The 225,133-nt window shown below is 72.3% G+C and carries 217 protein-coding genes and 1 pseudogene (2 of these 218 running past the window's edge); 115 read left to right on the forward strand and 103 right to left on the reverse strand.

Annotated elements, in window-relative coordinates; translation table 11 throughout:
* The 4 genes from EV187_RS14565 to EV187_RS14580 all read left to right on the forward strand — a co-directional run.
* Positions 1–419 carry the 3' portion of a hypothetical protein gene (locus EV187_RS14565; protein WP_165391213.1) on the forward strand. Its footprint begins 1 nt before the window's first position, so 419 of the gene's 420 nt are visible here — the last part of the coding sequence; its start codon straddles the left edge of the window (only 2 of its three bases are visible, at positions 1–2); it ends in the stop codon at positions 417–419.
* 377 nt (positions 420–796) lie between these two features.
* Positions 797–2,593, forward strand: a complete 1,797-nt coding sequence (locus tag EV187_RS14570) for an acyl-CoA dehydrogenase (protein WP_130353765.1) — start codon at positions 797–799, stop codon at positions 2,591–2,593.
* Positions 2,594–2,688: 95 nt separating this feature from the next.
* Entirely contained in the window at positions 2,689–5,571 is a 2,883-nt protein-coding gene (locus tag EV187_RS14575; RefSeq protein WP_130353766.1) for an ATP-binding protein, read from the forward strand.
* Positions 5,572–5,725: 154 nt separating this feature from the next.
* Positions 5,726–7,129: an FAD-binding oxidoreductase gene (locus tag EV187_RS14580; protein ID WP_130353767.1), complete on the forward strand. Its 1,404-nt coding sequence runs from the start codon at positions 5,726–5,728 to the stop codon at positions 7,127–7,129.
* Between the two features lie 29 nt (positions 7,130–7,158).
* Here EV187_RS14580 and EV187_RS14585 read toward each other — a convergent pair whose 3' ends face one another.
* The gene (locus tag EV187_RS14585; RefSeq protein ID WP_130353768.1) at positions 7,159–8,505 is read right to left on the reverse strand and encodes a coiled-coil domain-containing protein; all 1,347 of its coding nucleotides are present in this window, start codon (positions 8,503–8,505) and stop codon (positions 7,159–7,161) included.
* Between the two features lie 104 nt (positions 8,506–8,609).
* Here EV187_RS14585 and EV187_RS14590 point away from each other — a divergent pair, with 104 nt between their 5' ends.
* The gene (locus EV187_RS14590) at positions 8,610–9,800 is read left to right on the forward strand and encodes a DUF2510 domain-containing protein (protein WP_130353769.1); all 1,191 of its coding nucleotides are present in this window, start codon (positions 8,610–8,612) and stop codon (positions 9,798–9,800) included.
* Here the strand turns inward: EV187_RS14590 and EV187_RS14595 are convergent.
* The 3 genes from EV187_RS14595 to EV187_RS14605 form a co-directional block, all read right to left on the reverse strand.
* Positions 9,784–10,950 carry a hypothetical protein gene (locus EV187_RS14595; protein ID WP_130353770.1) on the reverse strand — a complete coding sequence of 389 codons (1,167 nt, stop codon included), beginning with the start codon at positions 10,948–10,950 and terminating at the stop codon, positions 9,784–9,786. The two genes, EV187_RS14590 and EV187_RS14595, sit on opposite strands and share 17 nt — an antisense overlap.
* A 124-nt stretch (positions 10,951–11,074) precedes the next feature.
* On the reverse strand, positions 11,075–11,752 hold the full coding sequence (locus EV187_RS14600; protein ID WP_242609616.1) for a response regulator transcription factor: 678 nt from the start codon (positions 11,750–11,752) through the stop codon (positions 11,075–11,077).
* On the reverse strand, positions 11,749–12,858 hold the full coding sequence (locus EV187_RS14605) for a sensor histidine kinase (RefSeq protein ID WP_130353772.1): 1,110 nt from the start codon (positions 12,856–12,858) through the stop codon (positions 11,749–11,751). Before EV187_RS14605 ends, EV187_RS14600 begins: the two co-directional genes overlap by 4 nt.
* 141 nt (positions 12,859–12,999) lie before the next feature.
* On the opposite strand from EV187_RS14605, the gene EV187_RS14610 reads away from it, so the two are divergent.
* Together EV187_RS14610 and EV187_RS14615 are read left to right on the forward strand one after the other, a co-directional pair.
* Positions 13,000–13,932 carry a hypothetical protein gene (locus EV187_RS14610; protein WP_130353773.1) on the forward strand — a complete coding sequence of 311 codons (933 nt, stop codon included), beginning with the start codon at positions 13,000–13,002 and terminating at the stop codon, positions 13,930–13,932.
* Positions 13,933–14,001: 69 nt separating this feature from the next.
* Positions 14,002–14,814 (forward strand): NAD-dependent epimerase/dehydratase family protein, encoded by an 813-nt coding sequence (locus EV187_RS14615; protein ID WP_130353774.1) that lies wholly within the window; start codon positions 14,002–14,004, stop codon positions 14,812–14,814.
* Between the two features lie 16 nt (positions 14,815–14,830).
* On the opposite strand, the gene EV187_RS14620 is transcribed toward EV187_RS14615, so the two are convergent.
* A complete protein-coding gene (locus EV187_RS14620) occupies positions 14,831–16,228 on the reverse strand; it encodes an MFS transporter (RefSeq protein WP_130353775.1) in 1,398 nt (465 codons plus the stop codon).
* Between the two features lie 258 nt (positions 16,229–16,486).
* Positions 16,487–16,918: a DUF1761 domain-containing protein gene (locus EV187_RS14625; protein WP_130353776.1), complete on the reverse strand. Its 432-nt coding sequence runs from the start codon at positions 16,916–16,918 to the stop codon at positions 16,487–16,489.
* Positions 16,919–17,489: 571 nt separating this feature from the next.
* On the opposite strand from EV187_RS14625, the gene EV187_RS14630 reads away from it, so the two are divergent.
* Complete coding sequence (locus tag EV187_RS14630; RefSeq protein WP_242609617.1) at positions 17,490–18,881, forward strand: HNH endonuclease signature motif containing protein; 1,392 nt, start codon at positions 17,490–17,492, stop codon at positions 18,879–18,881.
* 119 nt (positions 18,882–19,000) lie between these two features.
* Here EV187_RS14630 and EV187_RS14635 read toward each other — a convergent pair whose 3' ends face one another.
* A complete protein-coding gene (locus EV187_RS14635; RefSeq protein ID WP_130353777.1) occupies positions 19,001–19,603 on the reverse strand; it encodes a DUF1697 domain-containing protein in 603 nt (200 codons plus the stop codon).
* Between the two features lie 477 nt (positions 19,604–20,080).
* Between EV187_RS14635 and ppk2 the strand changes: the two genes are divergently transcribed.
* A complete protein-coding gene (gene ppk2, locus EV187_RS14640; protein WP_242609618.1) occupies positions 20,081–20,896 on the forward strand; it encodes a polyphosphate kinase 2 in 816 nt (271 codons plus the stop codon).
* A 75-nt stretch (positions 20,897–20,971) separates the two neighbouring features.
* On the opposite strand, the gene EV187_RS14645 is transcribed toward ppk2, so the two are convergent.
* From EV187_RS14645 to EV187_RS14660, 3 genes are all read right to left on the reverse strand, one after another.
* On the reverse strand, positions 20,972–21,400 hold the full coding sequence (locus EV187_RS14645; RefSeq protein ID WP_130353778.1) for a hypothetical protein: 429 nt from the start codon (positions 21,398–21,400) through the stop codon (positions 20,972–20,974).
* An 11-nt stretch (positions 21,401–21,411) separates the two neighbouring features.
* Entirely contained in the window at positions 21,412–22,854 is a 1,443-nt protein-coding gene (locus EV187_RS18595; protein WP_207221852.1) for a hypothetical protein, read from the reverse strand.
* Between the two features lie 256 nt (positions 22,855–23,110).
* Complete coding sequence (locus tag EV187_RS14660; RefSeq protein ID WP_165391214.1) at positions 23,111–23,572, reverse strand: pyridoxamine 5'-phosphate oxidase family protein; 462 nt, start codon at positions 23,570–23,572, stop codon at positions 23,111–23,113.
* Between the two features lie 151 nt (positions 23,573–23,723).
* On the opposite strand from EV187_RS14660, the gene EV187_RS14665 reads away from it, so the two are divergent.
* Complete coding sequence (locus EV187_RS14665) at positions 23,724–24,185, forward strand: hypothetical protein (RefSeq protein WP_130353781.1); 462 nt, start codon at positions 23,724–23,726, stop codon at positions 24,183–24,185.
* A 385-nt stretch (positions 24,186–24,570) separates the two neighbouring features.
* Here EV187_RS14665 and EV187_RS14670 read toward each other — a convergent pair whose 3' ends face one another.
* A complete protein-coding gene (locus tag EV187_RS14670; RefSeq protein ID WP_130353782.1) occupies positions 24,571–24,936 on the reverse strand; it encodes a winged helix-turn-helix transcriptional regulator in 366 nt (121 codons plus the stop codon).
* 133 nt (positions 24,937–25,069) lie between these two features.
* On the opposite strand from EV187_RS14670, the gene EV187_RS14675 reads away from it, so the two are divergent.
* The gene (locus EV187_RS14675; RefSeq protein ID WP_130353783.1) at positions 25,070–25,948 is read left to right on the forward strand and encodes an SDR family oxidoreductase; all 879 of its coding nucleotides are present in this window, start codon (positions 25,070–25,072) and stop codon (positions 25,946–25,948) included.
* Positions 25,949–26,043: 95 nt separating this feature from the next.
* On the opposite strand, the gene EV187_RS14680 is transcribed toward EV187_RS14675, so the two are convergent.
* Positions 26,044–26,820 (reverse strand): hypothetical protein, encoded by a 777-nt coding sequence (locus EV187_RS14680; RefSeq protein WP_130353784.1) that lies wholly within the window; start codon positions 26,818–26,820, stop codon positions 26,044–26,046.
* A 176-nt stretch (positions 26,821–26,996) separates the two neighbouring features.
* Positions 26,997–27,680, reverse strand: coding sequence for a M23 family metallopeptidase (locus EV187_RS14685; RefSeq protein WP_130353785.1), 684 nt, complete (start codon positions 27,678–27,680; stop codon positions 26,997–26,999).
* A 102-nt stretch (positions 27,681–27,782) separates the two neighbouring features.
* On the opposite strand from EV187_RS14685, the gene EV187_RS14690 reads away from it, so the two are divergent.
* On the forward strand, positions 27,783–28,895 hold the full coding sequence (locus EV187_RS14690) for an epoxide hydrolase family protein (RefSeq protein ID WP_130353786.1): 1,113 nt from the start codon (positions 27,783–27,785) through the stop codon (positions 28,893–28,895).
* A 277-nt stretch (positions 28,896–29,172) separates the two neighbouring features.
* Here the strand turns inward: EV187_RS14690 and EV187_RS14700 are convergent, their stop codons facing one another.
* On the reverse strand, positions 29,173–29,820 hold the full coding sequence (locus tag EV187_RS14700; RefSeq protein WP_130353788.1) for an NADPH-dependent F420 reductase: 648 nt from the start codon (positions 29,818–29,820) through the stop codon (positions 29,173–29,175).
* Between the two features lie 190 nt (positions 29,821–30,010).
* On the opposite strand from EV187_RS14700, the gene EV187_RS14705 reads away from it, so the two are divergent.
* Complete coding sequence (locus EV187_RS14705; protein WP_130353789.1) at positions 30,011–30,709, forward strand: hypothetical protein; 699 nt, start codon at positions 30,011–30,013, stop codon at positions 30,707–30,709.
* A 95-nt stretch (positions 30,710–30,804) separates the two neighbouring features.
* Entirely contained in the window at positions 30,805–31,263 is a 459-nt protein-coding gene (locus EV187_RS14710; protein WP_130353790.1) for a DUF4442 domain-containing protein, read from the forward strand.
* Positions 31,264–31,272: 9 nt separating this feature from the next.
* On the opposite strand, the gene EV187_RS14715 is transcribed toward EV187_RS14710, so the two are convergent.
* Complete coding sequence (locus EV187_RS14715; protein WP_130353791.1) at positions 31,273–31,824, reverse strand: TetR/AcrR family transcriptional regulator; 552 nt, start codon at positions 31,822–31,824, stop codon at positions 31,273–31,275.
* A 105-nt stretch (positions 31,825–31,929) separates the two neighbouring features.
* Here EV187_RS14715 and EV187_RS14720 point away from each other — a divergent pair, with 105 nt between their 5' ends.
* Positions 31,930–33,129 carry an FAD-dependent monooxygenase gene (locus EV187_RS14720; RefSeq protein WP_130353792.1) on the forward strand — a complete coding sequence of 400 codons (1,200 nt, stop codon included), beginning with the start codon at positions 31,930–31,932 and terminating at the stop codon, positions 33,127–33,129.
* Positions 33,130–33,193: 64 nt separating this feature from the next.
* Here EV187_RS14720 and EV187_RS14725 read toward each other — a convergent pair whose 3' ends face one another.
* Positions 33,194–33,745 (reverse strand): dihydrofolate reductase family protein, encoded by a 552-nt coding sequence (locus tag EV187_RS14725; protein ID WP_130353793.1) that lies wholly within the window; start codon positions 33,743–33,745, stop codon positions 33,194–33,196.
* A gap of 129 nt (positions 33,746–33,874) precedes the next feature.
* Here EV187_RS14725 and EV187_RS14730 point away from each other — a divergent pair, with 129 nt between their 5' ends.
* Positions 33,875–34,942, forward strand: a complete 1,068-nt coding sequence (locus EV187_RS14730) for an NAD(P)H-dependent flavin oxidoreductase (RefSeq protein ID WP_130353794.1) — start codon at positions 33,875–33,877, stop codon at positions 34,940–34,942.
* 536 nt (positions 34,943–35,478) lie between these two features.
* Here the strand turns inward: EV187_RS14730 and EV187_RS14735 are convergent.
* From EV187_RS14735 to EV187_RS14755, 5 genes are all read right to left on the reverse strand, one after another.
* Positions 35,479–36,447, reverse strand: coding sequence for a DMT family transporter (locus EV187_RS14735; RefSeq protein ID WP_165391215.1), 969 nt, complete (start codon positions 36,445–36,447; stop codon positions 35,479–35,481).
* A 141-nt stretch (positions 36,448–36,588) separates the two neighbouring features.
* Positions 36,589–37,587 (reverse strand): type I glyceraldehyde-3-phosphate dehydrogenase, encoded by a 999-nt coding sequence (gap, locus tag EV187_RS14740; RefSeq protein ID WP_130353796.1) that lies wholly within the window; start codon positions 37,585–37,587, stop codon positions 36,589–36,591.
* Positions 37,588–37,729: 142 nt separating this feature from the next.
* A complete protein-coding gene (locus EV187_RS14745; protein WP_130353797.1) occupies positions 37,730–38,257 on the reverse strand; it encodes a metallophosphoesterase family protein in 528 nt (175 codons plus the stop codon).
* A gap of 58 nt (positions 38,258–38,315) precedes the next feature.
* A complete protein-coding gene (locus EV187_RS14750; RefSeq protein WP_130353798.1) occupies positions 38,316–39,191 on the reverse strand; it encodes an ion transporter in 876 nt (291 codons plus the stop codon).
* A gap of 77 nt (positions 39,192–39,268) precedes the next feature.
* A complete protein-coding gene (locus tag EV187_RS14755; protein WP_130353799.1) occupies positions 39,269–40,558 on the reverse strand; it encodes an MFS transporter in 1,290 nt (429 codons plus the stop codon).
* Positions 40,559–40,636: 78 nt separating this feature from the next.
* Between EV187_RS14755 and EV187_RS14760 the strand changes: the two genes are divergently transcribed.
* Entirely contained in the window at positions 40,637–41,026 is a 390-nt protein-coding gene (locus EV187_RS14760; protein ID WP_130353800.1) for a MerR family transcriptional regulator, read from the forward strand.
* A gap of 85 nt (positions 41,027–41,111) precedes the next feature.
* On the opposite strand, the gene EV187_RS14765 is transcribed toward EV187_RS14760, so the two are convergent.
* On the reverse strand, positions 41,112–42,068 hold the full coding sequence (locus tag EV187_RS14765) for a GlxA family transcriptional regulator (RefSeq protein WP_130353801.1): 957 nt from the start codon (positions 42,066–42,068) through the stop codon (positions 41,112–41,114).
* Between the two features lie 72 nt (positions 42,069–42,140).
* Between EV187_RS14765 and EV187_RS14770 the strand changes: the two genes are divergently transcribed.
* From EV187_RS14770 to EV187_RS14790, 5 genes are all read left to right on the forward strand, one after another.
* Positions 42,141–43,754 (forward strand): helix-turn-helix transcriptional regulator, encoded by a 1,614-nt coding sequence (locus EV187_RS14770; RefSeq protein ID WP_130353802.1) that lies wholly within the window; start codon positions 42,141–42,143, stop codon positions 43,752–43,754.
* 113 nt (positions 43,755–43,867) lie between these two features.
* Positions 43,868–44,980: a flavin-containing monooxygenase gene (locus EV187_RS14775; RefSeq protein WP_165391216.1), complete on the forward strand. Its 1,113-nt coding sequence runs from the start codon at positions 43,868–43,870 to the stop codon at positions 44,978–44,980.
* Between the two features lie 222 nt (positions 44,981–45,202).
* Positions 45,203–47,500 (forward strand): immune inhibitor A domain-containing protein, encoded by a 2,298-nt coding sequence (locus EV187_RS14780; RefSeq protein ID WP_242609619.1) that lies wholly within the window; start codon positions 45,203–45,205, stop codon positions 47,498–47,500.
* A 172-nt stretch (positions 47,501–47,672) separates the two neighbouring features.
* Positions 47,673–48,077, forward strand: coding sequence for a hypothetical protein (locus EV187_RS14785; RefSeq protein ID WP_130353805.1), 405 nt, complete (start codon positions 47,673–47,675; stop codon positions 48,075–48,077).
* An 82-nt stretch (positions 48,078–48,159) separates the two neighbouring features.
* Complete coding sequence (locus EV187_RS14790) at positions 48,160–49,188, forward strand: SDR family oxidoreductase (protein ID WP_130353806.1); 1,029 nt, start codon at positions 48,160–48,162, stop codon at positions 49,186–49,188.
* Positions 49,189–49,230: 42 nt separating this feature from the next.
* On the opposite strand, the gene EV187_RS14795 is transcribed toward EV187_RS14790, so the two are convergent.
* From EV187_RS14795 to EV187_RS14805, 3 genes are all read right to left on the reverse strand, one after another.
* Positions 49,231–49,725 (reverse strand): VOC family protein, encoded by a 495-nt coding sequence (locus EV187_RS14795; protein ID WP_130353807.1) that lies wholly within the window; start codon positions 49,723–49,725, stop codon positions 49,231–49,233.
* A 401-nt stretch (positions 49,726–50,126) separates the two neighbouring features.
* Positions 50,127–50,615 (reverse strand): nucleoside deaminase, encoded by a 489-nt coding sequence (locus EV187_RS14800; RefSeq protein ID WP_130353808.1) that lies wholly within the window; start codon positions 50,613–50,615, stop codon positions 50,127–50,129.
* 37 nt (positions 50,616–50,652) lie between these two features.
* Positions 50,653–51,495, reverse strand: coding sequence for an SDR family oxidoreductase (locus EV187_RS14805; protein ID WP_242609620.1), 843 nt, complete (start codon positions 51,493–51,495; stop codon positions 50,653–50,655).
* Between the two features lie 117 nt (positions 51,496–51,612).
* Between EV187_RS14805 and EV187_RS14810 the strand changes: the two genes are divergently transcribed.
* The gene (locus EV187_RS14810; RefSeq protein WP_130353809.1) at positions 51,613–51,825 is read left to right on the forward strand and encodes a hypothetical protein; all 213 of its coding nucleotides are present in this window, start codon (positions 51,613–51,615) and stop codon (positions 51,823–51,825) included.
* Positions 51,826–51,846: 21 nt separating this feature from the next.
* On the opposite strand, the gene EV187_RS14815 is transcribed toward EV187_RS14810, so the two are convergent.
* Complete coding sequence (locus tag EV187_RS14815) at positions 51,847–53,544, reverse strand: DUF885 family protein (protein ID WP_130353810.1); 1,698 nt, start codon at positions 53,542–53,544, stop codon at positions 51,847–51,849.
* Positions 53,545–53,658: 114 nt separating this feature from the next.
* The gene (locus EV187_RS14820; protein WP_130353811.1) at positions 53,659–54,096 is read right to left on the reverse strand and encodes an Hsp20/alpha crystallin family protein; all 438 of its coding nucleotides are present in this window, start codon (positions 54,094–54,096) and stop codon (positions 53,659–53,661) included.
* Positions 54,097–54,314: 218 nt separating this feature from the next.
* On the opposite strand from EV187_RS14820, the gene EV187_RS14825 reads away from it, so the two are divergent.
* On the forward strand, positions 54,315–54,965 hold the full coding sequence (locus EV187_RS14825; protein WP_130353812.1) for an SDR family oxidoreductase: 651 nt from the start codon (positions 54,315–54,317) through the stop codon (positions 54,963–54,965).
* 6 nt (positions 54,966–54,971) lie between these two features.
* On the opposite strand, the gene EV187_RS14830 is transcribed toward EV187_RS14825, so the two are convergent.
* A complete protein-coding gene (locus EV187_RS14830; RefSeq protein ID WP_130353813.1) occupies positions 54,972–55,760 on the reverse strand; it encodes a transglutaminase-like domain-containing protein in 789 nt (262 codons plus the stop codon).
* A gap of 128 nt (positions 55,761–55,888) precedes the next feature.
* On the opposite strand from EV187_RS14830, the gene EV187_RS14835 reads away from it, so the two are divergent.
* The 6 genes from EV187_RS14835 (at position 55,889) to EV187_RS14860 (ending at position 64,228) form a co-directional block, all read left to right on the forward strand.
* On the forward strand, positions 55,889–56,923 hold the full coding sequence (locus EV187_RS14835) for an FUSC family protein (protein ID WP_130353814.1): 1,035 nt from the start codon (positions 55,889–55,891) through the stop codon (positions 56,921–56,923).
* Between the two features lie 110 nt (positions 56,924–57,033).
* Positions 57,034–57,876: a tryptophan-rich sensory protein gene (locus EV187_RS14840; protein ID WP_130353815.1), complete on the forward strand. Its 843-nt coding sequence runs from the start codon at positions 57,034–57,036 to the stop codon at positions 57,874–57,876.
* A 712-nt stretch (positions 57,877–58,588) separates the two neighbouring features.
* Positions 58,589–59,116 carry a hypothetical protein gene (locus EV187_RS14845; protein ID WP_130353816.1) on the forward strand — a complete coding sequence of 176 codons (528 nt, stop codon included), beginning with the start codon at positions 58,589–58,591 and terminating at the stop codon, positions 59,114–59,116.
* 279 nt (positions 59,117–59,395) lie between these two features.
* Positions 59,396–62,446 carry an aminotransferase gene (locus EV187_RS14850; RefSeq protein WP_130353817.1) on the forward strand — a complete coding sequence of 1,017 codons (3,051 nt, stop codon included), beginning with the start codon at positions 59,396–59,398 and terminating at the stop codon, positions 62,444–62,446.
* A 28-nt stretch (positions 62,447–62,474) separates the two neighbouring features.
* Positions 62,475–63,542, forward strand: a complete 1,068-nt coding sequence (locus EV187_RS14855; RefSeq protein ID WP_130353818.1) for a DUF2207 domain-containing protein — start codon at positions 62,475–62,477, stop codon at positions 63,540–63,542.
* Positions 63,539–64,228, forward strand: coding sequence for an alpha/beta hydrolase family protein (locus EV187_RS14860; protein ID WP_130353819.1), 690 nt, complete (start codon positions 63,539–63,541; stop codon positions 64,226–64,228). The genes EV187_RS14855 and EV187_RS14860 overlap by 4 nt, the downstream gene beginning before the upstream one ends.
* Here EV187_RS14860 and EV187_RS14865 read toward each other — a convergent pair.
* Positions 64,217–64,657, reverse strand: a complete 441-nt coding sequence (locus tag EV187_RS14865) for an HNH endonuclease (protein WP_130353820.1) — start codon at positions 64,655–64,657, stop codon at positions 64,217–64,219. The genes EV187_RS14860 and EV187_RS14865 overlap by 12 nt on opposite strands.
* 76 nt (positions 64,658–64,733) lie before the next feature.
* Positions 64,734–65,678 (reverse strand): NADP-dependent oxidoreductase, encoded by a 945-nt coding sequence (locus tag EV187_RS14870; protein WP_130353821.1) that lies wholly within the window; start codon positions 65,676–65,678, stop codon positions 64,734–64,736.
* 148 nt (positions 65,679–65,826) lie between these two features.
* Between EV187_RS14870 and EV187_RS14875 the strand changes: the two genes are divergently transcribed.
* Both EV187_RS14875 and EV187_RS14885 read left to right on the forward strand, forming a co-directional pair.
* Positions 65,827–67,425 carry a molybdopterin-dependent oxidoreductase gene (locus EV187_RS14875; protein WP_130353822.1) on the forward strand — a complete coding sequence of 533 codons (1,599 nt, stop codon included), beginning with the start codon at positions 65,827–65,829 and terminating at the stop codon, positions 67,423–67,425.
* 364 nt (positions 67,426–67,789) lie between these two features.
* Positions 67,790–68,509, forward strand: coding sequence for a hypothetical protein (locus EV187_RS14885; protein ID WP_130353824.1), 720 nt, complete (start codon positions 67,790–67,792; stop codon positions 68,507–68,509).
* Between the two features lie 48 nt (positions 68,510–68,557).
* Here the strand turns inward: EV187_RS14885 and EV187_RS14890 are convergent, their stop codons facing one another.
* On the reverse strand, positions 68,558–69,313 hold the full coding sequence (locus EV187_RS14890) for an SDR family NAD(P)-dependent oxidoreductase (protein WP_130353825.1): 756 nt from the start codon (positions 69,311–69,313) through the stop codon (positions 68,558–68,560).
* 98 nt (positions 69,314–69,411) lie between these two features.
* Entirely contained in the window at positions 69,412–70,170 is a 759-nt protein-coding gene (locus EV187_RS14895) for a YqjF family protein (RefSeq protein WP_242609621.1), read from the reverse strand.
* Between the two features lie 109 nt (positions 70,171–70,279).
* Here EV187_RS14895 and EV187_RS14900 point away from each other — a divergent pair, with 109 nt between their 5' ends.
* Positions 70,280–70,699 (forward strand): TM2 domain-containing protein, encoded by a 420-nt coding sequence (locus tag EV187_RS14900; RefSeq protein ID WP_130353826.1) that lies wholly within the window; start codon positions 70,280–70,282, stop codon positions 70,697–70,699.
* A gap of 6 nt (positions 70,700–70,705) precedes the next feature.
* Here the strand turns inward: EV187_RS14900 and EV187_RS14905 are convergent, their stop codons facing one another.
* Genes EV187_RS14905 through EV187_RS14915 form a run of 3 tightly spaced genes read right to left on the reverse strand, consistent with a single transcriptional unit; the run spans position 70,706 to position 75,092 of the window.
* Positions 70,706–72,502, reverse strand: a complete 1,797-nt coding sequence (locus EV187_RS14905; RefSeq protein WP_130353827.1) for an amidase — start codon at positions 72,500–72,502, stop codon at positions 70,706–70,708.
* Positions 72,499–73,533, reverse strand: a complete 1,035-nt coding sequence (locus EV187_RS14910; protein ID WP_130353828.1) for an agmatine deiminase family protein — start codon at positions 73,531–73,533, stop codon at positions 72,499–72,501. Before EV187_RS14910 ends, EV187_RS14905 begins: the two co-directional genes overlap by 4 nt.
* On the reverse strand, positions 73,530–75,092 hold the full coding sequence (locus EV187_RS14915; RefSeq protein WP_130353829.1) for a purine-cytosine permease family protein: 1,563 nt from the start codon (positions 75,090–75,092) through the stop codon (positions 73,530–73,532). Before EV187_RS14915 ends, EV187_RS14910 begins: the two co-directional genes overlap by 4 nt.
* Positions 75,093–75,199: 107 nt before the next feature.
* On the opposite strand from EV187_RS14915, the gene EV187_RS14920 reads away from it, so the two are divergent.
* Both EV187_RS14920 and EV187_RS14925 read left to right on the forward strand, forming a co-directional pair.
* Positions 75,200–75,826, forward strand: coding sequence for a TetR/AcrR family transcriptional regulator (locus EV187_RS14920; RefSeq protein WP_130353830.1), 627 nt, complete (start codon positions 75,200–75,202; stop codon positions 75,824–75,826).
* Between the two features lie 71 nt (positions 75,827–75,897).
* Positions 75,898–79,497: a TM0106 family RecB-like putative nuclease gene (locus EV187_RS14925; protein ID WP_130353831.1), complete on the forward strand. Its 3,600-nt coding sequence runs from the start codon at positions 75,898–75,900 to the stop codon at positions 79,495–79,497.
* 26 nt (positions 79,498–79,523) lie between these two features.
* On the opposite strand, the gene EV187_RS14930 is transcribed toward EV187_RS14925, so the two are convergent.
* Positions 79,524–79,961 (reverse strand): YdeI/OmpD-associated family protein, encoded by a 438-nt coding sequence (locus EV187_RS14930; protein WP_130353832.1) that lies wholly within the window; start codon positions 79,959–79,961, stop codon positions 79,524–79,526.
* A gap of 68 nt (positions 79,962–80,029) precedes the next feature.
* Between EV187_RS14930 and EV187_RS14935 the strand changes: the two genes are divergently transcribed.
* On the forward strand, positions 80,030–80,308 hold the full coding sequence (locus EV187_RS14935; RefSeq protein WP_423190893.1) for a glutaredoxin family protein: 279 nt from the start codon (positions 80,030–80,032) through the stop codon (positions 80,306–80,308).
* 48 nt (positions 80,309–80,356) lie between these two features.
* On the opposite strand, the gene EV187_RS14940 is transcribed toward EV187_RS14935, so the two are convergent.
* Positions 80,357–81,349, reverse strand: a complete 993-nt coding sequence (locus EV187_RS14940) for an LLM class F420-dependent oxidoreductase (protein ID WP_130353833.1) — start codon at positions 81,347–81,349, stop codon at positions 80,357–80,359.
* Between the two features lie 155 nt (positions 81,350–81,504).
* Between EV187_RS14940 and EV187_RS14945 the strand changes: the two genes are divergently transcribed.
* Positions 81,505–81,906: a hypothetical protein gene (locus EV187_RS14945; protein ID WP_130353834.1), complete on the forward strand. Its 402-nt coding sequence runs from the start codon at positions 81,505–81,507 to the stop codon at positions 81,904–81,906.
* Positions 81,907–81,909: 3 nt separating this feature from the next.
* Here the strand turns inward: EV187_RS14945 and EV187_RS14950 are convergent, their stop codons facing one another.
* Together EV187_RS14950 and EV187_RS14955 are read right to left on the reverse strand one after the other, a co-directional pair.
* A complete protein-coding gene (locus tag EV187_RS14950; protein WP_130353835.1) occupies positions 81,910–83,094 on the reverse strand; it encodes a hypothetical protein in 1,185 nt (394 codons plus the stop codon).
* 80 nt (positions 83,095–83,174) lie between these two features.
* Positions 83,175–84,719: an FAD-binding oxidoreductase gene (locus tag EV187_RS14955; RefSeq protein ID WP_242609622.1), complete on the reverse strand. Its 1,545-nt coding sequence runs from the start codon at positions 84,717–84,719 to the stop codon at positions 83,175–83,177.
* Between the two features lie 210 nt (positions 84,720–84,929).
* Between EV187_RS14955 and EV187_RS14960 the strand changes: the two genes are divergently transcribed.
* Positions 84,930–85,979, forward strand: coding sequence for an LLM class flavin-dependent oxidoreductase (locus tag EV187_RS14960; protein ID WP_130353836.1), 1,050 nt, complete (start codon positions 84,930–84,932; stop codon positions 85,977–85,979).
* A 70-nt stretch (positions 85,980–86,049) separates the two neighbouring features.
* On the opposite strand, the gene EV187_RS14965 is transcribed toward EV187_RS14960, so the two are convergent.
* On the reverse strand, positions 86,050–86,466 hold the full coding sequence (locus EV187_RS14965) for a transferase (protein WP_165391217.1): 417 nt from the start codon (positions 86,464–86,466) through the stop codon (positions 86,050–86,052).
* 278 nt (positions 86,467–86,744) lie between these two features.
* Here EV187_RS14965 and EV187_RS14970 point away from each other — a divergent pair, with 278 nt between their 5' ends.
* The 3 genes from EV187_RS14970 (at position 86,745) to EV187_RS14980 (ending at position 90,784) form a co-directional block, all read left to right on the forward strand.
* The gene (locus EV187_RS14970; RefSeq protein ID WP_165391218.1) at positions 86,745–88,058 is read left to right on the forward strand and encodes a glycosyltransferase; all 1,314 of its coding nucleotides are present in this window, start codon (positions 86,745–86,747) and stop codon (positions 88,056–88,058) included.
* Positions 88,059–88,184: 126 nt separating this feature from the next.
* A complete protein-coding gene (locus tag EV187_RS14975) occupies positions 88,185–89,939 on the forward strand; it encodes an ABC transporter ATP-binding protein (protein ID WP_130353839.1) in 1,755 nt (584 codons plus the stop codon).
* Entirely contained in the window at positions 89,936–90,784 is an 849-nt protein-coding gene (locus EV187_RS14980; RefSeq protein ID WP_130353840.1) for an energy-coupling factor transporter transmembrane component T family protein, read from the forward strand. The genes EV187_RS14975 and EV187_RS14980 overlap by 4 nt, the downstream gene beginning before the upstream one ends.
* Positions 90,785–90,857: 73 nt before the next feature.
* On the opposite strand, the gene EV187_RS14985 is transcribed toward EV187_RS14980, so the two are convergent.
* A complete protein-coding gene (locus EV187_RS14985; RefSeq protein WP_130353841.1) occupies positions 90,858–91,814 on the reverse strand; it encodes an FKBP-type peptidyl-prolyl cis-trans isomerase in 957 nt (318 codons plus the stop codon).
* 107 nt (positions 91,815–91,921) lie between these two features.
* Here EV187_RS14985 and EV187_RS14990 point away from each other — a divergent pair, with 107 nt between their 5' ends.
* Positions 91,922–92,734 (forward strand): class I SAM-dependent methyltransferase, encoded by an 813-nt coding sequence (locus tag EV187_RS14990; protein ID WP_130353842.1) that lies wholly within the window; start codon positions 91,922–91,924, stop codon positions 92,732–92,734.
* A gap of 212 nt (positions 92,735–92,946) precedes the next feature.
* On the opposite strand, the gene EV187_RS14995 is transcribed toward EV187_RS14990, so the two are convergent.
* Positions 92,947–93,804, reverse strand: a complete 858-nt coding sequence (locus tag EV187_RS14995; RefSeq protein ID WP_130353843.1) for a sulfurtransferase — start codon at positions 93,802–93,804, stop codon at positions 92,947–92,949.
* Between the two features lie 159 nt (positions 93,805–93,963).
* Between EV187_RS14995 and EV187_RS15000 the strand changes: the two genes are divergently transcribed.
* Genes EV187_RS15000 through mnhG form a run of 6 tightly spaced genes read left to right on the forward strand, consistent with a single transcriptional unit; the run spans position 93,964 to position 100,408 of the window.
* Entirely contained in the window at positions 93,964–97,050 is a 3,087-nt protein-coding gene (locus EV187_RS15000) for a Na+/H+ antiporter subunit A (RefSeq protein ID WP_130353844.1), read from the forward strand.
* Complete coding sequence (locus tag EV187_RS15005; protein ID WP_130353845.1) at positions 97,047–97,568, forward strand: sodium:proton antiporter; 522 nt, start codon at positions 97,047–97,049, stop codon at positions 97,566–97,568. The genes EV187_RS15000 and EV187_RS15005 overlap by 4 nt, the downstream gene beginning before the upstream one ends.
* Positions 97,565–99,151: a Na+/H+ antiporter subunit D gene (locus EV187_RS15010; protein ID WP_130353846.1), complete on the forward strand. Its 1,587-nt coding sequence runs from the start codon at positions 97,565–97,567 to the stop codon at positions 99,149–99,151. The genes EV187_RS15005 and EV187_RS15010 overlap by 4 nt, the downstream gene beginning before the upstream one ends.
* Positions 99,148–99,780, forward strand: coding sequence for a Na+/H+ antiporter subunit E (locus tag EV187_RS15015; protein WP_130353847.1), 633 nt, complete (start codon positions 99,148–99,150; stop codon positions 99,778–99,780). Before EV187_RS15010 ends, EV187_RS15015 begins: the two co-directional genes overlap by 4 nt.
* Positions 99,777–100,049, forward strand: a complete 273-nt coding sequence (locus EV187_RS15020) for an MrpF/PhaF family protein (protein ID WP_242609623.1) — start codon at positions 99,777–99,779, stop codon at positions 100,047–100,049. Before EV187_RS15015 ends, EV187_RS15020 begins: the two co-directional genes overlap by 4 nt.
* Positions 100,046–100,408, forward strand: coding sequence for a monovalent cation/H(+) antiporter subunit G (gene mnhG / locus EV187_RS15025; protein WP_130353848.1), 363 nt, complete (start codon positions 100,046–100,048; stop codon positions 100,406–100,408). The genes EV187_RS15020 and mnhG overlap by 4 nt, the downstream gene beginning before the upstream one ends.
* 149 nt (positions 100,409–100,557) lie before the next feature.
* Here mnhG and EV187_RS15030 read toward each other — a convergent pair whose 3' ends face one another.
* From EV187_RS15030 to paaA, 6 genes are all read right to left on the reverse strand, one after another.
* A complete protein-coding gene (locus tag EV187_RS15030) occupies positions 100,558–101,343 on the reverse strand; it encodes an enoyl-CoA hydratase/isomerase family protein (RefSeq protein WP_130353849.1) in 786 nt (261 codons plus the stop codon).
* A gap of 49 nt (positions 101,344–101,392) precedes the next feature.
* Positions 101,393–102,502 carry a 1,2-phenylacetyl-CoA epoxidase subunit PaaE gene (paaE, locus tag EV187_RS15035; protein WP_242609653.1) on the reverse strand — a complete coding sequence of 370 codons (1,110 nt, stop codon included), beginning with the start codon at positions 102,500–102,502 and terminating at the stop codon, positions 101,393–101,395.
* Positions 102,503–102,615: 113 nt separating this feature from the next.
* Positions 102,616–103,179, reverse strand: a complete 564-nt coding sequence (gene paaD, locus EV187_RS15040) for a 1,2-phenylacetyl-CoA epoxidase subunit PaaD (RefSeq protein ID WP_130353850.1) — start codon at positions 103,177–103,179, stop codon at positions 102,616–102,618.
* A complete protein-coding gene (gene paaC, locus EV187_RS15045; protein WP_130353851.1) occupies positions 103,173–104,054 on the reverse strand; it encodes a 1,2-phenylacetyl-CoA epoxidase subunit PaaC in 882 nt (293 codons plus the stop codon). The genes paaD and paaC overlap by 7 nt, the downstream gene beginning before the upstream one ends.
* Positions 104,051–104,356 carry a 1,2-phenylacetyl-CoA epoxidase subunit PaaB gene (paaB, locus tag EV187_RS15050; protein ID WP_130353852.1) on the reverse strand — a complete coding sequence of 102 codons (306 nt, stop codon included), beginning with the start codon at positions 104,354–104,356 and terminating at the stop codon, positions 104,051–104,053. Before paaB ends, paaC begins: the two co-directional genes overlap by 4 nt.
* Positions 104,356–105,351, reverse strand: a complete 996-nt coding sequence (gene paaA / locus EV187_RS15055; RefSeq protein ID WP_130353853.1) for a 1,2-phenylacetyl-CoA epoxidase subunit PaaA — start codon at positions 105,349–105,351, stop codon at positions 104,356–104,358. The genes paaB and paaA overlap by 1 nt, the downstream gene beginning before the upstream one ends.
* 127 nt (positions 105,352–105,478) lie before the next feature.
* On the opposite strand from paaA, the gene paaI reads away from it, so the two are divergent.
* The 4 genes from paaI (at position 105,479) to EV187_RS15075 (ending at position 108,418) form a co-directional block, all read left to right on the forward strand.
* On the forward strand, positions 105,479–105,913 hold the full coding sequence (gene paaI / locus EV187_RS15060) for a hydroxyphenylacetyl-CoA thioesterase PaaI (RefSeq protein ID WP_130353854.1): 435 nt from the start codon (positions 105,479–105,481) through the stop codon (positions 105,911–105,913).
* A gap of 34 nt (positions 105,914–105,947) precedes the next feature.
* Complete coding sequence (gene paaK / locus EV187_RS15065; protein WP_130353855.1) at positions 105,948–107,270, forward strand: phenylacetate--CoA ligase PaaK; 1,323 nt, start codon at positions 105,948–105,950, stop codon at positions 107,268–107,270.
* 126 nt (positions 107,271–107,396) lie between these two features.
* Positions 107,397–108,026, forward strand: a complete 630-nt coding sequence (locus EV187_RS15070; protein WP_130353856.1) for a TetR/AcrR family transcriptional regulator — start codon at positions 107,397–107,399, stop codon at positions 108,024–108,026.
* 14 nt (positions 108,027–108,040) lie between these two features.
* Entirely contained in the window at positions 108,041–108,418 is a 378-nt protein-coding gene (locus EV187_RS15075; protein WP_130353857.1) for a SpoIIAA family protein, read from the forward strand.
* Between the two features lie 19 nt (positions 108,419–108,437).
* Here the strand turns inward: EV187_RS15075 and EV187_RS15080 are convergent, their stop codons facing one another.
* Positions 108,438–108,692, reverse strand: a complete 255-nt coding sequence (locus EV187_RS15080; RefSeq protein ID WP_130353858.1) for a hypothetical protein — start codon at positions 108,690–108,692, stop codon at positions 108,438–108,440.
* A gap of 77 nt (positions 108,693–108,769) precedes the next feature.
* Between EV187_RS15080 and EV187_RS15085 the strand changes: the two genes are divergently transcribed.
* Positions 108,770–109,831, forward strand: coding sequence for an LLM class flavin-dependent oxidoreductase (locus EV187_RS15085; RefSeq protein ID WP_130353859.1), 1,062 nt, complete (start codon positions 108,770–108,772; stop codon positions 109,829–109,831).
* Positions 109,832–109,856: 25 nt separating this feature from the next.
* Here the strand turns inward: EV187_RS15085 and mftF are convergent, their stop codons facing one another.
* The 13 genes from mftF to mftA all read right to left on the reverse strand — a co-directional run bounded on the left by mftF (position 109,857) and on the right by mftA (position 121,462).
* Complete coding sequence (mftF, locus tag EV187_RS15090; protein ID WP_207221853.1) at positions 109,857–111,278, reverse strand: mycofactocin biosynthesis glycosyltransferase MftF; 1,422 nt, start codon at positions 111,276–111,278, stop codon at positions 109,857–109,859.
* Positions 111,275–112,057 (reverse strand): mycofactocin biosynthesis peptidyl-dipeptidase MftE, encoded by a 783-nt coding sequence (gene mftE, locus EV187_RS15095; protein WP_130353861.1) that lies wholly within the window; start codon positions 112,055–112,057, stop codon positions 111,275–111,277. The genes mftF and mftE overlap by 4 nt, the downstream gene beginning before the upstream one ends.
* Before the next feature lie 9 nt (positions 112,058–112,066).
* A complete protein-coding gene (mftD, locus tag EV187_RS15100) occupies positions 112,067–113,368 on the reverse strand; it encodes a pre-mycofactocin synthase MftD (RefSeq protein ID WP_130353862.1) in 1,302 nt (433 codons plus the stop codon).
* A 10-nt stretch (positions 113,369–113,378) separates the two neighbouring features.
* Positions 113,379–114,254: a vWA domain-containing protein gene (locus tag EV187_RS15105; RefSeq protein ID WP_207221854.1), complete on the reverse strand. Its 876-nt coding sequence runs from the start codon at positions 114,252–114,254 to the stop codon at positions 113,379–113,381.
* A 108-nt stretch (positions 114,255–114,362) separates the two neighbouring features.
* A complete protein-coding gene (locus tag EV187_RS15110) occupies positions 114,363–115,304 on the reverse strand; it encodes an AAA family ATPase (RefSeq protein WP_207221855.1) in 942 nt (313 codons plus the stop codon).
* A gap of 37 nt (positions 115,305–115,341) precedes the next feature.
* Positions 115,342–116,178 (reverse strand): mycofactocin-coupled SDR family oxidoreductase, encoded by an 837-nt coding sequence (locus tag EV187_RS15115; protein WP_130353864.1) that lies wholly within the window; start codon positions 116,176–116,178, stop codon positions 115,342–115,344.
* Between the two features lie 45 nt (positions 116,179–116,223).
* Positions 116,224–117,057 (reverse strand): mycofactocin-coupled SDR family oxidoreductase, encoded by an 834-nt coding sequence (locus EV187_RS15120; protein WP_130353865.1) that lies wholly within the window; start codon positions 117,055–117,057, stop codon positions 116,224–116,226.
* A 44-nt stretch (positions 117,058–117,101) separates the two neighbouring features.
* Positions 117,102–117,911, reverse strand: a complete 810-nt coding sequence (locus EV187_RS15125) for a mycofactocin-coupled SDR family oxidoreductase (RefSeq protein ID WP_130353866.1) — start codon at positions 117,909–117,911, stop codon at positions 117,102–117,104.
* Positions 117,912–117,930: 19 nt separating this feature from the next.
* Complete coding sequence (locus tag EV187_RS15130) at positions 117,931–118,749, reverse strand: mycofactocin-coupled SDR family oxidoreductase (protein WP_130353867.1); 819 nt, start codon at positions 118,747–118,749, stop codon at positions 117,931–117,933.
* 39 nt (positions 118,750–118,788) lie between these two features.
* Entirely contained in the window at positions 118,789–119,649 is an 861-nt protein-coding gene (locus tag EV187_RS15135; protein ID WP_130353868.1) for a mycofactocin-coupled SDR family oxidoreductase, read from the reverse strand.
* 97 nt (positions 119,650–119,746) lie between these two features.
* Entirely contained in the window at positions 119,747–121,072 is a 1,326-nt protein-coding gene (gene mftC / locus EV187_RS15140) for a mycofactocin radical SAM maturase (protein ID WP_242609624.1), read from the reverse strand.
* A complete protein-coding gene (gene mftB, locus EV187_RS15145) occupies positions 121,069–121,344 on the reverse strand; it encodes a mycofactocin biosynthesis chaperone MftB (RefSeq protein ID WP_130353869.1) in 276 nt (91 codons plus the stop codon). The genes mftC and mftB overlap by 4 nt, the downstream gene beginning before the upstream one ends.
* 7 nt (positions 121,345–121,351) lie before the next feature.
* Positions 121,352–121,462, reverse strand: coding sequence for a mycofactocin precursor MftA (gene mftA, locus EV187_RS15150; RefSeq protein ID WP_130353870.1), 111 nt, complete (start codon positions 121,460–121,462; stop codon positions 121,352–121,354).
* A gap of 95 nt (positions 121,463–121,557) precedes the next feature.
* Between mftA and mftR the strand changes: the two genes are divergently transcribed.
* Genes mftR through EV187_RS18600 form a run of 3 tightly spaced genes read left to right on the forward strand, consistent with a single transcriptional unit; the run spans position 121,558 to position 124,143 of the window.
* The gene (mftR, locus tag EV187_RS15155) at positions 121,558–122,217 is read left to right on the forward strand and encodes a mycofactocin system transcriptional regulator (protein WP_130353871.1); all 660 of its coding nucleotides are present in this window, start codon (positions 121,558–121,560) and stop codon (positions 122,215–122,217) included.
* Positions 122,214–123,884: a mycofactocin dehydrogenase MftG gene (gene mftG, locus EV187_RS15160; protein ID WP_130353872.1), complete on the forward strand. Its 1,671-nt coding sequence runs from the start codon at positions 122,214–122,216 to the stop codon at positions 123,882–123,884. Before mftR ends, mftG begins: the two co-directional genes overlap by 4 nt.
* The gene (locus tag EV187_RS18600) at positions 123,877–124,143 is read left to right on the forward strand and encodes a hypothetical protein (RefSeq protein ID WP_130353873.1); all 267 of its coding nucleotides are present in this window, start codon (positions 123,877–123,879) and stop codon (positions 124,141–124,143) included. Before mftG ends, EV187_RS18600 begins: the two co-directional genes overlap by 8 nt.
* 63 nt (positions 124,144–124,206) lie before the next feature.
* Here the strand turns inward: EV187_RS18600 and EV187_RS15170 are convergent, their stop codons facing one another.
* On the reverse strand, positions 124,207–125,310 hold the full coding sequence (locus EV187_RS15170) for an acyltransferase family protein (RefSeq protein WP_165391220.1): 1,104 nt from the start codon (positions 125,308–125,310) through the stop codon (positions 124,207–124,209).
* A 154-nt stretch (positions 125,311–125,464) separates the two neighbouring features.
* Here EV187_RS15170 and EV187_RS15175 point away from each other — a divergent pair, with 154 nt between their 5' ends.
* Together EV187_RS15175 and EV187_RS15180 are read left to right on the forward strand one after the other, a co-directional pair.
* A complete protein-coding gene (locus tag EV187_RS15175) occupies positions 125,465–126,247 on the forward strand; it encodes an SGNH/GDSL hydrolase family protein (protein WP_165391221.1) in 783 nt (260 codons plus the stop codon).
* 30 nt (positions 126,248–126,277) lie between these two features.
* Positions 126,278–128,380, forward strand: coding sequence for a RecQ family ATP-dependent DNA helicase (locus EV187_RS15180; protein ID WP_130353876.1), 2,103 nt, complete (start codon positions 126,278–126,280; stop codon positions 128,378–128,380).
* A 58-nt stretch (positions 128,381–128,438) separates the two neighbouring features.
* Here EV187_RS15180 and paaZ read toward each other — a convergent pair whose 3' ends face one another.
* From paaZ to EV187_RS15210, 6 genes are all read right to left on the reverse strand, one after another.
* Positions 128,439–130,523: a phenylacetic acid degradation bifunctional protein PaaZ gene (gene paaZ, locus EV187_RS15185; protein ID WP_130354105.1), complete on the reverse strand. Its 2,085-nt coding sequence runs from the start codon at positions 130,521–130,523 to the stop codon at positions 128,439–128,441.
* Between the two features lie 124 nt (positions 130,524–130,647).
* The gene (locus tag EV187_RS15190) at positions 130,648–131,517 is read right to left on the reverse strand and encodes a 3-hydroxyacyl-CoA dehydrogenase family protein (protein WP_130353877.1); all 870 of its coding nucleotides are present in this window, start codon (positions 131,515–131,517) and stop codon (positions 130,648–130,650) included.
* On the reverse strand, positions 131,514–132,278 hold the full coding sequence (locus tag EV187_RS15195; protein ID WP_130353878.1) for an enoyl-CoA hydratase/isomerase family protein: 765 nt from the start codon (positions 132,276–132,278) through the stop codon (positions 131,514–131,516). Before EV187_RS15195 ends, EV187_RS15190 begins: the two co-directional genes overlap by 4 nt.
* The gene (locus EV187_RS15200) at positions 132,278–133,474 is read right to left on the reverse strand and encodes an acetyl-CoA C-acyltransferase (protein WP_130353879.1); all 1,197 of its coding nucleotides are present in this window, start codon (positions 133,472–133,474) and stop codon (positions 132,278–132,280) included. The genes EV187_RS15195 and EV187_RS15200 overlap by 1 nt, the downstream gene beginning before the upstream one ends.
* Before the next feature lie 206 nt (positions 133,475–133,680).
* Entirely contained in the window at positions 133,681–134,406 is a 726-nt protein-coding gene (locus EV187_RS18425; RefSeq protein WP_165391222.1) for a collagen-like triple helix repeat-containing protein, read from the reverse strand.
* A gap of 146 nt (positions 134,407–134,552) precedes the next feature.
* Positions 134,553–136,829 (reverse strand): DEAD/DEAH box helicase, encoded by a 2,277-nt coding sequence (locus EV187_RS15210; RefSeq protein WP_130353881.1) that lies wholly within the window; start codon positions 136,827–136,829, stop codon positions 134,553–134,555.
* 391 nt (positions 136,830–137,220) lie between these two features.
* Here EV187_RS15210 and EV187_RS15215 point away from each other — a divergent pair, with 391 nt between their 5' ends.
* The 7 genes from EV187_RS15215 (at position 137,221) to EV187_RS15245 (ending at position 143,958) form a co-directional block, all read left to right on the forward strand.
* Positions 137,221–137,427, forward strand: a complete 207-nt coding sequence (locus EV187_RS15215) for a hypothetical protein (RefSeq protein ID WP_130353882.1) — start codon at positions 137,221–137,223, stop codon at positions 137,425–137,427.
* A 143-nt stretch (positions 137,428–137,570) separates the two neighbouring features.
* Entirely contained in the window at positions 137,571–138,584 is a 1,014-nt protein-coding gene (locus EV187_RS15220; protein ID WP_130353883.1) for an alpha/beta hydrolase, read from the forward strand.
* 75 nt (positions 138,585–138,659) lie between these two features.
* The gene (locus EV187_RS15225; protein WP_130353884.1) at positions 138,660–139,757 is read left to right on the forward strand and encodes a YihY/virulence factor BrkB family protein; all 1,098 of its coding nucleotides are present in this window, start codon (positions 138,660–138,662) and stop codon (positions 139,755–139,757) included.
* Positions 139,758–139,852: 95 nt separating this feature from the next.
* Complete coding sequence (locus tag EV187_RS15230) at positions 139,853–141,103, forward strand: sensor histidine kinase (protein ID WP_130353885.1); 1,251 nt, start codon at positions 139,853–139,855, stop codon at positions 141,101–141,103.
* Entirely contained in the window at positions 141,100–141,771 is a 672-nt protein-coding gene (locus tag EV187_RS15235) for a response regulator (RefSeq protein WP_130353886.1), read from the forward strand. The genes EV187_RS15230 and EV187_RS15235 overlap by 4 nt, the downstream gene beginning before the upstream one ends.
* Positions 141,772–141,911: 140 nt before the next feature.
* Entirely contained in the window at positions 141,912–143,336 is a 1,425-nt protein-coding gene (locus tag EV187_RS15240) for an acyltransferase family protein (RefSeq protein ID WP_130353887.1), read from the forward strand.
* Positions 143,337–143,361: 25 nt separating this feature from the next.
* Positions 143,362–143,958 carry an antibiotic biosynthesis monooxygenase gene (locus EV187_RS15245; RefSeq protein WP_130353888.1) on the forward strand — a complete coding sequence of 199 codons (597 nt, stop codon included), beginning with the start codon at positions 143,362–143,364 and terminating at the stop codon, positions 143,956–143,958.
* Positions 143,959–144,065: 107 nt separating this feature from the next.
* Here EV187_RS15245 and EV187_RS15250 read toward each other — a convergent pair whose 3' ends face one another.
* Entirely contained in the window at positions 144,066–144,899 is an 834-nt protein-coding gene (locus tag EV187_RS15250) for an IclR family transcriptional regulator (protein ID WP_242609655.1), read from the reverse strand.
* A 266-nt stretch (positions 144,900–145,165) separates the two neighbouring features.
* On the opposite strand from EV187_RS15250, the gene hutH reads away from it, so the two are divergent.
* From hutH to hutI, 4 genes are all read left to right on the forward strand, one after another.
* A complete protein-coding gene (gene hutH / locus EV187_RS15255; RefSeq protein WP_130353889.1) occupies positions 145,166–146,740 on the forward strand; it encodes a histidine ammonia-lyase in 1,575 nt (524 codons plus the stop codon).
* 183 nt (positions 146,741–146,923) lie between these two features.
* Positions 146,924–148,468, forward strand: a complete 1,545-nt coding sequence (locus EV187_RS15260) for a peptidoglycan DD-metalloendopeptidase family protein (RefSeq protein WP_130353890.1) — start codon at positions 146,924–146,926, stop codon at positions 148,466–148,468.
* 78 nt (positions 148,469–148,546) lie between these two features.
* Positions 148,547–150,217 carry a urocanate hydratase gene (gene hutU / locus EV187_RS15265; protein WP_130353891.1) on the forward strand — a complete coding sequence of 557 codons (1,671 nt, stop codon included), beginning with the start codon at positions 148,547–148,549 and terminating at the stop codon, positions 150,215–150,217.
* A complete protein-coding gene (gene hutI, locus EV187_RS15270; RefSeq protein WP_165391223.1) occupies positions 150,214–151,476 on the forward strand; it encodes an imidazolonepropionase in 1,263 nt (420 codons plus the stop codon). The genes hutU and hutI overlap by 4 nt, the downstream gene beginning before the upstream one ends.
* A gap of 28 nt (positions 151,477–151,504) precedes the next feature.
* Here hutI and EV187_RS15275 read toward each other — a convergent pair whose 3' ends face one another.
* From EV187_RS15275 to EV187_RS15290, 4 genes are read right to left on the reverse strand one after another with little or no spacing between them, the layout of a single operon-like run.
* Positions 151,505–151,801: a DUF503 domain-containing protein gene (locus tag EV187_RS15275; RefSeq protein ID WP_130353892.1), complete on the reverse strand. Its 297-nt coding sequence runs from the start codon at positions 151,799–151,801 to the stop codon at positions 151,505–151,507.
* Between the two features lie 24 nt (positions 151,802–151,825).
* Positions 151,826–152,095 (reverse strand): DUF6510 family protein, encoded by a 270-nt coding sequence (locus tag EV187_RS15280; RefSeq protein WP_242609625.1) that lies wholly within the window; start codon positions 152,093–152,095, stop codon positions 151,826–151,828.
* Entirely contained in the window at positions 152,095–152,889 is a 795-nt protein-coding gene (locus EV187_RS15285) for an FAD-binding oxidoreductase (RefSeq protein ID WP_341272761.1), read from the reverse strand. Before EV187_RS15285 ends, EV187_RS15280 begins: the two co-directional genes overlap by 1 nt.
* Positions 152,886–153,476, reverse strand: a complete 591-nt coding sequence (locus EV187_RS15290) for a sulfite oxidase-like oxidoreductase (RefSeq protein ID WP_130353894.1) — start codon at positions 153,474–153,476, stop codon at positions 152,886–152,888. Before EV187_RS15290 ends, EV187_RS15285 begins: the two co-directional genes overlap by 4 nt.
* Positions 153,477–153,588: 112 nt before the next feature.
* On the opposite strand from EV187_RS15290, the gene moaA reads away from it, so the two are divergent.
* Genes moaA through EV187_RS15305 form a run of 3 tightly spaced genes read left to right on the forward strand, consistent with a single transcriptional unit; the run spans position 153,589 to position 155,553 of the window.
* Complete coding sequence (gene moaA, locus EV187_RS15295) at positions 153,589–154,656, forward strand: GTP 3',8-cyclase MoaA (protein WP_130353895.1); 1,068 nt, start codon at positions 153,589–153,591, stop codon at positions 154,654–154,656.
* A 1-nt stretch (position 154,657) separates the two neighbouring features.
* A complete protein-coding gene (locus EV187_RS15300; RefSeq protein ID WP_130353896.1) occupies positions 154,658–154,909 on the forward strand; it encodes a MoaD/ThiS family protein in 252 nt (83 codons plus the stop codon).
* A gap of 50 nt (positions 154,910–154,959) precedes the next feature.
* Positions 154,960–155,553, forward strand: coding sequence for a dihydrofolate reductase family protein (locus tag EV187_RS15305; RefSeq protein ID WP_130353897.1), 594 nt, complete (start codon positions 154,960–154,962; stop codon positions 155,551–155,553).
* Positions 155,554–155,830: 277 nt separating this feature from the next.
* Here EV187_RS15305 and EV187_RS15310 read toward each other — a convergent pair whose 3' ends face one another.
* Genes EV187_RS15310 through EV187_RS15325 form a run of 4 tightly spaced genes read right to left on the reverse strand, consistent with a single transcriptional unit; the run spans position 155,831 to position 159,561 of the window.
* The gene (locus EV187_RS15310; protein WP_130353898.1) at positions 155,831–156,250 is read right to left on the reverse strand and encodes a molybdenum cofactor biosynthesis protein MoaE; all 420 of its coding nucleotides are present in this window, start codon (positions 156,248–156,250) and stop codon (positions 155,831–155,833) included.
* Positions 156,243–157,253 (reverse strand): bifunctional molybdenum cofactor biosynthesis protein MoaC/MoaB, encoded by a 1,011-nt coding sequence (gene moaCB, locus EV187_RS15315; protein WP_130353899.1) that lies wholly within the window; start codon positions 157,251–157,253, stop codon positions 156,243–156,245. The genes EV187_RS15310 and moaCB overlap by 8 nt, the downstream gene beginning before the upstream one ends.
* Complete coding sequence (locus EV187_RS15320) at positions 157,250–158,470, reverse strand: molybdopterin molybdotransferase MoeA (RefSeq protein ID WP_130353900.1); 1,221 nt, start codon at positions 158,468–158,470, stop codon at positions 157,250–157,252. Before EV187_RS15320 ends, moaCB begins: the two co-directional genes overlap by 4 nt.
* The gene (locus EV187_RS15325; RefSeq protein WP_165391224.1) at positions 158,470–159,561 is read right to left on the reverse strand and encodes a HesA/MoeB/ThiF family protein; all 1,092 of its coding nucleotides are present in this window, start codon (positions 159,559–159,561) and stop codon (positions 158,470–158,472) included. The genes EV187_RS15320 and EV187_RS15325 overlap by 1 nt, the downstream gene beginning before the upstream one ends.
* 161 nt (positions 159,562–159,722) lie before the next feature.
* Here EV187_RS15325 and EV187_RS15330 point away from each other — a divergent pair, with 161 nt between their 5' ends.
* The 5 genes from EV187_RS15330 (at position 159,723) to EV187_RS15350 (ending at position 164,214) form a co-directional block, all read left to right on the forward strand.
* Entirely contained in the window at positions 159,723–161,282 is a 1,560-nt protein-coding gene (locus EV187_RS15330; RefSeq protein WP_130353902.1) for a molybdopterin-dependent oxidoreductase, read from the forward strand.
* A gap of 81 nt (positions 161,283–161,363) precedes the next feature.
* The gene (locus tag EV187_RS15335; RefSeq protein WP_130353903.1) at positions 161,364–161,780 is read left to right on the forward strand and encodes a TOBE domain-containing protein; all 417 of its coding nucleotides are present in this window, start codon (positions 161,364–161,366) and stop codon (positions 161,778–161,780) included.
* A gap of 5 nt (positions 161,781–161,785) precedes the next feature.
* Complete coding sequence (gene modA / locus EV187_RS15340; RefSeq protein WP_130353904.1) at positions 161,786–162,616, forward strand: molybdate ABC transporter substrate-binding protein; 831 nt, start codon at positions 161,786–161,788, stop codon at positions 162,614–162,616.
* On the forward strand, positions 162,617–163,471 hold the full coding sequence (locus tag EV187_RS15345) for an ABC transporter permease (RefSeq protein ID WP_341272762.1): 855 nt from the start codon (positions 162,617–162,619) through the stop codon (positions 163,469–163,471).
* Entirely contained in the window at positions 163,468–164,214 is a 747-nt protein-coding gene (locus EV187_RS15350) for a sulfate/molybdate ABC transporter ATP-binding protein (RefSeq protein ID WP_165391225.1), read from the forward strand. Before EV187_RS15345 ends, EV187_RS15350 begins: the two co-directional genes overlap by 4 nt.
* 3 nt (positions 164,215–164,217) lie before the next feature.
* On the opposite strand, the gene EV187_RS15355 is transcribed toward EV187_RS15350, so the two are convergent.
* The 3 genes from EV187_RS15355 to EV187_RS15365 all read right to left on the reverse strand — a co-directional run bounded on the left by EV187_RS15355 (position 164,218) and on the right by EV187_RS15365 (position 166,799).
* A complete protein-coding gene (locus tag EV187_RS15355; RefSeq protein WP_130353906.1) occupies positions 164,218–164,700 on the reverse strand; it encodes a SixA phosphatase family protein in 483 nt (160 codons plus the stop codon).
* 42 nt (positions 164,701–164,742) lie between these two features.
* Positions 164,743–165,681 (reverse strand): arginase family protein, encoded by a 939-nt coding sequence (locus EV187_RS15360; protein WP_130353907.1) that lies wholly within the window; start codon positions 165,679–165,681, stop codon positions 164,743–164,745.
* 131 nt (positions 165,682–165,812) lie between these two features.
* Entirely contained in the window at positions 165,813–166,799 is a 987-nt protein-coding gene (locus EV187_RS15365; RefSeq protein WP_130353908.1) for an NAD-dependent epimerase/dehydratase family protein, read from the reverse strand.
* Between the two features lie 522 nt (positions 166,800–167,321).
* Here EV187_RS15365 and EV187_RS15370 point away from each other — a divergent pair.
* The gene (locus EV187_RS15370) at positions 167,322–169,583 is read left to right on the forward strand and encodes a copper-translocating P-type ATPase (RefSeq protein WP_130354109.1); all 2,262 of its coding nucleotides are present in this window, start codon (positions 167,322–167,324) and stop codon (positions 169,581–169,583) included.
* A 51-nt stretch (positions 169,584–169,634) separates the two neighbouring features.
* Here the strand turns inward: EV187_RS15370 and EV187_RS15375 are convergent, their stop codons facing one another.
* Genes EV187_RS15375 through mobA form a run of 3 tightly spaced genes read right to left on the reverse strand, consistent with a single transcriptional unit; the run spans position 169,635 to position 171,639 of the window.
* The gene (locus tag EV187_RS15375; protein ID WP_130353909.1) at positions 169,635–170,786 is read right to left on the reverse strand and encodes a molybdopterin molybdotransferase MoeA; all 1,152 of its coding nucleotides are present in this window, start codon (positions 170,784–170,786) and stop codon (positions 169,635–169,637) included.
* A complete protein-coding gene (locus tag EV187_RS15380) occupies positions 170,783–171,052 on the reverse strand; it encodes a DUF6457 domain-containing protein (protein WP_130353910.1) in 270 nt (89 codons plus the stop codon). Before EV187_RS15380 ends, EV187_RS15375 begins: the two co-directional genes overlap by 4 nt.
* Positions 171,049–171,639, reverse strand: coding sequence for a molybdenum cofactor guanylyltransferase (mobA, locus tag EV187_RS15385; protein ID WP_242609626.1), 591 nt, complete (start codon positions 171,637–171,639; stop codon positions 171,049–171,051). The genes EV187_RS15380 and mobA overlap by 4 nt, the downstream gene beginning before the upstream one ends.
* A gap of 97 nt (positions 171,640–171,736) precedes the next feature.
* Here mobA and fdhD point away from each other — a divergent pair, with 97 nt between their 5' ends.
* Positions 171,737–172,585, forward strand: a complete 849-nt coding sequence (gene fdhD / locus EV187_RS15390; RefSeq protein WP_130353911.1) for a formate dehydrogenase accessory sulfurtransferase FdhD — start codon at positions 171,737–171,739, stop codon at positions 172,583–172,585.
* Between the two features lies 1 nt (position 172,586).
* Entirely contained in the window at positions 172,587–174,875 is a 2,289-nt protein-coding gene (locus EV187_RS15395) for an FdhF/YdeP family oxidoreductase (protein WP_130353912.1), read from the forward strand.
* Positions 174,876–174,899: 24 nt separating this feature from the next.
* Here EV187_RS15395 and EV187_RS15400 read toward each other — a convergent pair whose 3' ends face one another.
* The 3 genes from EV187_RS15400 to EV187_RS15410 all read right to left on the reverse strand — a co-directional run bounded on the left by EV187_RS15400 (position 174,900) and on the right by EV187_RS15410 (position 176,506).
* Positions 174,900–175,331 carry a DUF1801 domain-containing protein gene (locus EV187_RS15400; RefSeq protein WP_130353913.1) on the reverse strand — a complete coding sequence of 144 codons (432 nt, stop codon included), beginning with the start codon at positions 175,329–175,331 and terminating at the stop codon, positions 174,900–174,902.
* Between the two features lie 219 nt (positions 175,332–175,550).
* Positions 175,551–176,165, reverse strand: a complete 615-nt coding sequence (locus EV187_RS15405; protein WP_130353914.1) for a DUF305 domain-containing protein — start codon at positions 176,163–176,165, stop codon at positions 175,551–175,553.
* Positions 176,162–176,506 carry a heavy-metal-associated domain-containing protein gene (locus EV187_RS15410; protein ID WP_130353915.1) on the reverse strand — a complete coding sequence of 115 codons (345 nt, stop codon included), beginning with the start codon at positions 176,504–176,506 and terminating at the stop codon, positions 176,162–176,164. Before EV187_RS15410 ends, EV187_RS15405 begins: the two co-directional genes overlap by 4 nt.
* A gap of 178 nt (positions 176,507–176,684) precedes the next feature.
* Between EV187_RS15410 and EV187_RS15415 the strand changes: the two genes are divergently transcribed.
* Positions 176,685–177,119 carry a YciI family protein gene (locus EV187_RS15415; protein ID WP_130353916.1) on the forward strand — a complete coding sequence of 145 codons (435 nt, stop codon included), beginning with the start codon at positions 176,685–176,687 and terminating at the stop codon, positions 177,117–177,119.
* Positions 177,116–178,423 (forward strand): RNA polymerase sigma factor, encoded by a 1,308-nt coding sequence (locus tag EV187_RS15420; protein WP_130353917.1) that lies wholly within the window; start codon positions 177,116–177,118, stop codon positions 178,421–178,423. Before EV187_RS15415 ends, EV187_RS15420 begins: the two co-directional genes overlap by 4 nt.
* A 9-nt stretch (positions 178,424–178,432) precedes the next feature.
* On the opposite strand, the gene EV187_RS15425 is transcribed toward EV187_RS15420, so the two are convergent.
* A complete protein-coding gene (locus tag EV187_RS15425) occupies positions 178,433–178,819 on the reverse strand; it encodes a hypothetical protein (RefSeq protein ID WP_130353918.1) in 387 nt (128 codons plus the stop codon).
* A 197-nt stretch (positions 178,820–179,016) separates the two neighbouring features.
* Here EV187_RS15425 and EV187_RS18900 point away from each other — a divergent pair, with 197 nt between their 5' ends.
* The gene (locus EV187_RS18900; protein ID WP_130353919.1) at positions 179,017–180,738 is read left to right on the forward strand and encodes a helix-turn-helix transcriptional regulator; all 1,722 of its coding nucleotides are present in this window, start codon (positions 179,017–179,019) and stop codon (positions 180,736–180,738) included.
* Positions 180,739–180,776: 38 nt separating this feature from the next.
* Here the strand turns inward: EV187_RS18900 and EV187_RS15435 are convergent, their stop codons facing one another.
* Positions 180,777–183,998: an efflux RND transporter permease subunit gene (locus EV187_RS15435; protein ID WP_130353920.1), complete on the reverse strand. Its 3,222-nt coding sequence runs from the start codon at positions 183,996–183,998 to the stop codon at positions 180,777–180,779.
* Positions 183,999–184,121: 123 nt separating this feature from the next.
* Between EV187_RS15435 and EV187_RS15440 the strand changes: the two genes are divergently transcribed.
* Entirely contained in the window at positions 184,122–185,594 is a 1,473-nt protein-coding gene (locus EV187_RS15440; protein ID WP_130353921.1) for a hypothetical protein, read from the forward strand.
* 441 nt (positions 185,595–186,035) lie between these two features.
* On the opposite strand, the gene yczR is transcribed toward EV187_RS15440, so the two are convergent.
* Complete coding sequence (yczR, locus tag EV187_RS15445) at positions 186,036–187,475, reverse strand: MocR-like transcription factor YczR (RefSeq protein ID WP_130353922.1); 1,440 nt, start codon at positions 187,473–187,475, stop codon at positions 186,036–186,038.
* A 61-nt stretch (positions 187,476–187,536) separates the two neighbouring features.
* Here yczR and yczE point away from each other — a divergent pair, with 61 nt between their 5' ends.
* The gene (yczE, locus tag EV187_RS15450; RefSeq protein WP_207221856.1) at positions 187,537–188,256 is read left to right on the forward strand and encodes a membrane protein YczE; all 720 of its coding nucleotides are present in this window, start codon (positions 187,537–187,539) and stop codon (positions 188,254–188,256) included.
* Positions 188,257–188,408: 152 nt separating this feature from the next.
* On the opposite strand, the gene EV187_RS15455 is transcribed toward yczE, so the two are convergent.
* On the reverse strand, positions 188,409–189,167 hold the full coding sequence (locus EV187_RS15455) for a MerR family transcriptional regulator (RefSeq protein WP_130353923.1): 759 nt from the start codon (positions 189,165–189,167) through the stop codon (positions 188,409–188,411).
* A gap of 211 nt (positions 189,168–189,378) precedes the next feature.
* Between EV187_RS15455 and EV187_RS15460 the strand changes: the two genes are divergently transcribed.
* The 9 genes from EV187_RS15460 (at position 189,379) to EV187_RS15500 (ending at position 195,663) form a co-directional block, all read left to right on the forward strand.
* Positions 189,379–190,251 carry a DUF4097 family beta strand repeat-containing protein gene (locus tag EV187_RS15460; protein WP_165391226.1) on the forward strand — a complete coding sequence of 291 codons (873 nt, stop codon included), beginning with the start codon at positions 189,379–189,381 and terminating at the stop codon, positions 190,249–190,251.
* Entirely contained in the window at positions 190,248–190,889 is a 642-nt protein-coding gene (locus EV187_RS15465) for a PadR family transcriptional regulator (RefSeq protein WP_130353924.1), read from the forward strand. The genes EV187_RS15460 and EV187_RS15465 overlap by 4 nt, the downstream gene beginning before the upstream one ends.
* Positions 190,890–190,956: 67 nt before the next feature.
* Complete coding sequence (locus tag EV187_RS15470; RefSeq protein ID WP_130353925.1) at positions 190,957–191,469, forward strand: GNAT family N-acetyltransferase; 513 nt, start codon at positions 190,957–190,959, stop codon at positions 191,467–191,469.
* A gap of 9 nt (positions 191,470–191,478) precedes the next feature.
* Complete coding sequence (locus EV187_RS15475) at positions 191,479–191,898, forward strand: fluoride efflux transporter FluC (protein WP_130353926.1); 420 nt, start codon at positions 191,479–191,481, stop codon at positions 191,896–191,898.
* Positions 191,895–192,275, forward strand: coding sequence for a fluoride efflux transporter CrcB (gene crcB, locus EV187_RS15480; RefSeq protein WP_130353927.1), 381 nt, complete (start codon positions 191,895–191,897; stop codon positions 192,273–192,275). Before EV187_RS15475 ends, crcB begins: the two co-directional genes overlap by 4 nt.
* Positions 192,276–192,368: 93 nt before the next feature.
* The gene (locus EV187_RS15485) at positions 192,369–192,668 is read left to right on the forward strand and encodes an ArsR/SmtB family transcription factor (RefSeq protein ID WP_130353928.1); all 300 of its coding nucleotides are present in this window, start codon (positions 192,369–192,371) and stop codon (positions 192,666–192,668) included.
* A 2-nt stretch (positions 192,669–192,670) separates the two neighbouring features.
* Positions 192,671–193,063: a VOC family protein gene (locus EV187_RS15490; RefSeq protein ID WP_130353929.1), complete on the forward strand. Its 393-nt coding sequence runs from the start codon at positions 192,671–192,673 to the stop codon at positions 193,061–193,063.
* A gap of 37 nt (positions 193,064–193,100) precedes the next feature.
* Positions 193,101–195,218, forward strand: a complete 2,118-nt coding sequence (locus tag EV187_RS15495) for an APC family permease (RefSeq protein ID WP_242609627.1) — start codon at positions 193,101–193,103, stop codon at positions 195,216–195,218.
* A 10-nt stretch (positions 195,219–195,228) separates the two neighbouring features.
* The gene (locus tag EV187_RS15500) at positions 195,229–195,663 is read left to right on the forward strand and encodes a DUF1801 domain-containing protein (protein WP_130353930.1); all 435 of its coding nucleotides are present in this window, start codon (positions 195,229–195,231) and stop codon (positions 195,661–195,663) included.
* 32 nt (positions 195,664–195,695) lie between these two features.
* Here the strand turns inward: EV187_RS15500 and EV187_RS15505 are convergent, their stop codons facing one another.
* Complete coding sequence (locus EV187_RS15505; protein WP_130353931.1) at positions 195,696–196,868, reverse strand: NAD(P)-binding domain-containing protein; 1,173 nt, start codon at positions 196,866–196,868, stop codon at positions 195,696–195,698.
* A 200-nt stretch (positions 196,869–197,068) separates the two neighbouring features.
* On the opposite strand from EV187_RS15505, the gene EV187_RS15510 reads away from it, so the two are divergent.
* Together EV187_RS15510 and EV187_RS15515 are read left to right on the forward strand one after the other, a co-directional pair.
* Entirely contained in the window at positions 197,069–197,269 is a 201-nt protein-coding gene (locus tag EV187_RS15510; RefSeq protein WP_056732630.1) for a DUF3073 domain-containing protein, read from the forward strand.
* 80 nt (positions 197,270–197,349) lie between these two features.
* Positions 197,350–197,889 (forward strand): NUDIX domain-containing protein, encoded by a 540-nt coding sequence (locus EV187_RS15515; RefSeq protein WP_130353932.1) that lies wholly within the window; start codon positions 197,350–197,352, stop codon positions 197,887–197,889.
* Positions 197,890–197,906: 17 nt separating this feature from the next.
* Here EV187_RS15515 and EV187_RS15520 read toward each other — a convergent pair whose 3' ends face one another.
* Genes EV187_RS15520 through purM form a run of 3 tightly spaced genes read right to left on the reverse strand, consistent with a single transcriptional unit; the run spans position 197,907 to position 200,287 of the window.
* Positions 197,907–198,329 carry a hypothetical protein gene (locus tag EV187_RS15520; RefSeq protein ID WP_130353933.1) on the reverse strand — a complete coding sequence of 141 codons (423 nt, stop codon included), beginning with the start codon at positions 198,327–198,329 and terminating at the stop codon, positions 197,907–197,909.
* Positions 198,330–198,384: 55 nt separating this feature from the next.
* Positions 198,385–199,173 (reverse strand): LLM class oxidoreductase, encoded by a 789-nt coding sequence (locus EV187_RS15525; RefSeq protein ID WP_130353934.1) that lies wholly within the window; start codon positions 199,171–199,173, stop codon positions 198,385–198,387.
* 4 nt (positions 199,174–199,177) lie between these two features.
* Entirely contained in the window at positions 199,178–200,287 is a 1,110-nt protein-coding gene (purM, locus tag EV187_RS15530) for a phosphoribosylformylglycinamidine cyclo-ligase (protein WP_130353935.1), read from the reverse strand.
* 70 nt (positions 200,288–200,357) lie between these two features.
* Between purM and EV187_RS15535 the strand changes: the two genes are divergently transcribed.
* The 3 genes from EV187_RS15535 to EV187_RS15545 are packed head-to-tail and all read left to right on the forward strand — an operon-like array spanning position 200,358 to position 202,228.
* Positions 200,358–200,969, forward strand: a complete 612-nt coding sequence (locus tag EV187_RS15535) for a zinc-binding alcohol dehydrogenase (RefSeq protein ID WP_130353936.1) — start codon at positions 200,358–200,360, stop codon at positions 200,967–200,969.
* A gap of 40 nt (positions 200,970–201,009) precedes the next feature.
* Positions 201,010–201,444, forward strand: a complete 435-nt coding sequence (locus EV187_RS15540) for a hotdog fold thioesterase (RefSeq protein ID WP_130353937.1) — start codon at positions 201,010–201,012, stop codon at positions 201,442–201,444.
* A gap of 52 nt (positions 201,445–201,496) precedes the next feature.
* A complete protein-coding gene (locus EV187_RS15545; RefSeq protein WP_130353938.1) occupies positions 201,497–202,228 on the forward strand; it encodes a glutamine amidotransferase in 732 nt (243 codons plus the stop codon).
* Between the two features lie 72 nt (positions 202,229–202,300).
* On the opposite strand, the gene EV187_RS15550 is transcribed toward EV187_RS15545, so the two are convergent.
* Positions 202,301–203,251: a trypsin-like serine peptidase gene (locus EV187_RS15550; protein ID WP_130353939.1), complete on the reverse strand. Its 951-nt coding sequence runs from the start codon at positions 203,249–203,251 to the stop codon at positions 202,301–202,303.
* A 376-nt stretch (positions 203,252–203,627) separates the two neighbouring features.
* Between EV187_RS15550 and purF the strand changes: the two genes are divergently transcribed.
* Positions 203,628–205,085 (forward strand): amidophosphoribosyltransferase, encoded by a 1,458-nt coding sequence (gene purF / locus EV187_RS15555; protein ID WP_130353940.1) that lies wholly within the window; start codon positions 203,628–203,630, stop codon positions 205,083–205,085.
* A gap of 35 nt (positions 205,086–205,120) precedes the next feature.
* Positions 205,121–205,474: pseudogene (locus tag EV187_RS18960) on the forward strand (alpha/beta fold hydrolase); the annotation flags it as partial.
* A gap of 554 nt (positions 205,475–206,028) precedes the next feature.
* On the opposite strand, the gene EV187_RS15565 reads toward EV187_RS18960, so the two are convergent.
* Both EV187_RS15565 and EV187_RS15570 read right to left on the reverse strand, forming a co-directional pair.
* Positions 206,029–206,517: a hypothetical protein gene (locus EV187_RS15565; protein WP_242609629.1), complete on the reverse strand. Its 489-nt coding sequence runs from the start codon at positions 206,515–206,517 to the stop codon at positions 206,029–206,031.
* A 41-nt stretch (positions 206,518–206,558) separates the two neighbouring features.
* Positions 206,559–206,966 carry a sterol carrier family protein gene (locus tag EV187_RS15570; protein ID WP_130353941.1) on the reverse strand — a complete coding sequence of 136 codons (408 nt, stop codon included), beginning with the start codon at positions 206,964–206,966 and terminating at the stop codon, positions 206,559–206,561.
* Between the two features lie 127 nt (positions 206,967–207,093).
* Here EV187_RS15570 and purD point away from each other — a divergent pair, with 127 nt between their 5' ends.
* The 4 genes from purD to EV187_RS15590 all read left to right on the forward strand — a co-directional run bounded on the left by purD (position 207,094) and on the right by EV187_RS15590 (position 210,881).
* Positions 207,094–208,404: a phosphoribosylamine--glycine ligase gene (gene purD, locus EV187_RS15575; RefSeq protein ID WP_130353942.1), complete on the forward strand. Its 1,311-nt coding sequence runs from the start codon at positions 207,094–207,096 to the stop codon at positions 208,402–208,404.
* Positions 208,405–208,418: 14 nt separating this feature from the next.
* The gene (locus EV187_RS15580; protein WP_130353943.1) at positions 208,419–209,360 is read left to right on the forward strand and encodes a phosphoribosylaminoimidazolesuccinocarboxamide synthase; all 942 of its coding nucleotides are present in this window, start codon (positions 208,419–208,421) and stop codon (positions 209,358–209,360) included.
* A gap of 163 nt (positions 209,361–209,523) precedes the next feature.
* Positions 209,524–209,943, forward strand: a complete 420-nt coding sequence (locus tag EV187_RS15585) for a YybH family protein (protein WP_165391227.1) — start codon at positions 209,524–209,526, stop codon at positions 209,941–209,943.
* 83 nt (positions 209,944–210,026) lie between these two features.
* Positions 210,027–210,881, forward strand: coding sequence for a VOC family protein (locus EV187_RS15590; RefSeq protein WP_130354113.1), 855 nt, complete (start codon positions 210,027–210,029; stop codon positions 210,879–210,881).
* A gap of 81 nt (positions 210,882–210,962) precedes the next feature.
* Here EV187_RS15590 and EV187_RS15595 read toward each other — a convergent pair whose 3' ends face one another.
* The gene (locus EV187_RS15595; RefSeq protein ID WP_165391228.1) at positions 210,963–211,613 is read right to left on the reverse strand and encodes a TetR/AcrR family transcriptional regulator; all 651 of its coding nucleotides are present in this window, start codon (positions 211,611–211,613) and stop codon (positions 210,963–210,965) included.
* A 180-nt stretch (positions 211,614–211,793) separates the two neighbouring features.
* Here EV187_RS15595 and kynA point away from each other — a divergent pair, with 180 nt between their 5' ends.
* Genes kynA through EV187_RS15610 form a run of 3 tightly spaced genes read left to right on the forward strand, consistent with a single transcriptional unit; the run spans position 211,794 to position 214,987 of the window.
* Positions 211,794–212,672 (forward strand): tryptophan 2,3-dioxygenase, encoded by an 879-nt coding sequence (gene kynA / locus EV187_RS15600; RefSeq protein WP_278039957.1) that lies wholly within the window; start codon positions 211,794–211,796, stop codon positions 212,670–212,672.
* 3 nt (positions 212,673–212,675) lie between these two features.
* Positions 212,676–213,731, forward strand: coding sequence for an amidohydrolase family protein (locus tag EV187_RS15605; RefSeq protein ID WP_242609630.1), 1,056 nt, complete (start codon positions 212,676–212,678; stop codon positions 213,729–213,731).
* Between the two features lie 32 nt (positions 213,732–213,763).
* Positions 213,764–214,987 (forward strand): kynureninase, encoded by a 1,224-nt coding sequence (locus EV187_RS15610; protein WP_242609657.1) that lies wholly within the window; start codon positions 213,764–213,766, stop codon positions 214,985–214,987.
* On the opposite strand, the gene EV187_RS15615 is transcribed toward EV187_RS15610, so the two are convergent.
* The 3 genes from EV187_RS15615 to EV187_RS15625 form a co-directional block, all read right to left on the reverse strand.
* On the reverse strand, positions 214,984–215,418 hold the full coding sequence (locus tag EV187_RS15615) for a DUF1304 family protein (protein WP_165391229.1): 435 nt from the start codon (positions 215,416–215,418) through the stop codon (positions 214,984–214,986). The two genes, EV187_RS15610 and EV187_RS15615, sit on opposite strands and share 4 nt — an antisense overlap.
* 100 nt (positions 215,419–215,518) lie before the next feature.
* A complete protein-coding gene (locus EV187_RS15620; RefSeq protein WP_130353949.1) occupies positions 215,519–217,123 on the reverse strand; it encodes a DHA2 family efflux MFS transporter permease subunit in 1,605 nt (534 codons plus the stop codon).
* 69 nt (positions 217,124–217,192) lie between these two features.
* Positions 217,193–217,795 carry a PadR family transcriptional regulator gene (locus EV187_RS15625; RefSeq protein ID WP_130353950.1) on the reverse strand — a complete coding sequence of 201 codons (603 nt, stop codon included), beginning with the start codon at positions 217,793–217,795 and terminating at the stop codon, positions 217,193–217,195.
* 229 nt (positions 217,796–218,024) lie between these two features.
* Between EV187_RS15625 and EV187_RS15630 the strand changes: the two genes are divergently transcribed.
* The 6 genes from EV187_RS15630 (at position 218,025) to EV187_RS15655 (ending at position 222,206) form a co-directional block, all read left to right on the forward strand.
* Positions 218,025–218,486 (forward strand): hypothetical protein, encoded by a 462-nt coding sequence (locus tag EV187_RS15630; protein WP_130353951.1) that lies wholly within the window; start codon positions 218,025–218,027, stop codon positions 218,484–218,486.
* Between the two features lie 180 nt (positions 218,487–218,666).
* Positions 218,667–219,002 carry a phosphoribosylformylglycinamidine synthase subunit PurS gene (purS, locus tag EV187_RS15635; protein ID WP_165391230.1) on the forward strand — a complete coding sequence of 112 codons (336 nt, stop codon included), beginning with the start codon at positions 218,667–218,669 and terminating at the stop codon, positions 219,000–219,002.
* Between the two features lie 11 nt (positions 219,003–219,013).
* Positions 219,014–219,712, forward strand: coding sequence for a phosphoribosylformylglycinamidine synthase subunit PurQ (gene purQ, locus EV187_RS15640; protein ID WP_130353952.1), 699 nt, complete (start codon positions 219,014–219,016; stop codon positions 219,710–219,712).
* Between the two features lie 487 nt (positions 219,713–220,199).
* A complete protein-coding gene (locus EV187_RS15645) occupies positions 220,200–220,766 on the forward strand; it encodes a tetratricopeptide repeat protein (RefSeq protein ID WP_130353953.1) in 567 nt (188 codons plus the stop codon).
* 110 nt (positions 220,767–220,876) lie between these two features.
* A complete protein-coding gene (locus EV187_RS15650; RefSeq protein ID WP_242609631.1) occupies positions 220,877–221,338 on the forward strand; it encodes a DUF3817 domain-containing protein in 462 nt (153 codons plus the stop codon).
* Between the two features lie 52 nt (positions 221,339–221,390).
* On the forward strand, positions 221,391–222,206 hold the full coding sequence (locus tag EV187_RS15655) for a shikimate 5-dehydrogenase (protein WP_130353955.1): 816 nt from the start codon (positions 221,391–221,393) through the stop codon (positions 222,204–222,206).
* 12 nt (positions 222,207–222,218) lie between these two features.
* Here the strand turns inward: EV187_RS15655 and EV187_RS15660 are convergent, their stop codons facing one another.
* Positions 222,219–222,719: a hypothetical protein gene (locus tag EV187_RS15660; protein WP_130353956.1), complete on the reverse strand. Its 501-nt coding sequence runs from the start codon at positions 222,717–222,719 to the stop codon at positions 222,219–222,221.
* A 227-nt stretch (positions 222,720–222,946) separates the two neighbouring features.
* Here EV187_RS15660 and purL point away from each other — a divergent pair, with 227 nt between their 5' ends.
* Positions 222,947–225,133: the 5' portion of a phosphoribosylformylglycinamidine synthase subunit PurL gene (gene purL / locus EV187_RS15665; protein ID WP_130353957.1), read on the forward strand. Its footprint extends 153 nt past the window's final position; the window shows 2,187 of its 2,340 coding nt (coding positions 1–2,187); the start codon lies at positions 222,947–222,949; its stop codon lies beyond the right edge, outside the window.

Genomic DNA, 225,133 nt, shown 5'->3' on the forward strand with positions numbered 1-225,133 from the left:
TGCTCGCGGTGTCCAGCCATACGGCGGCGCTCGGCCACGCCGGCGCTGTGCTCGGCGAATCCGAGCAGCTGATCGGCCTCGGCGACGTTGCCGTCCACGTCGGCGAGCGCCGCTCGTGCATAGCGGGCGGCGAGGTGGTCGATGGTCGCGCGGGCGTGCGGGATACGGCAGCGAAGCGCCGCGGCATCCGCTCGCACAGCAGCGATGGCCTCGGGCGCACGCCGCGCCCGCCGCATGCGCTCGGCGAGCTCCGAGGTCTGCTCATCGAGCTCGTCCTCAATCAGCTCGCACAGCTCCGCGACGCGCAGGTAGCGGGCCCGCACCTCGTCGGCACTGCCGGGGATCGCATCGTGATTGAGCCGGTTCATGCGAAACGCGTCACTCAGATGTCTGCGGGCGGCGGCGAGCGCCTCGCTTAGTTACCCGGTCGCGGCATCCCCGCAACTCCGCCTCGGCGAAGCCGAGCTCGTCGGTGGCGGCGCGGATACGCTCGTCGGCGGGCGACCAACACCCGTCCAGCCCGCTTCGCCAGTTCGGCGTCGTGGACTTCGAGCTGCTGCGCAGGGCGACTGCGCCCGACGCGGAACGCGACCATGGTCCATCCAGATAGCTCCGACGGCCATGCTCGACGCCGCCGCCAACAGGGCGCCCCAGTTGTTGATCTCGGGGACCATCTCCGCCGGTACAAGACGCCGCGTTGTGGGATGCCGCCAAACTCGCCAGCGGCCTGATGACGCGCATCGTGGAACCCGCAGAGATCACGGCCCGCCGGCGAAACCGGAGTTACGCTGCGGGCATGAGCGCATTCCGACTCCCGACAGCCGATATCGCCTTCATCCTCGAGCACGTCCTGGACTACGACGCGGTCGCGCAGCTCCCCGGGTACGAGCACGCTGACCTGGAGACGGTCTCCGAGATCCTCGACGAGGCCGGCAACTTCATGGCCGAGGTGGTGGCACCCACCAACCGTGCCGGCGACCTCGAGGGAGCGCGACTGAACCCCGACGGCACCGTCAGCACGGCGACCGGATTCAAGGAGGCGTACGCCGCCTATGTCGACGCCGGCTGGGGCTCGGTTCCGTTGCCCGAGAAGTTCGGCGGCGGCGGATTCCCGCGCACGGTGGGCCTCGTCATCCAGGAGCTCATGACGACCGCGAACATGGCGTTCGCGCTTGCGCCGCTGCTCACGCAGGGCGCGATCGAGGCGCTCCTCCACTACGGCAGCGACGAGCAGAAGCAGCAGTGGCTGCCGAAGATGGTCAGCGGCGAGTGGGCCGGCACCATGAACCTCACCGAGCCGCACGCCGGCTCCGACGTCGGCGCCCTCACCACGAAGGCGGTGAAGCGCGCCGACGGCAGCTACGGCATCACCGGCCAGAAGATCTTCATCACCTTCGGCGACCACGACCTCAGCGAGCAGATCGTGCACCTCGTGCTCGCCCGCACCCCCGACGCGCCCGCCGGCACGAAGGGCATCTCGATCTTCATCGTGCCGAAGTTCCTCATGAACGACGACGGCTCGCTCGGCGAGCGCAACGGGGTGCACACCGTCGGCGTCGAGCACAAGATGGGCATCCACGGTTCGCCCACCTGCGTGCTCTCGTACGAAGACGCGACCGGTTACCTCGTCGGTGAAGAGAACATCGGCATGCGCATCATGTTCGTCATGATGAACAGCGCCCGCCTCTCGGTCGGCATGCAGGGCCTCGCCGTGTCGGAGCTCGCCTACCAGCAGTCGCTTGACTACGCGCGGGAGCGCAGCCAGGGCCGCGCGATCGGCGCGACGCAAGACTCCCCCATCATCGACTTCCCCGACGTGCGCCGCATGCTCATGACGCAGAAGGCATACATCGCCGCGATGCGCCGCATGATGCTGCTGACCGCAACCTACACCGACGTGTCGACGCACCACCCCGACGCCGCCGTGCGCACCCGGGCGAACGAGATCGTGGGCCTGCTCACTCCGGTGTGCAAGTCGTTCGGCACCGACCTCGGCAACGAGCTCACCTCGCTCGCGCTGCAGATCCACGGGGGCATGGGGTTCATCGAGGAGACCGGCGCAGCACAGCACTACCGCGATGTGCGGATCGCGGCGATCTACGAGGGCACCAACGGCATCCAAGCCGCCGACCTCGTGGGCCGGAAGCTCCCGGTTCGCGACGGGGCATCCGCACTCGAGTTCATCGCCACCATGCGCGAGCTCGACAGCGAGCTCGCGGCGGCCGGAGACGAGTTCGCCTCGATCCGCACGCAGCTGAACGCGCAACTCGACACCCTCGAGCAGACAACGATGTGGATGCTGCGCACCGGCGCGACCGAGCCCAACGCCGTGTTGTCGGGGTCGACCCCGTACCAGCGCATCTGGGGCCTCGTGCTGGGTGGCTGGCTCATGGCGAAGTCGGCGCTCGCCGCCCGCGGACTCGACGACGACGGCATCGCGGAGTCGCAGCTGCCGCTGGCCCGGTTCTACGCCGAGCAGCTGCTGCCGCAGGCGGGCGGCCTCGCCGGCGCCGCCACGGCCGGCTCGCGCGACCTGTTCGCCCTGGACGCCGACGCGCTCGGCGACGTCGTGCGCCGTGGGGCGCGCGTCTGAGTTCGTACGGGACCTTCACGAACGTGCCGCGGGACTAATCGCAGTAGTCAATTCGCGTCATCGCCGCCGGAACCCGGGCGCACTATCGTGAGCACATGGGGGAATGGTCCGCCCCGGCGCTGCCGGCCGGCTGGACGACATCCGGACAGCCGCCGTTCGTCGCTCGACATGAGGAGGTCGCAGCGCTCGAGTCGGCGTGGGCCGACGCGGTCGGGGGTGCCGGACGCGCGCTCTTCGTGAGCGGCGAGCCCGGATCGGGCAAGTCGCGGCTGGTGAGCGAGGTCTGCAGCCGGCTCCGCGCGGACGGCGCAGCGGTGCTGGTCGGGTCGTGCATCCAGGAGCTCGGCGCACCGTTCGAGCCGTTCGACGAGCCGCTGCGCGCGCTCATGCCGGCGTTCGGGACGGCGGCGACCGACGGCTCCGACTCGGAGTCGGTCGAGCTCCTCGAGCGGGTGCTCGATCGATCGGTGCAGGATGCCGCGGACAAGTCGGTCGGGCAGGAGCGGGTGTTCTCCGCGGTGGTCGACGTGCTGCGCGCCGCGACCGCGGAGCGGCCCATGGTGCTCGTGCTCGACGACCTGCACTGGGCCGGCCCGGCGGCGATCCGGCTGCTCAGCAGGGTGGTCGAGGAGACGGTCGCGGATCGCCTGCTGCTCGTCGGAACGCTTCGGAACGCTCCGCCGGACCGGTCGGACGCGCTCGCGGACGCGCTCGCGTCGCTGTCGCGGCTCAGCGGGGTGCTGCGCATCGAGCTCGCCCCGTTCACCACCGACGAGATCACCGACTACGTCGCGATCTGCGCCGGCATCTCGCGCGACACTGCTCGCGAGTCGGCCGACGTGCTCGAGGAACTCACGAGCGGCAACCCGTTCCTCCTTCGCGCGATGTGGCGTCGGGTCGTCGAGGCCGAACGTCGGGGAGGTCGGCGCGTCATCGAGCTGCCCGACTCCGTGGGCGACCTGGTGCGATCCCGCATCGCGACGCTCGAACCGGCCCATCGCCCCGTGCTCGAGCTCGCCGCGGTGCTCGGCCAGGAGGTGGACCTGGTGGAGATGATCGGTGTCAGCGCGGCATCCGTCGACGTCACGCTCGCGGCGATGGATGCCGCAGTGCGCGCCCGCCTCATCGATCCGCCACGCCTGGCCGGTGATCACTACCGCTTCCCGCACGCCATCGCGCGTCAGGCCGTCATCGACACCATCCCGAGCACCGAGTTGCTGCGCACCCACGCGCGCATCGCGCAGGTGCTCGAATCGGACTTCCCGGCGGCGCCGCGGCGCATCCAGCGCCTCGCGTTCCACTACGCGGCCGCCCGCGCCCTCGGATTCGGCGATCGGGCGGTGACCTACCTGATCCGGGCGGCCGAGCTCGCGGAGGACCGGTACGCCTATGAAGACGCGGCCCGGCTCTTCGAGCAGGCCGCCGGGATCTCCCCCGACAGCGACGAGCAGGCGGAGCTGCTGCTTCGCGCGGCAGCCGCGTGGGACCTCGCGGCCGACACGGCGCGGGCGCGCGCCGTCTACGAGCGGGTGAGCGACACGAGCGACCCACGACTGCGCCTGCGCGCGGCGATGGGGTACGAGGATGCCTCGTGGCGGCCGGGACTGCTCGGGCATCGGGCACTCGAGCTGCTCTCGGCCGGACTCGCGTCGATCCCGCCGGACGAACACGACCCGTTGTACGTCCAAGCCCTCGGAGCACTCGCCCGCGCGACAGCATTCACCGGCGCCGTCGACGAGGCGGAGCGGATCGGGAACGAAGCGCTCGACCTCGCCCGCGCGACGGGTGACCCGCTGGTGCTGGCATCCGTGCTCCGTTCGACCGTCACCATGACGGTGCGACCCCGGGGGGTCATCGAGCGACAGGAACGCGCGACCGAGATGCTCGCCCTGACCCGACCGATGCACAGCGAGTGGATCGGCGCGGCGACGCTGAACGTGTTCGCCAACAGCTACCTCCTCGGCGACCGAGCCGGACTCGACCAGTCCGAGCGAGATCTCCAGGAGATGAGTCGGCAATGGGGCGGTCACTGGCCCTACTGGGTGGTGTGCATCCGCTTCGGTCGTGCCCTCATCGGCGGGCGCCTCGAGGAGGCGGCGATCGCGTGCCGACAGCTGCAGCAGGCCGAGAGCGTCTTCCGGGAGGACTCCAACTCGAGTGCGAACGCCCTGCAGACCTACATGCTGCGCCGCGAGTCGGGACGGATCGAGCCGGTTCGCCGACTCATCACCGGTGAGGAGTCGCCCACCGAGCTCTGGCCGCCCGGCCTGCTCGCCCTCTACACCGAGCTCGGACTCGAAGGGCCCACCCGGCGGATGCTCGACTGGCAGCTCGCGCACATCGCGCCGAACGCCAGCGATTCCGCCGAATGGGCGGCCCGCCTCGTGTTCATGACCGAGGCAGCCCTCTGGCTCGGCGATGCGGCTGCCGCCGAACGACTGCACCCGTTGCTGTCGGAGTACGCCGGCCTCAACCTCATGTCGGGCCTCTTCGTCGCGCCATTCGGTCCCGCTGACTGCTATCTCGGCGAGGTCGAGTCGTTGATCGGCACGGGAGCACCGCTCGAGCGCTTCGAACGGGCGCTCGACCTCGCCGAGCGCACGGATGCCCCACTCCACGTCGCTCGGACGCTCGCGGCGACGGCCGCGCACCTGGGCCGGGTCGATCCGGGCTCGCGTGAGGCAGCCGGCTACGCCGAGCGCGCGCGGGCGATCGCCGAGCCCGCCGGCATGGTGCGGGTGCTGCGGGCCCTCGAGGTCGGCTCCGAGGCATCCGCTCTCGACGGCGGCGGACTCACCGCGCGTGAATGCGAGGTCATCGCGCTCATCGCCGAGGGCCGGAGCAATCGCGACATTGCGACGCGACTGGTGATCAGCGAGCACACGGCAGCGAACCACGTTCGCAACATCCTGATGAAGATCGGCGCGGAGAACCGCACCCAGGCGGCGATGTACGCCCGGGAGCGAGGGCTGGCCTGATCAGCTCGCCCGGGGCGAGGATGCCGCTCGGCATCACACGGTCGTCGACCTCGGCCCCTCCCGGTCTTGACAGCGCAGATGGGCGGTGGAAACGTCACGCCTAGCAGCGCGCGCTCGACACGTTCCGCGGCGTCAGCGATCAGGAGGCATCCTCATGGAGAACTCAGCCCCGAACGCACCTGCAACGCTCGAGATCGCACCGGCCTTCCAGGGCCGGCAGTTCCGGCCGGGAGACGACGGCTACGACGCCGCTCGCGCCGTCTACAACGGCATGGTCGACAAGCGGCCCACGTTGATCGCGCGCTGCTCGGGAACCGCCGATGTCATCGACGCCGTCGCGCTCGCTCGCGAGGGCAAGCTGCCGTTGGCCGTGCGTTGCGGCGGTCACAGCGTGGCCGGCAACGGTGCCACGGAGGGCGGCGTGCTCATCGACCTCTCGGGCATGAAGGGCGTGCACGTGAATCCCGACGCACGCGTCGCGCATGCGAACGGCGGCGTGCTCTGGGGCGAGTTCGATCGCGAGACGCAGGTGTACGGCCTCGCGACGCCGGGCGGGCGAGTCACGACCACGGGCGTTGGCGGCTTCACGCTCGGCGGTGGCTACGGCTGGCTCTCCACGAAGTGGGGACTCGCGTGCGACAACCTTTTCTCGGCGCAGGTCGTGACGGCCGACGGCCGTGTGGTCACGGCGAGCGCCGACGAGAACGCCGACCTGCTGTGGGGCCTTCGCGGCGGAGGCGGCAACTTCGGCGTGGTGACGTCGTACGAGTTCCGGCTGCATGAACTCGACCCGATCGTCATGGCGGGGCTGGTGGTGCATCCGCTCGACGACGCCGTCGAGATCGGCCGCGCCTGGCGCGAGTGGATCGAGGCCGCGCCGCCTGAGGTGGGCAGCGCGTTCATCGTCTTCCGCGCGCCGCCCGAGCCCTTCATTCCCCCGGAGCTCCACGGAAAGCCGGCGGTCATGATCCTGGCCATGTTCGCCGGCGACGCCGACGAGGGCGAGGAGGTGCTGCGTCCCCTCTCGAAGCAGATCGGCGGCCCGCCGGCCGCCGACGGGATCGACCGCATGCCGTACACCGCGTTCCAGACGATCGTCGACCCGTTCTCCCCGAAGGGCTGGCTGAACTACCACCGCGGCGAGCACCTCGCAGGGCTGAGCGACGACGCCATCGCCGCCTTCGTCGAGCACGGCCGCCGGGCCACCAGCCCGATGAGCTACTCCATCCTGTTCCGCCATGGCGGCGCGATCAGCGCCGTCGACGAGGAGGCCACGGCCTTCGGCCATCGGGATGCGCCGTACATGTGGCATCCGATCGCCGCATGGACCGACCCGGCCGACACCGAGCGTGAGGTCGGCTGGGTCCGCGAAGCGTCGTCGGCGATGGCGCCGTTCACGACAGGCGGCGTCTACCTCAACTTCGAGGCGAGCATCGGCGATGCGCATGTGCGCGCCGGCTTCAGCCCGGAGTCGTACGCGCGGCTCGTGGGTCTCAAGGACCGCTGGGACCCCGACAACCTGTTCCACATCAACCCGAACATCCCGCCCTCGCATTGACTGCGACGGATGCCATGCGGCATCCGTGCTCAGTCGAAGATGCCGTCGAGCACGCTGCCGATGACCAGGCCGCCGAGGATGCCGCCCATCATGTCGCCTCCGCCGCCGCGTCGACCGCCGCCCCAGCCCTGGCCGCCCCACTGCCCGGGGTCCTGCGGGCGAGACGAGTCGATGTCGCGCCGCGCCAGCTGCAGGGCCTCGGCCGCGAGGTACGCGACCCGCCGGGACATCGCCATCGCCTGCTCGCGCTGGTCCTCGTCGATCACGGTGACCGTCGACGCCGATCGGCCGAGGAAGTGGTCGAGGTCGGCCCGGATGCGCTCGGACTCGGCCAGCCGGGTGCGCGCGTCGGCGCCGATCCAGCCGCGGTGGCCGGCGATGACGTCACGCGCGACGGCGAGCTGGCGGTCGGCATCGTCGATCGAATGGCGCACGTGCTCGAGCGGCGGGATCGGACGTGCCGCGCGCTCGCGGGCGGCGGCGATCGCGGCATCCAGCCCCGAGTTCGCCTCGCGCAACCGGTCCAATTGGGTGAACGGGTCGGTGTTGACGCCGACGGGCGGAAGCGACGCGAGGGCCGCCTGCAACTCGCCGATCGCCTTCTCGACTCCGGGCGAGTGGGGTTCCTTGAGGGCGACGGCGACGTCGCCGCGGGAGTCCTCGACGATCGCCGCCAACGTGGACTCGGCCCGCAGGGCCTCGATCTCGAAGGTCTCCACCGCATCGAGGAGGGCCGCCGCTCGGCGCACCGACTCCGTCGATGCCTCGAGCGCGAGGTTGGCCTGCTCGCGCTGCCCCGCCTCACGACGCCGCTCGGCCACGCCCGCGCTGTGCTCGGCGAACCCGAGCAACTGCTCGGCCTCCGCGGGGTTGGCCTCCACCTGGGCGAGCGCCTCTCGCGCGTAGCGGGCGTCGAGCCGTTCGATCGTCTCGCGGGCGTGGGGAATGCGGGCGCGCAGGAGCGCGGCATCCCCTCGCACGCCGGCGATGATCTCGGGTGCCCGCCGCGCCCGCGCGATCTTGTCGGCGAGTGCCGCGGTGCGCTCGTCGAGCAGGTCCTCGGCCCACTCGCACAGCTGCACGATGCGCGCGTTGCGGTTTCGCAGCTCTTCGGACGTGTCGGGAATCTCGTCGTGATTGAGCTGGTTCAACTGGAACGCCTCGCCGAGGTGCCGTCGCACCGCCGTGAGCGCGGTGCGCAGGTCGGCGGTGGCGTCGGGCCCGAGCTCGGCCTCGGCGAAGACGAGCTCGTCGGTGGTGACGCGGATGCGTTCGTCGGCGGCGACCAGGGCGGTACCCGCCCGCTTCGCCAAGTCGGCGTCCTGGGCTTGGAGCTCAGGATCCTCGCGCTTACGTTTGCCCCAGAATCCGGCCATGCCTCCGATCCTATTGGCGGCGCTGGGAGCCTGCTGTGGTCTGCGGGAGGCCGGATGCGCCCTTCACCGATGCGATGGCGCGCCCGCTCTGTCACCATCGAGATATGAGCGACCCGACGAGGGCGCCCGCCGGCTGGTACGAAGACGGGTCGGGTGGGCGGCGGTACTGGGACGGCGACGCCTGGACGCAGTACGTGGCGCCCGGGCCCGTGGCCGAGCCGCCATCGCAGGTCGGGCCCGATTCGGCGGCGACCGAAGTGCTCCCCGCCGGGAACGACGGCCCGACGATCCCCTTCGTCTGGGGGTCTGGTGGGTCGGATGCCGCCGGGTCGGGCTCTGGCGGCGCCGCGAGTACGCCAGGCTCATGGAGGGACCCGTCCAGCACGTATGGGCGCGACGCGTCCAACACGTATGCGGATGTCACGCCGACCGTGCCCTACGGGGCCGTCGGCGCCAACCCCGACGGGACGACGGAGAGCTACGGGGCGGGTTCCACGACGGTGCTCGCGGAGCATCCGTTCACCGAGCCGTCGAACCCGGGGCCGAACCTGGTGGGCATCATCGGACTCGTCGTCGCGATCGTGGGACTCGTGTTCACGCTCATCCCGCCGGTGAGTGGCGTGGCATGGATCCTGGTGCCCGTCGCGTTCGTGCTCTCGCTCATCGGCCTGTTCCTCCGTGGCGCGAAGTGGGCGGCGATCACGGGGCTCGTCGTGTCGATCATCGCCGCGATCGTCGGCATCGTCATGTTCGTCACCTTCGTCGTCGGGTCGATCGGCACCGTGTTCGACGAGATCGACGATTCGATCCCCGACGTGCCCGTGTTCCCGCTGCCGGGCGAGGATGGCCCGGGCGGGCAGCCCGACCTCGGGCAACCCGATGCGCCCGTGCCGGGCGACCTCGCGTTCGGCGAGACGATGACCTGGGACGACGGCGTTGCACTGACGGTCTCGGTGCCCGAGCCGTACACCCCGAGCGAGTTCGCGGTCGGCGCGACGCATGCGAACAACGTCGTGTTCACGCTGACGATCACCAACGACTCGACGGAGGACCTGCAGCCCCTGCCGCTCCCGACCCTCTTATCGGGGGATCAGGAGGTGAGCCAGATCTTCGACATCGGGAACGACGTCACCGGCCCGGGCGACGACGTCGGCATCCCGCCGACCGCCACGGTCGAGCCGGGCGGGTCGGTCAGCTGGAGGGCCGCCTGGTCGCTCGACGACCCGAGCTCCCTCACGCTCGAGGCTGCTCCGAGCTTCGTGTATCCGAGCGCGACCTTCACGAACGTGCCGTAGCGAGCCTGCCGGAGCGCCGTCGGGATGCGTCGATGTCGCGCCGTGCCAGGCGCAGGGCTTCGCTCGCGAGGCGCGCGACGTGGCCGGCCATCGCGATCGCCCGCGCTCGGTGGTGCTCGCCGATCACGGGGATCGCCGCCGCGGAGCTGCCGAGGACGTGACCGAGCTCGATCCGCATGCGCTCGGACTCGGCCAGCCGGGTCACGGCCTCGGCGCCGATCCAGCCCTGGTTGCCGGCGATGACATCACGTGCGACATCGAGCTGCCGGTCTGCGTCCTTGATCGCATGGTGCACGTGGTTCACCATCGGAATCAGGTCCGTCGCGTGCTCGCGGGCTGCGTTGACGGCGGCATGCAACACCGCCTGCGCCTCCCGCAGTCGGCTGAGGTGCGCGAACGGGTCGGTGTTGACGCCGGTCGGCGGGAGGGCGGCGAGGGCTGCCCGCAGCTCGCCGATCGTATCGGCGACGCGGCGGGAAGGGGGCTCCTCGAGCGCGGCCGCGAGGTCCCGACGGCACTCCTCCACGACCGCGGCGAGCGCGGACTCCGCTCGCAACGCCTCGACCTCGAAGGTCTCCACCGCATCGAGCAGGGTCGCTGCTCGGCGCACCGATTCGACGGATGCCTCGAGCGCGACGCTCGCCTGCTCGCGCCGGCCGGCATCGTGCCGCCGCTCGGCCACCGCGACGCTGTGCTCGGCGAACCCGAGCAGCTGCTCGGCCTCCGCCGGGTTGGCCTCGACTCGGGCGAGGGCCTCTCCCGAGTAGCGGGCGGCGAGGCGGTCGATGGTGTCGCGCGCGTGCGGGACGCGAGCACGCAGATGCTCGACGTCGGCTCGTACGCCGGCGATGATCTCGGGCGCACGGCGCGCCCGCCCGACCCGGTCGGCGAGTGCTGAGGTCTGCTCATCGAGCACGCCCTCCACCCATTCGCACATCTCGACGATGCGCAGGTAACGGGCCCGCACGTCGTCGGCGGTACCCGGGACGACATCGTGATTGAGCCGGTTCAACCGGAACGCCTCACTCAGTTGCCTGCGCACCGCGACGAGCGCCTCGCCCAGCTGCGTGGTGGCGTCGGCCCCCAGCAGGGCCTCGGCGAAGCCGAGCTCGTCGGTCGTGACACGGATGCGCTCGTCTGCGGCGACCAAGGCCCTTCCAGCCCGCTTCGCCACGTCGGCGTCGTGGACTCCGAGTTGTCGCGCGCTGCGTCTGCTCCTGACCCTGAAGCCGGCCATGCTCCATCATATGGTCGGGGCTGGGCGTCAGGGCAGTTCAGGGTCGATCGGACCGAGGCTGCATGCTCAGTCCCGCGTCGTAGGCGGCGATGATCGCCGCCGCCCGGTCGCGCGCGCCGAGCTTCAGGAAGATCGCCGACACGTGCGACTTCACCGTGCGCTCTCCGACGCGCAGCTGCGTCGCGATCTCGCGGTTGTTCGCCCCTCGGCAGATGCGGCGCAGCACCTCGAGCTCGCGTGGGGTCAGCTGCTCGAGGGCACGGCTCGCCGCCGGCGACGCCGGCGCACGATCCTTCGCCCGCGCCAGCACTCGGGGAAGCACCCGTGGGTCCAGCCAGGCTCCCCCGGCGGCGACGGCACGCACCGCCGCGATCAGGTCCTCGGCCGGGCTGTCCTTGAGCACGAAGCCCGCGGCGCCGGCGGTCAGCGCTCCCCAGAGCACCGCGTCGTCGTCGAACGTCGTCAGGGCGAGCACGGGAGGGGAATCCGGGACCGACCGGAGTTGCCGCGTCGCCTCGGGGCCGTCCATCCGCGGCATCCGTACGTCCATCAGCACGAGGTCGGGCCGGTGTGCGCGCACCGCAGGCAGCACGCCCGTGCCGTCGGCGCATTCGGCGACGACCGAGATGTCCGATTCGGCACCGAGGATGAGCGCGAGGCCGGCTCGCACCATGGCCTGGTCGTCGACGAGCAGGAGCCGGAGCGGCGCGGTCACGCGGCACCCCCGACGGGGAGCCGGCATTCGACGACCCACGAGTCGCCATCTGGCCCGCTGCTGAGCTCGCCGCCGAGCGAGGCGGCCTGCTCCCGCAGCCCGACGAGCCCGTAGCCTTCGGGACGGGGATCCGTCTCGCCGGTCGGCGTGAACGCGTTGGAGACCCGGGCGACCACGGCGTGATCGTCGATGCCGATCTCCACGCTGGCCGACGTGCCGGGAGCGCTGTGCCGGGCGGCATTGGCGAGCGCCTCCTGCACGACCCGGTAGAGCGTGAGCCGGAGCGGCAGCGACAACGGCTCGGCGGTGCCCCGGATGCTCAGCACCACCGGAAGCCCGGCCGAGCGATATGTCGTGACGAGTCGCTCGAGGTCCAAGGATCCCGCCTCGGACTCGTCGTCATCCCGGAGCATCCCGACGGCCCCGCGAATGGCGTCGAGGCTCTCGCGCGACACGCGTTCGGCCTCGATGAGGGCCGCCTCTGCCGCATCCGGATCCGTGCGCAGCAGACGACGTGCCCCGCCGACGTGCAGCACGACGACCGTCAGCGAATGCGCGACGAGGTCGTGCACGTCGCGGGCGAGCCGGTGCCGCTCGTCGCGGGCCGCGGCATCCGCCAGCTCGCCTTCGGCGGCGCGCAGTTCGTCGGCCAGCCGCGTGGCGCGCCGCAGGAGCACCCCCACGAGCACGCTGAACGCGCCGCCGAACGCGAAGTAGATCGCGCCCACATCCCACTCGACCCCGAACAGGAACGGCACGAACGGGAGCACCATGACGACGACGGTGACCGTGCCGACCAACCAGCGGTCGTCGGACCTGCTGGCGAGCCGGCTGGCGGCCGCGAAGCCGACGAAGAGCGCCGCGCCGATCTCGGAGAGCGCGATGACGGGGATCACGGGGATGATCGCGAGGGCCGCGAAGGCGAGCTGGGGGAGCTCGACGCCGACGACGAGCAGCCCCCACGGCACCAGGGCGATCAGCATGGCGACCACGACCGCGGGATGGAACTGCGCGCCGACCACGGCCAGCATCGCGGCGACAAGGGCGATGCCGGCGTAGACGAGGTCGGTGACCCGTGAACCCGCCGCGACGGAAGCTCGCATCATGCGTCGCTCCTCTCGGCCTTTCGCCTTGGGCCTGGCTTCAACGAAACCGTATCGGACGGGTTCTCGCCTCGTACCGTGGTACGAGAACGAGGCGTTCCCCGGTGCGATGACGGCGGCTCGACCGGCGCGGAGCATCGAGGCATGACCACCACGATCCCGACCACTCCTCGCCGCACCTCCCCCCGCCCGTCGGCGGCAGGCGCCGTGCTCGCGGTCGGCGCCGGCCTGAGCGCCGTCGCGTTCGCGATCGCCGTCGTCGGCCTGATCGTCGATCCGACCGTGCTCACGGGGGCGCCCGCCTGGATGAAGCCCGCCAAGTTCTCGTTCTCGATCGCGGTCTACCTGCTGACGCTGCGCTGGATCCTGTCGCACGTTCGGGGCCACGCCCGGCTGCTTGCGGCGCTCGGCACCGTCATCACGGTCGCCCTCGTCGCCGAGATCGTGCTCGTCGAGATGCAGGTCCTCCGCGGCACGACCAGCCACTACAACGAATCCAGCGACCTGGATGCCGCGGTGTGGTACGCGATGGGCGGCATCGTGTCGCTCGTGCTGATCGCGACCATCGCCGCCGGCGTGCTCGCCCTGAGGCAGCGCGGACTGGATCCCGGGCTGGCGGCGGGGCTTCGCTGGGGAATCGGCATCTGCGTGCTCGGCATGCTCGCGGCGGTCACGATGATCTTCAACAAGGCCTGGAACGACTCCGGCGGACACACCGTCGGCGCCGCGGATGGCGGCGCCGGAATGCCGATCACCGGCTGGAGCCTCGAGCACGGCGACCTTCGCGTGGGGCACTTCATCGGGCTGCACGCCCTGCAGGTGCTGCCGCTGCTCGCATGGGCGCTGCTGCGGTGGACGCGCCTGGATGCCACGACCCGTGCCCGCCTGCTCACCGTGTCTGGGATGAGCTACACGGCGGTCGTGCTGCTCGTCACCTGGCAGGCGATTCGCGGGCAGAGCGTCGTTCGCCCGGATGGCGAGACCCTGGCGGTCGCCGCCGCGCTCGCGGGACTCGCGGCGGTGGCCACGGTCATGGTGCTGCGACGAAACCGTCGCGGGATCACGTTGGTTGGGTAGCATCCGTCATCGAGGGGATGCTGTCGCAGACAGCCCCTGAACCGATCCAGACCACGAGGAAGAGGCCTGATGTCGTCACCCGAGCAGACCGTCGTCATCACCGGGGCCTCAGGGCGGATCGGACGCGCGGTCGTCCCGCTCCTCCGGCGCCCGGGCCGGATGCTGCGTCTCGTGGACACGAGTCCGGCCGAATTCGAGCCCGGCGACGACATCTCCTGGCACGACGTGTCGATCGAGGACGCCGAGGGGATAGAAGAGGTGCTCGACGGGGCATCCGGGCTGGTGCACCTCGCGGGCCTCGCGTCTGAACGGCCGTGGGCGGACCTGCTGCGGGTCAACATCGACGGCACGCACACCGTGCTCGAAGCAGCACGGCGCACCGGGGTCGATCGGGTGCTGCTCGCGAGCTCGATCCACGCCGTCGGATTCCAGCCGGTCGCCGCGGCCGGCGCGGCCGTGCCGCCGCTTCCGCGACCCGACACCTACTACGGCGTCAGCAAGGCCGCCATGGAGGCGCTCGGCAGCCTCTACGCCGACCGGTTCGGGATGTCGGTCGTCAGCGCGCGCATCTGCGCCTTCACGGCCAATGCCGGCGACGGTCGAGCGACAGCCCAATGGCTCTCGCCCGGCGACATGGCCCGGCTCATCGAGGCCGGTCTCGCGCTCGACGACGGTGCGCACCACATCGTGTGGGGCGTCTCCGCCAACGCACCCGGTTGGTTCTCGCTCGATGCCGGATTCGCGATCGGCTACCACCCGCAGGACGACGCTCGCGCGGTGGCGATCGAGCGCGACGGGGTTGAGCCGCCCGAGCCCGACGCCCGGGCGCCGCTCGGGGGCGTGTTCACGGATGAGCAGCACCCCGTCGGCGGCACCTGGTGAGCCTCGGCAGCTGAGCTCAGGCGGCGGTGGCCACGAGCTCGTCGACCGACGAGCGGGAGAGCTCCGCGGCATCCGTTGCGAAGGAAGGCGCCTCGGCGGCCTCTGCGGCACTGAGTTCGGCCTCGACTGCGTCGATCGGGTTGGCGATCTCATCGCGCCGCATCCGCGCGGCGATGATCGCGACCACGCCGATCACGAGCGGCGCGAGCCCCGCGATGAGGAACACGACCGGCAGCCCGAGCGACTCCCCGGCGGGCCCGGCGATGGCCATCGAGATCGGCATGAACGCGAGCGAGACGAAGAAGTCGAGGCTCGAGACGCGGCCGAGCATCTCGCCCGGGACGCGGCGCTGCAGCAGCGTTCCCCAGATCACCACGCCGCCGTTGAACGCCGCGCCGACCAGGAACGCCGCGATCGCCATCACCCAGATCTGGTCGGTCAGGCCGAACACCGCGAGGGGGAGGCATCCGAACGCCCAGAGCAGGTTCATCACGGTGAGGTAGCGCCGCGGCATCCGGAGCGATGCGATGATCGCGGAACCGACCGCGCCGCCGATGCCGAACGCGGCCAGGATCAGCGCGTGGTCCTCGGGGCCGCCGGCGGCGACGTCCTTGATCACGAACGGCACGAGCACCTCGAACGGGCCCACGATCAGGAAGATCAGCAGCGACGCGAACGTGAGCGTGCCGAGCAGCCACGGGGTGCGCACCATGTACACGAAGCCCTCGCGCACGTCGGTGAGCAGGGCGACGGCCGGATGCCGCGTGACGCCGTCTGCGGTCTCGGCGCCCCCGGGCTCGGGCTCGGGCCGCTCGCCGCGCAGCGGCACCTCGGGCACCTTCAGGATGCACACCGCCGCCACGACACCGGTCAGGGCGGTTACGGCGAGCGCGGCGCCGGGCGACGAGATCGCGATGAGTGCGCTCGCCAGCGCCGGACCGCCGGCCTGCATGAGGATGGGCCGCGCCATGCCCTCGAAGCCGTTCGCGGCCATGAGCTCGTCCTCGGGCAGCACGCTCGGCAGCAACGCCGAGTACGCCGGGTAGTACAGGCCGGCCATCACGCCGCCGATGAATGCGACGACCGCGAGCTGCCACACGGCGAGGCCGCCGGTGAGCGAGAGCAGCGCGACGATGCCGACCGTCGTGGCCCGCACGACCTCGACCACGAACAGGATGCGCCGCTGCGACATCCGATCGGCGAGCGCACCGCCCAGCAGCGTGGTCAGCAGCATGCCGACCGCCGTCGCGCCGGCGACGACGGAGAGCTCGGCCGCGCCGCCGCCGATGGCGACGATCTGCCAGACGAGCGCGACCATCCAGATGCCGGCGCCGACCATCGACGCCACGAGTGCCGCGGCCAGCCAGCGGTAGGCCGGGTTGCGCAGGGGCCGGAGTGCCCGAGGTGTTGACATGATCACTGTCCTTCACTGAGTGCGGATGGCTCGAGAACGGATGTCTCGAGGATGCTTCTACTCAGGCGTCGAACGGGGATCTGGGAGATCGACACGGCTCAACGAGATCGCGGTACCGAAGGACCGAAGTACCGAGGTACCGAAGTAGCGAGGTACCGAGGTACCGCGTCTGGAACGCACAACTCCGTCGTTCCATCCCGGTTGCGCGGCAACCCCGCGTTGGGGGACTCGCTCGGGCGGCCGGCCGCGAGAGCTCCCTCAGACGGTGCCGGCCGGGGGCCAGACGCCGATGATCACGGCCATGACGACGATCGTCACGAGCTCGTGCGCGATGTTCAGCACGGTGAGCGACGACGGGCGGCCCTCGAAGGCGTCGTGCGTGATGAACCGCGCGGCCGTGAAGCCCGCCCAGAGGATCACTCCCGTGAGGAGCGCCGCCACCAGGTAGCCGCCGCCGTAGAAGTGCCACGCGATCGTCGAGGCGCCCGCGAGCACCCAGGCCGTGACGAAGCTGACGAGCACCGTCAGGACCAGCGGCATCACCGCGCTCGCGCCCGGACGATCCATGTCGACGTTCGCGAGCTTCGCCCACCGGGTGCCGAACACGCCCCGCGCGTACCAGATCGCTCCCACGGCCATGCTCGACGCCGTCGCCAGCAGTACCGCCCAGTAGTTGATCTCGGGGACCATGTCTCCGCCTCCTCGTCGCGGCCGGGGCCGCGCATCGTCGCGCCGCGCTGCTGTCGCCGTGCTGCCGCTGCGCGAGAGCGTACTCCCGCGGCGGTTCCGGTGGGTCGCAGCGCGCCGAACGGATGCCGCGACGCTGCGCCCGCGGCATCCGCTCGGGGTCTTCGCTCAGCACCGGCCTCACGTGCGCCCTGCGACCAGGCGAAGCGGATGCCGCGACGCGCAGGCCGTACGTGTCAGACGCGATTCGCCCACGTGACGTCGATGAGGGCTTCCCCACGTAGGGTCGATGAAGGAGGTGCCCTTCACTTCTGGCCGTGCGTGCTGACGCCCCGCGATCTCGACGAGGGCGCTGACGCTCACCTGTTCTCCACAACGCTGACGCTCACCTGTCCTCCACAACGCTGACCCTCACCTGTCCTCCACAACGCTGACCCTCACCTGTCCTCCACAACAGCTGACCTCACCTGTCCTCCACAACGAGGATGCAAGTGCAGTTACTCACAGCCAATATCCCTGATCAGCCCATATTTCACCGCCGCGCAATGTCAGTGGGTCCCTGCAGGATGGAGACATGGAACAGCCCCTCCACCTCATCGAACGTGACATCGAGGAGTTGCGTGCGGCATGGGGCGGAGCGATGCCGGCATTCAGCGCGATCGTCGGAGCGACGCAAGCCGAGGTCGAGCAGATGAGCGACGCCGGGCTCGTACGCGTGACCGACGCACTCGCCCGGGTTCGACGCGACGCCGAGGCGCTGCTCGCGCGCGTCGCCGCCGAGGTGTCGAAGCGGTCGAGCTCGGAGCTGGGTTCGTCCAGCCTCGCCAGGGCGCAGGGGTTCCACAACCCGGTCCGGCTCATCGCCGCATCCACCGGAGCGTCCCGAAGCGACGCGGCGAAGCTCATCGCGGTCGGCACCGCCACCGCGGAGCGACACTCCTTCGTCGGTGAGCGGTTGCCTGCGCGGCATCCGCACGTCGCCGCCGCGCTCGACTCCGCCACGATCGGTGTCGACGCGGCTTCCGCGATCACGGCGATGCTCGAGCGCGTGCGGGTTCGAGCCGATCCCGCACTGGCCGACACGACCGAAGCGATACTGGTCGACCTCGCCGCTCGGGTGCCGCTCGAGCTCCTCATCCGCGGAGTCCGCGAGGCGGAGGCCCGACTCGACCGCGACGGCGTCGAACCGCGCGAGGAGGAGCTCCGCAGCGAACGCTCGCTCACGATGCGTGAAGACGGGGCGGGTGTGGTGCACCTGCACGCGCGCCTCGATCCCGAGACGGCGGCGCCAGTCAAGGCGGCGATCGAGGCGCTCGTGAGCGACGTCCTTCGCCGCCGCGAGCCGAGCGCCGGGGATTCTGGCCCGGTCATCGACGACCGCCGCTCGATTCCCCAGATCCAGGCCGACGCCCTCGCCGCGCTCGCTCGCCACGCCCTCGGCTGCGAACAGACGCTCGCCCCACTGGCGAAAGCCACGGTCGTGGTCCGCATCGACCTCGACTCGCTCGTCGACGGGCTCGGGCACGCACGTATCGACGGCATCGATCAACCCATCTCTGCATCCACGGCGCGGCGCATGTCGGCCGACGCCCAGCTCATTCCCGCCGTGCTCGGTGGCGAGAGGCTCCCGCTCGACCTCGGCCGCGCGGCCCGGTTGTTCAGCCGGGCGCAGCGGCTCGCATTGGCCGAGCGCGACGGCGGATGCGCCTCCTGCGGCCAGAACATCGCGTACGTCGACGCCCATCACATCAGATGGTGGGATCGTGACATCGGCCCGACCGACCTTGCCAACGGCGTCATGCTCTGCAGCTTCTGCCACCATAGAATTCACCGCGAAGGCTGGGACATCCGCGCAACTCGCAACGAGGTGTGGTTCATCCCGCCACCGCACGTCGATCCTGCGCAGACGCCTCGACTCGGCGGGCGCGCCCGATTCGACCTCCCCCGAACCGTGGTCGCAGCATGAGCGTGACGCCCGGGGTTCGCATGCTGCGGCATGAACTGACCCGCAGGATGGCCGGCTGCTGCCGACGCCTGATCGGCGCGCGCGGCCCGACCAGGGCGGCCGGTCGCGCAGCCGTACCTTCAGCGTCGGGCCGCGTCGGCCGCGTCGAGCTTCTCGAGCAACCGCACGGAGGTGCGCCACGTGCGCACGGTGATCTGCTGGAAGATCGGCATCGCCATGAACTTCTGAATGCGGGTCTTCGTCGCCTTGGCCGCCACCCGGGAGAAGTAGATCGCGCCCGGGCCCGGCGCCACGGAATCGACTCCCTCGCGCAGTTCGGGCATCGCGGCGAGCGCCTCCTTGGCCGTGAGCGGGTGCTTGAGGAAGTAGATGTCGCTGCGCAGCTTCGGCGATCCGTGATCCGCTGGCGCGGCATCGATCGTCTGGGCCAGCTCGTCGCGTGACCGGATCACGACGAGCAGCGGCGTCCCGAACCGCTCCTCGAGCATCGCCTCCACCGCCGCCTCGAGCTTCGGCCCCTTCTTGCCGTCGGCGCTGAACAGCACGTTGCCGCTCTGCAGGTACGTGCCGACATCGGCATATCCCGCCTCCTCGAAGCACGCGACGAGCTCGGGCATGCGAATCGGGTTCCGGCCTCCCACATTGATGCCCCGCAGCAGCGCGACGAACGAGGAGCCAGCGCGGGCGGCATCCGCTGACTTCTTCTGAGCGGCGGCGGTCATGTGAACATGGCTACCAGACCGAAGCGGATGCCGCGACCGGCGCTGCGTGCCACCCCTGTCTCGGGAATCCTCAGTCGTCATCGCGTCGATCTGGCCGCAGGCCCAGTGCAACCGGGACTTCGGCGTGCACCAGACGGCTCCATCCATCGTGTTGCGCTGTGGTTCGCGGTGGCGCGAGATCTTCGTGTGGTCGCCGACGCGTTGCCGAAGCGGGATGACCCGCCTGGTCCGGTGGGGAGGTGGCGAAATGGCGAAGTGGCAAAGTGGCAAAGTATCGAAGTAGCGAAGTGGCGAAGTGGCGAAGTGGCGAAGTGGCGAAGTGGACACGTACCGGCTTCGAGGGCGAGGCTCCGCACGCAGACGCGGTACCGAAGTACCGAAGTATTGAAGTACCGTGCAGCTCGACGAGGAACTATCCGGCGATCGCGGCGCGGCGCCGCGGCATCCGCCCTAGGCTTCGAACGCGGGAGGTGCCGAATGACCAAACGGATGCCGAAGGCGCTCTACGAGCGCGAGCTCGCGGCGCTGCAGGCCAAGCTCGTCGAGATGCAGGCGTGGGTGCAGCACTCGGGCGCGAGGGTCGTGGTGATCTTCGAGGGGCGGGATGCCGCGGGCAAGGGCTCGACAATCAAGCGGGTGTCCGAGTTCATGAACCCGCGCGTCACGCGCATCGTGGCGCTGCCGACGCCGAGCGCCCGCGACCGGACGCGCTGGTACTTCCAGCGGTACGTGTCGCACCTGCCGGCGGCGGGCGAGATCGTGCTCATGGACCGCTCCTGGTACAACCGCGCCGGCGTCGAGCGGGTGATGGGGTACTGCACGAACGAGGAGTACCACCGGTTCCTGCACCAGGCGCCGATCTTCGAGCGGATGCTCGTGGAGGACGGCATCATCCTCCTGAAGTACTGGTTCAGCGTGTCCGATATCGTGCAGGAGGAGCGGTTCCGGTCGCGCCTCGAAGATCCGATGCGGCGGTGGAAGCTCAGCCCCAACGACGTGCTCTCGATCACCAAGTGGGAGGACTACTCCCGCGCGAAGGACACGATGTTCGTGCACACCGACATCGCCGAAGCGCCCTGGTACGAGGTCGAGAGCGACGACAAGCGGCGCTCGCGCATCAACATGATCGCCCACCTGCTGTCGAAGGTGCCCTGGCACGCGGTCGAGCCCGAGGCGATCGTGATCCCGCCGCGTCCGGAGTCCACCGGGTACGAGCGACCGCCGCGCGGGTGGATGAACACGGTGCCGGATGTCGCGCAGAAGCTGATCGACGGCACGGCGTCGGTCGACTGACGCGGCCGAGCCTGCTCGACCGCGCCTGAGCAAGCGTCGGTACCTGAGCGACACGGTGGCGCTGGGCGCCCTCCCCTACATCGCCGGGTGCCTCTCGACGCCCGTCGTCGCAAGGCGACGCCATCGACGCCAGGCGATGACGAAGATCGCCGCCGCCGCCACGCGTACCGCGATGTTGGCGATCAGCACGCCGGTGACCGGGGCTGACGCCAGGTAGACCAGCTCGAGCACGGCGGTCGAGAGGTGGAACACCACGAAGACCGCGACGATGAGCCCGACGGCCGCCGGGTCGGTCATGCGGATCGCGCCGAGCGAGAGCATGGCGATCGCGAGCTCGGCGGCGGCGAGGAAGTACGAGAGCAGGTAGGCCTCGGGGTCCAGCTCGATGCCGACGGTGGCCGGGATCGCGGCCGGCAACACCGCGAGCATCACCGCCGCGGCGAGCGTGATGATGCCGTGCACGATCAGCACGATCCGGAGCAGGCCGCTCACGCGAGATGCCACGAGCCGCACGTTCAGTCGTTGCCGAGCGCCTGACGCGCGTAGCGGTACTTCTCCACGAGGCGCAACTGCGTGTCGTAGTCGAGGCGGCGCAGACGCCACCGCGCAGTGTTGTCGTCGATGTCGGCGAGCTTCACGCGGCGGGCGACCGGGCTGCGGCGGATGCGTGCGTAGTACTCGTCGGGCGTGATGTCGGGCGTGCGCGTGAGCAGCTGCACGACCTCGACGATCTGGGGCGTCACCCCGGCCTCGAACAGCTCCTGCGCCGTGATGGGGGTGTCCTCAAGCACGTCGTGCAGCCACGCGGCCGCAGCCTCGACGGTCTGGGTGATCGGGTCGAACCGCTCGGCGATGCGCCCCGGGTGGTCGATGAAGGGAGCACCGCTGCGGTCGTGCTTGCCGCGGTGCGCGATGAACGCGATGCCCTTCGCGAGCGACACCTGCGCGATCGCTTCGGTCGCCGACACCGATGCGGGCGATGGGGTCGGCGCGTCCTCCTCGGCCTCGTCGATGCCGGATGCCGCGTCGTCGACGGATGCCGCGTCGTCGACCCGCTCGAACGTCATCGTGGTCGACGCCATCACCATCTCCTCGAACTCCTCGGTCACCGGGTCGACTCCGTCCTCGTCCTCGTCGTCTTCTTCGTCCTCATCCGTGGCCCCCTCATCCGTGGACTCCTCAGTCGTGTCTTCGGGCGGCGTGAAGGTCGCCCGGTGCAGGATCGGCGGGTCCGGGTCCGCCTGGGGCTCCTCGGCCGGCTCTGCGTCGGTCGCAGTACCCGTCGGCACTGGCTCGGGTGGGCCATCCGCTGTCGCAGCGCTCGCATCATCGGCGACCATCGGGGCCTCGACCGCCGCGACCGGCTCGTCCTCGACGTCGACTGCCGCGTCGTACTCGGCGTTCGTGTCGTACTCGGCGTCCGCATCGGCCTCGTCGGCGGCCACCGTCTTCGGCTCGGCCTCGGCAGCGGCCACCGCATCGGGCTCGGCCTCGGGCTCCGCCTCCGCCTCCGCATCCGGCTCGGCCTCGGGCTCCGCCTCCGCATCCGGCTCGGCCTCGGGCTCCGCCTCGGCGATCGGATCCCGCCCACGCACGGGCCGCACGAACTGCAGCTCGACCTCCAGCTCACCCAGCTCGCGCTCATCGAGCTCGAGCATCGACCGCGTGCCGCTCTCGCGACGACGCTCGAACGAGACCTCGTCGACCTCGGTCAACCGCGCGCCGTCGCGCGTCGTGAAGTACCGCCTCCGTCCGTCGTGGGTGACGGCGACGATGACGGCGTCGTACTGGCCGCTCGGCTCGAAGCTGCTCAGGTAGTACCGGCGACGCTCGGGCAGCGGATGCCGCGGCGCTTCGATCGGCGGCACCTCCAGCCGCCGCGCGTGCGCGCCGCCATGGCTCGCGTCGTCGCGATCGGCACCCCGCTCGAGCTCCACCGGCGCGCCTGATCTCGACACGTGCTCATCGGGTGGGCTGGTCAACCGGGCTCCAAGGGGCGGTGGTGCCGGCAGGGCGGTCTGGCTCGGCGGGTCCGTCGTGCGAGCGGATCCGGCATCGGATGCAGCGGGGCTGCGTGGGGGACGCGATTCGATGGTAGGACGACTCGGGCGCGATCGCATCGTGCCACCCCGGTGGCGTCGAGCTCGCCGTCGCGCTCGCCGCCGAACTCGCTGCCGCGGCATCCGTTGACTGACGAGCCCGCGGATACCGTGGTCAGGCGACGAGCACCCGCCGCTCGTTCTCGTCGAGCACCCACACCTGCGACGCCACGGCCCGGAAGAGCCGGTGGGGCGCCGCGCCCGTGACATCCGATTCGCTCCAGGGGCGGAGCCCGCGGGCCACCGAACGGGCGTTGAACACGGCGAGCGCGTCGTCGAGCTCGGCGTCGGGCACCGGTCCTGCCGCGGCCTCGACGTAGACGGCGATCGCGCTGCCGACCGGGATCGTGGAGTCGAAGACGGCCAGGGCGACGTCGGCCCGTTGGGCGATGTTGCCGGAGTGCCTCGTCTCCATCCGCGACACCCAGACCCACTCGCGCAGGTCGCGCTCTGCGAACCAGACGGGCGTCGCCCACGGGCGGCCGTCGGCGTCGGCGGTGGCCAGGGTGAGGTAGGAGTTCGCGTCGATCACGCGGCGCGCGGCATCCGCCGGCGTTGCATCTGCGTTGGAAGCCATGCTCATGGCTACCAGACGTCGCAGGCGCGAGGAAGGCCGGCGCGTGCGGTGCGGTCGGGTCAGGCCCTTGGTCCATTGCCGCGACGAGGCGTGCGGAGTAGATTCCGCCCGACTGGGGTGCGGCGTTCCGCCGGCCGAGGAGGGGATCGACATGGCTGAAGGAGAGACCGGTCTCGAACCGACGATCGAGATCACTGAGGGCGACTACCCGGAGATCCTGCGGATCGTGGCATCCGACGGGGAGGTCGACTCGTACCTGGAGAGCGCCGGGATCGGGCCCGACGTATTCCGCGACGACACGGATGAGGGAGGGGGCCTCTGCGCGAACGAGCGGGCAGCGCTCGGCAGTTCGTTGCTCTACGTCGTCGAGGTCGGCGAGGTGACCGACGCGTCCGAGTCGGAGGGCCGGATCACCCTCGCAGCATCCGCCGCCGGCTCGCTGATGGCCGCCCTGACCGAGGTGAGCAACGAGGGCCTGCGGTTGGTCGAAGCCCTGGAGGGTGAGAAGCCGGATGCCGCGGCGCGACTCCGGGAGACGTTCGAGCTCCTCGGCCTCGACGGCGACCGGCTGCGGCGCGCGGTCGAGGAACGGTCGTCCGGCGCGGGCGCCTGACGAGCACAACGAACACACCGGGGCGGGCGGAGCTGCGCGCACGTGCACCCGCGTGGCGTACTCTCGGCGCGGGCGCCTGAACCCGAGATCGCGGACGCGACCGCATAACCGCACAACCGCACCACCGCACCACCGCACAACCGCACAACCGCACCACCGCACGACCGCACGACCGCACACCCGCACGACCGCACACCCGCACGACCGCACCACCGCACCACCGCACGACATCACGACCGCACGACCGCACGACCGCACGACCGCACGACCGAACAACCGCACAACCGCACGACCGCACCGCACCGCACCGCACCGCACGACCGCACAACCGCACAACCGCACAACCGCACAACCGCACAACCGCACGAGAAGCGTCAGCGAAACATCAACCCACTGGGATGACGCGCCCGGCGTTCGCCGCCACCCAATCGACCAGCGGCAGCATCCGCTCCATGAGGTCGCGCCCGAGGTCGGTGAGCGAGTACTCGACCCGCGGCGGCACCTCGGGAAACGACGTGCGCTCGACGAGCCCGTCGGCCTCGAGGGTGCGCAGCGTCGAGGCGAGCATCTTCTCGCTGATGCCCTCGACCTCGCGGCGCAGCTCGCCCCAGCGGTGCGTGCCGTCGGTCAGCGCCAACAGCACGAGCACGCCCCACTTGCTCATGATGTGATCGAGCACGACCCGTGTGGGGCATCCCTCGGTGAAGACTTCTCCGGACTTCTCCCGGATCTGCGCAAGACTTACTGCCATGTGGGTACCTTACTTCAAAGTGGGTACCGATTCGAGGGAAGGTAACCGCGGAGCATCCGGTTGGCCCTCGGTGACGCGCGAACGAACAGCGTGAAGCGCGCGAAGCGTGAAGCCACCACCGAAGGGAACCACCATGACCATCCTCGTCACCGCCGCCTCGGGTCAGCTCGGCCCGCTCGTCATCGACGCGCTGCTCGCGCGCGGCGCCCAGCCCGCCGACCTCGTCGCGAGCGCGCGCGACACGTCGAAACTCGCAGAGGTCGCGGCCCGCGGCATCCGCACCGTCGAGCTCGACTACGCCCGCCCCGACACGATCGCGTCCGCGCTCGAGGGCGTCGACACCGTGCTGCTCATCTCGGGATCGGAGCCCGGCTCGCGCCTCGCCGGCCATCGCAACGTGATCGACGCGGCCAAGGCCGCCGGCGTGACGAAGCTCGTCTACACGAGCGCGCCCAAGGCGACCACGGGCGACTACGCGCTCGCCGCCGATCACAAGGCCACCGAGGAGGCGATCGCCGCATCGGGCGTTCCCGCCGTGATCGTGCGCCACAACTGGTACACCGAGAACTACGCGGCGGATGTCGCGCGCGCCGCCTCGACCGGCACCATCGCGGCATCCGTGGCCGACGGCCGCGTGGCCAGCGCCTCCCGCGCCGACTACGCCGACGGCGACGCCGTCGTGCTGCTCGAAGACGGCCACCTCGGCCAGGTGTACGAGTTCGGCGGCGACGTCGCGTGGGACTACGCCGAGCTCGCGGCGGCGGCGTCGGACGTGGTCGGGCGCCAGGTGGAGTTCGTGTCGCTGACCACCGCGGAGCACGTGGCCGCGCTCGAGGCCGTCGGGCTCGATGCCGGGACGGCCGCGTTCGTCGCGGGCATCGACGAGGCGATCCGGCGCGGGGTGCTCGGGGACTCCGACGGGACGCTGTCGCGGCTCACCGGCCGGGCGACGACGCCGCTCGTGGAGGGGCTGCGGGCGGTGGTCCCGACCCAGGAGCAGTCGGCGGCCTGACGCTGTCGGACTACCGACCGAACCGGTACCGCTCCTGCGGGGCGAACGCGGAACGCCCCGGCCCGCCGAGGCGAGCCGGGGCGTTCCGACGCAGGTCAGGACTGCGCGCTGCGGCGACGCACGATCAGGACCGAAGCCAGGCCGGCGAGGAGCAGGGCCCCGCCGACGGTCCCGCCGAGCAGCGGGTCGACGCCGGTTGCGGCGAGCTCAGGGTCATCCGAGTCGCTCGTGGCCGACGTGGATGCCGCCGGGATCACCTCGACGGTGACCGAGGCGGTGACCCCGTCGAGCTCGGCGGTGATGGTGTGCGGGCTCGCGGTCGGGAACGTCACCGACAGGCCGTCGATCACGTCGGTGGCGACCGAGCTCGTGAGGGTGGCGGCCGAGCCGTCGACCGGCGTGCCCCACTCGTCGACGCCGGTGACCTCGAACGTGAGGGTGCCGCCCTGGTCGACGGAGGTGGCGCTCGGCGTGATCTCGAGGGCCACCGGCGCACCGGCGACGGTCAGCGAGGTGCTGCCGAAGTACTCCACTCCGTCGACGACGCTGACCGCCATGACGGCCCGCGGGCCGGGCGAGAAGGCGGTGATCGTGAGGCCGTTCGCGAGGTCGCCCGCGGCATCCGTGCCGATGTAGGGCGCCTTGGCGGGCTGCGGGTCGACCGGTTCGCCGGCCTCGTCGACGAGGGTGGCCGTGTAGGTGATCGACTCACCGGACTGGATGACCGCATCCTCGGGAGAGAGCACCCATCCGATCACCTCGGACTGCACGACCTCGTCGTCGGCGGTGGCCGGCAGCACGCCGGCCCCGATGGTCAGGACGGCACTGATGCCCAGCGTCAGAAGCGAGCCGGCGGCGCGACGATGATTCAATCCGGGTTCCTTTCGGGGTCAGGAGCGCCCTCGCACCGGCGGCGCGAGGGCATTGTCCTGAACCTATCCGTTTCCGACGATGCACGAGGTCGCGATTCGACCGTGCGACGTTGCGATTCGGTGACGATGAGGCCCGTCTCGACGTCGGCGCTCGGCAGCGCGCTCGAGCGGCGCGCTCAGACCGACCGGATCCGCTCGCGGCGGCCCGGGATCCCGTTCTCCACGCGCACCCACTCGCCGTCGCGCTCGACCTCGTAGGCCCGGAACGCGCACGCGATGCCCTGCGCCGTCATCGGGTCCGCCGAGTCCATCAGCTGGAAGTGCAAATGCGGCGATGTCGAATTGCCCGTGTGGCCGACGCGGCCGAGCACGTCGCCGACGCGCACCCGCTGCCCGTCGGCAACCGCGACCGTGCCCGGCGCCATGTGCACCAGCGCCGCGTACACGTCGCCCGCGCGGAGGATGACGTGGTTGCCCAGGATCGACGGCAGCTTCTCGGGCGAGAAGGTCACGGCGTTCTTGATCATGTTCGCCAGCTCTCGGGCCGGGTGGATCCACCCCCGCTCGGGCATGCCGTCGACGGCGCGCACGACCTCGGCGTCGAACGGCGCGTGGATGGTCGCGCCCCACGCGTACGACTCCCGCGTGCGGCCGCCGACGAGCTCGCCGCGCAGCGAGCTCGCCGGGTGGAAGTGCACGCCCTTGCGCCGGTCGACGATGAGGAAGTCGTAGGCGTACCGCTGCCCGAGCATGTCGGTGCCGTGGCTCGGCACGCGGTGGGCGGGCGTGGTGACCGCCATCCAGTTCTCACCGCGCAGCGGGAACTCGACGATGACCGGGGACTCGAGTGCGTGCTCCATCGAACGCGAGCGTATCGGAGCGCGATCGACCACGCTCGGGTCTCGGTCACGGGCGGCGGATGCCCCGTGCCGGGTGTCGGCGGCCCGGAGTAGCTTCGGCGCATGACCGCGCTTCAGCCGTTCGAGCTGCACGTGCCCGACGAGACCCTCGACGACCTGCGAGCACGTCTCGAGCGCACGAGGCTGCTCCCCGATTCTCCGCGCAAGCCTGCCTCTGGCCTCAGCGCCGCCTACCTCCGCGAGCTCGTCGACAGCTGGATCGACTGGGACTGGCGCGCCCGCGAGGCGTGGCTCAACCGGCATCCGCAGTTCATCGCCGGGATCGGCGACGCCGACGTGCACTTCGCGCACCTGCGATCGCAGCGAGCGGATGCCCCGGCGCTGCTCGTCATGCACGGCTGGCCCCACACCTTCGCCCTGCAACTCGACTTCGCCGACATGCTGCCCGACTTCCATGTCGTCGTCGCGAGCTTGCCGGGCTTCGCGTTCTCGACGCCGTACGCCGAGGGCCCGATGTCCGAGAAGCGCCTGGCGGCCACGATGCACGCGCTCATGACCGAGGTACTCGGCTACGAACGCTACGTCACCTACGGCGAGGACGTCACGGCCAACGTCAGCGACCTCATCGCGGCGCGATACCCCGATCACGTCGCCGGCATCGTCGCCACGCACGCGCACTTCCCCACCGGCGACGAGCGTGAGGCGCTCACGGATGCCGCGGAGCGCGCGTTCTTCGACGACCTCGCCGCCCGCCACAGCCCCGACGGCGCATACGGGCACGTGCAGGCGACCCGGCCCGACACGCTCGCCGTGGGGCTCAACGACTCGCCGGCCGGGCTGCTCGCCTGGCTGGCCGAGAAGCTCGTCGAGTGGAGCGACACCCCGCCCGGCGACCCGTCGGCGGTCGAGCGGCGCATCTCGCGCGACCGCATCCTCACCGAGGCGATGATCTACTGGGTCACGCAGTCGATCGGCTCGTCGTTCCGCCCGTACTACGAGGGTGCCGACCAGCCCGACCCGATCCCGCCTACGTCGGTGCCTGCGGCGGTCCTCATCCAGCGGCACGAGGCCGGCTACCCCGAATCGCTCGCTCGCGGGCATTACCTCGACCTGCGCGTGTTCGATCGCCTCGACGAGGGCGGGCACTTCACGGTCGCGGAGGTGCCCGAGGAGATGGCCGCCCGGGTGCGGGAGTTCGTGCGCTCGCTCGGTTGAGGGCACGGAGGTGTTCCGGACGTTCGCGGATCTGACCGCACAACCGCACAACCGCACAACCGGGCAACGGCACATCCGCCCGACGCACCCGCGCAAACCCGAACCGCACAACCGCACAACCGCACAACCGCACAACCGCGCAACCGCGCAACCGCGCAACCGCGCAACCGCACAACCGCACAACCGCCGCGACGATGACTCCCGAGGAGTCGCCACCACTTCGCCACTTCGCTACTTCGCCACCGGGATTTCCCGGGGATGAAGCACTCCCGACCGACTACGCCGCGACCTGGCGCACGGCCCTTGCGAGGTTCGTCACGAGCTCGTCGCGTGTCTGCGCCACCACGTAGGCGGGCTGGTCGCGCTCGACGCGCCAGCTCTCCGAGAGCGGGCCGATGTTGACCGTGTCGAATCCGAACTGGTCGTAGAGGTCAGTGACGAACTGCGCGGCATCCGCGAAGTCGCTCGCCGTCGCGAGCGCACGGCGACCGGCGCCGCCTGACGGCCGGCCGTCGGTCGTGATGTCCCTCGCGGTGATGTGGTTGAAGCCCTTGGCGACGCGGCTCTCGGGCAGGTGCGCCTGCAGCATGCCGGTGACGGTGGCGCGGCCCTCGTCGAGGGCGGGAACGTGGCCGTCGCGCTCCCAGTAGTAGTTGTTCGTATCGATGACGATCTTGCCGGCGAGCGGCTCGACCGGGATCGACGCGAACGCCTTGAACGGCACGGTCACGACCGCGACATCCGCCGCCGCGGCCGCCTCTGCCGCCGTCGCTGCACGAGCCCTCGGGCCGAGCTCGGCGACGAGGGCGGCGAGCGTCTCGGGCCCGCGCGAGTTGGCGATGACCACCTCGTATCCGTTCGCGATGGCCGCCCGTGCGACCTGGCTGCCGATGTGTCCTGCTCCGATGATTCCCAGTGTGGTCATGGTGGGGCCAACCGGATGGCGCGGCCGAATGTTCCCGGGCCCCTGCGACGCGCCGCCCGGTGCGACACGCCGATTGCAGCCGGCACCCCGCATACGGGGGCCTTTCGCGGCATCCGTCGCCGATGGGACGCTCGACCGACGCCAGCCACCCCGCCCCATCCTGCGCACTCTCGACGTGAAGGCCACACCGATGTCGGCACCGCAACCCGGAGCACCGAGCGATCCCGCGACGATGACGGGAGCGCCGGCGCCGCCCCGCTGGGTCGCCGCCCTCGCGTGGACCTCGCTCGTCCTCGGCATCGTCGCCCTGCTCGGCTCGCTCAACATGTTCCTGCCCGATCCGCGCGACATGCTGGTGCGTGCCGTGATCGGCGGAATCGGCCTCGCGGCGGCGATCGTCGCCATCGTGCGCTTCCGGCGCACCGGACGGCCGGCCCCTCCGATCGGCATCGCCGGGCTGGTGGTGTCGAGCCTCGCGCTCGTCGTCACGGTGCTCACGCTGCTGCAGTTCGCCTTCTTCTTCGTCTTCGCCGAACGACTCGAGCCGCCAGCGGAGCCCGTCTCGAGCTCCCAGGCGGCGGCCGAGCAGGCGGCCACGGAGCGGGAGTTCGCGGAGATCGCGCGCACCTCGGCCGCCATGCTCGAGGAGGTGCGCCTGCCCGACGGCAGCTACCCGACCCGGCTCGCGGTCACCACCGATGAGCGCCAGCTCATCTCGCCCGACGGCGTGGTGATCGCCGACCTCCCGTTCGGCACGTCCGTGAACTACGCGGTGTACGTCGATGCGACCCAGTACCAGCTGCTGCTGTTCGGTCCGAACGGCACGCGGGCGGAGGTCGACTCGGAGGACGGGATCACCGTCGAGCACGTCCCCTACGCGAGTTGGTGAGGGCCGGGCGTTCGTCGCCCTGACGGGTGCCCCATCGTTGTGCGCGATCGACAACAGGGTCGCCTCGTCCGCTCGGGCCGAGCAGGATCGACTTCATGCGCATGAGTCCCCGACGCCTCGCCACGGGCATGAGCCTGTGGGCCCCGAACCTGTTCAGCGGCATCCGCGTGAAGCGCTTCGCGCCAGACTGGACGAGCGCGACCGTCGAGCTGCACGTGAACGTCTTCACCCGCAACTACGTGAAGACCGCGTTCGGCGGGTCGATGTCGGCGATGACCGATCCGTACTACTTCATGCTGGTGAAGCACCAGCTGGGCCGCGACTACCTGGTGTGGGACACGCGGGGTGAGATCGAGTTCGTGAAGCCCGGCCGCGGCGTGCTGACCGCGCACTTCGAGGTGCCGGCCGCCAAGGCCGAGGAGCTGCGCGAGCGCGCCGAGGGCGGCGCGAAGGTGCTCGAGTGGTTCGAGACGTCGATCACCGACCGCGACGGCGACGTCGTCGCCCGCGTGCGCCGCGAGGTGTACGTGCGCGAGAAGCGCCGGGCTGCGTAATCCCTCGAGTCATCCGCCGGGCGGCGGAAGCAGCCGCCCCAGCTGGCCGCCCGATGGCACGATCGACGGGTCGACCAGCCAGATCACGGCGAGGCCGTTGACGAGCGCGAAGTAGTAGGCGGCGAGCGCCCGTCGCTCGCCGTCATCGAGCGACGGCAACGCGTCGGCGAGCAGGTCGGCGATGCCGCTGATCGCGGCGCCCTGGGCCATGCGAAGCCGCTCGGCGACCACCGGGATCCGGTCGATCTGGGCGAGGTTCTCCATGCTGGCCGCGAGCAGCTCCCGTTCGTCGCCGAAGGCCGCGAGCGACTCGTCCCAGATCCGCCCGAGCAGCTCGGCCCTCGGCGCCCCGCGCAGCGCGACGTCGAGCGCATCGCCGATCTGGATGCCGGTGCCGAGCAGCGCCTCGGCCATCAGCGCCTCCTTACTGCCGAAGTGGTAGCCGATCGCCGCGAGGCTCACGCCGGCGGCACCCGCGATGTCGCGCGCGGTCGTTCGCGCGTATCCCTTCTCGATGATGCAGCGCCGCGCGCCGTCCAGGAGGTCCTCGCGATTGCCCATGCACCGAGCCTAGTCCATGTTCACACATATGTATTAGACATTTGTCTCATACGCCCGTACCATCGATTTCGGCCGCAGACGCGGCGACCGGCTCGAGGAGGAATCATGAAGGTACTCATCACAGGTGGAGGCATCGCCGGCCTCGCCGCGGCCCATGCTCTCGCCGGCGGTGGCCACGACGTGACGATCGTCGAGCTCGCACCCGACCTGCGTCCGGGTGGGCAGTTGGTCGACCTGCGCGGCACCTCGCGCGAGGCCGCCGACCGGATGGGCCTGCTCGAGCCCATCCGGGCGGCGCAGCTCCCACAGCGGGGCATGCGCTACGTCGACGACCGCGGACGCACGCTCGCCGAGCTCGGCGTCGAGATGTTCGGCGGACAGGGCCCGGTGGCCGACCTCGAGATCCTGCGCGGCGACCTCACCCGTGTGCTCTTCGACCTCGTCGCCGGACGCGTCGAGGTGCGGTTCGGCAACTCGATCGCCGCGCTCGCTCCCGACGATCGCGGCGTCGATGTCACGTTCGAGCAGGGATCACCCGAGCGGTTCGACCTCGTCGTCGCCGCCGACGGACTGCACTCGCGGGTCCGGCGCCTCGTATGGGGCCCGGAGGCCGACTACGTGCGAGCGCTCGGCGGCATCACCTCGTTCTTCGACGTTCCGGAGCCCGAGCCGCTCGACGGCTGGTCGCTCATGGACATCCTGCCCGGTCGCCGCATGGTGCTGATCCGACCGGATGCCGCGCCCGGGCGCTCCAAGGCGATCCTGACGTGGTTCGGCGACCACCGCCTCCCCGATCGCCACGACGTCGAGGCTCAGCAGGACCTCGTGCGGTCGGGGCTCGCCGACGGCGTCTGGCACCTCCCGGCGCTCTCGGCTGCACTCGACACCACGAGCGAGTTCTACTTCGACGCACTCGTGCAGGTGCACATGCCCGAGCTCTCGCGCGGCCGGGTCGTGCTGCTCGGCGACGCCGGTTACTGCACCTCGCCGCTGAGCGGCCAGGGCACCGCGCTCGCGCTCATCGGCGCGTACGTGCTCGCGAACGAGCTGGGCCGCCGGCCCGAGGCCGACGTCGTCGACGCACTGCGTGCGTACGAGCGGAACCTCGCCCCGCACATCGAGGCGGGACGCGAGCTTCCGCCGGGGTCGGGGTCGTTCGCGACGCCGAAGTCCCGCCTGGGCATCCGCGTCCTGCACGCCTACATCCGGGCGTCAGCGCGCAAGCCGCTCCTCACGCTCGTCGAGAAGGCGATGAGCAGCCGCCACGACGTGCCGCTGCCCGCGTACGACACGGTGGCGGTGTGAGCGGATGCGGCGGCGAGACGGGTGGATGCCGCGGGCGACGACTCGCCCGCGGCATCCGCACCGCTCAGTGCTGCACGTCGTAGACGTACTTGACGACCCCGTTCGGGTACGCCTCGTGCTCGACGAGCTGGAGCTTGCCGTTCTCGCGTCCGTTGAAGAGGCGCTTGCCCTCGCCAAGGGTAACCGGGAAGACGAGGAGGTGGTAGCGGTCGACGAGCCCGGCCTCGGCCAGGCCCTGCGCGAGGGTCGGGCTGCCGTGCACGAGGATGTTGCCGCCGTCGCCCTGCTTGAGCTCGGCGACCTCGTCGATCGACCGCAGCACCGAGGTGTTGTTCCACTCGGGGTCGCTCAGCGTGGTGGACACGACGTACTTCGGCATCGCGTTGTACTCCGCGAACTCCTCCATGGTCGGCCACACGGGCGCGAACTCGTCGTAGCTCACGCGGCCGATGAGCATGGCGCCCGCCTCGACCTGCTCGCGGCCCTTGATCTCGTAGGCCTCCTCGACGAACGGGACCTCCTTGAACGTCCAGCCCGCCCGCGGGTGGTCGCCGCCGCCGGGCGAGTCGACGACGCCGTCGAGGCTGATGAATTCGGTGACGATGAGGGTGCGCATGACGATCTCCTGTGTTCTCCGAGCCGGTGTCTCCGTCTCATTCTGGACGTCGAACGGGGGCGACGCCCGATCGACATCGGCGCCCGGATTCGGGCGTAGCGTGGAACCCGTGATGCCCGGAGGACCGACATGACCGATCGCACGACCCAGCTCACCGCGATGCTCGGCATCGACCAGCCGATCGTGCTCGGGCCGTTCGGCGGGCTGTCGTCGGTCGAGCTCACGGCAGCGGTGAGCGAGCTCGGCGGGCTCGGGTCGTTCGGGTTGTACGGGTACGACGCCGACCGCATCGCCGAGGCGGTGGCGGCGATCCGCGCCGCGACGAGCCGTCCGTACAACCTCAACGTGTGGCTGCCGCTGACGGATGCCCCGACGGATGCCCCGCTCGCACCGAGCGCCTACGAGGCATCCGTCGACGCCCTCCGTCCGTACTTCGACGAGGTCGGACGGGCCGCGCCCGAGGAACCGCCCGCCGCCTACCTCCCATCGTTCGAGGAGCAGTGGGATGCCGTCCTCGCGGCGCGACCCGCCGTGGCGAGCTTCGTGTTCGGCGTGCCGCCCGCCGACGTCGTCGAGGGTGCGCGGGCCCGCGGCATCCGCCTCGTGGGCACGGCCACGTCGGTCGACGAGGCCGTCGCGCTCGAGCAGGGCGGGGTGGATGCGATCGTCGCCACCGGGCTCGAGGCCGGCGGGCATCGCGTGTCGTTCCTGCGGCAGCCCGAGCAGTCGCTCATCGGGTCGATCTCGCTGATTCCGCAGGTCGTCGACGCGGTGTCCGTGCCCGTGATCGCCGCCGGCGGGATCGCCGATCGGCGCGGGGTCGCGGCGGCGCTGGCCCTCGGCGCGGCCGGCGTACAGGTGGGCACGGCGTTTCTGCGCACCCGGCAGTCGGCCACCAACGAGGCGCACCGCGCGGCGATCGGGGCGACCGCGGCGCACGAGACCGTCCTCACGCGTGCGATGAGCGGGCGACTCGCACGAGGCGCGCGGAACCGCGTCGTACGGGAGATCGAGGACGGCGGCGTGATCGCGCCGTTCCCGGTGCAGAACTGGCTGACCGGCCGGTTCCGCGCGGAGGCCGTGCGCCAGGGCCGCGGCGAGCTGCAGTCGCTCTGGATGGGGCAGTCGGCGCCCCTGACGGTGCACGACGACGTGCGGGACGTGTACGCGGAGCTCGCGGCGGGCCTTCCGGGCTGAGCCCCGCGAGGCGCGCGAGCGAAGCGATGCGTCGCGGCGCGCCAAGTTCGTGGCGCCTGTCGGGCTGAACTCGGCGAGGCGGATCGACCGGAGGCGGTGCGTCGCAATGCTCGCGCGTGCGGGCGCGCCCCCACGACTCCCGGACACGTCGTCCCCGAGATATCCGGTACCGAAGTACCGAGGTACCGACGGTTTCGAAGAGAAGTAAAGAAGTCGACGAAGTGCCGAAGCAGGCGGAGTGGAGAGGTCGAAGAAGTGGAGAAGCGGAGAAGTGGAGAAGTGGAGAAGTGGAAAAGTAGAAAAGCAGAAAAGTAGAAAAGTAGAAGAGTTCTGCGGAGGGCAACTGCCGATGCCGACGTGCTTCCGCGTTCTGCGGTCGCGATGGTCCGCAGGCGCGCGCGATGCGAGCGGTCAGCGCAGTGCGCTCGGCGCGGGCGGTCGGGCGGCGCGCTCGGCGCGGGCGGTCCGGCGGACCGCGCGCGTGCAGTGCCGTCAGTGGCAGGGCGCCGGCGGTCAGGCGCGGGCGATCGGGCCGGTTACGGCGAGTCGGCAGCGGCCCGTCGAGCGCGCTCCTCTTCCGACGGTTCCGAGGGTGATTCGCACTGCTCGGCCGTCGCCTCTTCGGGGCCCTCCGCCGCGACCAGGTCTCGCCGCCTGCGGGTCACGAGGTAGGAGCCGGCGAGCACGAGCACGAAGCCGACGATCGTCCACACCGTGACCCGCTCGCCGAGCACGACGACACCCGCGATGATCGCGACCGCCGGGTTGACGTAGGTGATCGCGGTCGCCTTGACGGGGCCGATCTCGGCGACCAGGCCGACCATGAGCAGGAACGCGAGGGCGCTGCAGACCACGGCCAGCACGATGATCGAGACGATCACCGCAGTGGACGGCCACGCCGCCGGCCAGGCGTCGGTCAGCAGCACGAACGGCACGTAGACGACGGCGGTGGCGGCGAGCGACACGGCGACGACGCCGACGCCGGGAAGGTCGGACATCCACCGCGCGAGGATCGCCGGGCCCAGCGCGTAGCCGACGACGACGACCGCCATCTCGGCGACGGCGATCAGGTCGGACCCGGCGATGTCGAGGCCGACCAGCGCCGCGACGCCGAGCATTCCGAGTGTGATGCCGAGCCAGTTCAGGCGGGAGAGCCGCTCGGGCCGGCCCATCGCGAACGCGATGGCCACTCCCGCGAGCGGCACCGTGGCCAGCAGCAGCCCCGCGGTGGAGCTCGGCAGGCGCTGCTCGGCCGAGCTCAGGAAGTACCACGGCAGGATGATCTCGACGATCGTGTAGGCCAGCATCGGCTTCCACCGGCGCACCACCTGGACCACCTCGCGCCGGAAGAACGCCAGCGGCAGCAGCAGGATCGCCGCCAGGGCCGACCGGGACAGGACCACCATGGCGGGATCCAGCTCGCTCACCGCCACCTTGATGAACAGGTACGGGATGCCCCAGGCGATCCCGAGCGCGGCGAACAGGATCAGCCCACGACGAGTCACCCGTTCATTCTGGTTGCTGCCGCCGACACGGACCGCTGCGCGGCTGCCGAGCTCACGCGATATCCCGCCAACCACGGGGCACGGGAAGCGGATGCCGCGACGTGCCCGCCGCGGCATCCGCTCGCCCTGCGTCGACCGGGATCAGCCCTTCGCGAGCAGCTCCAGCGTGTCGATGACGCGGTTGGAGAAGCCCCATTCGTTGTCGTACCAGGCCACCACCTTGACGTGCGTGCCGTCGACGCGGGTGAGCGCGGCGTCGAAGATCGACGACGCGGGGTTGCCGGTGATGTCGGACGAGACCAGCGGGTCCTCCGAGTACTCGAGCACCCCGGCGAGCGGCCCCTCGGCCGCCGCGCGGTAGGCCTCGAGCACCTGCTCGACCGTCACCTCGCGCGAGACCGTCGTGTTGAGCTCGACGATCGAGCCGACCGGCACGGGCACGCGGATCGAGTCGCCCGAGAGCTTCCCGTCGAGGCCCGGCAGCACGAGGCCGATCGCCTTCGCGGCACCGGTGGTCGTCGGCACGATGTTCACACCGGCGGCGCGGGCGCGGCGCGGATCGCGGTGCGGACCGTCCTGCAGGTTCTGCTCCTGCGTGTACGCGTGCACCGTCGTCATGAAGCCGTGCTCGATGCCGGCGAGGTCGTCGAGCACCTTCGCCAGCGGCGCGAGCGCGTTCGTGGTGCACGAGGCGTTCGAGACGATCACGTGCGCGCCCGGGTCGTAGGCGTCGGTGTTCACGCCGTAGGCCAGGGTGACGTCGGCGCCGTCGGCCGGCGCGCTCACGAGCACCTTCCCGGCCCCGGCGTCGAGGTGGGCGCGGGCAGCGGATGCCGCGGCGAAGCGGCCGGTGGACTCCAGCACGATGTCGACCTCGAGCTCCGCCCACGGCAGGTTCGCCGGGTCGCGCTCGGCGAGCACCCGGATGCGGCGGCCGTCGACCACGAGCGTGTCCCCGTCGACCTCGACGGGCCGGCCGAGCCGACCGGCGGTGCTGTCGAAGCGGAGCAGCTGCGCGAGCGCGTTCGGGTCGGTGAGGTCGTTGACGGCGACGACCTCGAGGTCGGAGTCGCGCTCGAGCAGGGCGCGGAGCACGTTGCGGCCGATGCGTCCGAATCCGTTGACGGCGATGCGAGTCATGCGTGGGGTTCCTTTCGTTCCCAGTGGTACCCCACGAGGATCGTCGCTCCGGGCCCGGCGCGGGAGTGGCTGGAGCGACAGTGTGCGCAAGGATCACGCCACGCTACTTCGGAGAAGCTGCGAACCGTCGGGCGCCCCCGGCTCAGCGTTCGACGGGCACGAGCGAGACGTCGCGCAGCACGCCCGAATCCGCGATCGCGGTCATCATGGTGCACACCGGCTGCCGACGCCGATCGGTCGGCGATCCCGGGTTGAGCAGGCGGATGCCGCGGGGCGTCGTCGTGTCCCACGGGATGTGGCTGTGCCCGAACACGAGCAGGTCGATCGCCGGGCCCGCTCCCGCCTCGGCACCGGCGTAGGCGGCATCCGTGCGCAGCTCGCGGCCGCTCGCCGGCCCCGTCTCGTGCACGACCCCGACCCGCAGCCCCTCGACCTCGAACCGCGCGAACTCCGGCAGGCGACCGCGCAGTGCGGCACCGTCGTTGTTCCCGTGCACCCCGACGAGGAGCGCGGCCCGCGCCTCGAGCGCATCGAGCGTCGCGACGTCGACCCAGTCGCCCGCATGCACCACGACGTCGGCGACGTCGGCGGCGCGCCACACCCCGTCGGGCAGCCGCCGCGCCCGCGCGGGCACGTGCGTGTCGGAGATGAGCAGGAGCCGCGTCGCCATCGTCCCATCATCGCGCGCCCGCGGACGGAGGCGAGATCGCCTGATCGCGCTGCGTCGATCAGGGCGTCGGCCGCTCGGGCCCGCCGAGCAGGAGCCGGATCGAGTCGAGGTCCGCCTCGGATCTGGTGAGCAGCGAGCGGATCTCGTCGAGCGTCGCCTCGGTATCCACCGGTCGGCCCTCGGGCCTGCTGGGGTGGACTCCTGCATCCGCGGTCGGTGCGGGCTCCGTCGAGGCTGCGGCGGCGGACTCGCCGGGCGCGGCCGCTTCACCGCCGTCGTCCTTCCGCGGCCCCAGGAACAGGTTCGCGAGGTATCCGGTGAAGGTCCCGAAGATGCCGACGCCCACGACGATGATGACGACGCCGGCGAACCGACCCGGGTTGGTGACCGGGTAGTAGTCGCCATAGCCGACGGTCGAGATGGTGACGATCGTGTACCACAGGGCATCGGAGGCCGTGGTGATGTTCGCTCCCGGTGCGTCCTCCTCGAGGTAGAGCATCGTGAGGCTTCCGAACTGCAGCACCAGGACGCCCATGAGCAGCAACGCGTACAACGCGCTCCCGGCCCGGTCCTTGACGAGGGTGCGCCAGATGGTGCGCGGTCCGACCTCGCGCATGAGGCGGACGACCCGGACGACCCGGAAGAGCCGCAGGACCTTGAGCTCGGCGAACGGCAAGCTGGCCAGGAGGTCCGCCCACCCGTAATGCCGGAAGAAGTAGGCACCGCGCTTCGGCGCCGTCGTCAGCCGATACGCGAAGTCCGCGAGGAAGATCGCGCTGAAGAGGATGTTCATGACCCGGAGCACCGTGTTCAGCGCGGGGTCGTCGACCAGGGCGTACATGAGGACGAGGTTGAGGATCGACAGGATCGACAGCACGCCGATGAAGATCTCGTAGCCCGTGCTCTTCAGCTCGGTGCGCACCGACTTCGTCATGCGAGGAGTGTGGCACGTCCGACCCGTGCGATCCGGCAGCCACGGCGCACCGGTCGAATCGGCTCGAGCCCGGCGTCTCAGGCGTCCGGCACGACCGCCCGGCGGTTCCCTCGCACCACGACGACGAGTCCGAGCGCCGCCGAGGCGATCACGGTCGCGCCGAGGGCGGGCAGCGCTGCCAGCGCGCCACCGCCGACGACCACCGACGCGAGGGCCGCGCCGATCGCGATGCCGAGGTTGAACACGACCGGGATCAGCGCCCCCGCGAGCGCGCGGCGGCGCGGCCCGGCCAGCCGCAGGATCATCGTCTGCGCGAGCGGCGGGAGGGCGCCCGAGGCGACTCCCCAGAGCACGAGCACGCCGATGCCGACGAGCGGATGCACCGCCACCACGGCCAGCCCGGCGACCCCCAGTCCCGTGCCGACGGCGCTCACCACGAGGGCCCGATCGGTGCGCTCGCCGAAGCGGCCGGCGAGCGCCACGCCCGCCGCCGACGCGAGGCCGAACACCAGCAGCAGGCCGCCGATCCCGCCGGGCACGTGGCTCGCCGGAGCCTCGACCAGGCGGGTGATGTAGGTGTACGTGCCGTAGTGGCCGACGAGCAGCAGGGCGATCAGCGCCACGACGGCCAGCATCGGGCGGATGCCGCGTGGCACGCCGGCCCGCGCCCCGGGAGCGGCGCCCGCGGCATCCGTCGACGACTCGAACCGCGCCGCGGCATCCGGCGCCGTGTCGTTCGGCATCGCGACATCCGGATGCGGCGGACGGACGACGACCGCGCGCACGAGCACCGCGGCGACGAGGGCGGCGGCCGCCAGGCCCCAGAATGCGGCGCGCCACCCCGCGCCCTGCGCGACGAGGCTCGCAATGGGCGTGCCGATGACGGTGCCGAGCGTCGCGCCGCCGAGGACGACGGCGACTGCCCTGGCGAGATCGCGGTCGGCGACGAGGTCGGCGGAGTAGGCGTTGGTGGTCGCCCAGAGCAGTCCGACCGAGAGCGCCCCGACGAGCCGACCGGCCACCGCGACCGGGTAGGCGGGCGCCAGTGCCGTCACCGCCACCGACACCGCGAGCGCGACGAGGCCCCAGGCGATGACGGCGCGCCGGTCGAGGTGCTGCGTGAGGCGCACGAGCGGGAAGCTGCCGACGACCACGACGGCCGCCCAGACCGAGACGAGCAGGCCGGTCTGCGCCTCGCTCACCCCCAGTCCGGCGCTCATCTCGGGCAGCACCGCGGTGGGAACCATCTCGGCGGTGACCATGGTGAACGTGGCGCCGCCGAGCACGAGGAGCGACGGCCAGGGCAACCGCGATGTCGGCCCGGCGGCGGTGTCGACGATGGGATTCGAGGTGCTGGTGTCGTCCATGGTTCGACGCTAAACTCTGACATTGATGTCAATGTCAAGGTCTTGGTTCGAGACGATTCCCCGAAAGGCGGCGAGGCCATGAAGATCGGCGAGCTCGCGACGCGGGCGGGGGTGTCCCCGCGGCTGGTGCGCTACTACGAGCAGCAGGGGCTGCTGGCTCCGACGCGGCAGGCGAACGGCTACCGGGCGTACGACGAGCAGCACGTCGCCCGCGTCATCCGGATCGCGGGTCTCGTGCAGGCCGGCCTGCCGACGCGCCTGGTGAAGGAGGTGCTCGAGCTCGAGGACGCGGCCGCCGACGAGCGTCCGAGCTGCCCCCGCACCGTCGCCGACATGCTGGCCCACGAGCTCACCGGCATCGAGGAGCGCATCGCCTGCCTCAGCCGCAGCCGCGACACGATCCGCGACTACCTCGCGCGCACCGAGCATGCGGCGCTCCTCTCCGAGCGGGAGGCCGCGCCGGCCTGAGCAGTTCGGGTCCGGATACCGCTGCCTCGCGGCCCTACTCGACAACCGGGTGGGCCGCTGCGCTGCTCCTCGAGACGCGCCCGGCTCAGGCGGCCGGCTCCGCGAACGTGTGCCGGTACTCGGTCGGCGAGGTGCCGAGGATCCGATGGAAGTGCAGGCGCAGGTTCGCGCCCGTGCCGAGGCCGACGCGGTCGGCGACCTGCTCGACGCCGAGGTCGGTGCGCTCGAGCAGTTCGCGCGCCAGGTCGATGCGCGCGCGGAGGATCCACTGCATGGGCGTGTACCCGGTGTCCTCCACGAAACGGCGCGAGAAGGTACGCGGCGAGACGTTCGCGTTGCGCGCCAGGTCGGCGAGCGTGAGAGGCTCCCCGAGCCGCTCGATCGCCCACTGCCGCGTCGCCGCGAACAGCTCGCCGAGCGGATCGGGCAGCGCGCGCGGCACGTACTGCGCCTGCCCGCCGCTGCGGTACGGTGCCGCGACGAGCCGCCGGGCGACGTGGTTCGACAGCGCGACGCCGTGATCGCGTCGCACGAGGTGCAGGCACAGGTCGATGCCCGATGCGGCGCCCGCCGAGGTGAGCACGTTCCCCTCGTCGACGAACAGCACGTTCTCGTCGACGCGGATCGACGGATGCCGCGCCTGCAGTGCGTGGGAGTAGTGCCAGTGGGTCGTGGCGCGGCGCCCGTCGAGCAGCCCGGTGGCCGCGAGCGCGAAGGCGCCCGTCGAGATGGCGGCGAGGCGCGCCCCGCGCTCGTGCGCCGCCCGAAGCGCCTCGACCACCACGGCGGGCGGATCCTCGCGGTCGGGGTGCCGGTAGCCCGGGATGAAGATCGTCTCGGCCCATTCGAACGCCTCGAGCCCGTCGGCGACGTGGTACGAGAGGCCGTCGCCGCCCGTCACCGGCCCGGGATGCGCGCCGCAGACGCGCACCTCGTAGGGCATGCTCTGGCGGGTCGTGAAGATCTGCGCCGGGATGCCGACGTCGAGCGGCTTGGCGCCCTCGAGCACGAGCACGGCGACGCGGTGGTTCCGGCGGCTCATGCGGCCAGATTGCCATGCCTCGCAAGGAAGCCGCCACTTGTCCGGGTGGACGAGCGGGCGGATACTTGCCCCATGTCCGGGGCAGGCACGGTGAGCCTGGTCGACTGGGTCGCCCGATACGACGAGCTGACGGCTCGGCGGTCCGACCTCACGGCCTCGGAGCTCGACGACCTCGGACTGGCGGCCTGGTTCCTCGGCATCGATGCCGAGTGCGAGCGGGCCTGGGATGCCGCCCACCTCGCCTACCTCGACGACGGCGACACGGATGCCGCGATCCGCTGCGTGTTCTGGCTGGGCTTCACGCGCAGCGCCGAGCGCGACACCGTGCGGGCCGGTGCCTGGATGTCCCGCCTGTTCGAGCTGTGCGCGCTCGCCGGGCGGCCGCCGCAGGGCGAGGCGACGGCGGTCCTCGCCCGGGCCGCGGAGGCGTTCGGGGCGGGTCGCGTCGAGGAGTCGGTGGCGCTCGGCGAGCGCGCGGTCTCGCTGGCGCAGGCAGCGCGCGACCCCGACGTCGAGGTCCTCGCCACGATGAGCCTCGGACGTTCGCTCGTCATCAGCGGTCGCGTCATCGAGGGCTTCGGCTGCATGGACCGCGTCATGCTCGCCATCTCGTCCGGTCGGGTGGGCGTGCGGGCCGCCGGCCCGGCGTACTGCGCGGTGATCGCGAGCTGCCTCGAGCGGTGGGACGTCGAGCGCGCCCAGGCGTGGACCCGCGATCTCAGCGAGTGGTGCGACGCGCAGCGGGGGCTCGAGCCGTTCCGCGGCGAGTGCTCGGTGAACCGTGCGAGCGTGCTGCGGCTGCGGGGCGAATGGGGCGAGGCCACGACGACCCTCGCCGAGGTCTGCGACCGTGATCGCGACGTGCAGACCCTCGAGTACGCCTTCTACGGGCTCGGCGACCTCTGCCGTCTCGTCGGTCGCCGCGAGGAGGCCGAGGCGGCCTACCGGCGGGCGGCCGAGCTCGGGCACGAGGTCCAGCCCGGTCTCGGGCTGCTGCGACGGGATGCGGGCCGAGTCGCCGCGGCGCGCTCGGGCATCGCGCGCGCACTCGAGGCGTCGCCGGCGCCGGGCACCCGAGCCGAGCTGCTCGCCGCGCAGGTCGAGCTCGAGGTCGAGCACGGCGACTGGGACGTCGCCGCCCGCGCAGCGGCCGAACTGCGCACGATGGCCGACGAGCTCGGAACGATCTACCTGCAGGCGCAGGCCGACCGCGCCGAGGCCCGACTCCTGATCGGCACGGATGCCCCCGAGCAGGCGCTCCCGCTCCTGCGGCGCTCCTGGTCGGTCTGGCGACGGCTCGAGGCGCCGTACGAGGCCGCCGTGACACGGGTGCTCATCGGCCGGGCGAACCGGGCCTTCGGCGACGAGGAGGCCGCGCAGCTGGAGTTCGATGCGGCTCGCACCGCGCTGGGCGACCTCGGCGCGGTCGCCGATCTCGACCGCCTCGAGCGGATCGCGTCCGGGTCGGGCGCACCGGCGGCATCCGCCGGTCTCACGAGGCGCGAGCTGGAGGTGCTGCGCCTCATCGCCGGCGGCAGGTCGAATCGGCAGATCGCGACCGAGCTCTTCCTCAGCGAGCGCACCGTGGCGCGGCACGTCAGCAACATCCTCGGCAAGCTCGACCTCGCGAACCGGTCCGCCGCGACGGCGTTCGCCTTCGAGCACGGGCTGAACGCGACGGCCTGACGACCCGCGACGGCCGGCCTCGCTCCACCGCGGCGCGAATTGGTCATTTCTGCCGACGCGGCCCCGAGGCGGCATCCGTAGCGTCGCGGACATCAGCCGATCGGGAGGTCACCTTGTCCACCACCGTCCTCCGAACCGCCGTCGTCGGCGCCGGCGCAGCCGGGCTCATCGTCGGCAAGCGCCTCGCCGAGCAGGGGGTGCGGTTCGAACTGTTCGACGACCATGTGCGCGTCGGCGACTCGTGGCGGGACCGCTACCGTTCGCTCCGGCTCTTCACCCCCCGTTCCCTGCTCAGCCTTCCGGGCCTGCGCATCGACGTCGGCCGGTTCGCCTACCCCACCGGTGCCCAGATGGGCGACTACCTCGAGCGCTACGCGGAGCACTTCGGCCTGCCGGTGCGCACGTCGTCGAGGGTCGTCGAGCTGACGCGGCTCGCCGACGGCGGATTCCGCCTGCAGCTCGGCGACGGCGACGAGGTGCTCGCCGAGCACGTCATCGTCACCTCCGGCGCACATCGCGTCCCGATCGTGCCGGCGTTCGCGTCGGAGCTCGACCCGTCGATCCGCCAACTCCACTCCGTCGACTACCGCGGACCGGAGCAGCTCGCCGCCGGGCCCGTGCTGGTGGTGGGCGCCGCGAACTCGGGCACGGATGTCGCGCTCGACGCCGCGGGCGCCGGTCACGTCGTGACGCTCGCCGGGCGGCATCCTGGCCACGTGCCGTTCGACATCGACACGCCGATCAGCAACCTCGTCGGCGGGATCTTCGTCCGCTACATGCGCAGCATCACGATCGACTCCGCCAGGGGACGCGCGATGCGGGCGAAGGAACTGGCGCACGGCGTCATGCTCGTGCGCAACAAGCCCGCCGACCTCGCACGCGCCGGCGTCGTGCGCGTCGGTCGCATCGACCGGGTGGAGGCCGGGCGCCCGCTGGCGGCCGACGGCACGGCCGTCGACGCGGCCACCGTCGTCTGGTGCACGGGCTCGCGGCCCGACCTGGGCTGGATCGACATCGCGGGCGTGGTGGGCGACGACGGGCTCCCGACCGAGCACCGCGGCCTCGCGACCGGATGCCCCGGCCTCGCGTTCGTGGGCATGCCGTTCCAGTACTCTGTCGCGTCGTCGACGCTCGTGGGCATGGACCGGGATGCCGCCTACGTCCTCGAGTCGCTCGGCGCGGGACGGGATGAGCCGGTCGTCGATGCCCCGCGGGTCGCCGCCTGATCCGGAAGATCATCCGGCCGCAGCGGCCGTCGCGCAAGCTTTCGCGACGGCGCGATTCCACGACAGGAACCGCGTTCGGCCGACGGCATGGTCGCGCTCCCACCGCAGATGCTGCGAGCACGAAAGATGACCTCGGTCAACATCTTCCCTCCCTCGAACAGGGGTGTTAGGTTTTCCGCACTGTGCCCGGCGATCCCGGGCATCACTTTCGAAGGAGAACCCGTGAAACGACGCACGCGCGGCCTGCTCGCCGTGGCCGCAGCGAGCGTGACGGTGGTGTCCGGTGTGGCATTCGCACCGGCCGCGATCGCCACACCCGCCGACGACTCGAACCCGTCCGCTGCCCAGCGCCTCGACAACCGTCCCGGCCCGCTCACCGAGCGCCAGAACGAGCGACGCAAGGCCGCCCAGAAGCTGATCCTCTCCGGCCAGGCGTCGCCCGGCGAAGACGGGGTCGTGCAGCTCGGCGAGGACAAGTACTACGAGGCATCCGTCACCGGAACCGGCCGCCTCTTCACGATCCTGTCCGAGTTCGGCGACCAGGTGAGCGGCAGGCTCGGATCGACGCCCGGCCCGATGCACAACGAGATCCCGAAGCCCGACCGTGCCGTGAACAACAGCACGCACTGGATGGCGGACTTCAACCGCGAGTCGTACGAGGAGCTCTTCTTCGGAGCCGGCGAGTCGTTCGCGGACTTCTACACGAAGCAGTCGTCGGGCGCGTACACGGTCGCTGGCGAGGTGAGCGACTGGGTGCAGGTGCCCGGCAACGCGTCCTCCTACGGCGACAACGCGGTCGAGGACTTCGGCGGTGCGTGGCAGTTCATCGAGGACTCGGGCAACGCCTGGTACCAGTCCCGGCTCGACGAGGGCAAGACGGTCGACGAGATCAAGGCCGAGCTCGCGTCGTTCGACGTGTGGGACCGCTACGACGCCGACGGCGACGGGAACTTCGACGAGCCCGACGGCTACCTCGACCACTTCCAGGCCGTGCACGCCGGTGAGGGCGAGGACGCGGGCGGCGGCGCACAGGGCGAGGACGCCATCTGGTCGCACCGCTGGTACGTCAACTCCACCGACTACGGCCTCACCGGCCCGGCGGGTGCGAAGTTCGGCGGCGCGCAGATCGGCGACACCGGCATCTGGATCGGCGACTACACGGTGGAGGCGGAGAACGGCGGCCTCGGCGTGTTCGCGCACGAGTACGCGCACGACCTCGGCCTGCCCGACTTCTACGACACGGCCGGCGGCGAGAACAGCACCGGCTTCTGGACGCTCATGTCGAGCGGCTCGTGGCTCAACAAGGGCGCTGACGACATCGGCACGACCCCGAACTACATGGGTCCGTGGGAGAAGCTCCAGCTCGGCTGGCTCGACTACTCGGTCGTGAACCCCGGCACGACGGATGCCGCGTTCACGCTCAGCCCCGCGGCCCTGCAGGCCGACGGCCAGGATCAGGCGCTCGTCATCGACGTGCCCGACCAGTCGGTGGAGAACGCCTACACGACGCCCGCCTCGGGCTCGAAGGCCTGGTGGACCACCAGCGCCGACGACCTGAACACGACGCTGACCCGCGAGCTCGACCTCTCGGGCGTGCGTTCCGCGACGGTCACGGCGAAGGCCTGGTACGACATCGAGGCCGGGTACGACTACCTCTACGCCGAGTACTCGACCGACGGCGTGAACTGGACGACGGCGGGCACCCTGTCCGACACGTCGAACGGCAAGTGGACGACGTTGCGCTACTCGATCCCCGGCGGCAACGCGGCGACCCAGTTCCGCTTCCGCTACCAGAGCGACGGCGGCGTGCACCTCGCCGGCGCCTTCATCGACGACATCGTCGTGAAGAGCGGCGGCACCACGCTGCTCACCGACGACGTCGAGAACGACGGCACCGGCTGGGAGGCGGCCGGCGGCTTCCGGCAGAGCAGCGGCACCGAGGTGTCCTCGGGCGACCGCTACTACCTCGCCGAGAACCGCGCCTACGTGGGCTACGACGCCACGCTCGAGAAGGGCCCGTACCAGTTCAGCAACGCACTGACGAAGCCCGACTGGGTGGAGCACTTCGCCTACCAGGACGGCCTGCTCGTGTGGGCGATCGACGAGACCTACACCGACAACAACACCATCGAGCACCAGGGCCACGGCCTCGCGCTCCCGGTGGATGCGGGCGTCGCGCCGATGACCTACCCCGACGGCACCATGCCGAGCAACCGGCGCCAGCCGTTCGACGCCACCTTCGGCCTGCAGACGATGGACAAGGTCGTCCTGCACAAGGAGATCGTCGTGGGCAATGGCAAGAACCAGACCGTGCAGACGGTCGAGGCGGTCGGCTCCGACGGAACGAGGCAGCAGACCGCGACGTTCTCCGACGCCGACACGGACGCGTTCTTCAGCCCGCTCAACCCGCTCGCGGGCGTCTACGTCGCGGGCCACGGCGTGTCCGTGACCGTGACCGGGCAGAACCCCGGCGGCACCATGACGGTCGACGTCACCAACCCGGTCGCGAAGCAGCAGTGATCCGGTGCGCGCGTTCCTGATCCGCGAGTGATCCGATCCGCGCGCGATCGCACCGCGGTGGGCCCGTCTCCTCGGAGGCGGGCCCACTCGTGTCGCCCCGGCGTGCGCAGCTGCCGGCGGTTCGCGCCGCCGGGGATGTGCCGGGCGCTCCTCCCCTGCCATGATCGAGCGGATGGGACAGTGGACGGGATACGGCCAGGGCGCCGCCGAGGGCATCGGCTGGGCGCGCTTCTTCGGCTGGTCGTCCTTCGGGTTCGGGGTGACCACGGTGGTGCTCTGCTTCGTCATCCCGCTCGCCGGGCAGTACGGACGCACGGCGTGGCTGGTGCTGTTCGGTTCGGTCGCCGTCTGGCTCGGCGGCATGTCGGTGTCGCGCTACCGCTCGCTCGGACAGCGGTGGCCGGCCATCCCCGTGATCGGCATCGGCCTCGGATGCCTCACCATCGCGATCATGGTCTACGCGTTCACGGTGCTCGTGCTCGCGTCGTACGGCATCGAGTGGCCGGCGCCCGCGCACTGGCTCGGCCCGCCGGGCGCGCCGGATCCGCTGGCGCCGCTCGATCAGGTGGACGCCTGAACCGGTCGCCAGGCCGCCGCCGCAGGGTCAACCCCCTGACGCGGTCTCGTGCCGCGGGTAGAGTGCGCCGCGGAGGGGGCACATGAGCGGGGAGGGCGTACTGGTCACCGGCGGCACCGGATTCGTCGCCGCCCACTGCATCGTGCAGCTGCTCCACGCCGGGTACCGGGTGCGCACCACCATCCGCTCGCTCGATCGGGCCGATGCCGTGCGCGAGATGGTCCGTCGCGGTGAGGCCGACCCGCGAGGCATCGAGTTCGTCGCCGCCGACCTCATGCACGACGACGGATGGCCCGAGGCCGTCGCCGACGCGACCTACGTACTGCACGTCGCATCCCCGCTTCCGGTGCGTCAGCCGAAGGACGAGGACGAGCTGATCAGGCCCGCCAGGGACGGCGTGCTGCGGGTGCTGCACGCGGCGCGCGGAGCCGGCGTGAGGCGCGTGGTGCAGACCTCGTCGTTCGCGGCGATCGGATACCGCGCGGATCCGGGCCGGCCGTTCACCGAGCAGGACTGGACCGACCTGACGCGGCCTCACCTCACGCCCTACATCAAGTCGAAGACCATGGCCGAGCACGCCGCGTGGGACTTCGTCGACCTCGAGGGCGACGGCCTCGAACTCTCCGTCGTGAATCCGGTGCCGATCTTCGGGCCGGCACTCGGGCCGGACCTCTCGACGTCGCTCGCCGTCCTGCTCGGCATGCTCAACGGACGGGCGCCCGCGGTGCCGCCGGGCGCCACGACCGGGGTCGACGCGCGCGACGTCGCCGACCTGCACGTGCGGGCGATGACGCATCCCGACGCCGCGGGCGAGCGGTTCATCGCCGTGGCCGGCGACCCCATCTCGTACCACGACCTCGCGATGCTGCTGCGCGACCGACTCGGCGCCGATGCGAAGCGCGTGCCGACGCGCGTGATGCCGCGCTGGCTCGTGCGCGCGGGCGCGCTCGTCAGCACCGAGCTGCGCGCGATCGCGCCGCAGATGCGCCGTGCGCAGGGCGCCTCGCACGAGAAGGCCGAGCGGATGCTGGGGTGGGAGCCCCGCTCGACCGAGGACGCGATCGTCGCCTCGGCCCAGAGCCTCGTGCGGCTCGGGCTCGTCAAGGGTTGAGTCCGCCGTCGGCCCACCGCGACGGCGAGCCGAGCCGTGCCGTCACGCGCCTGCGCCGTGGCGTGCCGCGCCGCGTCGCGCCGTGCCATGGCGTGCCGCGCCGTGCCGCGCCGTGGCGTGCCGCGCCGCGCGGCGCCGCGGCGGCGCAGCCTCAGGCCTCGGCCCAGACGCCAGCTCGTTCCCGCTCGGGTCGACGAAGTGGAAGCGCCGCCCGCCCGGAAAGGCGTACGGCCCGTTCACGATCTCGCCGCCGGCCGCCGTGACCGCCGCCAGGGTGGCATCGAGGTCGTCGCTGAAGAGCAGCACGAACGGCCCGCCGCGCGTTCCGGCGCTCGCCCCGCCCTCGGCGAGCGCGAGGCCGCCCGCCTCATCGCCGCCGGACTCGGCCGACGTGCGGATGCCGGAGTAGCCGTCGCCGTACGACGTGAACGTCCACCCGAACGCGGCGCCGTAGAAGTCGCGGGCCGCCTGCATGTCGGTGACGGTGATCTCGACGTAGTCGATCGAGTGCGGGATGCGGTGCGTGTGACCAGCCATGCGCCCACCCTGCCATCGACGGCCGACACCGTCGGCCGGGGTAAGAGCCGGGGGCCCTGGAGGTGGGGTGGGGGTAAGGCCGGGGGCCGGGGCCCTCGGGCCGCGGGTTGGGAGACACTTTCCATCCGCTGCGGCGGTGCCCAAGTGGCGAAGTGCCCAAGTGCCCAAGTGCCCAAGTGCCCAAGTGGCGAAGGAGCAGCCAAGTGGCGAAGTGGCCAAGTGGCGAAGGAGTAGCCAAATGGCCAAGTGCCCAAGTGGCGAAGTGGCGAAGTGGCGAAGTGGCGAAGTGGCGAAGTGGCGAAGTGGCGAAGTGGCGAAGTGGCGAACGTTCCGTGCGTGAACCGCTCCCTGGGTGCCGGTCACGTCGACCGGATGCCTCACGACCGAAGCCGCAACCGAGATCAAACCCAGAAGCCCGCGTGCACCGTCGTCGCCTCCGGCAGGTCGGCCGGGCCCGCCACCGCCACCGGACGGCCGCCGCGCGCGAACACCTCGCGGCACGGCAGCTCCATGGTCGGCACGCCCTCCTGCGCGGCGACGAGCTGCCTGAGCCCCGCCTCCGAGAGCCCGTAGACTACGCGCGCGATGCCGCTCCAGTAGATCGCGCCCGCGCACATGGCGCAGGGCTCGGTACTCGTGTAGAGCGTGCTCGTGGCGAGCACCTGCGCGGACAGCGACGCCGCCGCTGCGCGCACCAGGTTCGTCTCGGCGTGGCCGGTGGGGTCGCCACGGGTCACGACCGAGTTCAGCGCCTCGACGGTTCGACCGTCGGCGGTCACGAGCAGCGATCCGAACGGGTGGTCGCCGCGTGCGCGGGCATCCGCGGCGAGTTCGACGCAGCGGCGCAGCCGGGCGAGATCGACGTCGGTCACCACGGTTGCATCGGTCATGCGGCCTCCTCGGTCGTCGACCCATTCTGCCCGCGACCTACCTCGTCGGCGCCGCGGCCTGTCGCGCCTGCCACTGCGAGAACGTGATCTCGCCGAGGCGAGCGGCGCCGACGTCCTCGGGCACGAGCGACCCATCGGCGAGCTCGGTGCCGAAGTACCTCGCGTGCGGGTCGGCGACGACCGTGCGGGAGTCGCCCCGAGCGGCGAGCGCCTGCGCGATGAACTCGTCGAAGCGGAACTCCTCGGGGCCGGCGATCTCGATGCCGCCGTCGACGGGCTCACTCGTGGCGACGGCCGCGACCGCGTCGGCCACGTCGTCGGCCGCGATCGGCCGGAACCGCACGGGCGCGATGCGCACCGTGTCCCCGTCGGTCGCGCCATCCGCGATGCTCTTGGCGAACTCGAAGAACTGCGTGGCGTGCACGATCGAGTACGGCACGCCGCCGTCCTCGATGAGCCGCTCCTGGGCGACCTTCGCGCGCATGTACCCGCTGCCCGGGTTGCGCGCCGACCCGACGATCGACACGGCGACGTGGTGCCCGACGCCCGCCGCGGCCTCGGCGGCGAGCAGGTTGCGGGTCGACGTCTCGAAGAACGCGAGCACGACGTCATCCGCGAACGACGGCGAGTTCGACACGTCGATCACGACGTCGGCGCCCGCGAGCACCTCGGCGACGCCCTCGCCCGTGATCGTGTTCACCCCCGTGTTCGGCGATGCGGCGACGGCCTCGTGCCCCTGGGCGGTGAGCCGCTCGATGAGCTTCGTCCCGATGAGCCCGGTTCCGCCGATGATGACGATCTTCACGATGATCCCTCCTGTCGGGGCATCCGAAGCCCCGTTCACGAAGCTCAGACCGGGCACCCCGGCGATCTGTGACACGGATGCCCCGCTCGACGCGCCCGGCCTCACGGCCGGCGTCGCACGACGGGGTGTCAACCCCGCGCCGGATCCACCCGGCGTGTGCGACCTTGGGGGCGACAGGCGGAGGAGGCGACGATGACGGATGCATCCGGCACGCGCGACGAGGGTACGGACGAGGGCGGCACGGCCAAGGAGGACGGACTCGGTCAGGAGCGGACGATCCCCAGCGAGCCCGGCAGCGTCGGCGTCGGGGCGGGGGAGCCCACGACGTTCGAGCCCGAGGAGGATCCGGACGCCGCAGCGCGGCGCGACCCCGACGCACCCGACGGCGGCGACTCCGAGCGCTGACGGCGCCGGGGATGACGGGGCTCATGGGGTCGCGAGCGGCGACCGCCCCGGCGGCGCCTCCCACCACGGGCCTGCGGCGTCGAGCACGTCGACGTCGCCGCGATCGCCGAGGAGCTCCCAGCGCAGCAGCGACATCGGCACGTTGCCGTTGCGCCACACGGCGTCGTGCACGTCGCGCAGCGAGAACTCGGCGCCGTCGAGCGCGGCCGCGACTGCGGCATCCGCCACCAGCCGCATCACCTCGTGCTTGCCGACGAGGTACGACATCGCCAGGCCGGGCGTCGCCACGTAGTACGAGGTCTCCTCCGTCGCCGTCCCGACGTCCATGGGCACCCTGCGCACGAAGAAGTCCACGGCCTCGGGCAGGCTGAATTCGCCCGTCGCGAGGTTCACATCGACGACGACGCGCAGGGCGCGCAGGCGCATGAAGTTGTGCACGATCGTCTGCGAGTGCGGGGCGTCGGCGAACAGCCCCGCGGTGAGCATGAGCTCCTCGTTGTAGTGCGCGATGCCCTCGTTGGCGACGGAGTCGATGAAGTGCCGGCGCAGCGGGTTCGGCTGCGCCCAGGACAGGGCGAGCTGCTGGCTGTGCGCGCCCTCGTGGATGATGCCGAGGCGCGGGTCGCGGGCGTTCGCGGCATCGAAGTAGGGCAGGTCGGCGGTCGGCTCGGGCACGTACGACGTGGCGTCCTCGCCGACGCGACGGATGCTCGTGAGGTCGTCGTTCACGCCGAGGAAGGCGAGGGGCTCGAGGTAGGCGGGCGTCGGCGCGAACCGGTAGTGACGCAGCGAGGACGGCTGGCTCAGCAGGCCGGATGCCTCGGAGAACGCCCGCACCTCCGCCTCGGCGGCGGCTTCGGCGGCCGACTCGGAATCGGCCGACGCCGCGAGCGGCGCCTCGGGGACCTCGCGGTAGCGGGTGCGGGTCGCCGCCTCGCCGACCACGCTGCGCCGGTAGTCCTGCATGGCGGCGCGCACGAGCTCCTCGGGGTCGTGGGTGACGAGCGCCACGTGGCGCAGGTACCACGTGAAGGCCGCTCGTCCGACGACCACGTCGGCCCCGAGCTGGTCGGCGGATGCCTCGAGCCACGCGCGATAGCGCTCGAGGGCGGCGCTCGCCCCGGGCTGCGCGGCGCGGAGCCCGGCCGCGGTGGTGGCATCCGTCAGCGGCGCCACCTCGGCGACCGAGCGCTCGAGCCGCACGCCGATGTCGCGGAGGTCGGCGGCGGCGACCCGGGCGAGCGTCGCGACCCCGGCCCGCCCGAGGTTCGCGAGGGCCTGCTCGACCCCCGCAGGGATCGCCCCGAGCACGCGCACCAGGTCGGCTTGCCGACGCGCGTCGAATGGCGGCGGCGGGAGCAGCAGGTCGAACCACGGGCCGAGCACCTGCGAGGTGAGGAACACGGCGTCGCGCTCCCAGTTGCGGAGCACCTCGAGCTCCCAGTGCACCCGCGCCAGGGCCGCGCCGATGAGCCGATGATCGACCTGCGTCGCGACCGGCAGGGCGCCGAGCCCGGCGGCCCCGATCGTGCGCCAGCGCTCGCCGAATCCGGCGAGCGCGAGCCGGAACTCCTCCACGGCGGCGTGGTCGAAACGCGGCAGCCAGCCCGCCGGCCGCTCCACGCGGGGGATGTCGTCGGAGGTGCGGAACGAGGTGGCGTCCCGCCACTCCCAGAACTCCGCGCCGAGGCGTTCGAGGTCGGTTGCGAGCGACGTCATGCCGCCCACGCTAGTCCCGTCGTCCGACGCGCCGGTCCCGCCCTCCGGCGCCGCAGACGGAGCCCCGCCCCGCCGGTCGGCGGAGCGGGGCTCGCGAACGCGTGACCTCGAGCGTCAGCTCGACGTCTTCGCGGTGACCTGTCGCTCGGTGTTCGGGGCGCTCTGCACCTCGACCTTGCGCGGCTTCGCCTGCTCGCTCACCGGGATGACGACGCTCAGCACCCCGTTGTCGTAGTGCGCGCTGATCGACGAGGTGTCGAGCCCGTCGCCGAGCGTGAGCTGGCGCAGGAACGACCCGCTCGGACGCTCGTGCGCGAGCCACTGCACGTCGCCGTCGGAGCGCAGGGTGCGCTCGGCGCGGATGGTGAGCAGCTGCCCGTCGACGTCGACGTCGATCGAGCCCGGGTCGACGCCTGGCAGGTCGGCCGAGAGCACGTAGTGGTCGCCGTCGCGCAGCAGGTCGATCGGCATCACCCGAGGCCCCTGCCGAGAGTCCATCATGCCCGCAGCGAGGCGGTCGAGCTCACGGAACGGATCCCAGTACATGGCCATGACTTCTCCTCCCTGTCGGCCGCATCGCGGCCTTCGTCCAAAGTTGAGCCTCTTTGACTCAAGTAGTTTCAGATTAGCACTCTCATATTGAGAGTGCCAAGTGCAATCCGTCCCTTTTCCGGCCCGATCGCGAGCCCGATGTCAGCCCCGCGACGTCGCACGCGACCCCTCGCACGCGACCCCTTGCCACCGGCACCGAACCCGCGTTGACTGGGGCGATGCGCGTCGTCATCGCCGGAGGTCACGGCAAGATCGCCCTCATCCTCGAACGACTCCTCGCGGAGGACGGGCACGAACCCGTCGCCATCATCCGCAACCCCGATCATCGCGCCGACGTCGACGCCACGGGCGCGGCCGCCGTCGTGCTGGACCTCGAGGACGCCACCGTCGACGAGGTCGGCCAGGTGCTGAAGAACACGGATGCCGCGGTGTTCGCCGCCGGAGCCGGTCCCGGCAGCTCCGCCGAGCGCAAGTTCACCGTCGACCGCGACGCCGCGATCCTGCTCGCCGACGCGGCCGAGGCCGCGGGCGTGCCCCGGCTCATCGTCATCTCGGCGATCGGCACCGACGACTACGATCCCGGGTCCGACGACATCTTCCAGCTCTACTCGCGGGCAAAGAGCGAAGCGGATGCCGCGGTGCGGTCGCGCGACCTCGACTGGACCATCGTGCGACCGGGCGGGCTCACGAACGACCCGGGAACCGGACGCGTGCTCGCCGGCCCCACGGTGCCGCGCGGACGGATCCCCCGGGCCGACGTCGCCGCGACCATCGCGGCGCTGCTCACGACGGGCCGGGCATCCCGCACCCAGTTCGAGCTCGTGTCGGGCGACGACCCCATCGAGGACGCCCTCGCGACGCTCGGCTGACTCCGGCTAGCCGAGCTCGACGAGTCGCGTCACGTCGTCGTCGGGCAGCGCGTCGGCGACCGCCATGACCGAGATCGCGTCGAGCGTCACGTTGCCGCCGTAGGAGCTGAGGAACGCGGTGTCCGCGGCGTCGCGTCCGGTCGCGATGCGCACGAGCGTCGAACGCGGTGCGAGGGTCGTAGCGTCGACGACATGCCAGGCGCCCTCGACGTACGCCTCCGCGACCGCGTGGAAGTCCATCGGGTCGAGCCCGGGCGCGTAGACCGCGGCCAGTCGGGCCGGCACGTCGAGCGCACGCAGCAGCCCGATCACGAGGTGCGCGTAGTCGCGGCACACGCCCCGTCCCGCGAGCAGGGTCTGCACCGCGCCGTCGGTCGGCAGGCTCGAACCGGGCACGTAGCTGAGTCGCGTGCCGACCCACGAGCTCACCGCGGCGAGCAGGTCGGCTCCGGCGAGCCCCGAGAACTCGGCGTACGCGGTCGGCGCGAGTCGGTCGGCCTCGCAGTAGCGGCTCGGGCGGAGGTACTCGAGCAGCTCCACGTCGGTGACGGATGCCGCGTCGACGCGCCCATCGACGGTCGCCGCGTACTCGAGGGTCACGTTCCCGCGGTCGACGTCGACGAGGTGGATGCGGGTGCCCGCGGCATCCGTCACCTCGCGCGGTTCGACCGGCGCACCGTCGAGCCGGAGCTCCAGGCGCTCCAGGGCGGGACGATCCGCGGCGGCGACGATGAACGCCAGCCGGGCCGGGTCGTCGATGCGGAGGGCGAGCTGGGCGGAGACGGATCGCTGCATGCGTGACACCTCGTTCGACCATGAAGGCGTGCCGGGTGGCACCGTCCCATTGTCGCCGACGCGTGGGCTCGCCATGACCGGGAGCGGATTCCGGGCGGGTGCGCCGGGCCGCCGCTAGCCTGAGGGGCATGGGCATCACGGCCACGTTCCGGGCCACGAAGCGCGTCCCGATCCTGCAGGTGGCGAAGTCGGCGGTCGCGACGATCGCCGCCTGGCTCGTCGCGGGGTGGCTGATCCCCGGACCGCTCCCCGTCTTCGCGGCGATCGCGGCGCTGCTCGTCGTGCAGCCGAGCGTCAACCAGTCCTTGGGCAAGGCGATCGAGCGCTCGATCGGGGTGATCCTCGGCGTGGTGATCGCGACGGGCATCTCCCTCGCGTTCGGGCAGAGCACGTGGATCATCCTCGTCGCGATCGTCGTCGCCATGCTCGTCGCGTGGGCGCTGAAGATGACGCCGGGCACGTCGAACCAGGTCGCGATCAGCGCCATGCTCGTGCTCGCGCTCGGCGCCTCCTCGCCCGAGTACGCCCTCGACCGGGTGCTCGAGACCCTGATCGGAGCGGCGATCGGCATCATCGTGAACGCGCTGATCGTGCCCCCCGTCGCGGTCGCGCCTGCTCGCAACGAGGTCGCCCTGCTCGGCGCCGAGCTCGCGGCATCCGCCGACCGGCTCGGCGCGGCGCTCGAAGGAACGCAGACGCGGCCGCAGCTCGAGGCGCTCATGATCGAGGCGCGGCTGCTGCGCCCGATGCGGGACGCCGCGGACGCCGCCATCGCCGCCGGCGAGGAGTCGCTGACGCTCAACCCCCGGCGTTCGGCGCATCGCGAGGAGCTCGCCGCGCTGCGCGACCTGCTCGACCAGCTCGGCCCGATCGTGACGCAGCTGATCGGGATGACGCGGGCGTTCGCCGACCACTACGACGAGGCGCTCCACGACGAGCCGACCGTGCGTGCGATCGCCGAACAGCTGCACCGGGTCGCGCACGACGTGCGCCTCGCCGTGCGGATCGCCGAGCCCGAGCCGGAGCCGATGACCTCGGAGACACCCGCGCTCACCTCGGCGCTGGTCATCGCGCCGCCGAAGTCGGGTCACTGGATCCTCGTCGGATCGCTGATGGAGGACCTCCGGCGCATCCGCGAGGAGCTCGTGGGGCAGCCCGAGTGAGTGGCAGGGCGTGGCACGGATCAACCGAAGGTTCGACGCGGCCGCGGCATCCGCTGCCTAGCGTGGAGCAGCAACCGACCGAGATCGACACGACGACGGCAGGAGCGACCGTGACCACGACCGCAGCGGCAACCGGGCCGACGACCCGCAACGACCTCGCCAGGCAGCTCACGGTGGCGGTGAGCGCCGTGCTGGCGGTGATCGGTTCGTTCATCGGGTCGGGCGCGGCGGGAGGCCAGCCGGTGCAGGATGCCGCGGGCGGCGCGCTCGCGGCCGACGCGACGCTCATCGCGCCCGGCTCCGGAGCCTTCGGCATCTGGTCGGTCATCTATTTCGGCCTGCTGGCGTACGCCGTGTGGCAGTTCCTCCCCGCGCAGCGTGCCGCGGCACGGCACCGCAGGCTCGGCTACCCGATCGCCGCCTCGCTGCTGCTCAACGCGGCGTGGATCCTGAGCGTCCAGTTCGACCTGCTGTGGCTGAGCGTGCCCGTCATCGTGGCGCTGCTGGTCGTGCTGGTGGTGGCGTTCCGCATCTGCCTGGCGATGCCGCCGAGGAACGTGCTCGACACGATCGTGACCGACGGTACCGTGGGCCTCTACCTCGGCTGGGTCGTCGTCGCCACCGCCGCGAACATCACCGCCGCCCTCGTCGCCGCGGGATGGGACGGCTGGGGCATCCCGCCCGAGACCTGGGCCGTCGTGGTGGTGGCACTCGCCGGGCTCGTCGGCATCGCGCTCGCGGTGTGGGACCGCGGCCGCATCGCGCCCACCCTGTCGCTCGCGTGGGGCCTCGCGTGGATCGCCGTCGCACGGCTCACGGATGCCCCCGAGTCGGCCGTCGTGGGCATCACCGCGATCGTCGCCGCGGTCGCGGTCGTGCTCGTCACGGTCGCCGTGCGCGTGGCGGTCGAGCTGCGCCGCCGCCGCCGCGCCATGGAGACCGCCTCCGCCTGAGGAGTGCCGCACGGTCCGCCGCCGGGCGAGGGGGTGCCGGCCGCCTGCCCAGGCCCGTGGACGGCCCAGTCCGCGGCGAACGCCCACCCACGCACGCCGGCACGCACACCACCCACGCACGCCTGCACGCACACCACCCACGCACGCCTGCACGCACACCACCCACGACGCCTGCACGCACGCCTTCTGACGGCAAGCGAGCATGGTTCTCTGACCGCGACCGAGCATGTTTCCGTCTTCGCGTGCCACCGCACAACCGCGCAACCGCACAACCGCACCACCGCACCACCGCACCACCGCGCAACCGCGCAACCGCGCAACCGCGTAACCGCGCAACCGCACAACCGCACTGCCGCGCAACCGCACAACCGCACAACCGCACAACCGCACTGCCGCGCAACCGCACAACCGCGTAACCGCGCAACCGCGCAACCGCACGACCGCGCCACCGCACCACCGCGCGACCGCACAACCGCACCACCGCACAACCGCACCACCGCACCACCGCACAACCGCACAACCGCACCGCCATCGTCGCACCTGGCAACTCTCCGAATCGGCCCCCACATGTCCTCCCCAGCCGTGCGGCGCCAGGCGATCACTCACCTCCGCGACGTCGTGAGCCTGCCTTCCGCTCATGTTCCTACCGTGGAGGCCGCACCACGCCGCTCGGGTCGTGGAGCGAGCGATCGTCGAAGAGCGAGGGGGCGGCATGTCTGAACTCACGGTCAGGGTCGACCCCGAGACCGGGCGACTGGTGGCCGACCTGTCGCACTTCCTCGGGCGGACGAAGAAGGGAGTCGTCCGCGATGCGGTCCGGGCATTCGCGGAACTGCACGAACGCACCGTCCGCGGTGGCATGGCGCAATCGACCGATCGCGTGACCGCCGCAACCGACGCTGTGGATCGAGAGCGCCTCCTCGCCGAGGCAGGCGGAAACCTGATGGCACTGACGCTCCCCCAGCGCGTGAAGGTCGTTCGAACGGATCTCATCCGAATACTCGACGGGCACGGGGCCCGCAACGTGCGGCTCGTCGGACGCCTGGCCAGAGGAGAGGCGGCCGAGGCCGCCGACCTGCTCGTCGAGAGCGACCTGATCGACGGCATGGACTACGCCTCCGCGACGCACGACACGCAGCGTCTCCTTCGCACGACGGTGAACCTGCACGACGCCACCCGTCTCCGGCTCTTCGCCCCAGCGCGTCTGGCGGAGTTCGAGCGAGAAGCGGTGCCCGTCTGAGAAGCGGTGCGGTACGAGGCGGCGACGACCGCGCCTGTCGAACCGGTGCGGTACGAGGCGGCGACGACCGCGCCTGTCGAACCGGTGCGGTACGAGGCGGCGACGACCGCGCCTGTCGAACCGGTGCGGTGCGAGGCGTCGACGACCGCGCCTGTCGACCGGGTGCGGTGCGAGGCGGCGACGACCGCGCCTGTCGAACCGGCTCGGCGACGTTCGACACGACGGCCATGCCGGCCGCGGGCAGCGACTGGCTATCGTCGAACCCGGAAAGGGGTGCGCATGCACGGCAGCAGCGGAGGGACCTCCGGCACGGCGGGGTTCGACTTCTTCGGCGCCGGCGAGCTGCCGGCGCCCCACCTGCCGGTCGCGGAGGTCGCGCAGATCGTCCGCGCGCAGTGGCGCCTGGAGGCCGACCTGACGCCACTCGGCAGCCAGCAGGATCAGAACTTCCTCGCCCGCGCGGGTGGGGAGCCCGTCGGTGTCGTGAAGATCACGAATCCCGCCTTCACGTCCGTCGAGCTCGAGGCGCAGGAGCTGGCCGCGGCGCGCATCGCGGCCGCCGCCCCCGAGCTGCGCATCGCCACCACGACCACGGGCGCCCACGGCGTGCCGCGGTCGGTCGTCGCCGCCACGAGCGAGGGCCCGCGCAGCATCCGCATCATCCAGTTCCTCGACGGCGGCACCCTCTCGGGCGATGGATACCTCTCGCCCGCGGTGGTGCGTCGGCTGGGCGAGCTGGCCGGGCACACGAGCCTCGCGCTGGCGGACTTCGACCATCCCGGTCTCGACCGCGTGCTGCAGTGGGATCCGCAGGTCGCCGATCGGGTGGTCGACTTCGTCGCGCGGCACCACCCCGACGCGAGCCGGCGCCGGCAGGTCACGGATGCCGCAGCGGCGGCGTGGGCGCGACTGGCGGCCGTGGCGTCCGAGCTCCCCCGGCAGGCCGTGCACCTCGACCTCACCGACGACAACGTCGTGTGCGCCCCCGATCGGGGCGTCCGCCTCCCCGACGGGCTCATCGACTTCGGCGACGTGACCCGCAGCTGGGCCGTGGCGGAGCTGGCCATCTCGATCTCGTCGGTGCTGCACCACGCGGGCGCCGAGCCGGCGTCGGTGCTCCCCGCGATCCGGGCGTTCCACGACCTGCGCCCGCTCTCGCCCGACGAGGTGGCCGCGATCTGGCCGCTCGTGGTGCTGCGCGGCGCGGTCCTGGTCGTCAGCGGCGAGCACCAGGTGCAGCTCGACGGCGGCGGGAACGCATATGCCGCGAGCGGCATCGAGCGCGAGTGGCGCATCTTCGAGCAGGCGACGTCGGTGCCGACCGAGGTCATGACGGGCGTGATCGCCGCGCAGCTCGGCGTCGAGCTCCATGCACGGCACGATACGCGCGGCGCCGACGAGGCGCGCGCGGTCGAGCTTGGCGACGGCCGGAGTCGACCGCCCCTCGGTCGGCTCGTCCCCGACCTCGACGCCGCGGCGATCGAGCGGCTCGACGTGTCGGTCACGGGCGACGCCGTCGACGCGGGCGCCTGGCTCGACCCCCGGCTCGACGAGGACCTCGCGCGCGCCGCCACCGACGGATGGGCCGACGCCGCGGTGCTCCCCTGGCGAACTCCGCGGCTCACCGCGAGCCGCATCCACGCCGCGGCATCCCCCGCCACCGTCCCGACCGGGATCGACGCGTGGTTCGCCGAACCGCAGCAGCTCGCGGCACCGGGTGACGGCGACGTGGTCGCCGGTGCCGACGGGCGTCTCGTGGTGGCGCTCGACGCCGGGCTGCGGCTCGAGTTCGACGGCGAGGTGCAGGACCCGCCGGCGCCGGGCACCCGCGTCGGCGCCGGCGACGGGCTCGGCATCGCGGCATCCGGCGCTCGCCTGAGGATCCGCCTGCTGCACGCCGGCGCCCCGCCGGTGCCGCACCTCGTGCGGCCCGAGTACGCGGACGGCTGGCTCGCCCTCACGGTCGACCCGGGGCCGCTGCTCGGACTCGGGTGGACCGAGCCCGCCGCGGCATCCGATGCTGCAGCCGCGACCTCGCCCGCCGCCGATGCCGCCGCGCTCGTCGCGCGCCGCGACCGCAGCCTCGCCGAGGTGCAGGAGCACTACTACGACGCCCCGCCCCGCATCGAGCGCGGCTGGCGCGAGCACCTGGTCGGCACCGACGGCCGTGTCTTCCTCGACATGGTGAACAACGTCACGCCGCTCGGACACGGGCATCCGAAGCTCGCCGACGCCGTCTCCCGTCAGCTCCGCCGGCTGAACACCAACTCGCGGTTCAACTACGGCGCCGTGGTGGAGTTCTCCGAGCGCCTCGCATCGCTCGCGCCCGACCCGCTCGACACCGTGTTCCTCGTGAACTCGGGCTCAGAGGCCGTCGACCTCGCCCTGCGCGTGGCACTCGCCGCCACCGGTCGGCGCGATGTCGTCGGCGTGCTCGAGGCCTATCACGGATGGACGTACGGCTCCGACGCGGTGAGCACCTCGATCGCCGACAACCCGAACGCCCTTGCGACCCGACCCGACTGGGTGCACGCCGTCGACGCGCCCAACCCGTTCCGCGGCGTGCATCGAGGGGCGGATGCCGCGCGCTACGCGCCCGAGGCCGCCGCCCGCATCCAAGGCCTTGCGGCATCGGGCCGCCCGCCCGCGGCGTTCATCGCCGAGACCTTCTTCGGCAACGCCGGCGGCATCCCGCTGCCCGACGGCTACCTCGCGGAGGTCTACGCGGCCGTGCGCGAGAGCGGCGGCCTCGCGATCGCCGACGAGGTGCAGGCCGGGTACGGACGCCTCGGACACTGGTTCTGGGGCTTCGAGCAGCAGGGCGTCGTGCCCGACGTCGTCGCCGTCGCCAAGGCGGCGGGCAACGGCTACCCGCTCGGAGCGGTCATCACCAGCCGGGAGATCGCGGCGCGGTTCCGCTCGCAGGGGTACTTCTTCTCGTCCACGGGCGGGAGCCCCGCGTCGAGCGTGGCCGGCCTCGCCGTGCTCGACGCGTTCCGCGACGAACGGCTCCAGGAGAACGCCGCCGAGGTGGGCGGGCACCTGAGGCGCCGGCTCGAGGAGCTCGCGACGCGGCATCCGCTCATCGGCGCCGTGCACGGCCTCGGCCTCTACCTGGGCGTCGAGTTCGTGCGCGACCATGCCACGCTCGAGCCGGCGACGGAGGAGACCGCGGCCGTCTGCGACCGGCTGCTCGAGCTCGGCATCGTGATGCAGCCGACCGGCGACCACCAGAACGTGCTGAAGACCAAGCCGCCGCTGTGCCTCGATCGCGCCTCGGCCGACTTCTTCGTCGACACGCTCGATCGCGTGCTCACCGAGGGGTGGTAGCGCTCGGGCGCATCCCTAGACTGGGCGCGTGCTCCCTGCCGTCATCGTGCTCGCGATCGCGCCCGCGTTCCTCATCCTCGTGCTGGGGATCGTCGCGCGTGCCCTCGCCGCGCAGCGCGTGACCGCCCGGATCGTGCAGTACGCGCCCGAGCGGGGCGCCACGGTGCTGCGCGACGCGCTGCTCGTGAACGCCGACCGGCGGGCGGCATCCGCTGCACTCGTCGACCTCGCCGTGAAGCGCAAGGTGCGGCTCCTCGCGGGCTCGAAGCGCGAGCCGATCGGCGTGGAGATGGCGCCGAACGTGGTGCTCACCGCCGAGGAGGTCTCGCTGCTCGAGGCGCTCTTCGGTCCCGAGCACACGCCCGGCCGCGTGCGCCGCTTCTCGGCCGACCGACGCGCGCTCGGCGGCCGGTTGCGCACGCTCGTGCAGCACGCCGAGCACGCGCTGGCGCGCGACGGGCTCGTGACGCCGCGCCGCATCACCTGGCCCGGCATGACGCTCACGATCCTCGCCTACCTCGGCATGCTCGTCGAGGCGCTGTTCCTCGTGTTCGCGCTGGTCGACGGCGACTGGCCGGCCCTCATCGCGACGCTCATCGCGCTCGCGGCCACCATCGCGACGATCCTCGTCACGCCGTCGTCGTGGCGGCGATTCCTGCCGCCCGCGCGTCCGAAGCGCGAGCACCTCGAGGGGCTGCGGCAGTACCTCGCCCTCGCCGAGGCCGACCGGCTGCGGATGCTGCAGTCGCCGAGCGGCGCCGACCTGCTCGCGACGGATGCCGCGACCGCCGCGGGCTCGCCCGAGGCCGATGCCCCACTCGCCCGGTTCCACCTGCACGAGCGGCTGCTCCCCTACGCCGTGGTCTTCGGGCTCGAGCGCGAGTGGATCGCGAAGCTGCGGCTCGAGCACGCCGCCCTCGACCGCGGCAACCTCGACGCGCTCGCCGACGCGGTCGACGTGACGGCCGAGGTCGCGAGCGCCATCGACGCCGCGGGAGGCGTGCTCCAGCTCACGGCCGCGGTCGGCGAACTCGTCGACGCGAGCGGGGTGGTGGTCGACGGCATCGGCGGCATCTTCGAGGTGTTCAGCTCGTGACCGAGGAGACGACCATCACGGTCGACGTCGACGGCACGCCGGTCTCGGCGGTGTACAGCAGGCCGGCGGATGCCGCGGGCACGATCGTCGTGGCGCACGGAGCCGGCGCCGGCATGGAGCACCCGTTCATGTCGGGGTTCACGCGGGCGATGCACGACGAGGGATTCGCGGCGCTGCGCTTCAACTTCCCCTACCGCGAGGCGAAGCGGCGGTTCCCCGACCGACCGCCCGTCGCGATCGCGACCTGGCGCGCGGCGATGGCGGTCGCGGTTGAGCGCGCCGCCGCGGCGGGCGCGGGTGGCGAGCCGATCTGGGCGTCGGGCAAGTCGTTCGGCGGACGCATGGCGTCGATGGCCGTGGCCGAGGGGATGACCGCGGCGGGGCTCGTGTACCTCGGCTATCCGCTGCATCCGCCCGGCCGGCCCGAGAAGGCCCGCGACGAGCACCTGCCGGGCGTGACCGTGCCGATGCTGTTCCTGCAGGGGCGCAACGACCCGTTCGCGACGCCGAACGAGCAGCTCGACGAGGTCGTCGCCCGCATCGGGCCGACCGCGACGCTCGACTGGATCGACGGCGCGAACCACTCGTTCGAGGTGAAGGGCGCGAAGCGTCCGGCCGCCGAGATCGGCGCCTCGCTCGCGCCGCGCGTGGCGGCGTTCCTGCGCGCGCACCCGTCAGCCGACTGAGGTCGCGTCATCGGGCGCGCCGTCGGTTGCGTCATCGGGCGCGTCGGACACGCCGTCGGGCGCGTCGCCCTGGGCCTCGTCGGCGAACCTCGCCGCAAGGGTGATCCCGATCTCGCGATGTCGCAACAGGAACGCGCGCTCGTCGAGTCGCTTGCGCCGGAGCCATCCCGTGACCTCGTCGTTGCACTTGCTCGCATTGCAGGATCCGCAGGCGGGAGCGACGTTGTCGAGCGTGTATCGCCCGCCTCGCGAGATCGGCAGCACGCAGTCGCGCTGCAGCGGCCGGTCCTTCGCGCCGCAATAGGCGCAACCCGTCCACTCCGCCTGGAGCGCGACCCACTGCGCGTCGGTGAGGTGGTGCGTGACGCGCGCCATCCGTCGCTTGCGCCGGCGAGCGTACGTCGCCGTGCGGGTTCGACTGACCGCCATGGCGGCAGCCTAGGACGCGCCCGGTGTCGCGGCGGTCGCACGCGCCGACCAGCGCGCGAGGCGCCCTGGCGGGGCGCTACGGGATGAGGATGATCTTGCCGCGCACGTGCCCGGTCTCGCTCTGCCGCTGCGCCTCCGCCGCCTCGGCGAGCGGGTAGCGCCGGGCGATCTCGAGCTGGAACTCGCCCCCCGCGGCGAGCGCGGCGGCGAACGGCACCGCGTCGGCGCGCAGCGCGGCCTCCTCCGGCGTGAGCGGCACGGGGTTCCCGCCGCCCCACGCGCGGACGCCGAGCTCGGCGGCGCGGGCGCCCTGCACGATCGTGGCCACGCGTCGGTGGTCGGACACGAGCTCCTTCGACACCGCGATCGCCTCGTCGGTGCCTGCGGCGTCGAGGGCCACGTCGATGCCCTCGGGTGCCACCGCACGCACCCGGTCGGCGAGTCCGGGTCCGTAGGCCACGGGGATGGCGCCGAGCTCGCGCAGTCGCTCGTGGTTCGCCTCGCTCGCGGTCGCCACGACCGTCGCGCCCAGCCGCCGAGCGAGCTGGATCGCCGACTGGCCGACGGCGCCCGAGCCGCCGTGCAGGAGGAACGTGTCGTCGGCGTCGACGCCCAGGGACATGACCGCCTGATGCGCCGTGCCGACCGGGATCGGGATCGCGGCGGCCTCCTCCCAGCCGAGCTCCGAGGGCTTGCGCGTGAGCTTCGACGCGGCGACCACGAGCTCCGTGGCGTACGCGCCCGAAGCGCCCGAGACGATGACCTCGTCGCCGATGGCCCAGCCGTCGAGACCCTCGCCGACCGCGACGATGATGCCCGCGGCATCCGTCCCGACTCGACGCGGACCGTTCAGCGGCGGCGACGCCCGCTTGCCCGAGCGGATCTTCCACTCGATCGGGTTCACGCCGACGGCGCGCACCTCGACGAGCACCTCACCGCGCCCGGGCAGGGCGTGGGCGATCTCGCGGTACTCGAGGACCTCGGGTCCGCCGATGCGGTCGTACTCGATGGCGTGGGGCATGCGGGACCTCTCGTGCGTGGGCCGGGGGGACGACTCGGCCACACTACCCCGGGTCGGATCGGCGTCCGATCGGCGGTGACCGATCACGTCACAGGACGCGCGGGCGCGCTCCGAGCGTCCACGCAGGCGCCGACCCTACGCTGTGCGCATGCCCGAGACGAGCGGCCGCGCGCGAGGGTGGGTGCTGCCCGCCGCGGCGGGCGTGGCATCCGTCGTGTTCGGCGTCGGCGTCGGGGAACTCGCCGCGGCGATCCTCGCTCCCGCGGCGAGTCCGTTCGTGGTCGTGGGATCCCTCCTGATCGACCTCGCGCCGCCCTGGGCGAAGGATGCCGCGATCGCGCTGTTCGGCACGGCCGACAAGGCGGCGCTGCTCGTGGGCATCGGGATCGTGCTCGTCGCCGTGGCCGGCGCGGCGGGGGTGCTGGAGGCCCGACGTCCGCCGTGGGGGCGCATCGTGGTGGCGCTCATCGGCGTGGTCGGCGTGGTCGCGGCCACCACGCGCGCGAATGCGCCGATGCTCGCGTTCGCGCCGTCGGCCGTCGCAGCCATCGCGTCGATCATCGCGCTACAGTTCCTCATCCGCCGGCTGCCGGTGGCGGATGCCGCGACGGATGCCGCGCCTGCGCCTGAGACGGATGCCGCGACCGTTCCACGAGCGCCGACGGGTCCCGCCGACCGCGGCCTCGACCGCCGACGCTTCCTCACGTGGGCGGGCGGTGCGGCCGTGCTCGGCGCACTCGCCGCGGCGGGCGGCTACGCGCTGCAGGCCGGTGCGCGCGCCGTCACCGCGATCCGGGACACCATCACGCTGCCCACGCCGACGGCGGCCGCGACCGTGCCATCGGCTGCGGAACTGGACATCGAGGGCCTCGCCCCGGTCGTCACGCCGAACGCGCAGTTCTATCGCATCGACACCGCACTCGCCGTGCCGGCGGTGGACCCGTCGGGGTGGCGCCTGCGCGTGCACGGCATGGTCGACCAGGAGGTGACCCTCACGTGGGACGAGCTGCTCGCCCTCCCCCTCGAGGAGAGCGTCACGACCCTCGCCTGCGTCTCGAACGAGGTCGGCGGGGGACTCATCGGCAACGCGGTGTGGCTCGGCTACCCGATCCGCGAGCTCCTCGCTCGCGCGGCGCCAACCGCGGACGCCGACATGGTGCTCTCGCGCAGCGTCGACGGCTTCACGGCGTCGACCCCGCTCGCCGTGCTCGAGGACGACCGCAACGCGATCCTCGCGATCGGCATGAACGGGGACCCGCTGCCGCCCGAGCACGGGTTCCCGGTGCGCATGGTGGTGCCCGGACTCTACGGGTACGTCTCGGCCACCAAGTGGGTGGTCGACCTCGAGGTGACCCGATTCGACGCGGCAACCGCATACTGGACGGATCGGGGCTGGAGCGAGCGCGGGCCGATCAAGATCTCGTCGCGCATCGACGTGCCCCGCTCGGGCCAGACCCTGTCGGCCGGACCGATCACCGTCGCCGGCGTCGCCTGGAACCAGCACGTCGGCATCGAGGCGGTCGACGTGCAGGTCGACGACGGCCCCTGGCGGCCTGCCACGCTCGCGACCGCGATCTCGATCGACACGTGGGTGCAGTGGCGGTACGACTGGGATGCCCCCTCGGGCACGCACACGCTGCGGGTCCGTGCGACCGGGGCCGACGGCGAGGTGCAGACCTCCGACGTGCGGGGCGTCGTCCCCGACGGCGCCACGGGCCTCGACGAGCGCACCGTCGACGTCACCTGACCGGATGCCGCCCCCAGCGCTCGTGCTGCCGCCATGCCCCCGGTTACTCAGTCCTGCGAGCTCCGACCCACGTTCCTCCGAGTCGTGACTCGCCCTCCACATTGCGCGATGACGCTCGTTCGGAAACAGGCCCGACCCCCGCAATCGAGTACCCGCCCTCGCCGATGTTGAATCCGAGGGAGGTTTCTCTCCGCAAGTCGGCACCACTTGGGCACTTGGGCACTTCGGCACTTCGGCACTTCGGCACTTCGGCACCGAGAGGCCGGGAGGAACATTGCGGCGGCGGAACGACATGACGGCAGCGGAGATCTGCCAGTGCCCGCGCGGTCAGTGCCGGTGCGCGGCATCGAGAGGAACATGACTGGTGAACAAGTCGATCAAGCTGGATGAGCGCACCGACCGGCTCGTCACGGACCTCGCGTACTTCCTGAGGTCTTCGAAGAAGTCGATTCTTCACGACGCCGTGGCCGAATTCGCGGAGACCCACCACCCAAGGCTTCTGGCGACGCTGAACGCGGCGGGTGGTGCCGGCGCTGTGGAGGCGGGGCCGGGGGCAGCCGGCGAGACCACCAAGGACGGTGTCACGTCGCGGGAGGGCACGGGCAGCGGCGACGGATTCGCGGGGGCAGGGTCAGGCGCGCTCGCGGGAGCAGGAGCAGGAGCAGGCGCGCTCGCGGGAGCAGGAGCAGGAGCAGGCGCGCTCGCGGGCGCAGGAGCAGGCGCGCTCGCGGGAGCAGGGGCGGGCGCGGGCGCGGGCGACGCGACGTTCGAGGTGCTCGACCCGTGGGATCGGCTGGCGCTGCGGCGGCGGGAGCTGCTGCGCCGGTTCGCCGAGCATGGCGGCACCGACGTGTGGGTGCTCGACCCCGTCAACGAGGACGCGGCCTCCGACGAGTCGGCCCCCACACGGATCGTGCTCCTCGCCGAGACGGATCCGGTCGATGGGAGCGGGGCCGTGCCGGCGCTCGAGGAGGTCGCGCGTCGTGTGCTGGGCGTGCACGTGACGGTCGTGTCCTTGACCGCGCTGCGGATGTTCGGGTCGGGGCGCGTCGATCGGGCGCTCGCGGAGTCGCGGCCGCTCTGAGCGATAAGCGGCCGCAGGCTGGCCCCGTCCGGTGCGGGGCGAGCCCGGTCAGCGAGCCGTGTAGCCGCCGTCGACCAGGTGGTAGCTGCCCGTGATGAAGCTCGCCCCGTCGCTCGCGAGGAACGCGACGAGGTGCGCGACCTCATCGGGCTCGCCCAGCCGGCCGAGCGGGTGCATCCCGGCGAGGAACTGCTGGGCGTCCTCGTCGAGGTTCGCGTCGACGAGCGGCGTCTTGATGAACCCCGGTCCGACCGAGTTCACCCGCACGCCCCGGTCGGCGTACTCGAGCGCGGCGTTCTTCGTGAGGCCGACGATGCCGTGCTTGGCCGTGACGTACGCCGACGAGTTCGCGAAGCCCACGCTGCCGAGGATCGAGGCGATGTTCACCACGGCACCACCGCCGTTGGCGGCGATCGCGGGCAACTGGCGCTTCATCCCGTGGAAGATCGAGTTGAGGTTGACGTCGATGACCTTCGCCCAGCCGTCGTCGGGGTACTCCCCGATCAGCACCGAGGGCCCGCCGATGCCGGCGTTGTTCACTGCGATCCGCAACGGCGCGAGCGCGTTCGCGGCGTCGATCGAATCGTCGATCCAGGCGGCGTCCGTCACGTCGCCCACGGAAGCCGCAGCGCGGCCCCCCGCGTCGTTGATCTCGGTGACGACGCTCGCCGCGTGGTCGCCGTCGAGGTCGTTGACCACCACCGCCGCGCCGCTGTCGGCGAGCCGCAGGGCGATCGCCCGCCCGATGCCGCTGCCGGCACCCGTCACGATCGCGGAACGTCCGGAAACGTCGTAGACAGCCATGTGGAGTCCTCCTCGGGTGGTCGGGGTCGGACCCGGTCGATCCGAGTCGACCCTCGGTCCACGCTACGGCGGATGCCCACAGGACCGAAGGCCGAACGTCACATCGGGAGGCGGCGTGGCCGGCGCACGATGATCGGCGACCCAGTCGCCACGAAGGCCGAGGTCGGCGGCGCCGAGAGCACCTCGCCGAACGCCGCACCGTAGAGCGCCGCGAGGTCGCCCTCGACGAGACGCTCCCCGACCGGATGCACGCGCCAGCGCGGATGCTCCACCCGGTACTCGACGGTGCCTCCGTCACGCTGGGCGGCGTAGCCCCAGTAGTGCTCGGTGATGAACTCCTCCTCCGAGCCCGCGGCGATCTCCGCCGCCGGCGCGCTCACCAGGCAGCGCATCCGGAACGCATCTCCCGAGGCGCGCCAGCGGTATTCGACGACGCCGCCGGTCGGAATCCGCCCATCGACGAGATCGACCTGATGCGACATCCGCACGGCCCGATACCGCTCTTGGTACAGCACTCGCGCCACGGTCGCGATCGCCCACCGCGGCACGAGCTCCTGCACGAAGACGACGCCGCGGCGCACCTCGCCGTCGAGGTCGCGACGCACGTAGAAGCGGAGGTTGACCTCCTCGAAGGTGCGGTGGAACGGCACCGGGACACCCAGCACCCGGGTGTCCCGGAACATGAACCCGACGAGGCTCACCTGCGGCGTTCCGGCGTGGGCGTCGAGTTCGGTGCCGCGCGGCACCAGCGGCTCCAGCAGCTCGGCGGGGCACGCGAAGTTCAGCATCGCCAGATCGGTCCACCGGCCGGTGAGGAACCGGCCGGGCGGCTTCGTCGCTCGGGGATCGGCGATCACGTGCTCACGCTAGCGCGCGGCACGGAAGCCGGGGCGTCCGCCCGGCGGGACCTTCGACCCCGCCGGCCGCCGGCGCCGCGGCCAGACTGACGGCGCAGGGAGGTGCATCATGACCGTCTACCCGCCCGCCGCACCGAGCGAGGGAGGCCCGCCGCCCGCCGGCCTGCCCGCGGCATCCACGGTGCCCGAACGCTCGTTCATCGCCACGTGGATGTTCGCCTGGCTGCTCGGCTTCCTCGGAGTCGACCGTTTCTACCTGGGCAAGGTCGGCACGGGCATCCTGAAGCTGCTCACCATCGGCGGCCTCGGCATCTGGTGGCTCATCGACCTCATCCTCACCCTCGCCGGAGTGCAGCGCGACAAGGAGGGGCGCCTGCTGCCGGACTTCCAGGAGCACAAGATGATCGCCTGGATCATCACCGCGGCGGGGTTCGGGCTGTGGCTCATCACGTCGACGATCTCGAGTGCGTTCAGCAGCTTCTGGGTGCAGATGGCGCCGATGATGGACTGGTGGCAGGACCGGTTCTGACCGGGCTCAGCGGGCCGTCGAGAGCGGCGGCGTGCGCGGGGGCGCGGTGCGGCGCGAGCCCGTCGCCTCGAAGGCGGCGGCGAGCGCGAGCAGGGCGGTGTCGTCGTAGGCGCGTCCGGCGAACGTGAGGCCCACCGGCATCCGGGTGTCGCGCATCGTGCCCATGGGCACGGTCACGGTCGGGATGCCGAGGTGCCGCGGAACGAGGTTGCCGTTCGCCACCCAGACGCCGTTGCGCCAGCCGAGGTCGGCGGATGCCTCGTTCACATCCATGTCCGCGGGACCGACATCGGCGACCGCCGGGAACACGACGGCGTCGAGCCCGAGGCCGTCCATCCACTCCTCGAGGTCGATGCGACGCGTCTCCTCGAGGCCGCGCAGCCCCGCCTCGAGCTCGGGCATGTCCTCGAACGTCGCGCCCGGATGCGCGCGCGCCCACTCGGGGTACTCGGCGATGTCGTCGTCGAAGCCGGTGTAGCGGTCGGGCAGCGCACCCTCGGGGTGGGGGAAGATGCGCGTGCCGTCGACGTCGGCGAGCGCGCACAGCGCGGGATCGCCGTTCGCGTCGAGGAAGTCGTTCCACGACCAGGCCGACAGGTCGACGATCTCGCGGCGCAGGTACTCGGGCGAGACGAGCCCGCGGGTCGCGATCGTCGGCGCTCCCGGCCGGTCGCCCTCGTAGTTCGACACGACCGGGAAGTCGACCTCGACGACCTCGGCGCCCGCGGCCTCGAGGTCGCGGCGAGCGGCCTCCCAGAGCTCGATGACGGATGCCCGGGTCTCGATGCGCTGCCCGGTGGCTCCCCCGATGCCGGGGCTGCGTCCGGGCTCGGCGGTGCCCGCGTCGGGGTCGGCGTTCACGTACATGCGCGGGATGCCGAACCGCTTGCCCGCGAGCGCGGCGCGGGCGACGGCGGCATCCGGTGACCCCGAGGCATCCGCGGGTCGCAGCGCGCCGTACGACGGCGGGCGCACGGCCGACGAGGCCGGGATCGAGATCCACGGCTGCACCCGCCAGAAGTCGCCGCGCGTCTCGACGTCGTCGTCCACGATCACGTCGAGCACCTCGAGCAGGTCGGCCATGGTGCGCGCGTGCGGCACGACCACGTCCATGGTGGGCACGAGCGGCCAGTTGCCGCGCACCGAGATGACACCCCTCGAGGGGGTGTACGCGCACAGGGCGTTGTTCGACGCGGGCGCCCGGCCGCTCGACCAGGTCTCCTCGCCGAGCCCGAAGGCCGCGAACGACGCCGCGGTCGCAGTTCCCGAGCCGTTCGACGAGCCCGAGCCGAACGCCGCGGTGAGGAAGTCCGCGTTGTACGGGCTCTCGGCGCGGCCGTAGACCCCGCGCTGCATGCCGCCGTTCGCCATCGGCGGCATGTTCGTGAGGCCGATCAACACCGCCCCGCCGGCGCGCAGCCGTTCGATCGTGAAGGCGTCCCGCTGGGCCACGAGGCGCTCGAACGCCGGGCTTCCCGCGGCCGCCGTGAGCCCTCGGGCGAGGTAACTGTCCTTGGCGGTGTACGGGATGCCGTCGAGCGGGCCGAGCGTCTCCCCCCGCGCACGACGCACGTCGGAGGCCCGGGCATCGGCGAGCGCCTCGGGGTTCATCACGACGAGTGCGTTGAGCGCGGTCGGCGTCCCCGGGCGGTCGTAGGCCTCGATGCGCGCGAGGTAGGCGCGCGTGAGCTCCTCGCTCGTGGTGCGCCCCGCGTCGAGGGCGGCGCGGAGGTCGGCGATCGACGCCTCGACGACGTCGAAGGCCGCGCGACCGGCGCTACCCTCGCCGCTCCCGCCGCTCATCGCCCGACCGCCGGCTGCTGCTGCGTGATGCAGTGGATGCCGCCGCCGCGGGCGAGGATCGGCCTCGCGTCGACCGTGACGACCCGGCGGCCGGGGTAGGCGGCGGCGAGCAGCTCGCGCGCCGCGGCATCCGCCCGCTCCTCGCCGTAGCCGCAGGCGATCACGCCGCCGTTGACGACGAGGTGGTTCACGTAGTTCCAGTCGACGAAGCCCTCGTCGTCGCGCAGCGCCTCGGGCGCGGGCAGGTCGATGATCTCGAAGCGGCGGCCCGCGGCATCCGTCTGCTCCGACAGGAACGCCCGCAGCCCGCGCATCACGACGTGGTCGGGATGCTCGGGGTTCGGCTGCTCGTGCAGCAGCAGCGTGCCCGGCGACGGGATCGTGGCGACCATGTCGACGTGGCCGCGCGTACCGAGGTCCTCGTAGTCGCGGGTGAGCCCGCGCGGCAGCCAGATCACCGTCTCGGCACCGATGGTGCGGGCGAGCTCGGCCTCGACGCGGGCCTTGTCGGCGTACGGGTTGCGGCCCGGGTCGAGCTGCACGGTCTCGGTGACGAGCACGGTGCCCTCGCCGTCGACGTGGATCGCGCCGCCCTCGTTCACGAGCATCGACGACACGAGCTCGGCGCCCGCGGCCTCCGTGACGAAGCGGCCGATCTCGCGGTCCTTCTCCCAGGTCGACCACTTCGGCGCGCCCCAGCCGTTGAAGATCCAGTCGACGCCGCCGAGCACGCCCGGCCGCTCGTCGTCGAGCACGAAGGTCGCGCCCATGTCGCGCATCCAGTAGTCGTCGAGCGGCGCCGCGAGCTGCTCGATGTCGGCCGAGAGCATGCGGCGGGCGCGGTCGTGCTCGACCGGGTCGACGACCATGGTCACCGGCTCGAACTCTGCCACGGCGTGCGCCACCGCGGTCCACGCCGCGTACGCCTCCTCGGCCGACGCGGGGTCGTCGCCGAGCGTCAGTCCGGGGCGTGGGAACGCCATCCAGGTGCGCTCGTGCGGGGCGGTCTCGGCGGGCATTCGCCAGGTCATGCGTGAACCTCCAGGTCGCGGGCGGCGGATGTCGCGGCATCCGTGATCCCATCATGGACGGCGGGGACGGCGGGGACATCGGTGCCCGCGGATGCCGCGGGGCGCCGCGCCGGGTGGCGATAGGGGTTCGTGGTGAGCCAGAGCGCCGCGTAGATCGCGCCGCCGAGGATCGGACCGGCGAACGCCGACAGGTCGGCGCCGCCGAGCGCCATCGCGATCGGGCCGACGTAGAGGGTGGTGTTCGCCATGAGCACGGCGACCGTGGTGGCCACCACCATCGCGATCGTGCCGGGCCAGAACCAGCCGCCCGAGTACCAGAACGGGCTCGTGCGTCGCTCGTCGCTGAGGGCCACGCCGTCGTAGCGGTTGCGGCGCAGCAGGATGTCGACGGCGTACACCGCGACCAGCGGGCCGAGCACCGTGACGCTGAGCTCGAGCGACGCGTTCAGCGTGTCGAGGAAGCTCGGCGCCAGGAACACGAACCAGCCGGCCAGCACCGTCGCGACGACGCCCGTGATGACGACCGTGGCGGCGCGGGACACGCGGATGCCGAGCCCCTGGGCGTAGAGACCGGTGGAGTAGGCCACGAGCACGTTGTTCGTGATGCTGCCGAGGGCGACGATCGCGAGGAAGATCGGCGTGAACCAGGCCGGCACGATCTCGCCGATGGTGTGCTGCGGGTCGGTCATGTCGATCGCCGTCGCCGCGATCACCCCGAGGCTGCCGATGAGCACGGCGGGGATGAAGCCGCCGAGGGCGGTCCACCAGGCGACCGCGCGCTTCGAGGTGTGCTGGGGCAGGTAGCGGGCGTAGTCGGCGCCGGTGCCCCACGAGAGCGGGCCCGAGGCGACGATCGCGTACCCGAGCAGCACCATCGCCCAGTGGTCGGCGACGGGCATGGGCGCCGGCGTGTACGAGAAGTCGGCTGCGCCGAGCACGAAGACCGCGAGCACCACGAAGGCCACGGCGAGCGCGGCGGAGAAGACCGGCGCGAGCTTCAGGATGGTGGCGTGTCCGTACACGCTGAGCATGAAGCTGAGCGCGGCGACGACGACGAGCACGATCCACTCGGTGCCCGCGGGCAGCGGCACGCCGAGGAGGCCGAGCAGCGCGTTCGCGGCGAGGGTGGCCACGGCGATGTTGATGATCTCGTAGAACAGGCCGATCGCGACGCCGAGTCCGCCGCCGAAGACGCGGTTGCCGCGCACGCCGAACATGGCCCGCATGATCGCCACGCTCGGCGTGCCCGACGCCGGGCCGCTCACCGCGAGCCAGCCCACGGCCGCCCACCAGAGGTTGCCGATCACGGTGATCGCGAGGGCCTCCCAGAGCGACAGGCCGAGCAGCACGAGCACGCCGCCGAGCACGAAGTAGAGGTAGACGACGTTCGCCGACATCCACACCCAGAAGAGCTCGCGCGGGCGGCCGTGGCGGTCGGATGCCGGGATGACGTCGATGCCGTGGCGCTCGACGTGGCCGGCCCGGTCGGCGGCAGGGGCGGCGGGGGCGGTGGGCGACGGCTGCGCTGCCGTCTCGGGGTCGGGTGTGCGGTGGCTCATCGTTGAGGACTCTCCGGGATTCGATCTCTCGACACGATCGGGGACTCGATCTATTATTGATCACACGATCAATAAGTTGCAGCGACGCTACCTACACTGAGGTCACGATGTCAAGACCCCCGCGCAAGAAGGCGGCCCGCAAGTCGCCGGCCGAACGCTCCGCCGAGATCGCGGATGCCGCACGCGACGTCGCCCTCGAGCACGGGCTGTACGGCGTCACGCTGCGCGCCGTGGCCGCTCGCATCGACGTCGCCCCCGCCCTCGTCGCCCACTACGAGCCCGACATGCACGCGCTGGTGGCGGCGACGTTCGGCACGATCGTCTCCGCCGAGCTCGACGAGGTCGACGACCTGGTCGCCGCGCTGCCGTCGCCGCGCGCGCGGCTCGCCGCCCTGCTCGACACGCTCCTCGACGGCAGCCGCGACGACGTCACCGTGGTGTGGGTCGAGGCGTGGGCGCTCGGCCGTCGCAACGAGGCCCTCGCCGCCCGGGTCCGCGAGGAGATGGACGCCTGGCGCACCTTCGTGCAGGGCATCGTCGAGGCGGGCATCGCGGCCGGCGAGTTCGAGGCGGATGACGCGGCATCCGTCGCCTGGCAGCTGCTCGGCATGATCGACGGCCTCAACGCGCACGCCCTCGTGCGCTGGGAGGACGCCGACGACCGCGGTTCCCGCATCGGCCACGCCGTCGAGGGCATGCTCGGGCTCGGCCGAGGCGCGCTCGCCGCACGGTAGCGAGCGCGCGACGGACCGCATGTCGGCGGCCGACGCTACGGTGAAGACCGAGACGACGGGAGGAGGCCGGCATGTACCTGGTCGACGGCACCGTCGTCACGAGCGCGAGCGACCTGAAGAAGGCGTCGGAGTGCGAGTTCGCCTTCCTGCGCGAGCTCGACGTCAAGCTCGGTCGCGACACGCTCTTCGAACCGGTCGCCGACGCGATGCTCGAGCGCTCCGGACGCATGGGCGACGAGCACGAGCATCGCGTGCTCGAGGCCTATCGCGCCGAGCTCGGGTCGGCCGTCGTCGAGATCGAGCGGCCCGACGTGCGCGACGCCGCCGCCGTCCAGGCCGCGGTCGAGGCCACGCTCGCGGCGTTCGCCGCGGGGGCACCCGTCGTGTTCCAGGCCACGTTCGCCGACGAGGGCTTCATCGGCTTCGCCGACTTCATCGTGCGGCAGCCCGACGGCCGCTACCTCGTGCAGGACTCGAAGCTCGCCCGGCGGGCGCGCGTCACGGCGCTCCTCCAGCTCGCGGCGTACGCCGAGCAGCTCCAGCGCGTCGGCGTGCCGTGCGCCGACACGGTCGAGCTGCTGCTCGGCGACGGGTCGACCAGCGTGCACCGCCTCGACGACATCGCTCCCGTCTACCGGCTGCGCCGGGCCCGGCTCGAGCAGCTCGTGGCCGAGCGCCTCGCCGACGACGGCCCGGTCGCCTGGGGCGACCCGCGATACGAGCTCGACGGGCGATGCCCCACGTGCGACCTCGAGGTGCAGGCGCACCGCGACGTGCTGCTGGTGGCCGGCCTGCGCACCACGCAGCGTGCGCTCCTCTTCGAGGCGGGCATCGACACCATCGACGCGCTCGCAGCCTCCGAGGGACCGGTGCCCGGGATCCTCGACGCCACGATCGAGAACCTCCGCATCCAGGCGCGGCTGCAGCTCCAGGCCGAGGCGGCCGAGGCCGCGGCGACCGCGCTGATCGAGTCCGGCTCCGGGCTCCGCTCGCCCGACGACCCGCCGCTTCCCCCGCCCGTGGTGGTGCGCGACGCGACGTCGCTGGCCGCGATCCCGGAGCCCGATGCCGGCGACCTGTTCTTCGACTTCGAGGGCGACCCGCTCTACACCGAGGGCGCCGCCACCGACTGGGGAATCGACTACCTGTTCGGCATGGTCGACACGGCCGAGCGGTTCACGCCGCTCTGGGCGCACAGCTTCGCCGAGGAGCGCGTCGCGCTCGAGCAGTTCCTCGCACTCGTGGCCGCACGTCGCGCGGCCCACCCGAACATGCACATCTACCACTACGCGAGCTACGAGCGCACGCACCTGCTCACGATCGCCTCGAGGCACGGCGTGGGCGAGGCAGCGGTCGACCAGCTGCTCGCCGACGGGGTGCTCGTCGACCTCTACCCGATCGTGAAGCGCGCGGTGCGGGTGGGCAGCCGGTCGTACTCGATCAAGAAGCTCGAGCCGCTCTACATGGGCACCGAGCTGCGCGAGGCCGAGGTGAAGTCGGGTGGCGACTCGATCCTCGAGTACGTGCGCGCCCGCGAGCTCCTCGCCACCGGAGGACTCGACCCGGCCACCGGGCTCGTCGGGGCCGCGGCGGCGCAGCACGTGCTCGACGACCTCGCCGACTACAACCGCTACGACTGCGTGTCGACGCTGCGCCTGCGCGACTGGCTGCTCGGGCTCGCTCGCGAGGCCGGCGTCGAGCCGGTGCCCGAGTCGCTGCTCGTCGAGGCCGCGAAGGCGGCCGGCAAGGTCTACGAGGCCTCTCCGCTCGCGGTCGAGCTGCAGCGGCTCGCCGGGCCGCCCGACGACCCCGAGCGCGACCCCGACCACACCGCGCTCGCGCTCGCGGCCGCCGCGATCGACTACCACGACCGCGAGGCGAAGAGCTTCTGGTGGGGGCACTTCTTCCGCGTCGAGCAGCCCCTCGAGGCGTGGGAGGACCACCGCGACGTGCTCGTGGTCGACCCCGCCCTCTCCACCGTTGCCCAGCGCTGGTACCGCGAAGACCAGCACCGCGTCGATCGGCGCGAGCTGCTGCTGCGCGGGCGGATCGCGCCCGGGTCGCGGTTCGGCGTCGGCGGCGAGCTGTTCGTGCTCTACGACTCCCCCGCACCGTTCCCACGGCAGGGGCTGCGGCCCGGTTCGCGCACCCAGAACTCGGTGCGCGTGCTCGAGGTGCTCGACGACGGCCTCATCGTCGAGGAGCGGTCGGTCGCCGGGTTCACCTGGTCCGAGCTGCCCATGGCCGTCGTGCCCGGCACGCCGCCGCCCGCGGGCCGCCAGCGCGAGGCGATCCTCGAGTGGGCGCAGGAGCTGTCGAGCCTCTACCCGTTCGCGTGGCCGAGGAATCCCTCGATCGACGTGCTGCGCCGCATCCCGCCGCGCACGCGCGACGGAGTCGGGGGGCTCGCGCCGCTCACCGACCACGACTACGTGCGGGGGGTCGTCGCCTCGCTGCGCGGGCTCGACGACTCCTACCTCGCCGTGCAGGGGCCTCCCGGCACGGGCAAGACCTACGTGGCGTCGCACGTGATCACCGAGCTCGTGTCGCACCACGGCTGGCGCATCGGCGTGGTCGCGCAGTCCCACGCCGTCGTCGAGAACGTGCTCGACGCCGTCGTGCGCGCCGGACTCGATCCCGATCTCGTCGCCAAGGCCCCGAAGGACGCCCGCGAGCCGGGCGACCACGGCTACACGATCATCACGAAGGACGGCGTCGCCGAGTACACCGCCGCGCACGCGGCATCCGGCTTCGTGGTCGGCGGCACGGCGTGGGACTTCGCCAACGCCGACCGACTGCCGCGCCGCTCGCTCGACCTGCTCGTGATCGACGAGGCCGGCCAGTTCTCGCTGGCCGCCACGATCGCCTCGAGCGTCGCCGCACGCAACCTCCTGCTCCTGGGCGATCCACAGCAGCTGCCGCAGGTGAGCCAGGGCAACCACCCCGAGCCGGTCGACGAGTCGGCGCTCGGGTGGGTCGCCGACGGGCACGACGTGCTGCCCGCCGAGTACGGCTACTTCCTCGCCGAGAGCCGGCGGATGCATCCGGCAGTGGCCGCGCCGGTGTCGCTCCTCTCCTACGACGGCGAGCTGCACTCGCACCCGATCGCCACGCGCCGATCCCTCGACGGGGTCGCGCCCGGCCTCACTCCCGTGCCGATCGAGCACGCGGGCAACACGACCTCCTCGCCCGAGGAGGCCGCAGCGGTCGTCGGCCTCGTCGGGGAGCTGCTCGGCCGTGCCTGGGTCGACGCGACGGATGCCGCGGCACCCGCACGCCCGCTGCAGCAGCGCGACCTCATCGTGGTCACGCCCTACAACGCGCAGCTGACGCAGGTGCGCGCTGCGCTCGACGCGGCCGGGTTCACCGGCGTGCCCGTCGGCACCGTCGACAAGTTCCAGGGCCAAGAGGCGGCCGTCGCGATCGTGTCGCTCGCGGCATCGTCAGCGGCCGCAGCCCCGCGGGGCGTCGAGTTCCTCCTGCTGAAGAACCGGCTGAACGTGGCGATCTCGCGGGCGAAGTGGGCGGCCTACCTGATCTACTCGCCCGGCCTGCTCGACACGCTGCCCCGCACGCCCGAGGGCGTCGCCCAGCTCAGCGCGTTCATCCGCCTCGTCGAGGCCAGCGTCGACTCCCGCCCCGAACCGGCGATGTCGATCGCGGCGACGTAGCCCCGGAGCATCCCGGCGCCCGCGACTCAGCCTGCGGTGAGCGCCTCGATCGCCTTCGCGATGCGCCGCTGCCGCGTCTCGGCGGCCTTCGCCCCCTCGATGGCGGTCACGTGCGCCTTCCTGTGGCTCGGCGCGAGTCGGTTCCAGGCCTCACGCGCGCCCGGGGCCGCATCGAGCGCCGCCGCGAGGTCGCCGGGCACGTCCACGGTGCGGGGCGCCGTGTCGAGCTCGAGGTCGACCACGATCGGGTCACCGCCCTGGATGCCGGTCGCAGCGCGCTTGTCGGAGCTGAACGGAATCAGGAACCTGCCGCCCATCGGTGCGATCGTGCTGCGGTACTCGAACCCGTTCACGGTCACGACCACGGGTGGACGCTTCCCGGCGTCGAACGACTCGACCACCTCCGGCGGCACCTCGATCCCCGTGTTGTTGCCCGACAGGAACATCGTCGTCTCGAACCGCATGGAGGCGAGTCTGCCATCGCCACCGGAAGCTGGGAATACCACCCAGCCTCGCTGCGTATGGTTCCAGCGTGACCTCCCCTGCGATCTCAGACCTGAACCCTGCCCGAATCACGATGTACGGCGCCGAGTGGTGCGGCGACTGCCGCCGCTCCAAGGCGCTCCTCGACCGCCGCGGCGTCGACTACGACTACGTCGACCTCGAGCTCGTCTTCGACGGCGCCGAGCGCGCCAAGGCGATCAGCGGCCGCACGCAGATCCCGGTCGTCGTCTTCCCCGACGGTACCCACTTCACCGAGCCGACCGATGCCGAGCTCGCCGGGAAGCTCGACGAGGCCATCGCGGCGTAGCCCCGGCACGTCGCGACCCGGCGGGGTCGCTCGGCGACGCGACGGGCGCTAACGCAGCGCGGGGATGACCTCCGAGGCCCACAGCTCGAGCCCCGATCGGTCGTACGCCGCCTCGGGGAAGTACGAGATGACGTAGTCCAGGCCGAGCTCCCGCCGTTCGGCGAGCTTCGCGACGACCTGCTCGGGCGTTCCCACCGCGGCGTTGGGGCTGTGGAAGTCGGCGATGTAGTGCGCGGTCTTCTCCGGACCGAGGTATGGCGCGACGCGCGCCTCGATCGCGTCGAGCCGGCGGGCGACGTCCGCGGCATCCGTGCCGATCACGGTGTTGAAGTTCGACGAGAGCGTGATCGCGTCGAAGTCAGTGCCGAGCGCCCGGCAGTGCCGTTCGAGCACGTCGCGCTTGTGCGCGAACTCCTCGAGGCTGCCCGTGAAGTTCGTGTACCGCGCGTACTTCGCGGCGATCCGCAGCGTCACCTTCTCGCCGCCGCCCGCGACCCACATCGGGATCCCGCCGTCCTGCAGCGGCAACGGCCGCACGATCGCGCCGTCGACGCGGTAGTGCTCTCCCTCGAGGGTCGCGGTGCCCGTCGTCCACGCCTGGTGCATGATCTCCACGCCCTCGCGGAGCCGCGCGAGCCGCTCGGCCACGGGCGGGAAACCGTACCCGTAGGCACGCCATTCCTGCTCGTACCAGCCGCCGCCGATGCCCATCTCGACGCGTCCGCCCGAGATCACGTCGACCGTCGCGGCGACCTTCGCGAGGTAGGCCGGGTTGCGGTAGCTCATGCACGTGCACATCTGGCCGAGGCGCACGCGCGAGGTGGTCGCCGCGTACGCCGACATCAGCGACCAGGCCTCGTGCGTCGCCTCGGTCGCACTCGCCACGGGCACGGTGTGGAAGTGGTCGTAGACCCAGATCGTGTCCCACGGGCCGGCGTCGGCCCACTGCGCGATGCCGCGCATCGTCTGCCAGTGCTCCGCCGGATCGATGCCGACGAGATCGTGACGCCAGCCTTGGGGGACGAACATTCCGAATCGCATGAGTGCCAGCCTAGGCCGCGGATCGACGGGCAGATTGCGCTTTCCGCGGGACCCTTGCGCTCAGCACCGACGGATGCCGCCTCCGCCCGTCGAGCGCGACGATCTCAGCGCTGGCACTGACGACGCACCGCGCCCGGCCGCCTAGCGTCTGACCCATGACTGTGCCGAACCACTGCGATTTCTCCGCGACCCAATTCCGGGCCATCGCCATCGAGACCTCCGGCGGCCGGCTCATCCGCGTGTCCGGCTCGGGCCTCTGCCCGACCAGCGGGTGGCAGCTCCGGCTCGTGGCCGCGAACCCCGGCGTCGTGGCGCACCCCGACAGCCTCTGGCTCGAACTCCGCGAGGACGCCCCGACGCGGGCGCCCCGCGTCGTCACCGAGACGGAGGTCGAGGTGCTGGTCGAGGACTCCCGCGCCCACGAGGTGCAGATCCGCTTCGGATGGCGCGAGGGATTCACGATCCCCGTCGTGCCGGCGGCGATGCGCCGAGCCGGCACGGGGGCGCGCCGGCCGTCGGATGCCGCACACGGCCGCCTCGCGGCATCCGCCGTCTGACCGTCAGGCCAGCGCGTACCTGAGTTCCGCCATGGCGGGTCCCGACCACACGGTCCCGTCGAGGTCGCCGCTGCGCACGGTGACGACCTTTCCGCCCTTCGCCATCACGAGCAGCGCGAGCTGCGGCAGCACGTCGCCGGCGAGCGTGCCGTCGTTGAGGGCCTCGCCCTCGCCGTTGCCGGTCGCGAACTCGATCGCGCCCGACTCGTGGTCGAGCGTGCCGTTGACCGACGTGGTGAAGTCGAACCACAGCGTCTCGACGGCGCCGTCGGCGGCGAGCCGCCCGATCGCCGCGAGGTCGCGTTCCACCCGGCCGGCGCTTCCCTCGGCGAGGCCGTGCAGCGCCGTCTCCGCCTCGTCGATGTTGAGCGAGGAGAGCTGGCCGCGCAGCACCTCGTCGATCTCGGACGGGCCGAGCCGATCCGGGGCGCCCTGCACCGCGACGATGCGCCGGTGGTCGTGGGCGCGCTCCATGAACTGGCTGAGCGTGGGCTCGGCCGCGAACACGAACAGCGGCACCCGCTCGTCGGGGTCGCGCACCTGCAGCTCCTGGCGCACGGCGTCGGCCACGCGCTTGGCGTAGATGTCGAGGGTCGCGGGGCGGCGATCCTCCTCGCTCGCGCCGCGGTCGCCGTGCCCGCCGACGCGACGCGTGCCGGCCTCGCCGGCCTCGCGGTTGGCCGCCTCGACCGCATTCTTCGGCAGGGTGGGATCGATCGGCAGCTGCGAGGCCCGGTCGGTCGGGGTGGCGTGCCAGAGGGTCCACTCGTTCGCCGAGATGGCGACGGCGTACGCCTCCTGGTCCTGGCTCGGTGCGCGCAGGAGCTGGCCGAGGGTGAAGTGGGATCCGACGTGCATGGCGTCGTCGAGCCGGTTCGGCAGCACGAACACCTCGCTGAAGCCCGGGGCGACGAAGATCGCGAGGGAGCGGGCGAGTCCCGCCCAGAGGGCCTGGTCGCCGATGATCGCGTCGCGCTCGATGCGCAGCTCCGTGAGTTCGCGGTTCGAGGCGCCGGATGCCTTGACCTGCTCGATCGCCTCGTCGAAGGCGCTCTTCACCGCGACCTCCGCGCGTTCGCGCTCGGTGACCACGGGCGACGTCGAGGCGTAGATGGTGATCGCGGGGTGGTGCGGACCTGCCAGTGCACTGAAATCGGCGCTGGTGGGCAGCTCGTAATGGACCGTCATTCGTTCCTCCCCGAGATCTCGCGACAGCGGTGTCGCTCGCTCCCAGCCTATGAAGGCCGGGGCGCGAGCGACACCCCCCGTCACCGACCCACGGGGTGATTGGAGCGGATGACTCCGGTGGGGTCGACCGCCTGCTTCACCGCGCGGAGGCGGTGCACGCGCTCGCCGAAGAGCCGCTCGGCGGGCCGCTCGTGCTCGGCGAAGTTGAGGTAGTCGACCGGCGCCCGCCACGGCTCGACCCGGGAGAGCAGCCGACCGAGCGACGCAGCGAGCGCCTCGCCGGCGCCGGGCACCGCGATGCCCACGCCGAACACGAGGTACTCCGCTTCGAGGCCCGCGACGGCACCCGGCGCCGGCGTGCCGCGCTCGGCGGCCGTCGCCAGCGCGACCTCGGGTGCGAGGCCGCCGCCCACGTGGCGGATCTCGGCCGAGAGCAGTGCGCTGCCGGACTCGGGGCCGACGGCCGCGATGAAGGCGCGCACCGCGGCGGGCGGCAGCTCGGCGAGCAGCATGCCGTCGCCGTACCCCGGCGTGGGTGCGGGCGGGTCCATGTGGAGCTGCAGCAGTTCGGCGACCGGCTGCGGGTGCACCGAGTCCATCGCGGGTGCGAGCGCGCGCAGCGGGGCGAGCAGCTCGTCGGCCCGCTCGGGCGACTCCTGGATCGCCGCCTCGACGACGACGAACGACTGGCCCGACAGGAAGGGCGGCAGCTCGGGCATCGGCGGGAGGCGGAGCACGCGACCGACGGAGGTGACGGTGTCGGGTACGCCGGCGGTCCACGCGGCCCACGCCTGCAGCACCTCCTCGGCGCGCTCGAGCGGGAAGAAGAGCGTGCCCCCCACGATCTCGGCGATCGCGTAGAGGCGGAACTCGAGTGCGGTCACGACGCCGAAGTCGCCGCCGCCGCCGCGCACGGCCCAGAACAGCTCGGGGTCGTGGTCGGCGTCGACGCGCCGGCGCACGCCGTCGGCCGTGACGAGCTCGACGGCGAGCACGGAGTTGGCGGCGAGGCCGTGCGTGCGTCCGAGCCAGCTGATGCCGCCGCCGAGCGTGTAGCCGACGACGCCGACGTCGTGCGACGATCCGGCGAGCGCGGCGAGGCCGTGCGGCGCCGCCGCGGCGACGACGTCACCCCAGAGGGCGCCGGCCTCGACGCGCGCGACCCGCAGGTCGGGGTCGACCTGCACGCCGCGGAGCTCGGACGTGCGCAGCAGCAGCGAGTCGGCGAGGCCGTTCGCCGCGGCGAGGGGTCCGGCGTTGTGGCCGGTGGCCTGCGGCGCCACCGACAGGCCGAGGCCCTTCGCGGTGCGCACCGCGTGCACGATGTCGTTCTCGCTGCCGGCGACGACGACCGCGACGGGGCGCTGGTCGACCGCGAGGTTCCACGCGGCACGCGCCTCGTCCCAACCGGGGTCGCCCGGGATGACCACGCGGCCGGCGAGCCGTTCATCGAGCAGGGCGAGGGCTTCGCGCAGCGAGAGGGTCACGACCTCGTCGTGCCCGGGGAGCGCCTCGGAGATGTCGGTGACGGGAGCGAGCGCTGAGCGGCCGGCGAGAAGGTCGGCGGGAAGGTCGGCGCGGGCGTCGTCATTCGCGGCGGCGCCGGCGGGCACAGGGGTGTTCACGGACGGTTCCTTTCGGGGTGTGTCGCGGTCGCGGGCCCGGGCCCTCGCTTCGGAGGCGGACGGCCGCGGGGGATCCCGGCGGCTCGCACGAACGCACGGTCCATCTCACGACGAACGGCGGCGCGCCGCGTCAGGGGGAGCCCTCCGCCTGCCTCAGGGTTATCCCGCCCCAGCGGAATAGCGCGGAGTCCCCGTCCGTTGCCCGAAGCGATGACTGACACGCTCCGCCTCTCCGTGCTCGACCTCGTTCCCGTGCGGAGCGGCCAGACCAGTGCCGGTGCCGTCGCGGCATCCGTGCGCCTGGCACAGCTCGCCGACCGGCTCGGCTTCACGCGGTACTGGTTCGCCGAGCACCACAACATGCCCGCGGTGGCGTCGACCACCCCGCCGGTGCTCATCGCGGCCACCGCGGCGCGCACCGAGCGCATCCGGGTCGGCTCCGGCGGCGTCATGCTCCCCAATCACGCGCCCCTCGTCGTCGCCGAGCAGTTCGCCGCGCTCGAGGCCCTCGCACCCGGTCGCATCGACCTCGGCATCGGCCGCGCGCCGGGCAGCGATCCGGTGATCACGCAGCTGCTGCGCATCTCGGGCCCCACCGCCGACGTCGACCGGTTCCCCGACCACGTCGCCGACATCCTCTCGCTGCTGTCGCCCGACGGCGCGTCGCTGCGCCTCACCAGCGGGCGCGAGTACGCGATCACCGCGACGCCCGCGGCGACCGAGGTGCCGACCATCTGGCTGCTCGGCTCGAGCGACTACTCGGCGAAGCTCGCCGCCGAGCTCGGCCTGCCGTACGTGTTCGCCAACCACTTCTCGGGCGAGGGCCTCGAGCGCGCGCTCGAGCTCTACCGCACCGAGTACCGCTCGAGCGAGGCGCACCCGACGCCCGAGACCTTCCTCACCGTGAACGCGTCGGTCGCCCCGACCCTCGAGGAGGCGCGGGCGCGGGCGCTGCCGCAGCTGCGGTCGATGGCGCGGCTCCGCACGAACCGGCCGATGCGGCCCCTCGAGACGGTGGAGGAGGCGTCGACCGCCCCCGCCGACTCGATCGGCGACGAGGTCATCGCCGCGATGGAACGGCGATGGATCATCGCGGATGCCGCGGGCGCGGCCGACCAGCTGCGCCGCCTGGCCGAGCGGCACGGGATCGACGAGGTGATGGTGGCGCCGATCGCGGGTTCCTCCGAGGCCGAGCCGACGGATGCCGCGCCGGGCCGTGAGCAGACCCTCGCGCTGCTGGCGGGCGAACTGCTCGGCTGAGGCGGCGGAGCATGGAAATGCCCCGGGCAGCTCGCCCGGGGCATCCGTCGCTGCGTGCCGCTCGCCGCGGTCAGGCGGCGAGGCCGAGCCGGCGCAGGTCGTCGCCCGACGCGCGGTACTCGTCGCCCTCGGCGACCGTCATCTCGCGCGGGACTCGGGCGCCGTTCTGGACGCGCGCGTCGTTCCCGACGGACGCGTACGGGCCGATGACGGCGTTGCGGCCGACCACCGCGCGGCGGCCGACGTGCACGTTCACGCCCACGACCGCCCGCTCGGCGACGATGGCGTCGCGGTCGATCCACGCGCCGTGGCTGATCTGGGCCCCGCGCTGCACCTCGGCACCGGGGTCGACGTAGGCGGTCGGGTCGACGAACGCGGTCGGGTCGACTTTCGCGGTCGTGGCCACCAGGCCTCGGCCGTTCACGTGCTTGCGGTAGCGACGCAGGACTCCGGCTTCGTCTTCGAACTCGACGTAACTGATGCCCACGTTCTCCTCCTTCCGACGTGGTGGCTCCACGTCCGGACATTGATACAACATCCACGCTGACCGGGGCATTCCCGCTCCCGAACGCGCGCTCAGGCAGCTCGCAGGCGCCGGTCTCGGTGCCAGCCCTGAAACCCGCCCGGGCCAGCCCCGAACGTGCCCGGAATCGCTTGTCGCGGCGTGCCGGCCCTCGCTAGCTTCGCCCTGCGTGCACGGCCTCGGCCGGCATGGCCGCGCGGCATCCCGCGCCGGCCGGAACCCACCCGGAAGACCTCGAACCCATGTCCACGTACCTCCTCTGCGCGAGCCCCATCCAGGGCCATGTCGCTCCGCTCATCGCCATCGCCCGCGACCTCGTCGCCCGTGGCCACCACGTCACCGTGCTCACCGGTTCGCGCTTCCGCGACGCCGTGGCGGCCGCCGGCGCCGACCACCGCGCGCTCGGCGGACTCGCCGACTTCGACGACCGTGACATCCAGGACCGCCTGCCCGACCGCGACCGACACCGCGGCATCGGCAAGCTGCAGTACGACATCCAGACGATCTTCATCCGTCCCATCCCCGACCAGCTCCGCGCCGTGGAGGCCGCCGTGGCGGACCTCGCGCCGGACGCCATCCTCGTCGACGCGGCGTTCGCGGGCGTCGTGCCCCTGCTGCTCGACGACCCGGCCTCCCGGCCTGCGGTGCTCGCCGCCGGCGTGGTCCCGCTCAGCCAGTCGAGCACGGATGTCGCGCCCTACGGGCTCGGCCTGGCCCCGAAGGGCGGCGCGATGGGGCGGCTCCGCAACCGGTTCCTCAACGCGCTCGTGCAGCGCGTGGTGTTCCGCGGGACCCAGCGGCTCGCGAACGAGACGATGCGCGCCCTCGGCCGCCCCGAGCTCGACGCGTTCGTGCTCGACTTCTCGCGCCGCTTCGACCGGTTCCTGCAGCTCTCGCCCGCCGAGTTCGAGTACCCGCGGAGCGACCTGTCGTCGAACGTCCGGTTCGTCGGCACGGTGCTCCCGCCCGCTCCGGTCGCGGGGGAGCTGCCCGAGTGGTGGTCCGAGCTCGACGGCGGACGTCCCGTCGTGCACGTGACCCAGGGCACGATCGACAACAAGGACTTCGACCGCCTCGTGCGCCCCACCCTCGACGCCCTGGCCGACCGCGACGTGCTCGTCGTGGTCGCGACCGGCGGCCGGCCGGTGGAGGAGCTCGGGGAGCTGCCCGCCAACGCGCGCGCGGCGGAGTTCCTCCCGTACGACCTGCTGTTGCCGAGGACCGACGTGTTCGTCACGAACGCGGGGTTCGGCGGGACCCAGTACGCCCTGAGCCACGGCGTGCCGCTCGTCGCGGCCGGCGACACCGAGGACAAGCCCGAGGTGTCGATGCGAGCGGAATGGGCGGGCGTCGGCGTCAACCTGCGCACCGGCACGCCGACGGCCGAGGCCGTGCGCACCGGCGTCGAGCGCGTGCTCGCCGACCGCGGCTACCGCGATCGCGCTCGCGCGCTCGCCGCCCGCATCCGGGAGTACGACACCTTCGGGGAGATCGAGGCGGAGCTGGAGGCGGCATCGCTCGCCGCGGCGCTGCGCCTGGAGTCGCCGGTCGGCTGACGCGCCGCGGAGTCCGTCCGCGGCGTTTCCCGCCGGTGGGCCAAAGGTTAGGCTGTCCTAAGCCGACGACGTCGGTGCACGCCTCCGCCCACCGGCGCCCCGCCGGCCACGATCGGGGATCCGCCCATGACCGCCGCTCCGCTGCTCGAGCTCGATGCCGTGCGCATCAGGTACGACGGATCGGCCCGGGCCACGCCCGACGGCGTCTCGCTCGACATCCGCGCCGGCGAGGTGGTGCTCGTGCTCGGCCCGTCGGGCTGCGGCAAGTCGACGCTCGCGCTCGCGCTCGACGGCCTCGTGCCGCACGCGGTCGCCGCGGCGCTCGAAGGCTCGGTGCGGGTCGCCGGCGCCGACACACGTGATCGCACGGTGGCCGAGCTCAGCGAGCACGTGGCGATGGTCTTCCAGGACCCCGACGCGCAGGTCGTCACCGGCACCCTGCTCGACGAGGTCGCGTTCGGGCCCGAGAACCGCCTGGTGGCGGCCGATGAGGTCCTCGAGCGCGCCGAGCGCGCCCTCAAGCTCGTCGGCCTCTGGGATCGCCGCGCCGACAACCCCGATGTGCTGTCCGGCGGCGGGCGCCAGCGGCTCGCGATCGCCTGCGCGCTCGCGCTCGCCTCCCCCGTGCTGGTGCTCGACGAGCCGACCGCCAACCTCGATCCCGCCGGCATCGACGAGGTGTACGCGGTGCTCCGTGAGCTCGCGAACGAGCGCGACCACGCGATCGTGCTCGTCGAGCACAACCTCGACGCCGCGGTCGACCTCGTCGATCGGGTGATCGTGCTCGACGCGGCCGGCCGACTCGTCATCGATGGGCCCGTGCGCGACGTGCTGCAGGGCCGTGCGGGCGAGCTCCTCGAGCTCGGCGTGTGGCTGCCCGTGTCGACCCTGGCGGCGATGCGACTGCGTTCGGCCGGCGTGATGCTCGACCCCCTGCCGCTCACGCCCGCCGAGCTCGCCGCGGCGCTCGAGGCCGTCGAGTCCCTCCCGTCGCCCGCCCCGGTCGCCGCACGCGCCGCCGCGACGACGCTGCGAGCCGCGGATCCCGCCGTGGCCGCCCCTGCGGCCGCGATCACCGTGCGCGACTGCTCGGTGCAGCGCGGCGGCCGCCGCGGTCCGATCGTCGTCGATGGGGTCGACCTCGACGTCGCATCCGGTGACTTCCTCGCGATCGTCGGCACGAACGGCGCCGGCAAGACGACGCTGCTGCAGGCGATCGCCGGCGTGATCCCACCGCCGCGCGGCTCGGTCGACGTGCTCGGCATGGATCCGGCGCGCGCGGACGCCCGCGACCGCGCCCGGCGCATCGGCTTCGTGTTCCAGAATCCCGAGCACCAGTTCGTGGCGCACACGGTCGCCGAGGAGCTCGAGGCGAGCCTGCGGCTGCAGGGCGTGCCCGAGCCCGAGCGCCGCGACGAGGTCGAGCGGATCCTGCGACGGTTCGACCTCGTCGAGCATCGCGACCGGCATCCGTTCCTGCTCTCGGGCGGGCAGAAGCGGCGTCTCTCGGTGGGCACGGCCCTGGTCGCCGGCGCCCCGGTGCTCGCCCTCGACGAGCCGACGTTCGGGCAGGACCGCGCCCGCGCCGCCGAGCTCCTCGACCTGCTCCGTGCGCTGAACGACGAGGGCACGACCGTGCTCGTCGTGACCCACGACCTCCAGCTGGTCGCCGATTACGCCGACCGGGTGGCCGTCATCCAGGGCGGCCGCGTCCTCGGCTCTGGTGCGACCGACGAGGTGCTCGCGGGACCCCTGATCGAGGCGGCGGGCCTGCGGCATCCGCCCCTCGCGCGCGCCACCCGCGGCCTCGTGCGCCACCCCGAGTGGCAGTCGGTCACCCGGATGTCGCAGCTGCCGACGGCCGGACGGGCGGCCGCATGACCGCCGTGACGGCCACGACCGACGTCGCCCGCAACCCGTACGCCGAGCCGGCCGCCGTGCATCCCGTGCGATTCCTGCACGCGCTGAACCCGATCGCGAAGCTGGCCGCGCCACTGCCGGTGATGGTCGCTCTCCTGTTCACCCGCGGGGTCGCGATTCCGCTGGCGTTCGTCGCCCTCACGCTCGTGCTGCTGCTGGTCGGCGCCCGCCTCTCCGGGCGCGTGCTGGCGATCCTGCTCGTGGGACTGCCCGTCGGCGTGCTCGTGCTCGGCGTCACCTTCGGCGTGTGGGTGGACCCGTCGCGCATCGACACCGCGAGTGCCGCGGCGTCCGTGGTGCTCGTCGAGGTCGGCGGCTGGCAGCTCACGCTCGCGGCGTACCTCGTGGGGCTCGCGACCGCGCTGCGCATCGCCGCCCTGCTCGTGCTCTCGCTCATCGCGGGGCTCACGACCACCGGGCCGGAGCTGGTGCGCGCGCTCGTGCAGAACCTCCGCGTCCCGTACCGCCTCGGCTACACGGCCCTGGCCGCGCTGCGGTTCGTGCCCCGGTTCGGACACGAGCTCGAGGTCATCCGGGCGGCCCACCGCGTGCGCGGCACCGACGGCGGACGCGGGCCCCTCGCCGCGGTGCGCCGCACGATCTCGTACGCGATCCCCCTGCTCGCGAGCGCGATCCGGCACGCGGAGCGCGTGGCGCTCGCCATGGACGCCCGGGCGTTCGGCGCCCACCCGACCCGCACCGAGCGCACGATCAGCCGCTGGCGCACGCGCGACACCCTCTTCGTGGCGGCGTTCTGGATCACGGCCGTCGCGATCTACGTCGCGGCCTTCGCGGCCGGGGCGTGACCGCCGGGGCATGACCGCGGCCTGAGCATGACGAGGGCCCGCGCGGCGTACGCGCGGGCCCTTCGCGATGCGACTACTGGGCGTCGGTGGCCGGCGCCGTGTCGATGATCTCGACGAGGAACACGAGCGTCTGGCCGGCGAGCTCGCCGCCGGCGGTGTCGGTGCCGTAGGCGTACTGCGGCGGGATGGTCACGATGAGCTTCGTGCCGACCTTCTGGCCGACGAGCGCCGCGCCGAAGCCCTGGATCACCGCGTCGGTCGTGAACTGGGCCGGGTCGCCGCCGTAGCTCTCGTCGAACACCTCGCGGGTGTCCCAGCTGGTGCCCTGGTAGTGCAGCGTGACGTTGTCGCCCGACTGCACCTCGTCGCCGTCGCCCTCCTCGAGCACCTTCAGCTGGTACTCCGCAGGCGGCGCGGTGTCGGGCAGGGTCACCGTGGGCGCCTCGCCCTCGGCACCGAACTGCACCTCGGGCACGTCCTCGGTCCACTCGGCGGGCGTCAGCGGTTCCTGCACGTCGACGACGATCACCATCGTCTCGCCGGGCGCGACGCCGATGGTCTCGTTCCCCTGGTCCCCGTAGAGCGTGGACGCGGGCGCGACCGTCACCGTGCGCGACCCGGTGGGCACGCAGTCGATGCCGGCGAGGAACGCCTCGAAGACGGTCTCGTCACCGGCGGTGATCGTGGCGGGCTGCGAGAAGACCTGCTCCCCCGTCGTGCCCGAGTAGGCGCTCACGATGGCGTTCACGTCGTCGCCGGACTCGGTGGTGTCGCCGTCCCCCTCGATCACGACGGTGCGCTCGAGCTCGGTCGCCTCGAGCGGGGTGGTGAACGTGACGGTCGGCGCCGAGGCGAAGTCGCCCTCGACCGTGACGCCGTCGCTCTGGGTTCCCGAGGGGACGTCCATGCAGTCGGCCGCGGAAGGCGTCTCGGAGGCCTCGGGGTCGGAGCTGCCCGCGCATCCGGCGAGGAGCAGGGCGGCGGCGGTGGCGAGTGCGACGGGCGCGGCGCGGCGCAGGGCACGGTTCATGAGGGGGTGTCTCGTTTCGATCGGGAACGCGAACCCCCAGTCTGCCCGGTTCGGCTCTCGATTGCCTGAGACTTCGGTTTCGGCCCGATCACGGCGACAATGGGCAGATGGGGGACACGACGACGGTACCCGATCTCCCGGGGGAGTTCGCCGACGCGGCGGACTCGTTCGCGGACCTCGATGACGCGCTCTGGAATCCGATCTCGACGGCGGCGGTGTCGCGGTCGCATCCGAGGTTCGACGAACGCGTGCTCGACGCGTGCTGCGGCGACGGCGCCTCCGCGCTGCCGACCGCCGAGCTGGTGGGGCCCGGCGGGCTCGTCGACGCGGTCGACCGTGCCGAGCCGATGATCGAGCTCGCACGCGAGCGAGCCGGTGAGCGGATGCCGCAACTCCACCTCCACGTCGCCGACGTCACCCGGTGGGAGCCCACCGGCTACGACCTCGTGCAGTGCGTGCTCGGCATCCAGTTCTTCCCCGACGTGGAGGCCGACACCCGCCGGCTGATCGAGCACGCCCGACCCGGGGGCCGGGTCGCGATCACGGTGTGGGCGCGCGGCGCCATCGATCCGCTGCCCGAACTCCTCTCCGGTGCGCTTCCCGACGACGCGGGCGTCGACGTCGAGCGACTCACGCGGCCGTCGATCGCGGTCGCCGACACCGCGGGCACGCTCGCGCACTGGCTCGCCGAGCTCGGCCTCGTCGACATGCGAGCCGAGGCGGTGCAGCGGCATCTGGACCTCGCACCCGAACTCGCCTGGCAGCTGGTGCTCGGCACCGGGCTCCGCGCAGCGGTCGACGGCCTCGGCGAATCGGAACTGGCCGGCGTGCGCGAGCGGTTCCTGGCGGCGATCCAGGACCGCGGCGTGGAGACGGTGGACGTCACCACGCTCATCGCGGTGGGCCGACGGCCCGAGTAGGCGCGAGCTCCGCACGCCGGGCTCGCGAGGCGGAGTCCGCGGATGCGGTGAAGGGCCTCCTCGCGGAGCATCCGCACCTGATGCTCGACGGCGCCTCGATCGACGTCTTCGAGTTCCTCGAACTGCCCGGCGGGCCCTGAGGCGAGGCACCGCCACATCGGATCCCGTCGACGTCATCATTCTGATGGCGGCGGGCCGACGGCGCGAGTGCGTCAGCCGGGTTCGGCGCCGGTGGCGACCGGTCGGTGCGGCTCGTTCGACCACTGGCTCCACGACCCCGGGAACAATGCGGCGTCGATGCCGGCGAGCGCGAGCGCCGCGATCTCGTGCGCGGCCGTGACGCCCGATCCGCAGTAGGCGGCGGCGCGCGTGCCGGGCTCGATGCCGACGGCGGCGAACCGCTCGCGCAGTTCCCCGGGCGAGCGGAACCGGCCGTCGTCGGTGAGGTTGCCGGAGGTCGGCACCGACCTGGCGCCGGGCACGTGCCCGGCCCGCGGGTCGATCGGCTCGACCTCGCCGCGGTAGCGCGCCTCGGCCCGGGCGTCGAGGAGCACGCCCTCCGCGGGGAACGCCGCCGCCTCGTCGGCATCGATCACCGGCATCGCCCCGAAGCGCGCCGTCGCGTCGCCGCGCGCCACCGGGGTCTCGCCTTCCTCGAGCGGATGCCCCGCCGCGACCCAGGCCGCGAGGGCGCCGTCGAGCATCCGCACGTCGGCGAACCCCGCATGCCGCAGCAGCCACCAGCCTCGTGCCGACGACTGGTTCCCGAGGTCGTCCATGACCACCACGGCGTCGTCGTCGTGCAGGCCCCACCGTCGCATCGCCTCGGTGAAGACCGCCTGCGACGGCAGCGGATGCCGCCCCCGCCCCGTCACGGCGTGATCGGCGAGGTCGCGATCGAGGTCGACGTAGACGGCGCCCGGGATGTGCCCGGCGCGGAACGCCGGCCGGCCGTCGGGCTCGGCGAGCGTCCAGCGCACGTCGAGGACCACGGTGCGAGCGTCGGCACGGCCCGCCCGCTGGTCGTCGATCCGGCGGGCGAGCTCGTCGGCGGTGATGAGGATCGGCATGCTCCAATCCTCCCCCGCCGTGGAGCCCCCGGATGAATGTCCCGCTCGCGGCATCCGTCGCACCCTTCGATTCCGCTGTCGGCATACGACTCGCCGGAGTGGCCTCCGACCCGGCCGGTAGACTGGCGAGACGGAACGGTGCGAGCGCGAGGAGGGTGGATGATCGCCAGCCTCGCTGCGTTCGCGGCCGTCGCGCTCCTGACCCCGCTCGCCACGAGGCTGCTCGGGCGCCGCGTCTTCGCGGTGATCGCCCTGGTGCCCGCCGCGGTGTTCGTGCTCCTGCTCACGTGGCTGCCGGGGGTGGTGGCGGGCGAGCCCGTGGTCGAATTCGTGCCCTGGATCCCGCAGCTCGGCATCGCGCTCTCGTTCCGGCTCGACGCGCTCGCGCTGCTGCTCGCCCTCATCGTCACGGGCGTCGGCGCCCTCGTGCTGCTCTACTGCGTGCACTACTTCGCCGACGACGAACCCGCGCTCGGCCGGTTCGCCGCGCTGCTGCTCGCGTTCGCGGGTGTGATGCTCGGCCTCGTCACCTCCGACGACGTGTTCCTGCTGTTCACGTTCTGGGAGGCCACGAGCGTGCTCTCGTACCTCCTCATCGGCCATTACACCGGCAGGAAGGAGAGCCGCGGTGCGGCCCTGCAGGCGCTGACCGTCACCACGTTCGGGGGCCTCGCGATGCTCGTCGGCCTCGTGGTGCTTGTCGTCGCGGGCGGCACGAGCTCGCTCGCCGAGCTCGTCGCCGAGCCGGTCACCGGCCCGGCGGCCGAGTGGGGCGTCGCGCTGGTGCTCGTCGGGGCGATCTCGAAGAGCGCGCTCGTGCCGTTCCACTTCTGGCTCCCGGCCGCGATGGCCGCACCGACCCCGGTCTCGGCGTACCTGCACGCCGCCGCCATGGTCAAGGCGGGCGTCTACCTCGTGGCCCGCCTCGCCCCCGGCTACGCCGACACCGCCGTCTGGCATCCGATCGTCATCGCCCTCGGCGTCCTCACGATGCTCGCGGGCGGCTGGCGTGCCCTGCGCCAGTACGACCTCAAGCTGCTCCTCGCCTACGGCACCGTGAGCCAGCTCGGCTTCCTCGTGCTCGTCACGGGATACGGCACGCGCGACGCCGCGCTCGCCGGCGTGGCCCTCCTGCTCGCGCATGCGCTCTTCAAGGCATCGCTGTTCCTCGTCGTCGGCATCGTCGACCACGCGGCGGGTACGCGCGACTGGCGCAAGCTCTCGGGGCTCGGCCGACGGATGCCCGTGATCGCGACGATCGCGATCGTGGCCGCCGCCTCGATGGCCGGCCTGCCCCCGCTGCTCGGCTTCGTCGCCAAGGAGGCCGTGTTCACCGCGTTCCTCGACGCCGCGGCTGCGGGCGAGCCGTGGGCGTGGGTGGCGCTGTCCGGCGCGTTCCTCGGCTCGGTGCTGACGGTCGCGTACACCGTTCGATTCGCGTGGGGCGCGTTCGCCGCGAAGGAGGGCGTCTCGCCCACGCCGCTGGAGGCCGGCAGCCGCGCTATCGGCGTCGCCCCCGGCGTCCTCTCCGCCGCGAGCCTCGTCTTCGCCGTCGCGATCGCGTCCATCGAACCGCTGCTCGCCGCCTACGCCGACGAGCTCCCCGGTCCCGAGGCGTACCACCTCGCGCTCTGGCACGGCCTCGAGCCGGCCCTCTGGATCTCGCTCGCCGTCTTCGCCCTCGGCGCGCTGCTCGTGTGGGGACGACAGCGAGTGGCCCGGTTGCAGGCGGCTGTGTCGCCGATGGTCGACTCCGCGCGCGGCTACCTCGGCATCGTCTCGGTCGTCGACCGGCTCGCGGCCGCCGTCACGACCGCGATCCAGCACCGCGGGCTGCCCGGCTACCTCGCGATCATCGTCACCGTGTTCGTCGGCGGCCTCGGTGCGGCATCCGTCATGAACACCACCTGGCCCGAGGGCATCCGGCTCTGGGACTACCCGTCGCAGCCGTTCCTCGCGTTCGTCATGGGTGTGGCCGCCGTCGCCGCGGCGACCGTGCGCCAGCGAATGACCGCGGTGCTGCTGGTCAGCGTCACCGGATACGGGCTCGTGCTGCTCTTCGGCATGTCGGGCGCACCCGACCTCGCCCTCACGCAGGCGCTCGTCGAGACCATCGTGCTCGTGGTGTTCGTGCTCGTGCTGCGCCGCCTCCCCAGGCAGATCGCCCAGCGCAACCCGCCCGTGCACAAGGTCGCGCGCGGCATCATCGGCGTGCTCGCCGGCACCGTGATGGGCGTGATCGGGCTCGTCGCGCTCGGCGCCCGCATCCGGCCGACGATCGCCGAGGGGCTTCCGGCGCTCGCCATCGAGGCGCACGGCAGGAACATCGTCAACGTGATGCTCGTCGACATCCGCGCCTGGGACACGCTCGGCGAGATCTCGGTGCTGGTGGCCGTGGCGACCGGCGTCGCGAGCCTCATCTTCGTGTCGGGCCGCACGGGCGGGGCACCCCGGCTCGACGACCTCGACGACGACGTGGTGCCGGTCGACCGTCGCGAGCGCCTCCGCCCGGTGCCCGAGCACGCGGCGAGCATCCGCGCGCCCCGCACGAGCCTCGCCGACACCGAGGGCGAATCGGATGCCGCGGCCGAGGCCGCCTCCACGCGGCAGACCTGGCTCCTCGCCGGGCGCACGATCTCGCCCCGCAACCGGTCGATCCTCATCGAGGTGCTGGTGCGCCTGCTCTTCCACCCCGCGATCATCGTGTCGGTGTTCCTGCTCTTCGTCGGGCACAACGCCCCCGGCGGCGGGTTCGCCGGCGGGCTCCTCGCCGGCCTCGCACTCGTGGCGCGCTACCTCGCCGGCGGCCGCTACGAGCTCGGCGAGGCCGCGCCCGTCGATGCCGGCCGCCTGCTCGGCACCGGCCTCCTGCTCGCCGCGGGCACGGCGACGGGCTCGCTCCTCTTCGGGGGCGCGCCGCTCGAGTCGGCGTGGTTCGAGGCCGAGGTCCCGGTGCTCGGCACCATCTCGATCGGCACCTCGACGCTCTTCGACATCGGCGTGTACCTCGTCGTGGTGGGCCTCGTGCTCGACATCCTGCGGTCGCTCGGCGGCGAGGTCGACCGGCAGGAGGAGAAGGCGGGCGACGAGGGCGAGGAGGGGGGCGACCTCGACGCGGGCGGCGCCGAGGCGATCGACCAGGGCGAGGGTCCCGAGATCGCCGAGCGGCCGGAGCACACCGACGCCGAGCTCGAGACGCCGCTCACGAGGCCGACGGCGCGAGCCGCCGAGGAGGCCCGCCCATGACCGCGTCGCTCACCCTCGTGGTGCTCATGGCCGTGCTGTTCGGCGCGGGCATCTCGATCATGCTCGAGCGCAGCCTCACCCGCGTGCTCATCGGCTTCCTGCTCGTCGGCAACGCGGTGAACATCCTCATCTACCTCATGAGCGGCACGCCGGGCCTCGCCCCGATCCTCAACGAGGGCGTCGACCCCGCCGAGATCTCCGACCCGCTCCCGCAGGCGTTCGTCCTCACCGCGATCGTGATCAACCTCGGCATCACCGCCTTCATGCTCGCCCTCATCTACCGCTCGTGGTGGCTCGCCCAGCTCGGCGCGAAGGGCGACCTCATCGACGACGAGGAGGAGGACGCGCAGGACGCCGAGGAGGCCGCCGTCCTCATCCGCAGCTCAGCCGATGACGACCGGGCCATCCAGGAGATCATCGACGCGAGCGACGAGGAGCCCGACGAGGACCTCGAGTCCGAGGCATCCGCCCGCGACGCCGGCGAGCGCGACCTCGACGACGAGGAGGTGCGCCGATGACCGCCGCGCTCGTGCCCCTCGTGGTGCTGCTGCCGCTGCTCGGCGCGGCGTCCGCGCTCATCCTCGGCCGCCACCGCCGGGCGCAGATGGTCGTGAGCACCACGGTGCTCGCGGGCGTCGTCGTGATCGCGGCGATGCTGCTCATCGCCGTCGACGCCGGGGCGCCGACCGTCGTGGCGGTCGGCGGGTGGGAGGCCCCGTTCGGCATCGTGCTCGTCGTCGACCGGCTGTCGGCGATGATGCTGCTGATCTCGGCGATCGTGTTGCTCGTGGTGCTCCTCTACGCCGTCAGGCAGGGCGTCGCCGACCGGCACCGCGAGACCCCGGTCTCGATCTTCCACCCGAGCTACCTGATCCTGTCGGCCGGCGTCTTCGACGCGTTCATCGCGGGCGACCTCTTCAACCTCTACGTCGGGTTCGAGATCCTGCTGTCGGCGAGCTACGTGCTGCTCACGCTCGGCGGCACCGGCGAGCGCATCCGGGCCGGCGTCACCTACATCATCGTGAGCCTCGTCTCGTCGCTGTTCTTCCTCAGCGCGATCGCCCTCGTCTACGGCGCCACCGGAACCGTGAACATGGCGCAGCTCTCGGTGCGCATCGCCGAGCTGCCCGCGAACGTGCAGCTCATCCTGCACCTGCTGCTGCTCATCGCGTTCGGCATCAAGGCGGCGATCTTCCCCCTGTCGTTCTGGCTGCCCGACTCGTATCCGACGGCACCGGCACCGGTCACCGCGGTGTTCGCCGGCCTGCTCACGAAGGTGGGCGTCTACGCCATCATCCGCACCGAGACGCTGATCTTCGCCGAGAACGACCTGACGGTGCTGCTCCTGGTGGTCGGCGGGCTCACGATGCTCATCGGCATCCTCGGCGCGCTCACGCAGGCCGACATCAAGCGACTGCTCTCGTTCACCCTCGTCAGCCACATCGGCTACATGATCTTCGGCATCGGGGTCGGCTCGCAGCTCGGCTACGCGGCCACCATCTACTACGTCGTGCACCACATCACGGTGCAGACGACCCTGTTCCTCACCACCGGCCTCATCGAGCGGTTCGGCGGCGCCACGTCGATCAACCGCCTCGCCGGGCTGCTCAAGGCGTCGCCCCTGCTCGCGATCCTCTTCTTCATCCCCGCCCTGAACCTGGGCGGCATCCCGCCGTTCTCGGGCTTCCTCGGCAAGGTCGGGCTCTTCCTCGCGGGCGCCGACGATGCCGACGCAGCGGATGCCGCGGGCATGGCTTGGCTCGTCTGGGCCGTGATCGCGGCGGGCGCGATCACCTCGCTCATCACGCTGTACGCGCTGACGCGCTTCTGGAACATGGCATTCTGGCGCGGACGCCGGGAGCTCGAGGGCTACGAGTCGGTGCTGCTCGGCTCGGTGCAGGAGGCACCCGAGGGGGCGACCGTCACGGCGACCCGGACGACTCCCGTCATGATGGTGGCCGCGACGACGGCGCTCGTGGTCGTGACCCTGCTGCTCACGGCCTTCGCCGGTCCCATCTTCGACTTCGCGGATCGTGCGGCCGCGGGCCTCATCGACCCCGCGACCTACGTCTCGCTCGTGTTCCCGGGGGGCATCCGATGACCCGGCCCGAGCTCGAGGTGTCGCGCTGGCGGTCGGTGTGGCGCCAGCTGCCGCTCCTCATCGCCCTCGTCGCGCTCTGGCTGTTCCTCTGGGACCACATCGACGCGCTCACCATCGTCACGGGCGTACTGCTCGCGGTCGCGGTGACGCGCGTGCTCTACCTGCCGCCCGTACTCCTCAGCGGGCGGTTCAACCCGTGGCGCGGGCTGCTGCTCGGCCTTCGCATGATGTTCGACGTGGTGGTCGCGTCGTTGCAGGTGGCGTTCTTCGCCGTGAACCCCCGCTGGCAGCCGATGAATGCGATCATCGCGGTGCAGCTGCTCACGCGCTCCGACCTCGTCACGACGCTCACGGCCGAGGCGATCTCGGTCGTGCCCGGCACCGTCGTCGTCGACATCGACCGCGAGCGCGGGCTGCTCTACCTGCACGCGCTCGGCACCCGCACCCCCGCCGACATCGATCGCGTGCGACACCACGTGCTCGGCACGGAGGAGCGCATCGTGCTCGCCATCGGCACCGGAGCCCAGGCCGCCTCCATTCGCGCGGCCCGCCGCGAACGCCGTGCGGGCATCACGCCCGCGCGCCGCGGCTCCACTCCAGACCGCTCCCAGGACGGAGGACCATCGTGACGTTCCTCAGCGTGGTGAGCGTCGTCGCCGGCATCATGTTCGGCATCGGCGCCATCGCCGCGGTCATCCGCATCATCCGCGGCCCCTCGATCCTCGATCGCGCGCTCGCGACCGACGTGCTGCTCGCCATCGCGATCTGCGCGCTCGGCGCGGAGATGGCGCTCAACCGGCACACCGACACCCTCGTCGTGATGCTCATCCTCGCGATGTTCGCGGTGGTCGGCTCGATCTCGATCGCACGGTTCATGGCGAAGCAGGACGCCTCATGAGCGCCGCCGAGATCGCCGTCGGGCTGCTCATCCTCGTCAGCGCCTTCCTCTCGATGGCCGCCGGCATCGGCATCGTGCGCTTCCCCGACGTGCTGACGCGGCTGCACGCCGCGACGAAGCCGCAGGTGCTCGGGCTCGCCGCCGTGCTGGTCGCGATCGTGCTGCAGGTGCCGACGTGGGGCGTGCTCACCACGGTGGTGCTCGTGATGACGTTCCAGCTGCTCACGCAGCCGATGACGGCGCACATGCTCGGGCGCTCGGCCTACCGCACCGACCACGTGCGGCGCGACCTGCTGATCGAGGACGACCTCGGCCACGACATCGAGGAGCACGACCAGGAGGAGGGCGCGGCGCGCTGACCCGCCGGCGATACGAATGACGCGATCGTCGTGATCGCCCGCCCCCGAGAGACGCGTCCCAATCAGGGGAAGCGGCACCGGAGTACCGAATTATCGAAGTACCGAGGTATCGAAGTACCGAAGCGGGGGCGCGCCGCCGGAGCCGGACCTCAGCCGCGGCCGGTGAACGCCGGCTTGCGCTTCTGCTGGAAGGCGGCGAAGCCCTCGCGGTAGTCCTCGGTGTCGCACAGCGCGGCCTGGGCGCGGTTCTCCTCATCCATCGACTGCCAGAGCCCCAGCCGCTGGTCGCGGAGCGAGGCGACGAGCGCCTTGGACGCGACGAACGCCTGGGTGGCCCCGGATGCCGCGACGCGGGCCGCGGCGCGGGCGGCATCCGTCACCTCGTCGGCGGGGAAGACCTGCGAGAACAGGCCGGAGGCCACCGCCTCGGTGCCCGACATGAGCCGGCCCGTGACGATGAGGTCCATGGTGCGGTGCGCGCCGAGCCGCTCGACGAAGAGCGCGTGGCCGCCGGAGTCGAGGGTCGCGCCGAGGTTCGCGAACGGCGAGCCGATCTTCGCGGTGTCGGCGACGTACACGATGTCGCTCGCGATGAGCAGGCCCAGCCCGACGCCGAGGCAGGCGCCGTGCGCGACCGCGAACGTCGGCACCGGCAGGGACGCCATGCGCTCGAGGAGCGGCTGCACGAGTCCGCCGAGGTACCCGAGCACGTCGTCGTCGCGCGGGTCGACACCGGAGATGTCGCGCCCCGCGCAGAACGCGCGGCCCTCGCCGCGCAGCACGAGGGCGCGCACCTCGCCCGTCCCCGCCAGGCGCTCGGCCTCCGCGTACGCGTCGGACAGCTCGGCGAGGCCGGCCGGGTCGAGCGCGTTGAGCTTCTCGGGTGCGTCCAGCACGACCTCGGCGACGCCGTCGGCCACGGTGAGTTCGATCATGATGCTCCGTTCGGCGGGTCCTCGTCGACCCGTTCGCAGGGTATCGGCGTCAGACGTCGTAGTCGACGACGACGCGGTCGGACTTGGGGTGCGACTGGCAGGTGAGCACGTACCCGCGCTCCAGCTCGTCGGGTTCGAGCGCGTAGTTCTCGGTCATCGCGACGCTGCCCTCGAGCACGCGTGCGCGGCAGGTGCCGCACACGCCGCCCGCGCAGGCGAACGGCACGTCGGGCCGCACGCGAAGGGCCGCGTTGAGGATCGACTCGTTCGCCGAGACCGGGCTGTCGACCGTCGACGACTGCCCGTCCAGCGTGAACTCGATCGCGACCGTCGGCTCGCCGCGCTCGACCACCACCGGGCGCCCGTGCCGCGGTTCGACGCGGTCGGCGTCGGTCGTGAACAGCTCGTAGCGCACGTGCGACGCGTCGACGCCCTTCGCCTCGAGGGTGTCGCGCGCGAGCTGCACGAGCTCGAACGGACCGCACAGGAACCACTCGTCGACGGTCTCGGGGCGGATCAGCACGTCGAGCATCTGCTCGAGCTTCGGCGCGTCGATGCGGCCGGAGAGAAGCGGCGCCGTGCGCTGCTCCCGCGAGAGCACGTGGTGCAGCGCGAGCCGCGACGGGTAGCGGTCCTTCAGCTCGGCCAGCTCCTCGAGGAACATCACGTCGAGAGTCGACCGGTTCGTGTAGACGAGCTCGAACTCCGAGGTCTCGCTGCGGGCGAGCACGGCGTGGGCGAGCGCCATGAGCGGCGTGATGCCCGATCCGGCGGCGATGCCCACGACGTGCTTGCCGTCGAGCGCGTCGAGCGCCGAGGTGAACGTGCCCTGCGGGCTCATCACGTCGAGCGCGTCGCCGGGCGCGAGCTCGCTCGTCGCCCACGTCGAGAAGCGCCCGCCGAGGTCGCGCTTGATGGCGACCGAGATGCTGCCCCGCACGGGCGGGCGGCAGATCGAGTAGCTTCGCCGCAGTTCGTGGCCGTCGAAGTCCCTGCGCAGGGCGACGTACTGGCCGGGCAGGTACGTGTAGTCGTCGGCGAGCTGCTCGGGCACCGCGAAGGTGACCTCGACCGCGTCGGCGGTGAGCTGGCGCACCTCGGCGACCTCCAGGGAGTGGAAGCGCGCCCGCCGGCGCTTGGCGGCGTCGTCCGTGGACAGGGACTCGCCGCCGACCGTCGAGGCGAGGAACGCCGACGCGACGGCGGCATCCGGGCGCCGGCCCATGCTCGCATCGGGGCGGGCCGTCGTGGACCCGAGGTTGCGGGCCGCCATCAGAGCACCTTGAAGTAGTCGAACGGCTCGAGGCAGTCGCGGCACTCGTAGAGCGCCTTGCACGACGTCGAACCGAAGCGGGCGAGCTCGCGGGTGTTGAGCGAGTCGCAGCGCGGGCACTTCACGGCGAGCTGCAGGCGCACCGGCCCGGAGCCGCGCACGGCGGCGCGACCCGTCGGCGCCTGGATGCCGTAGCGACGCAGCTTCTCCTTGCCGGCGTCGCTCATCCAGTCGGTGGTCCACGCGGGCGCGAGCACGAGGTCGACCCGCACGTCGGCGTAGCCGGCATGCGTGAGCGCGAGCACCACGTCGTCGCGCATCGCCTCGAGCGCGGGGCATCCGCTGTACGTGGGCGTCAGCTGCACGCGCACCGCGCCGTCGTCGTCGAGCTCCACGGAGCGCAGCACGCCCAGGTCCTCGATGGTGAGCACCGGGACCTCGGGGTCGGTCACGGTCGCGGCGACGTCCCACGCGCGGCGGGCCGCGGCGTCGGCGGGCACGGGCCGGGCGACGGATGCCTCGCGCACCGCGCCCTCGGCCTCGGCCACGGCCGGGGTCACCATGATGCCCCCGGGTGCGCGCGGGCGAGCACCTGCATCTCGGCGAGGAGCGGTCCGAGGTGCTCGGTGTGGCTGCCGCGGCGTCCTCCGCCCGACGCCGTGAACGCCGTGCGACCGGTCGGCAGCTCGAGCCGTGCCTCGGCGAGCACCTCGTCGATCACGGCGTCGAAGGCGGGCCGCAGCGACGACGGCAGCACGGCGACGCCCTCGTCGGCGAGCCGCTCGACGAGCTCGTCGTCGGCGAACAGCTCCTCGGCGTAGGGCCAGGTGTCGGCGAGCGCGACGATCATGCGTCGGCGGGACTCGTCGGTGCCGCCCGCGAGTCGGAGCACCCACTGGATGGCGTGGTCGCGGTGGTAGTCCACCTCCTTCACCGCCTTGGCGGCGATAGCCGCGAGCGTCGGATCGGTCGACTCCGTGAGGGCGGCATAGAGCTCGAGGAGATACGCGGAGGCCACGAGCTGCCGGGCGATCGTGTGGGCGAAGTCGCCGTTCGGCTGCTCGAAGAGCCAGGCGTTGCGCCACTCGGGTTCGTCGCGCCAGTAGGCGAGGTCGTCCTCGCTGCGACCCGTCGCGGTGCCCGCGTAGTGCAGCAGCGATCGCGCGTGGCCGATCAGGTCGAGGGCGATGTTCCCGAGGGCGACGTCCTCCTCGAGTTCGGGCGCGCGGGCGATCCACATTCCGAGCTGCTGGGCGAGCACGAGCGCGTCGTCGCCGAGGCGCATCGCGTACTCCGCGGCATCCGCCGACGCGACCCCGCCCGCGGCGGTGATGCCGGCGCCCGCGAGCTCCTCGGTGAGCGCGAGCTCGTCGACCGAGACGTCGCCGTGCGGGTCGAGCCCCGCGGCATCCGCAGCTGGGCCTTCGTGGGTGCTCACAGGTGCTTCACCCCCTCGCTCTTCGTGTAGTAGACCGCGTGGCGGTAGTTCTTGCCGGCCGGGCTCTCGAAGTAGGCGCCCTTCGCGTCGGGGTCGCTCGTGGTGATCGCGTCGGCGGGCACCACCCAGATCGACACGCCCTCGTTGCGACGCGTGTACACGTCGCGCGCGTTGCGCACGGCCATGTCGGGGTCGGGCGCGTGCAGCGAGCCCACGTGCACGTGGCTCAGGCCGCGGTTGGCGCGCACGAAGACCTCCCAGAGGGGCCAGGCCTCGGTTCCCGTCTCGCCCGGGGTCGACATCAGGCCACCGCCCCGGATGCCTCGAGCGCGCGTTCGGCCTGCTTGCGCGCGTACTCGTGCGCGGCCTCGCGCACCCAGGCGCCCTCCTCGTGCGCCTGGCGGCGACGGCGCAGGCGCTCCGCGTTCGCGGGTCCGCGTCCGGCGAGCACCTCGTCGAACTCGGTCCAGTCGATCTCGCTCATCTCGTACTGCCCCGTCTCCTCGTCGAACCGCAGGTTCGGGTCGGGAAGGGTCACGCCCAGCACCTCGGCCTGCGGGACGAGCATGCCGACGAAGCGCTGGCGCAGGTCGTCGTTCGAGAAGCGCTTGATGTTCCACGCCATCGACTGCGCGGAGTTCGGCGACTGGTCGTCGGGGGGACCGAACATCATGAGCGAGGGCCAGTACCAGCGGTTCACGGCGTCCTGCGCCATCTCGCGCTGCGCCTCGGTGCCCTGCATGAGCTCGAGCAGGATCTCGAAGCCCTGCCGCTGGTGGAACGACTCCTCCTTGCAGATGCGCACCATCGCGCGCCCGTACGGCCCGTACGACGCCCGGCAGAGCGGCACCTGGTTGCAGATCGCGGCGCCGTCGACGAGCCAGCCGATCGCGCCCATGTCGGCCCACGTCGGCGTCGTGTAGTTGAAGATCGACGAGTAGCGCGCCCGGCCCTCGATGAGCTGGTCCATCATCTCCTCGCGGGAGATGCCGAGGGTCTGCGCCGCCGAGTACAGGTAGAGCCCGTGGCCCGCCTCGTCCTGCACCTTCGCCATGAGGATGGCCTTGCGCTTCAGGCTCGGCGCGCGCGTGATCCAGTTGGACTCGGGCTGCATGCCGATGATCTCGGAATGCGCGTGCTGCGAGATCTGGCGGATGAGGGTCTTGCGATAGGCCTCGGGCATCCAGTCGCGCGGCTCGATGCGGGAGTCCTTCGCGATGAGGTCGTCGAAGAGCGCCTGGGCGGCCTCGTCGTGCGCTTCGCGACTGGCCACGCTGAGGTCTGCGGGAGAGGTCATCGTCGACTCCTGTGTTCTGGCGGCATCCGGAGGTGGTGGCATCCGTATTACTAACCGATCGTTCAGTTAGTATATAGTCATCTCGAGCGCCGCAGCAACGGCACGCGAACTCGACGAGGAGCCTCACATGACGGATGCCACGACCGACGCCGCGACGGATGCCCCGCGCCGAGCCGATCGCCCCATGATGGACCGCGACCTCGCCTCCGCCGCGCTCGGCATGGTCGTCGAGCGCGACGACCCGGGGCTCGCGGTGGTGTCGATGCGCGTGCGCGACGACATGACGAACGGCTTCCACATCACCCACGGCGGCCTCGTCTTCACCCTGGCCGACACCGCCTTCGCGATCGCGTGCAACGAGGACGACACCGTCACCGTCGCGGCGGGCGCCGACATCACCTTCCTGAAGTCCACCGTCGCGGGGCAGACCCTCACCGCGACCGCCGTCCGCCGCACCCGGAGCGGACGCACCGGACTCTACGACGTGTCGGTCGTCGACGAGCACGGCGACCCGGTCGCCGAGTTCCGCGGCCGATCCATCTCCACCAACCGCAGCATCTGACCCACCTCACCGTTCGGAGCCTCCCGTGTCGACGATGACCACCTCCCCCTCCATCTCCGGCCTCGCCCCCGTCTCGGCCGACGAGCTCGACCCCGAGGAGCGGCTGAGCCGCGCCGAGGTCGAGGCCATGCAGCTCGAGCGACTGCAACAGACGGTGCGGCACGCCTACGCCCACGTGCCGCTGTACACGCGCAAGTTCGACGAGGCGGGCGTGCACCCCGACGACATCCGTTCGCTGGCGGATGTCGCGCGGCTGCCGTTCACCACCAAGGCCGACCTGCGCGAGACCTACCCGTTCGGCATGTTCGCCGTGCCCATGGAGCAGGTCGCCCGCATCCACGCATCGAGCGGCACCACCGGCCGGCCCACCGTGGTGGGCTACACGAAGGGCGACCTCGAGCGCTGGGCGTCGCTCATCGCCCGATCGCTGCGCGCCAGCGGCATCCGCCCCGGCATGAAGGTGCACAACGCCTACGGCTACGGGCTGTTCACCGGCGGCCTCGGCGCGCACGCCGGCATCGAGGCGCTCGGCGCCACCGTCATCCCGATGTCGGGCGGCCAGACCGCTCGCCAGGTGCAGCTCATCCGCGACTTCGAGCCCGACGCGATCCTGTGCACGCCGAGCTACCTGCTCACGATCGCCGACGCGATGGTGAAGGAGGGCATCGACCCCCGCTCCACGTCGCTCAAGGTCGCCGTGCTCGGCGCCGAGCCGTGGACCAACGAGATGCGGCACGAGCTCGAGCAGCGCCTCGGGATCGACGCGCTCGACATCTACGGGCTCAGCGAGGTGATGGGGCCGGGCGTCGGCAACGAGTGCCTCGAGACGAAGGACGGCCCGCACATCTGGGAGGACCACTTCCTGCCCGAGGTCATCGACGGCGACACCGGCGAGCGGCTGCCCGACGGCGAGATGGGCGAACTCGTGTTCACGTCGCTCACGAAGGAGGCGTTCCCGGTCATCCGCTACCGCACCCGCGACCTCACCCGCCTGCTGCCCGGCACCGCGCGCCCGGGCATGCGCCGCATCGAGAAGATCACCGGGCGCAATGACGACATGATCATCCTGCGCGGCGTGAACCTCTTCCCCACGCAGATCGAGGAGCTCGTGCTCGGCATCGAGCAGCTCACACCGCACTTCATCCTGGAGCTCACGCGGAGCGGCACGATGGACGACCTGACCGTGCGCATCGAGCGCCACCCCGACCTCGACGTCGAGGTGTGCCAGGCCGCGACGGTGGTGCTCGCCGAGCGCATCAAGCAGTACGTCGGGTCGACCGTGACCGTGCGGCTCGAGGAGCCCGGGGGGCTCCCCCGCAGCGAGGGCAAGTACAAGCGGGTCTACGACCTTCGCTGACGGCGGGCGCCACGCGGCATCCGCTCCTGCGCCACTTCGGCGCCCGCCGCGCCACCTCGACCGGCGCGGACCGAACGCAAGTGGCGCAACGAGCAGCGGGACGACCGAGATGGGAGACTTGGGGCGATGTCTGAGAACGGAACGCTCCGACGGGGACGCCCCGGGTACGACCAGCAGGGGATCCTCGATGTCGCCGTGGCCGCGTTCATCCAGTACGGCTACGACGCCACGTCCATGGGCGTGCTCGCCGATCGCCTCGGACTCTCGAAGTCCGCGATCTACCACCACTTCGCGTCGAAGGACGAGATCCTCGACCGCGCGCTCGACACCGCCCTCGGGGCGCTCGAGGGGGTGCTCGAGCGGGCGGATGCCGCGCACGGACGTGCCGCCGACCGGCTCGACCAGGTGCTCCGGGGCGCCGTGCACGTGCTGGTCGACAAGCTTCCCTACGTGACCCTGCTGCTGCGGGTGCGCGGCAACACCGAGGTGGAGCGGCGAGCCCTCGCGCGGCGGCGGGCGTTCGACAAGCGGGTCACCACGCTCGTGTCCGAGGCGCAGGCCGAGGGGTCGCTGCGCAGCGACATCGACGTGCGGATCGTGGAGCGGCTGCTGTTCGGCATGATCAACTCGATCGTCGAGTGGTACCGGCCGGGCGGCGCGGAGGACGCCGACCGGCTCGCCGACGACGTCATCGCGATCGCGCTCGACGGGCTGCGCATGCCGACGTCGAACCGCGTCGACGAACTGCTCGGCTGACGAAGGGGACGCGCATGATCGAGCCGCTCGAGGACCTGCCCGCCGGCGTCGTCGGATTCCGCGCGATCGGCACGATCGAGGCATCCGACTACCGCGAGGTGCTCGAGCCGGCGTTCGAGGCCGTCCTCGCCGAGCACGAGAAGGTCAACCTCGTGGTCGTGATGGGCGAGCAGTTCGACCACTACTCGCTGGGCGCGATGCTGGAGGACGCGAGGCTCATCGCCTTCCCCCGCGAGGTGTGGGGTCGTGCGGCGTTCGTCACGAACCACGACGTGCTCGGCGGCATCGCGACGGCCTTGCGCGGCCTCGTGCCGGGCGAGTTCCGGGTGTTCCCGCTCGAGAAGCAGGACGAGGCGATCGCGTGGGTCGCCGAGGCCGTGCCCGCGCCATGAGCGGGAGCGGCGCGGCGCGTCAGGCCGGGCACGCGCCGGCGGTACGCGGGCCGGATGCCGCGGCGGCGGCGCGCGGCATCCGCTCGCTCGACCCCGCGCGGCCGAATCCGCCACGGCGGCGCGGCGCGGCGGGGGACTCGGCGAGCCGCTCCTGCACGACGCGGCGGCGCTCGAGCTCCTGCGCGAGGCGCTCGTCGTGCGCCGCCTGCAGGTGGGGGAAGGACAGTTCCGAGATCAGCATGATCCACTCCGGTTCGTCGTCGTCTGGCTCCAAGCTCCTCCCTAAGGCAGCCGCCCGGCATCCGTCGGATGCCGTATTCTCGCGGCGCCGCGAGGAATGGGAATGAGCGGATGCCGCAGGGCGCTGTACCGGGTGTGACGAAACGCATCGGGTTCCTCTCGTTCGGCCACTGGTCGGACGCTCCCGGGTCGAAGGCCCGCACCGCGTCCGACGTGCTGCTGCAGTCGATCGACCTGGCCGTGGCCGCGGAGGAGCTCGGCGCCGACGGCGCGTACTTCCGCGTGCACCACTACGCGAACCAGCTGGCGAGCCCGTTCCCGCTGCTCGCGGCCGCGGGCGCGAAGACGAGCCGCATCGAGCTCGGCACGGGCGTCATCGACATGCGCTACGAGAACCCGCTCTACATGGCCGAGGATGCCGGCGCCGCCGACCTGATCGCGGGCGGCCGCCTGCAGCTCGGCGTCAGCCGCGGCTCACCCGAGCAGGTCGTCGACGGCTACCGCTACTTCGGCTACGCCGCCCCCGAGGGGCAGACGATGGCCGACGTCGCCCGCAGCAACACCGAGGTGTTCCTCAAGGTCATCGACGGCGCGCGCTTCGCCGAGCCGAACCCGCGTCCCATGTTCCCGAACGCCCATCCGGGTCCGCTCGGCATCCAGCCGCAGTCGCCGGGTCTGCGCGACCGGATCTGGTGGGGCGCCGCGTCCGATGCGACCGCCGTGTGGGCGGCCGAGCAGGGCATGAACCTGATGAGTTCGACCCTCAAGACCGACGAGACCGGCGAGCCGTTCCACGTGCAGCAGCGAAAGCAGATCGAGGCGTTCCGCGAGGCCTGGACGAGGGCGGGGCACGACCGCGAGCCCCGCGTCTCGGTGAGCCGCTCGATCTTCGCGCTGGTGAACGACCACGACTTCGCCTACTTCGGCGGGGGCCGGCGCGAGGACTCCGACCAGTTCGGGGTGATCGACGACTACCGCGCCGTGTTCGGCCGCAGCTACGCCGCCGAACCCGACGAGCTGATCGACGAGTTGCGCGAGGACGAGGCCATCGCCGCCGCCGACACGCTGCTGCTGACGATCCCCAACCAGCTGGGCGTCGACTACAACGCGCACGTGCTCGAGGCGATCCTCACGCACGTGGCCCCCGAGCTCGGATGGCGCGCCTCGCGGTGAGGCCGGCCGACCGCGGCGCCGCGTCTCAGTGCCGGCGGCGCAGGTCGGGCAGCAGCGCCTTCGGCGAGCGCCCGCGGATCGCGCTCCACCACACGCCGGCACCGTAGGCGGCGTCGTCGAGCCGCCGCGCGATCCCGAACCGCACCGGGTCGAGCTGCGGGCGGGTGCGCGCGAACTCCCACGCCGTGTCGGCGAGCGAGGCCACGACGACGGCCCGCCGCACGCGGCGCGACCCGAGGCATCCGATCGCGGTCAGCGGCCACCAGTGCCGCAGCAGCAACGCGAACCCCTGCGCGATCGCGCCGATGAATCCGTAGCCGGCGAGTCGGGAGGCGAGCCGGTACGGATGCCGCACGGCGGTGGCCCTGCGGCCGATGCGCAGCACCGTGGCAACGAGCACGAGGGCGGCCACCGGGATCGACCAGCGCCGTTGGGCCGCGAGGGCGACGAGCACGGCGGCACCCCACGGCGGGAGCACGACGGGGGCGATGTCGTCGGGATGCCGCACGGCGAGGGGGTGCGCCCCGGTGCCGTAGAAGAACTTGCGGCCGAGCCAGGCACGCAGGGTGGATCGGTGCTCGTGCCGCACCGATGCCGCGGGCTCGAAGCGCACGCGCCGCCCCTCCTCGACGAGCCGCCACACCAGGTCGACGTCCTCGCCGACGCGCATCGACGCGTCGAATCCCGCGCCGAGCGCCTCGACCCTGGCGACGAGGCAGGTGCTCGACACCCAGGTCACCGGCGACCGCGGACGCACGGTCGACGAGTCGCTGCCGAGGTCGAGCGAGGACCGGGCATCCTCGTACCTCGTGATCCAGTTGGCAGCGGCTGCGGCGGTGCCGGTGTCCTCGCCCCCGGCCAGCCCGAGCACGCGAGGTGCGACCATCGCCAGCGCGGGGTCGGCGAAGTGGCGCAGCATCAGCTCGATCGCCGCCGGCTCGACGACGACGTCGGAGTCGACGAACACCACGAACGGCGTCGACACCTGTGCGAGCCCGGCGTTCCGCGCGCCCGCGGGCCCCAGGTTCCGTTCGAGCGCGACGAGCTGCGCGCCATGGCGCGTCACCACGGCCGCGACCGCGGCGGGATCCTCCGAGGCGTCGTCGACCACGATGACCGGCAGGGCGCCGCCGATGCCCGCGAGCAGACGGTCGAGCTGCCGCGGCCGATCGCGCACCGGCACCACAACCGTGGCGGTGGACAGGTCGACGGCGGGCAGCGCGTGCACGACCGGGTCCGCCATGCCGGTGGCCAGCAGGTGGTCCGCGAGCGCCCGCGTCGCGGCATCCGACACCGTCAGCTCGCCCGCGTGGATGCGGCCGCGCGCGAGCGGCTTCAACCGGGAGATGCGGGTCGGGGACCCGCCGACGAGCACCGCGCCGTGGTCGACGACCCGGGTGTGGCGGTTGAGGCGCACCGTGAAGCCGTCGGGGAGGCGAGCCGTCACGAGATGGCCCCGGTCGTCGGATCGGGTTCGCCGTCGCCGTGGGTGCCGCATCCCCGGGCGTCGACGCGCCCCGACCGCAACCGCAGCCACGCCTCCGCGATGATCGACTCGAGCAGGGCGGAGCCCTCGGCGGGTGAGGCCGCCCGAGGGTCACCGAGCACCCCGTTCGGGGCGACTCCGCCCACGCCCGCGTCTCGGAGGAGCGGCATGAGTTCGACGACGGGTCGGGGGTCCCCGGCCTCCAATCGATCGACCCGGACGCGGTCGGGCTCGAGCCGCTGCAGGATCGACGTCTCGGAGCGACCCGCGTGCGCGTCGACGGGCACGTCGTCGCCGAGCGCACGGGCGCCGGGCACGCATGGCAGCCACGACGCGGGCCGCTCCTCGTCGATGAGCACCGGGACCGCCGTCGCCAGCGCCTCGACGTTACCGCCGTGTCCGTTGACGAACACCACGCGGTCCGCCCACTCGCACGCCGACCGCCCGAACTCGAGCAGGAGGAACGTCAGCGCCTGCGTGCCGACGGAGATCGTGCCGGGGAACCCCTGGTGCTCGCCGCTGGCGCCGAACGCGATGGCGGGCGTCACGACGGCGTCGACGCCCTCCGCGCGGAGCCGCACGGCGAGCGCCTCGGCGACGGCCGACGCCACCACGGTGTCGGTGTCGAGCGGCAGGTGCGGCCCGTGCTGTTCGGTGGACCCGACCGGCACGAGCACCGTGGGGCGGCCCACGTCGGGCCACGGGCGGTCGACGAGGCGCGGCTCGCCCGGGCCGATCACGGGGCGGCCTCAGATGTTCCCGAGGGCGACGGAATCGTCGGGCCGCGGCTCGGCGGGTTCGGGCGTGGTCCTCGGCGTGGCCGGGCGCGCCTTGTCCGCGGCGGGGCGTGGCGCCGCGGCGGCGGCATCCGGCTCGTCGCCGAGGTCGCGACGGAACCCGGGCGGCGCGTAGAAGTCGGTGGGAGCCAGCTCGGCGATGGACGCGTGGCCGAGGCCGAGGACGGCGGAGTCCAGGCCGCCGCGCAGGATGTCGAGCACGTTCTCGACTCCCGCCTGTCCATTCGCCGCCAGCCCCCAGAGGTACGCCCGACCGATCATGACCGCGCGCGCGCCGAGCGCGAGCGCCTTCGCGACGTCCCCGCCGCGGCGGATGCCACCGTCGAGGAGGACCTCGACCTGGTCGCCGACCGCCTCCGCGATGCCCGGCAGCATCCGGATGGACGCGGGCGTCGAGTCAAGGTTATTCCCACCGTGGTTGGAGACCGAGATCGCCGTGACGCCGGCGTCGACGGCGCGCTTGGCGTCGTCGAGGCGGGAGACGCCCTTCAGCATGAACGGTCCGCCCCACTCCTCGCGGAGCCACGCGACGTCGTCCCAGGTGGGCGGCGGGGTCGACATCCATTCGCCGTACGCCCCGAAGAAGGTCGGCGGAGGCCCGCCGTCGGCCGGCGCGAGGTTGGGCGCCGTGAGGTCGGGCACACGACCCGTCCTCAGGTAGTCGATGAGCCAGGTCGGGCGGGTGACCGCCTGCGGCGCGAATCGCATCGCCGCCTTCAGCGTCAGCTTCTCGGGGATCCACGGACTCCCCCAGTCGCGCCCGTTGGAGAACGACCAGTCCAGCGTGGCGATGAGCCCCTTCGCGCCCGCGTTCCTGGCCCGGTCGAGCCGGTGCACCATCGCGTCACGACTGCCGCTCCAGTACACCTGGAAGAAGGTGTTGGGATTGGCCGCCGTCACCTCCTCGATCGGCTTGGACGCGAAGGAGCTGAGCCCCATGATCGTGCCGCGGTTGGCGGCGGCGCGCGCGACCGCCACCTCGCCGTCGGGGTGCACCGCCTGCACGCCGGTCGGCGAGATGAGGACCGGGATCGAGATGGGGATCCCCATCACCGTGGTCGTGAGATCGCGTGCCGGCTGGTGCCCTGCCACGTGCGGCGCGAACTGGAGTTCCCCGTACGCCCGCATGTTGTCCTCGGTGGTGAGTCCTCGTTCCGAGCCGGCGACGAGCGCCCCGTACACCGACTTCGGCAGCCTCCGCTTCGCTCGCCGCTGCGCCGCCGCCACCGTCTCGAACCAGTCGTTGCCCATCATCGATCTCCTTTCATGTGCCGAACATCCCGCTGATGGCGGGCGCGACCCCGCGATAGTCCTGCACGACATGCACGGTGCCCCGCCCGATCCTGGCCAGGTCGCGACCGAGGTCGAGGTCGCGCTCACCGCTCGCGTCGAGCAGCACGTCGAGCCTCGGGAGCCGTGGGGCCACCGTTCGCGGGTCGGGACCGGCGTTGTGCACGCAGTCCGACAGCAGCACCACGCGCGCGTCCCTGACCGGTGCCCGCGCCAGCTGCCTCGCGGCGAGCTCCAACGGGAACGCCACGTTCGTGAGCCCCTGCGCCGGCATCCGCATGATGGTGTCGAGCAGGTCCATGGGCTTCACGAGCTCGCCGAGGTTGAGCAGGATCGCGGCATCCGACCAGAACGCGATCACGGCGAGGTCGTCGTGCTCCAGCTCGCCGGCCAGGGCGCCCACCGTCGCCGCCGCCGTCGCCACCCGCTCGCCCTTCATCGACCCCGAGACGTCCACCGCGAGCACGACCGACCGCTTCGTGCGGATGCGGTCGCGCACGACGATGTCCTCGTCCTCGGGCACCGGTCGCTCGGCCAGGACCTCGATCGTCCGATCGAGGTCGATCTCGTCGGAGCCGCCACGGTACGGGAGGCTTCCGAGCTCGCCGATGCCGCGCCGACTGGTCGCATCACGCCTCGGCCGACGGATCGCCAGGCGTGCCGCGATCCGCCGTGCCCGCGCCCGGGCGCGGGGATCCACCGCGGCGGTCGCCTCCGCGACGACGAGCTGCGCCGCCTCGTCGGTGAAGCCGGTCGCGGTGCTGCCCGGCAGGGGCAGGGCCGGGCTCCGGCCGGCGCCGGCCGGGCGCAGCACCGACCCGCCTCCGGCACCTGCGGTCGCGTCGTACACGGTGGGTTCCTCCTCGAGCTGCTTCGGCCGCCGCCGGAGCGGGGTCCCGTTCACGCCGCGGCGGTCGGGCCGCTCACGCCGCAGGGGCGAATCGGCCGGGACGGCTCTTCATCCGGGCGCCGCCGTCGCCGGCTCCAGGATGAAGTGGTCCTCCCAGATCTCGCGCAGCACCCGCTCGGGCGTCGTCTCGATCGCCTCGTCGAGGTGGATGCGTCCCGAGAGCGACACGACCATGGCGTCGAGGACGAGCTGCGGATAGCCCTCCTGCTCGGGGGAGCGGAGGTCACGCAGCTCCGCGAGCTTCGACGCCACGAGCACGCAGTCGATCGCGCCGCGCACGCTGGATCCCTGCCGGACCTCGGGGTGCGACCTGGTGGCCCGCGTGACGGCGACGGCGTCGACGACGAGCCGCTCGCCGAGGGCGCCACGCGCGTGCCCACCGGCGCGGAGCCGCACGATGGCCTCCTCGCTCGGCGCATCCTGGTAGTCGATCGCGAGTCGGTTGAGCCGGTCGTGCACGCTCGTGGAGAGCCGGGTCGTGCCCACGTTGTCGTACGGGTTCATGGACGCGATGACCCGGAACGTCGGCTTCGCCGCGATCCTGCCCACACGCGGCACCGCGATGGAGCGGTCGGCCATCGCCGTGAGGAGCGTGTTGAGGGTGTCCTCCGGCGCCCGGTTGAACTCCTCGATGTAGAGGAATCCGCCCTCCCGCATCGCCTCGACGAGCGGGCCCGCCACGAAGTTGTCGGCGCTGTAGTCCTCCTTGAGCACGCGCGCCGGGTTGTGGTGGCCGACGAGCTTCGCCGGCGTCAGGTCGGCGTTGCCCTCGACGAACAGCAGCGGGATACCCCATTCCTCGGTGATGGCGGTGAGCATGGTCGTCTTGCTCGTGCCGGGCGGCCCCTCGAGGAGGATGTCCCGCCCGGCCGCGACCGCCGCGAGCGTGAGCTCGAGCTCCCGCTCGCGGCCGACGATGCGGGCGGCGATGCGTTCGCGGTTCGCCGCCAGCTCGCCCGGTGCGGCATCCGCTCGTGTGGTGTCGGTCACGCTGTTCCCCTCGTCTTCGAGCACGTCTGGTCGTCGATCACTTGGTGGTCGATCCGGCGTCGACGGGCAGCATCACCCCGGTCACGTAGCGCGACTCGTCCGACGCCAGCCACAGCACGGCGTTCGAGATGTCGACCGGCTCCACCCACGGGATGGGCAGGGCGTTCATCGTCTGGAACCGTTCACCGAGTGCCTCCCTCGTGCGCTGATCGGGCTCCAGATCGGGCGCGAACAGGGCGTAGAGCATGTCGTTCTGGATCATGTCCGTGTCCACGCTCGTCGGGTGGACGGTGTTGACGCGGATCATGTCGGGCGCCAGCTCGAGCGCGAGCGTGCGCATCAGGCCCACGACGCCGTGCTTGGCCGAGACGTAGTGCGCGAAGTTCTCGAAGCCCTTGATGCCGGCCGTCGAGCTCGTGAGGATGATGGAGCCGCCGTTGCCGCCCGCCTTGAGATGCGGGATCGCCGCCTTCGCCGTGTGCCACACGCCGGTCAGGTTGACGCCGATCATCTCCTCCCACGACTCGTCGCTCAGTTCCTCCGCCCGGCCCTGCGAGAAGATGCCGGCGTTCGCCGACACGATGTCGAGCCGTCCGAGCTCGGCGACGCCCTCGTCGAGCGCCGACTTCAGCGCACCGTAGTCGCGCACGTCCGCCTCGCGGGCCACGATCCGCCGGTCCAGTGCCTCCACCTGCCGCACCGTCTCCGCGAGGTCGTCGGGCGAGGACATCGTGTACTCCACGGTCGGCAACTGCCGCACCACGTCGACGGCCACGATGTCGGCGCCCTCCTGCGCCATCCGCAGCGCGTGGCTGCGCCCCTGCCCTCGTGCCGCGCCGGTGATGAACGCGACCTTGCCGTCCAGCCTTCCCATCATGTGCTCCTTCCGCGGATGCCGGGACGCGTCCCCCGCATCCCCCTACTTGACGTTGGCGCCCGCGTCAACGGGCAGGGCGACGCCGGTGACGTAGCGGGCCTCGTCGGAGGCGAGCCACAGCACCGCGTTCGAGATGTCCACGGCGTCCACCCACGGGATGGGCAGGGCGTTGATGCCCTGTGCCGCCTCCTTGAAGTCGTCGGCGGTGGGGTGCTCGATGTCGGGACGGAACAGCTTGAACGTGGCCTCGTTGTTCACCATCGGCGTGTCGACCACCGTCGGGTGCACGGAGTTCACGCGGATCATGTCGGGCGCGAGTTCGAGCGCGAGCGTGCGCATGAGGCCGACCACGCCGTGCTTCGCGGCGACGTAGTGCGCGATGTTCGGGAACGCGAACAGGCCGGCATCCGAGCTCGTGAGGATCATCGACCCGCCCCGGCCGCCGGCCCTGATGTGCGGGATGGCGGCCTTGCAGGTGCGCCACACGCCCGAGAGGTTGATCTCCTGCATGTTGACCCACTCGTCGTCGGGGATGTCCTCCGCACGGTTGAACGACCCGGCGATCCCGGCATTGGCCGAGACGATGTCGAGCCGCCCGAGCTCCGCGACGCCCGCGTCGACGGCGGACTTCACCTGGTCGAAGTCGCGCACGTCGGCCTTCCGGGCGACGATCCGCCGGTCGAGCGCCTCGACCTGCCGGACGGTCTCCGCGAGATCCTCCTCGGTGGCCGGCGGGTAGTTGTTCTCCGGCAGGCCCTCGCAGAGGTCGATGGCGATGATGTCGGCGCCCTCCTGTGCGAGCCGGATCGCATGACTGCGTCCCTGTCCACGAGCGGCGCCCGTGATGAACGCGACCTTCCCCTCGACACGTCCCATTGCCTTCTCCTTTCGTCGACGGATGCCGCTGCTGCGGCATCCGCTCAGTACTGGGTGTTGCCCGCGTCGACCGTCATGGCCATCGCGGTGACGTAGCGCGCCTCCTCGGATGCCAGGAACAGCACCGCGTTCGACTGGTCGCGCGGCTCGGTCACGTCGATCGGCAGCGAGTCGGTGAGCATCCCGGCGAGCCGCTCGTTGCCGGCGAGCAGTCGCGGGTACTCGCCGCCCATCTCGCCCATGGCGGTGTCGACGCCGGTCGGATGCAGCGAGTTGACCCGGATGCGGTGCTTCGCGAGCTCGTGCGCGAACGCCTTGGCGAGCCCGGTGACGCCGAACTTCGATGCGACGTACGGGGTGAGGAACGGCAGGCCCTTCAATCCGGCCGCCGAGCTCGTGAGGATGATCGAGCCGCCGCCCGCCGCGATGAGGTGCGGGGCGGTGAGCTGCACCGTGTTCCAGATGCCCGTGAGGTTGATCGAGATCGTCTCGTCCCAGACCTCGGGGGTCACCTCGTCCCATGGGGCGAGGATGCAGATGCCCGCGTTCCCGACGACGATGTCGAGGTGTCCGAGCTCGGCGACGCCCTCGTCGATCGCGGCCTTCATGGCGTCGCGGTCGCGCACGTCGGCCGTGCGGGCGACGATGCGCCGGTCGAGCGCCTCCACCTGCCGCACGGTCTCCTGGAGGTCGTCCTCCGTCGCGTGCGAGTACTGCAGTCCGGGCACCGGCCCGCACAGGTCGACCGCGATGATGTCGGCGCCCTCCTCCGCGAGCCGGAGCGCGTGGCTCCTGCCCTGGCCGCGCGCCGCTCCCGTGATGAAGGCGACCTTGCCTTCCACTCGTCCCGCCATGTTCGTTCTCCCCTTCGGTTCAGCGCTTGTTGAGGAAGCCCGCGTCCACGGGCAGGGTCACGCCGGTCACGTACCGCGCGGCATCCGACACGAGCCAGAGGATCGCGTTCGACAGGTCGACGGCCTCGATCATGTCGACGGGCAGCGCGTTCGCCATCGCCTGGCCGAGCTGCGGGTCGGACTGCAGGAACTCCTGCATCACGTCGTTGACGACCATCGGCGTGTTCACGCCCGTGGGGTGGATCGTGTTGACGCGGATGGAGTGCTCCGCCAGTTGATTCGCATAGCTGCGCATGAGGCCGACCACGCCGTGCTTGGCCGCGGTGTACCCGAGGCCGCCGGGCGTGCTCCCGCCGATGCCGGCGAGGCCCGCGGTCGAGCTCGTGAGCACGATCGCCCCTCCCCGGCCGCCCTCGATCATCGAGGGCTTCGCGACCTCGACGGTGTGGTAGACCCCGGTCAGGTTCACGTCGATGACGTCCTGCCACTCCTCGGGCACCGGGTTCATCGACAGCGGGGCGATGCCCGCGTTCGCCAGCACGATATCCACCCGGCCGAGCTCGGCCACGCCCGCGTCGAATGCGGCCTGCAGGGCATCGCGATCGCGCACGTCGGCTTCGACGGCGTGGATGCGGCGGTCCAGCTCCTCGACCGAGCGCACGGTCTCGGCGAGGTCGTCGGGGGTGGCCATCGGATACGCCACCGTGTCGATCTGCGCGCAGAGGTCGACGGCGATGATGTCGGCGCCCTCCTGGGCCAGGCGGATCGCATGGGACCTGCCCTGTCCGCGTGCGGCGCCCGTGATGAATGCGACCTTGCCTTCGAGTTGACCGGCCATGGGGACTCCTTCCTCGGTGTGCTGCGGGTGGCGGTCGGGCTACTTGACGGGGTTCTGGTTGACCCCGGGGATCAGCAGGTGTCCGGCGTCGACTGGCAGGGTGACCCCGGTGACGGCCGAGGCGAGTTCGGAATTGAGGTACAGCGCGGCGTCGGCGATCCGCTGCGGGTCCATGAACCCGACGCCCTTGAGCGCGTGGAAGTGGTAACCGGCCTCGAGCATGTCCTCCTCGGTGCCCTCGCCGGCCGGCTTGCCGCTCATCATGTCCCAGGCGCCCTGCCAGCTGGTCATGGGCGTGAGGATGGCGCCGGGATGCACGCTGTTGACCCGGATGCCGTGCGGCGCGTACTCCAGCGCGAGCGTCTTCATGATGCCCACCACGCCGAACTTCGCGGCGCAGTAGTGCACGTAGTTCGCACCGGGCTCGAGCCCGTTGATGGACGAGGTCATGACGATCGAGCCGCCACCCTGCTCCATCATGTGCGGGAGCACGGCCTTCGCCGACTTCCAGACGCCGGTGAGGTTGACCGCGATCATGTCGTCCCACTGCTCGTCGGTGAGCTCGTGGGCGGGCGCCAGCGAGAAGATGCCGGCGTTGGCGATGAGGATGTCGATCTTCCCGAGCTCCGCGATCCCCTTCGCGACGGCGGCGTCGAGGTCGGCCTGCGTGCGCACGTCGCCGACCGCCGCGACGATGCGACGGTCGAGGGCCTCGACCTGCCTGACGGTCTCGTCGATGTCGGACTGCTGGGCCATCGGGTACTGGACGGTCCCGATCTGGTCGAGCGTGTCCATGATGACCACGTCGGCTCCCTCTCGTGCGCAGGTCACGGCGTGCGCCCGACCCTGCCCGCGAGAACCGCCGGTGATGAAGGCGACCTTGCCATCGAGCATGCCCATGGGGCTCTCCTCTCGTTTCGGGCACGCCGCAGGAACCGCGCAGCGGCACGCGACGGCCGTCGGCCGCATCATCGCGGTCGCGTCGGCGAGTCGGGTCTCACGCGAGGTCGGAGCGGGTGCCTCCCTGGTGGCGCCGGTCGGCGCCGGGTTCGGATGATGCGAGGTCGGATGCCGCGGGCGCCGTGAAGCCCGCGAGCGGGTCCTCGGCGCAGGCGCTCACCGGCGGCGCGGCGAGATCCTCGCGCCGGGTGAGCGTCAACCGCACCGGGCCGATGCCGCTCCTCGGACGCGGTGGGGAGGTGCGGTGCGAGTGGTCGCCGGCGTGCTTCGGGATGCTCGTCGTCTCGGCGCGCTGGGCGAGCAGCTGCTCGCCGTAGCCCTGCACGCACTCGGGGTCGGGCCCGTCGAGCGGGAGCCCGGTGAAGAACTTCGCGGCCATGCATCCGCCCTTGCACGTGTCGAAGAACCGGCACGAGCTGCACGCCCCGCCCGACTGCGGCGAGCGCAGCTCGGCGAAGAGCGCCGAGTCGCGCCACACGGTGCGGAAGCCGCCCTCGCCGCGGACGTTGCCGGCGAGGAACTCGTCGTGGATGGCGAACGGGCAGGCGTACACGTCGCCGATCGGGTCGATGAGGCACACGACGCGTCCGGCGCCGCACAGGTTCAATCCGGGAAGCGCCTGGCCGTAGGCCGAGAGGTGGAAGAAGGAGTCCCCAGTGAGCACGTCGTCCCCGTGGGCGACGAGCCAGTCGTAGAGCTCGCGCTGCTGCTCGCGGGTGGGGTGGAGCTCGTCCCACACGTCGGCGCCTCGGCCCGAAGGGCGGAGCCGGGTGAGCCGCAGCTGGGCGCCGTACCGGTCGGCGATCTCCTTGAACTCCTCGAGCTGGGGGATGTTCTGCCGCGTGCAGACCACCGAGAGCTTGAAGTTGCGCATCCCGGCGTCGGAGAGGTTCCGCATCGCGCGGATCGCGGTGTCGTACGACCCGGGCCCGCGCACGTGGTCGTTCACCTCGGGCGTCGCGCCGTCGAGCGAGATCTGCACGTCGACGTAGTCGTTGGCCGCCAGCCGGGTCGCGACCTCCGGCGTGATCTTCACGCCGTTCGTCGAGAACTTCACGCCGACGTGGTGTGCCGTGGCGTACTCCACGAGTTCCCAGAAGTCACTGCGAACCGTGGGCTCACCGCCGCCGATGTTCACGTAGAACACCTGCATGCGCTCGAGTTCGTCGATGACGGCCTTGCACTCCTCGGTCGACAGCTCCCGGGGATCACGCCGCCCCGAGCTCGAGAGGCAGTGCACGCACGAGAGGTTGCAGGCGTACGTGAGCTCCCACGTCAGGCAGATGGGCGCGTCGAGCCCGAGCTCGAAGTGGTCGACCAGGCGCATGGCCTTCGGCGGGGGTGCGACGTCGACGAGGGTCATGCCGCACGCTCCTCGAGCATCTTCGACTCGGCGAGGGTGCCGAGCGCGCGCAGGTACGTGGGCAGGTGCTCGGCGGCGACGCCGGCGGCCTCGCACGCCTCACGTGCGGTCGCGGCATCCGCCAGCCCCTGCACCACCGTGAGCAGCGTGCGGTCCTTCAGGAAGGACAGCTTGCGCGTGCCGAAGTGGTAGAGCAGCGCGCCGAACGGCTCGGGGCGCACGGACACCTGCGGGTGGAGCCGCCAGGCGGTGTCGGGTTCGACGGCGGTCATGGCGGATTCAGTACACGCCGCACATGCCGTCGATGGAGACCTCCTCGACGAGCGAGTCCGTCTCGATCACGTCCTCGACCTCACCCTGCGGTGCGACGAGCTCTTCACTTCGACTCATGGGATGCTCCTCATGTGCGATCGCCGCCATTGGCGATTCCTCGTGATGAAGCGATACTAATGACACCCGGTGCCGTTAGGAAGGGGGTTGTCAGGATGGTCCTTCAGGGCGATGATGCAGCAGCCCGGCCGCGGCTCGGTCGCGCCCCCTCCACGACGCACGCCGACCTGAGCCACACCGCACTGCGACTGTTCATGGAGCGCGGCTTCGACGCGACGACGGTCGACGAGATCGCCCGAGAGGCCGGCATCGGTCGCCGGACGTTCTTCCGCTACTTCCCCTCGAAGAACGACGTGCCGTGGGGCGACTTCGACCGCCTGCTCGACGGGATGCGGGACCACCTCGCGTCGATGCCCGACGACCTGCCACTCATGGAGCAGCTGCGCCGGTCGATCCTCGAGTTCAACCGGGTGCCCGAATCCGAGGTGGAGTACCACCGCCGCCGCATGGAGCTGCTGCTGCACGTGCCGACACTGCTCGCGCACTCGACCCTCCGCTACGCCTCGTGGCGGCAGGTGGTCGCCGAGCACGTCGGCCGGCGCCTGGGCCTGCCCCACGGCGACCTCATCCCGCAGACGATGGCCTGGACCTGCCTCGGCGTGTGCCTCGCCGGCTACGAGCAGTGGCTCGGCGACGCCGACGCCGACCTGCTCGAGCTCCTCGACGAGGCGTTCCGCCTCATCGACGAGCGCATCGGCACCGAGGCGATCCAGGCCCATCGCGGTTCGCACGCCTCGCGGAGCGCTCGCGGGTGACCCGCACGACGGTGGTCGTCGGCGCCGGTGCGGCCGGTGCGGCGCTCGCCGCGCGACTGAGCGAGGATCCCCGCCGCACCGTGCGCCTGCTCGAGGCCGGACCGGTGCCGAGAACGCCCGCGGAGTTCCCGCCCGAGCTGCTCGACGGCTCCACCGTGCAGGGCGCGATGCCGGGGCATCCGGCGAACTGGTCGTACCTCGGGCATCTCACCCCCGACCTGCAGTACACGATCGCACGCGGCCGCATCGTCGGCGGGTCGTCGACCATCAACGGCGGCTACTTCGTGCGGGCGCGGCCCGAGGACTTCGCGCGGTGGGCGGATGCCGGTGGCGCCGACTGGGCGTACGAGCAGGTCCTTCCGACCATGCGCGACCTCGAGCACGACCTCGACCTGGGGGCCGGCGCCTTCCACGGGGCTGCGGGGCCGATGCCGGTGCGGCGCGCGGCGCAGCGCAACCCGATCGCACGGGCGTTCACGGCGGCGGCGCTCGAGCTCGGGTATCCCGCGGAGCCCGACAAGAACGCGCCGGGTCTGCCGGGTGTCGGGCCGGTGCCGCAGAACGTCGTCGACGGCGTGCGGGTGAACACGGGCCTCGCCTACCTCGAGCCCGTCCGGGATCGCCCGAATCTCGACGTCCGGGGCGGATGCCGCGTGCTGCGCGTCCTCTTCGACGGCACGCGCGCCGTCGGGGTCGAGGTCGCGGATGCCGCGGGCGGCGCGGCGTCCGCCGGCTCGGGCGCCCCGACGCGGAGCGTCGTCGAGGGGGACGAGGTCGTGCTCTGCGCGGGCGGCATCGGCACACCGCACCTGCTGCTCGTCTCGGGCGTCGGACCCCGCCGGCAACTGGACCGGCACGGGGTCGAGGTCGTGCTCGACGCCGAGGGGGTCGGCCGGTCGTTCAGCGACCATCCCGAGCTGTCCGTCGGCTGGCGGGCCCGCCGTGACGTCGTCGACCCCGGCTCGCCCGAGACCTTCACCACGGCCCTGAACTTCCGGTCGCCCGGCGGCGCTCCGGAGGGAGACCTCGAGATCATGGCGTGCGTCACGACCATGAGCCACCTGCTCACCGGATCCGCGAGCGCGGTGGCCGGTGGGGCGCGCTCGGCCCTCAGGCATCCGATCAGCACCGCCCGCGCCCTGCGCGGCGTCTCGGTGCGCCGGGTGCGCGACCAGGTGTCGCACGGCCGCGACCTCGTGCTGCTCGTGGGCCTGCAGGGCGAGGACGCGCGGGGTTCGATCACGCTCGAGTCGGTCGACCCGTTCGTGCAGCCGCGGATCGACTACCGGTACCTGTCCGACGCCCACGACCGGGAGCGCCTGCGGCTCGGCGTCCGCACGGCCGTCGCCCTGCTGCGTTCCCCGGCGTTCGCCGACCTGTTCGAGCGGCTGACCGAGCTCGACGACGCCACGCTCGACGACGACGACGCGCTCGACCGCTGGATGCTCGCGCACCTGGGCACCGCCATCCACCTGTGCGGGAGTGCGCCGATGGGCCGTGAGGACGACCCGCATGCGGTGGCGGACGGGCACGGGCGCGTCCGCGGCATCCGGGGGCTGCGCATCGCCGACACGTCGATCCTCCCCGACGCGCCCTCGCGCGGCCCGGCAGCGACCGCCGTGCTGATCGGCGAGCTCGTCGCGCGCTGGATGGCGCGGGGTGACTGACGCACTCGGGTGGTTGTCGGTCCTGCCGACGCGCCCGCCGGCGACCCCGACCGACACGCGCACCGCGGCCCTCGCCGCCCTCCGCGAGCTCGTCGGGCGCCCCGACGCCGCGTTCCACGACGGGCAGTTCGAGGCCATCGAGGCACTCGTCGACGGCCGACGCCGGGCGCTCGTCCTCGGCGTCGAGTACAACACGCGACTGCTCGCGGCGATCGCCGAGCACGTGGCGCCCGCCATCGGCTGGGAACCGGCGCGCTGAGACTGCGGCATCATCATGCCCCCGGGCCGGTCGCAGCCCGCGCGGGCACCCGTCGGGATGCCGTCAGGCGGCGAGGCGGTGCTCGTACTCGACGCCCCGCCTGATGCGCCGAGACAGGCGGTGCGACGGTCGCTCGATCGCCAGCCAGAACCCGACGGCGACGACGATGCTCAGGGGAAGGGCGACGAACACCACCATGGCTGGGCTCGGCACCACGGCCGCGACGGCCATGACGAGCGGCTCGTGCACGAGGTAGAGGCTGAACGAGATCAAGCCGAGGAAGCCGAACACGCGACCCGACAGCACATCGCTGAGGAGCGGGGCGTTGGCGGCGCCGATGATGAGCAGGCAGATGCCAACGAGGATCAGGGGGAGGGTCACCGCCGGGGCGAGATCGGCGGGCAGGACCTTCCGCAGGGTCCAGAACGAGGTGACCAACAGCACCGCGACGGCGAGCGCCGGCACCCAGGACACGGCGGCCCGCCGCCTGGGCATACTGGCGAGCCGGTCGGAGAGCGCGTCCCAGACCGAGGCCAGGGCGACGCCGATCCCGAACATCGGCAGGTACTTCAGCGATGCGACGTTCGCGTACGCCCCGAGGGTGGCGAGTGCGAAGAAGATCCCGAGCTGGAGCGCCACGTGGAGGCGTCTCGACGCGTAGATGTACAGGGGGAGCAGGGCTGAGAAGACGACCTCCCACTGCAACGACCACAGCGGCGTGATCCGGATCGACGTCCCGCCGACGAGCGTGAGGTCGGCGAGGATCGCCGGGAGGTCGTAATCGCCGGGCCGGTGCCGCGCCCACAGGCTGTCGTCCGGGCGGGCGTCGGGAGTGAGGGCCATCACCACTGCGCCGAGGGCCACCGCACCGAACACCGGGAGGTAGAGGCGGGCGAACCGGGACGGGAAGTACGAGGACCACTGGAAGGAGCCCGAGCGGAGGCTGAAGGCCAGCACGAGCCCCGAGAGGACGAAGAAGAGGTAGACGGCCTCGGTCCCCGCCCAGAGCAGGTGCAACGGGGTGTTCACGAGCAGGCCGGCCCTCCCGCCGCCCTCGGACCCTCCGAAGTACGGTGCGGCGAGCGACGGGACGACGAGCAGCGAGTGGTGCACGAGTACCACGAGCGCGGCGATGCCCCGCAATCCGTCGAGTGCCTTCAGGCGCAAAGCAGTGATCCGTCCCGGTCGTTGGAATGTCGAACCGAGCGTCGTCGAACATCGGCTGAGTGACGATATCAAACTCACCCGGGAGTCTCGCGATCTGCGCGAGACCCCCTGCCGACAGTCCGCCGGTCTCGCACGGGCAACTACCATCGTCATGATGAGTTCTCAGCAGCCCGGTCGCGCAGGATCATGGGCGACGGCCATCGCGTCGGTGCTCTCGGTCATCACCCTGACGGCCTGCGCCACCGACGCACCGGCGGCCCCGCCCGCACCGTCGACGGCCGCATCGACGCACGCGCCCGCCGCGAGACCGACGACGGAGCCCCCGACGGACGCGGAGCTCCTGGCGGGTCTCCCGCCCGAGCCGCGCGTGCTCATCGTCGGCGACTCGTTCACCGAGGGCTACGGTGCGAGCGGTCCGAGCGCGGCATGGGCCGCCGTCGCCGCGGAATCGCTCCAGTGGCGGGCGACGATCGACGGAGTCGGCGGAACCGGGTTCACGAAAGACGTCGCGACCGATGGGCGACAGGGCCTCGACTATCGCCGTCGCCTCGAGATGCACGCCGCCGCCGGCGAGCAGTACGACCTGGTCGTCCTGCAGGGCGGACTCAACGACTGGCAGGCGACCCGGGCGGCTGAGGTCGCGAACGTGCGAGCCTCCGTCGCAGCGTCCCGACGCGCCTGGCCCGACGCTCCGGTCATCGTCTTCGGCCCGTCGTCTCCGCCCGCGACCGTGGACGCGCAGCGGTACGCGAGCGCGATCGCATCGACGGGTCGGGCCGCGGGCGCGATCGTGGTCGACCCCGTCGGCACGCGCGCGTGGATCAACGAGGCGAACGCGGCACGCTTCGACGTCGGCGACGGGCTCCACCTGAACGACGCCGGGTACCTGTTCCTCGCCGCACGATTCGTGGCCGAGATCGACGCCCTGGAGGACTGAGATGTCGGCCGCATCGGCGAGAGTGGACCCATGACCCCTCCCGTCGTCGCGACCGATGCGACCCGCACGCAGGCCCTCGCCGCGCTCCGCGAACTCGTGGGCCGCTCCGACGCCGAGTTCCACGACGGGCAGTTCGAGGCCATCGAGGCGCTCGTCGACGGCCGACGCCGGGCGCTCGTCGTACAGCGCACCGGGTGGGGCAAGTCCGCGGTGTACTTCATCGCGACCCTGCTGCTCCGCCGCCGGGGAGCCGGCCCGACCGTGCTCGTGTCCCCGTTGCTCGCGCTCATGCGCGACCAGATCGCCGCCGCCGAGCGGGCGGGCGTGCGAGCCGTGGCGATCAACTCCACGAACCCGCACGAGTGGGGCGACGTGCTCGCGCGGCTCGACCGCGACGAGGTCGACGTGCTGCTCGTCTCACCCGAGCGGCTCAACAACCCGTCCTTCCGCGAGCAGCAGCTGCCGGCGCTCGTGCGCCGCATCGGCCTGCTCGTCGTCGACGAGGCGCACTGCATCAGCGACTGGGGCCACGACTTCCGTCCCGACTACCGCAGGCTCCGCGACCTCATCGCGCAGATCCCGGCCGACGTGCCGGTGCTGGCCACCACCGCCACGGCGAACAGCCGGGTGGTGGCGGATGTCGCGGAGCAGCTCGGCGGCACCGAGGTGCTCACGATCCGCGGACCGCTCGCCCGCGCGTCGCTGCGGCTCGGCGTGCTGCGCCTCCCCGACGCCATCACCCGTCTCGCCTGGCTGCTCAGCCACCTCGACGACCTGCCGGGTTCTGGCATCATCTACACGCTCACGGTCGCGGCAGCGGTCGACACCGCGCGACTGCTGCGGGAGCGCGGCCATGACGTCCGCGCCTACACCGGCCAGACCGACCCCGACGAGCGCGAGGAGTCCGAGGCGCTGCTGAAGCGCAACGGGGTGAAGGCGCTCGTGGCCACGAGCGCCCTCGGCATGGGGTTCGACAAGCCCGACCTCGGGTTCGTCGTGCACCTCGGTGCGCCGTCGTCGCCCGTCGCCTACTACCAGCAGGTCGGCCGCGCGGGCCGCGCGAGCGAGAGCGCCGACGTGCTCCTGCTCCCCGGCAACGAGGACCCGGCGATCTGGCACTACTTCGCCACCGCGTCGATGCCCGACGAGGAGCGCGCGCGGCGCGTGATCGAGGAGTTGTCGGATGCCCCGGTGTCGACGCCCGCGCTCGAGGCGCGCGTCGACATCCGCCGCACGCCGCTCGAGCTGCTGCTCAAGGTGCTCGACGTCGACGGTGCGGTGCGGCGCGTGCAGGGCGGCTGGGTCGCCACCGGGGCGCCGTGGGCGTACGACGCCGAGCGCTACGGACGCATCGCAGCCGAGCGCGAGGCCGAGCAGCGGCACATGGTCGACTACGAGCAGACCGACGGATGCCGCATGGAGTTCCTCCAGCGCTCGCTCGACGACGAGACGGCGACGCCGTGCGGTCGCTGCGACAACTGCGCCGGTGCCTGGTACCCGCGAGACCTCGCCGCGGGCGCGTCCGACTCGGCGGCAGGCGCCCTCGACCGCGTGGGCGTGCCGATCGAGCCCCGGCGCGCCTGGCCGACCGGGGCCGATCGGCTCGGCATTCCGGTGAAGGGCCGCATCGCACCCGGCGAGCAGGCCGACGAGGGACGCGCGCTCGCTCGGCTCACCGACCTCGGCTGGGGCACCACGTTGCGCGAGCTGTTCGCCGCCAGCGCGCCCGACGCACCGGTGACGCCGCAGGTGCTCGCGGCGTGCGTGCGCGTGCTCGCCGACTGGGGCTGGCGCGAGCGGCCGGTGGCGGTCGTCGCGATGCCGTCGCGCTCCCGCCCGCTGCTCGTCGACTCGCTCGCCCGCGGCATCGCGGAGGTCGGGCGGCTCCCCTACCTCGGCGCGCTCGCCCCGGCCGGCGGCGGCCCGAGCGGGCAGCCCGGCGGGAACAGCGCGTTCCGGCTCGCCGGCGTGTGGGAGCGATTCAGCGCCGACGGGCTCGACGTGCCGTCGGGCGGAGTGCTCCTCGTCGACGACCAGGCCGACAGCCGCTGGACCCTCACGGTCGCCGCCCGCACCCTCCGAGGCGCGGGCGCGACCGAGGTGCTGCCGTTCGTGCTCGCCCTTCGGGGCTGACGACGGTCACGACGGGCGTCGCGGGATCCGCCGGAGTGCTGCGCCGCGTCCCGCCGCCCTACGCCGCGGGCTCGGGCGTCAGCTCCTTCGCCACGAGCGTCAGCACGTCGTAGGTCGCCACGAGCTCGTCGTCCTGGTTCTTCAGCACGGCGTCCCAGCGCACCTCGCCGTATTCGTCGGTCTCGCGCGGCGAGATCTGCTTCGCGGTGAGCTCGACGCGGATCGAGTCCCCCGGCGACACCGGCGTGATGAACCGAAGGTTCTCGAGGCCGTAGTTCGCGAGCACCGGCCCCGGCGCGGCGTCGACGAAGAGGCCCGCCGCCCACGAGACGAGCAGGTAGCCGTGCGCGACGCGTCCCGGGAAGAACGGGTTCGCGGCCGCGGCCTCCTCGTCCATGTGCGCATAGAACGTGTCGCCGGTGAACTCGGCGAACGTCTCGATGTCCTCGAGCGTCACCGTGCGCGACTCGGACACGACCTGGTCGCCCAGGCGCAGCTCCGCCAGCGACTTGCGGAACGGGTGCACCCCGCCCGGCTGCGACGCGGCGCCCTGGTGCCAGACGCCGGTGAGGGCGGTGAGCATCTCGGGCGAGCCCTGCACGGCGGTGCGCTGCATATGGTGCAGCACGGCCCGGATGCCGCCGAGCTCCTCGCCGCCGCCGGCGCGCCCCGGTCCGCCGTGCACGAGGTTCGGCAGGGGCGAGCCGTGCCCGGTCGAGCTGCGGGCGTCGTCACGGTCGAGGAACAGGACGCGTCCGTTGTAGGCGGCGATACCCGACGCGAGCGCCACGGCGACCTCGGGATCGTGCGTCGCGACGCTCGTTACGAGCGAGCCGCCGCCACGCGCCACGAGCGCGGTCGCCTCGTCGAGCGTGCCGTAGCCGACGATCGACGCGACGGGCCCGAACGCCTCGACCTCGTGCAGCGCGGGGCTCGCGGCATCCGCGAATCGCAGCAGCATCGGCGCGACGAACGCACCGTCGAAGGTCGCGCCGGTGGCGCCGTCGGACTGCATGACGCTCGGGACATCCGTCGAGCCGATCACCAGCTCGCCGCCGGCCGCCTGGAGCTTCGCGACCTGGCGGAGCACCTCGTCGCGCTGCTCCGTGGACGCGAGCGGACCCATGGTGACGCCCTCGGCGCGGGGATCGCCGACCACGACGCGTTCGGCGATGCGCGTGCGCACCGCGTCGACCACGGCGTCGACGGATGCCGCGGGCACGATCGCCCGGCGGATGGCCGTGCACTTCTGGCCCGCCTTGGTGGTCATCTCCACGACGAGCTGCTTGACGTACGCGTCGAACTCGGGCGTGCCCTCGATGGCGTCGGTGCCGAGCACGCTCGCATTGATCGAGTCGGTCTCGCTGGTGAAGCGCACCCCGCCGGTCTGCACGGAGTCGTGCGAGCGCAGGCGTTCCGCGGTCGACGCCGATCCCGTGAACGCCACCAGGTCGCCGAGGCGGAGGTGGTCGAACAGGTCGGGGACGCTCCCCGACACGAGCTGCAGCGAGCCCTCTGGCAGCAGTCCCGACTCGACGAGCATGCGGACGAAGGCCTCGGCGAGGTACCCCGTGGGCGTCGCGGGCTTCACCAGCGTCGGCACGCCGGCGAGGAACGCGGGGGCGAACTTCTCGAGCGAACCCCACACCGGGAAGTTGAACGCGTTGATCTGCACGGCGACCCCGGGCAGCCGGGTGTAGATATGCCGTCCGAGGAATGAACCGTCCTTCGAGAGGCTCTCGACCGCACCGTCGACGTACACCTTCGAGTTCGGCATCTCGCGCCGCCCCTTGCCCGAGTACGTGAAGAGCACGCCGATGCCGCCGTCGATGTCGACCCACGAGTCCTGCTTCGTCGCGCCGGTGCGGCTCGACAGGGCGTACAGCTCCGCCTTGCGCTCGGTGAGCGCCAGCGCCATCTGCTTCAGCAGCACCGCGCGCTGGTGGAAGGTGAGGCGCCCGAGCGAGGCCTGGCCGACCGTGCGGGCGTGCTCGAGGGCCGCGCCGAGGTCGAGTCCGTCGGTGGAGACCCGGGCGACCACCTCGCCCGTCGAGGCGTCGCGCACCTCGGTCCCGGATGCGGCGGCCGCGGCATCCGGGGTCCACCACGCGCCGTTCACGTAGCTCGGCAGGATCTCGTTCATCGTCTCGGTCATTGCGTTCCTCCCGGCGCGTCGTGCGCCACTTCGGCGCAATGTGCGCCGATACGACTGGAGCAGAGCTGCACGAAGTGGCGCAGCGGTGGGGTGGGGATGGCGGCAGCATGCCTCATGGGGCATCCCACAGGTAGAAGCCCTCGCCGGTCTTGCGGCCGAGCTTGCCCTCGGCCACCATGCGGCGCAGCAGGGCCGGTGGCGCGAACCGCTCGCCGAGCGTGCTCGAGAGGTACTCGGCGATGCCGAGCCGCACGTCGAGCCCGACGATGTCGGTGAGTCGCAACGGCCCGACCGGATGCTTGTAGCCGAGCGTCATGGCCGCATCGATGTCCTCCGCCGATGCGACGCCGTCTTCGAGCATGCGGATCGCCTCGAGGCCGAGCGCGACGCCGAGCCGCGAGGACGCGAACCCCGGGGCATCCGCGACGACGATGGGGGTCTTGCCGATCGCGTGCACCCATTCGCGGGCCTCGGCGACGAGGGTGCCGTCCGACGCGTCGCCGTGCACGATCTCGACGAGCGCCGAGGCGGGCACCGGGTTGAAGAAGTGCATGCCGAGGAAGCGGTCGGGCCGGTCGAGCAGCGCCGCGAGCTGGTCGATCGAGATCGACGACGTGTTCGACGCGAGCGCGGCCGCCGGCGGCAGCACGGCCTCGACGCGGGTGAGGGCGTCGATCTTCAGCTCGAGGTCCTCGGGCACCGCCTCGACGACGAGCCCGCAGCCGGCGAAGTCGCCGACGTCGGTGCTGGTGGCGAAGCGTGCGGCGATGGCGGACTCGTCGTCGTCGGCGGTGCCGCGTGCGACGGATACCGCCACGGACTCGAGCACGCGCGCCGACGCCGCCGCGGCGGCATCCGCATCGCGCTCGACCACCGTCACGCGGGACCCGGCGAGCAGGAACGCGTGCGCGATGCCCGCGCCCATGCGTCCGCCGCCGAGGACGCCGACGTCGGAGGGGGCACCGGTCGAGGTCTCGCTCACGTGGTCTTCCTCTCGAGGAACTCGGTCATGCGTCGGAACTTCTCGGGGCTCTCGAAGAGCGCCGCCTGGGCCTCGAGGTCGACCGCGGGGTGCTCGTCGCGCGGCGCCCGGAATACGCGCTTGGTCGCGATGGTGGCGGCACGGTCGTTGCGGGCGATGCGATCGGCGATCGCGTGGGCGGCGGGCAGGAGTTCGTCGGCGGGGTGGAGCTCACTGACGAGGCCGATGGCGCGCGCCTCGTCGGCGCCGATCGCCCGTCCGGTGAGCAGCAGCTCGATCGCACGCGCCTCTCCCACGATCTCCCGTAGGCGCCAGCTCGCGCCGGCGGCGGCGATGATGCCGAGCCCGGTCTCGGGGTTGCCGATGCGCAGGCGCGGCGTCGCGATGCGGATGTCGGCGGCGTACGCGAGCTCCGCGCCACCGCCGAGCGCATACCCGTCGAGCGCGGCGATCACGGGCATCGGCAGGTCGGCCACGCGGATGAACGCGTTCGCGTTGATGCCCCGGCGCGCGTCATCCGCCCGCCGTTCGCGCAGCTCGGCGATGTCGGCGCCCGAGGCGAAGGCGCCGCCCGCGCCCGTGAGGATCAGGATGCGCGGGATGGCCTCGAGTTCCGCGCAGAGCACGTGCAGCGCGTCGATCGTGGCCTGGTCGATGGCGTTCTTCCGCTCGGGGCGGTTCAGCGTGGCGACCACGCGGTCGTCGAACCGCTCGATGCGCAGGGGGCCGTCAGCCCCCGGCTGCTCGGGTCCGCCCGCCATCAGGCGCGCTCCACGATGAGGGCGGTGCCCTGGCCGACGCCGACGCACATGGTGGCGAGGCCGTAACGGGAGCCCTCGCGCTCCATGCGGCCGAGCAAGGTCACGACGAGGCGAGAGCCGGATGAGCCGAGCGGATGCCCCAGGGCGATCGCCCCGCCATCGGCGTTGACCCGCGCGGGGTCGAGGCCGAGCCGGCGGATGCAGGCGAGCGACTGCGTGGCGAAGGCCTCGTTGAGCTCGACGGAGCCGATCTCGTCGAGGTCGAGTCCGGCTCGCTCGAGGGCCTTCTCGGTGGCCGGCACGGGGCCGAGGCCCATGATCTCGGGAGCGAGCCCGGCGCTCGTGCCGACGACGACCCGTGCGCGCGGCGTGAGTCCCAGTCGCTCGACGGCCGCGCCGCTCGCGACGAGGATCGCGGACGCGCCGTCGTTCAGCGCACTGGAGTTGCCCGCCGTCACGACCGAGCCGCCCGCGACGACGGGTCGGAGGCCGGCGAGCACCTCGAGGGTCGTCTCGGGGCGCGGCCCCTCGTCGACGAGCACCTCGCCGCGGTGCGTGGGCACGCCCACGATCTCGGCGTCGAATCGCCCGGCGGCGATCGCCGCGGCGGCGCGCTGCTGGCTTCGCAGCGCGAAGGCGTCGGCGTCCTCGCGGGTGATCCCGTCGACCCGGGCGACCTCCTCGGCCGTCTCGGGCATCGCAAACGTGGCCTTGTCGCGGGCCAGCAGCTCGGGGTTCGGGAACCGCCAGCCGATCGATGTGTCGTAGGCGGCGCCGGGACGCGCCCACGGCTTGTCGGGCTTCGCCTGCACCCACGGCGCGCGGGTCATCGACTCGACGCCGCCGGCGATGATCAGGTCGGCGTCGCCCGCCCGGATCGCCTGCGCGGCCATCGTGATGGCGGACATGCCCGAGGCGCAGAGCCGGTTCAGGGTGACGCCGGGCACCTCGTCGGGCAGCCCGGCGAGCAGCACCGACATGCGGGCGACGTTGCGGTTGTCCTCGCCGGCCTGGTTCGCGGCGCCGAGGATGACCTCGTCGATGGCGCCGAGCTCACCCGCGGTGTCGAGGCCGACGCGACGCACGAGCTCACCCACGACGAGGGCGGCGAGGTCGTCGGGTCGCACGCTCGCGAGGGCGCCGCCGTAGCGTCCGACCGGCGTGCGCACGCCGCCGACGAGGTAGGCCTCAGCCATGTTCTCTCCTGACCGCACTGTCTCGGATGGACGCCATCGGCCCCAGCGTAGACGCGAAGGGTGCCGGCCTCCCGGCCGGAATTCCCGACCGACCGTTCAGATGGTAATTATGGCAAACGGATGGCCCATGCCGCCACTCGGGCGCACGAAGACGTCGCGACCGGTATCACGAGCGATGGCGGTGCCGGTCGGGCCCGGTGGGCGGATCAGCCCTCGGCGGGGGCCTCAGTCGGGGCCTCTGTGGGGGCAGGAGCAGGAGTGCTCGGCGGCCCGAAGAGCGTCCACTCCCCCGCGATGCAGGAGTAGAACTCCACCGTCTCGGTGTCGATGTAGATGTCGCCGTCGGTCGTGCACGTCTCGGGATCGGGGACGCCGACGCCGAGGCTCACCTGCGTGCCCGGGGCCCCCGGCTCACCCTGCTCGCCCTGCTCGCCCTGATCGCCCTGGGCCCCCTGCTCGCCCTGCGCTCCGGCCGCGCCCTCGGGACCCGTCGCACCGGTGAGGTTCTCGGCCGCCGAGGTGCGGATGTTGCCGACGAGCGTCCACTCGCCGTCCTGGAACAGGTAGACGTCGGAGTTGGAGATGTCGATGTAGACATCGCCCTCGTAGCCCTTGCCGGCTTCCGGCACTCCGGTGCCGGCACGGACGGCCGACCCCGCTGGAAGGATCTCCGCGAGGGCCTCCTCGTAGGCCGCCTCGTCGATCTCCGCCGACGTGGGCGTCGGCGTCGCGACCGCTTCGGTGGTGTCGGCCGACCGTGCGAGCCATGAGCCGAGGAAGGCGGCGACGAATGACAGGACGACCACGCCGACGCCGACCCAGAGGAGCATGGCCCGGCTGACGGTCGCCGAGTCCTTCGCGGGCGGGGTCGCCGCGGGCGGCGAGGACGATGTCGCCGGGGGAGTGCCCTGCGGGTTGCCGTCGTCGGTCATGTCGTGCCCCTCCACGTCTCGCACTCGACCCGACCGTGCGCACGGAGGGACAGCGCGTCGCGCTCATGCTAGTGGTGCGGACCGGGCAGGGAACAGGCCCCCATCCGATCGGACGAGGGCCTGCTCCTGCGTATCGCCGAGCACGCCTAGGAGGCGCGCTCCTCGGACGGCGCGTCGAACTCGACCTCGACGACGTCGATCGTCTCCGCCTCCTCGATGATCGCGACGGCCTCGGCGACCACGATCTCGGAGGGCATGAGGTCGATCGGGCCGAGGTCGACGAGCATCTCGTCGCCGAGCTGCACGTCCTCGAAGTCCACGTCGATCTCCGCACGGCTGAGCAGGTCGGCGGTGCGGCGCTGGCGGTTGCGCGGGATGAGCGTGACGACGCGTCCGGCCTTGCCGGCGCGGCCCGTGCGGCCGGCGCGGTGCAGGTACGTCTTGTACTCGTCGGGCGCGTCGGCCTGGATCACGAGGTCGATGTCGTCGACGTGGATGCCGCGGGCCGCGACATCCGTGGCGACGAGCACGTTGACCCGACCGCTCGTGAGCTGCTGCAGGTTGCGCGTGCGGCGCGACTGGTTGAGGTCGCCGTGCAGGGAGACGGCACGGATGCCGTAGTCCTCGAGGTGCTCGGCGAGGTCCTCGGCGAAGGCGCGCGTGCGGGCGAAGACGAGGGTCTTGCCGTCGCGGTTCGCGAGCTGGGCGACGATGTCGCGCTTCTCGTGGTTGCCGATGACGAACACGCGGTGCTCGATGGTCGAGGAGGCCTGGTCCTCACCGGCGACCTCGTGCACCGCCGGGTCGTCGAGGAACTCCTCGACGAGCGTGGCGACGCCCTGGTCGAGGGTCGCCGAGAAGAGCAGCCGCTGGCCGCCCTCGGCGGTGTGGCGGATGATGCGCTGGACGGGCTCGAGGAACCCGAGGTCGCACATGTGGTCGGCCTCGTCGATCACGGTGACGACGACCTCCGAGAGGTCGAGGCGGCGCTGCTCGATGAGGTCCTCGATGCGGCCGGGCGTGCCGATCACGATGTCGACGCCGCGCTGGAGCGCGCCGACCTGGCGGTGCTGCGGGACGCCGCCGTAGATCTGCGTCGTGAAGAGCCCGACGCTCTGCGCGATGGGCTGCACCGTGCGGTCGATCTGCAGGGCGAGCTCGCGGGTGGGGGCGAGGATGAGCGCGCGGGGCTTGCGACCCATCTGGCGCTTCCCGCCGGCCTTGCCCGACTCGGCCCAGAGCGTCATCAGTCGCTCGACCGTGGGCGCGCCGAACGCGATGGTCTTGCCCGAACCGGTCTTGCCGCGGCCGAGGACGTCGCGGCCCTCGAGCACGACCGGGATCGTCGCCGCCTGGATCGGGAACGGCGACTCGGCGCCGAGCTCCTTGAGCGCGCGCACGACGTTGCCGCCGAGCCCGAGGTCGGCGAAGCTCACGCCGTCGACCGCGTCGGCCTGGATGGCCTCCGCCTCGAGGCGCTCGAGCACCACGTCGTCGGCCGGCGTGAAGCGCGAGCCGCTCTCCTTCGACGGGTAGAAGCTCGACGGACGGCGTCCCGACTCCTGGAAGCCGGGACGCTGGACGTCACGGCGGGGGGCGCGGTCGGAGCGGTCGAACGAACGCGCGGGGCGGTCGGAGCGGTCGAACGAACGCGCGGGGCGGTCGTCGCGATCGCGGCGGGGCGCACGGTCGTCGCGGTCGAACGAACGCGCCGGGCGGTCGGATCGATCCGAACGGTCGAACGAACGCGCGGGGCGGTCGTCGCGGTCACGCCGGGGCGCACGGTCGTCGCGGTCGTACGAACGCGCCGGACGGTCGGATCGATCCGAACGGTCGAACGAACGCGCGGGGCGCTCCGAACGGTCGAACGAACGCGCGGGGCGCTCGTCGCGGTCACGGCGGGGCGCACGGTCATCGCGGTCGTACGAACGAGCCGGACGGTCCTCGCGGTAGTGCGGGCGGGCCGGGCGCTCGTCGCGGTCGCGGCGGGGCGCACGGTCGTCGCGGTCGTACGAACGGGCGGGGCGGTCGTCGCGATCGCGGCGCGGCGCGCGGTCGTCACGGTCGAAGGTGCGGCCACCGCGGTCGCCACGGTCGTACGAGCGGGGCGCGCGGTCGTCGCGCTCGAAGCGGCGGGCGCCTCGCTCGCCGTCGTTGCGGGCCTCACGGGGCGCGCGGTCGTCGCGGCTCTCGCGGTCCGCGCGGTGCGGCGTGCGGCCGGATGCGACGCGCTCCTCGCTCGACCAGCGGGCCTTGCGCGGGGCATCCGCCTCTTCGGGGCGGTAGCCGCGGTGGCCGGCGCTGCGCGAGCCGGGCTTGGACGATCCGGCACGGGCCGGGCCGCCCTTCGAGCCGCCCCTCGCGTACGACGGATCGAAGTTCTTGGCCGGTCGTCCGCCGGCGGGCTTCTTGTTCTTGGGCATGGTGGTGACTTCCTGGGTTGTACTGCAGTACATGGCAGGCCCGCCGGGCGCGCGAGCGCACAGCAGGTCTGAGAACCCGGAACATCGTCGACCGGGGCCGTTCACATACGGTGACTATCCGGGGCCGAACGCCCCGGAACCGGCCCTTTGGACTCACAAACCCATCCGCGCACGGCGCGGTGTCCAGAACCGACTCGGCCACGATACCGGAAACCGGCTGGGAAAGTGCCGCGGAGTCGCCCCGACCGCGGCGCGGCGCGTCGGAGGGCGGTCGCCGGCCCGCACCTATCGGTTGGCCGCGCCGGATGCAACCGGCTGACGCCGGCCGGGCACGGGCGTAGCGTCGCAGAACTCGTGACGCAGTCCATGCGCCCGACCGAAGGAGGCGGCGATGACCGACCCGAACCTGCCCGACCCGAACGCGCCCGGTACTGATCCGGTGGTGCCCGAGCCCCGCGAGCCGGGTCCGGCCGGCCCCGACGAGCCGCTGGCGCCCTACCCGGTCGAGCCGGCCGCGCCGAATCCCGCCGAGCCGCTCGCGCCGAACCCGCCCGAGGCGCCGGAGCCGATGCTGCCCTCGTCGCCCGACCCGCTCTGACGCGCGGCGAGCACGGGCGTGGCGACCGCATCGACCGGGTGAGCCGGCCGCCGGGCGCGGGGGAATGAGTCGATTCCGCTTCCGACTTTGACGCGGGACTCCTTCGGGTTAGCATCGCTCCACCCCTGAACCCGGAGCCCGGTGTGACCTCGACCCGAATCGCAGGCGGCTCCGGCTTCCGCGCCAGGCGGATCGCCTTCGCCGCGCTGGCCGCCCTCGCGGCCGTCGTCGGCGTGGTCGCGCTCTCCGGCTTCCACACGCAGCTGCGCGAGATCGACCCATCGGGTCCGGATGCGGCGAGCGAGGTCGCGAGCACCGAGATGATCGGCATCCGCACGTTCGCCGCGCCGACCGGCCTCGACGTGGCGGAGGACCTCGAGTACGGCACCCGCGAGGACGGCACGCTGCTCACCCTCGACGTGTGCAGCCCGGCACCCGACGCGCTCGTCGCCGTGCGACCCGCCGTCGTGTCGATCCACGGCGGCAGCTGGTCTCGCGGCGACAAGGCGAACGCCGACTGGCGCAACGTGTGCCTGTGGCTCGCGAGCGAGGGCTTCGTCGCGGCATCCGTGAACTACCGGCTCGTGCCCGACGTGCGGTTCCCGGCGGCCATCGACGATGTCGCGCTCGCCGTGGAATGGCTGCGCGCGCCCGAGCAGGTCGAGCGCTTCGGCATCGATCCCACTCGGATCGGCGCGTTCGGCGGGTCGGCGGGTGGCAACCTCGCGTCGCTGCTCGGCACCTCGGGCGATGGTCCGCTCGACGAGGGCGTGCGCGTCGCGGCCGTCGCCGAGCTCTCCGGGCCGGTCGGGCTGGGCGCGGCCGAACTCGCGGCCGACGGCGCCTCGCCCTGGCTGCGCGGCATCATCGCCGAGTACCTCGGCTGCGAGCCCGGCGCCGGCATCGACGCGTGTCCGCAGCAGGCGGATGCGTCGCCGGCCACTCGGGTCGACCCGAGCGACCCGCCGTTCTTCATCGGCCACTCCGAGCAGGAGGTCGTGCCGGTCGGGCAGTCGCAGCGGTTCGCCGCGACCCTCGGCGCGGCCGGCGTGCCGGTCGAGGTGGCGATCGTGCCGGGCGCGGAGCACTCCATCGGCATCCTCGACGAACCGCTCCGGGCGCGCGTCGCCGCGTTCCTGCACGCGTATCTCGGCTGATCGGTCGCGGCAACCCCTGACGCGGCCGGGCGGGCCCCCGTAGGCTCGGCACACCCACCGATCCCCGGAGGCGCCATGTCACGCACCGACTCCCCCGCGACGCGGTCCGAGTCGCAGGGAGCCCGCACGGAACCGGCGGGCACCGGGACGGACAACCCCGCCAGGATGTCGCACGACGACTGGCGGGTCATCCTCACCCGCACGGTGCACGAGTGCCGCATCAACCAGGTGCAGGACATCGCCTCGGCGCTCACGTACTACGCCGTGCTCGCCACGTTCCCCGCCCTGCTCGCGATCCTCGCCGCCCTCGGCATCTTCGGCAGTGCGGAGGCGGTGACCGAGGACGTGCTGCGGGTGATCGAGGACCTCGGCGGCTCGACGGTCATCGACCCGCTGCGGGAGGCGATCGCGCAACTGCTCGACGCCTCGCAGGCCGCGACCGCGTTCATCGTCGGGCTCGTCGTCGCGCTCTGGGCCGCCTCCGGCTACGTCGGCGCCTTCGGTCGCGGCATGAACCGCATCTACGAGGTGGAGGAGGGGCGCCCGTTCTGGCGCATGCGGCCGGCGATGCTGGGCGTGTCGGCCGTGCTCCTCGTCATGGCGACGATCGCCGGGTTGACGATCGTCCTCACGGGCCCCGTCGCCGAGTCGGCCGCGAGGGTGCTCGGCCTCGACGAGGGCGTGGTGTTCTGGTGGGACCTCGCCAAGCTGCCCCTGCTCGCCGCCATCGCGATCTTCGTGATCGCCCTGCTCTACTGGGCGGCGCCCAACGTGAAGCGCCGCAACCTCCGGTGGTTCAGCGTGGGCGCGGTCGCCGCGCTGATGGCCTGGATGGTCGCGACCGCCCTGTTCGGCGGCTACGCCCTGGGTCTCGGCAGCTACGAGCGCACGTACGGCGTGCTCGGCGCGGCGGTCGCGTTCCTGCTCTGGATCTGGCTCTCGAACCTCGCCGTGCTGTTCGGGGCCGTGCTCGACACGGAGGTGGAGCGGGCGCGGCAGCTCCGCGCGGGGATCGCCGCCGAGGACCGGGTGCAGCTGCCCCTGCGCGACGACCGGCTCATCGACAAGAACCGCGAACAGCGGGCGCGCGACTTCCGCGCGTCGGCGGCGATGCGCCCGGATACGGCCGTCGACGGGCTGGTGTCGTCCGCCGACGTCCGCCCGCCGGACTGACCCTTCCTCCCCAACCGCCCCTACCGCGGTACGGTCGCCGAATCGCTCCGGGGAGGGATGCACGGACGGAGCACCCGTGTCAGGCTGCTGGCACCATGGACGACACCCGGCACACGACCGAACCCCCTCCCGCGCCCGCACCGCCGGCCGCCGCCGGGAGGGCGACGCTCGGAGGAGCGTTCGCCGACGATCGACGCCTGCGTGCCTGGATGTGGGTCGCCACGTCCTTCCTGGCCGTGCTGCTCTTCACCGTCTCGGTGCCGCTCGCGGCGACCCTCTACGGCGTGCACCTGCTCGCCGCGTTCGCCACGAGCCTGGCGATGGCCGGCGCCCTGCCGCTCGCGGTGCGGCTTCCCTGGGTCGCCGCCGCGCTCGCCACGGTCGGGGTGCTCGCGTTCGCCCTGCTCTCGGCGCCGTCCGAAGGCGCGCCCTGGCCGTGGCCGGTCACCACGATCATCGGGCAGGGCGCCCTGGTCATCGTGCTCGGCCTCACGCGCCCGTGGTGGGTGGGATTCGCCGCCTGGCTCGCCGCCGTCGTGGTCACGGCGCCATTCGCGTTCGTCGACGTGGGCGCCGCGGCGAACGTCGTGACCGCCACGGCGGTCACCGCGCTGGCCCTGACGGTGGCGATCCTCATGGCCCAGCGTCGGCTGATCGGCGCCGAGCTCTTCCGCGAGCGGGCGCACTCCGCCTCCGAGCAGCAGCGACGCGTGCTCGTCGAGGAACGCAATCGCATCGCCCGCGAGTTGCACGACGTCGTGGCGCACGGCCTGTCGATCATCCACGTGCAGGCGACGAGCGCACCGTACCGGATCGAGGGCCTGAACGACGGCGCGAAGGCGGAGTTCGCAGAGATCGCGGCATCCGCTCGCTCGGCGATGACCGAGATGCGCCAGCTCCTCGGGGTGCTCCGCAGCGCGGATGCCGCGGCCGAGACCGCCCCGCAGCCGGGCCTCCGCGACCTGCCGACCCTCGTGGCGGCCGTCGAGCGCGCCGGCGTGCCGCTGACCCTCGAGCTCGGCGAGCGACTTCCCGAGGGCGGCCTCGCCGCCACCTCCGCCTATCGCATCGTGCAGGAGGCGCTCAGCAACGTGGTGCGGCACGCGCCCGGCGCGACGACGCATGTCTCGATCGAGGTGCTCGGCGATGACCTGGTCGTCGCGGTGGAGAACGACCCGACGACGGATGCCCTGGGCCCCGACGCCGCGGCCGGCGGTCACGGCCTCGTCGGAATCGGCGAGCGCGCGACGCTCCTCGGCGGGCATGCCGAGTACGGCCCACGACCCGGCGGGGGGTACCGTGTCCTCGCGACCCTGCCGCTCGGGCCGGACGGAGGAACGGCGTGACCATCTCGGTGCTCGTGGCCGACGACCAGGCGATGGTGCGCGCCGGCTTCGCGGCCGTGCTCGCCGCGCAGCCGGGGATCGAGGTCGTCGGGCAGGCGGCCGACGGCGCCGAGGCGGTGGCGCTCGCACGCGACCTGCGACCCGACGTCGTCGTCATGGACGTGCGGATGCCCCGACTCAACGGCATCGAGGCCACCCGTGCCCTGCAGACCCCGCCACGGAGCTCGGACTACGTGCCTCGCGTGCTCATGCTGACGACCTTCGACATCGACGAGTACGTGTACGAGGCGCTGCGCGCGGGCGCCAGCGGCTTCCTGCTGAAGGACGCCACGCCCGAGGAGCTCGTGGCGGCGGTGCGCATCGTCGCGGGCGGCGACGCGCTGCTCGCGCCGAGCGTCACCCGCCGGCTCATCGAGGACTTCGCACGCTCGGGCCCGCCGCCGCGGACCGACAGCACCCGCCTCGCCGAGCTCACCGAACGCGAGCGGGAGGTGCTGACGCTCGTCGGACGGGGCATGTCGAACTCCGAGATCGCCGCCGCCCTGTTCATCGCCGAGCAGACCGTGAAGACGCATGTCAGCAAGGTCCTGCAGAAGCTCGGGCTCCGCGATCGGGTGCACGCGGTGGTGCTCGCCTACGACACGGGCCTCGTCCAGCCGGGCGCGTAGTACCGTCGGCCCGCCCTCCGCCGCCGCGAGCAGTACCGGGGTAGGGGGCGGAACGGCACCGCCGTCCGATGCGGGCGGGGGTGCCGCATCCATACCGTTCCTGATCGTGGGCGGATGGGCCGCCCGGATGGGCCAGGACCATGACCGACACGCTCGCAGGTTCCAGCACGGATGCCGCGGCATCCGCTCGAGGGCGCACGGGCGTCGTGCGCGATCCGAGCATCGATGCGATCCGCATCGTGCTGCTCGTCGCGGTGTTCGCGCTGCACGCGATGATGTGCGGCGTCAGCGTGGGCGCCGCGGGGCCGGTGCTCGAGAACGCGCTCGAGGAGCAGGCCTGGTTCGCGCCGGTCAGCTGGGTCGTGCAGATCATGCCGCTGTTCTTCATCGCCGGCGGCTTCTCGAGCTTCCACCACTGGCGATCGATGCGGGCGCGTGGGGCGACCGCCTCCGACTACGTCCGCGCCCGACTCGAGCGGCTCGTCCGTCCCGCGATCGCGCTCGTGGTGGTCGTCGCGGCAGGACTCGCCGCCCTCTCCCTCGCCGGCCTGCCCGCCGAGCTCGTCGCGACCGCGGGCTTCCGCATCGGCCAGCCGCTCTGGTTCCTCGGCGTGTACGTCGCGGTCTCGGCGCTGGTCCCGGTCATGCTGCGGGCGCACGAGCGCGCTCGGGCGCTGACGCCGCTCGTGCTCGTCGCCGCGGTCGTCGCCGCGGTCGTCGCGGTGGATGTCACGCGCTTCTCGATCGGTGTCGACGCGATCGGGTTCCTCAACCTCCTGCTCGTGTGGCTGCTCGTGCAGCAGCTGGGCTTCCACCTCGCCGACGGGGGCGTCGACGGCCTGGGGCGCGGCGCGCTCGTGGCCCTCGCCGCCGGGGCACTCGCCTTCCTGGCGGTCCTGACCGTCGTCGGGCCCTACCCCGTCGACATGCTCGTCAACCTGAACCCGCCGACGGTGTGCCTGGTCGTGCTCGGCGTCGCGCAGCTCGCCATGTTCCAGCTCGCACGCCCGCGCATCCGCGCCTGGGTCGAGCGAGCGGATGCCTCCCGGTGGATCTCCTCCGTCGGCGAGCGCGCGATGACCGTGTACCTCTGGCACATGCCCGTGCTCATCGTGCTCGCCGGCGTGAGCCTCGTCGCGAACTCGACCGTCGGCATGGCGCTGCCCGAGCCGCTGACGCCCGCCTGGTGGGCGACCCGTCCGATCTGGCTCGCCGTCGCGGCGGCGGCGGTCGTGCCCGTCGTGCTGGCGTTCGGGCGCTTCGAGCGGTCGCGTCGGGCCTCGACCGCGACGGGATCGGCGCGCCGCGGTTCGGTCGGCGCGACCGCGATCGACGCGGCCTGCGGCGTCGCCGGTGTCGCGGTGCTGCTGGTGTCCGGCTTCGGCCCGGTGGCGGCGGGCATCGCGCTCGCGCTGCTGCTGGTGGCGCTGGTCGGCAGCCTCGGGATGGCCCGGGCCGCACGGGCGACGGCGATCGTGGGCATCGTCGCGATCGCCCGGATCGCCGAGTACGCGCGGACCGCGCCGATCGCACCCGCGCGGCCGCGGCATCCGTTACCGCTCTGAAACCACGATGCGGTGGGATGGGGGCATGGCCACTGATCCGATCACCGTGTCGATCCGGCGCGAGGTCGACCCGGCGCACATCGCGGAGGCGACCGCGTGGGTGCAGACCGGCGTGAACCTGGCGAACAAGTACCCGGGCTTCCTCGGCTCGGGGTGGGTGCGCGCCGGGGAGCGTTCGCAGGTGTGGCACATGCTCTACCGCTTCGCGAGCGAGGAGACCCTCGATGCCTGGGAGCGTTCCGCCGAGCGCAGCTGGTGGCTGTCGATGGGCGAGGGGTTCGTGCGCTCCGAGCGCAGTCGGCGACGGACGGGCATCGAGGGCTGGTTCGACGAACCGGCGACCGGATCGGTGCCGGTGGCGGATGCCGCGGGCTCCGGCCCGGGCGACGTCGACCTGCCGCCCGCACCGCCGCGCTGGAAGCAGGCCGTGACGATCTGGCTCGGCTTCTTCCCCGTGAACCTGCTGTTCGCCTACCTCGTCGCGCCCGTGCCCGGCTGGGGCGACCTGCCGATCTGGCTGCGGGCGCTCGCGACCACCCTCGTGCTGACGCCGATCATGACCTACTGGGTGCTGCCGCTCGTCACCCGGACGCTGCGTCGCTGGCTCGCGCCAGCGCGCTGATCGCCGCGGGTCGGGGCGCGGCGCCGGGGCGCGGCGGGGCGCGGCGCCGGCGCGCCGGGGCGCGGCGCGCTCCCCGGTCCGAGCTGGGCGCGGGCCGAGCCCACGCGTCAGCGGATGCCGCCGCTGATGCGCCTCGAAAGCGTCGCCGCCGCCTCGCGCACGCCCTCGACCGCCCGCTGCTGGAGCTCCGGCGCCGCGTCGTCGGGGAACGTGACCGCGATCGCCGCGGCGGGCCAGCCGAGGTGGTCGACCACCGCGGCGCCCGCCGACGCGAGCCCGGTCGTGACCTCGCCGTCCTCGTCGGCCCAGCCCCGCGTGCGCACCTCGGCGAGCACGCGCTTCAATCGCCCGTAGGTCCAGTCGGCGGCATCCGTCGCGCCCGTCTCGCCCTGCGGATGACGCGACGCGAACGCGGCCCGATCGGGATACAGCGCACGGAGCTGCGGCGGCGGCAGCTCGGCGAGCATCGCGCGGCCCGTGGCGGTGAGGTGCGCCGGCAGGCGCACGCCGACGTCGGTCACGAGCGAGGGGCGGCGGGGCGCGCGCTCCTCGACGAGGTAGAGCACGTCGCGCCCGTGCAGCACGGCGAGGTGCCCCGATTCCCCCAGCCGGTCGACGAGCGCCGCCACGAGCGGGCGACCGAGCCGAGCGAGGGGCTGCTGCCGACTGAACCCGCTCGACAGCTCGAACGCGGCGATGCCGAGGCCGTAGCGGCGCTCCTCGGGCAGGTGCACGACGAAGCCGCGCTCCTGCATCACCGCGAGCAGGTGGTACACGGTCGAGCGGGGCAGGGCGAGCGCCTGCGCGATCGTCGCCGCCGGCATCGGTCCGCGCTGCGCCGCGAGATGCGCGAGGATCGCGAGCGCCTGGTCGGCTGCCGGCACCTTCGACCCGGTGTCCGCCCCCGCGCTCGCCCTGGATTCGCCGAGGTGACGCGTGATGCCGGTTCGCGGCGTGGATTCCGACAACTGGCGTCCTCTCGGGGTGGTGGGCGAGTGGGGTTGGTGGCGAGTGGGGTGGGGTGGGGGTGGGGTGGGGGTGGGGTGGGGTGGTGGCGAGTGCGTGGGGGCGGGGTGGGCGAGCAGGCGCGGTGGGCGAGTGCGCGGAGGGAAGTCCCGCCCAGCTTACGCCGCGGCGTCCGGGATCCCGGACGGATGCCGCGGCTGCGCCGTTCCCGCGCGCGCGGCCCCGGTGTGGAATCGGAGGCATGAGCACCATCGCGCCCACCCACCCCACGGCCGTCGCGGCATCCGTCACCGTCGGCATCGGACCGCTGTCGGTCGACGAGGTCGTCGCCGTGGCCCGGCACGGGGCCGCCGTCGAGCTCGACCCCGCAGCCCTCGACGAGGTCGCCGCGAGCCGCGCCATCATCGAGGGGCTCGCCGCCGACCCGGAGCCGCACTACGGCATCTCGACCGGCTTCGGCGCGCTCGCGACCACGTTCATCGCCGACGACCGCCGCGCGCAGCTGCAGGCGAGCCTCGTGCGCTCGCACGCCGCGGGATCGGGCGCCGAGGTCGAGCGGGAGGTGGTGCGCGCCCTCATGCTGCTGCGCCTCTCGACCCTCATGACCGGCCGCACCGGCGTGCGCCGCGAGACCGCCGAGACGTACGCCGCGATCCTGAACGCCGGCATCACGCCGGTCGTGCGCGAGTACGGCTCGCTCGGCTGCTCGGGCGACCTCGCACCGCTCGCCCACTGCGCCCTGGTGGCCATGGGCGAGGGCGAGGTGCGCGACGCCGACGGCGACCTGACGGATGCCGCGAGCGCCCTCGCGGCGGCCGGCATCACGCCCGTGCGCCTCGGCGAGAAGGAGGGCCTCGCCCTCATCAACGGCACCGACGGCATGCTCGGCATGCTCGCCCTCGCCATCGACGACCTCCGGATGCTCCTCACCACCGCCGACGTGGCCGCCGCGATGAGCGTCGAGGGGCTCATGGGCACCGACGCGGTGTTCGCCGCCGACCTGCACGCACTGCGCCCGCAGCGCGGCCAGGCCGTCTCCGCGTCGAACCTGCGCCGGCTGCTCGCCGACTCCCCCATCGTCGCGAGCCACAAGGGTCCCGAGTGCACCCGCGTGCAGGACGCGTACTCGCTGCGCTGCGCCCCGCAGGTGCACGGCGCCGCCCGGGACACGATCGCGCACGCGGCATCCGTCGCCGACGCCGAGCTCGCGAGCGCGGTCGACAACCCGGTGCTCACGCTCGACGGGCGCGTGGAGTCGAACGGCAACTTCCATGGCGCACCGGTCGCCTACGTGCTCGACTTCCTCGCGATCGCGGTGGCGGATGTCGCGTCGATGAGCGAGCGGCGCACCGATCGGTTCCTCGACCGCGCCCGCAACCAGGGCCTGCCGCCGTTCCTCGCGCATGAGGTCGGCGTGGACTCGGGCCTCATGATCGCGCAGTACACCGCGGCCGGCATCGTGTCGGAGCTGAAGCGCCTCGCGGTCCCGGCCTCCGTCGACTCGATCCCGTCGTCGGCCATGCAGGAGGACCACGTGTCGATGGGCTGGGCCGCGGCGCGGAAGCTGCGGCGTGCGATCGACGGCCTCACGCGCGTCCTCGCCATCGAGGTCATGACCGCCGCGCGCGGTCTCGCCCTGCGTGCACCGCTCGTGCCGGGGCCTGCGACCGACGCCGTCGTGGCACTCGCGGCGGGCGTCGGAGCCGTGCCCGGGCCCGACCGATTCCTCTCCCCGGAGATCGAGGCGATCACGGACCTCGTGGGGTCGGGCGCCGTCGCGGCGACCGCCTCGGAGGTTGCCGGCCGCCTCGACTGAGCGCGCGACCGTCGTCCGAGGCGGTCCGCCGAGGCCGACGCACGGCTGCGGCCGATGCGGACCGGGCGGGCCCTGTACCCCGAACGGGGCCGATTCGCAACCGGGGAGGGGTGTTGTCTCCCTTCCACGAGCCTGTCAGACTGGACGGGATCGGCTCGCCAGCCGGCACCCGAACGGAACCACATGAGCCCGACCTGCAACGACCTCGGCCAAGAACGCCCGTGGTACTCACGGAGCGCCCGGCGTAGTGGCGTCGTCCTCGCCACCGCGACGATCGCGGTCGTGTTCAGCATCGCCGGGGTGACCCCTGCGTACGCCGAGGAACCGGTTCCGCCCGAGACGACCGACTCGTCGACGACCGAGACCACGGAGCCCGCGCCGGCGCCCACCGAGGAGCCCGCCCCGGCGCCCACCGAGGAGCCAGCGCCGGCGCCCACGGAGGAGCCCGCGCCGAGCCCCGAGCCGACGCCGGAGCCCACCCCCGAGCCGACGCCGACGCCGACGCCGGAGCCCACCCCCACCCCGACGCCCGAGCCGACACCGACGCCCGAGCCGACACCGACGCCCTCGCCCGAGCCGACCCCCAGCCCCGAGCCGACGCCGTCACCCGACCCGACCGAGCCGCCGGCCACCGGCGCACCGACGTCGTCGCCGACGCAGTCTCCGACCTTCACCAGCACCACCCGGTCCACGCGCCTGGCCACGTCCACCTCGACCGGCGCCGGCACCACCGGCAGCACCGGTGTCCTGAGCGCCGCCGTCTCCGCGGCGCGCCTGAATGTCGAGCGCGCGACGACCGAGCTGCGCGAGGCGGAAGCCGCGCTCGCCGATGCCCGCTCCACGCGCGAGGTCGCGCGAACCGTCGCCGAGCGGATGCAGCGGCTCGCCGATGAGGCACTGGAGGACGCCGACGCGGCCGGCCGCGTGTACCTCGCGGCCGCGCACGGCGACGGAGCGACCATCTCCTCGATGCCCGCCGTCTTCGGTGCGGGCAGCGACCTGCTCGCCGGGCTCGGCGGAGTCGCCCGCGTCGCGCAGATCGCCGGCGACGCCGATGAGCTCCTCGCCATCGCCGAACAGCGCACCGAGGAGGCCGCAGCGGCCCAGGAGCGAGCGGATGCCGCATGGGCAGCCGTCGACGCGGTGCCGGTCGAAGCCCTCGAAGACGAGGTCGCGAACGCGGAGCAGGCCCTGGAGGACGCGCGACAGGAACTCGCCGACGCGCAGGCCGACGTGTCGGCGCAGAGCAGGCTCGCGTCGAGCAGCGTGTCGCTGATCGCGACGCTGCCGGCCGACGCCGGACAGCTGAGCGACCAGGGCTGGGCACTTCCGGTCGCCGGCCGGATCAGCGACGGGTTCGGACCGCGTCCCGTGAAGCCGCTCGCCGGGGTCAACGACTTCCACCGCGGCACCGACCTCGCGGCCGCCTGCGAGACGCCGGTGTACGCGGCGACCGACGGCGTCGTCGTCGAGGCCGCACCGAACGGGAGCCTCGGCAACTGGATCCTGATCGAGCACGGCTCGGGCGTGGAGACCGGCTACGCGCACCTCGCCGCGGGCGGCACGTTCGTCGCCGCGGGCGAGTCGGTCGCCGCCGGGCAGCTCATCGGCGCGGTGGGCAGCACCGGCGCCTCCACGGGTTGCCACCTCCACTTCGAGGTGCACCTCGATGGGGTCGCGGTGAACGCGGTGCCGTTCATGGCGGCGCGCGGCATCGGGCTCGGCTGAGCCCACCGGTCTGGGATCCCGGACGCCAGCGCCGCCGCATCCGTTGTCGCCGATTGCCGCGTGCGGTGTGATCGAGGCATGACCGACGCACCCACCGCTCCCGCGCGCACCGTCCGCGCCGCGCGCGGCACCGAGCTCACCGCGAAGAGCTGGCAGACCGAGGCGCCCCTGCGCATGCTCATGAACAACCTGGACCCCGAGGTCGCCGAACGCCCCGAGGACCTCATCGTCTACGGCGGCACGGGCAAGGCCGCCCGCAACTGGGAGGCGTTCGACGCGATCGTCCGCACGCTCGAGGACCTCGAGGCCGACGAGACGCTGCTCGTGCAGTCGGGCAAGCCGGTCGGCGTGTTCCGCACCCACGAGTGGGCGCCCCGCGTGCTCATCGCCAACTCGAACCTCGTGGGCGACTGGGCGACGTGGCCCGAGTTCCGCCGCCTCGAGCAGCTCGGCCTCACGATGTACGGCCAGATGACCGCGGGCTCGTGGATCTACATCGGCACGCAGGGCATCCTGCAGGGCACGTACGAGACCTTCGGCGCGATCGCCCGCGCCAGGTTCGGCGGCAGCCTGGCCGGCACGCTGACGCTGACGGGCGGCTGCGGCGGCATGGGCGGCGCCCAGCCGCTCGCGGTCACCATGAACGAGGGCGTGGTGCTCATCGTCGACGTGGATGCCACGCGCCTGCAGCGCCGCGTCGAGCACGGCTACCTCGACGAGATGACCGACGACCTCGACGACGCCGTCGCCCGCGTGCTCGCGGCCAAGGAGGCGCGTACCCCGCTCAGCGTCGGCCTCGTCGGCAACGCCGCGACCGTGTTCCCCGAGGTGCTCGGCCGGGGCGTCGCGATCGACATCGTCACCGACCAGACGAGCGCGCACGACCCGCTGAGCTACCTGCCCGAGGGCGTCGGCGTGGCCGAGTGGCACGAGCTCGCGGCATCCGACCCCGCGGCCTTCACCGAGCGCGCCCGCGCATCGATGGCCAAGCAGGTGCGGGCGATGGTCGAGTTCCAGGATGCCGGCGCCGAGGTGTTCGACTACGGCAACTCGATCCGCCGCGAGGCCGAGCTCGGCGGCTACGACCGCGCATTCGCGTTCCCCGGCTTCGTGCCGGCCTACATCCGCCCGCTCTTCGCCGAGGGCAAGGGGCCGTTCCGCTGGGCCGCGCTCTCGGGCGACCCGGCCGACATCGCCGCGACCGACCGGGCGATCCTCGAGCTGTTCCCCGACGACCAGCACCTGCGTCGCTGGATCACCCAGGCGGGCGAGAAGGTGCACTTCGAGGGCCTGCCGGCCCGCATCTGCTGGCTCGGCTACCAGGAGCGCCACCTCGCCGGACTGAAGTTCAACGAGATGGTCGCGTCGGGCGAGCTGTCCGCGCCGGTCGTGATCGGCCGCGACCACCTCGACTCGGGGTCGGTGGCGAGCCCGTACCGCGAGACCGAGGCGATGGCCGACGGCTCCGACGCGATCGCCGACTGGCCCCTGCTCAACGCGCTGCTCAACACGGCGTCGGGCGCCACGTGGGTCTCGATCCACCACGGCGGCGGCGTCGGCATCGGCCGCTCGATCCACGCCGGCCAGGTGATCGTCGCCGACGGCACCGACCTCGCCGCCGAGAAGATCGCGCGGGTGCTCGTGAACGACCCCGGCACCGGGGTCATGCGACACGTCGACGCGGGCTACGACCGTGCCGTCGAGGTCGCTCGCGAGCGCGGGCTGCGCGTGCCTATGCTCGACGCATGAGCGACGGCGGGGCAGCGGGACGGATGCTGCTCACGGGCATCGCCGAACTGGTGACGAACGATCCCGCGCCCGGCCGCGACGGCGGACCGCTCGGCATCGTCCGCGACGCCGCGGTGCTCGTGGAGGACGGCCTCGTCACGTGGGTCGGCCCGGCCACGCACGCGACGGAGCGCCTCGCGCCGCGTCACGAGCGCGAGGACCGTCGCGAGGCCGAGGAGCACCGCACGCTCTGGGACGCCGACGTCGAGGTCGTCGACGTGGGCGCCCGCGCGATCATCCCGGGCTTCGTCGACAGCCACACGCACCTGGTGTTCGGCGGCGACCGAGCCGAGGAGTTCGCGGCGCGCATGGCGGGCCGGCGCTACGAGGCCGGCGGCATCCGCTCGACCGTCGCCGCCACCCGCGCGGCGACCGACGACGAGCTGCGCGCCCGGCTCGCCGGCTTCGTCGCCGAGCTGCACTCCCAGGGCACCACGACGTTCGAGGTGAAGTCGGGCTACGGCCTCTCGGTCGCCGACGAGGAGCGCCTGGTGGGGCTCGCCCGGGAGGTGACCGAGGAGGTCACGTTCCTCGGGGCGCACGTCGTGCCGGCCGAGTACGCCGACCGCCCCGACGAGTACGTCGACCTCGTGGTCGGCGAGATGCTCGCCGCGTGCGCACCGCACTCGCGCTGGGTCGACGTGTTCTGCGAGCGGGGGGCGTTCACGCCCGAGCAGTCCCGCCGAGTCCTCCGGGCCGGCGCGGCCGCGGGCCTCGGCGTGCGCGTGCACGGCAACCAGCTCGGCGAGGGCGGCGGGGTCGGCCTCGCGGTCGAGCTCGGCGCGGCTTCCGTCGACCACTGCACCTACCTCAGCGACGCGGATGTCGCCGCGCTCGCGGCATCCGACACGGTCGCGACCCTGCTGCCCGGGGTCGAGTTCTCGACCCGCCAGCCCTATCCCGACGCGCGCCGCCTCATCGACGCGGGCGTGACCGTGGCGCTCGCGAGCGACTGCAACCCGGGGTCGAGCTTCACGAGCTCGATGCCGTTCTGCATCGCCGTCGCGGTGCGCGACATGGGGATGACACCGGCCGAGGCGGTGTGGGCGTCGACCGCGGGCGGTGCCGTCGCGCTCCGCCGCACGGATGTCGGAGCGGTGCGCCCCGGCGCACGGGCCGACCTCCTGCTGCTCGACGCCCCGAGCCACGTGCACCTCGCCTACCGTCCTGGCGTGCCGCTCGTCGCGCGGGTGTGGAAGGACGGGGCGGCCATCGCCTGACGCGTGTGCGGCCGGGGGCACGCGGACGTCAGTCGTCGTCGCTGTGCCGCATCCGTCGACGCGCCGACAGCAGTACCACCTCGGGCCGCGACGCGACGAGCCGCTCCGCCCGGTCGAGCGTGTCGGTCACCCGCTCGGCGCCCGACGCCACCACCCCGACGCCGAGCACCGCGCGGCGGTGCAGGTCCTGCTCGGCCACCTCCGCGACGCTCGCCTCGGTGGCGCGACGCAGGTCGGCGAGGATCGGGCGGATGACGGCCCGCTTGTCCTTCAGCGAGTGCACGTCGCCGAGCAGCAGGTCGAACTCGATCCAGCCGATCCACACGGCGGCCTCCGACGGGCCGGTCCGTCAGCCCGCGGAGGGGGCGCGGCGCACCTCGATGGCGCTCATGCCGCGCAGCCCGATCCACGCGCGATCACCCGACTCAACGAGGGTCGCGAGCACGGTGTCGCAGGTGCTGCAGCGCACGACCGTCCCGGCTCCGCTGCGGTAGACCATGGCCCGTGCGAGCTCCGCGATCGAGCCGCATCCGACGCAGCGGCCGGTGGCGGTCGTCACGTCGAAGGCGAAGAACTCGGCGAGCGGACCCGCGATGGCGTTGCCGTCGACGTGCTCCATCACGTGCCTCCGTATCGTTCGGTGCGGACCGACCGGGGGTCGTGCCCGAGGCCGACCAGCCAGTCCGCCACGAGTTCGACGAATCCCGTCGACCCGCACACGTAGACCCGGGGCCGGTCGGCCGCCGGGATCACCGCGGCTTCGAGGGCCTCGCGAGTGATGCGGCCCGCGGGCGCCGGCCATCCGTCGGGCGTGCGCCGGGTGTAGACGAAGTCGAGGCGAAGCGGGGCCGAGGCGTCGGAGAGCCCTCGCAGCTCCTCGGAGAAGTAGACGTCGTCGGGCGTGCGCACCGAGTACAGGAGCCGGAACGGCGTGGGGTCGTCGGCCTCGGCGTGGGCGCTGGCCATCGCGAAGAGCGGCACGACGCCCGAGCCGCCCGCGATGAGCTGCACCGGCCGCCGGTCGCCGGTCTGCGCGGCCGGCGCCCAGACGAAGAACGCGCCGAGGGGGCCGTGCACCTCGAGCATGTCGCCGGCTCGAACGTCGTCGACGAGGTACGGCGACACCTCGCCGTCGGGCAGCTTGTCGACGGCGAGCACCACGCGGGTCGAGGATCCCGACGATGCGATCGAGTACGACCGGGTCGCGGTGTACCCGTCGGGTGCCGTGAGCCGCACGTCGAGGTGCTGGCCCGCCGCGTTGCCCGGCCACCCGTCGACGTCGAGCTCGAGGCGCGAGGCGTTGGGCGTCTCCCGATGCACCGCCGCGACCGTCGCGGCGTGCCAACCCGACCTCGGCACCGACTGGAGGGCAGCGCCGAGCGCGGTGACCTGCGACGTCGTCGCGTCGCTCACCAGTAGCGCTCTTCCTTCCACGGGTCACCGTGGATGTGGTAGCCGTTCTGCTCCCAGAATCCGGGCTCGTCCTGGTCCATCATCACGAGCCCGTGCACCCACTTCGCGCTCTTCCAGAAGTAGAGGTGGGGCACCAGGAGCCGCGCGGGGCCGCCGTGCTCGGGGTCGAGGGGCTCTCCGTCGAACTCGAACGCCACCCACGCCTTGCCGTCGAGCAGCTCGTCGAGCGGCACGTTGGTCGTGTACCCGCCGTAGCTGTGCGCCATGACGTACTCCTGCTCGGTCTCGACGTCCTCGAACAGCGTGTCGAGCGAGACGCCGCGCCAGTTCGTGCCGAGCTTCGACCAGTGCGTGACGCAGTGGATGTCGGTGTCGACGTCGTCGATCTTCAGGGCCATGAACTCGTCCCAGTTCCAGCGGTGCACGCCGGCCTCGGTGCGGATCGTGAACTCCCAGTCCGCCGTGTCGACCTCGGGCGTCGGGCCCGCCGACAGCACCGGGAAATCGCTGACCAGGGTCTGTCCGGGTGGAAGCCGCTCGTCCCGATCCCGACTGCGACCGCTGAACCCCCGCGTGATGAACGACATCGCGTCTCCTCCCGACCCGTCTCACGATAGTGACGGCGGCATCGGCTGTCACTCTGTGTCATCGATTCCGTCCGACATCCGTGCTCGCGATGCGACCGCTTAGGGTGGAGGCATGGCGGCCCTCTCGCTCGGCATGCCGGCGATCCGCCGGTCCCCGTCGGCTGCGCCCTCGATCGAGGGGCGTCCGGATGTCGCGGGGCTCGTCGATCGCTTCGGACGCGTCGCACGCGACCTGCGCGTGTCGATCACCTCGGCGTGCTCGCTGCGCTGCACGTACTGCATGCCCGCGGAGGGCCTGCCGGTGATCCCGCGCGACGAGCTGCTCTCGGCCGACGAGATCGCCCGGCTCGTCGGCATCGCGGTGCGCGACCTCGGCGTGCACGAGGTGCGGTTCACGGGTGGCGAGCCGCTGACCCGCCCCGACCTCGTGGAGATCATCGCGTTGAGCGCCGCCGCCGCGCCCGGCACGCCGCTCGCGCTCACGACGAACGGCATCGGGCTCGACCGGAAGGCGCAGGCCCTCGCCGACGCGGGCCTCTCCCGCGTCAACGTGTCGCTCGACACGCTCGACCGCGAGCACTTCACCCGGCTGACCCGCCGTGATCGGCTGCCGCGCGTGCTCGACGGCATCGCCGCAGCGCATCGCGCGGGTCTCGGCCCGCTCAAGGTCAACGCGGTCGCCATGCGCGAGACCCTGCACGACGCGCCCGCCCTGCTCGCCTGGGCCATCGACCACGGCTGCCGCCTGCGATTCATCGAGCAGATGCCGCTCGACGCCGACGAGCAGTGGAAGCGCGACAACATGGTCGACGCCGACGAGCTGCTCGAGGTGCTCGGCGAGCGCTTCGTGCTCGAGCCCGTGGGACGCGACGACCCGTCGGCGCCCGCCGAGGAATGGCTCGTCGACGGCGGCCCGGCCACCGTGGGCATCATCGCCTCGGTGACCCGCTCGTTCTGCGCCGCGTGCGACCGCACCCGCCTCACCGCCGAGGGGTCCGTCCGCTCGTGCCTCTTCGGCGACGACGAGACCGATCTGCGGGGGATGCTCCGGGGCGGGGCGGATGACGCGACCATCGCCGACCGCTGGCGCGCCGCGATGTGGGGCAAGCAGGCGGGCCACGGCATCGACGCCGCCGACTTCGTACGCCCGGTGCGATCCATGGGCGGGATCGGCGGCTGACGTGGCATCCGTGACCGTCCGCTACTTCGCCGCCGCCGCGGAGGCGGCCGGCGTCGAGGAGGAGACCCTCCCCGCCGACGACGCCGGCACGACGGTCGGCGAGCTGCGCGACCTGCTCGTCGACCGCTACGGCGCGGCGATGGAACGGGTCGTGGCGAACGGCTCGTTCCTCGTCGACGGCGTGGTGCGGCGCGACGGCGCGGCCCCGCTCGGCGCGAGCGTCGACGTGCTGCCGCCGTTCGCGGGCGGCTGAACCGCGCGCACCCCCTCGCGGCGTCATTGCCGCCGAGGTACCGTGCGCGCATGGGCAAGGTCATCGCAAACGCATCCATGTCGCTCGACGGGTTCATCGCGTTCGAGGACGACGACATCGGCGACCTCTTCGAGTGGTACGACAACGGCGACGTCGAGATCGTGAACGAGGGCGAGCTCCCGCCGTTCCACGTCACGCGGCAGAGCGCCGACTACTGGAACTCGTGGGTCGGCTCGCTCGGCGTGCTCGTGGTGGGCCGGGAGTTGTTCGACGTCACCGACGGGTGGCACGGGCGGCATCCGATCGGCACGCCGATCGTGGTGCTCACGCACGAGCCGCCACGCGACTGGTCGTACCCGGGTTCGGAGGACTTCACCTTCGTGACCGAGGGCATCGCCGCGGCGATCGCGACGGCGAAGGAGATCGCGGGCGACCGCGACGTCGGACTCGCAGCCGGCACCATCGCCGGGCAGGCGCTCGACGCCGGCCTGGTCGACGAGGTGGCCATCGACCTCGTGCCGGTCGTGATGGGCTCCGGGAAGCGCTACTTCGGCGATGCGGGCCCGGCGCGACTCGGCGATCCGACGGCCATCGTGCAGGGCCGGCGCGTGCTGCACCTCCGGTACCCGGTCGAGCGCGGCTGATCGGACACGGTGCCATTCGGCAGGGCGTGCCCTCCGGTCCGTCGGTCCGCGCTTCCAGTGGCGTGCGGGTCGACCAGTGCTCCGCGAAACCGGGTGGCGAAGTGGCGAAGTGGCGAAGTGGCGAAGTGGCGAAGTGGCGAAGTGGTGGCGATTTCCGGAGCGGGACCCTCGCCGGGCGGGCGCCGCCGTCGCCGACGACGCGTCGCCGTCGACCCGAGTCAGGACTTGCGGTGCCAGGTCGCGCCTGCGCCGTGGATGCACAGTCGGGCACGCCGGGTCAGAGGTTGACCCACTCCGTCGCGCCGCCCTCGAGGTGCTGTCGCTTCCAGATCGGCGTTCGCTCCTTGATGCGGTCCACGAGCAGCGCGCACGCCGCGAACGCCGCGGCGCGATGCGGGGCGGCGACGGATGCCACGAGCGCGACGTCGCCGATGGCGAGCGTTCCGACGCGGTGCGCGGCGGCGACGCGCAGTCCGGTCTCGCGGGCGACCTCGGCGCACGTCTCGCGCAGGAACCGCTCGGCCTCGGGGTGCGCCTCGTAGTCGAGCGCCGTGACGGATGCCCCGTGGTCGTGGTCGCGGATGACGCCCTCGAACGTCACGAGCGCGCCGTCCTGCGAGGTCTGCACGAAGGCCTCGATCGCGGACCGGTCGAGCGGCTCGGCGGTCACGAGCGCGAGGATCTCGGGCTCAGGCATCCGCGCCGCCGTCCTGTCGTTGCGAGTCGCGGGGGGCGTGGTCGCCCCCGGCGACCTGGTCAAGCAGGTGCGGGAGCAGCTCGTCGAGCACGCGGAGCCCGTCACCGACTCCGCCGCGTGAGCCCGGGAGGTTCACGACGATCGTGCGTCCGGCGACGCCCGCGAGCGCGCGGCTGAGGGCCGCAGTCGGCGTCGCGGCGCGCCCGGCGGAGCGGATCGCCTCCGCGACCCCGGGCAGCTCCTGGTCGAGCACGGCGAGCGTCGCCTCGGGCGTGCGGTCGCCCGGGTTGACCCCGGTTCCGCCGGTGGTGAGGAGCACGGACGGCGAGCCGGCGACGGCGCGCCGGACGGCGTCGGCCACGTCGACGTCGGGGACCACGACCGGCTCGTCGACGTCGAAGCCGCGCTCGCGAAGCCAGTCGACGATGACGGGTCCGGTGGTGTCCTCGGCGGTGCCCGCCGCCGCGCGCGTCGAGACGACGAGCACGGTGGCCGAGCCGGGGTGGTGGGCGGGATCCACGGGGTCGGGCGAGGCATCCGCTCGCCAGTGGCCGCGCTTGCCACCGCGCTTCTCGACGAGCCGGATGCCGCCGAGCTGCGCCGCCGGGTCGACGGCCTTCACCATGTCGTGCAACGTGAGTCCGGCGATGGCGACGGCCGTGAGCGCCTCCATCTCGACGCCCGTGCGCGCCGTGGTCGACGCCGTCGCGCGAATCGTGACGGCCCGCTCCTCGAACCCGAAGTCGATCGACACCGCGTCGAGCGGCACGATGTGCGCGAGCGGGATGAGCTCGCTCGTCTTCTTGGCCCCGGAGATGCCGGCGATGCGTGCGGTGGGCAGCACGTCGGCCTTCTTCAGCCCGTCGCTGCGCACGAGCGCGACGACCTCGGCCGTCGTTTCGAGGCGACCCTCGGCGATCGCGACGCGGCGCGTGACGGGCTTCGCGCCGACGTCGACCATGCGCGCACGGCCGTCGTCGTCGAGGTGGGTGAGCGAGGTCATAGGAACACGGTATCGACCAGGGCCCCGGCGTCGAGCGACGTGACGTCCTCGGGCACGACGATGAGCAGCTCGGATGCCGCGAGCGCCGCCACGAGGTGCGACCCCGGGCCGCCCACCACCTCCACGCGGCCGTCGGCGTCGGCCCGTCGGCCGCGCAGGAACTGCCGCTTGCCCGGCACGGACGCGAGGGGCTCGGCGAGCACCAGTCGCTCGGTGCGGGCGGGCGGCAGGCCGGCGATGGCGCGGAGCGTCGGTGCGACGAAGAGCTCGAAGGAGAGCTGGGCGCTGACGGGGTTGCCGGGGAATCCGATCACGGGCATGCCCCGGTACGCACCGGTCGCCTGCGGTCCGCCCGGCTGCATGGCCACGCTGCCGACCCACCCGCCCAGCGGCTCGAGCAGTTCGCGTACGACCTCGTAGGCCCCCATCGAGACGCCGCCGCTCGTCAGCATCAGCTCGGCGTCGGCGTCGCGCGCGGCATCCAGCTCGTGGCGGAGTCGGCCGACCTCGTCCCGCACGCGGGCCTCGTGCACCACCACGGCGCCCGCCGCCCGCACGGCCGCGGCGAGCGCGACGCCGTTCGCATCGGGGATCTCGCCCGGACCGAGCTCGGCACCGGGCGCCACGAGCTCGCTGCCCGTGCTCACGACCGCGACGCGCACCCGCTCGCGCACGAGCAGCGTGGTGAGCCCGGATGCCGCGGCAGCGGCGAGGTGGCGCGACGCGAGCCGCAGCCCGGGCGGGAGCACGTCGGCGCCCGCGGCCAGGTCGGAGCCGGCCTCCCGCACGTACTCGCCGGCGGCACGGGAACGCAGCACGCGCACGTGCGCGGCGCCGTCCCCGCCCGCGGCGGAGCCGTCGGGCTCGGTGTCCTCGACGGGCACGATCGCGTCGGCCCCCGTCGGCACCTGTGCGCCGGTCATGATGCGCACGGTCGTTCCCGGCTCGAGCGGAGGCGGCGCACCGGCCGCCGCGGCGACCTCGCCGACGACCGGCAGCGACACCGGGGCATCCGCCACGTCGGCCGCGCGCACCGCGAACCCGTCCATCTGCGAGTTTCGGAACGGCGGCAGGGCGATCGGCGACTCCACCGGCGACGCGGTGATGCGCCCGAGCGCGTCGGGGAGCGCGACCCGCTCGGTCGGTCGGGCGCCGAGCCCCGCGAGCAGGGAGCGCACGAACGCCGAGTGCTCGCCGACCGGGATGCGGCCCGTCATCAGTACCGCACCACCGTCGCGTCGACGATGCGCGACCACGCGTCGATGCCGCCGGTCAGGTTCCGCACGCGAGCGAAGCCCTCGCCGGAGAGCAGCCGAGCGGCGTACTCCGAGCGCACCCCGAGATGGCAGTACACGACGACGGATGCCGCGGGGTCGAGCTCACCGACCCGGTCGCCGAGCTCTCCGAGCGGAATGAGGGTGGATCCGGCGATGGCGGCGATGGCGGCCTCCCAGGGTTCGCGGACGTCGAGCAGCACCGGGGGTGAACCGGAGCCGAGCTCGTCGGACAGGGTGGCGGCATCGACCGTGCCGGTGGCCGCCGGCTCGGACGCGGGCGGCGCCGCCGCGGGGCGGGGTGCGACATCCGCTGCCCGCCGGTAGGCGATCTCGCGGGTCCGGCCCGATAGCGCGTCGTAGACCACGACGCGACCGAGGAGCGGCTCGCCGACGCCGGTGAGCACCTTCAGCGCTTCGCCGGCCATCATGCCGCCGGTCACGGTGCACACGGTGGGCAGGATGCCGTCGACCTCGCAGCTGAGCCCTGCATCCGCCGGCGGCTCGGGGAACAGATCGCGGTACGAGACGCCGCGCGCCTCCCACGAGACGCCGACCTGCCCCGAGAACTTCGCCGCGGAGCCCCACACGAGGGGAACGCCCGCGCGTGCGGCCGCGTCGTCGGCGACGTAGCGGGTGAGGACGTCGTCGGTTCCGTCGACCACGAGGTCGGCGTCGGCGAGCAGCTCGTCGGCGTTGCCCTCGTCGAAGCGATGCGGCACGGCGACGACGGTCGTCTCGGGCGACAGGGCGGTGGCGGCATCCGCTGCCGAGTCGACCTTGCGCCGGCCGACGTCGGCCTGCGAGTGGAGCGTCTGGCGGTGCAGGTTGGTCGCCTCGACCCGATCGTCGTCGACGACGGTGACCCGGCCCACACCCGCGGCGACCAGCGCCGGCACCACCGCGCTGCCGAGGCCGCCGGCGCCGAGCACCACCACGTGCGCGTCGGCGAGGCGCTGCTGCCCGCCGACGCCCCAGCCGGGCAGCACGCGCTGCCGGGCGTACCGGGGCGAGTCGGGCTGGATCGCATCCACGCTCCGATTCTCGCAGGCGCGGGCAGGGAACGCCGCTGCCGCCCGAAGGCCGTCGCGCGCCCTCGGGCGAGCGGACGGCCGAGGCGCCAATCCGCGCCGCCGCCCGTGACGAACCACCCCTGCGAGTCGCGACCGGCACTCGCGGAGGCGGAGGCGGCGGCATGGCGACCACGACGGGTCCGAGGCGGATGTGGTGGTGGGCCGCATTCTCGGGTGTCGTGAGCGCCGCGGCCTTCCTCGCCACGGCCGAACTCCTCGCGCTGCTCGTCGCGCGCGACGGCAGTCCGATCCTCGCGGTCGGCGCCTTCGTCATCGACATCGTGCCGCAGCCCTTCAAGGAGTTCGCGATCGCCACGTTCGGCGAGTACGACAAGGTCGCGCTGCTCGTGGGCCTCGCACTCGCCGTCGTCGTCGCTGCGTCGATCTCGGGGATCCTGGAGTACGTTCGTCCCCCGCTCGGCGTCATCGCCCTGGGCGTGGCGGGCGCCCTGTCGGTGGCCGCGATCCTCACCCGGGCCGGCGCGACGCCGCTCGCGTGGGTCCCGCCGGTCGTCGGCACCGTGGTCGGCGCCGTGGTGCTCACGTTGCTCGCCAGACGGCTGCGCGCGTGGCGAGCCGACCTCGCACGGCCCGACGTCGAGCGGGCGGCGGTCGACCGGCGCGCCTTCCTCCGCATCGCGGGCGTCGCCGCGGCATCCGCCGTGCTCGTCGGGATCGGCTCGCGCGTGGCGACGGCGACCTCGTCGTCGATCGCGGCGATCCGCCGGACCCTGAGGCTGCCCGCGGCGCGGTCGACCGTGACGGTTCCCGAGGGCGCCGAACTCGACATCCCGGGGATCTCGCCCCTCTTCACGTCGAATCGCGACTTCTACCGCGTCGACACCGCCCTCACCGTCCCCGAGATCGACCCGTCGGGCTGGCGCCTCGTCGTCGACGGCATGGTCGACCGCCGGGTCGAGCTGGGCTTCGACGACCTCGTCGGCATAGGCCTCGACGAGTACGCGATCACGCTCACCTGCGTGTCGAACGAGGTCGGCGGCGACCTGCTCGGCACGGCGAAGTGGCTCGGCGTGCCCGTGCGCGACGTGCTGCGCATGGCGGGCCCGGCGCCGGGGGCCGACATGGTGCTCTCCCGGAGCATCGACGGCTTCACGGCGTCGACGCCGCTCGAGTCGCTGACCGACGACGACCTCGACGCCATCCTCGCCGTCGGCATGAACGGGGAACCGCTGCCGCTCGAGCACGGGTTCCCGGTGCGGATGGTCGTGCCGGGCCTCTACGGTTACGTGTCCGCCACCAAGTGGCTGACCGAGCTGACGGTGACGACCTTCGCGGCCGACGAGGGGTACTGGACGCCCCGCGGCTACAGCGCCAGGGCACCGATCAAGCTCTCCTCGCGGATCGACACGCCCCGCGCCGGCACGCCGATCGCCGCCGGTCGCACGGTCCTCGCCGGAGTCGCCTGGGCGCAGCCCGTCGGCGTCGACCGGGTCGAGGTGCGGGTCGACGACGGCGCGTGGCAGCCGGCCACGCTCTCCACGCCGATCAACGGCAGCACGTGGGTGCAGTGGTTCCTCGAGTGGGAGGCCCCCGTCGGCACCCACTACGTCACCGTGCGCGCGACCGACGCGGACGGCACCCTCCAGGCGCAGGAGCGTGCCCCGATCGCTCCCGACGGCTCGACCGGGTGGCAGCGCATCCTGCTCAGCGTCACCGCGTGAATCCCTGCGGCGGCGAGAGTGCCATTTCGCCGTGTACGCGGCTAGGATCGAGGAATCGACCCGTATTCGAGGAGCGTCACCATGACCGAGTTCCGTGTCAGCGAGGCCGCCGCCCTTCTCGGCGTGAGCGACGACACCGTGCGCCGGTGGGGCGAGCACGGCCGCCTCGCGCTCCGTCGGGGTGCGAACGGCATGCAGGTCGTGGACGGCGGGGAACTGGTGCCGCTGATGGCGGAGCTCGCCTCGGGCGGTGCGCTCGCCGAGGCGTTCCCGCTCGCGCGGGCCTCCGCGCGCAATCGCTTCGTCGGGCTCGTCACGCGCGTCCAGCGCGACGGCGTCATGGCGCAGGTCGACCTGCAGGCGGGTCCGTTCCGCATCGTCTCGCTGATGAGCCGCGAGGCCGCCGACGAGCTCGGGCTGCAGCCCGGCATGCTCGCCGCGGCGAGCGCCAAGGCCACGAATGTCACGATCGAGCTGCCAGCGGGAGCCGATCGATGAGGCGGATGCCGCCAGCCACCGCACCCACTGCCACGCGCACCCCTCGCCGGCACCTCGCTGTCGCCGCCGGCATCCTCGCGTTCGCCACCGCGTCCGCGCTCACCGGGTGCGCCTCGACCGGAGCCTCCTCCGCCGCGTCGTCGACGGGCCGCGCGGATGTCGCACCCACGACGGTCACCGTCTTCGCCGCCGCCTCCCTCACCGAGGCGTTCGACACCCTCGCCGCGCAGTTCGAGGCGGAGCATCCGAACGTCGACGTCGTGCTGAGCTACGGCGGAAGCGCCGCGCTCGCCCAGCAGGTCGTGGAGGGCGCCCCGGTCGACGTGTTCGCCTCGGCCGCCGAACCCCCGATGCAGGCCGTCGCCGACGCCGGCCTCGCCGTCGATCCGGTGGTCTTCGCCACGAACACGCTCGAGCTGGCGGTTCCCGCGGGCAACCCGGCCGGCATCACCGGCCTCGACGACCTCGCGAACCCCGACCTGCGGATCGCGCTCTGCGACCCGTCGGTGCCCTGCGGCGCGGCATCCGCCGAACTGCTCGCTCGGCAGGGCGTCGGCGCGGCGCCCGACACGCTCGAGTCCGACGTGAAGGCCGTGCTCACCAAGGTCTCGCTCGGCGAGGTCGACGCGGCGCTGGTCTACCGCACCGACGTGCCGGCGGCCGGCGGCGAGGTCGAGGGCATCGAGGTGCCCGGCGCGGCATCCGTCGTGAACCGCTACCCGATCGCGGCGCTGTCCGAGGCCGACGATGCAGCTGCGGCCGACGACTTCGTGGCCTTCGTCACCGGCCCCACGGGGCGCGAGGTGCTCGCCGACGCGGGATTCGGGGCACCCTAGGTGGCCGAGCCGACGACCCGTGCTCCGGCGACCCGCGCACCGGCGGCACGGCGCACGATGGCCGGGCGACTGTCCTGGCCGGTCGCGGTCGCGGCCGGCATTGCGCTCGCCGTGCTCGTGCTGCCCCCGGCCGCCCTCGTCCTGCGCGCGCCCTGGGCCGACCTGCCCGAGCTGCTCGCGCGCGAGTCGGTGATCCAGGCACTCGTGCTGTCGTTCGCCACGGCCACCCTCGCCACCGCGATCTGCCTCGTCCTCGGCGTGCCGCTCGCCGCCCTGCTCGCGCGCGCCGCCGACTGGCCGACGCTCCCCCGCCGCGTGCTGCGCGCCGCGGTCACGGTGCCCCTGGTGCTGCCGCCGGTCGTCGGCGGCATCGCGATGCTGCTGCTGCTCGGCCGCCGGGGACCGATCGGGCGCCTGCTCGAGGAGTGGTTCGGCGTCACGGTGCCGTTCACGACCGGCGCCGTGGTGCTCGCGCAGGTGTTCGTGTCGCTGCCGTTCCTCGTCTTCGCCGTCGAGGGGGCGCTGCGGTCGGCCGACCGGCGCACCGAGCTCGCGGCCGCGACGCTCGGCGCATCGCGGTGGCAGGTGTTCCGGTTCGTGACCCTGCCGCTCGTGGCGCCCGGGGTCGCTGCCGGCGCGGTGCTGTGCTTCACCCGCGCGCTCGGCGAGTTCGGCGCCACCATCACCTTCGCCGGATCCCTGCCCGGCGTCACGCGCACCCTGCCGATCGCGAGCTACCTCGCGATGCAGTCCGACCCCGACGAGGCGATCGCGCTCGCCCTCCTCCTCCTCGCGGTGTCGGTGATCGTGCTGCTGGGCCTCCGCGACCGATGGCTTCCGGGAGTGCGCGCATGACGGATGCCGCCGCCCGCCCCGACGCGGCAGGCCCGCGCCCGGCGCTGCATGCCGACGTCGTCGTCAGTCGCGGCGACCTCGAGATCGCCGCTGCGTTCGACGTGGTGCCGCGGCATCCGCTCGCCGTCATCGGACCCAACGGCGCCGGCAAGTCGAGCGTGCTCTCGGCGATCGCCGGCCTCGTGCCGCTCGAGTCGGGGCGCGTGCGCATCGGCACCCGCACGCTCGACGGGCTGCCACCCGAACGGCGGCGCATCGGCCTCGTGTTCCAGGACTACGTGCTGTTCCCGCACCTCACGGTGCGCGACAACGTCGCGTTCGCGACGCGCATGCGGGGCGGCCGGACGGCGGCACGCGCCGCGGCGGATCCGTGGCTCGAGCGGTACGGGCTCGCGCCGCTCGCCGGTCGCTACCCCGCCGAGCTGTCGGGCGGCCAGGCGCAGCGGGTCGCACTCGCCCGTGCGCTCGCGGCCGAGCCCGAGGTGCTGCTGCTCGACGAGCCGATGTCGGCGCTCGACGTCGAGGTGCGGGCCGAGATGCGCACGGAGCTCGCCACCCACGTGCGCGAGTTCGGCGGCGCGACGGTGCTCGTCACGCACAGCCCGGCGGATGCCGCGGCGCTCGCCGACTCGGTCCTGGTGCTCGAGGCGGGGCGGGTGACGCAGCGCGGCACGCTCGACGAGCTGCGGGCGGCACCGGCGACGCCCTACGTGGAGCGGATGCTCGCGGCATCCGCCGACTGAACCTCAGCGGGGCGTGTCGAAGCGGGTCTCGACGGGTTCGGCCTCGACCGCCTCCGGCCAACTCGCGACATCGAATCGGAACTCCGCGACGGCGCACGTCGGCATGTGCTCGATCGTGCCCGACAGCGCGAACGCGAGGTCGGACATGCCCGGGTCGTGGGCGACGACCATGGCCGTGCCGATCGCATCGTCGAACTCGCGCACGACGCCGAGGATGTCCTCGGGGGAGGCGCCGTAGAGGCGCTCGTCGAGGTCGAGGCGGTCGGGGGCGAGCCCCAGCGCGTCGGCCATGAGCTCGGCCGTGGTGCGCGCCCGAACGGCCGTGCTCGACCGGATCACGTCGGGCTCCAGACCGCGCTCGGCGAGCCGTCGACCCATCTCGGGGGCGTCGCGCAGGCCGCGGTCGGCGAGGGGCCGGTCGTGGTCGTCGAGGCCCGGCTCGTCCCAGGCGGACTTGGCGTGTCGCACGAGCACGAGGGTCTTCATGCGCCGAGTCTGCCACCCTGCGCATCGCGCCGCGAGGTCACCCTATGTCGCGCGGGCGGCCAGTCCTGCCGCGAGTTCCAGCACGCAGAGCGCGGCCAGCCGCACGGTGCGTCCATCGGGGGCATCGGTCGTCGCGTCGATCTCGACGAGGTCGGCGCTGCGCACCCGGGCATCGGATGCCGCCGCGCGCACGAGCGCGCGCAGCTCCCAGGCCGCGAGCCCACCGGGCACCGAGGCGGGGCAGGCGGGAGCGACCGAGCGGTCGCAGGCGTCGACGTCGACGTCGAGGTGCACGGGACCGCCGGCGGCGCCCGCGATCTCGAGCGCCTCGACCATCACCTCGGCGGGGTTCCGGCCGTGCAGCTCGTCGCGGTGGACGACCGTGATGCCGAGCTCGGCCGCTCTGCGCGCGTAGGAAGCGGAGTTCGCGAAGTCGGCGATGCCGACCTGCACGATACGGCGCGGATCGAGGCCGGCCTCGACGAGGCGGCGCACGGGCGAGCCGTTCGAGACCCCGTCGCGCAGGTCGTAGTGGGCGTCGATCGTCACGAGCCCGGCGGTGCCGAGGTCGTCGCCCCAGGCGCCGAGCGCCGTGGCCACGGTCACCGAGTTGTCGCCGCCGAGCGCGACGAGCAGCCCGGCACGCTCGAGCGCCGCCGCGACCGTCGCGATCGTGGCGGCCTCGCCGTCGGGGCCGTCGGGCTCGTGGATGTCACCGGCATCGGCGAACCGGAGAGCGCCGAGGTCGCCGGCGCCGCCGGCGCCGGCTGCCGAGCGGTTCGGCATCAGCGCCGGGCTGTACCGCCGCAGGGCCTCGCGGACCGCGCCGGGCGTCGCATGCGCGTTCGTCGGCGACAGCGACGTGCGCCACGCGGGCACGCCGAGCAGCACGAGATCCACGGCCTCGCCGGGATCGAGGTCGGCGAGCGCGGGCCAGCCGCCCGCCCGCGGCCAGAGGGGATCGTGCGAGAGCGTCGCCATGCCACGACGGTAGCAATGACGGATGCCGCGGGCCGAGGCATCCGTCGCCCGCCGTGTCTGCGATCCCGGACGAACTCGGCAACGGGCCGCGCCGCATGAGGCACGGCGGTGCGAGCGAGCGTGCGCCGACGTCAGCCGCGCAGCTCGGCCAGCAGTTCGCGCTCCTTCCCGGGCGTCAGCCCGGCGCCGCGCTCCCGGTCGAGGCCCTCGGCGCGCTCCCACTCGAGCGTCTCGGCGAGCAGCTGCTCGAGTGGCCGCAGGCGCAGGCCGGCGGCCTTCGCCGCGGCGTTCGACCGGTCGAGGAACGCGTTCCAGTCGGGGTCGATGATCCACAGCGGCAGCGAATCAGGGCCCGACCACTCGGCCACGCCCTGTTCCGCGAGCCATTCCGGCGCCACCGCGACGACCTCGCCCTCGTGGCCGGCCACCGCGCGCGACGCCTCGAGCCACTCGGCGAACGTGATGCGGTCGCCGACGGCGTTGAAGGCCCCGGTGCGTCGCTGCTCGATCGCGTCGAGCGTGAACCGCACGAGGTCGTCGACGTGGATCGCCTGCACCGCCGAGTCGAGGATGTCGGGGACGAGCATGGGTCCGTCGTCGCGCGCCGCGCGGGCGACCCAGTAGCCGCCCCGGCCCGAGGGATCGCCGGGGCCGGCGATGAGGCCCGGCCGGATGACGAGCAGCCGCTCGCCGAGGGCCTCGCGGTAGGCGAGCTCGATCGCGGACTTCGCCTCGCCGTACGTGTCGGGCGTCGACTCGTCGGACTCCAGGGGCGGCATGAGCTCGGCGGACTCGTCGGCGCCGGGCTGGTCCTGGGCCGCGTACACGTTGCCCGACGAGATGAACGTCCAGTGCCCGGCGCGCGGGCCGAGGTCCATGGCGGCGCGACGTGCGAAGCCGGGCTGGCGTGTGACGTCGATCACCGCGTCCCAGTCGCGCCCGCTCACCTCGTCGTACGCACCGGGCTGCGAACGATCGGCGACGACGAGTTCGGCGCCGTCGGCCACCCCGCCGGCCTCGCCGCGGGCGAGGCAGGTCACGCGATGTCCGCGCGCCACCGCCTCCGTCGCGAGGGTGCGTCCGAGCCATTGCGTTCCGCCGAGGATGAGCAGGTCCATGCCGTCATCACAGCACGGCGGGGATGCCGGGGGCCACGGGTGTTCTCCGAGCGCGAACCCGCTTGCCCTCGGTGGTGCGCGACCTGCGCCCGCCGGCGCATGCGGCATCTCGGGCTCTCGTCGCTCCCCGGTGCGCCACTTCGCCGCCGACTGCGCCAGTCCAACGGGCGCAGCGGGCTCGGAACTGGCGCAGTGGATCCGAGCGGGGGAGTCCGGGAATGGAATCGGGGTCGTCGTCGTTGTCGAAAATACCCCTCGGGGGTATGCTGCGGAGGCGAAGCACATGGAGGAAGATCGATGAACATGACGCGCGACGACCACGGGCACGAGGAGCATGACGCGATGGCCGGTGCCGAGCTTGCAGGGCACGAGGCGCACGCCGGCAACGGAGCGATGGCCGGGGCTGACCACGCCGGGCACGAGGCGCACGCGGGCCACGCCGGGCACGATGCGCACGCGGGCCACGATGCGCACGCCGGCCACGACATGCACGCCGGCCACGATGCGCACGCCGACCACGACATGCACGCCGACCACGACGCCCACGACCTGCACACCGGCCACGACGCGCACGCCGACCACGAGGCGCACGCCGGCCACGACGCGCACGCCGGCCACGACCTGCACACCGACCATGACGCGCACGTCGGCCACGACCTGCACGCCGACCACGACGCGCACGCCGGCCACGACATGCACGCCGACCACGCCGACCACGGCGGCGGCCACGGCGGGCACGGCGACCACGTCGGCCAGTTCCGCCGCCTGTTCTGGATCATGCTCGTCATCGCGATCCCGACGATCCTGTTCAGCCCGATGTTCGCGGACATCCTCGGCTACTCGCTGCCCGACAACGCCCTGGTCCCCTGGGTCTCCCCCGTGCTCGGCACCGTCATGTACTTCTGGGGCGGGCGCCCGTTCCTCACGGGCGCCTGGTCGGAGCTGAAGGCGCGCACGCCCGGCATGATGCTGCTGATCGGCCTCGCGATCACGGTCGCCTACTTCGCGTCGCTCGGCGCGAGCCTCGGCCTGCTCGACCACCACCTCGACTTCTGGTGGGAGCTCGCGCTGCTGATCGTCATCATGCTCCTCGGCCACTGGATCGAGATGCGCTCGATCATGCAGGCCTCCTCGGCGCTCGACGCGCTGGCGGCGCTGCTGCCCGACGAGGCCGAGCGCGTGACGGATGCCGCGGACGGCTCGACCACGACCGAGACCGTCGCCCCGTCCGACCTGCGGGTCGGCGACGTCGTGATCGTGCGTCCGGGCGGCCGCGTGCCGGCCGACGGCGACGTGGTCGACGGCACCGCCGCGATGGACGAGTCCATGATCACCGGCGAGTCCACGACGGTGAGCCGCGGCCCGGGCGAGCATGTCGTCGCAGGCACGGTCGCGACCGACACCGCCATCCGCGTTCGCGTCTCTGCGGTCGGCGACGACACCGCACTCGCCGGCATCCAGCGTCTCGTGGCCCGGGCGCAGGCGTCGAGCTCGCGCGCCCAGCGCCTCGCCGACCGCGCGGCCGGCTGGCTGTTCTGGTTCGCCCTCGGCGCGGCCGTGATCACCGCCATCGCGTGGACCCTGCTCGGCAATCCCGACGACGCGGTCGTGCGCACCATCACCGTGCTGGTGATCGCCTGCCCCCACGCCCTGGGCCTCGCCATCCCGCTCGTGGTCTCGATCGCGACCGAGCGCGCGGCGCGCGGCGGCGTGCTCGTCACCGACCGCCTCGCGCTCGAGACGATGCGCACGGTCGGCGCGGTGCTGTTCGACAAGACCGGCACGCTCACCAAGGGCGAGCCCGCCGTGACGGATGCCGCGGCCGCACCCGGCTGGAACCCCGACCAGGTCATGGCGCTGGCCGCCGCGGCCGAGGGCGACTCCGAGCACCCGTTGGCGAAGGCGATCGTCGCGGATGCCGCACGCCGCGGCCTGCTCGTCCCGTCCGCGTCGGGCTTCACCGCGTCCGCCGCGATCGGCGTGCACGCGACGGTCGACGGGCGCAGCGTGCAGGTCGGCGGCCCCGGACTGCTCACCCGCGAGGGGGGGTCGCCGATGGCGGCATCCGCCGGCTGGGCAGAGCGCGGCCAGACCGTGCTGCACGTGCTCGTCGACGGCGAGGTGGCCGGCTCGATCGCGCTGGCCGACGAGGTGCGCCCCGAGTCGAGGGAGGCCGTCGACGCGCTGCACGCGCTCGGGGTGCAGGTCGTGATGATCACCGGCGACGCGGAGCCGGTGGCCCGCACGGTCGCGTCGCGCCTCGGCATCGACCGCGTCTACGCGGGGGTGCGCCCCGAGGACAAGGCAGCGAAGGTGCAGGAGCTGCAGGCCGAGGGCCTCAGCGTCGCGATGGTCGGCGACGGCGTGAACGACGCCCCGGCGCTCGCGCAGGCCGACGTCGGCATCGCCATCGGCGCGGGGACGGATGTCGCGATCGCCTCGGCCGGGGTCATCCTGGCGTCATCCGACCCCCGCTCGGTGATCTCGGTCATCGAACTGTCGCGGGCGAGCTACCGCAAGATGCAGCAGAACCTCTGGTGGGCCGCCGGGTACAACCTCATCTCGGTGCCGCTCGCCGCGGGCGTGCTCGCGCCGATCGGGTTCGTGATGCCGATGTCGGTCGGCGCGATCCTGATGAGCCTCTCGACGGTGATCGTGGCCGCGAACGCGCAGCTGCTGCGCCGGCTCGACCTGCGCCCCGAGGCGTCCACCCGGGCGGTGCTGCAGCGGTCGGGCGGCGCCGTGGGCAGCGAGGCGACGCGGCCGGCCACCGTCCCGGCCTGATCCGCCCGACCTGATCCGCCCGACGCCATCGGTTGTGCCGACGTCGTCGGGTCAGGTCGGCCACGGCAGCACGAGCGCCGCGGCGGATGCCCCGGCATCGACGCCCCCCTCGGGGACGACGAGCACGGCATCCGCCGCGGCGAGGCCGCGCAGCATCGCGGCGCCGGCGTGCGCGGTCGGCGTCGCGACGCCGTCGCGCACCGCGACCGGGATCAGCCGCGTGGTCCCCCGGCGACCCTCCACGGGGGTCTCGACCGCCACGGTCGTCGCGCGGACGTCACGACCCGTCCACGCCGCGAGCAGCGGGCCGCCGACCGCCAGCAGGCCGAGCACCGCGGCGAGTGGATTGCCCGGCAGCCCGAGGACGAGCCGGTCGGGCGTGCGTGCGAGGAACGTGGGCCCGCCCGGCCGCATCGCGACCGACGGCACGAGGACCTCCGCGCCGAGCCGGCTCACCGCGTCGCGCACCTGGTCCGCGTGCGAGCCCCCGGTGCCGCCGGTCGTGACGACGAGGTCGACCGGGTCGTCGCCGACCGCGATCCGCGTCGCCTCGGTGTCGTCGCCCACGCGGTGGATGGCCACGACGTCGGCGCCCAGGGCGTCGAGGATGGCCGGCAGGGCGATGCGGAAGCTGTCCCGCACCATGCCCGGCGCCGGAACCCCGGCCTCCACCACCTCGTCGCCGGTGAGCACGAGCGCCACCCGGGGACGCCGCCGCACGAACAGGCGGTCGGCGCCGGCTGCGGCCGCGAGCGCCACGCGGGGCGGGGTCAGCAGCGCGCCGGCGTGCAGCACGGGCTCGCCCGCCGCGGCCTCGGTACCGGCCGGCCGGATGTGGCGGCGCCCGTCGACGTCGCGACGGCCCGTCTCGCCGACGGCCCACAGCCGGTCGGCGATCACGCGGCCCGCCTCCGCGCGGAGGACCGCCTCGGCGCCCGTCGGCACGAGACCACCGGTGACGATGACCGCGGCCTCGCCCGGTCCGAGCGCATGGCGGGCGACGAGGTCCCACGGCGCCTCGCCGCGCACCGCCCACCCGTCCATCGCCGACGACGCGTAGTGCGGCAACGGGATCGGCGTCGGCAGGTCCTCGGCGAGCACGCGGCCGATCGCGAGGTCGAGGGGAACGACCTCGACCACCGGAGCGGGCGCCGCGGCGGCGGCGCGGGACCGGGCGTCGTGCCAGTCGAGCCCGCTGCTCACGGGGCGGCGAGCCGGCGGACGCGATCGAGCGCGTCCCGGGCGGCGGACTCGGCATCCGCGCCGCCAGCGACGGCGAGCCCGGCGGCGTACCCGGCCAGGTAGGTGGTGATCGGCGCCGCGGGCCGCATCACCGCGTGCGCCGCGACGCCGGCGACCCCGAGCACCTGCTCGATGTCGAGCGGTGCATCGACGATACCCAGCTCCGCCCGCACCCGGTCGGCCCAGTCCGCCAGCAGGCGGTCGAACTGCTCGTCGGAGACGCTCATGGTCCCTCTCCTCCCGTCGCGCCGACCGCATCCGCGTCGGCCCAGGTGTCCACGTCCATCGTCGCAGCCGGCGGCACCACGACGTCGGTGATCCGCAGCGGCTCGAGCAGCCGGCGCATCGAGACGCCGTCGAGGGAGCCGACCGCGTCGATCGCGCGATCGAGGGCCGCACGGCGGATCACGCAGGTCAGGTGCTGGGCCCGGCCCTCCGCATCCACGGCACGGGCGCCGTCGTGGTCGGCCGCGTCTGCGAGCGCCGCCAGGAGGAGCGGCACCGCCGCGGCCACGAACGGCTGGTCGCCCGCGAGCAGCAGCACGGCGTCCGCGTCATCCGCCAGCTCGTGGACCCCGGCGGCGACGGCCGCGGCCGGTCCGCCGAACGGCGGCTCCTCGCGCACCACGCGGACCTCGGGCGGCAGCACGGACGCGCCCGCCTCTCCGACGACGATGCGTCGGCGCGCGACCTCGGCCGCGGCCACGACCCGCTCCAGCAGGGTGCGGCCGTCGACCCGCAGGTCGCCCTTCGCGGCGCCGCCCAGGCGCGTCGCACGACCGCCCATCAGGATCACCGCGTCCACCACCAGCACGGCTTCACTGTAGATCGCCCTGCCGGGAGTGCGACGTCGCAGCGGCGGAGACCCGCGTTCGCAGCCGATGCGGCGCCGTCCATGATAGGCAGGAGCCATGGGCAGGATCACGGCGAGGACGCGGGTGACGCGGATCACGGTCGGCGGCCGCACGTCTCGCCGCGAGGACCTCCTCGCGGTGGAGGAGCCGCTGGAGATCCGGGTCGGCGGCGCGCCACTGGTCGTGACGATGCGCACGCCCGGCCACGACATCGACCTCGCCATCGGATTCCTCGTCTCCGAGGGGGTGATCGTGCGCGGCGACCAGGTCGCGGCCGCCATCCACTGCGCCGGGCCCGACGGGGAGAACACCTACAACGTGCTCGACCTCACGCTCGTCCCGGGCGTTCCTGCACCGGATGCCTCGATCCAGCGCAACTCGTACATGACGAGCTCGTGCGGCGTCTGCGGCAAGGCCAGCATCGACGCCGTGCGCACCCGGACCGCCTACCCGATCGACGACGACCTCCACGTCGATCCGGCGCTGCTCGTCACGTTCCCCGACCGGCTCCGCGCGGGGCAGGAGGTGTTCGAGAGGACCGGAGGGCTGCACGCCGCCGCCCTCTTCGACGGCAGCACCGGCGAGATGCTCGTCCTCCGCGAGGACGTCGGACGCCACAACGCGGTCGACAAGGTGATCGGCTGGGCCGCACGCGAGTCGCTCCTCCCGCTGCGCGGAACCGTGCTGCAGGTGTCGGGTCGCGCGAGCTTCGAGCTGACGCAGAAGGCGACGATGAGCGGCATCCCGATGCTGGCCGCCGTCTCCGCGCCGTCATCCCTCGCCGTCGAGCACGCGAAGGACGCCGGCCTCACGCTCGTCGGCTTCCTCCGCGGCGACTCGATGGTGGTCTACGCCGGCGCGGCGCGCATCCCCGAGACCGTCGACGAATCCGTGGAGCAGCACTGACGTGACCGAACCGACGATCGAGCCCTACCCCGACCTCGAAGTGCATCCCGGCAAGCAGTGGGCCGTCGGCGTGCCCGGCATCCTGCACTCGATGGAGCCGGCGCTGCGGCGGTTGGGCCCCGCGCGCGCGGCACGCCTCGCGCTCGCCATCAACCAGCAGGACGGCTTCGACTGCATGAGCTGCGCCTGGCCCGATCCCGGCCACCGCAACGTGCTCGAGTTCTGCGAGAACGGCATGAAGGCCACGACCTGGGAGGCCACCCCGATCACGGTGCCGCGGTCGTTCTGGGCGGAGCACTCGCTGACCTCGCTCCTCGATCGGACCGAGTACTGGCTCGGCCAGCAGGGTCGGCTCACCGAGCCGGTCGTCAAGCGGGCCGGCTCCGACCACTACGAGCCGATCACGTGGGACGACGCGTTCCGCCTGGTCGCCGAGCGCCTGAACGCCCTCGACTCGCCCGACCGGGCCGCGTTCTACACGAGCGGGCGCACCTCGAACGAGGCGGCGTTCCTGTACCAGCTGTTCGTGCGCGCGTTCGGCACCAACAACCTGCCCGACTGCTCGAACATGTGCCACGAGTCGACCGGCACCGCGCTCAACGCGACCATCGGCGTCGGCAAGTCCACGGTCGCGTACGACGACTTCGCGAAGGCCGACCTCGTCATCGTGATGGGCCAGAATCCCGGCACGAACCATCCCCGCATGCTGACCGCCCTCGAGGAGGCGAAGCGCAACGGCGGTCGGATCGTCTCGGTGAACGTGCTGCCCGAGGCGGGCCTCATCCGGTACAAGAACCCGCAGAAGCTGCGGGGCATCGTCGGCAGGGGCACCGAGATCGCCGACCGCTTCCTCCAGATCCGCGCCGGCGGCGACATGGCCCTCCTCCAGGCCGTGTCGAGGCGCGTGCTCGACGCCGAGGATGCCGCGCCGGGCTCCGTGCTCGACCACGACTTCCTCGCCGAGAAGACGATCGGCCTCGACGCGTTCCGCGCCCACCTCGCCGACCTGGACGAGGCGGCCGTGCTCGCGGCCACCGGACTCGCCCGGGAGGAGATCGACGACCTCGCGGCCGAGTACCTCGCCGCCGACCGGGTGATCATCACCTGGGCCATGGGCCTGACGCAGCAGAAGAAGGCCGTGGCGACGATCAAGGAGATCGTCAACCTGCTGCTGCTGCGCGGCAACATCGGCAAGCCGGGCGCGGGCGCGTCGCCCATCCGCGGGCACAGCAACGTGCAGGGCGACCGCACGATGGGCATCTGGGAGCGGATGCCCGAGCGGTTCCTCGACGCGCTCGAGCGTGAGTTCCGCTTCCCGGTGCCGCGGATACCCGGCGCCGATTCACTGCAGACCGTCCGCGGGCTGCGGGACGGCGAGATCGACGTGTTCCTCGCCATGGGCGGCAACTTCGTCGGCGCCATCTCCGACACGACGGTCGCCGAAGCCGCGATGCGCGGCGCGAAGCTCACGGTGCAGGTGTCGACGAAGCTCAACAGGTCCCACGTCGTCACCGGCGAGGAGGCCCTGATCCTCCCGACCCTCGGCCGCACCGAGATCGACCTGCAGCAGGGGCATCCGCAATTCGTGTCGGTCGAGGACAGCGTGTGCGCGGTGCATGCGAGCCACGGCGCGATCCCACCGGTCGCACCGGCGTTGCTCTCCGAGGTGGCGATCGTGTGCCGGCTCGCCATGGCGACCCTCGCCGGGCGCCACGACATCCCCTGGCAGGCGTTCGAGGACGACTACGACGTCATCCGCGATCGGATCGCGCGGGTCGTGCCGGGCTTCGAGTCGTTCAACGAGGACGTGCGGCGAAAGGACGGCTTCGTCCTGCCGAACGGGCCACGCGACCAGCGCCGGTTCGACACCCCGACCGGCAGGGCGGTCATCACCGTCAACGAGCTGGAGCACCTCGAGCGCCCGGCGGGCCGCCTCATCCTGCAGACGCTCCGCTCGCACGACCAGTTCAACACGACGATCTACAGCCTCGACGACCGGTACCGGGGCATCAGGAAGGGCCGCGACGTCGTGTTCGTGCATCCCGACGACCTCGCGGAGCTGGGCCTGGTCGACGGGCAGCGCGTCGACGTGCACGGCGAGTGGCCGGGGCAGCCCGACCGCGTGCTTCCCAACCAGCGGCTCGTCGCCTACCCGACGGCGCGCGGCTGCGCGGCCGCCTACTTCCCCGAGGCGAACGTGCTCGTGCCGCTCGAGAGCGCGGCGGAGGAGAGCAACACGCCGGTCTCGAAGGCCGTCATCGTGCGTCTCGTGCCGCGCGCGGCATCCTGAACCGGGCTCGGCCGTCGCCGCCGCTCAGCGCGCATCGGGCATGAGCTCGCGGGCGCGCCGCAGCAGAGCGCGGAAGGCGGGCACGTCGAGGTCGGCCAGCGAGGCGAACGTCAGGGCGGCGGATCCGACCTTCACGGCGCCGAGCTCGCCCGCGCGGCGCTTCACGAGGTACTCGCCCTCCTCGGCGGCGTTCACGTAGACGCTCAGGTGGCGCTGCTGCTCGGCGACTCCGACGAGGAACCACTCCACGGATGCCCCGCGCGGGCGCGGCTGGGTGATGCCGCCGTACCCGACGATGCGCTGCTCGGTGCCGCCCCACATCGCGCCTTCCCAGAGCACGCGCTCGAGGCCGGCGAACTCCTCGGAGATGATGCGGTCGAGCGCCCGAAGGTCGTCGCCGCGCGCACCCGCGGCGCCCGCGAGGAAGCCGTCGACGTCGGCATCGGTGCGTTCCATGGTCCAACCTCCCTCGCCGTGACGCTAGCAGGGGGCGGAGAAGCCGCGCCATGGGCGCGCTCACCGCGGCGACGGCGCTGGCTCCGTTCCGCGCCGCCGCTGCGAAATGCATGATGAGCGCGCGTCCAAGGCTCCCAGTACGCCTCCGCCGGGCGCTCATCATGCATTCCCGCGCGGCACCCCGGTGACCGACGGCGCAGCGCTGCTCGACCGCGGCGCTCAGCCGGCGAGCAGCTCCTGCATCCGCTCGATCTCGGCCGTCTGGGTCTCGATGATCGACGCCGACAGTGCGAGCGCCTCGTCGCTCTCGCCGTTCTCCTGGTGCCGCTCGGCCATGTCGATGGCGCCCTCGTGGTGCTCGATCATGCCCTGCAGGAAGAGTTCGGTCCCGGTCGTGCCGTCGGCCGCCTCGAGCTCGTCCAGCTCCTCCTCGGTGAGCATGCCGTCCATGCCGCCCATGCCGCCGGCGTCGTCGGCGTCCATCATCGACGGCGCACCCCACTCGTCGAGCCACGACTCCATCTGCTCGATCTCGGGGCCTTGGGCGGCCGCGATCTCCTCCGCCAGCTCGACCACCTCGGGGACGACGCCGTCCTTCGCGAGGATGAGGTCGCTCATCTCGATCGCCTGCTCGTGGTGCGGGATCATCATCTGCGCGAACATGATGTCGGCCCGGTTGAACTCCGACGAACCGTCGGTCTGTCCCATCCCATCGTGATCCATGCCGTTCCCCATGCCGCCACCGCGCTCGGCGACGATGGCGCATCCGGCGAACGCGAGTGCGGCCCCGAGCGCGACGACGGCACCCACGGCGATGCGGCGTCCGGTGTTCATCGTGCCGCCACCTCGTACCCGGCCTCGGCGACTGCGGCGGCGATCACCGCGGCGTCGACCGGCGCGGAGCTGCGGACGGTCACCGTCGAGACGCCGCCGGCCACGAGCTCGACGTCTACGGAGTCCACCCCGTGCACCGCACCGAGTTCCTCGGCGACATGGCGGACGCAGTTGCCGCAGGTCATGCCCTCGACGCCGAACTCCGTGGCGTGGCGCACCGGGTCGGCGGCCGCGGCATCCGCTCGCTCGATCGTGAGGTGCGTCGGCGCCGCGTCGACCGCGCAGCAGGCGCATCCGCCGGAGAGTGCGAGTTCGATGCGCCCATCGGCGTTCGGGGTCATGGTCGGTTCCCTTCGAGTCGTTTCCACCACCATACCCCCCTAGGGTATAAATGGCCACCCGCGATCGATCGTGGAAGCATTTGCGGAGAAAGTCCGCAGCGATGTCGATCCGGCCCCGAGCCCGTTCGACGCCAGAGTGAGACGGGCGCCATGCCCGCACGACGAAGGAGAGACGACGATGAAGTACATGCTGATCATGCGGGCCACCGACGAGGGCATCGCCGCCTACCAGGACCTCGACTTCAACGAGGTCATCGCCGCCATGGGCGCGTACAACGAGTCGATGATCAAGGCCGGCGTGCTGCTCGCCGGCGAGGGGCTCTCCGACGCGAAGGAGGGCTTCGTGGTCGACTTCGACGCGACGCCTCCCGTCGTCACCGACGGCCCCTACGCCGAGGCGAAGGAGCTGTTCAACGGGTTCTGGATCATCGGGGTCTCCAGCAAGGAGGAGGCCGAGGAGTGGGCGAAGCGCTGCCCGCTCGGTCCGGGCGCGCGGCTCGAGGTGCGTCGCGTCAACGAGCTCGAGGACTTCCCGCAGGACAACGAGTGGATCCAGAAGGAAGCCAAGTGGCGTGAGGAGGCCGAGGGCCGGCTGGGGGCCGCGAGCGAATGAGTCCGGATGCCTCGGGCGCGGTCGCACCGGCGCACGACGCCGACGCCGACCGCGCCCGGCGCGCCCTCGCCGCCGTCTGGCGCATCGAGTCCGCCCGGATCGTGGCGACCCTCACCCGGTTCGTCGGCGACGTGGGGCAGGCCGAGGACCTCGCCCAGGAGGCCATGCTCGAGGCGCTGCGCCAGTGGCCGATCGACGGGGTCCCGCGCAACGGCGGAGCCTGGCTCACGGCCGTTGCCAAGCGCCGGGCGATCGACGGATGGCGCCGGCGGGAGCGGCTCGACGAGCGGTACGCCGCGATGGCCCGCGATCTCGAGGAGCAGGAGCGCACGGCATCCGCCACCTTCTGGGACCCCGACACGATCGACGACGACGTGCTGCGACTCGTGTTCGTCGCCTGCCACCCCGTGCTCTCGCGCGAGGCGCAGATCGCGCTCACGCTGCGCATCGTCGGCGGCCTCAGCTCGGAGGAGATCGCCCGGGCGTTCCTCGTGCCCGTCGCGACGATCCAGCAGCGCATCGTGCGGGCGAAGAAGACGCTCGCCGCGGCGAGCGTGCCGTTCGAGGTACCCGAGCCCCAGGACTACGCAGAGCGGCTCGGCTCCGTGCTGAGCGTGCTCTACCTGATCTTCAACGAGGGCTACCTGCCCGCCTCGGGCGAGCAGTGGGTGCGGCCGGATGTCTCGGGCGAGGCCCTGCGACTGGCCCGAGTGGTGGCCGGCCTCATGCCGCGCGAACCCGAGGCGCAGTCCCTCGTGGCACTCATGGAGTTCCACGCCGCCCGGTTCAGCACGCGTGTCGCCCGTGACGGCACGCCGATCCCGCTCGACCAGCAGGACCGCACCCGCTGGGACCGCGCGCAGATCGAACGCGGCCGCGCCGCGCTCGCCCGTGCCGACCGGATCGGGCGTGGACGTGCCGCGTACGGCCTGCAGGCGGCGATCGCCGAGTGCCACGCCATCGCCCCCTCGGCCGAGGACACCGACTGGGCCCGGATCGTGCTGCTCTACGAAGCCCTCGGACGCATTGCGCCGTCGCCCGTGGTGGAGCTCAATCGGGCCGTCGCCGTGGCGATGGCCACCGGCCCGGCGAGCGCGCTGCGCCTCGTCGACGACCTCGAGCGCGACGGCCGGCTCGCCGGGTACCCCGGCCTCCCCGCCGTGCGGGGCGAGCTGCTCGCCCGGCTCGGCCGCACGAACGAAGCCCGGGGGGAGCTCGAGACCGCCGCCCGGCTCACGGGCAACGAGCGCGAGCGCGCGGCGCTGCTCGCGAAGGCCGCGGCGCTTCCCCGCTCCGGGAGATGAGGAACGGGTTCAGGTCCAGCGGGTGAAACCGGCGAAGGCCTCGCGGCTCTGCGGAGTGGTGCTGTCGCCGCCCAGCGCCTGGATCTTCTCGAGCACGCCGGCCCGAGGGGTGCCGTAGATCTGCCAGCGGCTCTCCCGCTCGAGGTAGTCGGCGTAGGCGACCGCGACATGCTCCGTGATCACCGACAGGTGATGCACCATGGATTCTGCGTCCGGGTGGATCTGCACGACCGTGACCTCGTTCGACGCCGGGTCGGCGTACCCCTGGAACGACAGCAGGCGGGGCTCGTTGGGCTCCACCACGGTGTCGGAGAAGTCGATGAAGTACTTCTCGAACGCCTCGAACTGCCCGGGCTTCACGGTGTGCGTGGCGATGAAGATGAACGGTGCGGACATGGTGTCCTCCTCGGTGATGCACTCCGCCCATCGGAGTGGATGCCGAAAGACTTGCCGGACCTGCGATCCACGCGCGTCGGCAGGTCGCGCCAGACCGCCGGCGAACAGCTGGGTGATTCCACCGATTCGACCCTCCGTCCACCGATTCGACCCTCCGCCCACCGATTGGACCCTCCGCCCAGCGGTGGATCGGGAGGATGATGGGTCTGGAGGACCCGATGTCGGACGTGGGGAGTCGACTGAAGCGGGCCCGCCGGCTGCACGGCGAGGAGCGGTGGGTCGAGGCGTGCGACGCGTTCGTCGCCGTCGACGAGGTCGAGCCGCTGGGCGCCGAGGACCTCGAGCTGCTCGCCGAGTCCGCCCAGATCATGGGTCGCGGTGAGCTGGCGGTCGCGACCCTGCGTCGCGCCTATGAGGCGCGGGTCGCCTCCGGCGACGTCGATCGCGCGCTGACCATCGGCTTCTGGCTGTGGCAGGCCCTGGTCATCAACGGTGAGTTCTCGCGGGCGGGCGGCTGGGCGGCGCTGATGCGAGACCAAATGGGTCGGGCATCTCCGGACGGCGGCGCTGAGCCGTCGACGGCCGACGGCCCCATCGAGGACTCGGGATGGCTGCTCGTCACCGAGGCGTATGGGCTGATCGGGTCCGGCCGCTACGAGGAGGCGGGCGGCGTGCTGGAGCTCGCAGCCCGACTGGGCGCCAGTCGAGCGAATACCGACCTGAGGGTGTTCGCGACGACGATGTGGGGGCGAGCACTCGTCAAGGCCGGGCGCCTCGGCGAGGGCCTCGCCCGTCTCGACGAGGCGATGCTCGCGATCGTCGACCGCGACACGACACCACGGGCGACGAGCATGCTGTACTGCGGCGCCATCGCCACGTGCCTCGAGGCGCACGAGTGGGGCCGGGCGCGGGAGTGGACACTCGCCCTCGGCGGCTGGCTCGACGAGCTCCCGCACCAGAGCGGCGTGTACCTCGGCAACTGCCGGATCTACCGATCCCAGCTCTGGTGCATCGGCGGCGATTGGCCGCAGGCGCTGCACGAGTTGGGCGATGTCTGCGGTGACCTGCGGCTGGGTTTCGGTCAGCGCGTCGCGGGCCACGCCTTCTACGAGCTCGGCGAGTTGCACCGCCTGCTCGGTGATCCCGAAGCAGACCAGGACTACCGTCGCGCCAGGGATCGTGGCGCCGAGGTCCAGCCCGGCCTGGCCCTGCTACGCCTGTCCCAGGGTGAGACGGCTTCGGCGGTGGCCGGCATCCGCCGCGCGCTCGTGGAGGCCACGGATCCCCTGGCGCGACTGGGCCTCCTGCCGGCCTGCGTGCAGATCATGCTCGAGGCCGGCGATCTCGAGGCAGCCGGGTCAGCCGCCGAGGAGATCGCGTCGTTCGTCACGACGTACGACACGCCGGTGGTGCGCGCCGAGCTCGCCCAGGCCCGCGGCGCGGTCGCGCTGGCGGCCGGCGACGTCGACACGGCGCTCAGCCTGCTGCGCACGGCCGCGCGAACCTGGCGAGAGCTGGAGGCGCCGCATGCTGTGGCATCCGTGACGGTCCTGGTCGCCCAGGCGTGCCGCGTCCTGCACGACGACGAGGCTGCCGAAGCCGAGCTCGAGTCCGCCCGCGAGACCTTCGCGCGCCTCGGCGCGCTGCCCGATGTGCGCCGGGTGGAGGTGCTGCAGCACAGGACGCCCGTCCCATCGTCCACGGGAGCCGGGGCAGCGACGCACGCTCTGACGACCCGAGAGCTCGAGGTGCTCGCGCTCGTCGCGGAAGGGGCGTCCAACCATGAGATCGCTCGCCGGCTCTTCCTCAGCGCCCGCACCGTCGACCGGCACGTCAGCAACATCTTCGACAAGCTCGGGGTCCGTTCGCGCACGGCGGCTGCCGCGATGGCCATCCGGAGCCGGCTCGTCGGAGCGTGAGCGCGGCATCCGGTGCCGTGCAACGCTCGAGGGGGAGATCAGATGCCCTCCGCGACCGGCACATCCTCGGGCGCCTCGACGGCAGCCGCCCGCTTCGCCTTCCGACGCTCGCGTCCGCCCTCGACGAGGTCGTAGAGCACCGGGAGCACGATCAGCGTCAGCGCCGTCGACGACACGAGGCCGCCGATCACGACGAGCGCGAGCGGCTGCGAGATGAAGCCGCCATGCCCGGTGAGCCCGATCGCCATCGGCAGCAGCGCGAAGATCGTGGCGAGCGCCGTCATGAGGATGGGGCGCAGACGTCGTGACGAGCCGTGCAGCAGTGCGTCGCGCACGGGCATGCCGCGGTCGCGGTACTGGTTCACCAGGTCGACGAGCACGATCGCGTTCGTCACCACGATGCCCACGAGCATCAGCACGCCGACGAGCGAGGCGACGCCGAGCGGGATGCCCGTGATCACCTGCAGCGCGATCGCACCGGTCGCGGCGAACGGCACCGAGACGAGGAGCAGCAACGGCTGCAGCAGCGACCGGAACGTCGCGACCATCACGATGTACACGATGAGGATCGCCGCGAGCAGCGCGAGCCCGAGCTGCGAGAACGACTCGGCCTGGTCGGCCGAGACGCCGCCGATCGAGGCCGTCGCGCCGGCCGGCAGGTCCGCGGCGGCGATCGCGCTCGACACCTCCGCGCTCGCGGTGCCCAGGTCGTCGACGTTCGGCGTCGCCGACACCGTCGCGCTGCGCAGGCCCTGCACGGTCGTCACGGACGACGGGCCGTCGACCTCCTCGACGGTGGCGAGGGTGTCGAGTGCGACGAGTCCCGTGGAGGTCGGCACCTCGAGTGCGGAGAGCTCCTCGACGGTTGCGGGCGGGTCGTCGCTCGCCAGGTAGATGGTGAGCGTCTTCTCGTCGATCACGACCGAGCCCGCCGACTGCGGCTGCATCGCCGCCGAGACGAATCCGCCGAGCGCCACCTCGGAGTAGCCGGCCTCCGCGGCCTCCTCGCGGTTGACCTCGACCGCGACGTAGCGGCGCGACTCCGAGAGGTTCGACGAGGTCTGCGCGAGCGAGTCGAGCCCGTCGAGCTCCTCCTGCACGGCGATGGCCGCGGCCTGCAGGTCCTCCTCGTTCGACGCGGTCACGTCGACCTCGATGTCGTTCGAGGCCCCGAAGCCGCTCGACGCCGCGAGCGTGATCTCGCCAGCATCGTCGAGGTCGTCGAGCTCCGACCGCACCTCCGCCTGCAGCGCGTCCTGGTCGGCGTCCTCGTCGGTCGTGACGGAGTAGGTGACGGTCGCCCCGCCGCCGCCGCCGAGCACCGCCGCGAGCCCGCGACCGCCCGAGCCGATCGAGGTCTGCACGGTCTCGACGCCCTCGGTCTCGCGGATCACCTGCTCGACCGGCTGGGAGGCCTCGTCGAGCGCCTCGAGGCTCGTGCCCACCGGAAGCTCCTGCGTGACCTGGAACGTGTTCTGGCCCGACGACCCGAGGAAGTTGGTCTTCATGAACGGGGTGAGGGCGAGCGTGCCGGCGAGGATGAGCCCGGCGACCACCAGGGTCACGACTCCGTGCTTCAGCGTCCACTCGATGATCGGCAGGTAGCCGCGCTGGAGGCGCGACGGGTGCTCGAGCTCGTCGACGGCCTGCGCGGGGCTCTCGTCGTCGACGAAGGCCGCCGCCGCGACCTCGCCCTCGTCCTCGTGCTTGTGCAGCTTCGCCGGCTTCAGGAACCAGTAGGCGAGCACCGGCACGATCGTGAGCGCCACGAGCAGCGAGGCGGCCAGCGCGATCGTGACCGTGAGCGCGAACGGGCGGAACAGCTCGCCGGTGACGCCCTCGACGAGCGCGAGCGGCAGGAACACGGCGACGGTCGTGATCGTCGACGCCGTGATCGCGCCCGCCACCTCGCGCACGGCGCGCACGATCGTCGATGCCTTGTCGACGCCGGCCACGAGGTGGCGCTTGATGTTCTCGATCACGACGATCGAGTCGTCGACCACGCGGCCGATCGCGATGGTGAGCGCGCCCAGCGTGAGGATGTTGAGCGTGTAGTCGGCCGCCTGCAGGCCGATGAACGTGATGAGCACCGACGTCGGGATCGAGATCGCGGTGACGAGGGTCGCCCGCACCGAGAGCAGGAAGACGAGGATCACGATCACCGCGAAGAGCAGGCCGAGCAGGCCCTCGGTGGCGAGCGACTCGATCGACTGCTGGATGTAGGGCGCCTGGTCGAACACGACCGTGAACGTCGCGCCGGGGTTGGTGGTGTCGAGCGACGACTCGAGGTCGGGCATGATGGCCCGCACGGCGTTCGAGACCTCCACGGTGTTGGCCGCGGGGAGCTTGGTGACCGAGATCGTGAGCGCGGACTCGCCGTTCACGCGCGAGATGCTCGTCACGGGGTTGTCGGCGAGCTCCACGGATGCCACGTCGTCGATCGTCGTGGCCGGCGGCTCGGCCGGGGCGGCGGCGCTCGGGAAGGAGGCCGCCCCGGCGCCCGGCGCCGACGGCTCCGTCGCGCCGAGCACGGGGAGCGCGGCGATCTCGGCGACGCTGCCGAGCGTCGCGCCGGTCTGCACGGCGAACGTGGAATCGCCCTCGGTGATCGTGCCTGCCGGGACGAGCAGGCCGTTCTGCTGCAGCGCGTCGCGGATCGCCTGTTGGCTGAGGCCGCGCGCCGCGAGCTCGACGGGATCGGGCGTGATGGTGACCCGCTGCCCGACGTCGCCGATGAGCGTCGCGTCGCGCACGCCGTCGAGGTCGCGGATCTCGCCGAGCGTGGTGCGGTCGATCTCGTCGGACAGGGCGCTGACGTCGTCGGCCCCGGTGACGGCGATGGCGATGACCGGGAAGTCGTCGAGGCTGAGGGCGAGCACCCGCGGGTCGACGTCCTCGGGCAGCTCGCCGGCGATGCGGTTCACGGCCGAGAGCAGCTTCTGCTCCGCGAATGCGAGGTCGGTGCCGTACGTGAAGCTGGCGGTCACGCGCGAGAGCCCGGTCGAGCTCGTGGTCGACGTGGTCTCGAGCCCGGTGATGCCCTGGATCGCGGTCTCGATGGGCGTCGAGACATCCGTGTTCACGACATCGGGAGAAGCGCCGGGGTAGGAGGTCACGATCGAGAGCTGCGGGAACTCGATCGACGGTGCCAGCTCCTGCTTGAGGTTCGACAGCGCGATGCCGCCGAAGATCGCGACGACGACGGTCACGAGCGCGATGAGCGCTCGGTTCTTCATGCTGAGCGCAGCAAGCAGGTGCATCCCCCGATTCTCGCAGGGGCATGTGCCGCGCAATGTCACGGGATGCTGGGAATCCCTCCCGTTCGGGTGCTGGACCGCTTCGCACCCCGCGGAGTACCGTCGAAGCACACGGGGGTGAGAACGATGACGTCAGGGGAGGCCGCACGGCGCATGCCGTGGCTCCGCTTCGCCCTGCTCGCCGTCGTCGTCGCGGCGATCTGGCTCGTCGTCAGCCTCTTCTCGAGCGCGGTCGGGGCTGCCGCCGAGGAGGTCGAGCCGCCGGGAGCGGGTGGCGCGATCGTTGACGCGAACGCTCCATCGCAGACGACGGATGCCGCTTCCGGCACATCGGGCGAGGCGGCCGAGTCGCCCACCGAGTCCGTCGTCGCGCCCGCACCCGAGCCACCCGCAGAGGCCGCCGGCGAGGCCGCGGCCGTGCCTGCAGCCCCGGCCGTCGAAGCGGCAGCACCGTCCGGCCCGGCCGCCGCCGGCACGAGCGACCATCCCGCTCCCGCGCAGGCACCGGCACCCCAGAACGACACCGCGCCCGGACCCGCCGACACCGGCGACCGACCCGCACCGGCCCAAACGCCCGCGGAAACTCCCGCACACGCACCGGCCCAGCTCCCCGAACCCCGGAACGACACCCCGCCCCGGCCCGCTGAGAAGCTCGACCACGTCCCACCCGCCCAAGCCCCCGCGGAAACTCCCGCGCAGGCACCGGCCCAGCTCCCCGAACCCCGGAACGACACCCCGCCCGGGCCTGCCGACAAGCCCGACCACGCCGCACCCGCCCAAACCCCGGCGCAGGCACCGGCCCAGCTCCCCGAACCGCAGAGCGACACCCCGCCCGGCCTCGCCGACAAGCCCGATCACCCCGCACCGGCCCAAACCCCGGCGCAAGCACCGGCGCAGGCGCCGGCCCAGCTCCCCGAACCGCAGAGCGACACGCCACGCGGGCCTGCCGACAAGCCCGACCACTCCGCACCCGCCCAAACCCCGGCGCAAGCACCGGCGCAGGCGCCTGCCCAGCTCCCCGAACCGCAGAGCGACACCCCGCGCGGGTTCGCGGACGAGGACCTCGGGATTTCAGCGGTCGAGACGGACGCGGCCGGGCACACGTCCGAGGTTCCCGGAGTGCCGGGGCACCTGGCCGCGAACACGTCGGCGCCCGACCCGGCCGACGAATCGGGACTGCCTTCCGTCGCGAGCCCATCCGTCGTGGCCGTCGCGCCCGGTTCCAAGCTGAGCGGACCGCCGAGCAGCCCCCGGCTCTTCGGTGACGGCAGCGCCTCGACCGCCGACTCGAGCTGGACGGACGTCGCGGGCACTCCCGCCGAAGCTGTGGGCACGATCACGCCCGCCGATGGCACGCCGTCCGGCGGCTCGGGCCCCGGAGCCCCCGGAGCGCCGGCCGCGGGCGGCGCTGCCGGCAGCGGTGGAGCAGGTGGCGGAGCGGGCTCCGGCGCCGGCTCCGGCGCTGCCGGGGCATCCGGAACCTCCGACGCTGCGTTCGCCGCCGTCGGACTCGACGCACTCGCGTCGCTGGTGCTGCGCTCGGTCGACGACGAACTCCCGTCGTCGCCGGTGTACGATACCGACACCACCCCTGACTGATCGGGGTCCGCTCCGCCTGCGTCTGCGCGGGCGGAAACGGTCATCGCTCCCTGCCCGGGAGCGAACACCCCAGTTCCAGTCAGGAGGACCGGACCATGCCGCGACCAGCCGTGACGGCGAGCGATGCGATCCCTCGCGGGTCCGTGCTGCGCATGGAGAGGTCCCAGCTGTTCCGCATCGGGAGGTTCCCGATGCGACGTTGACCGGGTGGGGTCCGGCGCCGCGCCCCCAGTGTCGGGTCCCACCCCCTACGGCCGTGCTGCGTGCCCGACGCGCACGGCCGGCCGCGCCGTTCTGCGCGGCCGGTGCGGGGCGGCGGAGAAATCCCGTCCGCCGCCCTGCACCCCTTCCTCATCGACAGGGAGCCCTCCGGCTCATCGATGAGAGCCCACTGGCGCGGCGGTGCGCCGCGCAGCGGCGCGGCCTCCCGGCCTCGGCGGGTCAGACCACCGAGGCGAGGAGCTCGGGCTCGGGATCGGAGACCGGGGCATGCGCCAGGGACCGCCAGGCGCGGGCGAGCGCCTGCACCGCGGCATCCGTCGTCTCGGGCGGGTAGCAGATGGGCAGGCGGAGGAAGCGCTCGAACGCGCCGTCGATGCCGAACCGCGGGCCGGCCGCCACGATCAGGCCCTCGCGTCGAGCGGTGAGGGCGAGCTGCGAGCTGACCGGCGCGCCGAGTCCGACCCAGGTGACGATGCCGCCGTCGACGTGCGGCACGTCCCACTCGGGCATGCTGCGGGCGAGGAGCTCCTCGAGGCGGTCGCGGCCGGCGCGGAGCTGCGCGCTGCGGAGCTCGAGGATCTCGTCCATGCGGTCGAGCAGGCGGGTCACGAGCAGCTGCTCGAGGATCGGCGTGCCGAGGTCGCCCGGCGACCGCACGGCGAGGAGGCGGCGGATGAGCGGGCGCTCGGCGCGGATCCATCCGACGCGCAGGCCGCCCCACACGGTCTTGCCGACCGAGCCGATGAGCACGGCCGGGCCGTCGGCCGCCATGGGCGGGAAGTGGCCCTGGCGATCGATCGAGAGCTCGGCGGTGGTCTCGTCGGCGATCACGACCGTGCCCTGGCGGGCAGCGGCGTCGAGCACCCGGGCGCGGGCCGATCGGCTCATGGTGCGGCCGGTCGGGTTGTGGAAGTCGGGGATGAGGTACGCCGCGACCGGGTTCGAGTGCCGGATGGCCTGCACGAGGCCCGCGGTCTCCTCGCGGTCGTCGTCGCCGGCCTCTCGCGGGCCGACGGGCACCGGCACGAGGCGAGCCCCTGCCGCGCGGAGGGCCTCGTAGGCGTGCGGGTAGATGGGCACCTCGGTGACGGCTCGGTCGCCCCGGCCGATGAGTGCACGGGACAGCAGGGCGATCGCGTGCTGGGCGCCGATCGTCACCATGATCTGCTCGGGCGTCGTCGGGAGGCCGCGCGCCGTGTACCGGTCGGCGATGGCCTGCCGCAGGGCGGGCGTGCCGATCGGGTCGAAGCCGGCATCGGCGAGGTGTGCGGGGAGGTCCTCGACGGCTTGCCTCGCGACCTCGGGCAGCCACGGCAGGGCCGGCGGGGCGGCCTTGGAGAAGTCGATGTACTCGCTCTCGAGGGGCGCCGGGAGCACCGCAGGGGCTCCGGGCAGCCGGGCGACACTGCCCGAGCCGCGCACGCTGTGCAGGTTGCCCTGCTCGCGGAGGTGCCGGTAAGCCGCCGTCACCGTGGTGCGGCTCAGGCCGAGCCGCTCGGCGAGGTCGCGCTCGGCCGGCAGGCGGGTCTCCACGGCGATGCGCCCGTCGACGATCAGCAGGCGGATGCGCTCGGCGAGCGCCTCGTAGGCACTGCCGGATCCTCGCCAGTCGCCGAGCAGCAGTTCGAGGGAGCGCGCGCTGAGCGCGAGGTCGGACATGAGGCCACTTTAGGCGGATTGGCTCTTTGCGGGAAGGCCAATCATGGAATTGGATTGGTTCATGCTTCGTCGCCCCGCCGACCCCGCCCCCGTGCTCGTCCGCCGATTCGTGCAGCTCTTCGCCGGGCTGTTCCTCTACGGCATCGCCATTGCACTCATCGTGCGCGGCGAACTCGGTGTCGGTCCGTGGGACGTGCTGACGCAGGGCATCGCAAAGCACACCGGCCTCGGCTTCGGCCTCATCACCGTGCTCATGAGCGGCGTGGTGCTGCTCCTCTGGATCCCCATCCGCCAGCGCCTCGGCTTCGGCACCGTCATGAACGCGCTGCTCATCGGTCCCTCCGCCGACGTCGGCCTCTGGCTCATCCCCGCGGGACTCGACCTCTGGGTGCGCATCATCCTGCTCGCCTCGGGCATCGTGGTGCTCGCGGTCGCCACCGGCCTCTACATCGGTGCGCACTTCGGGCCCGGTCCGCGCGACGGCCTCATGACGGGACTGCACCGGGTCACCGGGTGGAAGATCTGGATCGTGCGCACCGGCATCGAGCTCATCGTGCTCGCGGCCGGCTGGCTGCTCGGCGGCAACGTCGGCATCGGCACGGTCGCGTTCGCGCTCCTCATCGGCCCGCTGTGCGGGTACACGATCCCGCTTTTCGCGATCCGCCGTTCCGGCCGGATGCCCCCCGATCGCATGCCCGCCAGGCCCGCCAAGCCTGCTAACCCCGCTGGACCCGCCCGCGGCGAGAACGACACCGCCGCGGCATCCGTCACCACCGCCTGACCCGACCCTCGCACTGGAATCCCGTTGACGCGGTGGAATCCGCGAGTCCGGGGATTCCATCGCGCCGACGGGATTCCGGCGAAGCCGTGGGAACGGCGCGATCGCCCCCGAGGCCGGGACACCTCGGGGGCGATGCGCGATGCGCCTACCCGCTACAGGTTGCGCTCGGCGTAGACGGTCATCGCGTCCCGCACGAACTCGGCGCCGGCCTGGCCGCCGTAGTTCGCGCCGAAGCGCTCGTCGGCCACGTACATCTCGGCGAGGCCGAGGAAGTACTCCTTCGAGGGACCCTCCGCGCCGCCCCCCGGCGTGCCCGGGATGCCGCGCAGCCACTCGAAGTGGCGCCGGGCGAGGGCCTGCGCCTCGTCGCCGGCGGGGTCGATGCCCCGTTCGTGCGCCGAGATCCAGTCGCTGCCGAGCCCGGCCGCGCGTTCCTGCCACGCGGCCCTCTCCTCGGCGCTCATCGAGCGCCACCACGCGTCGCTCCTCGCATACGCGTCCTTGCCCCAGCGCTCCTCGACCTCCTCCTTGTACCGGGTGTGGTCGAAGCCGTCGAACATCTGCTCTGCCATGAGTCGTTCACCTCCTTCCAATGCTCCGATGGTGCGTTCGACCGACGCGATCTGCCGCGCCAGCCGGTCCTGCTCCCTGCGCAGCCACTCGAGGTGGCCGCGCAGGGCGTGCGGTGCGCTCGACTCCCGCTCGAGGATCTCCGCGATCACGGGCAGCCCGAGTCCGAGGTCGCGCAGCAGCATGATGCGCTGCAGCCGAACGAGCGCGTCGTCGTCGTAGTACCGGTACCCGTTGCCGCCGAGGCGGGTCGGCGGGAGCAGCCCGATGTCGTCGTAGTGACGGAGGGTGCGGCTCGTGGTGCCCGCGAGCTTCGCAATCTCCTGGATCGACCAGTCCATGCCTCCTCCTCTCGTGACCCGGGGCGATTCCCCGCTGGATGCCACGGTAGAGGTTGACGCTGCGTCAATGTCAAGCGGCCACCTCCGACCGCCGCTTGCGACATCCGCAAACGCGATATATCGTGTTGTGAGGCAAGACGCGATATATCGCGAAATGATCGGCACAGACCGGCGGATGCCACGCACGACGCCCGCGAGAAGGAGAACCACCATGGCCATCGAGAAGTGGGTCATCACCCCCGGCGAGTCCCGGGTCATCGACCTCGAGCTCGTGCGCAAGCTGAAGGTCAGCCTGATCGGCGGCAAGGTCGACGTGATCGCCCACGACGAGCCCGGCGCGCGCATCGAGATCTCCGGCGTCACCGGCAAGGACCTCATGGTCTCGATCGACGGCGACGTCCTCGAGATCGACCACCCGCAGCTCCGCTGGGACAACTTCATCGACGCGTTCAAGGGCTTCGTCGGCAGCGCCAAGGCCGAGGTGTCGATCCTCGCCCCGCGCCACGTCGCGATGAAGCTCGGCGTCGTCTCGGGCGCCGCACTGGTGTCGGGCTTCACGACCGACGCGAGGTTCAACACGGTCTCGGGCGACGTGGTGATCGACAACCACGAGGGCGACATCGAGCTCTCGAGCGTCTCGGGCGAGATCTCGGCGGGCAACCACACCGGCCGCATCACGGCGCACTCGGTGTCGGGCGACATCGTGGCGACGGGCGACATCGTGTCGTTCAACGCCGACACGGTGTCCGGCAGCATGATCGTCGACGCGTACGGCACCCCCGACCGCGTGGACACCAACACCGTCTCGGGCGACCTCACGGTGCGCTTCGAGCCGGGCTCGGGCGCCCGCTACCGCATCAACACGGTCGGCGGCACGGTGCTGCTCGACGACATGACCATCAGGGGCATGCTCGGCAAGGGGTTCGAGCGCGTGGTCGGAGAACTCGCCGGCCGCTGGCTCGAGCTCGGCGCCAACAGCGTCTCGGGCAGCATCTCGATCATGCGTCGCGAGGCGCCGGCGAACGCGGGCACGGCGGATGCCGCGGCGGGCACGAGCGCAGGCGATGGCGAGGCCTCGGCATGACCCCGCCCGTCTTCGCGCACGGCAACCTGCGTCTCTACCTGCTCGCGCTGCTCCAGGAGCGGCCGCGCCACGGCTACGAGCTCATCCAGGCGCTCGCCGAACGGTTCGGCGGCACCTACAGCCCGAGCGCGGGCACGATCTATCCGCGCCTCTCGAAGCTCGAGGAGGAGGGCCTGGTCTCGAAATCGACCGACGGGCGCAAGACCGTCTACGAGATCACGGCTGCCGGCAGCGCCGAGCTCGACTCCCGGCGTCACGAGCTCGATGCCATCGAGGACGACCTGACCGACTCCGTGCGGCGCCTCGCCGACGGCGTGCGCGCCGAGGTGAACGACGCCATGCGCTCGCTCCGCGCCGAGCTCGCGAGCGCCGCGCGCGAGGCGAAGCGCGCTGCGACGAGCGCGTCGGCGAGCGGTGGCGGCGCCGCGTCGGGCGGGTCCACCAACCCGCACGTCGAGTCCAGCCGAGCGGTGCACGAGGCCGACATCGTGCTCAACGAGTTCCGGCAGCAGCTGCGCACCGACCTGCGCACGCACGCGCACCGCGGGCTCGTGAACTCCGAGTCGGTGTCGGTCCTGAAGGCGCGGCTCGCCCAGGTGCGCGCCGACGTGCTCGCCACGCTCGCCGCGAGCGAGTAGGCCTCGAGCCCACCCTCGACGCCCCCGCCATGGCCCGGGCGTCGGGGGTGGGTGGTTCGATGGCCTCATGACCGACGTCGAACTCCACCCGTGGTCCCGATCCGACCTCGACCTGCTGCGCCGGGCCAACACGCCCGAGCTGATGGACCAGCTCGGCGGCGTCGAGACCGATGAGCAGGTGATCGCTCGACACGAGCGCTACCTGCGCCTGCACGCCGACGGCACCGGGCAGCAGTTCCGCATCACGATCCCGGGTCACCCCGAGGGCGTCGGCATCGTCGGCTACTGGCAGCACGACGTCGACGGCGAGCCCGCGCTCGAGGCCGGCTGGTCGGTCGAGGCGGAGTATCGCGGCCGTGGCATCGCGCCCGCGGCGGTGCTCGCCATGCTCGACCAGGCGCGGGCCGCCGGCGAGACACTGCCAGTGCACGCCTACCCGCGCGTCGACAACCCCGCCTCGAACGCGGTGTGCCGCAAGGCCGGCTTCACGCTGCTGCGCGAAGCCGACTTCGAGGTCACGCCCGGCAACACGCTGCACACGAACGACTGGGTCGTCGAGCTCGCGCCCGCCACGGCGTAGCCTCGAGGGGTGCACGCCTACCTCGCCGTCGCGCTCGGCGGCCTCGTGGGCACCGGGCTCCGCCTCGCGTGCGACCTCGCATTCCCCCACGCCGATGGCGAGCTGCCCGTCGAGACCCTCGTCGTCAACCTCGTCGGCGCGTTCGCGCTCGGCTGGCTCGTCGGCGGCTTCTGGACCCGTCCGACCACGCCGATGTGGCTGAAGGCCGGCCTCGGCTCGGGCCTGATCGGATCGTTCACGACGCTGTCCGCCGTGATGGCCTCGCTCCTCGCGCTCGCCCGCGTGGGGGAGCCGTGGCTCGGCGCGCTCTACCTCCTCGTCTCGGTGGCCGGCGGCCTCGGCCTCGCGGCGGCCGGCCTGCGCATCGGCTCGCTGCTCGCGCATCGGCCGATGCCGACCGAGATCACGGATGCCGGGGAGACGCTGTGACCGGCACGCTCACTCCCCTCGTCGTGGTCGCCGTGCTCGTGGCGGGCGCGGTCGGCGCGGTGCTCCGCTACGCGCTCTCGCGGGCGCTCCCGGTGCGGCCCGGACACCTGCCCGGCGGCATCCTCATCGTGAACGTCGTGGGGTCGGGCGTCGCCGGCGCCCTGATCGGCCTCGCCGAGCGGGCCGCGCTCGACGGCGACCTGCGCCTCATCCTCGTGACGGGCTTCTGCGGCGGGCTCACCACCTTCAGCACGTGGACCGTGGAGACGATCGAGCTCCTCGACGGCGGCCGATGGCGCGCCGCGATCCTCAACGTCGTCGTGACCCTCGCGCTCGGCGTCGCCGCGGCCGCGGCCGCCTACCTGCTCGCGCGCTGACCCGGCACGTGCGCCGGCCGACGCCCCGCAGCATCCGGTCGACCGACAGGAGACCACTCGACAGGTAACCATTGGGTTGCCTATCATGGGACCGTGGACGCGGTGTTCAAGGCCATCTCCGACCCGACGAGGCGCGTGCTCGTCGAGGAGCTGGCCGAGCGCGACGGGCAGACGCTGTTCGAACTGTGCGTGCGCCTCATCTCCCGACACGGCCTCGACGTCTCCCGGCAGGCGGTCGCGAAGCACCTCGACGTGCTCGAGGCCGCCGGACTCGTGCACGTGCGACGCGAGGGGCGCTATCGCCTCCACACCCTCGACCGCGCACCCCTCCGTGCGGCGTGGGACGAGTGGTTCCGACCGCTCGTGCAACCGGACGATCCGATCAAGGAGTGACCATGCGCATCAATCTCGCCAGCGTCTTCGTCGACGACCAGGTCAAGGCGCTCGCCTTCTACACCGAGGTGCTCGGCTTCGAGAAGAAGACCGACCTGCCGGCAGGCGAGGCCAGGTGGCTCACCGTGGTCTCGCCCGAGGACCCCGACGGCGTCGAGCTCGTGCTCGAGCCCGACGGGCATCCCGCCGTGGGGCCGTTCAAGCGGGCGCTCGTGGCCGACGGCATCCCGTACACCTCGTTCGCGGTGTCCGACGTCGCGGCAGAACACGCCCGCCTCGCCGCCGCGGGCGTCGCGTTCACCCAACCGCCGACCGCGATGGGACCGGTCACGACGGCGGTCTTCGACGACACCTGCGGCAACCTGATCCAGATCGCGAGCCTGCCCACCGACTGACTTGACTTGCGCCCCGGCGGGTGTAGTGTCGTCCGCCGTGACGAATGAAGTCGGCGAACCGCCGGCAGAACTGAAATCGCCGAAGCACTGGATCATCGGCGACCCGCTCCCGACGGAGCACCTCGAGGGGCAGCTGCTCCCCAAGCACCTCGCACTCCCGATCTTCGCGAGCGACCCGCTCTCCTCGGTGGCCTATGCCCCGCAGGAGCTGCTCATGATCCTGATGGTCGGCGGACTCGCCTTCCTGAGCTTCGCGCCATGGGTCGCCCTCGCCGTGATCGTGCTGCTGGTCACGGTCGTCGCCTCCTACCGGCAGCTGATCCGCGCCTACCCGTCGGGCGGCGGCGACTACGAGGTGGCGCACCGCAACCTCGGCGAGAAGGCGGGCCTCGTCGTGGCATCCGCCCTGCTCGTGGACTACGTCATGACCGTCGTCGTGTCGGTCGCGTCGGGCGTCGACAACATCATCTCGGCGATCCCCGAGCTCAACCCGTTCCGCGTCGAGATCGCGGTGCTCTTCGTCATCATCCTCGCCGCGGTGAACCTGCGAGGCGTGAGCGAGTCGTCCAAGGCGTTCGCCGTGCCGACGTACCTGTTCATCGGCAGCGTGTTCGTCATGGTGGTGGTCGGGCTCACGCGCACGGTGATGGGCGACCCGCCCGTGGCCGAATCGGCCACCTACGGCGTCGAGCCGGAGTCGCTCACCCAGGCCGGCATCATCCTGCTGCTGCTGCGCTCCTTCGCCAGCGGATGCTCCGCCCTCACGGGTGTCGAGGCGATCTCGAACGGCGTGCCCGCCTTCCGCCGTCCCAAGGTGCGCAACGCGCAGCGCACGCTCGTGCTGATGGGCGGCATCGCGATCATCCTCTTCGCGGGGCTGACCGCGATGGCCCTCATCTCGCAGGTGCACTACGCCGAGGTCCCGTGCCACCTGATCGGGTGGGCGGAGTGCGACACCGAACCGCAGCCCAGCCTCATGGCGCAGGTCGCGGCGGCGACGTTCGGCGGCAGCTCGATCTTCTTCTACGTGATCCAGGCGACGACGGCGCTGGTGCTGCTGCTCGCGGCCAACACCGCGTTCAACGGCTTCCCGCTGCTCGGCTCGGTGCTCGCCCGCGACAGCTACGCGCCCAAGTCGCTGTCCACCCGGGGCGACCGCCTGATCTACTCGAACGGCGTAGTGATCCTCGCGCTCGCGGCATCCGTGATCCTCGTGGTGTTCCAGGCGAACCTCACCGTGCTCATCCAGCTGTACATCATCGGCGTGTTCGTGTCGTTCACGCTCGGCCAGACCGGCATGGTGCGGCACTGGCTGCGCGAGCTCTCGCTGCGGCGGCATCCGGCCGGCACGGCGAAGCGCCCGCCGACGCGCCCCGACGACGACGCCCGCCCGCTGTCGCAGGGCGCGATCCTGCGCGCCCTCGTGATCAACGCGGTCGGCGCCGGGATGACCGCGGTCGTGCTCCTCGTCGTGACGATCACGAAGTTCACGCACGGCGCGTGGATCGTGTTCGTGATGATGCCGATCCTCTTCTTCCTCATGATGGGCGTGAACCGGTACTACCGCGATGTCGAGAAGGAGATCGAGGTCGATCCGACGACGACCTTCGGTGCGACCGGAGACCACGCGATCGTGCTGGTGGGCCGGATGCAGAAGCCCACGTTGAAGGCCCTCGACTACGCGATCGCCGCCCGCCACGACTCCCTCGAGGCCGTGCACGTCTCCATCGACGAAGCGGCCACGAAGAAGCTGAAGAAGGACTGGGTCAAGCAGAACATCCACGTGAAGCTGCGCATCCTGTCGTCGCCCTATCGCGACCTCAGCCACCCGCTGATCCAGTACATCAAGAACCGGCGCCAGGAGCACGGCTCCGAGGTGGTCACGGTCTACATGCCGCAGTACATCGTCGGCCACTGGTGGGAGAACCTCCTGCACAACCACAAGGCCCGGCGCATCCGCCAGAAACTGCTGCTCGTGCACGGCGTCACGGTCGCCCTCGTGCCATGGCTGCTCGACTCGTCCGACCTCATCTACGGGCGCCGCTCGCGGCCGCTCCCCGGCCAGGACCGCCGCGGCGAGCCCGTGCGCGCGGTGCCGCGGCGCCCCATCACCGAGCCGCAGGGCACCGGTGCCGGACCGAAGCGAGGTCGCTAGACTGCCGGCCATGACGGTCGACCCCGAGGTTCGCGCGCTCATCGAGTCCATCGAGCAACCCGTTCGCCGACGCGACGCCGAGACCCTCGTCGAGCTCATGGGCCGGGTGACCGGCCAGCCCGCCCGCATCGCGTACAAGGGGATCATCGGCTTCGGCACGTACCACTACCGGTACGACAGCGGCCGCGAGGGCGATGCACCCGGGGCCGGCTTCGCACCGCGCAGGCCGTCGACGACGATCTACCTGTCCGACGGCGTCGGCACGCATCCCGAGCTCCTCGAGCGACTCGGGCCGCACACCACGGGCGTCGGATGCCTCTACGTGAAGGACCTGTCGAAGGTCGACCTCGACGTGCTCGAACAGCTCGTGGCCGCGTCGTACGCGAACCTCACGGCGGGGACCTTCGGGCAGCGCGCCCGCGAGGGCGGGTCCGACGCCGTCTGAGGCGCGAGCGACGGATGCCGCGGCATCCGCCCCTAGAGCATCGCCATGATCTGGCGCGCGATCATCCGACCCGCGCGGTTCGCACCGATGGTGGACGCCTGTGGTCCGTAGCCGGCGAGGAACACGCGCGGATCGCTCCAGGCCGCGCCCTGGCCGACGGTGACGCCGCCGGACTTCTCCCGGAGCTTGAGCGGCGAGAGGTGTCGCAGCTCGGGGCGGAACCCGGTGGCCCAGATGATCGCGTCGGCGCGCGCCATGCCGCCCTCGCCGCCGTCCCACAGCACGCGGTCGGCCTCGATGCGGTCGAACATGGGACGCGCCACGAGCAGGCCGCGCTCGATGCCGGCCGCGATGCGACGGCTCTTGGGCACGCCGGTGCCGCTCACGATGGAGGGAAGGGCGCGCCCGGATCGTGCCGCCTCGTCCTGCAGGGCGACGGCCGCGGAGGCGCCCTCGAGATCCATCTCCTGCCGGTCGAGCCAGTCGATCGGGCGACGGGACACCCACGTGAGGCCGGCCGCGACGTCCTCGAGCTCGAGCATGAAGCCGATGGCCGAGGTGCCGCCGCCCACCACCACGACGTGCCGATCGCGGAAGTCCTCGACGTCGGCGTAGTCGGACGTGTGCACGTGACGGCCCGCGAAGTCGGCCATGCCCGGGTAGTACGGAACGAACGGCGAACCCCAGGTGCCGGTGGCGTTCACGAGGAACTGCGTGGTGATCGCGTGACGCGGGGCGGGCGGCACCGCGGGCTCCTCGAAGGTCTTGCGACGTCGCCCGAAGAAGCCCTTCGCCTTGAGCTCCTCCATCGGCTGCGGGGTCAGGTCCTCGGAGTCGACACGCAGGTCGACGCCCTCGTTCACGACCGAGCGCACGTTCATCGGGCGCCGCACCCGCAGGTCGAAGTGCTCCTCGAACCGGCCGTAGTACTCGGCCACGACCTGCTTGGCGGGCAGCGTGCGGTCGGCGGTGTCGAAGCTCAGTCCGAGCTCGGCCATGCCGGGGAGGTCGTTGACGCGGTGCGCGGTGCCGAGCCGCAGCGACGACCAGCGGTGCTGCCAGGCGCCGCCCGGGCCGGGGGCGCGGTCGAGCATCACGAAGTCCTCGTCGGCGACGAGCTCGAAACGGCGAAGGTAGTAGGCCACGGAGAGGCCGGCCTGGCCGGCGCCGATCACCACGACCTTCACGCGTTCAGGGCTCGTCATCACGTGACAATCTCAGCACGTGTTGGCTGGGTGCGCGCACCACGTCATCGTGCCCGGTTCGGGGGTGCGACAGGACGTTGTGGATGGCTCCATTGGGTGCGTTTCCCGGTGCTAAACTGGCAGCCGGACGAATTTCATTTATCAGATGAGCGCCGGGTGAAGACCATCCCACCCGGCCAGATGTCGTAAGGGGGTCACGCATGGGGCGCGGCCGTCAGAAAGCCAAGCACACCAAGGTCGCTCGGGAGCTGAAGTACTTCAGCCCGAATACCGACTACACGGCGCTTGAGCGCGAGCTCACCGGCTCGCAGCATGACGAGTACAACGACGAGGCGTCGAAGTGGTCGGAGTACGCCGACGACGACGACACCTACGTCACGGGCGACGAGCAGCGCGCATAGCCGCGCCGACCACGCCGTCACCCTGCTGAGGGCTTCGCCGCATCGCCCGACTCCTCCGCTCCACGGCCTAGGCTGAGCGGATGACGGAGCTGCCGCGCGCCCTCACCACGCGCATCGCCTACGAGAACGCCTGGATGCGCGTACGCGAGGACCTGGTGCGCTGGCCCGGCGGGCACGAGGCGATCTACGGCGTCGTCGAGAAGCCCGACTTCGCGGTCGTGCTCCCACGGGATCGCGACGGCTGGTGGATGGTCGAGCAGTACCGCTACACGATCGGGCGGCGCGCGTGGGAGTTCCCCCAGGGCTCGTGGCCTGCCGGGCACGGCGGCCACACCCGCGAGCTCGCCGCCGCGGAGCTGCGCGAGGAGACCGGCTTCGAGGCCGCTTCGCTCGAGCACATCGGCCGCCTGCAGGAGGCCTACGGCTTCACGAGCCAGGGCTGCGACCTTTACCTCGCGACCGGGCTGACGCCGGGCGAACCCGAGCGCGAGCCCACCGAGCACGGCATGGTGCACCGATGGGTCGCCGATGAGGAGCTCGACCGGATGATCCGCGCCGGCGAGGTCATCGACGCCGTGACGATTGCGGCGCTCACGCTCGTGCGCCTGCACCGGGGCTGAGGCGTACGAGAGGAGGATCACGACGCCGGGCGGTCACGGCTGACCCCGCGAGCCGTGAGGGATCCCCACGCGAGCGCGAGCAGCACCACCCGTGCGACGCCGAACGCCCACGGGACGGGAAGGGCGAAGCCGAACCAGAAGGCCACCTCGACCGGCAGGAGCGCCAGGCTCAGGATCGCGCCGGTGCGCGAGCCGCGCCACACGAGCCACGCCGCGAACGCGGACGCCATCAACACAAGGACGAACGCGATGAGGAGCGCGGCGAAGGCGCCCACGCCGAGGCGGTCCGACCACGGGCCGCCGTACATCTCGAAGAGGTCGAGGAATCGCGGCAGCAGGCCCCCGGTCTCCACGTGATGGATCGCGATCGGGATCGCGGGGAGCCCGAACATGGCGGCGTACGCCCACGTCAGCACGGCGTCGATGCGCGCGAACCTCATTGCCGACCTCGATCCCATGGTGCGACCGGGCAAGTACCTGAGCTGTGCTCGGATTCTACGCCGCGCCCGAACGCCAGCGAGCGGTCTCCTCGACGAACCGCTCGAGCTCGGCGAGGGAGTTCGTCGGCGTGATCGCGCGCAGCACGACCTCGTCGACGACGTCGAACGCGGCGAGGCCCGCGGCGGCGTGCAGCGTCGCGTCCGCTGGCCGCATGCCGAGCCGCTCGAAGTTCGCGGCGTACGAGGGCACCGACTCGTAGCGCTCGACCTCGCGCTGCAGCGCCGGCCGTGCGTCGATCTCGGCGATCGTGCGCACGTAGAGCACGGCACGCGGCGGTCGGGCCACGTGGGTGCTCCCGTCGCCCGCAGCGCGTGCCCCGGCGGCATGCAGCTCCGCTGCCGCATCGCGCGCGGCCTGGGGCGTAAGCCAGTTGAGCAGCACGCCGTCGGCCCGCTCGGCGGCGAGGCGGCGCATCCGAGGGCCGAGCGCGCCGACCACGACCGCGGCATCCGTCACGGCGCGCAGCGTGGCGATGCCCTCGCGCACGAGCGCCAGCGGGCGGGGCGCCCGGCCCGAGCCGATGCCGAGCGTCGTGCGCGCCGCCGGGAGCCCGTGCAGGTCGAGGCTGTCGACCGGCCGGCGGTCGAGCGGGATGACCCCCGTCGCGAGCCCGAGCCGCTCGGTGGCCGACGCCGCGATCCGCAACCCGTCGAGCGAGTCGCCGCCGGGGATGTCGTTGATCCACAGCGCGGAGAACCCCAGGCGCTCGATGCGCGGCGCGAGCGCTCGCACGACCTCGGCGCCCGTGGTGCAGGTGATGCCGATCGAGACCGCTGCGCGCATGACGTCAGCCGGCGTAGGCGCCGACCAGGCGCACGGCGCCGCCGTCGACCCCCTTCGCGCCCTGCTCGAACCCGTCGAGGTCGCGTGCCCCGAACGTCACCGTGCCCGCCCGCCAGGCGGGGAGCCCGAGCGCGCCGAGCGAGGCGACCACGTCGGCCGCGGCGTCCGCCGCCACGACGGCGAAGAACCCGATGCCGAGGTTCCACGTCCCCTCGGTCGACTCGAGCGTCGTGCCCGCCAGGTCGTTGAGCACGCGGAAGACCGGCGCCGGCGACCACGTCGACCGGTCGAGCTCGACCCACGAGCCGCGCGGCAGCACGCGCGCGAGGTTCGCCGCGATGCCGCCGCCGGTGACGTGCGAGAGCGAGTGCACGGATGCCGCGAGCCGGTCGTCGTCGAGGAGGCGCACGAGCGGCCCGGTGTAGAGCCGCGTCGGCTCGAGCAGCGCCTCGCCCCAGGTGGCGCCGAGGTCGGGCGCGGCATCCGCGTAGCCGATCTTCGCGCCGGAGAGGATGTGCCGGACCAGCGAAAAGCCGTTGGAGTGCAGGCCGCTCGACGCGATCGCGATGACCGCGTCGCCGTCGCGCACCCGGTCGGCCCCGAGCAGGCGGTCGGCCTCGACGACGCCCACCGCGGCGCCTGCGACGTCGTAGTCGTCGGGGCCCATGAGGCCGGGGTGCTCGGCGGTCTCGCCGCCGACGAGGGCCGTGCCGGTGTCGGCGCAGGCCCGGGCGATGCCCGTGACGATCGTCGCGATGCGCTCGGGGACGACCCGCCCGCAGGCGATGTAGTCGGTCATGAACAGCGGCCTGGCGCCGACGACCACGATGTCGTCGACGACCATGCCCACGAGGTCCTGCCCGATGGTGTCGTGCTTGTCGAGCGCCTGGGCGATCGCGATCTTCGTGCCGACGCCGTCGGTCGACGTGGCCAGCAGCGGCCGCGCGTAGTCCTTCGCGAACGACAGGTCGAAGAGACCGGCGAAGCCGCCGACGCCGCCCAGCACGCCCGGGCCGTGGGTCGCGGCGACCGCCTCCTTCATGAGTTCGACGGCGAGGTCGCCGGCCCGGGTGTCGACTCCGGCAGCGGCGTAGGAGGAGTTCGCGTCGGTCACCCGTCAAGCGTACCCGCGGCCCGCGCGCCGAACCGTGCCCCGCCGCCCCGCCCGGGCTAAAATGAGCCGCATGCAGGCGGGGGGAACACCGTCGTGGGTGATTCGCGAGAACGCGAGTCGCTCGGTCCTGCTCGCCCTGTACCTGCGCGAGGTGCTCGCGATCGCGTCCCCGGTCGAGCTGCCGCGGCTGCGTGACGTGGGCGCCGTCGGCCAGCGGCTCGAGATCGACCAGCACGACCTGCTCGAGCGGCAGTGGCGCGCGTGGTGGGCGATGACCGTCGAGCCCGAGGCGCATCCATCGGTGGTGCCGCTCGAGCTCGTCGACGCCTACGACACCGACGTGGCGCTGCCGGTCTCGGGCGCCGAGGTGCTCGCGGCGGCCATCGTGCCGCACGCCGAGGCCGCCCGGGCGTGGGCCGAATGGGCGCACCAGGGCTATCGCACGGCGTCCGCGGCGCGGCGCGGCGACTCGTATCGCGCCTACGCCGGCACCATCGCCGAGCACGAGCGGGAGGTCGGCCGGCGTGCGCACTCCTTCGAGCTCAACGTCGAGGTCGTGCCGTTCGCGGCCCCGGGCGTGTGGTGGATCGGGGCGATGACCGTCGCGGTCACCGACTCGCTGCGATCGGATGCCTCGGCGTTCGACGACGCCATCCACCCGATCATCGCCGAGCTCGCCTGACGCCCGCTCCGCTCCGAGGCGCCATGCGAGACTCGATCGCATGAGCATCTGGTTCGGCGAGCCCTCCCTCGAGTGGGCGAACTCACGCGGCGACGGCACCCTCCTTCGAACGCTCGGCATCGAGATGACGGAGCTCACCGAGGACTCCCTGAAGGGGCGCATGCCGGTCGACGGGCGCACCCGCCAGCCCGGCGGGGTGCTGCACGGCGGGGCATCCGTCGCCTTCGCCGAGACCCTCGCGAGCTGGGGCTCGAGCTTCACGGTGGATCCCGAGCTGAACTACTGCGTCGGCATGGAGATCAACGCGAACCACACCCGCCCGGTGGCCGAGGGGTGGGTCTACGGCGAGGCGCGCCCGCTCACGCGCGGACGCACGACACAGGTCTGGGAGATCAGGATCACGGATGCCGCGGGCAAGCTCGTGTGCATCTCGCGATGCACGATGGCCGTTCTCGCGAAGCCCTCCGAGTACTGAGGCACGTCGAGGAGTAGGGGCACGTCGCGCGTCTCACGCCTATCGTGGACCCGTGAAGCCATTCGTGCTGCTCGCGACGCGCTCCGAGGACCAGCCCGCCGACGCGGAGTACGCCCTCTTCCTCCGCTACGCCGGACTCGACGAGCGCGACCTCGTGCGGGTGCGGCTCGAGGCGGCGCCCATGCCCCGGCTCGACCTCGATGCGATCTCGGGGATCTTCGTGGGCGGCGGCCCGTTCAACGCGTCAGACCCGCCCGAGCGGAAGACACCGGTGCAGCACCGGGTCGAGGCGGAGTTCGACGCGCTCCTCGACGAGGTGGTCGCCAGGGACTTCCCCTTCCTCGGCGCCTGCTACGGCGTCGGGCCGCTCGGCGTGCACCAGGGCGGCTCGATCGATCGCACGCACGCCGAGCCGATCAGCGTCGTGCCGGTCACGTTGACCGACGCCGGGGCCTCGGACCCCATCCTCGCGGGATTGCCCCGGATGTTCGACGCCTTCGTCGGGCACAAGGAGGCCATCAGCTCGCTGCCCCGCTCGGCGACGCTGCTGGCGTCGTCGCCGACCTGCCCGGTGCAGATGTTCCGGGTCGGGTCGAACGTCTACGCGACGCAGTTCCACCCCGAGCTCGATCTCGACGGGATCATCCTGCGCATCCATGCGTACGGGGGCTACGGCTACTTCGCCGACGACGAGGTCGAGGCGACCATCGCCGCGGCGCGGCGCGCCCCGGTGTCGCACCCGAGCCGGATGCTCCGGAACTTCGTCGAGCGTCACGCCCGATAGCGGGGACCGGCGCGCACGACGACGCCCCCGCGCCGGAAGGGTGGCACGGGGGCGTCGGGTGGGCGGGGTCGATCAGGACGCCGCTGCGGTGGCGTAGGCGCTCTGCGCGACCGAGCCGTAGTAGGGCCCGAACATCACGTTCGGGATGTTGTTGTACCCGAAGCTGTTCAGCGAGTTCTGCGCACCCGACGAGAGGAACCAGGGACCGCCCGACGAGCCGCCGGTCATGTCGCACGGGATGCCCTGCGACTGCGTCTGGCCGTAGGGATCGTCGCTCGCGGTGCCGGCGCACGACTTCAGCGTCTGCCCGTCGAACGGCGCGGCCGCCGGGTAGCCGAACGCCTCGTACGCGAGACCGCGCGCCTGGTTGAACGCGACCGCCGAGGCGCCGACCGCCTGCGCGAGCGTGCGCCCGTTCAGGGGAGCGACCTTCACGAAGGCGGTGTCGTACGTGATGTCGCCGCCCCTGGTCCACTGCGTCGGCGCCGAGAACGACGTGGCGGCCCACTGTCCGTAGGGCGCCGCGCCGTTCTCGTAGGCGGGCACGAAGATCCAGCGGCTGGCGTACTTGCCCTTGCCGCTGTGCACGCAGTGGCCGGCCGTCGAGACGACGCTGCCGTTGGTCGCGCTCACCGAGTTGGCCGAGCACACGTAGTTGCGGCCGCTCAGGGTGAAGAACACCTTCCCGATGTGGGAGACCGGCGCCTCGGAGGTCGCGTTGAGGTCCACCTCGGGCGCCGGCACCGGCTTGCCGTACGTGATCGGGTCGCCCTTTGCGACCTCGCTCGCCGGCGTCGACGCGACGCGGTCGGCGACGAGCACGTCGGCGGGCACGGCCGAGCGCATGCGGTCGGCGGTCCAGTACTGCGCTGCGGTCGACGACTCGGCGGCGGGCACCGAGGCGTGGTCGATGCCGGGCGCCCCGGGCGGCGGGGCGGCGACGGCCGCCGCCGGGGCGGCGAGCAGCCCGCACGCGACGAGCGCAGCGCCGGCGAGCCCGGCGCGGAGTGAGGTGAGTTTCATGGACGAGTCGTCCTCTCTGATGCCGGCGGCCCGATCCCCCATGTTCCGGTTGCACCGGGGCCGCGGTGAACGGAATGCCCGAGAGCGTGTCACAGGTCCCCCGTTCGGGGGGAGGGGGCGGACCGGAGTTCGTGGAGATCGACGAACATCGGCGCGGAACCGAAGAATCCGCCCGCCGATTCCGTCGGCAGGATAGGCTCTGCGGTTTCGACCGGGAGCCCTCGGGAGCCCTCGGGAACCCCTCGGGAGCCCTGCGAGCGTCCCCCGCTCAGCTGAGCATCGGGCGTCCCTCAGGCGGCTCACACGCGCACGTGTGGGAGGATGGATCGTCCAGCTCGGACGCTCTCACCACACTCCCCGAGGAGCCATCGCTCGCATGTGCGGCATCGTCGGCATCGTCTCCACCGAGCCCGTCAACCAGCAGATCTACGACAGCCTCCTCCTGTTGCAGCACCGCGGCCAGGACTCCACCGGCATCGCGACCGCCGACGGCCCCGTGTTCCACATGGCGAAGGCGCGCGGGCAGGTGCGCGAGGCGTTCCGCACTCGCGACATGCGCTCGCTGCTGGGCAACATCGGCCTCGGCCACGTGCGCTACACCACGAAGGGCGCCGCCGAGCGCGAGGAGGAGGCGCAGCCGTTCTACGTGAACGCGCCGTACGGCATCATCCTCGTGCACAACGGCAACCTCACGAACACCCGCGAGCTCTCGGGCGACCTGTTCTCGATCGACCGCAGGCACGTGAACTCCACGAGCGACACCGAGATGCTGCTCAACGTGCTCGCCACCGAGCTGCAGGGGCAGATCACCGGCCTCGAGCTCGACCCCGACCAGGTGTTCCGCGCCGTCGAGCTCGTGCACGAACGCGTCGAGGGCTCCTACGCCGTCATCTCGCTCATCGCGGGCTACGGGCTCCTCGCCTTCCGCGATCCGTACGGCATCCGCCCGCTGATCCTCGGCAAGCGCGTGACCGAGTCCGGCAGCGACGAGTGGATCGTGGCATCCGAGTCGCTCGTGCTCGAGAACGGCGACTACGAGATCGTGCGCGACGTCGATCCCGGCGAGGCGATCTTCATCACGCTCGACGGCGAGATGATCTCGCGCCAGTGCGCACCGAACCCCCGGCTGGTGCCCTGCTCGTTCGAGTACGTCTACCTCGCGCGTCCCGACTCTGTGATGAACGGCATCTCGGTGTACGAGGCGCGCCTGCGCATGGGCGACCGGCTCGCGACGACCATCGAGACCCACATGGACAAGGGCGACATCGACGTCGTCATGCCCATCCCCGATTCATCGCGGCCGGCCGCGATGCAGGTGGCGCAGAAGCTCGGCATCGAGTACCGCGAGGGCTTCTACAAGAACCGCTACGTGGGCCGCACGTTCATCATGCCGGGGCAGGCGCAGCGTCGCCGCTCGGTGCGCCAGAAGCTCAACGCGATGGGCACCGAGTTCAAGGGCAAGAACATCCTCATCGTCGACGACTCGATCGTGCGCGGCACGACCTCGAAGGAGATCGTCGAGATGGCGCGCGCCGCCGGCGCCAACAAGGTCACGTTCACGTCGGCCGCTCCCCCGGTGCGGTTCCCACACGTCTACGGCATCAACATGCCGAGCCGACAGGAGCTCGTCGCGCACGGTCGCAAGATCCCCGAGATCGCCCGCGAGCTCGGCGCCGACCACATGATCTACCAGGAGGTCGTCGACCTGCAGGCGGCGATCACCCAGGGCACCTCGATCGAGCAGCTCGACATGTCGTGCTTCACCGGCGACTACGTCACCGGCACGGTCACCGAGGAGTACCTCGAGTGGGTGGAGAAGACCCAGCTCAGCTGAGTCGTCGCGTCGGCGGCCTGCGCCAGACTGGCGCCATGGGGTTCACTCGCCGCGGCAGCGTCCGCACGTCCGTGCTCGACATCGCCTACGAGGAGGCGGGGCCGGCCGACGCACCGGTCGCGGTGCTGTCGCACGGATTCCCCTACGACGTGCGGGCGTACGACGAGGTCGCCGACCTGCTCGCCGCATCCGGCGTGCGCGTGATCGCGCCGTACCTGCGCGGCTACGGCCCGACCCGGTTCACGGATGCCGCGACACTTCGCTGGGGTGAGCAGGCCGCCCTCGCGCAGGACCTGCTCGACCTCCTCGACGCCCTCGGCATCGACCGCGCCATCCTCGGCGGCTACGACTGGGGCGGACGCGCCTCGTGCATCGTCGCCGCGCTGCATCCCTCGCGCGTTCACGGACTCGTCACCGTGGGCGGCTACAACATCTTCGACCCGGCCTTCGCCCAGGAGCCGACGCGCCCCGAGTGGGAGCGCACGTATCTGGTACAAGTACTACTTCCACTCCGAGGCCGGCCGCCGTGGACTCGAGCGCTACCGGCACGAGCTGTGCGAACTGCTCTGGACGACGTGGTCGCCCGAGTGGGCGGATGCCGCGGCGGCCTACGCGGCGAGCGCCTCGAGCCTCGACAACCCCGACTTCGTCGACGTGGTGATCCACTCCTACCGGCACCGCTCGGCGCTGGTCGCGGGCGACCCGCGCTACGCCGCGATCGAGGAGGCACTCGCCGACCGGCCGTCGATCTCCGTTCCCACCGTGGTGCTCGAGAGCGGCGCCGACGGCCTCGGGGGCCCGAGCGGGGCGGAGGACCGCGACCGGTTCACCGGCCCGTACGCGTTCCTCGAGCTCGCCGGGATCGGCCACGACCTGCCGCAGGAGGCGCCGCGCGAGTTCGCCGAGGCCGTGCTGAGCCTGCGGTGAGCTTGGGCCGGACCCGCTACTCGTCGACGCGGTGCGTCGACTCGTGCACGACCAGCACCGACTTCGCGCGCTTGGCCGAGCCGCGGTCGATGAGGAGCGCGACCACGGCGCCCAGGGCGGCGCCGATGGTGGCGCACAGCAGCAGCAGGAAGCCGAAGACCTGGCCCCGGTCGAACCCGAGCTCGAGCTCGGGCTGCGCCGGCTGGCCCGAGAACGCGAACGTGACGATGAGCGCGACGACCGCGCCGAGGAGGGCGCCGAGCGTGATGAACCGCCCGTAGCGGGGTGCGCGGCGCACCGTGACGACGTCGTCCGAGACATCGGTCTCGACGGGCTCGTCGATCTCGATGCGCTCGACGCGCCGGGCGGACTCGTCGCCCTCGACGGGTTCGACGCGCTCGACGGGTCCGACGCCCTCGACACGGTCGACGCCCGCGACGTCGTCGCCCACCGCCGCCGAACGCTCGGGATCGTGCGGCTGGGGGGTGCTCTGGGGGTCGCTCACCCCTCCATTGTCCCGCACTCGCATCGGGGCGGTGCGCGTGCTCAGGGAACGCGCAGTACCGGGAGGTGCCCGCGGAGGTCGGCGCGCTGGCCCGAGGCGTGCACCCGGCCGGATCCCCGGGCGTCGTCCCACGTGAGGCCGCCCGTGGCGAGGGCGAGCCACGTCGCGGCATCCGTCTCGATCACGTTGGGCGGCGTGCCTCGGGTGTGCCTCGGGCCCTCGACGCACTGCACCGCGGCGTACGGCGGCACCCGCACCTCGACCGTGCCGCCGGGCGCCTGCTCGGCGAGGAGCTGCAGCGTGTAGCGCACCGCCAGGGCGAGGGTCGTGCGGTCGACAAATGCCGCGAGCGAACGCCCGTCGGGCACGCCCTCGATGCCCGCCGCGATGCGCCCGACGGTCGCGACTGCGGCCGAGCCCAACTCGTCGTCGATCCGTGCGCGTGCCATGGCTCCATCCTCCCGCACGGCACCGTCACGCGGCGCCGTCCACGGCACGCAGACGGCGCCGTCGCGGGGCGTCGTCGCACTGCGCAGCGCCCCGGGCGGTCCGAACCCCATCCGGTAGCCTGAACCGGTGAGAATCCTCGTCCTCGGCTCGGGCGCGCGCGAGCACGCCATCATCCTCGCGCTCCTCGACGAGGAGGCCGGGCACGAGATCATCGCGGCCCCGGGCAACGCCGGCATCGCGGCATCCGCCACCTCGTCGGCCCGCGGCAGCGTGACCACGATCGCCCTCGACCCGACCGACCCGGTCATCGTGGCCGACTACGCGATCGACAACGACGTCGAGCTCGTCGTGATCGGGCCCGAGGCCCCGCTCGTGGCCGGAGTGGCCGACGCGCTGCGCACCCGGGGCATCGCCGCCTTCGGACCCGGCAGGGCGGCTGCGGCACTCGAGGGCTCGAAGACGTTCGCGAAGCGCATCATGGAGGCGGCCGGGGTTCCGACCGGCCGCGCGACGCTCGCCGAGACGCTCGCCGAGGTCGAGGCGACGCTCGACGAGTTCGGCGATCCCTACGTCGTGAAGGCCGATGGGCTCGCCGCAGGCAAGGGCGTGCTCGTGACCACCGACCGCGACGCCGCGCTCGCCCACGCCGAGCACTACCTGCAACAGGGCCCGGTGCTCGTCGAGGAGTTCCTCGACGGGCAGGAGGTCTCGCTCTTCCTGCTCTCCGACGGCACGAACGTGCTGCCGCTCTCGCCCGCCCAGGACTACAAGCGCCTCCGCGACGGCGACCAGGGACCCAACACGGGCGGCATGGGCGCCTACTCGCCCCTGCCCTGGCTCGACGGCGACTTCGGCAGCGAGCGGGCGTTCGTCGACGAGGTCATCGAGACGATCGCGCTGCCCACCGTGCGGAAGCTCGCGGCCGAGCAGACCCCGTTCATCGGCCTGCTGTACGCGGGCCTCATCCTCACGCCGCGAGGCATCCGCGTCATCGAGTTCAACGCCCGATTCGGCGACCCCGAGACGCAGGCGGTGCTCCCGCGGCTCATCACGCCGCTGTCGGGGCTGCTGTTCGCCGCCGCCACGGGCCGGCTCGGCGAGCAGCCCCGTCCCGAGTTCCGGTCGGATGCCGCCGTCACGGTGGTGCTCGCGAGCGAGGGGTATCCCGAGGCCCCCGAGACCGGTCGGCGGATCGAGGGGCTCGACGCCGCGGCATCCGTGCCCGGCGTGCACCTGGCGCACGCCGCCACCGCGATCGGACCGACCGACGAGGCGGGCGCGACCCCGCTCATCGCCACGGGCGGACGCGTGCTCAACGTCGTCGCGCTCGGATCCGACTTCGCCGAGGCGCGCCGCCGCGCCTACGAGGCGTTGGGGCACCTGCGCCTCGACGGCGGGCAGTACCGCACCGACATCGCCGCGCGCGTCGCGGAGTGAGGAAGCAGGACATCATGAGCGACGCCGTCGAACTGCCCGGCTGGACCCACGTCTACTCGGGGAAGGTGCGCGACCTGTACGTGCCGACGGCCGCGCTCGACGACGACGACACCTGGACAGGCGACCCCCTGCGTCTCTCGCGGGTCGTGCTCGTCGTCGCCACCGACCGCGTGAGCGCCTACGACCGCGTCCTCGAGCCCGCCATCCCCGGCAAGGGCGCCATGCTCACCGCGATCACGCGCTGGTGGTTCGACCAGCTGCCCGAGGTGCCGAACCATCTCGCCTACGCGGAGGACGACCGACTCGTCGTGCCCGCGGTCCCCGATTCCGTCGCCGACCGGGCGGCGCTCTGCCGCACCCTCGACATGTTCCCGATCGAGTGCGTGGTGCGCGGCTTCCTCACGGGCGGCGGCTGGAAGGAGTACGAGGCCACCGGGGCGATCGGCGGCATCCCCCTGCCCGAGGGCCTGCAGAACGGCGACCGGCTCCCCGCGCCGATCTACACGCCCGCGTGGAAGGCGCCGATGGGCGAGCACGACGAGAACGTGTCGTACGAGCGCACCGTCGAGCTGGTGGGCGAGACCGTGGCCGAGCAGCTGCGCGAACTGTCGCTCGAGATCTTCGAGCACGCCTCGGTCATCGCCGAGACCCGTGGGCTGATCCTGGCCGACACGAAGTTCGAGTTCGGCGCCGACCGCGACACCGGCATCGTCACGCTCGCCGACGAGGTGCTCACGAGCGACTCCAGCCGGTACTGGGATGCCGAGGCCTACCTGACCGGCGCGACGCCCGCGCAGCGCATGGCGAGCTTCGACAAGCAGATCGTGCGCGACTGGCTCGCCGCCAACTGGGATCAGGGGGCGTTCGAGGCGCCGCCCACGCTACCGCACGAGATCGTCGAGCGCACGGCGGAGCGCTACCGTGCGCTGTTCGATCGGCTCACCGCCGGCGCCTGAGCCGTCGCCGCCCGCCCGTCGACCGCCAGACCCGCGCGACCACCGCCCGTCCTCCGCACGATCCCCGCACGCCCTCGCCCGACCCGCGATGCCGGCTGTCGATCGCGGCGGCTTCCGTTCGTCGTCCCTGTGACGGCGCCGCACGGGCGCCATGGGAGGTCGGATGCCACGCATCGAGCAGTACACCGAGACCGCGGTCGATTCCGCCGAGGTCGCCTGGCTCGTCAGCAAGCGGGCGGCGGCCATCCGCGCGCGCGACGCGGAGTACCTCGCGTCGCGCTACGCGCCGGGGGCCCTGACCTTCGGCGCGGCCCCGCCGCTCAGCGCCTTCGCCGGCGAGGCGCAACGCGTCGAATGGCTCCGCGCGTGGTTCGAGCGTTTCCGCGGGCGCATCGAGCATCGGGTGCTCGACCTCACGGTGAGCGTCGGCGACGACCTCGCGTTCTGCCACAGCCGAGACGTGCTCTCGGTCCGGCCCGTGCACGGGCGGCGTCGCGAGGTGCGGTTCGAGACGACGCTCGGCCTGCGACGCGTCGGCGGGGTGTGGCTCGTGGAGTCGGAGCGCGTGGGCGTGACGGAATAGCCCCGGTGGCGCATGGGTTACTATTAGTTGTGACTACAACCAATAAGTCGCCGCATAGCGGCCTGCTCGCCGCCGACACCGGCATGGGCGCCGTGACACTGCGCGTCGGCGACCTCGACGGCATGATCCGCTACTACCGAGACGGCGTGACCCTCGAGCTGCTCCGCCACGACGGCCCGGTCGCCGTGCTCGGACGAGGCACCACGCCGGTCGTGATCCTCGAGCACACGCCCGACCTGCGGCACGCGTCGCCCCGTGATGCCGGCCTCTACCACACGGCGATCCTCTTCGACTCGCGCGAGGCGCTGGCGGCCGCCATCTACTCCGTCGCGTCGAGGTACCCGGGCACCTTCACGGGCAGCGCCGACCACCTGGTGAGCGAGGCCTTCTACTTCACCGATCCCGAGGGCAACGGCGTCGAGCTCTACTTCGACCGCGACCGCTCCACCTGGAGCTGGACCCACGGGCAGATCGAGATGGCCACGATCTTCCTCGACCCCAACGCCTACCTGCGCGACCACCTCACCGAGGGCGCAGCGGATGCCGCGGCGGCCGGCGTGGGCGTCGGCGACGCCGTGGTCGGCCACGTGCACCTGTCGGTCGGCGACATCGCGAGCGCGCGGGAGTTCTACGTCGACCGGCTCGGCTTCGAGACGACGGCGAGCCTCGGCGGCTCCGCCCTGTTCGTCTCGGCGGGCGGCTACCACCACCACATGGCCATGAACACGTGGAACAGCGCGGGCGCCGGGCGGCGCCGCCTCGCCCTGGGCCTGGGCAAGGTCGAGATCGTCGTGCCCGGTTCCGACGACCTCGGCGAGCTCGGCGAGCGGATGTCGCACCACGGCGTCGCAACCCGCGACGACGGGCGAACGCTCGCGTTCGACGACCCGTGGTCGAACGTCGTCGAGGTGCGTGCCGCCGAGGCATCCGGCGACTGACGCCCCCGGGATGACGCGAATCGTCCCGCGGACGACGGCGAAGGGACGATTCGCGTCACCTCGAGTGCGCGCGCAAGGCGGTCAGTCGCGCGCCGGTGTGGGCCCCTTGGCGTGCGACATGTCGTGGAACTCGTCGAAGCCCTGTCCGGTTCCGGGCAGCGGTGTGAGGTCGGGTCGCGCACGCAGTCCGTCGAGCACGATCGTGAGCTGCCGTCGCCAGTAGGGCAGGTACGCGCCGCCGTACTGGCCGACGGAACCGAGCATGTCGACGAGCACGCTCAGGTCGACGCCGGTCACGTCCTCACGCAGCGCGCCCTCGGCCTTGGCACGCGCCACGAGCCCGTCGATGGCCTCGGCGAACTCCGCACCCGGACGGTGGGACGGATCGAGCTCGGCGACGCGTCGCATGACGGCCGGCAGGTACGGCGATTCGGCCACCCAGGAGGCGAGGCGCTCGAGGTAGAGCTCGACGGAACGCCACCCGGAGTCGGCGCCGAGGATCTCGACGGCGAACCCCCGCAGGTCGGCCACCGCGGTGTCGTAGAGCTCGCGCACCAGGGCATCGCGAGTGGGGAAGTGGCGATAGACCGTGCCCGCACCGACCCCCGCTCGCACGGCCAGCTCGTCGAGGGGCGCGTCGATGCCGCGCTCGCCGAACAGCACCCGCGCCTCGGCCAGGAGCCGCTCGTGGTTGCGCCGCGCATCGCGACGCGGCGACGCGTTCGGACTCACGAGTTCACTGTACGCCGGATGTCCGGTATCATTCGGAGGGTCGCCTCCGTTTGCAAGACGGAAGCGGACGGCCCTCTTGGGGGAGAGGGATGCGGTGCGGCGGGCGAGAGCCGGTCTGACCGGCGGGGGACGCCCGCCGCGCCCGATCCGTCCGCGGTTGCGCGCGGCTAGGCTGACCTCGTGGCCGAACCCGTGGAAACCGAGCAGCCCGTCGCGGACAACACCCGCCGGATCGAGGCATCCGTCGTCACCGACTTCAGCGACCGGATGAGCTACGGCGGATACCTCGACCTGCCCACGCTCCTCTCGGCGCAGCGCCCGATCTCGCGGCCCGAGCATCACGACGAACTGCTGTTCATCATCCAGCACCAGACCACCGAGCTGTGGCTGAAGCTCGTACTGCACGAGCTCGAGACGGCACGCGACCTGCTGCGCGCCGACGAGCTCGCCCCGGCGCTCAAGTGCATCGCACGCGTGAAGCACATCCAGAAGACGCTCACCGAGCAGTGGTCCGTGCTCGCGACGCTGACGCCCACCGAGTACGCCCAGTTCCGCGGCGTGCTCGGCAACGCGAGCGGGTTCCAGTCCTACCAGTACCGTGCCGTCGAGTTCGTGCTCGGCAACAAGAACGCGAAGATGATGCAGGTCTTCGAATCGGATGCCGCGGCCACCGCCATCCTGCGCCACGCGCTCGAGTCGCCCAGCATCTACGACGAGTTCCTCCGCCTCCTCGCCCGCACCGGCTACCCGATCCCCGCGTCGGTGCTCGAGCGCGACGTGACCCGGGCGTGGACGTTCCAGCCCGAGCTCGTGCCGGTGTTCGCCTCGATCTACGCCGACCCCGACGAGCACTGGGCGGCCTACGAGACCTGCGAGGAGCTCGTCGACCTCGAGGACAACTTCCAGCTCTGGCGGTTCCGGCACCTGAAGACGGTGGAGCGCATCATCGGCTCGAAGACCGGCACCGGTGGCTCGAGCGGCGCGACGTTCCTCAAGCGCGCACTCGAGCTCACCTTCTTCCCCGAGCTGTACGCCGTGCGCACCGAGATCCCGGGGTGACGGATGTCGCACGCCGCCGGACCCCGACCGTCCGAGTTCCCCGAGGACCCCTGGGACGCACCATCGACCCCCGACCCTGATCGGCTCGACCTCGGGCCGCTCGCCGTCGCCGTGCGCCGCTCGCTGAACGGCGACCACGCCGGCGAGGTCGGCACGATGCTGCCCCCGCTCGTCGACCACCACGTGCACCTCATGATCGTCGGCGCCGACGCCCTCGCCGACAGCGCGATCGCGGGCCTGGTCGACCTCGGCGCGCCGCTCGACCTCGTCGCCGCCCGGCTGCACCGCGACGGCCTGCCGCGAGCCGACTTCGCAGGCACCTTCCTCACGGCGCGCGGCGGCTATCCGGTCGGGCGTCCGTGGGCACCTGCCGGGTGCGCGCGCGAGCTCGATCCCGAGCGCGGCGACGGTCGGTCGGCACTGCCGAGCGCCGTCGAGACGGCCGTCAGCGAGCAGCAGGCGTTCGGGGCATCCGTCGTGAAGGTCGCCCTCAACGCCGACGTCGGGCCCGTGTTCGATCGCGGCACCCTCGACGCCATCGTCGCTGCAGCGCACGGCCGCGGCATGCCGGTGGTCGCCCACGTCGAAGGCGACGGGATGACCCGGCTCGCGGTCGAGGCCGGTGTGGACGTGCTCGCCCACACGCCCTTCACCGAGCCGGTGGACGACCTGCTCATCGACCGAGCCGTGGCGATCGGGCAGCGCTGGATCTCCACCCTCTTCGTGACCGGCTACGGCACGGCCACGCCCGACTCCGACCGCGCGCTCGACAACCTGCGCCGCTTCAGGGACGCGGGCGGTTCGGTGCTGTACGGCACCGACCTCGGCAACGGGGACCAGCCGCTCGGCGTGAATCCCGCCGAGCTCGCCCTGCTCGCCGCGGCGGGCCTCGGCGCGCCGGAGCTGATCGCCGCGATCACCGATCCCTGGCCGCGACCCGACCGTGCCGAGGGCATCGCGACCTTCGTGGCCGGGCCGCCGCCGGCCACCCTCGACGAACTGCCCGAATGGCTCGCGACCGCGTGCGTCGTGCCCACGGAAGACCTGGAGGCCCTGTGACCCTCGACCCGCACCTCGCCTACGCCCGCCGGATGGACCGGGCCGACGGCCTGGCCCACTACCGCAAGCGCTTCGTCGGCGCCGCGACCGATCTCGTCTACTTCGACGGGAACTCGCTCGGCCGGCCGCCGGTGACGGCGGTCGAGCGCGTCGAGCAGTTCCTGCGCGAGGAGTGGGGCGGCCGGCTCATCCGAGGCTGGGACGAGTCGTGGATGCAACTGCCCTTCGAGATCGGCGATCGCATCGGCCGGGCGGTCATCTCGGCGAAGGCCGGCCAGACGGTCATCGGCGACTCCACGACGGTGCTGCTCTACAAGCTCGCACGGGCGGCGGTCGACGCGCAGCTCGCCCGCGACACGTCGAGGCGGGAGATCGTGGTCGACAGCGACAACTTCCCCACCGACCGATACGTGCTCGAGGGCATCGCCCGGGAGCGCGGCATGCGACTGCGCTGGATCGAGGTCGACACCTCGTCGGGCGTGACGCCCGAGCAGCTCGCCGAGGCCGTCGGCCCCGAGACCGCCCTCGTCGTGGTGAGCCACGTCGCCTACCGCTCGGCCTACCTCGCCGAGGCGCACGAGCTCACCCGCATCGCGCACGACGCCGGCGCGCTCATCCTCTGGGACCTCTGCCATTCCGCGGGCTCCGTGCCCGTCATGGCCGACCTCTGGGGCTTCGACCTCGCCGTGGGCTGCACCTACAAGTACCTCAACGGCGGACCCGGCTCCCCGGCGTTCGCCTACGTGCGCGACGACCTCCAGGGCGTGCTGAGCCAGCCGATCCAGGGCTGGATGGGCACGGCCGACGTGTTCGCGATGGGACCCGAGTACGCCCCGGCCGACGGGATCCGCCGGTTCCTCAGCGGCACGCCCCCGATCGTCGGCATGATCGCCATGGAGGAGTCCCTCGCGATGATCGAGGAGGCCGGCATGGCCGCCATCCGCGCGAAGTCGGTGGCGCTCACGTCGTTCGCCATCAACGTCGCCGACGCCTGGCTCTCGCCCCTCGGCGTCACCCTCGCCTCGCCGGTCGATCCCGAGGAGCGCGGCGGCCACGTGACCCTCCAGCATCCCGCGATGCGCGAGGTCACGGCGCGACTCTGGCAGCAAGACGTGATCCCCGACTACCGGGACCCCGGCGGACTTCGGCTCGGGCTCTCCCCGCTCTCGACGAGCTTCGAGGAGGTCCATCGCGGGCTCGCCGCCACGCGGGACACTCTCCGGACCGTGCTCACCGAGCGGGCCGGGCTGGCCTAGGCGACTCGCGCCCCCGACTCCGAAGCGGCGTCGGCGCGCACGGCCGACCGGCGGTCGCCGATGACGATGGCGAGGATGACCGCCAGCGCCAAGCCGAACTCGAACACCGCCGAGAGCCACAGCTCGGGTGCGGTGATGACCAGCGAGATCCCGAGCACCAGGTGCATCGCGCTGATCGTGAGGATGATCGCCCGGCCGGCCGCGACCTGCGCCCGGTGCACGAGCACCAGGGCGACGATGATCGCCGCGCCCATCAGCATGTTGTACACGCCCACGTTGCGCGTCCACAGGGCGACGGCGTCGTACTCGTCGGGCTCGATGAGGAAGATCGGGTAGAGCTCGGGACTGCGGAAGAAGAACGTCTCCAGCGCGCCGACGGCGATGAGCGTCAGCGCCTCGAGGGCGGCGAGGACCTGTGCGACCTTGTTCATGGCGCACATTCTGGCCCGCGGTCGTCACCGCCGCATCCCCCGCACCCCGCGTATGCCCGCGTGCGTGCGGCCGAGGGCCGAGCGGATGCCGCGACGCCGCCTACTCGACGCGCCTGCGCGATCCGGGAGCGCCACCGGCGGGCTCGTTCGCGCCCTCCGCGGATGCGCCGCCGGAGGAGTCGCCCGCGGCATCCGCGACCGGCTCGCCGACGGCCTCGCCGACCGCCTCGCCCGAGCGGACGGCCGCACCCCAGTCGACCGTGACCTTCGGCTTCGCGTAGAACGGCACGACGATCGCCCCCACTGCGAAGCCGAGCGCCGGCAGCCACATCGACTGCGACATCGCGGCCGTGAAGCCGTCGAGCACCTGCGGGGGAAGCCCGCCCGTTCCGCCCGCCTGCTCGGCCGCCCGGGTGTCGAACCCGGGCAGCTCCGCGGCCAGCCGCGCGTTCAGCAGGGCCGCGATGGCCGCGCTGCCCAGCACCGCGCCGACCTGGCGGGTCGTGTTGTAGACGCCCGAACCCGCGCCCGCCTGCGCGGGCGGCAGGTTCCGCGTCGCCGACGAGGCGAGCGGCGCCCAGATGCCCGACAGCCCGAGGCCGAGCAGGCCCGACGGGATGAGCAGCACCCAGAGCTCCTGGTCGGGGGTGATGAGGCTCGCCGTCCACCAGAGGGACAGCGCCGTCACCACGAAGCCGCTGAACGCGATCCACTTCGGGTCGACGCGGTCGATGAGCCGACCGACGAACGGTGCGGCGACGCCGGTCACGAGGGCCATCGGCACCAGCATCAGCGCCGCCTGCGTCGGCGTGAGCCCCCTCGCGACCTGGTAGTAGAAGGCGAGCGGCAACGGCATCGCCACGATGCCGAAGCCGACGAGCGAGATGGCCACGTTCGAGAGCGAGAAGTTCCGATCGCGGAAGAGCCCGAGCGGCAGCAGGGGCTCGGCCGGGTTGAAGCGCTGCCACACGACGAACGCGACGAGCACCACGACGCCGCTGACGATGAGTCCCCAGACGGTGATCGGGCCGACGATCGTGCCCCAGTCGTAGGTCTCCCCCTCCTGGATGCCGAAGACGAGCAGGAACATGCCGATCGCGCTCAGCGCGACGCCCAGCCAGTCGAAGCGGTGCGAATGGGTCTCGAGGTTCGGCACGAGCCGCCACGCGAGCACGAACGCGATGACGCCCACGGGCACGTTCACGAAGAAGATCCACTCCCAGCCGAGCGAGTCGACGAGCACGCCGCCGAGGATCGGCCCGACGAGGGTCGCGACGCCCGCCACCGCACCCCAGAGGCCCATGGCGGCACCGCGCTGGTTCGGCGGGAAGATGCGGGTGATGACGGCCATCGTCTGCGGCGTCATGAGTGCGGCGCCGAGCCCCTGCACCGCGCGCGCGGCGATGAGCATCGTGATGTCGCCCGAGAAGCCGCACCACAGCGAGGCGAGCGTGAACACGACGAGCCCGATCATGTAGACCCGCTTCGGCCCGAAGCGGTCGCCGAGCCGCCCGGTGATCAGCAGCGGCACGGCGTACGCCAGCAGGTACGCGCTCGTGGCCCAGAGCACCGAGGTGATGTCGGCGTCGAGGTCGCGCAGGATCGCGGGGTTCGCGATCGACACGATCGTCGAGTCCACGAGGATCATGAAGAAGCCGATGACGAGTGCCCAGAGGGCGGGCCAGGGCCTGCGTTGCGTTTCCATGGGGTCCTTCGGTGTGGTCGGCATGCGTCGTGAGGTCGGCGAGCGGATGCCGCGACGGGCGCTCGGGTGTCAGGTTCGGATCGGGTCCGCGGATGCCGCCGCGAGCTGCTCGGGCGCCGCCCACGTGAGCTCGCCGTCGCGGAGCTCGGCGATCGTGCGCTCGAGCCAGTCGAGCTCGGCGGCGACCATGGCACGGGTGTAGTGGACGTTGAGCACGCGGTACCGGGCGACGCCCTTCGCCGCGATGTGCCGCAGTCCGGTGTCGAGCAGGTCGGCGAAGTCCCGGATGCGGGCCGCCCGCTCGTCGAGGAGGTCGGCGACGCGCTCGGGCGGCAGGTTGTGCGCCTCGCCGATCGCCACCGGGAACTCGGGGAACTCGTTGACGAACTCGCCGAGCATCTGCTCGAGCGTCGAGCGGAGCGCATCACGCCCGGAAGCGGTGATCGTGTAGACCGTGCGCTCGGGTCGGTTGCCCTCGCGCTCGACGCCGCTCTCGGCGATGTCCCCGTCGGCGGCGAGTCGCTCGACCGCGCGGTAGAGCGATCCGGCACTGACCTTCACGACCCGGTCCTCGCGGCGCTGGAGCATCAGCTGGTACATCTCGTACGGGTGCATCGGCCGTTCTGCGAGGAGCGCCAGCGCCGAAACGGCGAGCGGGTTCAGACGCGACATCCGTGGCCCTTCCCGCTCGGCGATCTTCGACTATTCCGTGCGGAATACTACGTGCGGAATAGTCAGTCCGCAACCTCGGACGACGACCGGATTCGGGGTGCGGCTGGGGCCGCCGGGCCGGGTCATCGCGTACCACCCGATTCGCGGCGTTGGCAACCCCGGCGACGTTTCGGCCGGCTTCAGGGAGGCGGACGTACGATGACCGGATCGCACGACGAAAGGTGGAACCATGACTGACACGGACCGCGACATCGCCGAGGCGACCAGGGCGGCACGCGACGCCGCAGCCCGCACGGCCGACGCCACCGGCGACGCGGCGGAGGACATCGCCGACGCCGTGAGCCGAGGGGCACGCGACGCCGGGGACACCGCAGCCGACGCCAAGGAGCAGGTGGCGAGCGCCGTCAACGACGCGATCGACAGCGCGCGAGCGACCGCGGCGGACGCCGCCGAGACGATCGCCGCGAAGGCCAAGGATGCGGCGGACACGGTCTCCGCGCAGGCCAAGGACGCCGCCGACACCGTCTCCGCACAGGCCAAGGAGGCGTATGCGAACGCGAAGACCGCTGCCGACGAGGGCATGACGTACGTGCAGGCGCGTTACCGCGAGAACCCGGTGCTCGTGATCGGGGTCGCGATCGGCGCGCTCATCGCCGTGGGCGTCATCGTGAGGGCGATCTTCCGACGCTGAGCCTCGATCTCACGCGGCGGCATCCGCGGTGAGCGCTGGTCGGATGCCGCTGCGTGATCGTGCGCGCGCCCGAAGCCGGCTCTCGAGCGCCGCCTCACGTCGCGCCGCCGAGATCGGGCACCGGCCGCCGCCCGATAGAATCGGAGGATCCACACCATCGACACCGGACGGAGAACCGCGGTGCCCACCATCGTCGTCGACGTGATGCCCAAGGCCGAACTGCTCGACCCCCAGGGGAAGGCCGTCGCCGGCGCCCTCGCCCGCACGGGCCACACCGGGTTCACCGGCGTGCGCATCGGCAAGCGCTTCGAACTCATCGTCGACGGTCCCGTCGATGACGCGCTCAAGGCGAGCGTGCAGCAGATCGCCGAGGAGATCCTCTCCAACTCGGTCATCGAGGACGTCGTGGGCATCCACTACGAGCAGTCCAACGCCGAGCTCGCCGAGGAGGCCGCGCGCGCGGCATCCGAACACGCCGACGAGGGCTACGTGGCGCCCGCCGGCGAGACGCACTGAGGCGGGCTGACATGCGCATCGGCGTCATCACCTTCCCCGGCTCGCTCGACGACCGCGACGCGCAGCGCGCCGTGCGGCTCGCGGGCGCAGAGCCCGTCGCGCTCTGGCACGGCTCGCACGACCTCGAGGGGGTCGACGCGCTCATCCTCCCGGGCGGCTTCAGCTACGGCGACTACCTGCGCTGCGGCGCGATCGCCTCGCTCAGCCCGATCATGACCGAGGTCGTGGATGCCGCGAACCGGGGCATGCCCGTGCTCGGCATCTGCAACGGCTTCCAGATGCTCACCGAGGCGCACCTCCTCGAAGGCGGGCTCATCCGGAACGACCACGGCTCGTTCATCTGCCGCGACCAGGTGCTGCGCGTCGAGAACACCTCGACCGACTGGACGAGCGGGTTCGACGCCGGCCAGGAGATCACCATCCCGCTGAAGAACGGCGAGGGCGGATTCATCGCCGACGACGGGACGCTCGACCGCCTCGAGGGCGAGGGTCGCGTGGTGTTCCGCTACGTCGGCGTGAACCCCAACGGCTCGCTCCGCGACATCGCGGGCATCTCGAACGCGCGCGGCAACGTGGTGGGCCTCATGCCGCACCCCGAGCACGCGGTCGAGCCCGGCTTCGGCCCCGACACCGCCGCGGCCATGCGTTCGGGCGTCGACGGCCTCGGGTTCTTCACGAGCGTCGTGCAGCGCGCGCTCGTCGAGGCGTAGTCGGCTCTGCGCACACCACGATCCTCGGGCGCGATTCCGCAGGGGATGCATCGGCTGCTGAGGGTCGGCGCCGAGCCGCGGACCCGATGCTGCCGTGAGGCGCGGGGACTCCACCCCGCCGCTTCCCGGATGATCGATCATGAGTGCCACCGCTCCCACGCAGCCATTCCCGCCACGGCCGTACGAGCCGGGCGCCGACGCCTCCGGCGGGGCAGACGCTGCTCCCGCCGCGCCTGCCAGGCGGGACCCCGGATTCCGCGACGGCGTGCCTCCGGGCGACGGGCGCTTCCCGGGCTCGACGGGCGACACCACCTCGTCGCAGGGCTGAGGCGCGCCGGCGGCGAGTGCCGGCCGCGGCATCCGGGACGAACGCAGGATGAGACGCACGTCGACCACTCACGGCAGGGGTCGCGGGTCGCTGGTCATGCAGAACGAGGGACCGGCACCGCGGATGCCGCGGCACGGCGCGACGCGGCAGGATGGGACGATGGACGACGCGCCTGCCCCCGGACCCGTGACCCCCGAACCGCTGACGCCCGAGCTCGAGGCCACGATCGCCGAGATCTTCGGGCGGCGCGACCGCGAGGACATGCAGCCGACGATCGAGGCGTTCCTCGCGCTGCTCGACGAGCATCCCGGCCGGCCCGAGGTGCTCTACGAGGTCGGCGGGTCGTACGACACCGCTGGCGAGGAGGCGACGGCGGCCGGCTACTACGAGGCCGCGCTCGCCGCGGGCCTCTCGGGTGACACGCTCCGCAAGTGCCTCCTGCAGTACGGCAGCACGCTGCGCCTCCTCGGTCGCTACGACGACTCGGTGGCGGTGCTCGATCGCGCCCTCGCGGGATGGCCGGGGTCGCCGTCGGTGCGGGCCTTCCATGCCCTCGGACTGCACGCCGCCGGCCGCAGCCATGGGGCGGTCGGCGAGCTGCTCGCGCTCGTCGCCGATGCCGTCCGCACGCCCGACATCCTGCGGTACGAGGCGGCGCTCCACGGCAATGCGGGCTACCTCATCGGGCTCGACGCGGCACGCCCCGGCGCGGCCGCCGCCGGCTGAATCCGCGGCATCCGCCGGAATCCGCGGCATCCGCTTCAATCGTTCGTTCGATGCGATGCCGCCGCGGCGGCTGGCACCATGGAAGCATCCCGACCCTTGGAGCATCCCCCGTGTCACCGAAACGCCTCTTCCGCACGCTCGCCGTCGCCGAGGCGGTGACCTGGACGATCCTCATCATTGCGATGATCCTGAAGTACGCGGGCGGCGTCGATGCCGCGGTGCTCGTCGGCGGGTCGATCCACGGCTTCGTGTTCCTGGCGTACGCGTTCCAGGCGGTGCTCGTCGGCGTGAACCAGCGCTGGGGCGTCGGGATCATCGCGTTCGCCGTGCTCACCGCGATCGTGCCGTACGCGACGATCCCGTTCGAGGTGTGGCTCGTGCGGCGCGGCCGGCTCGACGGCGGCTGGCGGCGCGAGACGACCGCGCACCCGGCCGACGGCAGCTTGGTGAACCGGATGCTGCGCTGGTTCCTCGCGCGTCCGGTGCTGCTCACCGCCGTCGCGGTCGTCGGGGTGGCCGCGGTGTTCACGGCACTCCTCGTGATCGGGCCGCCCGGGGGCCGCGAGGCCTGAGCGGCCGACCTCGAGCCGAGCGGCGAGCCGCGGCATCCGGCACCATGGAGGAATGCCCATCCTCAACAAGGACATGTCCGTGTGCATCTCGCTCGCCGGACGACCGTCGAACCTCGGCACCCGCTTCCACAACTTCCTCTACGACGAGCTGGGCCTGAACTTCATCTACAAGGCGTTCACGACCGACGACATCGACGGCGCCGTGCGCGGCGTCCGCGCGCTCGGGATCCGCGGCTGCTCGGTGTCGATGCCGTTCAAGGAGGCGGTGATCCCCCTCGTCGACGTCGTGGAGGTGTCGGCCGCGGCCATCGAATCGGTCAACACGATCGTGAACGACGACGGCGTGCTCACCGCGTCGAACACCGACTACGAGGCGATCGCGATGCTCATCGACGAGCATGCCCTCGACCCGGAGCAGCGGGTGCTCGTGCGCGGCTCGGGCGGCATGGCGAAGGCCGTCGTGGCGGCGTTCCGCGGCGCGGGGTTCGCCGACCTCACCGTGGTCGCGCGCAACGCCGATGCCGGCGAGGCCCTGGCGGAGAAGTACCGGTACCACTGGGTCGCACGCGACCCCGACCCCGACTTCGACCTCATCGTCAACGTCACGCCACTCGGCATGCTCGGGGCGGATGCCGCTGCGCTCGCGTTCGCCCCCGAGTTCATCGAGCGCGCGACCACCGTGTTCGACGTGGTCGCGTTCCCCGCCGAGACCCCGCTCATCGTCGCGGCGCGCGGGGCCGGGAAGCGGGTGGTCTCGGGCGCCGAGGTGATCGCGCTGCAGGCGGCGCGCCAGTTCGAGCGCTACACGGGGGTGCCCCTCACCCGCGAGCAGGTGGAAGGGGCGTCGGCGTTCTCGCGAGCGGAGTAGCGCAGCGGCGGCTCAGTGGACGAGCGCGCCCAGCCAGATCACGAGCGCCCCGAGGCTCGCGGTCACGATCGCGCTCACGAGGCGCAGGTACCACGGGCTGCCGCGCCGCGCCGACGCGCCCCAGCCGAGCACGGCGAGCACGACGACGCCGATCCAGAGCGCCAGGTAGTAGGCGACGTACTCGTCGAGCACCCCGACGACTGCGAGCAGCAGCGCGATCGTCGGCAGCACCATCGCGGTCAGCAGGCCCGCCGTGTGCCGCGCCGAGGCGAGTGCGGCGGTCAGGATCGCGCGACGCCGCGGACCGTCGGTCTCCTCGCGGGCGATCGTGCCGGCGTAGATGTGCGCCAGCCAGAACACGGCGACCGACCCGAGCGTGAAGAGCAGGACGTCGAGGTCGGTCTCGTCCTCCCAGCCCACGGCGATGATCGCGCTCACGAGCACGACCCCGTAGATCGCGTACTCGGTGCGGTACGCCGCGAGCACGATCTGCGCCTGCTTCGACACGTCCATGCGGCTCCCCCGGTCGGCGCGTGGGTTAGTGGGTGAGGGGACTCTACCCGGGTCGGGGCCCGCTTGTCAGGCGCCGAGCCCCGCGGGCACCCGCGCGCCGACGCGACCCGGGCGCCGATCGGGCCCGGGACCGCGCGACACCGCACCGTGGGCCGCCGGTAGACTTGCACGGTCAGGCATCCGCCCCGCGGCATCCGCTCGCCGCCGTTCTCTGGAGCTCGCCACTCGTGACCACTGAAGCCCCCGCCACGACCGCTGCCCCGACGGCGACCCCGCCGGTGCTCGACACCGTCGACGTCGCCGCGGCCACCCCCGAGAAGGAGCAGCCGTACGCCGCCCTGGGCCTGAAGCCCGACGAGTACGAGCGCATCCGCAACATCCTCGGCCGGCGCCCCACGAGCGCCGAGCTGGCGATGTACTCGGTGATGTGGAGCGAGCACTGCTCCTACAAGTCGTCGAAGATCTACCTGCGCCAGTTCGGCAAGAAGGTCACGCCCGAGATGAAGCAGCACCTCATGGTGGGCATGGGCGAGAACGCCGGCGTGCTCGACATCGGCGAGGGCTGGGCGGTCACGTTCAAGATCGAATCGCACAACCACCCGAGCTACATCGAGCCGTTCCAGGGCGCCGCGACGGGAGTCGGCGGCATCGTGCGCGACATCATCTCGATGGGCGCGCGCCCGGTCGCCGTCATGGACGCGCTGCGCTTCGGCGCGATCGACCACCCCGACACCGCGCGCGTCGTGCACGGCGTCGTGTCGGGCATCAGCTTCTACGGCAACTGCCTCGGCCTGCCGAACATCGGCGGCGAGACCTGGTTCGACTCCACCTACCAGGCGAACCCGCTCGTGAACGCGCTCGCGGTGGGCGTGCTGCGGCACGAGGACCTGCACCTCGCCAACGCGAAGGGCGCGGGCAACAAGGTCGTGCTCTTCGGCGCGCGCACCGGCGGCGACGGCATCGGCGGCGCGTCGATCCTCGCGTCGGACACGTTCGCGGAGGGCGGCCCCACGAAGCGCCCCGCGGTGCAGGTCGGCGACCCGTTCGCCGAGAAGGTGCTCATCGAGTGCTGCCTCGAGCTGTTCGCGGGCGACCTCGTCGAGGGCATCCAGGACCTGGGCGCGGCCGGCATCTCGTGCGCGACGTCCGAGCTCGCGAGCAACGGCGACGGCGGCATGGCGATCGTCCTCGACGACGTGCTGCTGCGCGACCCCTCGCTCACGCCCGAGGAGATCCTCATGAGCGAGAGCCAGGAGCGCATGATGGCCATCGTGCGCCCCGAGAAGCTCGACGGCTTCCTCGAGGTCGTGCAGAAGTGGGACGTCGAGACCAGCGTGCTCGGCGAGGTCACCGACACGGGCCGCCTCAGCATCATGTGGCACGGCCAGGAGATCGTGAACGTCGACCCGCGCACCGTGGCGGTCGACGGCCCCGTGTACGAGCGCCCGCTCGCCTACCCGTCGTACCTCGACGCGCTGCAGGCCGACGGGGCATCCGACCTCGAGCGCCCCACCAGCCCCGACGACCTGCGTGCGCAGTTCGTGCAGCTCGTCGGCTCGGCGAACCAGGCGGATGCCGCGTGGGTCACGAACCAGTACGACAAGTACGTGCTCGGCAACACCGCCCTCAGCTACCCCGACGACGCCGGCATGGTGCGCGTCGACGAGGAGTCGGGACTCGGCGTCTCGGTCGCGACCGACGCCAACGGCCGCTACTCGCAGCTCGACCCACGTCAGGGTGCGAAGCTCGCGCTCGCCGAGGCGTACCGCAACGTCGCGGTCTCGGGGGCGAGGCCCATGGGCGTGAGCGACTGCCTGAACTTCGGCTCCCCCGAGAACCCCGAGGTCATGTGGCAGTTCTCCGAGACGGTCGAGGGCCTGAGCGACGGATGCCTCGAGCTCGGCATCCCCGTCACGGGCGGCAACGTGTCGTTCTACAACCAGACCGGCGACGTGCCGATCCACCCGACGCCCGTGATCGCCGTGCTCGGCGTGATCGACGACGTCGCCCGCCGCGTGCCGTCGGGCTGGCAGGACGACGGACACAACATCTACCTCCTCGGCGACACGGCGGCCGAACTCGACGGCTCCGCGTGGGCGGGCGTCGTGCACGACCACCTCGGCGGTCGCCCCCCGGCGGTCGACCTCGGCCGCGAGAAGGCGCTCGCCGAGCTGCTGGCCGCGGCCGCGCTCGAGGGCCTCATCGACTCGGCGCACGACCTCTCCGACGGCGGCCTCGCGATCGCCCTCGCCGAGGCGGTCGGCCGCTTCGGCGTCGGCGCGCGCATCGTGCTCGACGAGGTGATCCAGGACGCCGGCATCGACGCCGCCACGGCGCTGTTCTCGGAGTCGACCGGGCGCGTCATCGTGTCGGTGCCGCGGGAGGACGACGTGAAGTTCCGGGGCCTGTGCGAG

The organism is Agromyces ramosus (genome assembly GCF_004216665.1).
GTDB classification, from domain to species: domain Bacteria; phylum Actinomycetota; class Actinomycetes; order Actinomycetales; family Microbacteriaceae; genus Agromyces; species Agromyces ramosus.

Bases quoted from the DNA above. Each gene is read 5' to 3' on its own strand.
- EV187_RS14570 (WP_130353765.1), top strand. From the start codon at position 797: ATGAGCGCATTCCGACTCCCGACAGCCGATATCGCCTTCATCCTCGAG.
- EV187_RS14575 (WP_130353766.1), top strand. From the start codon at position 2,689: ATGGGGGAATGGTCCGCCCCGGCGCTGCCGGCCGGCTGGACGACATCC.
- EV187_RS14580 (WP_130353767.1), top strand. From the start codon at position 5,726: ATGGAGAACTCAGCCCCGAACGCACCTGCAACGCTCGAGATCGCACCG.
- EV187_RS14585 (WP_130353768.1), bottom strand. From the start codon at position 8,505: ATGGCCGGATTCTGGGGCAAACGTAAGCGCGAGGATCCTGAGCTCCAA.
- EV187_RS14590 (WP_130353769.1), top strand. From the start codon at position 8,610: ATGAGCGACCCGACGAGGGCGCCCGCCGGCTGGTACGAAGACGGGTCG.
- EV187_RS14605 (WP_130353772.1), bottom strand. From the start codon at position 12,858: ATGATGCGAGCTTCCGTCGCGGCGGGTTCACGGGTCACCGACCTCGTC.
- EV187_RS14610 (WP_130353773.1), top strand. From the start codon at position 13,000: ATGACCACCACGATCCCGACCACTCCTCGCCGCACCTCCCCCCGCCCG.
- EV187_RS14615 (WP_130353774.1), top strand. From the start codon at position 14,002: ATGTCGTCACCCGAGCAGACCGTCGTCATCACCGGGGCCTCAGGGCGG.
- EV187_RS14620 (WP_130353775.1), bottom strand. From the start codon at position 16,228: ATGTCAACACCTCGGGCACTCCGGCCCCTGCGCAACCCGGCCTACCGC.
- EV187_RS14625 (WP_130353776.1), bottom strand. From the start codon at position 16,918: ATGGTCCCCGAGATCAACTACTGGGCGGTACTGCTGGCGACGGCGTCG.
- EV187_RS14630 (WP_242609617.1), top strand. From the start codon at position 17,490: ATGGAACAGCCCCTCCACCTCATCGAACGTGACATCGAGGAGTTGCGT.
- EV187_RS14635 (WP_130353777.1), bottom strand. From the start codon at position 19,603: ATGACCGCCGCCGCTCAGAAGAAGTCAGCGGATGCCGCCCGCGCTGGC.
- ppk2 (WP_242609618.1), top strand. From the start codon at position 20,081: ATGACCAAACGGATGCCGAAGGCGCTCTACGAGCGCGAGCTCGCGGCG.
- EV187_RS14660 (WP_165391214.1), bottom strand. From the start codon at position 23,572: ATGGCTTCCAACGCAGATGCAACGCCGGCGGATGCCGCGCGCCGCGTG.
- EV187_RS14665 (WP_130353781.1), top strand. From the start codon at position 23,724: ATGGCTGAAGGAGAGACCGGTCTCGAACCGACGATCGAGATCACTGAG.
- EV187_RS14670 (WP_130353782.1), bottom strand. From the start codon at position 24,936: ATGGCAGTAAGTCTTGCGCAGATCCGGGAGAAGTCCGGAGAAGTCTTC.
- EV187_RS14675 (WP_130353783.1), top strand. From the start codon at position 25,070: ATGACCATCCTCGTCACCGCCGCCTCGGGTCAGCTCGGCCCGCTCGTC.
- EV187_RS14685 (WP_130353785.1), bottom strand. From the start codon at position 27,680: ATGGAGCACGCACTCGAGTCCCCGGTCATCGTCGAGTTCCCGCTGCGC.
- EV187_RS14690 (WP_130353786.1), top strand. From the start codon at position 27,783: ATGACCGCGCTTCAGCCGTTCGAGCTGCACGTGCCCGACGAGACCCTC.
- EV187_RS14700 (WP_130353788.1), bottom strand. From the start codon at position 29,820: ATGACCACACTGGGAATCATCGGAGCAGGACACATCGGCAGCCAGGTC.
- EV187_RS14705 (WP_130353789.1), top strand. From the start codon at position 30,011: ATGTCGGCACCGCAACCCGGAGCACCGAGCGATCCCGCGACGATGACG.
- EV187_RS14710 (WP_130353790.1), top strand. From the start codon at position 30,805: ATGCGCATGAGTCCCCGACGCCTCGCCACGGGCATGAGCCTGTGGGCC.
- EV187_RS14715 (WP_130353791.1), bottom strand. From the start codon at position 31,824: ATGGGCAATCGCGAGGACCTCCTGGACGGCGCGCGGCGCTGCATCATC.
- EV187_RS14720 (WP_130353792.1), top strand. From the start codon at position 31,930: ATGAAGGTACTCATCACAGGTGGAGGCATCGCCGGCCTCGCCGCGGCC.
- EV187_RS14725 (WP_130353793.1), bottom strand. From the start codon at position 33,745: ATGCGCACCCTCATCGTCACCGAATTCATCAGCCTCGACGGCGTCGTC.
- EV187_RS14730 (WP_130353794.1), top strand. From the start codon at position 33,875: ATGACCGATCGCACGACCCAGCTCACCGCGATGCTCGGCATCGACCAG.
- gap (WP_130353796.1), bottom strand. From the start codon at position 37,587: ATGACTCGCATCGCCGTCAACGGATTCGGACGCATCGGCCGCAACGTG.
- EV187_RS14745 (WP_130353797.1), bottom strand. From the start codon at position 38,257: ATGGCGACGCGGCTCCTGCTCATCTCCGACACGCACGTGCCCGCGCGG.
- EV187_RS14750 (WP_130353798.1), bottom strand. From the start codon at position 39,191: ATGACGAAGTCGGTGCGCACCGAGCTGAAGAGCACGGGCTACGAGATC.
- EV187_RS14755 (WP_130353799.1), bottom strand. From the start codon at position 40,558: ATGGACGACACCAGCACCTCGAATCCCATCGTCGACACCGCCGCCGGG.
- EV187_RS14760 (WP_130353800.1), top strand. From the start codon at position 40,637: ATGAAGATCGGCGAGCTCGCGACGCGGGCGGGGGTGTCCCCGCGGCTG.
- EV187_RS14765 (WP_130353801.1), bottom strand. From the start codon at position 42,068: ATGAGCCGCCGGAACCACCGCGTCGCCGTGCTCGTGCTCGAGGGCGCC.
- EV187_RS14770 (WP_130353802.1), top strand. From the start codon at position 42,141: ATGTCCGGGGCAGGCACGGTGAGCCTGGTCGACTGGGTCGCCCGATAC.
- EV187_RS14785 (WP_130353805.1), top strand. From the start codon at position 47,673: ATGGGACAGTGGACGGGATACGGCCAGGGCGCCGCCGAGGGCATCGGC.
- EV187_RS14790 (WP_130353806.1), top strand. From the start codon at position 48,160: ATGAGCGGGGAGGGCGTACTGGTCACCGGCGGCACCGGATTCGTCGCC.
- EV187_RS14795 (WP_130353807.1), bottom strand. From the start codon at position 49,725: ATGGCTGGTCACACGCACCGCATCCCGCACTCGATCGACTACGTCGAG.
- EV187_RS14800 (WP_130353808.1), bottom strand. From the start codon at position 50,615: ATGACCGATGCAACCGTGGTGACCGACGTCGATCTCGCCCGGCTGCGC.
- EV187_RS14810 (WP_130353809.1), top strand. From the start codon at position 51,613: ATGACGGATGCATCCGGCACGCGCGACGAGGGTACGGACGAGGGCGGC.
- EV187_RS14815 (WP_130353810.1), bottom strand. From the start codon at position 53,544: ATGACGTCGCTCGCAACCGACCTCGAACGCCTCGGCGCGGAGTTCTGG.
- EV187_RS14820 (WP_130353811.1), bottom strand. From the start codon at position 54,096: ATGGCCATGTACTGGGATCCGTTCCGTGAGCTCGACCGCCTCGCTGCG.
- EV187_RS14825 (WP_130353812.1), top strand. From the start codon at position 54,315: ATGCGCGTCGTCATCGCCGGAGGTCACGGCAAGATCGCCCTCATCCTC.
- EV187_RS14830 (WP_130353813.1), bottom strand. From the start codon at position 55,760: ATGCAGCGATCCGTCTCCGCCCAGCTCGCCCTCCGCATCGACGACCCG.
- EV187_RS14835 (WP_130353814.1), top strand. From the start codon at position 55,889: ATGGGCATCACGGCCACGTTCCGGGCCACGAAGCGCGTCCCGATCCTG.
- EV187_RS14845 (WP_130353816.1), top strand. From the start codon at position 58,589: ATGTCTGAACTCACGGTCAGGGTCGACCCCGAGACCGGGCGACTGGTG.
- EV187_RS14850 (WP_130353817.1), top strand. From the start codon at position 59,396: ATGCACGGCAGCAGCGGAGGGACCTCCGGCACGGCGGGGTTCGACTTC.
- EV187_RS14865 (WP_130353820.1), bottom strand. From the start codon at position 64,657: ATGGCGGTCAGTCGAACCCGCACGGCGACGTACGCTCGCCGGCGCAAG.
- EV187_RS14870 (WP_130353821.1), bottom strand. From the start codon at position 65,678: ATGCCCCACGCCATCGAGTACGACCGCATCGGCGGACCCGAGGTCCTC.
- EV187_RS14875 (WP_130353822.1), top strand. From the start codon at position 65,827: ATGCCCGAGACGAGCGGCCGCGCGCGAGGGTGGGTGCTGCCCGCCGCG.
- EV187_RS14890 (WP_130353825.1), bottom strand. From the start codon at position 69,313: ATGGCTGTCTACGACGTTTCCGGACGTTCCGCGATCGTGACGGGTGCC.
- EV187_RS14900 (WP_130353826.1), top strand. From the start codon at position 70,280: ATGACCGTCTACCCGCCCGCCGCACCGAGCGAGGGAGGCCCGCCGCCC.
- EV187_RS14905 (WP_130353827.1), bottom strand. From the start codon at position 72,502: ATGAGCGGCGGGAGCGGCGAGGGTAGCGCCGGTCGCGCGGCCTTCGAC.
- EV187_RS14910 (WP_130353828.1), bottom strand. From the start codon at position 73,533: ATGACCTGGCGAATGCCCGCCGAGACCGCCCCGCACGAGCGCACCTGG.
- EV187_RS14915 (WP_130353829.1), bottom strand. From the start codon at position 75,092: ATGAGCCACCGCACACCCGACCCCGAGACGGCAGCGCAGCCGTCGCCC.
- EV187_RS14920 (WP_130353830.1), top strand. From the start codon at position 75,200: ATGTCAAGACCCCCGCGCAAGAAGGCGGCCCGCAAGTCGCCGGCCGAA.
- EV187_RS14925 (WP_130353831.1), top strand. From the start codon at position 75,898: ATGTACCTGGTCGACGGCACCGTCGTCACGAGCGCGAGCGACCTGAAG.
- EV187_RS14930 (WP_130353832.1), bottom strand. From the start codon at position 79,961: ATGCGGTTCGAGACGACGATGTTCCTGTCGGGCAACAACACGGGGATC.
- EV187_RS14940 (WP_130353833.1), bottom strand. From the start codon at position 81,349: ATGCGATTCGGAATGTTCGTCCCCCAAGGCTGGCGTCACGATCTCGTC.
- EV187_RS14945 (WP_130353834.1), top strand. From the start codon at position 81,505: ATGACTGTGCCGAACCACTGCGATTTCTCCGCGACCCAATTCCGGGCC.
- EV187_RS14950 (WP_130353835.1), bottom strand. From the start codon at position 83,094: ATGACGGTCCATTACGAGCTGCCCACCAGCGCCGATTTCAGTGCACTG.
- EV187_RS14960 (WP_130353836.1), top strand. From the start codon at position 84,930: ATGACTGACACGCTCCGCCTCTCCGTGCTCGACCTCGTTCCCGTGCGG.
- EV187_RS14970 (WP_165391218.1), top strand. From the start codon at position 86,745: ATGTCCACGTACCTCCTCTGCGCGAGCCCCATCCAGGGCCATGTCGCT.
- EV187_RS14975 (WP_130353839.1), top strand. From the start codon at position 88,185: ATGACCGCCGCTCCGCTGCTCGAGCTCGATGCCGTGCGCATCAGGTAC.
- EV187_RS14980 (WP_130353840.1), top strand. From the start codon at position 89,936: ATGACCGCCGTGACGGCCACGACCGACGTCGCCCGCAACCCGTACGCC.
- EV187_RS14985 (WP_130353841.1), bottom strand. From the start codon at position 91,814: ATGAACCGTGCCCTGCGCCGCGCCGCGCCCGTCGCACTCGCCACCGCC.
- EV187_RS14990 (WP_130353842.1), top strand. From the start codon at position 91,922: ATGGGGGACACGACGACGGTACCCGATCTCCCGGGGGAGTTCGCCGAC.
- EV187_RS14995 (WP_130353843.1), bottom strand. From the start codon at position 93,804: ATGCCGATCCTCATCACCGCCGACGAGCTCGCCCGCCGGATCGACGAC.
- EV187_RS15000 (WP_130353844.1), top strand. From the start codon at position 93,964: ATGATCGCCAGCCTCGCTGCGTTCGCGGCCGTCGCGCTCCTGACCCCG.
- EV187_RS15005 (WP_130353845.1), top strand. From the start codon at position 97,047: ATGACCGCGTCGCTCACCCTCGTGGTGCTCATGGCCGTGCTGTTCGGC.
- EV187_RS15010 (WP_130353846.1), top strand. From the start codon at position 97,565: ATGACCGCCGCGCTCGTGCCCCTCGTGGTGCTGCTGCCGCTGCTCGGC.
- EV187_RS15015 (WP_130353847.1), top strand. From the start codon at position 99,148: ATGACCCGGCCCGAGCTCGAGGTGTCGCGCTGGCGGTCGGTGTGGCGC.
- mnhG (WP_130353848.1), top strand. From the start codon at position 100,046: ATGAGCGCCGCCGAGATCGCCGTCGGGCTGCTCATCCTCGTCAGCGCC.
- EV187_RS15030 (WP_130353849.1), bottom strand. From the start codon at position 101,343: ATGATCGAACTCACCGTGGCCGACGGCGTCGCCGAGGTCGTGCTGGAC.
- paaD (WP_130353850.1), bottom strand. From the start codon at position 103,179: ATGGTGACCCCGGCCGTGGCCGAGGCCGAGGGCGCGGTGCGCGAGGCA.
- paaB (WP_130353852.1), bottom strand. From the start codon at position 104,356: ATGTCGACCCCGGGCGAGACGGGAACCGAGGCCTGGCCCCTCTGGGAG.
- paaA (WP_130353853.1), bottom strand. From the start codon at position 105,351: ATGACCTCTCCCGCAGACCTCAGCGTGGCCAGTCGCGAAGCGCACGAC.
- paaI (WP_130353854.1), top strand. From the start codon at position 105,479: ATGACGGATGCCACGACCGACGCCGCGACGGATGCCCCGCGCCGAGCC.
- paaK (WP_130353855.1), top strand. From the start codon at position 105,948: ATGACCACCTCCCCCTCCATCTCCGGCCTCGCCCCCGTCTCGGCCGAC.
- EV187_RS15070 (WP_130353856.1), top strand. From the start codon at position 107,397: ATGTCTGAGAACGGAACGCTCCGACGGGGACGCCCCGGGTACGACCAG.
- EV187_RS15075 (WP_130353857.1), top strand. From the start codon at position 108,041: ATGATCGAGCCGCTCGAGGACCTGCCCGCCGGCGTCGTCGGATTCCGC.
- EV187_RS15085 (WP_130353859.1), top strand. From the start codon at position 108,770: ATGCCGCAGGGCGCTGTACCGGGTGTGACGAAACGCATCGGGTTCCTC.
- mftD (WP_130353862.1), bottom strand. From the start codon at position 113,368: ATGATGGGCAACGACTGGTTCGAGACGGTGGCGGCGGCGCAGCGGCGA.
- EV187_RS15115 (WP_130353864.1), bottom strand. From the start codon at position 116,178: ATGGGAAGGCTGGACGGCAAGGTCGCGTTCATCACCGGCGCGGCACGA.
- EV187_RS15120 (WP_130353865.1), bottom strand. From the start codon at position 117,057: ATGGGACGTGTCGAGGGGAAGGTCGCGTTCATCACGGGCGCCGCTCGT.
- EV187_RS15125 (WP_130353866.1), bottom strand. From the start codon at position 117,911: ATGGCGGGACGAGTGGAAGGCAAGGTCGCCTTCATCACGGGAGCGGCG.
- EV187_RS15130 (WP_130353867.1), bottom strand. From the start codon at position 118,749: ATGGCCGGTCAACTCGAAGGCAAGGTCGCATTCATCACGGGCGCCGCA.
- EV187_RS15135 (WP_130353868.1), bottom strand. From the start codon at position 119,649: ATGGGCATGCTCGATGGCAAGGTCGCCTTCATCACCGGCGGTTCTCGC.
- mftC (WP_242609624.1), bottom strand. From the start codon at position 121,072: ATGACCCTCGTCGACGTCGCACCCCCGCCGAAGGCCATGCGCCTGGTC.
- mftB (WP_130353869.1), bottom strand. From the start codon at position 121,344: ATGACCGCCGTCGAACCCGACACCGCCTGGCGGCTCCACCCGCAGGTG.
- mftA (WP_130353870.1), bottom strand. From the start codon at position 121,462: ATGAGTCGAAGTGAAGAGCTCGTCGCACCGCAGGGTGAGGTCGAGGAC.
- mftR (WP_130353871.1), top strand. From the start codon at position 121,558: ATGGTCCTTCAGGGCGATGATGCAGCAGCCCGGCCGCGGCTCGGTCGC.
- EV187_RS15175 (WP_165391221.1), top strand. From the start codon at position 125,465: ATGAGTTCTCAGCAGCCCGGTCGCGCAGGATCATGGGCGACGGCCATC.
- EV187_RS15180 (WP_130353876.1), top strand. From the start codon at position 126,278: ATGACCCCTCCCGTCGTCGCGACCGATGCGACCCGCACGCAGGCCCTC.
- paaZ (WP_130354105.1), bottom strand. From the start codon at position 130,523: ATGAACGAGATCCTGCCGAGCTACGTGAACGGCGCGTGGTGGACCCCG.
- EV187_RS15195 (WP_130353878.1), bottom strand. From the start codon at position 132,278: ATGGCGGGCGGACCCGAGCAGCCGGGGGCTGACGGCCCCCTGCGCATC.
- EV187_RS15200 (WP_130353879.1), bottom strand. From the start codon at position 133,474: ATGGCTGAGGCCTACCTCGTCGGCGGCGTGCGCACGCCGGTCGGACGC.
- EV187_RS18425 (WP_165391222.1), bottom strand. From the start codon at position 134,406: ATGACCGACGACGGCAACCCGCAGGGCACTCCCCCGGCGACATCGTCC.
- EV187_RS15210 (WP_130353881.1), bottom strand. From the start codon at position 136,829: ATGCCCAAGAACAAGAAGCCCGCCGGCGGACGACCGGCCAAGAACTTC.
- EV187_RS15215 (WP_130353882.1), top strand. From the start codon at position 137,221: ATGACCGACCCGAACCTGCCCGACCCGAACGCGCCCGGTACTGATCCG.
- EV187_RS15225 (WP_130353884.1), top strand. From the start codon at position 138,660: ATGTCACGCACCGACTCCCCCGCGACGCGGTCCGAGTCGCAGGGAGCC.
- EV187_RS15230 (WP_130353885.1), top strand. From the start codon at position 139,853: ATGGACGACACCCGGCACACGACCGAACCCCCTCCCGCGCCCGCACCG.
- EV187_RS15240 (WP_130353887.1), top strand. From the start codon at position 141,912: ATGACCGACACGCTCGCAGGTTCCAGCACGGATGCCGCGGCATCCGCT.
- EV187_RS15245 (WP_130353888.1), top strand. From the start codon at position 143,362: ATGGCCACTGATCCGATCACCGTGTCGATCCGGCGCGAGGTCGACCCG.
- hutH (WP_130353889.1), top strand. From the start codon at position 145,166: ATGAGCACCATCGCGCCCACCCACCCCACGGCCGTCGCGGCATCCGTC.
- EV187_RS15260 (WP_130353890.1), top strand. From the start codon at position 146,924: ATGAGCCCGACCTGCAACGACCTCGGCCAAGAACGCCCGTGGTACTCA.
- hutU (WP_130353891.1), top strand. From the start codon at position 148,547: ATGACCGACGCACCCACCGCTCCCGCGCGCACCGTCCGCGCCGCGCGC.
- hutI (WP_165391223.1), top strand. From the start codon at position 150,214: ATGAGCGACGGCGGGGCAGCGGGACGGATGCTGCTCACGGGCATCGCC.
- EV187_RS15280 (WP_242609625.1), bottom strand. From the start codon at position 152,095: ATGGAGCACGTCGACGGCAACGCCATCGCGGGTCCGCTCGCCGAGTTC.
- EV187_RS15290 (WP_130353894.1), bottom strand. From the start codon at position 153,476: ATGTCGTTCATCACGCGGGGGTTCAGCGGTCGCAGTCGGGATCGGGAC.
- moaA (WP_130353895.1), top strand. From the start codon at position 153,589: ATGGCGGCCCTCTCGCTCGGCATGCCGGCGATCCGCCGGTCCCCGTCG.
- EV187_RS15305 (WP_130353897.1), top strand. From the start codon at position 154,960: ATGGGCAAGGTCATCGCAAACGCATCCATGTCGCTCGACGGGTTCATC.
- EV187_RS15310 (WP_130353898.1), bottom strand. From the start codon at position 156,250: ATGCCTGAGCCCGAGATCCTCGCGCTCGTGACCGCCGAGCCGCTCGAC.
- moaCB (WP_130353899.1), bottom strand. From the start codon at position 157,253: ATGACCTCGCTCACCCACCTCGACGACGACGGCCGTGCGCGCATGGTC.
- EV187_RS15320 (WP_130353900.1), bottom strand. From the start codon at position 158,470: ATGACGGGCCGCATCCCGGTCGGCGAGCACTCGGCGTTCGTGCGCTCC.
- EV187_RS15330 (WP_130353902.1), top strand. From the start codon at position 159,723: ATGGCGACCACGACGGGTCCGAGGCGGATGTGGTGGTGGGCCGCATTC.
- EV187_RS15335 (WP_130353903.1), top strand. From the start codon at position 161,364: ATGACCGAGTTCCGTGTCAGCGAGGCCGCCGCCCTTCTCGGCGTGAGC.
- modA (WP_130353904.1), top strand. From the start codon at position 161,786: ATGCCGCCAGCCACCGCACCCACTGCCACGCGCACCCCTCGCCGGCAC.
- EV187_RS15350 (WP_165391225.1), top strand. From the start codon at position 163,468: ATGACGGATGCCGCCGCCCGCCCCGACGCGGCAGGCCCGCGCCCGGCG.
- EV187_RS15355 (WP_130353906.1), bottom strand. From the start codon at position 164,700: ATGAAGACCCTCGTGCTCGTGCGACACGCCAAGTCCGCCTGGGACGAG.
- EV187_RS15360 (WP_130353907.1), bottom strand. From the start codon at position 165,681: ATGGCGACGCTCTCGCACGATCCCCTCTGGCCGCGGGCGGGCGGCTGG.
- EV187_RS15365 (WP_130353908.1), bottom strand. From the start codon at position 166,799: ATGGACCTGCTCATCCTCGGCGGAACGCAATGGCTCGGACGCACCCTC.
- EV187_RS15370 (WP_130354109.1), top strand. From the start codon at position 167,322: ATGCACGCCGACCACGACGCCCACGACCTGCACACCGGCCACGACGCG.
- EV187_RS15380 (WP_130353910.1), bottom strand. From the start codon at position 171,052: ATGAGCGTCTCCGACGAGCAGTTCGACCGCCTGCTGGCGGACTGGGCC.
- fdhD (WP_130353911.1), top strand. From the start codon at position 171,737: ATGGGCAGGATCACGGCGAGGACGCGGGTGACGCGGATCACGGTCGGC.
- EV187_RS15400 (WP_130353913.1), bottom strand. From the start codon at position 175,331: ATGGAACGCACCGATGCCGACGTCGACGGCTTCCTCGCGGGCGCCGCG.
- EV187_RS15405 (WP_130353914.1), bottom strand. From the start codon at position 176,165: ATGAACACCGGACGCCGCATCGCCGTGGGTGCCGTCGTCGCGCTCGGG.
- EV187_RS15410 (WP_130353915.1), bottom strand. From the start codon at position 176,506: ATGACCCCGAACGCCGATGGGCGCATCGAACTCGCACTCTCCGGCGGA.
- EV187_RS15415 (WP_130353916.1), top strand. From the start codon at position 176,685: ATGAAGTACATGCTGATCATGCGGGCCACCGACGAGGGCATCGCCGCC.
- EV187_RS15420 (WP_130353917.1), top strand. From the start codon at position 177,116: ATGAGTCCGGATGCCTCGGGCGCGGTCGCACCGGCGCACGACGCCGAC.
- EV187_RS15425 (WP_130353918.1), bottom strand. From the start codon at position 178,819: ATGTCCGCACCGTTCATCTTCATCGCCACGCACACCGTGAAGCCCGGG.
- EV187_RS18900 (WP_130353919.1), top strand. From the start codon at position 179,017: ATGATGGGTCTGGAGGACCCGATGTCGGACGTGGGGAGTCGACTGAAG.
- EV187_RS15435 (WP_130353920.1), bottom strand. From the start codon at position 183,998: ATGCACCTGCTTGCTGCGCTCAGCATGAAGAACCGAGCGCTCATCGCG.
- EV187_RS15440 (WP_130353921.1), top strand. From the start codon at position 184,122: ATGACGTCAGGGGAGGCCGCACGGCGCATGCCGTGGCTCCGCTTCGCC.
- yczR (WP_130353922.1), bottom strand. From the start codon at position 187,475: ATGTCCGACCTCGCGCTCAGCGCGCGCTCCCTCGAACTGCTGCTCGGC.
- yczE (WP_207221856.1), top strand. From the start codon at position 187,537: ATGCTTCGTCGCCCCGCCGACCCCGCCCCCGTGCTCGTCCGCCGATTC.
- EV187_RS15455 (WP_130353923.1), bottom strand. From the start codon at position 189,167: ATGGACTGGTCGATCCAGGAGATTGCGAAGCTCGCGGGCACCACGAGC.
- EV187_RS15460 (WP_165391226.1), top strand. From the start codon at position 189,379: ATGGCCATCGAGAAGTGGGTCATCACCCCCGGCGAGTCCCGGGTCATC.
- EV187_RS15465 (WP_130353924.1), top strand. From the start codon at position 190,248: ATGACCCCGCCCGTCTTCGCGCACGGCAACCTGCGTCTCTACCTGCTC.
- EV187_RS15470 (WP_130353925.1), top strand. From the start codon at position 190,957: ATGACCGACGTCGAACTCCACCCGTGGTCCCGATCCGACCTCGACCTG.
- EV187_RS15490 (WP_130353929.1), top strand. From the start codon at position 192,671: ATGCGCATCAATCTCGCCAGCGTCTTCGTCGACGACCAGGTCAAGGCG.
- EV187_RS15500 (WP_130353930.1), top strand. From the start codon at position 195,229: ATGACGGTCGACCCCGAGGTTCGCGCGCTCATCGAGTCCATCGAGCAA.
- EV187_RS15505 (WP_130353931.1), bottom strand. From the start codon at position 196,868: ATGACGAGCCCTGAACGCGTGAAGGTCGTGGTGATCGGCGCCGGCCAG.
- EV187_RS15510 (WP_056732630.1), top strand. From the start codon at position 197,069: ATGGGGCGCGGCCGTCAGAAAGCCAAGCACACCAAGGTCGCTCGGGAG.
- EV187_RS15515 (WP_130353932.1), top strand. From the start codon at position 197,350: ATGACGGAGCTGCCGCGCGCCCTCACCACGCGCATCGCCTACGAGAAC.
- EV187_RS15520 (WP_130353933.1), bottom strand. From the start codon at position 198,329: ATGAGGTTCGCGCGCATCGACGCCGTGCTGACGTGGGCGTACGCCGCC.
- EV187_RS15525 (WP_130353934.1), bottom strand. From the start codon at position 199,173: ATGCGCGCAGCGGTCTCGATCGGCATCACCTGCACCACGGGCGCCGAG.
- EV187_RS15535 (WP_130353936.1), top strand. From the start codon at position 200,358: ATGCAGGCGGGGGGAACACCGTCGTGGGTGATTCGCGAGAACGCGAGT.
- EV187_RS15540 (WP_130353937.1), top strand. From the start codon at position 201,010: ATGAGCATCTGGTTCGGCGAGCCCTCCCTCGAGTGGGCGAACTCACGC.
- EV187_RS15550 (WP_130353939.1), bottom strand. From the start codon at position 203,251: ATGAAACTCACCTCACTCCGCGCCGGGCTCGCCGGCGCTGCGCTCGTC.
- purF (WP_130353940.1), top strand. From the start codon at position 203,628: ATGTGCGGCATCGTCGGCATCGTCTCCACCGAGCCCGTCAACCAGCAG.
- EV187_RS15570 (WP_130353941.1), bottom strand. From the start codon at position 206,966: ATGGCACGCGCACGGATCGACGACGAGTTGGGCTCGGCCGCAGTCGCG.
- EV187_RS15580 (WP_130353943.1), top strand. From the start codon at position 208,419: ATGAGCGACGCCGTCGAACTGCCCGGCTGGACCCACGTCTACTCGGGG.
- EV187_RS15585 (WP_165391227.1), top strand. From the start codon at position 209,524: ATGCCACGCATCGAGCAGTACACCGAGACCGCGGTCGATTCCGCCGAG.
- EV187_RS15590 (WP_130354113.1), top strand. From the start codon at position 210,027: ATGGGCGCCGTGACACTGCGCGTCGGCGACCTCGACGGCATGATCCGC.
- EV187_RS15605 (WP_242609630.1), top strand. From the start codon at position 212,676: ATGTCGCACGCCGCCGGACCCCGACCGTCCGAGTTCCCCGAGGACCCC.
- EV187_RS15610 (WP_242609657.1), top strand. From the start codon at position 213,764: ATGGACCGGGCCGACGGCCTGGCCCACTACCGCAAGCGCTTCGTCGGC.
- EV187_RS15615 (WP_165391229.1), bottom strand. From the start codon at position 215,418: ATGAACAAGGTCGCACAGGTCCTCGCCGCCCTCGAGGCGCTGACGCTC.
- EV187_RS15620 (WP_130353949.1), bottom strand. From the start codon at position 217,123: ATGGAAACGCAACGCAGGCCCTGGCCCGCCCTCTGGGCACTCGTCATC.
- EV187_RS15625 (WP_130353950.1), bottom strand. From the start codon at position 217,795: ATGTCGCGTCTGAACCCGCTCGCCGTTTCGGCGCTGGCGCTCCTCGCA.
- EV187_RS15630 (WP_130353951.1), top strand. From the start codon at position 218,025: ATGACTGACACGGACCGCGACATCGCCGAGGCGACCAGGGCGGCACGC.
- purQ (WP_130353952.1), top strand. From the start codon at position 219,014: ATGCGCATCGGCGTCATCACCTTCCCCGGCTCGCTCGACGACCGCGAC.
- EV187_RS15645 (WP_130353953.1), top strand. From the start codon at position 220,200: ATGGACGACGCGCCTGCCCCCGGACCCGTGACCCCCGAACCGCTGACG.
- EV187_RS15655 (WP_130353955.1), top strand. From the start codon at position 221,391: ATGCCCATCCTCAACAAGGACATGTCCGTGTGCATCTCGCTCGCCGGA.
- EV187_RS15660 (WP_130353956.1), bottom strand. From the start codon at position 222,719: ATGGACGTGTCGAAGCAGGCGCAGATCGTGCTCGCGGCGTACCGCACC.